The 230686-nt window shown below is 42.9% G+C and carries 185 protein-coding genes, 6 pseudogenes and 2 CRISPR repeat arrays (2 of these 193 cut by a window edge); of the genes and pseudogenes, 112 read left to right on the top strand and 79 right to left on the bottom strand.

Annotated features, from left to right (window positions below; all coding sequences use genetic code 11):
• Positions 1 to 421 carry the 5' portion of a hypothetical protein gene (locus tag AC5FX4_RS22985; protein ID WP_493608743.1) on the bottom strand. It extends 206 nt beyond the left edge of the window, so only the first 421 of its 627 coding nucleotides appear in the window; the start codon lies at positions 419 to 421; its stop codon lies off the left edge, out of view.
• 180 nt (positions 422 to 601) lie between these two features.
• Between AC5FX4_RS22985 and AC5FX4_RS22980 the strand changes: the two genes are divergently transcribed.
• Complete coding sequence (locus AC5FX4_RS22980; protein WP_493608742.1) at positions 602 to 928, top strand: hypothetical protein; 327 nt, start codon at positions 602 to 604, stop codon at positions 926 to 928.
• A gap of 336 nt (positions 929 to 1264) precedes the next feature.
• On the opposite strand, the gene AC5FX4_RS22975 is transcribed toward AC5FX4_RS22980, so the two are convergent.
• Positions 1265 to 1882 carry an acyl carrier protein phosphodiesterase gene (locus AC5FX4_RS22975; protein WP_493608741.1) on the bottom strand — a complete coding sequence of 206 codons (618 nt, stop codon included), beginning with the start codon at positions 1880 to 1882 and terminating at the stop codon, positions 1265 to 1267.
• A gap of 182 nt (positions 1883 to 2064) precedes the next feature.
• Here AC5FX4_RS22975 and AC5FX4_RS22970 point away from each other — a divergent pair, with 182 nt between their 5' ends.
• Positions 2065 to 2442 carry a hypothetical protein gene (locus tag AC5FX4_RS22970; RefSeq protein ID WP_493608740.1) on the top strand — a complete coding sequence of 126 codons (378 nt, stop codon included), beginning with the start codon at positions 2065 to 2067 and terminating at the stop codon, positions 2440 to 2442.
• Positions 2443 to 2621: 179 nt separating this feature from the next.
• Here AC5FX4_RS22970 and AC5FX4_RS22965 read toward each other — a convergent pair whose 3' ends face one another.
• From AC5FX4_RS22965 to AC5FX4_RS22955, 3 genes are read right to left on the bottom strand one after another with little or no spacing between them, the layout of a single operon-like run.
• Positions 2622 to 4382, bottom strand: a complete 1761-nt coding sequence (locus AC5FX4_RS22965) for an FAD-binding oxidoreductase (RefSeq protein WP_493608739.1) — start codon at positions 4380 to 4382, stop codon at positions 2622 to 2624.
• A 14-nt stretch (positions 4383 to 4396) separates the two neighbouring features.
• Positions 4397 to 6139: a thiamine pyrophosphate-binding protein gene (locus AC5FX4_RS22960; protein WP_493608738.1), complete on the bottom strand. Its 1743-nt coding sequence runs from the start codon at positions 6137 to 6139 to the stop codon at positions 4397 to 4399.
• Complete coding sequence (locus AC5FX4_RS22955; RefSeq protein ID WP_493608737.1) at positions 6126 to 7982, bottom strand: flavin monoamine oxidase family protein; 1857 nt, start codon at positions 7980 to 7982, stop codon at positions 6126 to 6128. The genes AC5FX4_RS22960 and AC5FX4_RS22955 overlap by 14 nt, the downstream gene beginning before the upstream one ends.
• A gap of 461 nt (positions 7983 to 8443) precedes the next feature.
• Here AC5FX4_RS22955 and AC5FX4_RS22950 point away from each other — a divergent pair, with 461 nt between their 5' ends.
• A complete protein-coding gene (locus AC5FX4_RS22950) occupies positions 8444 to 9310 on the top strand; it encodes a DNA replication terminus site-binding protein (protein WP_493608736.1) in 867 nt (288 codons plus the stop codon).
• Positions 9311 to 9355: 45 nt separating this feature from the next.
• Here AC5FX4_RS22950 and AC5FX4_RS22945 read toward each other — a convergent pair whose 3' ends face one another.
• Entirely contained in the window at positions 9356 to 10570 is a 1215-nt protein-coding gene (locus AC5FX4_RS22945; protein ID WP_493608735.1) for a replication protein A, read from the bottom strand.
• Between the two features lie 711 nt (positions 10571 to 11281).
• Between AC5FX4_RS22945 and AC5FX4_RS22940 the strand changes: the two genes are divergently transcribed.
• The 6 genes from AC5FX4_RS22940 (at position 11282) to AC5FX4_RS22915 (ending at position 19442) form a co-directional block, all read left to right on the top strand.
• Positions 11282 to 12514: an AAA family ATPase gene (locus tag AC5FX4_RS22940; RefSeq protein ID WP_493608734.1), complete on the top strand. Its 1233-nt coding sequence runs from the start codon at positions 11282 to 11284 to the stop codon at positions 12512 to 12514.
• 16 nt (positions 12515 to 12530) lie between these two features.
• A complete protein-coding gene (locus tag AC5FX4_RS22935) occupies positions 12531 to 13493 on the top strand; it encodes a transcriptional regulator (protein ID WP_493608733.1) in 963 nt (320 codons plus the stop codon).
• A gap of 156 nt (positions 13494 to 13649) precedes the next feature.
• Positions 13650 to 16751 carry a DEAD/DEAH box helicase gene (locus tag AC5FX4_RS22930; RefSeq protein WP_493608732.1) on the top strand — a complete coding sequence of 1034 codons (3102 nt, stop codon included), beginning with the start codon at positions 13650 to 13652 and terminating at the stop codon, positions 16749 to 16751.
• 253 nt (positions 16752 to 17004) lie between these two features.
• The gene (locus AC5FX4_RS22925) at positions 17005 to 17199 is read left to right on the top strand and encodes a hypothetical protein (protein ID WP_493608731.1); all 195 of its coding nucleotides are present in this window, start codon (positions 17005 to 17007) and stop codon (positions 17197 to 17199) included.
• A gap of 18 nt (positions 17200 to 17217) precedes the next feature.
• A complete protein-coding gene (locus tag AC5FX4_RS22920) occupies positions 17218 to 17892 on the top strand; it encodes a response regulator (RefSeq protein ID WP_493608730.1) in 675 nt (224 codons plus the stop codon).
• 98 nt (positions 17893 to 17990) lie between these two features.
• The gene (locus AC5FX4_RS22915) at positions 17991 to 19442 is read left to right on the top strand and encodes a DNA recombination protein RmuC (protein WP_493608729.1); all 1452 of its coding nucleotides are present in this window, start codon (positions 17991 to 17993) and stop codon (positions 19440 to 19442) included.
• A gap of 114 nt (positions 19443 to 19556) precedes the next feature.
• On the opposite strand, the gene AC5FX4_RS22910 is transcribed toward AC5FX4_RS22915, so the two are convergent.
• On the bottom strand, positions 19557 to 20054 hold the full coding sequence (locus AC5FX4_RS22910) for a hypothetical protein (RefSeq protein WP_493608728.1): 498 nt from the start codon (positions 20052 to 20054) through the stop codon (positions 19557 to 19559).
• Positions 20055 to 20858: 804 nt separating this feature from the next.
• Positions 20859 to 22463 (bottom strand): isocitrate lyase, encoded by a 1605-nt coding sequence (locus AC5FX4_RS22905; RefSeq protein WP_493608727.1) that lies wholly within the window; start codon positions 22461 to 22463, stop codon positions 20859 to 20861.
• Positions 22464 to 22685: 222 nt separating this feature from the next.
• Here AC5FX4_RS22905 and AC5FX4_RS22900 point away from each other — a divergent pair, with 222 nt between their 5' ends.
• The 8 genes from AC5FX4_RS22900 (at position 22686) to AC5FX4_RS22865 (ending at position 33916) form a co-directional block, all read left to right on the top strand.
• On the top strand, positions 22686 to 24851 hold the full coding sequence (locus AC5FX4_RS22900; RefSeq protein WP_493608726.1) for a malate synthase G: 2166 nt from the start codon (positions 22686 to 22688) through the stop codon (positions 24849 to 24851).
• Between the two features lie 116 nt (positions 24852 to 24967).
• Positions 24968 to 26515 (top strand): amidase, encoded by a 1548-nt coding sequence (locus AC5FX4_RS22895; protein ID WP_493608725.1) that lies wholly within the window; start codon positions 24968 to 24970, stop codon positions 26513 to 26515.
• A 56-nt stretch (positions 26516 to 26571) separates the two neighbouring features.
• Positions 26572 to 27102 (top strand): GNAT family N-acetyltransferase, encoded by a 531-nt coding sequence (locus tag AC5FX4_RS22890; RefSeq protein WP_493608724.1) that lies wholly within the window; start codon positions 26572 to 26574, stop codon positions 27100 to 27102.
• A 52-nt stretch (positions 27103 to 27154) separates the two neighbouring features.
• Positions 27155 to 29188, top strand: a complete 2034-nt coding sequence (locus tag AC5FX4_RS22885; protein WP_493608723.1) for a S9 family peptidase — start codon at positions 27155 to 27157, stop codon at positions 29186 to 29188.
• A 220-nt stretch (positions 29189 to 29408) separates the two neighbouring features.
• A complete protein-coding gene (locus AC5FX4_RS22880; RefSeq protein WP_493608722.1) occupies positions 29409 to 30185 on the top strand; it encodes a hypothetical protein in 777 nt (258 codons plus the stop codon).
• Positions 30186 to 30280: 95 nt separating this feature from the next.
• A complete protein-coding gene (locus tag AC5FX4_RS22875) occupies positions 30281 to 31129 on the top strand; it encodes a hypothetical protein (protein WP_493608721.1) in 849 nt (282 codons plus the stop codon).
• A 205-nt stretch (positions 31130 to 31334) separates the two neighbouring features.
• A complete protein-coding gene (locus tag AC5FX4_RS22870) occupies positions 31335 to 32306 on the top strand; it encodes a hypothetical protein (protein WP_493608720.1) in 972 nt (323 codons plus the stop codon).
• A 41-nt stretch (positions 32307 to 32347) separates the two neighbouring features.
• A complete protein-coding gene (locus AC5FX4_RS22865; protein ID WP_493608719.1) occupies positions 32348 to 33916 on the top strand; it encodes a hypothetical protein in 1569 nt (522 codons plus the stop codon).
• A 76-nt stretch (positions 33917 to 33992) separates the two neighbouring features.
• Here AC5FX4_RS22865 and AC5FX4_RS22860 read toward each other — a convergent pair whose 3' ends face one another.
• Positions 33993 to 36023, bottom strand: a complete 2031-nt coding sequence (locus tag AC5FX4_RS22860; RefSeq protein ID WP_493608718.1) for a beta-propeller domain-containing protein — start codon at positions 36021 to 36023, stop codon at positions 33993 to 33995.
• Positions 36024 to 36180: 157 nt separating this feature from the next.
• Here AC5FX4_RS22860 and AC5FX4_RS22855 point away from each other — a divergent pair, with 157 nt between their 5' ends.
• The 4 genes from AC5FX4_RS22855 to AC5FX4_RS22840 are packed head-to-tail and all read left to right on the top strand — an operon-like array spanning position 36181 to position 39391.
• A complete protein-coding gene (locus tag AC5FX4_RS22855; protein WP_493608717.1) occupies positions 36181 to 37077 on the top strand; it encodes a MipA/OmpV family protein in 897 nt (298 codons plus the stop codon).
• The gene (locus AC5FX4_RS22850; protein ID WP_493608716.1) at positions 37067 to 37465 is read left to right on the top strand and encodes a DUF3019 domain-containing protein; all 399 of its coding nucleotides are present in this window, start codon (positions 37067 to 37069) and stop codon (positions 37463 to 37465) included. The genes AC5FX4_RS22855 and AC5FX4_RS22850 overlap by 11 nt, the downstream gene beginning before the upstream one ends.
• Positions 37465 to 38154 carry a response regulator gene (locus tag AC5FX4_RS22845; RefSeq protein ID WP_493608715.1) on the top strand — a complete coding sequence of 230 codons (690 nt, stop codon included), beginning with the start codon at positions 37465 to 37467 and terminating at the stop codon, positions 38152 to 38154. Before AC5FX4_RS22850 ends, AC5FX4_RS22845 begins: the two co-directional genes overlap by 1 nt.
• Positions 38155 to 38161: 7 nt before the next feature.
• Entirely contained in the window at positions 38162 to 39391 is a 1230-nt protein-coding gene (locus AC5FX4_RS22840; RefSeq protein ID WP_493608714.1) for an ATP-binding protein, read from the top strand.
• A 208-nt stretch (positions 39392 to 39599) separates the two neighbouring features.
• Here the strand turns inward: AC5FX4_RS22840 and AC5FX4_RS22835 are convergent, their stop codons facing one another.
• The 7 genes from AC5FX4_RS22835 to AC5FX4_RS22805 form a co-directional block, all read right to left on the bottom strand.
• Positions 39600 to 39953: a nuclear transport factor 2 family protein gene (locus AC5FX4_RS22835; protein WP_493608713.1), complete on the bottom strand. Its 354-nt coding sequence runs from the start codon at positions 39951 to 39953 to the stop codon at positions 39600 to 39602.
• Between the two features lie 264 nt (positions 39954 to 40217).
• Positions 40218 to 40718 (bottom strand): hypothetical protein, encoded by a 501-nt coding sequence (locus AC5FX4_RS22830; protein WP_493608712.1) that lies wholly within the window; start codon positions 40716 to 40718, stop codon positions 40218 to 40220.
• A gap of 171 nt (positions 40719 to 40889) precedes the next feature.
• Positions 40890 to 41762: a hypothetical protein gene (locus AC5FX4_RS22825; RefSeq protein ID WP_493608711.1), complete on the bottom strand. Its 873-nt coding sequence runs from the start codon at positions 41760 to 41762 to the stop codon at positions 40890 to 40892.
• Positions 41759 to 44092, bottom strand: coding sequence for a fimbria/pilus outer membrane usher protein (locus AC5FX4_RS22820; RefSeq protein WP_493608710.1), 2334 nt, complete (start codon positions 44090 to 44092; stop codon positions 41759 to 41761). The genes AC5FX4_RS22825 and AC5FX4_RS22820 overlap by 4 nt, the downstream gene beginning before the upstream one ends.
• A gap of 124 nt (positions 44093 to 44216) precedes the next feature.
• Entirely contained in the window at positions 44217 to 44957 is a 741-nt protein-coding gene (locus AC5FX4_RS22815) for a fimbrial biogenesis chaperone (protein ID WP_493608709.1), read from the bottom strand.
• A gap of 65 nt (positions 44958 to 45022) precedes the next feature.
• Positions 45023 to 45436, bottom strand: a complete 414-nt coding sequence (arfB, locus tag AC5FX4_RS22810; RefSeq protein WP_493608708.1) for an alternative ribosome rescue aminoacyl-tRNA hydrolase ArfB — start codon at positions 45434 to 45436, stop codon at positions 45023 to 45025.
• Positions 45437 to 45680: 244 nt separating this feature from the next.
• On the bottom strand, positions 45681 to 47804 hold the full coding sequence (locus AC5FX4_RS22805) for a winged helix-turn-helix domain-containing protein (RefSeq protein WP_493608707.1): 2124 nt from the start codon (positions 47802 to 47804) through the stop codon (positions 45681 to 45683).
• 209 nt (positions 47805 to 48013) lie between these two features.
• Here AC5FX4_RS22805 and AC5FX4_RS22800 point away from each other — a divergent pair, with 209 nt between their 5' ends.
• A complete protein-coding gene (locus AC5FX4_RS22800; RefSeq protein ID WP_493608706.1) occupies positions 48014 to 48820 on the top strand; it encodes an alpha/beta hydrolase in 807 nt (268 codons plus the stop codon).
• 5 nt (positions 48821 to 48825) lie between these two features.
• Here AC5FX4_RS22800 and AC5FX4_RS22795 read toward each other — a convergent pair whose 3' ends face one another.
• The 3 genes from AC5FX4_RS22795 to AC5FX4_RS22785 form a co-directional block, all read right to left on the bottom strand.
• Complete coding sequence (locus AC5FX4_RS22795) at positions 48826 to 49515, bottom strand: ABC transporter ATP-binding protein (protein ID WP_493608705.1); 690 nt, start codon at positions 49513 to 49515, stop codon at positions 48826 to 48828.
• A gap of 13 nt (positions 49516 to 49528) precedes the next feature.
• Positions 49529 to 50809 carry an efflux RND transporter periplasmic adaptor subunit gene (locus tag AC5FX4_RS22790; protein ID WP_493608704.1) on the bottom strand — a complete coding sequence of 427 codons (1281 nt, stop codon included), beginning with the start codon at positions 50807 to 50809 and terminating at the stop codon, positions 49529 to 49531.
• Between the two features lie 217 nt (positions 50810 to 51026).
• Positions 51027 to 51824, bottom strand: a complete 798-nt coding sequence (locus tag AC5FX4_RS22785) for a chromosome partitioning protein ParA (RefSeq protein WP_493608703.1) — start codon at positions 51822 to 51824, stop codon at positions 51027 to 51029.
• 100 nt (positions 51825 to 51924) lie between these two features.
• Between AC5FX4_RS22785 and AC5FX4_RS22780 the strand changes: the two genes are divergently transcribed.
• Positions 51925 to 52818 (top strand): response regulator, encoded by an 894-nt coding sequence (locus AC5FX4_RS22780; RefSeq protein WP_493608702.1) that lies wholly within the window; start codon positions 51925 to 51927, stop codon positions 52816 to 52818.
• Between the two features lie 31 nt (positions 52819 to 52849).
• Here the strand turns inward: AC5FX4_RS22780 and AC5FX4_RS22775 are convergent, their stop codons facing one another.
• Positions 52850 to 54058 (bottom strand): MFS transporter, encoded by a 1209-nt coding sequence (locus AC5FX4_RS22775; protein WP_493608701.1) that lies wholly within the window; start codon positions 54056 to 54058, stop codon positions 52850 to 52852.
• A 5-nt stretch (positions 54059 to 54063) separates the two neighbouring features.
• Positions 54064 to 54954, bottom strand: coding sequence for a dihydrodipicolinate synthase family protein (locus AC5FX4_RS22770; RefSeq protein WP_493608700.1), 891 nt, complete (start codon positions 54952 to 54954; stop codon positions 54064 to 54066).
• 101 nt (positions 54955 to 55055) lie between these two features.
• Here AC5FX4_RS22770 and AC5FX4_RS22765 point away from each other — a divergent pair, with 101 nt between their 5' ends.
• Both AC5FX4_RS22765 and AC5FX4_RS22760 read left to right on the top strand, forming a co-directional pair.
• Positions 55056 to 56354, top strand: a complete 1299-nt coding sequence (locus AC5FX4_RS22765) for an aminotransferase class I/II-fold pyridoxal phosphate-dependent enzyme (protein WP_493608699.1) — start codon at positions 55056 to 55058, stop codon at positions 56352 to 56354.
• Between the two features lie 153 nt (positions 56355 to 56507).
• Positions 56508 to 57848: a M43 family zinc metalloprotease gene (locus AC5FX4_RS22760; RefSeq protein WP_493608698.1), complete on the top strand. Its 1341-nt coding sequence runs from the start codon at positions 56508 to 56510 to the stop codon at positions 57846 to 57848.
• A 119-nt stretch (positions 57849 to 57967) separates the two neighbouring features.
• Here the strand turns inward: AC5FX4_RS22760 and AC5FX4_RS22755 are convergent, their stop codons facing one another.
• The 3 genes from AC5FX4_RS22755 to AC5FX4_RS22745 form a co-directional block, all read right to left on the bottom strand.
• A complete protein-coding gene (locus AC5FX4_RS22755) occupies positions 57968 to 58315 on the bottom strand; it encodes a hypothetical protein (protein ID WP_493608697.1) in 348 nt (115 codons plus the stop codon).
• 269 nt (positions 58316 to 58584) lie between these two features.
• A complete protein-coding gene (locus AC5FX4_RS22750; RefSeq protein ID WP_493608696.1) occupies positions 58585 to 59022 on the bottom strand; it encodes a hypothetical protein in 438 nt (145 codons plus the stop codon).
• 186 nt (positions 59023 to 59208) lie between these two features.
• A complete protein-coding gene (locus AC5FX4_RS22745; protein WP_493608695.1) occupies positions 59209 to 59511 on the bottom strand; it encodes a hypothetical protein in 303 nt (100 codons plus the stop codon).
• Positions 59512 to 59636: 125 nt separating this feature from the next.
• Here AC5FX4_RS22745 and nhaR point away from each other — a divergent pair, with 125 nt between their 5' ends.
• On the top strand, positions 59637 to 60548 hold the full coding sequence (nhaR, locus tag AC5FX4_RS22740; RefSeq protein WP_493608694.1) for a transcriptional activator NhaR: 912 nt from the start codon (positions 59637 to 59639) through the stop codon (positions 60546 to 60548).
• On the opposite strand, the gene AC5FX4_RS22735 is transcribed toward nhaR, so the two are convergent.
• Both AC5FX4_RS22735 and AC5FX4_RS22730 read right to left on the bottom strand, forming a co-directional pair.
• Complete coding sequence (locus tag AC5FX4_RS22735) at positions 60532 to 61719, bottom strand: histidine kinase (protein WP_493608693.1); 1188 nt, start codon at positions 61717 to 61719, stop codon at positions 60532 to 60534. The two genes, nhaR and AC5FX4_RS22735, sit on opposite strands and share 17 nt — an antisense overlap.
• A gap of 9 nt (positions 61720 to 61728) precedes the next feature.
• Positions 61729 to 62397, bottom strand: a complete 669-nt coding sequence (locus tag AC5FX4_RS22730) for a response regulator transcription factor (protein WP_493608692.1) — start codon at positions 62395 to 62397, stop codon at positions 61729 to 61731.
• 70 nt (positions 62398 to 62467) lie between these two features.
• Between AC5FX4_RS22730 and AC5FX4_RS22725 the strand changes: the two genes are divergently transcribed.
• From AC5FX4_RS22725 to AC5FX4_RS22700, 6 genes are all read left to right on the top strand, one after another.
• On the top strand, positions 62468 to 64189 hold the full coding sequence (locus AC5FX4_RS22725) for an amidohydrolase (RefSeq protein WP_493608691.1): 1722 nt from the start codon (positions 62468 to 62470) through the stop codon (positions 64187 to 64189).
• A 109-nt stretch (positions 64190 to 64298) separates the two neighbouring features.
• Entirely contained in the window at positions 64299 to 65231 is a 933-nt protein-coding gene (locus tag AC5FX4_RS22720) for a class I SAM-dependent methyltransferase (RefSeq protein WP_493608690.1), read from the top strand.
• Positions 65232 to 65665: 434 nt separating this feature from the next.
• Complete coding sequence (locus AC5FX4_RS22715) at positions 65666 to 66505, top strand: pirin family protein (RefSeq protein WP_493608689.1); 840 nt, start codon at positions 65666 to 65668, stop codon at positions 66503 to 66505.
• A 14-nt stretch (positions 66506 to 66519) separates the two neighbouring features.
• A complete protein-coding gene (locus tag AC5FX4_RS22710; protein ID WP_493608688.1) occupies positions 66520 to 67491 on the top strand; it encodes a glutathione S-transferase family protein in 972 nt (323 codons plus the stop codon).
• Positions 67492 to 67619: 128 nt separating this feature from the next.
• A complete protein-coding gene (locus AC5FX4_RS22705; RefSeq protein ID WP_493608687.1) occupies positions 67620 to 68522 on the top strand; it encodes a GGDEF domain-containing response regulator in 903 nt (300 codons plus the stop codon).
• The gene (locus AC5FX4_RS22700) at positions 68523 to 71966 is read left to right on the top strand and encodes an ATP-binding protein (RefSeq protein ID WP_493608686.1); all 3444 of its coding nucleotides are present in this window, start codon (positions 68523 to 68525) and stop codon (positions 71964 to 71966) included.
• A gap of 32 nt (positions 71967 to 71998) precedes the next feature.
• Here AC5FX4_RS22700 and AC5FX4_RS22695 read toward each other — a convergent pair whose 3' ends face one another.
• Positions 71999 to 72577, bottom strand: coding sequence for a DJ-1/PfpI family protein (locus tag AC5FX4_RS22695; protein ID WP_493608685.1), 579 nt, complete (start codon positions 72575 to 72577; stop codon positions 71999 to 72001).
• Between the two features lie 201 nt (positions 72578 to 72778).
• Between AC5FX4_RS22695 and AC5FX4_RS22690 the strand changes: the two genes are divergently transcribed.
• The 3 genes from AC5FX4_RS22690 to AC5FX4_RS22680 all read left to right on the top strand — a co-directional run bounded on the left by AC5FX4_RS22690 (position 72779) and on the right by AC5FX4_RS22680 (position 76240).
• Positions 72779 to 74935, top strand: a complete 2157-nt coding sequence (locus AC5FX4_RS22690) for a M3 family metallopeptidase (RefSeq protein WP_493608684.1) — start codon at positions 72779 to 72781, stop codon at positions 74933 to 74935.
• 451 nt (positions 74936 to 75386) lie between these two features.
• Positions 75387 to 75578 carry a hypothetical protein gene (locus AC5FX4_RS22685; protein WP_493608683.1) on the top strand — a complete coding sequence of 64 codons (192 nt, stop codon included), beginning with the start codon at positions 75387 to 75389 and terminating at the stop codon, positions 75576 to 75578.
• Positions 75579 to 75781: 203 nt separating this feature from the next.
• The gene (locus tag AC5FX4_RS22680) at positions 75782 to 76240 is read left to right on the top strand and encodes a GNAT family N-acetyltransferase (protein ID WP_493608682.1); all 459 of its coding nucleotides are present in this window, start codon (positions 75782 to 75784) and stop codon (positions 76238 to 76240) included.
• Positions 76241 to 76288: 48 nt separating this feature from the next.
• Here the strand turns inward: AC5FX4_RS22680 and AC5FX4_RS22675 are convergent, their stop codons facing one another.
• From AC5FX4_RS22675 to AC5FX4_RS22665, 3 genes are all read right to left on the bottom strand, one after another.
• Complete coding sequence (locus tag AC5FX4_RS22675; protein ID WP_493608681.1) at positions 76289 to 76825, bottom strand: DUF3833 domain-containing protein; 537 nt, start codon at positions 76823 to 76825, stop codon at positions 76289 to 76291.
• Positions 76826 to 76835: 10 nt separating this feature from the next.
• Positions 76836 to 77348 carry a chalcone isomerase family protein gene (locus AC5FX4_RS22670; RefSeq protein WP_493608680.1) on the bottom strand — a complete coding sequence of 171 codons (513 nt, stop codon included), beginning with the start codon at positions 77346 to 77348 and terminating at the stop codon, positions 76836 to 76838.
• Between the two features lie 353 nt (positions 77349 to 77701).
• Positions 77702 to 78613: a LysR family transcriptional regulator gene (locus AC5FX4_RS22665; protein ID WP_493608679.1), complete on the bottom strand. Its 912-nt coding sequence runs from the start codon at positions 78611 to 78613 to the stop codon at positions 77702 to 77704.
• 96 nt (positions 78614 to 78709) lie between these two features.
• On the opposite strand from AC5FX4_RS22665, the gene AC5FX4_RS22660 reads away from it, so the two are divergent.
• Positions 78710 to 79195: a GNAT family N-acetyltransferase gene (locus AC5FX4_RS22660; RefSeq protein WP_493608678.1), complete on the top strand. Its 486-nt coding sequence runs from the start codon at positions 78710 to 78712 to the stop codon at positions 79193 to 79195.
• A 50-nt stretch (positions 79196 to 79245) separates the two neighbouring features.
• Here the strand turns inward: AC5FX4_RS22660 and AC5FX4_RS22655 are convergent, their stop codons facing one another.
• The 4 genes from AC5FX4_RS22655 to AC5FX4_RS22640 form a co-directional block, all read right to left on the bottom strand.
• Positions 79246 to 79827 (bottom strand): uracil-DNA glycosylase family protein, encoded by a 582-nt coding sequence (locus AC5FX4_RS22655; RefSeq protein WP_493608677.1) that lies wholly within the window; start codon positions 79825 to 79827, stop codon positions 79246 to 79248.
• An 810-nt stretch (positions 79828 to 80637) separates the two neighbouring features.
• Positions 80638 to 82278 carry an Aq_1262 family (lipo)protein gene (locus tag AC5FX4_RS22650; protein WP_493608676.1) on the bottom strand — a complete coding sequence of 547 codons (1641 nt, stop codon included), beginning with the start codon at positions 82276 to 82278 and terminating at the stop codon, positions 80638 to 80640.
• Positions 82279 to 82350: 72 nt separating this feature from the next.
• Positions 82351 to 84276, bottom strand: a complete 1926-nt coding sequence (locus AC5FX4_RS22645) for an alkaline phosphatase PhoX (RefSeq protein ID WP_493608675.1) — start codon at positions 84274 to 84276, stop codon at positions 82351 to 82353.
• 182 nt (positions 84277 to 84458) lie between these two features.
• The gene (locus AC5FX4_RS22640) at positions 84459 to 84983 is read right to left on the bottom strand and encodes a lipocalin family protein (protein WP_493608674.1); all 525 of its coding nucleotides are present in this window, start codon (positions 84981 to 84983) and stop codon (positions 84459 to 84461) included.
• 301 nt (positions 84984 to 85284) lie between these two features.
• Between AC5FX4_RS22640 and AC5FX4_RS22635 the strand changes: the two genes are divergently transcribed.
• Genes AC5FX4_RS22635 through AC5FX4_RS22625 form a run of 3 tightly spaced genes read left to right on the top strand, consistent with a single transcriptional unit; the run spans position 85285 to position 86689 of the window.
• Positions 85285 to 85737, top strand: coding sequence for a YaiI/YqxD family protein (locus AC5FX4_RS22635; protein ID WP_493608777.1), 453 nt, complete (start codon positions 85285 to 85287; stop codon positions 85735 to 85737).
• Complete coding sequence (locus AC5FX4_RS22630; protein WP_493608673.1) at positions 85734 to 86261, top strand: DUF6942 family protein; 528 nt, start codon at positions 85734 to 85736, stop codon at positions 86259 to 86261. Before AC5FX4_RS22635 ends, AC5FX4_RS22630 begins: the two co-directional genes overlap by 4 nt.
• A gap of 44 nt (positions 86262 to 86305) precedes the next feature.
• On the top strand, positions 86306 to 86689 hold the full coding sequence (locus tag AC5FX4_RS22625; RefSeq protein WP_493608672.1) for a response regulator: 384 nt from the start codon (positions 86306 to 86308) through the stop codon (positions 86687 to 86689).
• Here AC5FX4_RS22625 and AC5FX4_RS22620 read toward each other — a convergent pair.
• The 4 genes from AC5FX4_RS22620 to AC5FX4_RS22605 are packed head-to-tail and all read right to left on the bottom strand — an operon-like array spanning position 86661 to position 92489.
• A complete protein-coding gene (locus AC5FX4_RS22620; protein ID WP_493608671.1) occupies positions 86661 to 87326 on the bottom strand; it encodes a class I SAM-dependent methyltransferase in 666 nt (221 codons plus the stop codon). The genes AC5FX4_RS22625 and AC5FX4_RS22620 overlap by 29 nt on opposite strands.
• 4 nt (positions 87327 to 87330) lie before the next feature.
• Positions 87331 to 90987, bottom strand: coding sequence for an AAA family ATPase (locus AC5FX4_RS22615; protein WP_493608670.1), 3657 nt, complete (start codon positions 90985 to 90987; stop codon positions 87331 to 87333).
• Positions 90984 to 92195, bottom strand: coding sequence for an exonuclease SbcCD subunit D C-terminal domain-containing protein (locus AC5FX4_RS22610; RefSeq protein WP_493608669.1), 1212 nt, complete (start codon positions 92193 to 92195; stop codon positions 90984 to 90986). Before AC5FX4_RS22610 ends, AC5FX4_RS22615 begins: the two co-directional genes overlap by 4 nt.
• Before the next feature lie 54 nt (positions 92196 to 92249).
• Positions 92250 to 92489, bottom strand: a complete 240-nt coding sequence (locus AC5FX4_RS22605; RefSeq protein WP_493608668.1) for a hypothetical protein — start codon at positions 92487 to 92489, stop codon at positions 92250 to 92252.
• Positions 92490 to 92921: 432 nt separating this feature from the next.
• Between AC5FX4_RS22605 and AC5FX4_RS22600 the strand changes: the two genes are divergently transcribed.
• The 3 genes from AC5FX4_RS22600 (at position 92922) to AC5FX4_RS22590 (ending at position 94805) form a co-directional block, all read left to right on the top strand.
• Positions 92922 to 93566, top strand: coding sequence for an HAD family hydrolase (locus AC5FX4_RS22600; RefSeq protein ID WP_493608667.1), 645 nt, complete (start codon positions 92922 to 92924; stop codon positions 93564 to 93566).
• Positions 93567 to 93652: 86 nt separating this feature from the next.
• Entirely contained in the window at positions 93653 to 94378 is a 726-nt protein-coding gene (locus tag AC5FX4_RS22595; protein WP_493608666.1) for a YebC/PmpR family DNA-binding transcriptional regulator, read from the top strand.
• Positions 94379 to 94457: 79 nt separating this feature from the next.
• Positions 94458 to 94805 carry a cupin domain-containing protein gene (locus tag AC5FX4_RS22590; RefSeq protein ID WP_493608665.1) on the top strand — a complete coding sequence of 116 codons (348 nt, stop codon included), beginning with the start codon at positions 94458 to 94460 and terminating at the stop codon, positions 94803 to 94805.
• Here the strand turns inward: AC5FX4_RS22590 and AC5FX4_RS22585 are convergent.
• The 8 genes from AC5FX4_RS22585 to AC5FX4_RS22550 all read right to left on the bottom strand — a co-directional run bounded on the left by AC5FX4_RS22585 (position 94797) and on the right by AC5FX4_RS22550 (position 105372).
• Entirely contained in the window at positions 94797 to 95537 is a 741-nt protein-coding gene (locus AC5FX4_RS22585; RefSeq protein ID WP_493608664.1) for a 5-oxoprolinase subunit PxpA, read from the bottom strand. The genes AC5FX4_RS22590 and AC5FX4_RS22585 overlap by 9 nt on opposite strands.
• A 9-nt stretch (positions 95538 to 95546) precedes the next feature.
• The gene (locus AC5FX4_RS22580) at positions 95547 to 97334 is read right to left on the bottom strand and encodes a glycoside hydrolase family 3 protein (protein ID WP_493608663.1); all 1788 of its coding nucleotides are present in this window, start codon (positions 97332 to 97334) and stop codon (positions 95547 to 95549) included.
• A gap of 127 nt (positions 97335 to 97461) precedes the next feature.
• Entirely contained in the window at positions 97462 to 98784 is a 1323-nt protein-coding gene (locus AC5FX4_RS22575) for a sensor histidine kinase (protein WP_493608662.1), read from the bottom strand.
• A 17-nt stretch (positions 98785 to 98801) separates the two neighbouring features.
• The gene (locus tag AC5FX4_RS22570) at positions 98802 to 100172 is read right to left on the bottom strand and encodes a sigma-54-dependent transcriptional regulator (protein WP_493608661.1); all 1371 of its coding nucleotides are present in this window, start codon (positions 100170 to 100172) and stop codon (positions 98802 to 98804) included.
• A 96-nt stretch (positions 100173 to 100268) separates the two neighbouring features.
• Positions 100269 to 102701, bottom strand: a complete 2433-nt coding sequence (locus AC5FX4_RS22565; RefSeq protein WP_493608660.1) for an ABC transporter permease — start codon at positions 102699 to 102701, stop codon at positions 100269 to 100271.
• Positions 102698 to 103423 (bottom strand): ABC transporter ATP-binding protein, encoded by a 726-nt coding sequence (locus AC5FX4_RS22560; protein ID WP_493608659.1) that lies wholly within the window; start codon positions 103421 to 103423, stop codon positions 102698 to 102700. The genes AC5FX4_RS22565 and AC5FX4_RS22560 overlap by 4 nt, the downstream gene beginning before the upstream one ends.
• Positions 103424 to 103431: 8 nt before the next feature.
• Complete coding sequence (locus tag AC5FX4_RS22555) at positions 103432 to 104682, bottom strand: efflux RND transporter periplasmic adaptor subunit (protein WP_493608658.1); 1251 nt, start codon at positions 104680 to 104682, stop codon at positions 103432 to 103434.
• A 252-nt stretch (positions 104683 to 104934) separates the two neighbouring features.
• Positions 104935 to 105372 carry a DoxX family protein gene (locus AC5FX4_RS22550; RefSeq protein WP_493608657.1) on the bottom strand — a complete coding sequence of 146 codons (438 nt, stop codon included), beginning with the start codon at positions 105370 to 105372 and terminating at the stop codon, positions 104935 to 104937.
• Positions 105373 to 105607: 235 nt separating this feature from the next.
• On the opposite strand from AC5FX4_RS22550, the gene AC5FX4_RS22545 reads away from it, so the two are divergent.
• From AC5FX4_RS22545 to cas6f, 8 genes are all read left to right on the top strand, one after another.
• A complete protein-coding gene (locus AC5FX4_RS22545) occupies positions 105608 to 106468 on the top strand; it encodes an AraC family transcriptional regulator (RefSeq protein WP_493608656.1) in 861 nt (286 codons plus the stop codon).
• 68 nt (positions 106469 to 106536) lie between these two features.
• The gene (locus tag AC5FX4_RS22540) at positions 106537 to 107481 is read left to right on the top strand and encodes an ABC transporter substrate-binding protein (protein WP_493608655.1); all 945 of its coding nucleotides are present in this window, start codon (positions 106537 to 106539) and stop codon (positions 107479 to 107481) included.
• 262 nt (positions 107482 to 107743) lie between these two features.
• A CRISPR array of direct repeats spans positions 107744 to 109693; the repeat unit is 28 nt; unit sequence GTTCACCGCCACACAGGCGGCTCAGAAA.
• Between the two features lie 577 nt (positions 109694 to 110270).
• Entirely contained in the window at positions 110271 to 111248 is a 978-nt protein-coding gene (gene cas1f, locus AC5FX4_RS22535) for a type I-F CRISPR-associated endonuclease Cas1f (protein ID WP_493608654.1), read from the top strand.
• Positions 111245 to 114646: a type I-F CRISPR-associated helicase Cas3f gene (gene cas3f, locus AC5FX4_RS22530; protein ID WP_493608653.1), complete on the top strand. Its 3402-nt coding sequence runs from the start codon at positions 111245 to 111247 to the stop codon at positions 114644 to 114646. Before cas1f ends, cas3f begins: the two co-directional genes overlap by 4 nt.
• Before the next feature lie 101 nt (positions 114647 to 114747).
• The gene (gene csy1 / locus AC5FX4_RS22525) at positions 114748 to 116043 is read left to right on the top strand and encodes a type I-F CRISPR-associated protein Csy1 (protein ID WP_493608652.1); all 1296 of its coding nucleotides are present in this window, start codon (positions 114748 to 114750) and stop codon (positions 116041 to 116043) included.
• Positions 116040 to 116978 carry a type I-F CRISPR-associated protein Csy2 gene (gene csy2, locus AC5FX4_RS22520; protein ID WP_493608651.1) on the top strand — a complete coding sequence of 313 codons (939 nt, stop codon included), beginning with the start codon at positions 116040 to 116042 and terminating at the stop codon, positions 116976 to 116978. Before csy1 ends, csy2 begins: the two co-directional genes overlap by 4 nt.
• A gap of 37 nt (positions 116979 to 117015) precedes the next feature.
• A complete protein-coding gene (gene csy3, locus AC5FX4_RS22515; protein WP_493608650.1) occupies positions 117016 to 118044 on the top strand; it encodes a type I-F CRISPR-associated protein Csy3 in 1029 nt (342 codons plus the stop codon).
• A gap of 9 nt (positions 118045 to 118053) precedes the next feature.
• Entirely contained in the window at positions 118054 to 118710 is a 657-nt protein-coding gene (cas6f, locus tag AC5FX4_RS22510) for a type I-F CRISPR-associated endoribonuclease Cas6/Csy4 (RefSeq protein ID WP_493608649.1), read from the top strand.
• A 146-nt stretch (positions 118711 to 118856) separates the two neighbouring features.
• A CRISPR array of direct repeats spans positions 118857 to 119604; the repeat unit is 28 nt; unit sequence GTTCACCGCCACACAGGCGGCTCAGAAA.
• A gap of 167 nt (positions 119605 to 119771) precedes the next feature.
• On the opposite strand, the gene AC5FX4_RS22505 is transcribed toward cas6f, so the two are convergent.
• From AC5FX4_RS22505 to AC5FX4_RS22495, 3 genes are all read right to left on the bottom strand, one after another.
• Positions 119772 to 121352 (bottom strand): ATP-binding cassette domain-containing protein, encoded by a 1581-nt coding sequence (locus tag AC5FX4_RS22505; protein WP_493608648.1) that lies wholly within the window; start codon positions 121350 to 121352, stop codon positions 119772 to 119774.
• A 268-nt stretch (positions 121353 to 121620) separates the two neighbouring features.
• Entirely contained in the window at positions 121621 to 122649 is a 1029-nt protein-coding gene (locus tag AC5FX4_RS22500) for a DUF4097 family beta strand repeat-containing protein (protein WP_493608647.1), read from the bottom strand.
• Between the two features lie 353 nt (positions 122650 to 123002).
• Positions 123003 to 123395 (bottom strand): hypothetical protein, encoded by a 393-nt coding sequence (locus AC5FX4_RS22495; protein WP_493608646.1) that lies wholly within the window; start codon positions 123393 to 123395, stop codon positions 123003 to 123005.
• Positions 123396 to 123859: 464 nt separating this feature from the next.
• On the opposite strand from AC5FX4_RS22495, the gene AC5FX4_RS22490 reads away from it, so the two are divergent.
• Positions 123860 to 124327: a DUF3293 domain-containing protein gene (locus tag AC5FX4_RS22490; protein ID WP_493608645.1), complete on the top strand. Its 468-nt coding sequence runs from the start codon at positions 123860 to 123862 to the stop codon at positions 124325 to 124327.
• A 78-nt stretch (positions 124328 to 124405) separates the two neighbouring features.
• On the opposite strand, the gene AC5FX4_RS22485 is transcribed toward AC5FX4_RS22490, so the two are convergent.
• Positions 124406 to 127000, bottom strand: coding sequence for a M1 family metallopeptidase (locus tag AC5FX4_RS22485; protein WP_493608644.1), 2595 nt, complete (start codon positions 126998 to 127000; stop codon positions 124406 to 124408).
• A gap of 194 nt (positions 127001 to 127194) precedes the next feature.
• Here AC5FX4_RS22485 and AC5FX4_RS22480 point away from each other — a divergent pair, with 194 nt between their 5' ends.
• The 8 genes from AC5FX4_RS22480 to AC5FX4_RS22445 all read left to right on the top strand — a co-directional run bounded on the left by AC5FX4_RS22480 (position 127195) and on the right by AC5FX4_RS22445 (position 139397).
• Positions 127195 to 129582 (top strand): hybrid sensor histidine kinase/response regulator, encoded by a 2388-nt coding sequence (locus AC5FX4_RS22480; RefSeq protein WP_493608643.1) that lies wholly within the window; start codon positions 127195 to 127197, stop codon positions 129580 to 129582.
• Positions 129583 to 129669: 87 nt separating this feature from the next.
• Entirely contained in the window at positions 129670 to 130386 is a 717-nt protein-coding gene (locus tag AC5FX4_RS22475) for a glycoside hydrolase family 25 protein (RefSeq protein WP_493608642.1), read from the top strand.
• Entirely contained in the window at positions 130374 to 131300 is a 927-nt protein-coding gene (locus AC5FX4_RS22470) for a hypothetical protein (RefSeq protein WP_493608641.1), read from the top strand. Before AC5FX4_RS22475 ends, AC5FX4_RS22470 begins: the two co-directional genes overlap by 13 nt.
• A 234-nt stretch (positions 131301 to 131534) precedes the next feature.
• On the top strand, positions 131535 to 134162 hold the full coding sequence (locus tag AC5FX4_RS22465) for a TonB-dependent receptor plug domain-containing protein (RefSeq protein WP_493608640.1): 2628 nt from the start codon (positions 131535 to 131537) through the stop codon (positions 134160 to 134162).
• Between the two features lie 89 nt (positions 134163 to 134251).
• Positions 134252 to 135073: a substrate-binding periplasmic protein gene (locus AC5FX4_RS22460; protein ID WP_493608639.1), complete on the top strand. Its 822-nt coding sequence runs from the start codon at positions 134252 to 134254 to the stop codon at positions 135071 to 135073.
• Positions 135074 to 135107: 34 nt separating this feature from the next.
• Positions 135108 to 136772 carry a methyl-accepting chemotaxis protein gene (locus AC5FX4_RS22455; protein WP_493608638.1) on the top strand — a complete coding sequence of 555 codons (1665 nt, stop codon included), beginning with the start codon at positions 135108 to 135110 and terminating at the stop codon, positions 136770 to 136772.
• A 70-nt stretch (positions 136773 to 136842) separates the two neighbouring features.
• Positions 136843 to 138060: an Nramp family divalent metal transporter gene (locus AC5FX4_RS22450; protein WP_493608637.1), complete on the top strand. Its 1218-nt coding sequence runs from the start codon at positions 136843 to 136845 to the stop codon at positions 138058 to 138060.
• Between the two features lie 221 nt (positions 138061 to 138281).
• Complete coding sequence (locus AC5FX4_RS22445; protein ID WP_493608636.1) at positions 138282 to 139397, top strand: type 1 glutamine amidotransferase domain-containing protein; 1116 nt, start codon at positions 138282 to 138284, stop codon at positions 139395 to 139397.
• 20 nt (positions 139398 to 139417) lie between these two features.
• Here the strand turns inward: AC5FX4_RS22445 and AC5FX4_RS22440 are convergent, their stop codons facing one another.
• The gene (locus tag AC5FX4_RS22440; RefSeq protein WP_493608635.1) at positions 139418 to 139927 is read right to left on the bottom strand and encodes a pyridoxamine 5'-phosphate oxidase family protein; all 510 of its coding nucleotides are present in this window, start codon (positions 139925 to 139927) and stop codon (positions 139418 to 139420) included.
• Positions 139928 to 139999: 72 nt separating this feature from the next.
• Complete coding sequence (locus tag AC5FX4_RS22435; RefSeq protein ID WP_493608634.1) at positions 140000 to 140779, bottom strand: thioesterase II family protein; 780 nt, start codon at positions 140777 to 140779, stop codon at positions 140000 to 140002.
• A gap of 227 nt (positions 140780 to 141006) precedes the next feature.
• Between AC5FX4_RS22435 and AC5FX4_RS22430 the strand changes: the two genes are divergently transcribed.
• Together AC5FX4_RS22430 and AC5FX4_RS22425 are read left to right on the top strand one after the other, a co-directional pair.
• Entirely contained in the window at positions 141007 to 143046 is a 2040-nt protein-coding gene (locus AC5FX4_RS22430) for a bifunctional 2',3'-cyclic-nucleotide 2'-phosphodiesterase/3'-nucleotidase (RefSeq protein ID WP_493608633.1), read from the top strand.
• 150 nt (positions 143047 to 143196) lie between these two features.
• Positions 143197 to 145377 (top strand): DUF6359 domain-containing protein, encoded by a 2181-nt coding sequence (locus AC5FX4_RS22425; protein ID WP_493608632.1) that lies wholly within the window; start codon positions 143197 to 143199, stop codon positions 145375 to 145377.
• A gap of 48 nt (positions 145378 to 145425) precedes the next feature.
• Here AC5FX4_RS22425 and AC5FX4_RS22420 read toward each other — a convergent pair whose 3' ends face one another.
• Positions 145426 to 146172, bottom strand: coding sequence for an alpha/beta hydrolase (locus AC5FX4_RS22420; RefSeq protein WP_493608631.1), 747 nt, complete (start codon positions 146170 to 146172; stop codon positions 145426 to 145428).
• A 46-nt stretch (positions 146173 to 146218) separates the two neighbouring features.
• Here AC5FX4_RS22420 and AC5FX4_RS22415 point away from each other — a divergent pair, with 46 nt between their 5' ends.
• The 16 genes and pseudogenes from AC5FX4_RS22415 to AC5FX4_RS22340 all read left to right on the top strand — a co-directional run.
• Positions 146219 to 146983, top strand: coding sequence for a phytanoyl-CoA dioxygenase family protein (locus AC5FX4_RS22415; RefSeq protein WP_493608630.1), 765 nt, complete (start codon positions 146219 to 146221; stop codon positions 146981 to 146983).
• A gap of 77 nt (positions 146984 to 147060) precedes the next feature.
• Positions 147061 to 147771: a LysE family translocator gene (locus tag AC5FX4_RS22410; RefSeq protein WP_493608629.1), complete on the top strand. Its 711-nt coding sequence runs from the start codon at positions 147061 to 147063 to the stop codon at positions 147769 to 147771.
• A gap of 280 nt (positions 147772 to 148051) precedes the next feature.
• Positions 148052 to 150361, top strand: coding sequence for an alpha-glucosidase (gene ygjK / locus AC5FX4_RS22405; protein WP_493608628.1), 2310 nt, complete (start codon positions 148052 to 148054; stop codon positions 150359 to 150361).
• A gap of 215 nt (positions 150362 to 150576) precedes the next feature.
• Positions 150577 to 151623, top strand: coding sequence for a glutathione synthase (gshB, locus tag AC5FX4_RS22400; RefSeq protein WP_493608627.1), 1047 nt, complete (start codon positions 150577 to 150579; stop codon positions 151621 to 151623).
• Positions 151607 to 153595 carry a flavohemoglobin expression-modulating QEGLA motif protein gene (locus AC5FX4_RS22395; protein WP_493608626.1) on the top strand — a complete coding sequence of 663 codons (1989 nt, stop codon included), beginning with the start codon at positions 151607 to 151609 and terminating at the stop codon, positions 153593 to 153595. The genes gshB and AC5FX4_RS22395 overlap by 17 nt, the downstream gene beginning before the upstream one ends.
• Positions 153596 to 153719: 124 nt before the next feature.
• Positions 153720 to 154202: a cupin domain-containing protein gene (locus tag AC5FX4_RS22390; RefSeq protein WP_493608625.1), complete on the top strand. Its 483-nt coding sequence runs from the start codon at positions 153720 to 153722 to the stop codon at positions 154200 to 154202.
• Between the two features lie 17 nt (positions 154203 to 154219).
• Complete coding sequence (locus AC5FX4_RS22385; RefSeq protein ID WP_493608624.1) at positions 154220 to 154801, top strand: nucleoside deaminase; 582 nt, start codon at positions 154220 to 154222, stop codon at positions 154799 to 154801.
• Positions 154802 to 154902: 101 nt separating this feature from the next.
• Positions 154903 to 155352 carry a hypothetical protein gene (locus tag AC5FX4_RS22380; RefSeq protein WP_493608623.1) on the top strand — a complete coding sequence of 150 codons (450 nt, stop codon included), beginning with the start codon at positions 154903 to 154905 and terminating at the stop codon, positions 155350 to 155352.
• Between the two features lie 51 nt (positions 155353 to 155403).
• Positions 155404 to 155871 carry a GNAT family N-acetyltransferase gene (locus AC5FX4_RS22375; protein WP_493608622.1) on the top strand — a complete coding sequence of 156 codons (468 nt, stop codon included), beginning with the start codon at positions 155404 to 155406 and terminating at the stop codon, positions 155869 to 155871.
• 114 nt (positions 155872 to 155985) lie between these two features.
• Entirely contained in the window at positions 155986 to 156522 is a 537-nt protein-coding gene (locus AC5FX4_RS22370) for a GNAT family N-acetyltransferase (RefSeq protein ID WP_493608621.1), read from the top strand.
• 129 nt (positions 156523 to 156651) lie between these two features.
• The gene (locus tag AC5FX4_RS22365) at positions 156652 to 157455 is read left to right on the top strand and encodes a substrate-binding periplasmic protein (protein ID WP_493608620.1); all 804 of its coding nucleotides are present in this window, start codon (positions 156652 to 156654) and stop codon (positions 157453 to 157455) included.
• Between the two features lie 174 nt (positions 157456 to 157629).
• Positions 157630 to 158004, top strand: a complete 375-nt coding sequence (locus AC5FX4_RS22360; protein WP_493608619.1) for a hypothetical protein — start codon at positions 157630 to 157632, stop codon at positions 158002 to 158004.
• A gap of 142 nt (positions 158005 to 158146) precedes the next feature.
• Positions 158147 to 158620 (top strand): VOC family protein, encoded by a 474-nt coding sequence (locus AC5FX4_RS22355; protein ID WP_493608618.1) that lies wholly within the window; start codon positions 158147 to 158149, stop codon positions 158618 to 158620.
• A gap of 235 nt (positions 158621 to 158855) precedes the next feature.
• Positions 158856 to 159362 carry a hypothetical protein gene (locus AC5FX4_RS22350; protein WP_493608617.1) on the top strand — a complete coding sequence of 169 codons (507 nt, stop codon included), beginning with the start codon at positions 158856 to 158858 and terminating at the stop codon, positions 159360 to 159362.
• Positions 159363 to 159364: 2 nt separating this feature from the next.
• A complete protein-coding gene (locus tag AC5FX4_RS22345) occupies positions 159365 to 159517 on the top strand; it encodes a hypothetical protein (protein WP_493608616.1) in 153 nt (50 codons plus the stop codon).
• A 12-nt stretch (positions 159518 to 159529) separates the two neighbouring features.
• Positions 159530 to 159799 (top strand): annotated as a pseudogene (locus tag AC5FX4_RS22340) (GNAT family N-acetyltransferase); the annotation flags it as partial.
• Between the two features lie 48 nt (positions 159800 to 159847).
• Here the strand turns inward: AC5FX4_RS22340 and AC5FX4_RS22335 are convergent.
• Positions 159848 to 161719 (bottom strand): S8 family peptidase, encoded by a 1872-nt coding sequence (locus tag AC5FX4_RS22335; protein ID WP_493608615.1) that lies wholly within the window; start codon positions 161717 to 161719, stop codon positions 159848 to 159850.
• A gap of 307 nt (positions 161720 to 162026) precedes the next feature.
• On the opposite strand from AC5FX4_RS22335, the gene AC5FX4_RS22330 reads away from it, so the two are divergent.
• A complete protein-coding gene (locus AC5FX4_RS22330; RefSeq protein WP_493608614.1) occupies positions 162027 to 164312 on the top strand; it encodes an aminotransferase class V-fold PLP-dependent enzyme in 2286 nt (761 codons plus the stop codon).
• Positions 164313 to 164368: 56 nt separating this feature from the next.
• Here the strand turns inward: AC5FX4_RS22330 and AC5FX4_RS22325 are convergent, their stop codons facing one another.
• Positions 164369 to 166870, bottom strand: a complete 2502-nt coding sequence (locus AC5FX4_RS22325; protein WP_493608613.1) for an ABC transporter permease — start codon at positions 166868 to 166870, stop codon at positions 164369 to 164371.
• On the bottom strand, positions 166864 to 167535 hold the full coding sequence (locus AC5FX4_RS22320) for an ABC transporter ATP-binding protein (RefSeq protein WP_493608612.1): 672 nt from the start codon (positions 167533 to 167535) through the stop codon (positions 166864 to 166866). Before AC5FX4_RS22320 ends, AC5FX4_RS22325 begins: the two co-directional genes overlap by 7 nt.
• Positions 167536 to 167677: 142 nt before the next feature.
• On the opposite strand from AC5FX4_RS22320, the gene AC5FX4_RS22315 reads away from it, so the two are divergent.
• Positions 167678 to 168388, top strand: coding sequence for a response regulator transcription factor (locus AC5FX4_RS22315; RefSeq protein WP_493608611.1), 711 nt, complete (start codon positions 167678 to 167680; stop codon positions 168386 to 168388).
• A 2-nt stretch (positions 168389 to 168390) separates the two neighbouring features.
• Positions 168391 to 169641 carry a sensor histidine kinase gene (locus AC5FX4_RS22310; protein ID WP_493608610.1) on the top strand — a complete coding sequence of 417 codons (1251 nt, stop codon included), beginning with the start codon at positions 168391 to 168393 and terminating at the stop codon, positions 169639 to 169641.
• A 451-nt stretch (positions 169642 to 170092) separates the two neighbouring features.
• Here the strand turns inward: AC5FX4_RS22310 and AC5FX4_RS22305 are convergent, their stop codons facing one another.
• From AC5FX4_RS22305 to AC5FX4_RS22285, 5 genes are all read right to left on the bottom strand, one after another.
• Positions 170093 to 170428: a hypothetical protein gene (locus AC5FX4_RS22305; RefSeq protein WP_493608609.1), complete on the bottom strand. Its 336-nt coding sequence runs from the start codon at positions 170426 to 170428 to the stop codon at positions 170093 to 170095.
• A gap of 117 nt (positions 170429 to 170545) precedes the next feature.
• Positions 170546 to 173194, bottom strand: coding sequence for a hybrid sensor histidine kinase/response regulator (locus tag AC5FX4_RS22300; protein ID WP_493608608.1), 2649 nt, complete (start codon positions 173192 to 173194; stop codon positions 170546 to 170548).
• A 59-nt stretch (positions 173195 to 173253) separates the two neighbouring features.
• Complete coding sequence (locus AC5FX4_RS22295) at positions 173254 to 175938, bottom strand: ATP-binding protein (RefSeq protein WP_493608607.1); 2685 nt, start codon at positions 175936 to 175938, stop codon at positions 173254 to 173256.
• A 72-nt stretch (positions 175939 to 176010) separates the two neighbouring features.
• Positions 176011 to 177054, bottom strand: a complete 1044-nt coding sequence (locus AC5FX4_RS22290) for an HD domain-containing phosphohydrolase (RefSeq protein ID WP_493608776.1) — start codon at positions 177052 to 177054, stop codon at positions 176011 to 176013.
• Between the two features lie 100 nt (positions 177055 to 177154).
• A complete protein-coding gene (locus tag AC5FX4_RS22285; protein ID WP_493608606.1) occupies positions 177155 to 178267 on the bottom strand; it encodes a response regulator transcription factor in 1113 nt (370 codons plus the stop codon).
• Between the two features lie 316 nt (positions 178268 to 178583).
• Between AC5FX4_RS22285 and AC5FX4_RS22280 the strand changes: the two genes are divergently transcribed.
• Genes AC5FX4_RS22280 through AC5FX4_RS22260 form a run of 5 tightly spaced genes read left to right on the top strand, consistent with a single transcriptional unit; the run spans position 178584 to position 185470 of the window.
• Positions 178584 to 179333, top strand: coding sequence for a MipA/OmpV family protein (locus tag AC5FX4_RS22280; protein WP_493608605.1), 750 nt, complete (start codon positions 178584 to 178586; stop codon positions 179331 to 179333).
• Positions 179323 to 180369: an efflux RND transporter periplasmic adaptor subunit gene (locus tag AC5FX4_RS22275; RefSeq protein ID WP_493608604.1), complete on the top strand. Its 1047-nt coding sequence runs from the start codon at positions 179323 to 179325 to the stop codon at positions 180367 to 180369. Before AC5FX4_RS22280 ends, AC5FX4_RS22275 begins: the two co-directional genes overlap by 11 nt.
• A gap of 1 nt (position 180370) precedes the next feature.
• Positions 180371 to 183409 (top strand): efflux RND transporter permease subunit, encoded by a 3039-nt coding sequence (locus AC5FX4_RS22270; protein ID WP_493608603.1) that lies wholly within the window; start codon positions 180371 to 180373, stop codon positions 183407 to 183409.
• A complete protein-coding gene (locus AC5FX4_RS22265) occupies positions 183402 to 184106 on the top strand; it encodes a response regulator (RefSeq protein WP_493608602.1) in 705 nt (234 codons plus the stop codon). The genes AC5FX4_RS22270 and AC5FX4_RS22265 overlap by 8 nt, the downstream gene beginning before the upstream one ends.
• A complete protein-coding gene (locus tag AC5FX4_RS22260) occupies positions 184103 to 185470 on the top strand; it encodes a sensor histidine kinase (RefSeq protein WP_493608601.1) in 1368 nt (455 codons plus the stop codon). Before AC5FX4_RS22265 ends, AC5FX4_RS22260 begins: the two co-directional genes overlap by 4 nt.
• Positions 185471 to 185520: 50 nt before the next feature.
• Here the strand turns inward: AC5FX4_RS22260 and AC5FX4_RS22255 are convergent, their stop codons facing one another.
• From AC5FX4_RS22255 to AC5FX4_RS22240, 4 genes and pseudogenes are all read right to left on the bottom strand, one after another.
• Entirely contained in the window at positions 185521 to 185694 is a 174-nt protein-coding gene (locus AC5FX4_RS22255; protein WP_493608600.1) for a hypothetical protein, read from the bottom strand.
• Positions 185695 to 185927: 233 nt separating this feature from the next.
• A pseudogene (locus AC5FX4_RS22250) lies at positions 185928 to 186572 on the bottom strand (porin); the annotation flags it as partial.
• A 33-nt stretch (positions 186573 to 186605) separates the two neighbouring features.
• Entirely contained in the window at positions 186606 to 186902 is a 297-nt protein-coding gene (locus tag AC5FX4_RS22245) for a hypothetical protein (RefSeq protein ID WP_493608599.1), read from the bottom strand.
• 66 nt (positions 186903 to 186968) lie between these two features.
• On the bottom strand, positions 186969 to 188042 hold the full coding sequence (locus AC5FX4_RS22240; RefSeq protein ID WP_493608598.1) for a porin: 1074 nt from the start codon (positions 188040 to 188042) through the stop codon (positions 186969 to 186971).
• Positions 188043 to 188217: 175 nt separating this feature from the next.
• On the opposite strand from AC5FX4_RS22240, the gene AC5FX4_RS22235 reads away from it, so the two are divergent.
• Both AC5FX4_RS22235 and AC5FX4_RS22230 read left to right on the top strand, forming a co-directional pair.
• A complete protein-coding gene (locus AC5FX4_RS22235) occupies positions 188218 to 190101 on the top strand; it encodes a methyl-accepting chemotaxis protein (protein ID WP_493608597.1) in 1884 nt (627 codons plus the stop codon).
• Positions 190102 to 190164: 63 nt separating this feature from the next.
• Entirely contained in the window at positions 190165 to 190974 is an 810-nt protein-coding gene (locus tag AC5FX4_RS22230) for a substrate-binding periplasmic protein (RefSeq protein ID WP_493608596.1), read from the top strand.
• A 51-nt stretch (positions 190975 to 191025) separates the two neighbouring features.
• Here AC5FX4_RS22230 and AC5FX4_RS22225 read toward each other — a convergent pair.
• The 7 genes and pseudogenes from AC5FX4_RS22225 to AC5FX4_RS22195 form a co-directional block, all read right to left on the bottom strand.
• Positions 191026 to 191437, bottom strand: a pseudogene (locus AC5FX4_RS22225) (GNAT family N-acetyltransferase).
• A gap of 367 nt (positions 191438 to 191804) precedes the next feature.
• The gene (locus AC5FX4_RS22220) at positions 191805 to 192680 is read right to left on the bottom strand and encodes an aspartyl protease family protein (RefSeq protein ID WP_493608595.1); all 876 of its coding nucleotides are present in this window, start codon (positions 192678 to 192680) and stop codon (positions 191805 to 191807) included.
• A 72-nt stretch (positions 192681 to 192752) separates the two neighbouring features.
• Positions 192753 to 194147, bottom strand: coding sequence for a sensor histidine kinase (locus AC5FX4_RS22215; RefSeq protein WP_493608594.1), 1395 nt, complete (start codon positions 194145 to 194147; stop codon positions 192753 to 192755).
• Positions 194144 to 194839 carry a response regulator transcription factor gene (locus AC5FX4_RS22210; RefSeq protein WP_493608593.1) on the bottom strand — a complete coding sequence of 232 codons (696 nt, stop codon included), beginning with the start codon at positions 194837 to 194839 and terminating at the stop codon, positions 194144 to 194146. Before AC5FX4_RS22210 ends, AC5FX4_RS22215 begins: the two co-directional genes overlap by 4 nt.
• 9 nt (positions 194840 to 194848) lie before the next feature.
• Positions 194849 to 195388, bottom strand: a complete 540-nt coding sequence (locus AC5FX4_RS22205) for an isochorismatase family protein (RefSeq protein WP_493608592.1) — start codon at positions 195386 to 195388, stop codon at positions 194849 to 194851.
• Between the two features lie 55 nt (positions 195389 to 195443).
• Positions 195444 to 195920, bottom strand: coding sequence for a winged helix-turn-helix domain-containing protein (locus tag AC5FX4_RS22200; RefSeq protein WP_493608591.1), 477 nt, complete (start codon positions 195918 to 195920; stop codon positions 195444 to 195446).
• 160 nt (positions 195921 to 196080) lie between these two features.
• Complete coding sequence (locus AC5FX4_RS22195) at positions 196081 to 196356, bottom strand: Rdx family protein (RefSeq protein ID WP_493608590.1); 276 nt, start codon at positions 196354 to 196356, stop codon at positions 196081 to 196083.
• Between the two features lie 129 nt (positions 196357 to 196485).
• Between AC5FX4_RS22195 and AC5FX4_RS22190 the strand changes: the two genes are divergently transcribed.
• Positions 196486 to 196998: a DUF2141 domain-containing protein gene (locus AC5FX4_RS22190; protein WP_493608589.1), complete on the top strand. Its 513-nt coding sequence runs from the start codon at positions 196486 to 196488 to the stop codon at positions 196996 to 196998.
• Between the two features lie 307 nt (positions 196999 to 197305).
• On the top strand, positions 197306 to 197479 hold the full coding sequence (locus tag AC5FX4_RS22185; RefSeq protein ID WP_493608588.1) for a hypothetical protein: 174 nt from the start codon (positions 197306 to 197308) through the stop codon (positions 197477 to 197479).
• A gap of 83 nt (positions 197480 to 197562) precedes the next feature.
• Here AC5FX4_RS22185 and AC5FX4_RS22180 read toward each other — a convergent pair whose 3' ends face one another.
• Positions 197563 to 198201, bottom strand: a complete 639-nt coding sequence (locus AC5FX4_RS22180; protein WP_493608587.1) for an arylesterase — start codon at positions 198199 to 198201, stop codon at positions 197563 to 197565.
• Between AC5FX4_RS22180 and AC5FX4_RS22175 the strand changes: the two genes are divergently transcribed.
• The 4 genes and pseudogenes from AC5FX4_RS22175 (at position 198200) to AC5FX4_RS22160 (ending at position 203218) form a co-directional block, all read left to right on the top strand.
• Positions 198200 to 198913: an ABC transporter ATP-binding protein gene (locus AC5FX4_RS22175; RefSeq protein ID WP_493608586.1), complete on the top strand. Its 714-nt coding sequence runs from the start codon at positions 198200 to 198202 to the stop codon at positions 198911 to 198913. The genes AC5FX4_RS22180 and AC5FX4_RS22175 overlap by 2 nt on opposite strands.
• Positions 198903 to 201413 (top strand): ABC transporter permease, encoded by a 2511-nt coding sequence (locus AC5FX4_RS22170; RefSeq protein WP_493608585.1) that lies wholly within the window; start codon positions 198903 to 198905, stop codon positions 201411 to 201413. The genes AC5FX4_RS22175 and AC5FX4_RS22170 overlap by 11 nt, the downstream gene beginning before the upstream one ends.
• 205 nt (positions 201414 to 201618) lie before the next feature.
• A pseudogene (locus AC5FX4_RS22165) lies at positions 201619 to 202801 on the top strand (porin).
• A 9-nt stretch (positions 202802 to 202810) separates the two neighbouring features.
• Complete coding sequence (locus tag AC5FX4_RS22160) at positions 202811 to 203218, top strand: phosphate ABC transporter substrate-binding protein (protein WP_493608584.1); 408 nt, start codon at positions 202811 to 202813, stop codon at positions 203216 to 203218.
• 50 nt (positions 203219 to 203268) lie between these two features.
• Here the strand turns inward: AC5FX4_RS22160 and AC5FX4_RS22155 are convergent, their stop codons facing one another.
• Positions 203269 to 204465 carry a cellulase family glycosylhydrolase gene (locus AC5FX4_RS22155; protein ID WP_493608583.1) on the bottom strand — a complete coding sequence of 399 codons (1197 nt, stop codon included), beginning with the start codon at positions 204463 to 204465 and terminating at the stop codon, positions 203269 to 203271.
• A 161-nt stretch (positions 204466 to 204626) separates the two neighbouring features.
• Between AC5FX4_RS22155 and AC5FX4_RS22150 the strand changes: the two genes are divergently transcribed.
• The gene (locus AC5FX4_RS22150; RefSeq protein ID WP_493608582.1) at positions 204627 to 204974 is read left to right on the top strand and encodes a VOC family protein; all 348 of its coding nucleotides are present in this window, start codon (positions 204627 to 204629) and stop codon (positions 204972 to 204974) included.
• Positions 204975 to 204995: 21 nt separating this feature from the next.
• Here the strand turns inward: AC5FX4_RS22150 and AC5FX4_RS22145 are convergent, their stop codons facing one another.
• Both AC5FX4_RS22145 and AC5FX4_RS22140 read right to left on the bottom strand, forming a co-directional pair.
• Complete coding sequence (locus AC5FX4_RS22145) at positions 204996 to 205730, bottom strand: oxygen-binding di-iron domain-containing protein (protein ID WP_493608581.1); 735 nt, start codon at positions 205728 to 205730, stop codon at positions 204996 to 204998.
• Complete coding sequence (locus tag AC5FX4_RS22140; RefSeq protein ID WP_493608580.1) at positions 205727 to 206344, bottom strand: chemotaxis protein; 618 nt, start codon at positions 206342 to 206344, stop codon at positions 205727 to 205729. Before AC5FX4_RS22140 ends, AC5FX4_RS22145 begins: the two co-directional genes overlap by 4 nt.
• Positions 206345 to 206517: 173 nt before the next feature.
• Here AC5FX4_RS22140 and AC5FX4_RS22135 point away from each other — a divergent pair, with 173 nt between their 5' ends.
• From AC5FX4_RS22135 to AC5FX4_RS22070, 14 genes and pseudogenes are all read left to right on the top strand, one after another.
• Positions 206518 to 209436, top strand: a complete 2919-nt coding sequence (locus AC5FX4_RS22135) for a sensor domain-containing protein (RefSeq protein WP_493608579.1) — start codon at positions 206518 to 206520, stop codon at positions 209434 to 209436.
• A gap of 103 nt (positions 209437 to 209539) precedes the next feature.
• Positions 209540 to 210184, top strand: a complete 645-nt coding sequence (locus tag AC5FX4_RS22130; RefSeq protein WP_493608578.1) for a thermostable hemolysin — start codon at positions 209540 to 209542, stop codon at positions 210182 to 210184.
• Positions 210181 to 211620: pseudogene (locus tag AC5FX4_RS22125) on the top strand (AMP-binding protein); the annotation flags it as partial. The gene AC5FX4_RS22130 and the pseudogene AC5FX4_RS22125, both read left to right, overlap by 4 nt.
• Positions 211621 to 211647: 27 nt before the next feature.
• Positions 211648 to 212331: an iron-containing redox enzyme family protein gene (locus tag AC5FX4_RS22120; protein ID WP_493608775.1), complete on the top strand. Its 684-nt coding sequence runs from the start codon at positions 211648 to 211650 to the stop codon at positions 212329 to 212331.
• Positions 212331 to 213134, top strand: a complete 804-nt coding sequence (locus AC5FX4_RS22115) for an SDR family oxidoreductase (RefSeq protein ID WP_493608577.1) — start codon at positions 212331 to 212333, stop codon at positions 213132 to 213134. The genes AC5FX4_RS22120 and AC5FX4_RS22115 overlap by 1 nt, the downstream gene beginning before the upstream one ends.
• Positions 213131 to 213784 carry a tetratricopeptide repeat protein gene (locus tag AC5FX4_RS22110; protein ID WP_493608576.1) on the top strand — a complete coding sequence of 218 codons (654 nt, stop codon included), beginning with the start codon at positions 213131 to 213133 and terminating at the stop codon, positions 213782 to 213784. The genes AC5FX4_RS22115 and AC5FX4_RS22110 overlap by 4 nt, the downstream gene beginning before the upstream one ends.
• Positions 213781 to 214437 carry a response regulator gene (locus AC5FX4_RS22105; RefSeq protein ID WP_493608575.1) on the top strand — a complete coding sequence of 219 codons (657 nt, stop codon included), beginning with the start codon at positions 213781 to 213783 and terminating at the stop codon, positions 214435 to 214437. Before AC5FX4_RS22110 ends, AC5FX4_RS22105 begins: the two co-directional genes overlap by 4 nt.
• On the top strand, positions 214421 to 215755 hold the full coding sequence (locus tag AC5FX4_RS22100; RefSeq protein ID WP_493608574.1) for a sensor histidine kinase: 1335 nt from the start codon (positions 214421 to 214423) through the stop codon (positions 215753 to 215755). The genes AC5FX4_RS22105 and AC5FX4_RS22100 overlap by 17 nt, the downstream gene beginning before the upstream one ends.
• Positions 215746 to 216096, top strand: a complete 351-nt coding sequence (locus AC5FX4_RS22095; RefSeq protein ID WP_493608573.1) for a cupredoxin domain-containing protein — start codon at positions 215746 to 215748, stop codon at positions 216094 to 216096. Before AC5FX4_RS22100 ends, AC5FX4_RS22095 begins: the two co-directional genes overlap by 10 nt.
• Positions 216086 to 216847: an iron transporter gene (locus AC5FX4_RS22090; RefSeq protein ID WP_493608572.1), complete on the top strand. Its 762-nt coding sequence runs from the start codon at positions 216086 to 216088 to the stop codon at positions 216845 to 216847. The genes AC5FX4_RS22095 and AC5FX4_RS22090 overlap by 11 nt, the downstream gene beginning before the upstream one ends.
• Positions 216848 to 216882: 35 nt before the next feature.
• On the top strand, positions 216883 to 217557 hold the full coding sequence (locus AC5FX4_RS22085; protein WP_493608774.1) for a hypothetical protein: 675 nt from the start codon (positions 216883 to 216885) through the stop codon (positions 217555 to 217557).
• Positions 217558 to 217784: 227 nt separating this feature from the next.
• Positions 217785 to 217943: a YqaE/Pmp3 family membrane protein gene (locus AC5FX4_RS22080; RefSeq protein WP_493608571.1), complete on the top strand. Its 159-nt coding sequence runs from the start codon at positions 217785 to 217787 to the stop codon at positions 217941 to 217943.
• 98 nt (positions 217944 to 218041) lie between these two features.
• Complete coding sequence (efpL, locus tag AC5FX4_RS22075) at positions 218042 to 218611, top strand: elongation factor P-like protein EfpL (RefSeq protein WP_493608570.1); 570 nt, start codon at positions 218042 to 218044, stop codon at positions 218609 to 218611.
• 172 nt (positions 218612 to 218783) lie between these two features.
• On the top strand, positions 218784 to 219608 hold the full coding sequence (locus AC5FX4_RS22070; protein WP_493608569.1) for an ATP-grasp domain-containing protein: 825 nt from the start codon (positions 218784 to 218786) through the stop codon (positions 219606 to 219608).
• Positions 219609 to 219712: 104 nt separating this feature from the next.
• Here AC5FX4_RS22070 and AC5FX4_RS22065 read toward each other — a convergent pair whose 3' ends face one another.
• Positions 219713 to 220792, bottom strand: a complete 1080-nt coding sequence (locus AC5FX4_RS22065) for an HD-GYP domain-containing protein (RefSeq protein ID WP_493608568.1) — start codon at positions 220790 to 220792, stop codon at positions 219713 to 219715.
• 79 nt (positions 220793 to 220871) lie between these two features.
• Here AC5FX4_RS22065 and AC5FX4_RS22060 point away from each other — a divergent pair, with 79 nt between their 5' ends.
• Complete coding sequence (locus tag AC5FX4_RS22060) at positions 220872 to 224861, top strand: response regulator (RefSeq protein WP_493608567.1); 3990 nt, start codon at positions 220872 to 220874, stop codon at positions 224859 to 224861.
• Positions 224862 to 224863: 2 nt separating this feature from the next.
• Here AC5FX4_RS22060 and AC5FX4_RS22055 read toward each other — a convergent pair.
• A pseudogene (locus AC5FX4_RS22055) lies at positions 224864 to 226482 on the bottom strand (phosphoethanolamine transferase).
• Positions 226483 to 226656: 174 nt separating this feature from the next.
• Between AC5FX4_RS22055 and AC5FX4_RS22050 the strand changes: the two are divergent.
• Both AC5FX4_RS22050 and AC5FX4_RS22045 read left to right on the top strand, forming a co-directional pair.
• Positions 226657 to 227328 carry a response regulator transcription factor gene (locus tag AC5FX4_RS22050; protein WP_493608566.1) on the top strand — a complete coding sequence of 224 codons (672 nt, stop codon included), beginning with the start codon at positions 226657 to 226659 and terminating at the stop codon, positions 227326 to 227328.
• The gene (locus AC5FX4_RS22045; RefSeq protein ID WP_493608565.1) at positions 227329 to 228756 is read left to right on the top strand and encodes a sensor histidine kinase; all 1428 of its coding nucleotides are present in this window, start codon (positions 227329 to 227331) and stop codon (positions 228754 to 228756) included.
• Between the two features lie 177 nt (positions 228757 to 228933).
• Here the strand turns inward: AC5FX4_RS22045 and AC5FX4_RS22040 are convergent, their stop codons facing one another.
• Complete coding sequence (locus AC5FX4_RS22040; RefSeq protein WP_493608564.1) at positions 228934 to 230007, bottom strand: PAS domain-containing protein; 1074 nt, start codon at positions 230005 to 230007, stop codon at positions 228934 to 228936.
• Positions 230008 to 230516: 509 nt separating this feature from the next.
• Here AC5FX4_RS22040 and AC5FX4_RS22035 point away from each other — a divergent pair.
• Positions 230517 to 230686, top strand: partial view of a cold-shock protein gene (locus AC5FX4_RS22035; RefSeq protein WP_476289520.1) — the 5' portion only. It continues 40 nt past the right edge of the window; 170 of the gene's 210 nt are visible here — the first part of the coding sequence; its start codon is at positions 230517 to 230519; its stop codon lies off the right edge, out of view.

Here is a 230686-nt window from a genome sequence, read left to right as displayed (position 1 = left end):
TTGCCGCGTTATCATCACTCTTTAATTTGAAATTGAGTAGATTTATTAATTCGCGATCACGTCCTCCCTCATTAACATACAACTTAGCAACTTCATCATGCTCTTTTTTGGTTAGGTGAAACACTTTACCACCGTGGCGGATCAGCGTTTTTATTGTATCTCCAACAAAGCTTTGCGATAACAGCTCCTGATATAACGCATCATATCCCGCAAGACTCGTAAGTGCTGCGTCTGTTTTCTCAGCTGCTTTTGACATCCAACGGTAAGGATCTGAGATGTGTTTACCAAAAACCATTTCTGTCACTGCAACTTGTTTTACTGGTGGTGGAGAAGTAAACGGGGATTTGGTCGATGTGCCTGTGCTGTTTGAGCACGCGTTCAGAAAAATAAATGCAGCAGCGCCCAGCAAAAAGTGCTTCATTCATCACTCCTAGGGTATTATTTTTGCTCCTTTTTAAGGTACAGAATGGTACCCAAATAAAAACCAGAAAGCACCTTATATATTTTGAGGAAAGTAAAAGCATAACTATTTGATTCATTTGTTTTTGTGGAGAATATCGGCTGGGTGATTTTATGTGTACTAGCTTTGCTTAATTAGACAATGAAAAAAGTTCCAAAAGGATGGAAGGTGTGTGATGGAACAAACAGCACTCCAAATTTAGAGGGAAGGTTTCTAATGGGGGTTCGTCATCTTAACAAAACACAGCAAAAAGGTGGCAAAAACAATATTCAGGGGCAAGAGGCACATAGTCATGGTGGAGCAGCTACATCTGTAAATTCAAACAGAATCGCGTACTCTCATGGGGATGATAATAATGGTGTGTGGTTTAATCATAGTCATGGAATAAAAGGTGAAGGTAATCACAATCATGGCGGTGAAAATAGACCGCCGTATTTCACAGTGATCTTCATTATCAAAACAAGCTAACAATCACATGCACACAAGCGCCGCATGCTCCTCGCTCTGTTTTTTGCAGCCGCTGATGTTTGACGTTAAGAACTAGTACAACATACTTATGTTTCGGGAAGCATTAACGTGGTAAATCGGATAGCGGCGCTGCGCGCCTTATTCCGACCTACGTCAAAGGGTAGGTTGGTTAAGCCGTAGGCGCCACCCAACAATATGTCAGAGTCACGCCTTGATGGTCTATTTATAGCAATTAGCTGAAGTAATCCACTAAATTTATTTATGTTTCCGGCTGTGATGAACCAATAACGGAACTTGAATGTAACATTCATCGACAACATGGGCGCTACGTATCACTTAATCAGTGTGTCTAACAATGCTTCTTACCTTGCTGCCCTCAATCGCATTTTGATTTACATGATCAATTAGTTGTGGAAAGAACTCTAAAAACAGCATTTCCAATTCGTTGTAGTGGCACTGAATATCCTCAATTGCGCCAGAGAAATTATTAGTAAAGCGGATACGCTTTGCAATATTGTCAAGTGCTACGCCTATACCAGTTATGGTTTCATACTCTTTAAACCAATCTTTTTGGGTCATATTACTGATAACTTGTTGCATTCTACAAGGCATATCAGGAATACGCTTATTCAAAAGATGATAACTGTTTTGCTTAAAGTCAGCTAATGGTTGGTGATTAAACTGCGCCCAATGCTGAATTAGAAAGTGATCAAATACCACATCAATGGCAATACTTGCGAATCGTTTACGTTGAGGAGAAAAATACCGCTTAGCGTCTTTAATTGCTGTATGGTTATCTGTAAATTTATCGACTAGATAATGATTATCCAATGCCTTTCTCACTGTGATTGGCAAATTTTTTATCTGTCGTGTTCCGCCAAAATCGCCAAGCAGATTTCCAAAATGAGAATCGGCATTGGGCTGTGCTAAGTACAGATGTGCTAAATAATTCAAAGTGGCTACCGTTAAATTTGATGGGATTCTGACCAAACCCTAAGTTCATCTAAAATACTCTACACGGTAAGTCAGATTGTTTCTAAGTAAACTCATCATTTTTGTCGGATGACGGCGCTGCGCGACCTATTCCAGCCTACGTCAAAGGGGGGTTGGTTAAGCTGAAGGCGTCACCAGCAGTGATGAACAAAGAGCTGATTACCGATCAGGCCATTGATGGTTTAGTGGACAAAGGAGAAATTCAAAAAGACGATAACAGGGTTTTGTGGCCTAAGGGCCTGTCTAGTGTTAAATTACGGAATTGGGATGCCACAGACGCCTCAATGAAAAAGCTGGAAAATGTCTGTGATGCTGAGCTTACCAATGCACTTTTGTTGACAGTACGAGACGCTCATGCAATCAACATGAGTGACTCTGCTTCTGCTGCACTTGGTTTACTTGGATTTCAACGTTCAACCGCTCAGGCAGTTGAAAGGATGAATCGCCTGGCACTAGAGCAATGCCGAAAAGGAGTACTAACCAGTGAAAACGACAGGTTAAAAATTGCCGCAGGAAATTGAGTGAAGCGAAACAGAGGCTTACTTTTACCTAGTACATCAACCTCAACCAATTTTTGGCGGTCTTAGGATTTTGTCTTTTGCCGTACCCTACATCACCCGTATAGTTATTCATGACCAGAAGAACTGTCAGACTAGCGACTATTCAGCAGCTTATCTGACAGTTCAAGCTAAAAAGATTTTTAAATAATCGTTTTACGCGTTCTTAAACGGTTGAAGTTAATGTAAACCCCCTTTCCACCACTGCAAGGCAGCGGCACTTCAAAGCCTGAGTACTTCTCTTTTATTCTGATCAGTTCCTCATAACTATCTTGGAAATAAGTTTTAGTGGGAATGGATGCATCTTTAAAGCTGATAAAAGCACCATAGGCACCTTCAATAGAGGTATCACGGCTGACTTCAATCCAATCAAGCGCTCTATTCACAAAGCGGTATACTGGGTTCTCTTGGCCCAACATTTTGCTGTCACCTTGCCCGTCGTACTTCAACTCGGTATTCCACCAAGTCTGATATTGGATGGTGTACTGCGCTTTAGAATACGGGAATGCAACCCGACGTAAGGCACCAACACTAGAGTCATTGGCGTAAAATTGACCGGCAATAGCACCTAATGTCACATAGCTAAATAAACCTAGCGGCGCGTTTTCATCAAACAACAAAGACGAGGTTAACGAGCGCAACAACTGCCTTTTACCTTGCTCAGTTAGACCACTTTCTCGTACAACTTTTGAAGTAATTTTATGCGGTGCTGGCGCGTCGAAATCCGGCGTAAATGGCGTACCATTAGCATTTGCAACCAAGCCTTGTTTAACACCGGCAACCGGTAAATTAGCCAACGTATTTCGTGACCAGTCAGACATCAATGCCGCACTGTAGTTGTCTTTGGTATCTTTACCCGTTACCAATATTTTTGATGTTGGAAAGTACTTTTTACCAAAGCTGAGCAGTTCACATTCTGTGCCCTGCCAGTAGCCATACATAGTGCTTGGGTGTTCTAAGTCCTTTTCACAGACTACTGATTTATCCGCAATGGCGTTAATTTTAAGATTCGTGCCAACCAATTGTTCCGTACTTGGGTCATTAATGGCATTTTCCCATTGCGTCAACAACTCCCATGTTTTCAGATCTGTGGAGTCACCTGTATGGTTATTCCAGTGAATTTCAAAGCGATGGATTTCTTCGGGTAGCTCAAACGCTTTCACTCTAAATTCAGTAACAATGCCATAGCTTAATGCACCACCACCACGCAGTGCCCAAAGTATTTCACTGTGCTCAGTTTCCGACACATTCACTTTTGAACCATCCTGCAAAATCACGGTTGCGCCAACAAGCGATTCGCAACACATGCCGTGTACTCTCGTCCATGGTCCCCAGCCCCCACCTTGAATGTACCCAGCTAAACCAACCGTGGCACAGGTACCATGTGGGATGGTCAAAGGCGGAATACTCTTGTCATCGGGTTTGGCAAGTTTAGGAACAAGCTGGTAAAAACGATAACCAGAGCCGATATGCGCAATATAGCCATCCGTGCCTTTTTTAATCGAAAAGTCTTTCAACCCACTTAAGTCGAGCAAGACCACATCGGTTCCCGTACACTCGCCTTCATGATCATGACCACCCGAGCGCACCCGAATTGGTAAATTATGTTCAATTGCTTCTTTGTACGCATTCATAACATCATCGGTATGTTTACACATCACAATGACCGACGGTGAAAACTGTAAGCGCGTGTTAAAAATTAACGCGTTAATTTGATAGTTGTTAAAGCGCTCCATACTTGTATCGCCGCTTGGCAGCAAAGTCAGTAGTTGGTCGGCTTCAAAGCTGTGCTTTTTTTCAAGCGCCGTGATGTAGTTTTGCGTTGTTTGCCAGTAATGTGCAATGCGCTTTTGCGCTTCTTCCAACTGGCACTCTGGAATGGGTTTGTTACATTGTTCAGTCATAATCATATCCTTGTTCACATGTTCTTTTGGCATTTGCAGTCGCTCACCTTAGTACCCGTGATCGCTTGCGCTAAATCCTGTATAGCAGGGGCAAGATCTTTTTCAGCTATTTTTACTTCTACTAAGTAAGGTGATTTTGAGTTTTGCGTTATCACAGAAAAAACGTAGTCCAAGTCACTGACTTTTTCTACATTCAAGTAATTGACGCCATACGCATTTGCCAATGGCTTATAGTTCCAATGATGAAGTTTATCGAAGGGTGCAAAATCAGCCGCAGGGGTGAACGCACAAATATCAACAAACGATTGCTCGATGGCGTACACCGCATTGTTCATCACAAACACCACGGTATTAAGACCATAGTGACGAATGGACGAGAGAGTTTGACACATCATCATAAAACCCCCGTCACCAGCAACCACCACGCTACGCTTATCATCAGCAAGTCCAGTGCCCAATGAGCAACCTGTTTCGTGACCCAAAGACCCCCAAGCCGCATCACTCACAAAGCGGTTTTCTGCTAAGCCAATTAAACGCGCAGCCATGTACAACGACGAACTTTCGCCCAAGACCAAGTTATAATCACGAACCGTTTCGCTGTTTTGTAATTGTTTTTGATAAACACAGAAAAAGTTGTCATAGGTTATTTTTGCGTTGCTATCGACATTCTCGGTTAAATACAGATTACGAATAGTCGGAAGCTGGCAGTTTAGTTGTAGCGGATGACAATCAAGGTAATGGTTCAATTCATCAACAAACTGTGCCAGATTAATGCCGCTAAGTTGCTCACTCTCACCCACTCGAGCGACACTCATATTCACTCTAACTAAGTCATTACCTTGTGTTTTTAGCATGGTGAGATAGTCGTCGGTGAAAATAGCACCCAGCGCTAAAATACAATCGCTTTCACTCACAAAATTAAACGTATCCTGCCAAGATGCCTCGCCCGCGTAGGTACCTACAAATAGCTCTTTTCCAACACCTTGAGTTTCACTAATGACCGATTTTGCCAGCGTCGTCGTGGTGTAAGGTATATTAAGTTTGCTCAAAAGCGTAACAATCTTTTCCTGCAGACCGAGTCTAGCTAGCTCAATACCCAGTAAAACAACTGGGCTTGTTGCATTTATGAGTCGGCTGATGACTTGATCTAACAATGACGCCATCATTGCTGCATTAGCGGGCAAAAGTGGAATTACTAAATCACCTTCAGGCTCAGGACACTCAGCCCCCCATACGTTTTGCCATGCTTCTAAGTAGATGGGCCTTTTTTCGCTCATCGCCAATTGCAGTGCATTATCAATAATCGCGGGGGCTGATCGCGGATCTGCCAGTATCTCACTAGCAACTGTCACGTTTTCAAAGATCTTTTTATCGGCACTGTAATCCCCAGTAGAGTGATGAAACAAGACGCCTGTTTCTTCAATGTCCACACGGTTTGCAGCCGAAGGGCTCGCAGAGATAACAACGACGGGATTACGCTCTACATAGGCGCCCGCAATGGCGTTTAACACACTAAATGTGCCCACGCCATATTGCACAGACACAGCTCCAATGCCTTTGTATCTGGCATATCCTTCCGCCGCATACCCAGCGCCAAGCTCAGTCACATCACCAATGGCGTCTATACCATCAAAGTTGTCCAAGGTGGTCATAAACTCTTGAACATAATCTCCCGGTACTTGAAATACTTTATCAAGCCCAAACTGCTTTAAGCGACGCAGCAAATGATATGCAACCGTGTAATTATTTGTACTCATGATTGATCCCCTGATAAGCAAATTCCGTGACCTCATCGAGCGTTTTTGAGTTAGCATTGGGTTGTTCATTTTGAACTGTGCTTGGGCTACATCCGTTAGTACAATCCACGGGGAGGTAGTTGTGGTGAGTTTTTAACCACTCATCATATTGTGCCTTGTCTTTGGTTAACCATTTTGGAGTAGGCAGATCAAAAAACTGCGCCAATGTCGATTCCGCAGTATTAAGCGCCCCTTCAACCCAGCCTTGCTCATACGAATACGCCTCACCAACAATATAAATTTGCTCGCTCTCTACTGGGTGACGCATCTTGCACATGATTTCATCCAAACGATAGTTGGCTTTCCATTCGTGCCAGCCGCCGCCGTACGGGTCGTCGCCCCATTCCTGGTAAATCGCGGAGTAAGGCATAGGCAATGCTTTTTGATTATGTAAAGCCTGAATTTGACGGTGTGCCGCTTCAACCATACCTGTTGTGATCTGATATTGGTTTTTAGGCACAATTTCGTTACTGCCAAAACCTTCACAGCCGTAAGCGGGTACAAAACCCGGGTAATGCTCGCCCTTTTCCAGCCCTTTCCAGTAGGGGATGGTACCAATATCGTTGTATGACGCCATTAACAAAGAATTGGTATTTGGCTGGCCGTACATAATTGGCGACTCACATTTATCCTCGTCTTTTTTATCTTCTTTAGACTCAGCGCATTCGTATTGGTCACATTCGGTGCCCATATAGTAAGTCTGGCGAATAGGTAAATCGGTTACTGAGCGACCTGCCACCAGTCCCAGGCTGCGCCACCAGGGTTGCTCGTATGCCATAAACATTTTGATCGCTTTTTGGATCAAGACCGATGGGATATTTTCTTTCAACCAAGGGTCGTCAAAAAACGTTGACTCAATCAATTCTAGTGAGTGCCGTGGCATTGCAAGAATGATCTGTTTTGCTTTTACACGTTGAGTTGGTTCATCTGCATCGACCACTTGGCCACTGGCTGTTTCCATCATGGGTTGGAAAATTAACTCGTAACGGTGTGTACAACCTTCATGGATTTCTATTTTAACAAGGCGCTTTAGCATATTAACGCTGCCGTTGGCCGCTTCAAACTCTTCACATAATTTAAGCGGTAACGCTTGAAAACCATCCTTTAGCGTTTTAAACACCGTAGCATCGCTATATTCAGTCGCTGGTAATTGAGTGACAGCACTGGCATTGGCCACGTTAGCATCGTAACCACCTGCTTCTTTCATAAACAGGTAGGCTTCGTTACTCAGCACATGCTCTAATAGATTCCAAAAGCCAAATTTCCAAATTTCTTTGCCAAACACTTTGACCTTCATTTGCTCAGACAAAGACATATCAGCAAACCCCGGGCAAATTAAGTTCATGACCTTAACTTGCAAGTCTTCCGGGCCATAGCCACGCTCAGTTTCTTCTAGGTTGTAGGGAATTTTGTCTGGACACTCGGCAAAATCACGATATCTAAAATACTGGCCACGCAGATAAAATAAATTGTTCTCGCTTCCAGCCTCAACAGAGCTTGCTTTGTCAGAAGGGTATAAAGGTAACTTAGAGCCCATTGGAAAATCTTTAAGCTTAAGCCCAAGTTCACCAACTAGGGTGCTCACCATAATGTGTTCATCGGGGATAAATCGCATACCGCCAAGCTCTGCAACAACGTTTGGTAAGCCCGGTAATTTTCGGCTGTATAACCGGCCCCCAATACGGTTGCTATACTCAAATAGCGATATTTTTTGTGTACTTGCATATTCTTTTTGTAAACGCCAGGCACTATATACACCCGATACACCACCACCGACAATGGCAATATCTAATTCATTATTCATTTTGCATGCTCCTTTAAGCTATTGCTCTAAAAAGCATATTTCAGGGCCAGAGTTTTATCTATTACACCAAGTTACAAAGGATTACGGCACATTACATGAATATGGTGAGCACGACGAGCAAGACCATTCTAAGCAAAAAAGCACAGCCAAACTCGATACAAATAACTTCTAGAGATAACCCAATCGGCACTGCTATAAGGGTCGAAAAAAGAAAAAGTGGCTTATTTCAGCAGATGTAAAAAAATGAAGAAATGCACGCCATGATAGCGTGTTTATTTATAGATACTGCAGGCACTTTAATGTTCAAAGAAAATACTCTCCATCAACAGTTTAAAGAAAGTTAAGATTCAAATTTTTGCTGTTTTCTGCTATTATTTGCTTTGTGGAACACATCATACAAAATAGATGATTAACCCACAAAAAATAACACCGAGAAACCATTGAATTAAACAGTAACCAATATGAATAAATTTGCGATACGTTCTCAATTTGATCTAATGTTTGAACAATTATCACTCTTTTGTGAGGAACTGGCTCAAGCCGATATAAAAAAAGCCATTTACTTTGAGCTTCCAAAAATTGAAAAAGAGCAAGAACAAAAAGCACCAACCCATATTCCTGTAATAAAGCATACTGGCGATGATGCTTTGGCAAAAATTATCTCTGGATATAAAGATTTGTTTGTTGATGAAAAAGTCAGCGGTAAAGTGATGCAGCGACATCCTGGGTTACTGTGCGTAAACGATAAAGATGAGGCACTTCAAGCACGCCTTAAAACGGTGAATGACGCAAAGTTAAAATTCAAAGAGCTTATTTTAGAGATACCCAATAATGATGCACGCTTTGAAGCCGTTCACAGTGCAATTCCCTCTTTGCTTACGCTTGCAAGCTATCGAAAAATTCACAGTGAAACGGCCATTCCCTATTCGGTTCGATTTACTTGGATGACCAAGCATGCTACCCGCACTTTATCCAAAGAAGCGGCCATGGATATGTTGGAACGTTCATCAAATTATTCAAACCCTCGGATGATCGATCAGCAGTCATGGCATAACTTAGTTGAACAAGAAAAGTTACGCATCAGTAGTCTAAAGGCAAACAGTAAATTAAGGATCCGCAGACCAACTCGCGTTTCACCAGAGGTGAATGTGCGATTTACAGCACAAAAACGCTACCACGTCAGTGCGGCACTACCATTTATTTTGTTTAATCCAAACCCTGAAACCAAACTGGGTGTGCTCACAGATTATGAAAAAAATGAAAACCACCCAAGAAAACGTGAATACAACTTTTTAGTAGATCGAATTTATTTAGAGCAGGTGAATTAAAAAAGGGCTCCAACTAGGAGCCCTTCTTGTAATTAAGTTCTTAACTTATTTTTTTACGATTTCTTCCAACGTATCTTCGTCAATCACTTCTGCATTTTCAACAATACGTTTTCCACCTTGGATCTCGATACGTTTGTGATGTTTATTCAATGCGAGAATTTCTTCACAGAACTGTGCTGATGGATGCATTTCATATACATAATCAACAATTAAACCGCTTTTATCATCTTTTACATTGGTAATGCTGTATTCAGAAATAGCGCCTTTTTCAATTAAGTCTTTCATTGTTGTGGTCATATCACGACGCAACGCTTTTAATTTATTCTCTGAAATTTCATCAGTAGAATAAATCGAGCCATATTTTTCCATTATAGAAAGTAAGCGGAAATGATATGTTTTACCCGGAGCCGCATAACGCCACAAATGATAAAGGCGTAGCATCATCCAACGTGACAAACCACGTTTAAGCTCTTGTGCACTATTAAAGTAATAGCCTTTATATTCTAAGTTATCGATCATGTTATGAACAAAAGCATTTAAACAAGCGACACACTTAATATTGCCGCCTTGCCCTTTTTTGCCACTAAAATGTAGTGATGATAAAAAGTTCATATTTGACTCGTAAAACGAGTCATCAATATCCGAGTTTTTTGTGTCAGTTGCAGAGTACCTAAACGAAAGTTTCGAACCTTGTAATGCTTCTAATGATTCTTTAATTTGCGGATAAGGCATTGATTGACCAACAGCTTTAAGCTCTTGCGCCAATTCATTCATAGAAAAAATAACCGCGTACTGAATACCCGATTTAAAATTAATTTTAACGATCTTGCCTTTGGAAGCTAAGCGAATAAGCGCGCGCTCAACTTTTTCTTCTCTATCAGACGGCCAAACTAGGTACTCTAGATCCTCGCCGTCTTTTTTGGTACTGACGACCGCTGGAGTAATTTTAATTTCACCTTCGTAAAGGATCCCATCTACCTTTTCCGAAATGCGGCGGGTCACGATGGTTTTTTTAGGAGCTTCCTCAAGTGGTAATTTTTTATGTCCAGAACGAACAAAGCGACCCCAAAGATCGTAATGATTGAAGGTATTCGAATAAGCGCGTAAGCCATGGGCTGCGTTTTCTAAAGATATCCGAACATCTTTATTATCAGTGAATAACGCTAAGCTTTCATTGTCGATAGCACTTTCCACACCATGGATCTGACCGCGCAACGAATCTGGCAAGTTATCTACTGAGATGTTCACCTTTCGGCTCATTGTTCTACTTCCAAAATTATATGACAGCTTATAACAACATATTCATCAGCAAAAGTTAACGACTTAAGTTAGTAAAAATATGATCTGGGCGTAAAATTTTCATAGGGATCGCAATTTTACTAACTCATAGACTCCACAGATCGATATTTTACTAACTTTGCTAAGATCAGATGCAGAAACATGATCGTTAAAGGCGAATTTACAGCCCTAACAGGCTGATTTTAAAGCTGCCTGTGCATAACTTCATCACATCTTGGTATAGATCCGATCTGTACTAAGGAAAGATCTGATCTTTAACTACTGGAACAAGATCATCCCCTACTTTTTGTTAGTAACTCTTTGAATTTTCTTAGTATAAACTTGATCCAAGACCGCTAATAAGTGCATAACTCTGTTGATAAGTTGTGCGAAATCAATTTCCGATTTTCACGCTTGGTAAATTGTTGATCCGCCACTAGGTAAAGATCAGATCTTCACGTAGTAAATAGCTGATCTAACATTTTAAATCTTTTATATTTATTATCAAATACTTAAGAGCACTTTTTGGTGCTTTAACCTTATATACCTATATCTTAACCATATCTAAGCTTTCTTAATTATACTTAGAATTGTAAGCAAGCTAATAAAATTTATTGATGTCTATATATTTTGTTGTTTACTACTAATTTAATGGACATTATAATGATAGGCATCAAGTAAAGGATATCGCGCATGTCAATTAATAATAAAGCACTTTCAACCTATAGCTTGTTAAAAGCCACTGCAGAAGTTGCAGAACAGTCGCTAGAAGGTCGCATTCAACATTACAGAGCTCATTTAAAAACCGATGAGAAAGAGCTTAGAACCTACACTCAAAAAGCAGCCGCAGACTTATTAGGTTGTAATAATAGGACCTTGAAACGACGTCATGATCAAGGTGACTTTGATCACTTAAATATTCAAAAAGGCGCAAATGGTCATTATGCGTATACCTTAGCGAATATTTTTGCGATGGCAGAGATCATGGGTGTGGATGCGGATCAACGAAAAACAGGTGATAAGCTACAGGTCATTGTTATCAATTCGCTTAAAGGCGGTTGTGGTAAAACAACCTCTCTGGTCAATATAGCTGCCGCTTTGGCAACGACCAACATAAAACGGTATCGTATTGGCATCATTGATTTAGACCCACAAGGTTCATCATCAAGCTTTTTTCCATCCAATGATCCAGAACCGATCACAGTTGGTGACTTAATGCGTGATTGTATTGAGCTTGAACCCGATGAAACTTGGCGTAGCGTTGTGTCGAATGCATTTCAGACAACGCACATTCCTAATATTAGAGTGCTACCTTCAGGCATGGATGACTTTTATTTTGAACATGAGACAGCCACGGAGTTGAAAGAAAGTTCTGGCTATGCTCAAACAAGGCATTATCACAAACTATGCGAGAAAGTGATTGAGCCAGTTGAAGATGAATTTGATATTATTCTGATTGATACAGCCCCTTCTCTTAACTTTATGTTTTACAACGCACTAATGGCTTCTACAGCAATGTTGATCCCAGTTCATCCTGAAGCTGTAGACTTTGATGCAAATAATAAGTATCTGAAAAGATTGGGTGAAATTTATCACACGGTTGCTGCCTTAGGCCATGAAGGCTGGGACTTTATGCAATTTCTTGTGACGAATTATGTGAAAGGTAACCATTCACAGCGTGATATTGTTAAAGACGTTCGAAGTGCATTTGGTCGACAGGTAATGAGTTACCCGATTAATCATAGCTCGGCAATTACGGCCAGCTCTTCATCGTTTAATACAATATTTGACCAAAAAACGTCAGACAGTTTGGCCAGCAGAGAATCTCTCATCAAGGCACAGGAAAATATAAAAGACGTAGTTGATGAACTCGAAATGTTGATCCGATCAAATTGGCTGTCAACACAATCATCGCTCACGCAATAACAAAATAGGCTTACTCATGGCAAAAAAACGTAAAAATGATACCAGACTTGATCCATTTGCAACGGCGATAGAGGGGAGTAGTCTCGACGATCTGCTTGATCAAGCAAAAGTGGGTGATGTGATCACCATGCCCGCGCCAAGTGATCCTAATCGTACAATCACCTTGACCTGTCAGGTAATAAAACACAAAGATATTGAGCTAAAAAGCAAAGTATATGGCCAAAACCGCCGTGAGCAATCTTTGCTTAATGAGCGCTCTGTTGCTGACATTTTACCTGCAATTAAAAGCGATAAGCGTAACTTACACCCTGCATTGTGCTGGCAAAAAGATAATATGCAATGGGTGTTATCTGGCTCAAGAAGACGCAAGGCGTGCCTACTTGCGGGCGCTGATTATGTGGTGTTGACATCCAGTGATTTTAATGAGGAAGATGCAAAGCTACTCGCTATTTCATCGGATCAATATATTGCGCCAAGCCTGTGGGAGTTGGGTCAGGCTTATCATGGCACCAAGCTCAAATTACAAGAGCAAGGTAAAAAAGGGTCATTTAGAGAAATTGCGGCGTTAGAAGGCGTTTCACATACGGCTATTGCTGATGCGATAAAAGCGTACGAACATATTCCTAAGCATGTTTTAAACCTATACCCTACGGCAAATCATGTGGGTCGAGAAGCGGCTAAGAAGATCATCGAAGCAATTAGTTTGGATCTCAACTTGTTTGAACAAATGATTGCAGAGCTACCAAATCAGTCATTTATGTCAGAAGAAATGAGTGACGAAAAACGTGCTTTGATGATCACTAAATATTTAACCACATTTGAAGAAAAAGCACAGCGTAATGAATCTTTACTTGAAAGCGATTTCATCAAGGTACAGCGCAGTTTAAAAAGCGGTGATATCACCATCAAAATCGATAACCGTGTTTTAACAGACAAACGTTTAGAACAGCTACAAAAGCTCTTATCAAGTTATAATTGATTGATAATCAACCAAGTTACGCATTGCCCGTAACTTGGTTTGTTTCCTTGTGTGCTCCAACCAGTGAAATACTCGCGTTTATTGCCCCATTACCCCTTTTTCTTGTAACGCCAATCCCATATACTGGGCGGATGAGTAAATTTTAGTATCGTGCTGATGTCTACGCAGTTGTCTAAAGAACAGTTGTTTGCTTTGTTTGAAGAGATAAAACAAGAACAAGCGAATCAATTTCCCTTATCAGAGCGCTTTTTAAAGCAGTATTTCAATGCGCAAATGCTGAGCAAAGCAAAAGAATATTTAAAAGATTCGCAGATCAGTTTCCTAGAACACACGGATGACTTTTCAAAAATTGAATCACAAGTTATTGGTAACTTTGGTAATACTTTCTCCCAGCATATTGATATTCAGCAAACTGCCAATGGTGTACGCGTTGACGCTCAGTGTACCTGCTCATCAAACGCCAAGTGTCGACATATTGCCGCGGTCTTACTCAAACTTAAAATAGAGCACTCAGGCGGGTTTGGCGAAGCTTACCTTGTTAACGATTGGTTTAATGAGCTGGAATCGTTACAACTGACTAAACCACAAGATTTTGATAATGTTTTGTTGTTTTCTCTTGAGCAGCAAGGGAAAGAGCTGCAACTCATGCCGAAAATCAGCGCCTTTAAGCCCGATGGTAACTACCCGCTCGGTCGGCCTCTGACCGAACAACAGTTGGTGAGCCAATTACCTCCTCCTGGCGTTGCTGAAGACGATTTTAGATTGTTTAGCTGGGTGAGATCACAAAATGCGCCAGGTCATTATGAATTGAGTGGCAGCTGGGGACATGCGGCCTTGCAACAGTTGCTACATACAAATCGCCTATATTATAAAACTGAACGAAAACCCCTATCAGCTGCCCATCAGCAAAACCTCACTTTTGTATGGCAGCAAGATAGTAAGCAAGCGCAATTGAAAGCCTTGTTGTCTAATACGCCACAATGGCTTCTGTTGAGAACCGATCCACCCTATTATCTTGATACTGAACGTTTGGTAGTTGGTCGGATCAGCTCACAGCTCAGTGCTGATGAAATTGCGCATTTACTGACGATGCCAGCGGTGACTACCGAGCAACTTGAACAGGTTACGGAACGTTTTTCAGAGCTATACCCAACGGATGTGATAGAGCCGCCAACGGGGATCGCACAAAAAGACATCAAAACCAAATTAAAAAGCCGCTTAAGCGTTGTACAAAACGAGAGCAATAAACGTTTTGTTTTAACGCTTGATAACACAAAAGGGCTGGCAACTTCTGCGATAAATAAAGCCAAAAATAGAAGTGAGTTATTACTCACTGGTTTAGGGTTGAATAGCAATGAAGGCACTTACGCGTTACCGGTAGAAAATGAGCAAGGTTATCATTGGTTTAACCGTGAGTTGAAAGAGCAGCTAATAAACAAAGGCTGGGCGGTTGAAGAACTCAGTGAGCAAGGTGCTGTTTTAGAGCCAAAAGTAACCTTGTCGCTTAGGCGAGATAAACACCATCACATCATTGGCAGAGTGCAATTTGATGACAACACTGTCTTGCTTGATTGGGACAATAAACCTGAACTTGAGATCAATGAATTTGCTGACAAATATCGCTACGTTAAAATTGCTGAACAGTCGTATGCAATTCCCACGCAAACTTATGAGCAGTTACTGACCTTAAAGCAAAGGTTTAGTTATTATCTTTCCAATAGCCAATTTAAGTTTCCGTTCTTTTTTGCCAAAGAGTTATTCAACTTAGAGCATGTCGCGGTGAGTTGCGATGATCCTCGATTACTTGAATACCTTGATGAGCTTAATAACCCGAAAGTAAGCTCAAATACGGCTTTGGGCACTACCAATCAAACGTTTACGCTGAGAGATTATCAAGAGCAAGGTGTTGATTGGTTAAAGTTTTTAAATCGACACCAGCTAGGTGGCATTCTGGCGGACGATATGGGCTTGGGCAAAACGCTACAGGTGATTGCATATTTTATCACGCAGCATAATACCCTAGTGAGCAAACCAAGTTTGATAGTGTGCCCGACTAGCTTAGTCAGCAACTGGCAAAACGAATTTGCACGTTTTGCGCCGCATTTAACGCTTACAACAATTCATGGTAGCAATCGAGAAGAGCTGCTAGAGGGCATTCATAAGTCAAAGTTCATTCTCACCACCTACCCGCTTCTAAAACGTGATTTAGCGCATTACAAAGGCCTAGAATTTGATTCTATCGTGCTGGATGAAGCACAATACATCAAAAATGAATCGGCACAGATCTCAAAATGTGTAAAGCAGCTCAATGCGCAGTTCAAACTGTGTTTGAGTGGCACTCCTGTTGAAAACAACTTGTTGGAACTTAAATCGTTGCTAGATTTTGTCATGCCAGATATTTTGGGTACAAGGCAGCAATTTAAACAGTACTTTCAATATCCCATTGAGAAAGAGCAGGACAAGGCGCGTGCTCGAGAGTTACATGCGGTAATAGCCCCGTTTATTTTGCGCCGAACCAAAGCGCAGGTTGTCAAAGAGTTGCCAGCTAAAACAGAGCTTATCAAAGAACTTGAATTCACGTCAGAACAGAGCCAACTGTACGCCAGCGTGCAGCAACAAGTTGAAAATGATCTTGTGCACTTGTTCAAAGAGCAAGGTGTGCAGCGCAGTAAACTAATGTTCTTAGACGCCTTATTGAAGCTCAGACAGATCTGCTGTCACCCACGACTTGTGGATAAGCAGACCGAAGCGCTCAGCGCTAAGTTTGATTGGTTACGCCAGCATTTACCGATCATGTTGGATCAAGGTCGTAAGATCATTATATTTAGCCAGTTCACCAGTGTACTGGATCTTATCGCCCAACAATGTCATGAACTGGACTTGGCGTTTACGCAACTCACCGGACAAACGCGGCAGCGTGATAAAGTGATTGAGCAATTTACCAGCGGTGAATGCAATATCTTTTTGATTAGCTTAAAAGCGGGTGGAACTGGGCTTAATTTAACGCAAGCGGATACGGTGATCCATTTTGACCCTTGGTGGAACCCTGCGGTTGAAAACCAAGCCACCGATCGTGCCTATCGTATTGGTCAAGACAAACCGGTGTTTGTTTATAAGCTGATAATGGCCAACTCAATCGAGCAAAAAGTATTTACCATGCAGCGTCAAAAGCAAGCCTTAGTCGACGCATTGTTCGAAGATAAAGCGATGAATTTAAGTAAGTTTGATGAAGAACAAATGCTCGCTTTACTACGTTAACAGCCTTTTTTTAAAATAAATGTATTTATTTTTGAACTAACTTAAAAATACATGGGTCTATGATTATGCTTGTTGGTAGCGATAAGCATTTGTTGATTCCCCCTTGATTACCATTTTTAAAGCCAGCTTTTGCTGGCTTTTTTGTGTAAAATTTTTACGGTTAGCTGGGAGGTATTCCACATTTTATCCATATTGTTACGATTAAATGGAATAATAATAAAGTGCTAGGTTAACAACCAAAGGAAAATGCGTGATGTGCCAAATGATCGTGGCAAATGAATTGGATTTTATAGAACCCTTGTCACAATGTGACTATGATCTAATTCAAGAAGTGGCAAATTGTGGGGATCTTGAAGGCATCCTTACGATGGTGTTATTGGATGACACATTATCTGAGTCGTTACGTGAACAAGTACGGCTGCAGCTTGCCGGTCTCAAAGCTAAATAGAAGGCCATACACACAGCCATGCAACACATTTTAATCGTTGAAGACGACTACGACATTGCTGAGCAAGTTATCTTATTTTTTAAAGCATCGGGGTTCGATACAACTCACATCGCCGATGGGGCGTTAGTTGTGCCATGGGTTGAACAAAATCAACCTGATGCAATCGTCATGGATATTATGCTACCAAACCAAGATGGTGTTGAGTGCATGAAGCAAATTCGCCAGTTTTCTATGGTGCCGATTATTATGGTCACTGCAAAAGTCGCAGAAGCCGACAGGCTAAAAGGGCTTGAATTTGGCGCAGATGATTATATGTGTAAGCCTTTTAGTGCAGCAGAGCTGGTAATGCGCATTAAAGCCATTTTAAGACGCTGTACCCCGCAACCTGAGGATGCCAAGGCGGTTGTTGTTGAGCCTAGTAGCTTGACGGTCAAAATACACGGGGCGCCTTTAAGTCTCACTAAGGTTGAATTTGATGTGTTTGCTTTATTGTATAATGCACCTAGTCGCGTATTTTCTCGGCAACAGATCTTAGATAATGTGCAGCCCGACAACTTTGATATTTCCGATCGCGTTATCGATAGCCACATCAAGAACATTCGTAAAAAGATCAAGCAGCTTGGTGCATCTCCTAAATTGATCGGATCTGTGTACGGGGCTGGATATCGTTTCGATCGTGAGCAGCTATCTTAATTGGGCAAATCCTCTTTTGTGCAGCTGAGGTTAGTTAGTGCGTGTTTTTGCTCTGTGGGGTATTATCAAGTATATGAATACTCTCAATGAGATAGGCTATGCTTGAGACCGTTATTTCACAGCTTAGTTGGATACATCTTGTGATGTTTGGTGCCGGTACCGGCGTGTTTGTTCCTTGGTATCGATCACAGCAACAAAAACTTAAGTCGCAACTGGCTTTGATGGAGCAAAAACTGGCACTTCAAGCTGAACAAGCTGACTCTACTACTCAACAAACCTCACAACTACAGGCTGATAAGCTTGAGCTTCATGGACTGTGTCAGCAGTATCAAGCCCGTTTGGCGGAAAAACAAAACCAAGCCGAGCAGTATCAACGTCTATGGCAACAAAGCGAACAATCATTAGCGCGAACGCAAGAGCAAGCTCACGGGCTTGAAATAGAACTCACCGATCTCAAAACTACCTTTGAGCAGAAGCAATTAGCGTTTGATGAGCAAATTGCACAGCTCGAAAAATCAAAGCAGATCCTAAAGCAAGAGTTTCAAAATATTGCCAATCAAATCTTTGATGAAAAAACAGCGCGCTTCAATGTGCAAAGCCAAGAGCGGATCAGCCAACTGTTACAACCCATGCAAGGGGAACTCAAAGGTTTTAGAGACAAAATGGAAGCCATTCACACTGAAGAGCTAAAACAACGGGCTTCATTGAGAACTGAGCTACTGCATTTACAAGCCAATAATAAACTGATCACAGAGCAAGCGGACAAGTTAACGACAGCATTGCAAGGCCAAAAAAAGACGCAAGGCAATTGGGGTGAGCTGATGCTTGAAAATGTGCTCGATAGTGCGGGTTTACGACCGGGTTATGACTATAAACGTGAAGTGTCGTTTACCACAGAGCATGGCAAGTTTCGCCCTGATGTGATTGTTTACTTACCACAAGGAAGGCACCTAGTGGTGGATGCAAAAACCTCCCTCAACGCTTATACCCGCTATGTGAATGCTCAGGATCAAGCGAGTGCAAATGAAGCGCTTGTGGAGCACTGCAATGCGATACAAGCGCGAATAAAGGAGTTAGGCGACAAATCCTACGAGCGATTACCTGGGCTCAACTCACCGGAAGTGGTGATCATGTTTATTCCAGTTGAGTCTGCATTTGTAGAGGCGATTAAACATAACCCTAGCCTCTACCAGCAAGCGCTAGATGTTAACGTACTGGTTGCGACCCCGACAACTTTGTTAACCAGCTTGAATATCGTCAAGCAACTATGGAAGTTTGAAGAACAAAGCAAACATAGCCGCGAACTTGCGCAGCGAGCTGAAAAATTTTACAACAAACTTAATGCCTTTTTGCGCAGCATGGATGGCGTGGGTAAACAGCTAGATAAAGCCAAAGAAAGCTACGATAAAGCCTTTGGCCAGCTATACAGCGGTAAAGGTAACCTCATCAAGCAGGCCTCGGAGTTTAAAGAGCTGGGTGTGTCAGTAACTAAATCTCTGCCCGATGAGCTGGTGGAAAAGTCACGATTGGAACTTGATCAGGCCGATTGAGTTACATTTTTGTCAGCTAGATTCACATTACGTGATATGTGACATACTGTGGAAATGTGAGCGAGTGTGATTAGATGGCTGGGAAAAACAAAACCCCCAAAATTGGGGGTTCTATCAACTGATATTATTTATATTCGGATTGTTGCATTCTGCATAGATGCCATTTCTAGGCGTGCGCACAAATAAATTGATAAACAGATTATACTGACTGACATCACGCCACACACGGTTGTCACGTGATGGGCACAAAGAGCTTTGAATATATTGTGTTAATTGCTCTTCACTCATTGCCAATTCGGTAGGCATTTCGACCAAAACCTTGATGCTTGAGTTGGTAAACTTGGTTTCTCTTAATTGCCAGCTGCCCATGATGAATTGTTTTGAAAAGTAGCGAGAAATACGCGCTTTTTGATCCACTTTTAATTCTGGAAGCTGCCTTTCTTGCGTTGAGTCCAGCACCAGCACCCAAAGCATAGCGATAACACAAAACCCCAATAACATAACTGGAATAAAGGCAATATTGGCTTTGTTTTTAGGTTGAGGGCTTTGTTTTTTGCTGCGTGACTCAACAATTTTAGCCCAGTCTCCATGTTTCATTGTGCGTTGGTTCATTAATCTGTCCTCTCATGTATGTTGCTCATTAAAGACGAACAATGTGGAAGAAAAATGGATCATAATGGAGTTTATGACAGGTCCGAGGTTGTACCTTTATTTGCTTTATTCTGGAGGCCCTTATCAGATGTTGATAAAAATCTGATCTACATTCATATCAATACGCTAGTAATCTATATCTTTAAATTGTTAAGGTTATGATTTTAAATAGATATTTTGTTTTTGGATCATTGTTTTACTGACCGATGTATGATGATACGCAGTGCGTGTAAAAAATGAGATTTATGAGCTTCTAGGTTGCGTTGTTTTATGCTCCGTTAGTCGCTTTCTTGAAACCGTGGTTGTCGTCGTAATAATTTTTTTTGTAAAAAGTTTAGTAAAATAAGGCTTTGTAGAAAGGTGTGACCTACTTTTTGAAAATCGCTGGATGTAAAAATGTAAAGGGGGTTTACAAATTGAAATTTATTCAATAATTGTAATTATTACAATGAGATGATTTGAGTTAGTAAAAATCAGTTTTTTACCTAGTTGAGTTAGTAAAAAATCGGTTTATTACTGTACTGAGTTAGTAAAATGGTGAGTTGTAGGTGCATTAGTTAGTAAAATTTTGGTTTGTATAGCTGCGTAATGGGCTTGAGTATTTGATGAAGAGTAATAATCTCGCTGTAAACAATCATTTTATGTGCTTGAAAGTATAGCTATTCCTCTATTTCGTTGAGTTGATCCTGTATTAGTAAAAACGTGATCTCAGCAATTAAAAACAAAAAGGGCCTGATGGCCCTTAAAAGTAACATCAACTTAAAATCAGAATTGATTCATGGTGTTGGCTTCCCCACCCGCTTTAAGGGCATTTTCACCAGAGAAGTACTCTTTGTGCGTATCACCAATATTTGACCCTGCTAAGTCTTGGTGTTTAACCGATGCTTGTTCACGGCGAATTTCTTGACGTTGAACATCTCTTACATAAGCCAGCATACCAAGTTCGCCAAAATACCCTTCGGCAAGAATGTCTGTGCTGAGCGCTGCCGTGTGATAAGTGGGTAAAGTAATTAGATGATGGAATATACCCGCTTCTCGTGCGCCGTCGCGTTGGAAGTTTTGAACTAATTCATCGGCTGCTTTTGCAAGGTCTGAATTATCAAGCATTGGCGCCATGAGTGCTTTTGCATCCGCACTCGGATCGGGGTATTGGCTCAGATCTCTGCCTTCTTGTTGCCACTGCGCATATACTTGCTCACGGAACTTCAAGGTCCAGTTAAATGATGGTGAGTTGTTGTACACCAATTTGGCATTGGGTACTTGCTCTTTAACGCGGTTTACCAGCTCGGCAATTTGCTGCACATTCGGTTTTTCTGTTTCAATCCAAAGTAAGTCAGCACCAGATTGCAAGCTTGTAATACAGTCTAACACCACGCGGTCTTTCTCTGTTCCTGCTCTGAATTGATATAGTCCGTTGTCGAGACGCACAGGTTTACGTAACTGACCATCGAGCTTAATTGCCATTTCACCATCATTCAGATCGTCGGCACTGTTTACTGGCGTGGTATCTAAAAAGGCGGTGTACTGACTCGCTAAATCCCCCGGCGTTTTTGATACCGGTACTTTTTGTGTCAGACTGGCACCTAATGAATCGGTACGAGCGACGATGATGCCATCCTCGATGCCAAGCTCTAAAAATGCGTATCGTACGGCATTAATTTTTGCCAAAAAGTCTTCATGTGGCACGGTGACTTTACCTGCTTGGTGACCACATTGCTTTGCATCCGATACTTGGTTTTCAATTTGAATGGCACAAGCACCCGCTTCAATCATTTTTTTAGCCAGTAAGTAAGTGGCTTCTTCGTTACCAAAACCGGCATCGATGTCTGCAATAATCGGTACGATGTGTGTTTCAAAGTTATCTATTTTATTAATGATCTCACTGGTGTCTTTGCCTTGCGCTTTTGCTGCGTCCAAATCGCGGTACAAGTGATCTAGCTCGCGCGCATCCGCTTGTTTTAAGAAGGTGTAGATCTCTTCAATGAGCGCTGGGACTGAGGTTTTTTCATGCATGCTTTGGTCTGGCAAAGGGCCGAATTCAGAACGCAGCGCCGCAACCATCCAGCCACTTAAGTATACGTATGAACGCTTAGTGGTTTTTTGGTGACGTTTTACTGCCATCATCATTTGTTGCGCGGTAAAACCGTGCCAACACCCCAGTGACTGCGTGTATTGACTACTATCCTGATCGTAAGCGGCCATGTCTTCACGCATCACCTTGGCAGTATATTTGGCGATATCCAAACCGGTTTTAAAGCGATTTTGCAGATTCATACGACTGGCAAATTCAGGGTTAATTGATTGCCAAGTTTTACCTTGGGTTTGGCACAAAGTCGCGAATTGGTCGAGCTGTGATTGATAGCGAGTCATAGTTAATTCCTTCGAACGGGTTACATATTTTTTAAGTTGTGAGAGTGGCACCCGTGCTCTGTAGCCGGTGCTTAATTACACACTAGGCCTCAAATCTAGATTTTTTAAATTTATAGTTATTATTGTGAGTATATTTTTCGTGAATGGTTTTTGGGGTTTGTTTTAGGGCGAAATACGATATGGTTTATTTAAACCCGTTCAAACTTTACTTAGGAATTCACTATGCAAGCAAGCATGCAAGAAGCTGGGCTGACGATAGATCAGCGCCTTTACGACTTTATCAATCTTCAGGCTTTGCCAGGTACTGGACTATCGCAAAGCGCTTTTTGGCAGGGCTTTGCATGTATCATCGATACGCTCTCACCGATGAATAAAGCGTTGCTTGCAAAGCGTGATTTACTGCAACAGCAAATTGATGTGTTTCATACGCAGCATGCACATTGGAATAGTGCTCAGTATCGGACATTCTTACAAGATATCGGCTACTTAGTGCCTGAACCTGAGCAAGTGAGCATCGATACTGAACTCGTTGAACCCGAGATAGCACTGACCGCAGCGCCGCAGTTAGTGGTACCTGTTAGCAATGCGCGTTTTGCGTTAAATGCCGCTAATGCGCGCTGGGGATCACTGTATGATGCGCTGTATGGTACAGATGTACTCCCTGAACATGACGGTGCAGAGAAAACGGCCCAATATAATCCAGTGCGAGGTTTCAAAGTGATGGCGTATGTTCGCCAGTTTTTGGATAAAGCGCTGCCTCTGAGTAACGGCTCGCACATAGAAAGCACCAATTACGCGGTGCTCAATGGTCAATTGGTGGTGACACTCAACGACTCATCTCAGGTTAAACTGGCCGAAGAGGCACAATTCATTGGTTATCAAGGACAAGCACAAGATCCTAGCGCGATTTTACTCAAACATAACGATCTGCATATTGAGATCCAAATTGATCCCCATAATCCGGTCGGTCAGGCTGATAAAGCGGGCATTAAAGATGTGATACTCGAATCTGCATTGACCACCATTATGGATTGTGAAGATTCGGTTGCGGCAGTTGACGCCGAAGATAAAGTGAATGTGTACCAAAATTGGTTAGGTCTAATGCAAGGCAATTTGGAAGAGTCTTTTGATAAACAAGGGATTGTGGTTAAACGCAAGCTAAACTCAGATCGTATTTTTACTAACTCAGAGGGCGAGCAGATCTCTTTGAAAGGTCGCAGTATGATGTTTGTGCGTAATGTAGGCCATTTAATGACCTCCCCCGCTATTTTGGACAAGCAAGGTGAGCCTGTTTTTGAAGGGATCATGGATGCAGTGATCACTTCGTTGTGTGCTGTCCATGACCTCAGGGGTAATAGCTTAGTAACCAACTCAAGCACACAAAGCATCAATATTGTTAAACCAAAAATGCATGGCCCTGAAGAAGTCGCCTTTACAGTACAGCTATTTACCGAGGTAGAAGCGCTACTTAACTTGCCAGCGAACACGATAAAGTTAGGCATAATGGATGAAGAACGCCGCACTTCTGTCAATTTAAAAGCCTGTATCGAACAAGCAAAATCTCGCGTTGTATTTATCAATACGGGCTTTTTAGATAGAACGGGCGATGAAATTCACACCTCGATGCTAGCAGGTCCGGTATTACCCAAAGGTCAGATCAAAATGCAGCCTTGGATCCAAGCGTATGAAGATCGTAATGTGGATATTGGTTTAGCTTGTGGGTTCAGCCAAAAAGCGCAAATCGGTAAAGGAATGTGGCCAATGCCAGATAAAATGGCGTTGATGATGGAACAAAAACAAGCACATCCAGAGTCTGGCGCAAATACCGCTTGGGTCCCATCACCAACGGCCGCGACATTACACGCAATGCATTATCATTATGTGGATGTATTTGCTAAACAGCAAACACTCATGGGGCGTCAACAAGCGTCGTTGGAAGACTTATTAACGCCGCCTTTGATGCTCGAAAATAATTTAACAAAAGCTGAGATCCAATCAGAACTGGATAACAACGTGCAAGGGATCTTGGGGTACGTTGTGCGCTGGATTGATCAAGGGAACGGTTGTTCAAAAGTCCCAGATATTCATCATGTTGGCTTAATGGAAGATAGGGCGACCTTGAGGATCTCAAGTCAACATATAGCGAACTGGCTCAAACATGGTATTTGCACAGAGACACAAGTACGCAATACGTTTGAGCGTATGGCACATGTAGTGGATGAACAAAATAAACATGACGTGAATTACCAAGTAATGGCTGGCAACGACCACAGTTTGGCTATGCAAGCGGCACAAGCACTCGTGTTTGAAGGGGCTAGGCAGCCAAATGGCTATACAGAGCCGCTGCTGCACGCATATCGATTAAAATACAAAGCGATGACGCATTGATCACGACAGGCCTGAAATTTCAGGCCTGTTTCTTTTTAAGGTTCAAAAATACTTGCTAAGTGACGAAGTTTAAAGAAGTATGGGATAACTGTTTTGTTTATCTTATATGAGGTTTTATGTTTCTCGTCGGCAATAAAAAAAATCATACCGTCGCGGCACTGTTGTTAATGTGTACAGGGTTGAGTGCATCAGCGCAGGCTAATAGCCCAATCGATCTCGCTGAACATAGTATTGCGCAATTACAACAGTTGGTTGATGAAAAGAAGCTGATCTACGAGCAAATTACTGAATATTACCTCGCTCGAATTGAGCAACTTGATGATTCTGGTCCAACACTCAATGCCATTATTAGCGTGAACGAGCAAGCACTGCTAGAGGCCAAACAAAGAGACAAACGCCATGCGACGGTGGCTGATCATAGCCCTTTGTTTGGCATGCCCATTATCCTTAAAGACAACATTGAAACGGCTGGCAATATGCCTACAACCGCGGGTGCCATGGTGCTTAAAAATAATTTTGCTCAGCAAGACGCCGAGTTGGTTTACAAGCTCAAACAAGCCGGTGCCATTATTCTCGGCAAAGCCAACTTAAGCGAATGGGCTAACTTTAAATCAACGCAAAGCTCCAGTGGTTGGAGTGATGTGGGTGGACAAACTAAAAACCCTTACGTACTCAATCGCACGCCTTGTGGCTCAAGTTCTGGCTCTGGCGCTGCCGTTGCCGCGAATATGGCGGTGGCGGCGATTGGCACGGAAACGGATGGCTCAATCACCTGCCCTGCTGCGCACAATTCCCTTGTTGGCTTAAAACCAACGGTTGGCTTAGTATCGGTTAAAGGCGTTGTGCCATTGTCTCATTCACAGGATGCCCCTGGCCCTATGACGCGCACCGTTTCTGATACGGCGATACTTTTGAATGCCTTAGTACAAAACAAAGATATAGATTATCAACAGTTTTTAAACCCAAAAGGTCTTGCTGGCAAACGTATTGGCATAGCTCGTAACGTCAGTGATTTTAATCCAATTGCCAGTAACGCCTTCGCGCAAGCAATTAGCATAATGAAACAGCAGGGGGCCGAAATTGTTGATAATCTAACGCTTCCTCATCAAGAAGAAATTAGTCAGGCTGAATTTGATATTTTGCTGAGCGAGTTTAAGGATGATGTGAATACCTATTTGGCTAACACACCTGAACAGGTGAGTACAAAATCTTTAGAGCAAGTTATACGTTTTAACCAATCGCATCAACAGGGGAGTGACTTTAATCAAGGGTTATTGGAAATGGCGCAACAAACCTCGGGCATAAAGAGTGAACGCTATAAAGCAGCCAAGACACTTGTTAGCGAAAAAGCGCGTGAAAAAGGGATTGATGCGCTGATACAACAACATCAGTTAGATGCCTTTGTCGCGCCAACAAACGGGCCGGCTTGGGTGATTGATACGATAAATGGTGACCATTATACTGGTGCGAGTTCAAGCCCTTCTGCAATTGCGGGTTACCCGATAATAACGGTGCCGATGGCATATCATAAACATTTACCGTTGGGGATTTCATTCTTTAGTGGTGCCTACCAAGAGCACAAATTACTGGAACTGGCATACGCGTTTGAACAGGCTACACAAGTAAGAACAGCGCCAAACTTTCTTGCAACCATAGACAAGTAAATGAGTGTAAAACCCCTTTACAAAACCGCTTTCAAAAGTACGGACAAGGAATCGCTATGATAGAAACACCCGATCTCATCTTAAGAAAAATAACGCCACTCGATTGGCCACTGTTTGAACGTTTACATCACGATGAGCAAGTCATGCGATGGGTGTCCGACTTTATGGATGAGCAGACACTACGTGAAAAATTTACGGAATGTGCGCAAAATAGCAAAGAGTGGCATAAAACTAACATTGGTTGGCTCACACTGGTGATCATAGATAAGCGGTCAAATGAACCCGTCGGGCTCCATGGATTTTGTAGTATGTGGCAACCTTACCAACAAGCTGAGCTAGGTTTTATGCTTTTGCCAGAGTTTCACGGTAAAGGGCTAGCAAAAAAATCAACCCAGGCGGTGATTGATTTCGCATTTGACGAATGTGGTTATCATAAGCTTATCGCAACGGTATCTGAAGGGAATGAAGCATCGTTTGGTTTACTTCGTAAGATGGGGTTTGAGTTAGAAGGTACGCTCAAGCATAACTACAAAATTGGTGACCAGTGGATAAATGATCAGAAGCTTGCATTGTTCGCAAATAGTTGACCCTGAAGGTATTTTAATATTAGGTTTGAAACTTCCTCGCCAAATGACATAAATGGAGTCAATAGTGAAACATAGCATACTTGCGCTTGGCGCGAGCCTTCTCATGGGCGGCGCTGTGGCGGCAGAAAAAACACTTGAGTTACAGGACGTATTTAATCTTGAATATGCCAATCAAATTGAGTTTAGCGATGATGGTAAGTTAATTTACTTCGTTCGCAATAGAATGGATATTAAAACCGACAGAAAGGTTGGTAATATTTGGTCGGTGAACGTTGATAACAATCAATTATTGCCTGTGACAAGCGGTGTGCATGCAGACTATTCTCCTACTTTATCCCCTTCGGGCGATCGCTTAGCCTTTGTTTCAACCCGTGATGGCAGTAGCCAAATTTATGTTAAGTGGTTGGACTCTGGTGCTGTCGCGAAAATTAGTAACTTGTCGCAATCGCCAAGCAGTATTAGTTGGACACCCGATGGCAAACATATTGTGTTTAGCCAGTTTGTGCCAAAAAGTGCCAAGACGCCGGTCAGTTTAAAGGGCAAACCTCAAGGGGCGCAATGGGCTAAACCCCCTGTTTTTATCGATGACGTATTTTATAGATTCGATGGTGCGGGTTATCGCAAAGCGGGGTTCACGCATTTATTTAAAATTGATGCCAATGGCGGCAATGCACAACAGCTGACTTCAGGTGAGTTTGACCATCGTGGCGAAGTCAGTTTTAGTGACGATGGCAAAACACTCTATTTTTCTGCAAACCGACACCCTGAACATGCGCTCAAACCGATGAATTCTGAAGTGTATTCGTTGGATATGAATACGCTTAAAATAAAACAACTGACAGACCGACTGGGTCCAGATGTATCACCTAAAGTATCGCCAAATGGCCGTTTGCTCGCTTACCTTGGCTATGATGATAAAGGAACAAACTACGAGAATCGCGATATTTATGTATTGAACCTTGATAGCGGTGAAACCGAAATCTTGACTGAGAAGTTAGACAGGACCATTGAAACGATTCAATGGGATGATAAGAGCCGAGGTCTTTATTATAGCTATAACACCGAAGGGCAAACGGTGGTTGCACATCAAACGCTCAACGGGGAGGCTAAAGTACTGACCAAGCAAGTCGGCAGTGTGTCTTTTGGTCGTCCTTATTCTGGCGGGGATTTTGACGTAAGCAAACGTGGTGATGTCGCCTTTACACTGGCTGATACACAAAGGCCGGCAGATGTTGCTTTGCTTAAACGTGGGAAAATTGAGCGTTTAACGCAATTGAATGATGATGCTTTGGGTAACAAAACGTTGGGCAAAGTCGAAGAGCTATGGGTTAAATCAAAGCATGATAAATTAGATATTCAAGGTTGGGTTGTCTATCCTCCGGGCTTTGATAGCACCAAGAAATATCCGCTGGTGTTAGAAATTCATGGTGGGCCTGTGGCGAACTATGGACCTCACTTTAGCACCGAGGCACAACTTTATGCCGCAAAAGGGAATGTGGTTTTATACATGAATCCACGTGGTAGTGACTCTTATGGCAAAGCGTTTGCGCAAACTATTCACCACAACTACCCAAGTCATGATTTCGATGATCTAATGACCGGCGTTGATGCCTTGATTGAAAAAGGCTTTATTGATGAGAAGCGTTTATTTGTAACGGGTGGCTCAGGTGGAGGGGTACTAACCGCTTGGACTGTTGGCCATACAGATAGGTTTGCCGCTGCGGTGGTTGCTAAGCCTGTGATCAATTGGTTTAGTTTTGTTTTAACTGCTGATTATTATCCATTTTTTGCTGACTATTGGTTCCCGGGTAAACCATGGGATCATATGGAACATTATATGAAGCGCTCGCCTATTAGCTATGTGGGTAATGTCAAAACGCCTACGATGCTGTTAACGGGTGAAGCGGATTACCGCACACCCATATCGGAAACGGAACAGTACTATCAAGCGCTTAAATTGCAAGGCGTTGAAACTGCAATGGTGCGTATTCCTGATGCATCACACGGTATTACCGCACGTCCCTCGAACTTGATGAATAAAGTTGCCTATATCCAATGGTGGTTTGATAAGCACAGCAACAAGTAAATAGTTGCGCGCAGTTTAGTCAGAAAATGCCAGCCTTATGCTGGCATTTTGTTTGATTGTTGACCTATTCTTAATAAATCAAAGATAACTTACTCGTTAATTGATGTGGTCTTCAGTCAACATGAACGATGATATTTCGTTTTCGGTTCTTCGCTTTTTTAAATGCCTAATCCTTGCGTCACTCCTATTTGTGAGTTCAGTGCATGCAGTGCAATTGTACGTGAATGATGAAAACGATTTGCGGGTTTATCTAAAAGATATACCTCCAAGCAGTATCGCGAACGAAACAAATCTCATGGTGATCGAAGCGCTTGAAGTCAGTTCTTTAGAAATTTTACCAGGCAGTTTTAATCGAGCTGTCAAAGAGATGCGGGAAAGTCAAAGTGCAGTTTGCATGACGAATAAATTAAAAACACCGACCCGCATGAAAGAGTTTTTATACAGTTTACCTATCAATATTTATTTGAGCCGTCGCCTATATCAACGGGCGTCAGCTTTGCCAATAGAAGATGAACTGCTTGATGAGAGTGGAGATTTGCGTTCACTCCCCGTTTTGTTCCAAGCACATCCCGAGTCAATCATAGTGTTAGGCACCTCCATTTCCTATGGCACTTTTTTAGATGCTCAATTGGCCAAAGTCAGTAAAAAGAATAAGTTGCTACGCAACACTAATGATTACTACAACACAATCTACGATATGTTTGAAAAGCAACGGGCCGATTTTTTTCTTGGCTACCCCGCTGATATTTATAGCAATTTACAAAAAAAACAAGCGAATCTTCGTGCCTACTATATTGCTGATAGCCCCAAATTTTCAATAGGCTATTGGATGTGCAATGACACACCGTCTAGTCAACTTTTTATTGGTGAGCTGAATACGCATATAAAGCTTATGTATCAAAGTGCAGACTTTTATCAGGCTCATACCAGATGGTTGCCAGAAGTCGATAAATCGAAAACGACATTGTACTTAAAGGCGTTAATTGACAATTTGTAAGGTGAACTATTGCGTTTGTAGCATAAGTTACTGCGCATTATGCGTAGTTTAACCTATGCTGAAGATAAGTAACTCTTAAGGTTGTTGTTATTTCTATGCCGTTGTTTCTTTTATTCATGATGTTTGTAGTTACTGGTGTTAATGCCGTACAGTTATACATAGATGATGAGAAGGATTTAAACGTTTATCTACATAGAATACCTGCCACTAATATCGCCAATAACACCAACTTATTGTTGCTCGATAAGTTTAAGACTGATGGGCTAACCTTTGTACCAGCTAGTTATAAACGAGCATTACGCGCAATGCGTTCAAGTAAAGATGCGGTCTGTGTGTCTAATCGTATTAAAACACCAGAACGACTCAACGAGTTTTTGTTTAGCTTACCCGTTAATATATACCTCAGTCGCAGATTATATCTGCACGCTTCTGCACCACCGCTACACAACAAATTGTTAAATGAGCAAGGAGAAGTGAAATCCTTACCCCTGATATTCAACCACAATAGCGATGCGTTGATCGTTTTAGTGCCCAGTATGTCTTATGGGCCCTTTTTAGATGAGCAATTAAAAAATATACCGCAGCAGAATAAAGTAGTTCGTGATGGAACGAATCACTACGACCAGACTTATTTCATGTTCAAACGTAATCGAGCGGACTTTTTGCTAGGGTATCCTGCGGAAATTTTTCGGCACAGTCAAAATGAGCTAAGACCCACAAAATTCCGTGTTTATGACATTGAGGGGGCGCCAAAGTATGTGTTAGGTCACTGGATGTGTAATAACAACGAGCACAGTATTGCTTTCATAAAGCAGCTCGATACGTTTCTTAAAGTACTGTATCAGCAAGACTCATTTTATCAGGCTCATTTACGTTGGTTGCCACAAACAGCACAACAAAAAACGCGAACTTACCTTGATGCATTATTCATAAAAAGTAATTAACAAAAATAAATAATTATCGCGACTTGTTTTTCATCCCCATCGCGCTGAGTGGGCCAAAAACTCTAAACTTCAGCAAAAAGTCTGGATTTTCAAGTAAGGGCCCAAAATAAACACAATTGTAACTAAAGTGTAAGTTTTCATGTCTATATTAGCGCCCGGCTGCGCAGCCTCATGATCTTTTAAAACCATATAAACAGGAAAAATAATGAAAACTTTTACTTCTATGTGCTTATCTGCGCTACTTGGCGCTTTGGTGATGGCACCAGCGCAAGCGTCTATCTACAAAGATCCAGGCTATGTTGAGCAGGCCGCACGAGTAGTGACTAAAAACCAGGCCATTGGCCGCACGCACCAATACCGAGGACAGCAAGGCTGGATGTTTGTTGACAGCGTTGCTAATGGTGCCACCAGCGGTTTTTATCAGGGTAGTAACTGGTTAAAGTTACACGATAGAAACTTCAAGTTAGCCGTTGGCTTTGTTGAATTTTCTTTCAACCCTTCAAAGCTTGATTGTACGCAAGGTATGAGCTTTAACCTTGAAATTGGTGAAGACACGGTTGCTGAATTCAAGCCAAACTGTGATGACTTATTAGATGCATCAGTGACCTATCCAGTTGAGTACTACTTTGATTTGATCCCAGAACCTATCAAACCAAAACTAGAATTACCACTTGATCCACTTGGCCTGATGAGATTGGGTGTTAAATTTGGCGCGGGTATTGAAGCGGGTGCAGAGTTTGAAGTCGGTGGCGTGATCGGTGGCTACGACAATGACGAGCCATTTGAAGCGGGCGGCGTGCGTCGCCCAGACTACGTGTATGCATCTGTAGAGCCATTCATTGGTGGTTTAGTAACGAGTTCAGCGTACGGTACGTTTGGTTACGGCATTGCTGAAGCAGGTGTTAAAGGTAAATTGTCGCTACTGAAAGTAAAAGCGAAAGGCTATGTTGAAGCGGGTATTCGTCGTGTTGTGGTTGATGAGCAAGTACTTGAAGAAGGTTTCTTAGAGCTTAAGGTTTCTGGCAAGCTATCCGGTGGTGACGGTAAAATCGAAGCTTACTGTAAAAAGCTTTGGGGCTTGTTGAAGTTTAATGTTGATATCTTCAAGTGGGATCCGCTGTACGAGCGTGAAACGACTTTTTATGAGTACGCAAGCCCAAGTTGGCAGCAACTTTAATTTTTTAAGGGTGGCTTAGTGCCACCCTATCAGGAGTTTTTATGAAAATTAAAGTACTTTCGTTTGCATGTGTGGTTGTTGCTGTTATTGGTTATTTTGCGCTTTTTCAATCTTCTAACGGACATAGCAATAGTTCGGCGGTTCAGACACACACTGTGCCAAATGAGCAAAAAGGTGAATCATATCAACACGGCTACCAAGTATTAATTGAGTCTTCTATTCAAGGCGACAATCAGGTTGTGTTGTCTCATTCAAAATTGAGCTGGCATATGCAGCTACAGGAAGGTGCCGATAGCCATGAATGGATAGGACAGCTCAGTGATATTAGCTACAGCCAAGATAACCGTGTTACTCCCCTAGTAAGCGAATTGCCTTTTACTGTAAAACGTAACGCCACACGCTATGAACAGCTCGATTTACTTGGCTTACCCTCTGAGCACACGTTACAAGTGACGCAGCAAGTGTTCAATTTAATGAGTTACAACCTCAATGACACCATGAGTTTTAAAGAACCGCAAAGACAGGTGAACTATCAATATGGTCGTGACGGCAATATCATTACACGTCAAATTGTGACACAGAATTATGTCGATCCCAGCTATCAACCTCTAAAAGAACAAGAAACTTGGCAGATAGCACTGGATACACAGCAAGAAATGAGCAGTCTTACCTACAGTAATATGCGTCTTTGGTCACAACAACAGCAAAGCTACACCGTGGAGCAAACGGTCACAGTCAAACACGCTCCAAAAACCGTCTTGCTGGCGCAACCAAGCCGAGATGCCAATGTGAGTATTGACGTTGAGCAAGCACAACAAGTCATCACAAAAATACAAAACAAAGCCGATTTTGAACAAGCTCTAGAGTCGCTCAAGCAATCTTTGTCTCCTCAATTAGCTAAAACGGTTGGGGCATTTATGGTAGAGCATTACAGCGCTTATGACATTCTTGAGCTATTGAACGCCATGCCCGAGTCTAGCTCTGCATTGATTTATGCATTACAGAAATTGCAAACCCCAGAGGCTGAAGCGATGCTGGTGGACTTACTGCAATTTGAGCAAACCCGCGACTTAGACAAACACAAAGTAGCGATTGCGCTTGGTCGTTTCGGGGCGTCTAGTGAGTTGTCTTTACACGCCCTACAGTCGATAGCTCAGCAGCAAAATAATCAAGTAGCGAATACCGCGCTATTAAGCATTGGCACAATGGGCTATTTTACGCCCGAACAGTCACTCACGGTTAAAAGTTATCTGCAAGATAATCTGCAACAGCAACGTAACCTATCAACAACGGTTTTAGCCATTGCGAATAGTAAAAATGATCAGTTGTTGGCACAGTTACCGCCCCTACTTCACAGTCAAGACAAAGGGGCAAAGCTCAACAGTATTAAAGTGTTAAGTAAACAGTCGGGTTATCAAGATGTGGTGGTTGGTGCGCTGTTGTCAGCGCCTGAACCGCGTTTTGTTGCCGCATTTACAAGAACTATGCTGGAAACTAAACAAGCTTTGAGCGCCAGTAATGCAGCTAAGTTACAGCAGTTGAAAAACAGTACTTCGAACCCGGTGATTATTAAAAAACTAACCGAGTTGCTTGAAAGCCAGCCGAGCTAACTGACAGAATGTATTCTGAGAGCATAAAAAAGCCATGTGCATGGCACATGGCTTTGTTGTGGCTTACGGTTATTTTCTAGTATGGGCCGGTATTTTTAGCGGGCGCTTGCCAAGTACTTTGCCATACATAGTTACCATGAATGTAATACACATCGTCTTGGTGAATAACAGCGCGATCATCTCCCGACCAAACATAAGGGAGATTATCTTTGTCATCTGGGTAATTAATTGGACTACTGCCACTGTAGCTCAATTGCTTACTATTAATGTCCAAGGCAAAGAGTGCCAACTCATTGCTGCGTGTCCAAGTTGTAAAGCTTGGCTCTGTGCTGGTGCTATGCCAAGTCTCAATGGGCAAAGTAAAGCGGTATTGACCATTACTCATCGATAAAAAGCTAAATGCGTGATAATCGTTTTCGGCTGCTGTATAAGCACCCTCGAAGGTATGCGCGCTCAGTTCTTTCGGTGCACTAATATCGCTTATATCAAATAAACTGACTTTTGCCCCCTGACTGACAACGGGTGTATCAGACGCGATGTCTTCAACATGTTGACCCACCCCTAGGAGTAAACCGTCAGCGACAGGGTGCAAATATGCTGAATAACCTGGGATTTCCAGTGCACCCGCAATTTTCGGATTGAGGGCGTCTGACAAATCAATTACATACAGTGGATCAGTTTGTTTGAAGGTGACGACATAGGCTTGTTGATCGGTGAATCTCACCGCATAGACATCTTCATCTACAATGCCCTTTTCATTGACCTTACCGATGGGCGTTGGGAACTGTTCGTTAGGTAGCTGACTGACGACATTTAGCTTATCACCTTGTTGTTCAAGCACATATAAAGTGTGTTCAAAGCCTTCTAGGCTATTGCCATTTGAGGTGACTAAACGAAGGTGCTGCGACATTTCGCTAAAGCGTAAGTTTGCATTGTTCCAACCTAAATGACCAGAAACCAACCCAGTTGCACTGTAGTTTGGTTCATTTTTTTCTAAATCAAATTTATGGATCACAGATTGGTTTTTGTCTGTAACGTACTGAGTGCTGTAGGTATAAAGAGATTTTGTTGATGCATACAAACCATCAATTTGACTGTTTACACAAATAGAGCTGCGTTGTGATGGATCATCGAGTGCAATTTTTGTGACAGTCATGATAGCGTCAAAGCCATCAACGTTTGTTGCGTCAGCGCTGATGTAACAATCATCTGCTTCAAACAAAGGGGTTGTTTGCTCTGTGATTGTGTTAGTGATCTTGGGAATAAAGTTGCTTATTTGTTCTTTTTGCAGTGCTTGGTAGTCACGAAGTTTACTTTGATCGTCGCCATCAGTGGCACTGAAATTATCAAAATGCGGATAATAGTTACTTACAAGGTAAAGGTGATCACCAATCACTCGGCTATCAATCAGTTGTCCGTCAATCACAAAATGCGCTTTGTTTGCCGCTTGCTCTGGCTGGCTGACATCCAAAACACTTAACTCAAATTGTTGTGACATGGGAGCTGGTAAAATATCGCCATCCACCACCGAAGTACTGGCTGCGGCCATTGGCTCTAAAATACCAAACCAACCATAGTCATGGTTTAATACTGCGAGTGTGTTGTCATGCAAATACAGTTGTTGTTTTTGATAAGCAATATCTGATGTGGAGAGCTGCTTTACCGGAGTTAAAGCGCCGCTATCATCTCGTTTCATAATACGGACATATTGCGTACTTGTTTGCGTATCCGTGATGTTTTGCATACCGTTGGCGGCAATATACATGTATTGCCCATCGTATTTGACTCTGTCGGCTTCATCTACACCGCTTTCTTGTTGATTGGTGGTTGAAAAGTTGCCACTCGTTGTGGCCGACATTTCATTACTTTGATCTCCCGAAGCTGGGGGGAGTGTGGATGAAGAATAACGGCGTACAAATAAGCCGTTCTTTAGGTTGGTGGCGAATTGATCTGCACTGGCTTTGGTCAGTGGGCTGGTGGATACCTTAATATCATTTAATTGTGGCAAGGTAGCCGTTTGATCATCTGGTGTTGTTTTTGTATCGCTGTCTGAGCAGGCACTTAGCAATACAGTGACGCTTAACGCTAGTAAACGTGGGTAAAACATAACATCTCTCCTTTTATTGTTTGCTCTAAATATACTGTACGAAATTGGCCAAGTTTAACTGTTACCTTTAAATACCTATTTGTTATTAAGTGTTACCCGATATAGCAAATTGCAAATACGATGGTAAATTAGCTATTAGAAAAGGTGGGAGGTGAGTTTGAAACAAATTGTATGGGCGGTTGGCTTATTAGGAAGTGCAATCACAAACGCACAAACATGTGAGCCTCAGTCGGATGAGTGCGCACAAGTGGGACAATGGAATTTTTCTGTAGCGTTGGGCGCTGGGGTCATGACTAATCCGCTTAATGGCGGCGATAACTTCCCACTTATTGTACTGCCCTATGTCAGCTACTATAACGAACGGCTTTTTCTTGAAAACACCACCTTGGGTTACACACTTGTAGATAAGCCTGAATTTGATTTTAGTCTAATCGTAGAGCCCAATGCAGAACAAGCTTACTTCGAGCGTTTTCATATTCGTAATATTATTGCGCCAGATAACCCGATTGATGCTAGTGGAGAATTTACGGGTGATGACAAGGTTTCTCCTGAGAACGAGAATGGTAGTACGTTAGTAAGGGAAAGCGTAAATATCAATGATATCGGTGAACGAGACTGGACCATTGATGGTGGTTTGTTGGCACACTGGTACCTCGGTGAACGGCACAAGTTGACGGTGTCATGGCTTGTTGATGTAGGCGGTGTGTATAAAGGTCAGCATGCTATTTTAAAATATACACATCAATTCTCATTACCAGAAGCACTGCCAGCCAAGTTACAAGTTAACGTCGGAGTACATTGGCAAAGTCAGGAATTAGTTGATTATTATTATGGCTTGAGTGCGAAAGATAAACTGGGTGAAAAAGCCTATTATCAAGGTGAAAGCACTTTTTCACCCTTTATTTCTGCAGCATTTAACTATCGGATCAATGAAGATTGGCAGCTAAAAATCAGTGCCAAGCATCAATTTTTAGGTAGTGGTATTCGTAATAGTCCCATCGTAGATCAAAATGGCAGTAGCGCCTTCTTTATTGGAGGGCTATATGAGTTCTAGCGCGAAGTATGTGGGTGCGCTTATGATGGTTCTATACGGCAATAATTTGATGGCGAATGCTCAATTACTACAAGAGAATCGTTTAGAACTAAAGCCTATGACCTGTGTAGTGCGTCAATTAGGCGAGCTTTGTCAGATGACCGTTAAAGTCAGTTGGCAAACTCAGCGCCCCGTCGATGCCTGTTTATATCAAGACAAAACGAAATTACAGTGCTGGCAAGCCAAGCAGAATATATCGCAAAAGCTTGATGTAGAGCTGCAAAAAAGCATGACTTTTAGACTCATTGATGGGCAAAATAATTTGCTCGCGCAACAAACGGTCAATGTCAATGCGGCCAGTAGTCGCCAGTATCGAAGAAGATTAAAAACGGATTGGAGTATTTTCTAATGGCTCACATTATGCTTGTTGAAGATGATATACGCCTTGCTGATTTAACCGCTCAATTTCTGCAAAGCCACGGCTTACAGGTGACACAGGTACATGATGGCGATGAGGCGGTGAGTGAAATTATTGCTAAACAACCGGATGTGGTGATCCTAGACATTATGTTGCCAAACCAAGACGGTTTTAGCGTCTGTCGCCATGTGCGCCCTAACTATTCTGGGCCTATATTATTTTTAACCGCAAAAGACAGCGACTTTGATCAAGTCAGAGGGCTTGAGATAGGTGCCGATGATTATGTCATAAAGCCTGTTGAACCCCACGTTCTATTAGCCCGGATCAATGCTTTACTAAGACGCAACGGCACAAGCCTAAGAGCGAGTGATCATTTGACTCTGGGGCAATTGACGATTGATAAAGCGAATCGCAAAGTGTGTTTAGCACAACACGAAGTTGAGTTGACTAGTTATGAGTTTGACTTACTATGGGCACTTGCAAGCCATGCGGGCGAGACGCAAAGCCGAGAATATATATACAAGCACGTAGTTGGTCGCGAATATGATGGCCTAGATCGCAGTGTGGATGTGCGGATCTCTCGATTACGCAAAAAACTCCATGATAATTTAGAACAGCCTGAACGTTTGATCACTGTTTGGGGTAAAGGTTACTTATGCTCCAAATCTGCGTGGGGTTAGTAAAATAATGATCCGATTGCTGATCAGCTTATATTTAGTGGTGTTCGTTAGTATTATTTTGATCAATCAAGGCAGTGAGTTCATTTGGCAACGCTACCTTTATCAGGCACCCGATGAATTAAGACATGCAAAACAAGTCGCGAAAATATTACAAACCAGCGTCGTTAAACCAGAGCAATTAGATAGTCGTGTCACCAAACATCAACTGGATGAGATTGCGTGGTTGCCAGAGCAACGTGCGCTATTGTTGCAAGGGCAAGTGATCACCACTTATACAGAGCACAATCAGGCTGTGCTGTCGTTTTTAATGCAAGACAAGCAAAGCCTCGTTCAACTTGGTCCTTTCGCGCCGCCAAAACAGGCGGTTTTGTCAAAATACCTAATAAAGCTGTTTTCTTTCGTTGCGTTGGGTGTGTTACTGATGCTGTGGTTAAGGCCGCTGTGGCGAGATCTTATGCAGCTTAAATATGTAACGGGGCAACTAGCTCAGGGAGAGTTGGATATTTCTATTGCGCCCTCTCGCTTTTCTGCCATTGCAACATTGACCAGCCAATTTCATACCATGGCTGTCAAAGTAGCTAACCTGATGAGTAATCAAAAGCACTTAGTGAATGCGGTTTCACATGAGCTGAGAACGCCTTTAGCACGGCTTAAATTCGCGTTAGCCATGCTTGCCAACGAAGCGCCAAAGCCTGTGGAGCAAATGTCTCAAGATGTGCAAGAAATGGAGCTATTAATTGACGAAATGCTCAGTTATGCGCGTTTGGAGATGGCGCAAACACAACTGAAATTTGAACGTGTTAATTTATGCGAATTAGTGCAGCAACAGATCAATAAACTACAGCGCATTACGCAAAAGCAGATTGAGTTCTTAGTGCCCAGCCAGGCTTGTTATGTCAAAGCTGAGCGACATTACCTAGAGCGTGTGGTGCAAAACTTATTACAAAATGCTGATAAATATGGCGTAAGTTTGATTGTAGCAAAAATTTACTTGGCGCCAGAAGCGGTATGCTTGAGCGTAGCGGACGATGGCAAAGGCATTGCGAAAGCAGATAAAGATAAAGTGTTTGAACCGTTTATGAGGCTTGAGCAAAGCCGCAATAAAAACTCTGGTGGGTTTGGTTTAGGGTTGGCCATAGTCGATAAAATCGTGACATGGCATGGTGGCGAATGTACTGTTGAAGACGCTGATATTGGTGGCGCTCAATTTGTGATCCACTTGCCACATTGGCTCTAATTTGTATTAGCTTAACCTTATTCCGTGAACACTTACTCTTTTAAAGGCATCGAAGTGATAAAACTCGGCATCTAAATGCAGGCTTGCACTTCTATCCCAAGTTTGTTTGTTAATTTCTAAATAGTTTTAATTAATCATTAAGCTGTCAGGAAGTCGTTTAGTCACAATAGTCTTGGCTTCAGGTGTTTTTTATAAAGATTTTATCGCGTCAAAAAACTTGCTTGTTGAATACCTTAAATTGACCCTTGTGGATCAATCCGTCTCGAACATGATAAATGCAGAGCATTTCTACGCTCCCTTTGCCTTCAGGAAAGTTACGGGTGATCAGCTCATGATCGATGACCACATCTTCACACACCATACGGTTGAGTAATTTGGCATGTAGATCGGGCTCTTGAAAGCGTATCTTCATGTTTGATGCCATTTGCTCATGTCCAGTAGCGAGGATCTCGCCTTCGGTTGAATATTGAATTGCATCTTGTGAGTAGGTGTTTAACCAAGCTGTTAAGTTTTTTTCGTTATATGCATCAAGTTGTATTTGAACTAATTTTTCAGGGCTCACGGTGTTTTTATTTTATTAATCGCGCTCGTTTGTTGAGCATACCGCTTATTGTACTTTTGAGGTAGATAATTTTTAGATAGACGACGGTTGTTTAAGCTTGTTGGGTAAGCATGGGTGCTAAGAAGTCAAGTCGCTAGAAGTTGTGAATCGATACCTGAATGAGCGCAAGTTCATCGTGAAGAAAAGCTAGCCTAAACACGTGACTAGCTTTGTTCGGGGGAAGGCAATGAGAGATTGGCCTAAAATCTCATTGCCAAATATTTATTAGTTAGGGCTTACTGTTACTGTAATTGTATCTGAGTAAGTACCTGCGTCATCTAAACCGGTAGACTGTGGTGTAATTCTTAGTAACGTTGCTTTTGTGTCACCGGCTTTACCAGTGCCAGCCAATGTACCTGTATGCTTATATGCGGTTGCTAAATCGATATCCGTTGCGTCACCCACGCTCAATTTGTAAGCAATTTTACTTTTTTGTGAGTTATTAGCCTGTAAGAAACCACCGTTTAAAGACGTATATTCGGTCGCTGCGTTTCTACCTGTGTTACACCAAACATCAAGTGTACCGATTTGTTGTGTTTGCTTAGATGAATCAAGGATTAACCCAGTAACACTGTTGCTAAGGCCGCTGTTGGTTTTACACATAGGTGCAATCGTGCCTTCGAATGTGAACTTAGCTTCTGAAGCTGTTGTGTCTAAAACACCTGCCGCTGCTGTCATAGAAGTAAGTGCAGATGCTACGAATAATGATTTAAGTAATGTGCTCATGTTTTATCCCCTTGATAAGATACAGCTTAATATTGCTATCTAATTTTAATGTTTAGGCGTTGTTACCTACATGCCATACATTAAGCAAAGGGGGTGCCAACAATGTTGAAAACACCGTTTTTATTTTGAAAATTTTTAAATTAATTTTGTATTTTGTTTATTTTCAAATGGTTACCTCGGGTATACAGTGAGAGATAAATTATCTCGATACACGCCGGCTGGCATGAGTTCTGTGTTTCCTAATACAAATTCAAATCCGTACCACCGATTTCTGACACCTGGGTAGAAGTTATAGCTACGCATAAGCCGTTCAGACGACGATATTTTGACGTTATCAAAACTAATGCTGTAGTCGATCAATGAGCGAGTGTCGGTTTCATGACGCAAGCCATTGAATTCAGAATCCAAAACAATATCGTACGAACTATTACTGAGTATTTTGATACCCCAATAAAAGCGCATGTCGCTTTTTAGTTCACCTAAATCGATTTGGTAGAAACCCTTACTACCTGACACTTTGCCTTGGCTGGTGGTATCGACAGAGATAGCAACTTGAGGCTGTGAGTAATAGTTCATGCTCAAGTATTGCTCTTCGATGATTCTATTTTTGCGCACTACAGATACTTTTACCATGCCACTGTAGTTGCCTGAGGGAAACAGACTGTAATGTTGTAAACGTACCCACATATTAGTCGTGTAGTTGTTTAGCGGAAACCGCCATATGCCGTTGCTGGGCCACTTGCTGTTGAATTGTTCATCAAGCAAATTGGCATATTTATATTCTGTTGGGCCAGTAAACATCAAAGAGTAGTTGTAAACATCTTCGACCCATATTTCATCGGCACAATTTAATAGAGTGTCAGAAACTTGTATTTTTAAAGGTAAATAAACGGACACTTGATTGCCGTAATCTTCAATGACATCTGATGTGGGTGATGTGGCGAGTAAATTACCCGCACATTTATTGCCATTGCGTTTGGCGAATGCGGGTGAACTTGCTAACAGGTAACTCAAAAAAAGCACCAAAAATATTTTCAGTTTCATTCGCTTGAGTCTCCTTTCGACTGATTTTGTTCGAGTTTAATGGTACCAATTCGCATAAATCGTTTTTCGCTATCGTTGATACTAAAAACGCCTTTCAACCCATCTATTTCAACGAGATACTCACCAGTACTTATTCCTTCCACCACAAAGCGCCCCGCTCTGTTGGTAAAAAATGCACGAACAAGCGGTTGTGTGCCATTTTTCTGTTGCTGTACAACCTGCCCTCTTTGCATTGCAATAGGTGTGCCTTGATCATCAAGCAAAGTGCCTATAACAGTGTAGGATAACTCTGAACCTACTTGGAGATGATGACCTGTATTTGCGCCACCAACTAAGCGGTACATGCCCGGACCCCAGTCATATCCTAGCGGCGCATCGGGTACATCAATATTAAATTGTGAGTGAGTATAACCAGAACCCAGAGAAACAAGCGCGCCAATATGCTGGCTTGGTTTGGTTTGAGCGCGACCAAAACGGTCGGTATTAACCAGTACTTCAGTTTCTTTTAACGTTTTGTGCTTAGTCACAACGGCAAAAGGTGCTGTGGTCGTAGCGCCCATGCCAAAGTAGCCATCCGCTAGACCTAGGCTGGTCGACAAGTTAATACTCGCACCACTATCATCTGTCATGTTCGAGCGCGTATAGTTATTTGCGCTCATGTCGGCTCTGAAGAATGCGCCGGTGTAACTTGCCTTGAGCTGTTCTTGTCGGTAGTTACTGCCCTTTTCTGTGATGAGTTCATAGCCGTAATCATTCACAAAGTTGCTATTGGTTTTGGCGTAACTGGCACTGGCGACTTTAGAACGATTATTGTATTGCGCTCGAGTGCGGGTGTTAGTTTGACGGTCATGGCCATTCCAAGTGAAGTTGAGCACAAACTGGTTTTCTGACACCACGTTTGGCACATCGCTTGAGCTATGCGTATACCCAGCTCTAATTCGGAAACCTTCATAGCGCAAGTTAAACTCAGCCGACGCGTTTTTGGTCGCCAATGAATCTATGTTGGTGGTGTGAGATGCACTCAGATTAAAATCCACATACTCATTGATGAAATAGTTGTAGTCTAAATACGCTCTTTTATTATCGGTGACAGTATTAAACGGTTGCCACGGTGCACTGGTAAAGTTGTCTTTAACCTCATAACCCAATCGTAAGTTGGGCGAGCCATAATGCCCATGACCAAATACACTGTGCTCGGTTTCAATTGAGTAGGCGGTCCCAGACGTATCTGGTGTGCGACTTTGTGAATAGCGAAGCGATACATTACCCACTGGGCTATTTAAACTGACGACGGAACCCAGTATATCTCCAAGTGGGTGAGTTGCACCGTTGATCCCAACGGTTAGCTTATCGTTGATACCATAGTCATAGTTACCAGAAACGAGTAGTTCGTCGTCATAGTGGTAATGGCCGTTATCTAGCGTTGATACGCGGCCAATTGCAAAAGAATAATCACTGAGTCCACTTGCCAATAAACGCGCATTGTAATGTGTAGTGAATTTAAACTCTTGTGTTTCCCCATTCGCGTAAGTAGCGATAACATGGATATTGTTGACGCCGGAACTCAGTGGTAAGTCACTTAAATCATAGCGGCCCGCTTTGAGCTTTATTCTTGATATCAAATATTCATTTACGAAGACTTCCAAGGAGGCGGCCCTTGGGAGTACAAATTGCTGGCTATTACTTGGCGTCACTCTACGTTGTGGCTGTAATTTGGAGTAAGCTTTTTTGATGCCAAATCCAGCGAGCTGAGCACCGGATAAATGTCCAACGCTATTGAGCTGAGTGTCTCCAAGCGTAAAACGCAGTGGCTTATCAGGTCTGTCATAAAATACCGAGGTCTCGCCTCGGAAGAAATGGCTGTCTTGTGTCTCGCTATTTTCCCAAAAAAGCGAACTGCGTATATTGAGACCATCACCGCCCCCAATGTTTGCATTCATGAGCCACTCAAATTGGGATTGATAAGCATGGTTATTATCAGTGCGTTCGTGATTCAAGTTGAAATTGTTCAATATGGCCCACTTAGCTTCCCCTTTTGGTAATTCGACGTGTTTTTGTCGGCCGTATGACAGGCTGTCTGTGGCCATCGCTTCTTCGCTCAAAATCATAGTGATGGTTAAGTCTTGGCTTTGTAGAGAGAGCGTGATGCCTTGTGCTTGGAATTCTTCTAAAGTAACGGCTTGCTCACCTTTGTTGGTTAACCATAACAGTACTTTGTCGCTTAGCACGGAACCGAGATTTAGTTTGAAATCTGCAGCCGAAATTGATTTAAGTTCAAACCCCTCCACGGCGGCAGTAACTTGCCCCACCTCGGCAACATTTAGCCGCACTGGAAACTCCATAGAGTAAACGGCGGCGACAGACTGAGGAGCCCATGCACAAACGAGTGAGAATAAAACACACTTGAATCGTGCAGGCCTTTTTGTAAAGCCCTTTTTCAACATCGTTTGTCTATTACTTCTTATCGCTTAGGTTGATAAGTGCCGCGCTTTTGGTGGGCTTGTCGACAAGAAGTGGCTTGAGATCTAGCGCCATTGCATGTCCGGGCATGATAAAACGCCCTGTTGTAATAGACTGAAATTGAGGCCAATTAATAACAGTGTTGCCTTCATGAAAGTGATATTCAAATGCTGACAAATCAAGCACTCTCTCGCCTTCATTGCGAATGGTCATTTTACAATCTTCAATTTTGCTACATTGCACGCTACTTGCTTGTTTAGCTTTAATACCGTCGGGACTAACGAACACTAATGTTGCAAAGTTAAACACCATTTTTACCCCTGACTTTTCATCATCATTTGGCAATGGCAGTTGTTTAAATACGATGCGGTAAGAGTCTGTTTGCTTCAAGTCTGCCTCACCTAAATATTTGGCTCGAAAAACTTGATAGCCTTTTGCTGGAACTTCTATTTGAGGTGGCAATACCAGAAAATCTTCTTCTGCACTGACCAGTACTTCTTTTTGATTTTCGTCGAACGTGCGCTTAAACACTTCAATTTCAATAGGTAAAGGACTGTCACTTGGATTTTGTAGACGGTAAGTAACGAGTGATTTTTTGCCTTGCGATGCAAGATCAACAATCATAGGTTGTACCTGATAGGCCATTGCTGGGGCAGAAAAACCCAAAAGTAATAACCACAGTTTACGCATCTGAGGGCCAACCAAGAAACGTGACTTATACTTTTGTACGACCATACTTTTACCTTCTGTTGATACACGTATTTAGAAAAAATACCGTGATTATTTGTGTTGTACGATATTTAAAATTTTACTTTCGAGCGCAGGTTTTTAGTCTGTCCACGCTTTACTTTACTATCGACACGTTTGCGCTGCGAACTTCTCGTTGGCTTGGTGGCTCGACGTGCCTTGTCAACTTTGATTGCATCTAAGATAAGTGCTTTCAAACGTTGTAGCGCTTCTTCTTTATTCATCTCTTGCGTGCGGTGTGTTTGTGCTTTGATCACAATCACGCCATCTTTCGTGATCCGGTTATCACTCAGTGCGAGCAAACATTCTTTATAAAACTCAGGTAATGCTGAGTGTTTAATATCAAACTTAAGGTGGATAGCACTTGAGACCTTATTGACGTTTTGCCCGCCCGCACCTTGAGCGCGAATGGCTGTGAGTTCAATTTCCCAAGCGGCAATTTCAACAGTATTTGATAAACGTAGCACAGCGCTTCCAAGGTGGTGACAAAGCGCATAGTTTACCACAGCGAGGATTAGTTAAAAAAGCATCAAAATCCGCATTTTTTATTGATTTAGAGTATTTAACTTTAGTTTCGGACAAGTTTATTGGCCAATAATGCTATTTTGCCCATTCTTTGCCATGTTGTTACTTGTAACTGCTTGCAGTCAATACGTAAAAGCGCCTTTAGAGGGGGTATTAAGTGTTGCAAAACTTTATCCAAGTCTGAGATTATTTATCTAAAACTAACTCAACCACTTCTTTTTTGGCAGCGACGGTGATCGACAGCAATAGTTCTCCTTGGTTTACATCGGTGATGCGGTCTGCTTCTTTCGCCAATGTGCCTAATATCGCCAAGTCTTTGTTATTTAAATCATACGACCATACTTGTTTTTGGCTATTAACGGAATAAATGATGCTGTTCTTTAAAACAAACATATCAGCACCTAGTCCATAACCATCCAGTTGGTTTATACGTTTGTCTTCCAGTGGTTCTGAACGCCAAAATTGGCCTAATTGATCTTGATATATCAACTGGCCTTGGTCACTCTTAAGTGCCCAAACAACCTGTTTATCAGACACTTTAGTTAGCTTGTTTGTTGCAAAGTTATATTCAGTTAGCTGCATTACCCCCTTTATGCGGGTCAGCATCAGTGCTGTTTTAGCTTCACTATCCCACTGAAAAAGTCGCATTACTGGGGCGTTTATCGGATACTTTTGGATAGTCCCATCCAGCGAAATTTCAACGAGTTCTCGGTTCACACTGGCCAAAATACGTTGACCATCCTTTGCCCAATCGAAGCCATAGATATAGCTATCTATCGGAAAGTGGGTAAGCTGATAGGTGCGCTTTGTATCACTTAACCAAATTTGTGCGTCGCCTGAGCGGTTAGACCAAAACGCAATTAATTCGCCATTGGGCTGGAATTTTGCCTTATCGTCATCGTGGTTAGAACGCGCAAAGCTTTGGTAGCCGTTTTTTTTGTCTGTGCTTTTGCTTAGTTCATTGATGTTGAGTTTAATGACGTCACTGTCATACGGCCCTTTGATCATCAATAGCTTCCCCCCAGATGGATGAAAGACGGGTAATATCATTCTATCCATTAGTGGTACGCTCAGCTTTTCAATTTGCCCGTCAAAAGAGAGGGTAAAGAGCTGTTTACCCGTGCTAAAAATGAGCTTTTCTTGGTGCGGGTGAAAGCGTGGGTATATTCTGTGATATTTCGGGATCTCGGGTGGATAATGGAGCTCATTACTTGACACAATATGACCATCCGGTCTGAGCATTTCGAGATAATATGCATCATTTTCGTGAACAGTGATGACCGCCAGTATGTCATATTTTTTCGAATAGGCGAAATAAATCAAGTTACCATCTTTAATTGAAAATAGATCTTGGCTGATATGCTCATCAATGGAGTATTTGACGAGTTTAGAGGGCCCAGACGTACTTTGCATAAGCGCCACTTCTTGGTTGTTTAACCAAATGGGCATTTTTAAAGTTGAATTGACGCATTGTTGAATTACATCAGGTTGCTGTGCACTTTTCAGGGCTTTTTCAAAGTCGAGCGTTACTAGGTTATAACACTCATTTTGTGTGACTGCTTCACCACATGCGTGTGTTTCAACAAACACGAGTTTTTTTCCGTCGGGTGAAAAATTATGATCGCCATAAGCGGCCCATTCTTGGGTCAGCAAAGTCTCTTGCTGCGTTACGCTGTCTTTGGCCCAGAGTTGGTTTTTACATTGCTTGTCTAAGTAACGATGAAAAACAACGTATTTGCCGTCCGGAGAATAAGAAGGGGCAAACTCTTTGTCATCTGTCGCGGTTAAGGGGCGGATCTCACTAAATGTAATTTTGGTATTGGCTTGTTGTGGCAATATGGCAAAAGCCAGAGCGCCAGCGGTGACTATCACACACAGCGCCACAAGTAGTTTTGATGTCCAAGTTGCGTTTGTCTTTAAAGGCACTGGTTGCTCAACCAAAGGTTGGCTAGTTGGCGTATCATTGAGATCTGCGGGGGCTAAACTTTCATTGGTTTGCCATTTCACATCACACTCTAAGCTATAACCTTTTTTAGCATGTGTTTTTATATAAATTTGCACCTTGCCGTCATCGCCCAATGCTTTTCGAAGTTGGGCAATGCTTTTTTGCAGCGTATTGGGTGATACCACGGTTTGTTGCCACACTGCGTCAAGCAGTTCGTCGTGACTGATTACTTTACCTCGGTGTTTTGCAAGATAAGTGAGTACTGCAAGCGCCTTGGGTGCCAGAATGAGGGTTTGTCCGTTATGAGTGATCTGATTTCTAGACAAGTCGACAAAAAAGCCCCCAAGCCAATATTGTGTTGCCATATCTCTAATATCCAATTTTTAAAAAAGCACCATTACACCTATCAGCAAACTAGCATAAGTGCAAAGAGGTGCCAATTGAACCTTTAATTTATTGAAAGTTAAACTTTTTTTTATTCATTTAGAATTCAAGCGAAATTCAGCTGGACGTCATGTATTTTTGTGCGGATTCGTGAAGACTCAATAGCATTCAAAAATAACAAAGGCGAATAATGATGATTATGAAATGGATCTCTATTGTAACTGTGCTGCTCATTTTACTGAGCGGCCATAGTGAGGCAAATGAAAGCATGCCATATAATATGCCAAGAGTTGAGACTATTCCGCTTCCGAACGTGGATGGTAAGCAATATGATTTGTATGTGAAGCTCCCGTCAAAGTATGTTGAGGCGGCCGATAAAGCTTATCCTGTGGTCTACTTTACTGATGCGGCGTGGCACATAGAAACGCTTTCTGCGGCAAGTGAATACTTAATGGAAGACGTGATTTTAGTGGGTGTCTCTTGGCAAAAGAATCTCAGTGCGCAGATATTAAATGAAGTCGGTGAGCAAGCGAGTCGATATCGAGATTATTCTGTGAGTCCGTCCTCGGATCCTAAAACGCAAGCAAAATACCAATTTGGTCAGGCACAACAGCATTTGAATTTCATACGTACTCGTGTAATTAAATACATTGAAGACAAATATCGTACGCAGCCAAACAATCGCACTTATTTTGGTTATTCACTCGGTGGGGCATTTGGTGCTTACACTTTACTGACACAGCCTGATACCTTTAAAAACTATATATTGGGCAGTCCATCACTTCGTTCCGCTATGGCTTATTTAAATAAAGCAGTTGAGCAATCGCCACTGAGACGTGAAGGTGAAAAAGTGCGGGTATTCATCTCATATGGCACTTTGGAACAAAAATTAGCGCTACATGCTGATCAGCGTTATCAAATCCGCACATTTAATTTTGCTTGGCACATCTGGGTTGCTATGGCTTTGCTCGCCATAGCTCCCAACCTGTTTAAGTAATTGATTTAGGCAATTGCTCGCTCTAGCTCTAGACTATCTTGTAAGTGACCATCTTTTATTTGGATCACGCGGTTTGCTTGAGCTGCTTGTTCGTTGTCGTGGGTAACCATGATAATGCTCGTACCCTTCGCGTTAATATCTTTGAGCAATGCCATAATGCCGTCAGCCATTTTTGAGTCAAGGTTACCAGTTGGTTCGTCCGCGAGGATCACCGAAGGTGAACCTGCGATTGCGCGTGCAATGGCCACCCTCTGCTGCTGACCACCCGATAACTGTGTTGGGTAATGGTTCTTACGACTGGCTAAACCCACTTGTTCCAATGCTTGCATAATGCGCTTATCTCGCTCTGCGGCACTAAAATCGCGATAACGTAATGGCATGTCTACGTTGTCATATAAATTTAGCTCAGGGATCAAGTTAAAGCTCTGAAATACAAAACCTATTTTTTCATTTCTGTAGGCCGATTTCTGTTTGTCTTTCATGGTGGACACATCTTGACCATCTAGTAAGTAAAGTCCATCGCTATGGTCTTCCAATAACCCTGCAATGTTTAAAAAAGTCGTTTTGCCAGAGCCAGACGGACCAATAACAGCTACGAATTCACCTTGCTCTATAGTTAAGTCAAATGGGTGTAACGCTTGCGTTTTTATCGTGTCGGTATAAAACGCTTTGGCGAGGTTCTGCATTTTTAACATTATATATTCCCTTTTATTGTAATATGCGTACGCTTGGCGCGTCTTTGAATACTTTGGTGTCGGAGATAACCACTTGATCACCCTGTTCAAGTCCAGAAATAATTTCGACTTGAGCAAGGCTTCTCGATCCTAGTTTTACAGGCGTTTTAACGGCTTCGTTATCTTTTACGACGTACGCGTACTGACCATTGTAGGCATTGATAAACTGCCCTCTTGGTAGGTACGCAATGTTATTTTTCTGCTCAAGAATAATGCGTGTGGTTAATCGTTGATTCTGTCTTAATCCTGTTAAAGTACTGTCTTTAAATCGAATTTTGCCTTCAACTGCACCATTTGATATTTCAGGTGAAATAGCAACTAATTCACCATCATACATGGTTTGATTTAAGGTGATTTGCGCTTCCATGCCGAGTGCTAAGTCATCTGCGTAGCTTTCAGGGATCTGCACTTCTAATTCGTATTGTGATAAATCAACCACACTTAAAAGAGGCTGATTCTTTGCGACCGAATTTTTTTGCTCGACACTGAGGTTACCAACTAATCCTGTAACCGGTGACATGATCTTTAAACCATCCACTTGGCGCTTGAGTTCGGTTACTTTAACCTGCTGGTACTCCAACTCAAGTTCACGTGTTTGAATTTCAAATTTTTGACTTTCTTTAAGTAACGCGACTTCCTTAAGCACATGCTCATGTTCACGTTGGGCATTTTGTAAGTCGTCTTTGGCTTTTTGATAATCAATATCGCTGATCACGTTATTTTTCATAGCTTCTTCTGAGCGGCGCATTTCACGTTGTGCGGCATTTAAGGCAACTTCAGCTTTGCCGATAAGGTTATCTTGAGCAAGATTCGACTTTTTAACTTCAATTTTTTCGCGCGCTAAGTACGTTTTCAGTTTTGTCAGGTTTGCCACTTCCTGATCATATAAACTCTTGAGCTCAGGGCTGTCTATAACCGCGATGGCTTGACCTTGCTTAACGCTGTCACCAGCCTCGACTAAATAGGTCACTGTACCCTGTGCTGGGCTGTATAACACCGGCCTTCTCGCTGCGATTACTTTTCCTTGAACAGACAAATCGCGAATAAATAGCCCTTGTTCAACTGGCGCTATGCGTATTTTTTCGGCCGCAATGGCCGTGGTGCCGCTACTCCAACTGACAAATGCTGGCACTAACACGAAAAACGTAAATAAAGTGGCTGCTAGAAGCCCACCTACAGGCAATATAAAACGCTTTTTGGAGCGCTTAATTTGTACTTGTGTGTCTTGTGCACTGGTATCTGATATGTACGTCATCCCTAATCCTTTGTAGCCGTTGACGATGTATTAATGTGTTGTGGCAGACTAATCTAAATTCAATTTCAAATTACGGCAGTCACCATGATTTATACAGAAGAATAAAAATACATGTTTTTTTACAAAATGTCATCAATGTTAATGGTGTGTTTTTATTTTTGTTCCTAATATATGGAGGGTATGAATGTATAGCTGCTTTCATGCGTTATCGGGCGTGTTATTGGCCTTTTTGTTTTGTAATTTCTAAATATCTACTTTCAATAAACTTTTTCTCTTTTGTTAGATGTTTTAATGCCTCTTTTGTTTGCGTCAGTTCTTGTTGCAACTCTGTGAGCTTAGCACCATCTTCGGTATTGCCCGCTTGTAATGATAATTGCTCTAAAGCTTGATTTTGTTCGGCTATTTGCCGTTTATAACTGTTTATCGTGTCAGCCATTTCGGCTTTTTCGCGTTCAAAATTAATTGCCATTTGTTGGACATTTTGTGGTGGCTCGTTGGTTTGCGCCTGCATTTGTTCATACTTCTCTTGTAACTGTTGCTTCTCTCTCTGTAGCGTTTCTATCTCATCATACTGGTTGTACAGTTTTTTTCTGGTTTCTTTAAGCTGAACTTTACTTTGGTCTAAGTCGCCTTTTAGCTTTCTAATTAAGGTATGAGATTGCATGAGCTTTTGATTCAATGCTTTAATTGACGCGTCTTCTTTGGGTGTGATGTGATCTTGAGTTGACGCTCTGATCTCGGCCAACTGTTGCTCTAATGCTTGTTGAATTTGTGCCAATTGCGCGATGGTTTCACTATTATCATTCACATAATTCAACGCATCATCAACTGACTCTCTACACATTACAAGTAGGTTTTCGTCTGTTTGAGGCGCTTGTTTTATCATGCTGCTAGCGAAGTGACGAAATTCTCGGAGAATAAGCAGCAAAATATAAAACCATGCGGCCAAAATTATCAGGCCAAAGTTAATCGCGACGTATTGATATACTTCTATTGGCAGTTGAATGTTGGGCATGTTCTGCTCACCCATTTTGCGAAGAAACTATCTTTGAGTTTAGTGATGCATAAAAATTATGCCTATAATTAAAAACAAGTTTTTCGAAAAGTGGCTGAATGTGAAGATACTTATAGTTGATGATAGTCAGGCAACGCTAGAAATAGTACGACGGGCTTTAGAAAGCTTTGGTTATCGTAAACTATTGATAAAAAAAGCCAACAGCGTAAAAAAAGCGCTTCAAGAGATAGGTCAATGGCATCCTGATATTGTGTTAACAGACTGGCATATGCCTGATATGTCAGGACTTACTTTGTTACGAGCGATAAAAAAGCGCCAGCTCAATATCACCGTTGCGATGATCACCACGGTTGATGATAAGGATAAAATAGAGGAAGCATTACAAGCTGGTGCACGATTTGTGTTATCAAAACCGTTTACCGATGAGCAGTTACACGAGAATATTCTACCTCTCGTGCAAGGCGCAGAAGAAAGCCAAACTATGCTTGAAGAAGTTGAGGTGAATGGTGAACTAGCGCTGCCCAAATTAGGGCAGCTCGAGCGTTTGATCCATAAACATGTTGACCAAAAGCTCGCGATACAGTCTATTCAACCACAAGAATATAATGAATCTAAAGTGCCTTGCGTGATGGCCATTTATGAAGATCGTAATACCCAAAAGGTTAAAGCGGTGGGTTTATTGGATATATATGCCACTTGCATTATGGCGAGTAGCCACCAGCAGATGGATCAAAAAGAAATTCATAAAGCCATTCATCAAAGTATTCTGTCTGTTGAGATCTTGGATGCTTGTAAGAGTACGCTTAATGCGACCGCATATGCATTTTTAGATAAACGAACACGTATGAGCTTAAGAGTAAAAGCGGTGAAATTTATTGGTACGCCATTTAATAAATTGGAGTCGTTATATCAAACACCACTTGATAGCCGTATTGACTTCAGTTGCCAACGAGAAGGGATGGCTTTGGGTAAAGTGCTGCTGGTCGGGTTTTAAACTTTGTGGGTAAAAGAGCCATGAGGCTCTTTTACTGCTGCTCTTTCAGGTTTCGCCAGTTCCAAAAGCAGCCAACAAGCGTGATTGAGAGTATGCACATAGACACAATCAACGCGCTATTATTTGAGTAGCTCACCATTATCCCAGTTACAAATGCCCCCAAAGAAGCGGCTGCTATTTTTGCTGCGGCAACCCACATGTAGATTTGTGCGGCGCCATTTTCTGGTGCATATTCACTTCTTGCAGCTAAAGTCGCGGCGAAAAATAGCGAATTAACGACGCCACAAAACCAGTATGCCGCAAACCCAGTTGTAAATGATGTTGAGAGCATGAGCAGTAACAAAGAGCCAAGTAGCAAGATGCCAAGACGCCTTAACAGAGCGATGGCATTGGCTTTGAGTGGTCTTATCATCAAAAGCGCCGAACCACACAAACAGCCAACACCATAAGCGGTACTTAAATATGCGCCATCTTGCGCGCTCTTTTGCCAAAAATTTGCAAGGTAAACAGCCAAAATAGGCAAAGCCGCGACGCTAAATGAAGCGCCCGATGTCATGGCAAGAGTGCGTGCTAATTGAGGTGACTGCTTGATGGTTATGAATACGTGTGTAAAACCCATTACATCGTTTTTGGAGCGAAACATGTTTGCCTGCTTTGCTGGAAAGCTCATGATGATCAGGCCCGCCAGTAGTGGCAAACTCATTAGCATGGTGATGGCGAAATTTGTTGAGTAAGCATCTGCAAGTAACGCGACCATCATGGGACCGAGTGTTAAGCCCACGCTGTAGGTGAATGTATCGTAACTTTGCGCACGACGCCTTGCTTGGTTGTCATCGATAAGATAAGCCAGTTGTGTGCTTAATCCTCCCATCAAAAAAGAACTGCATACACCGCATAAGAGTAAAGCGCTAATACTTAACCACGCAGTGCCTAAGTTAAAACCAAATATGGCAAGTTGAAATGCGCCAACAAACAAGAAACAGCAAAAGGCAATCAAGCGTTTGGGCGATGGTGATTTGTCCAGCCAACGGCCATAAATTGGGCCAAAAATATGCGGTGCGGTCATGCATGCTGCAAATATCCCCATTTGGGTTGAGCTTGCGCCTTGGCTGTTTGCGAGCAAAATAATTGCAATGGCGCTGCCTCCTGTTGCCATGCGTGCGATAACTGCAGCGAGTACATACAGACTCAGATTTGAGCGCTTAGCCAGAGGCCAAACTCTGCTTATTGGGTTCATCATAATCGTCAAGCCAAGGCGAGATGTTTTATAAGTTGCCCAAGTGCTTTCCTATCTTCTCCCACAAGTGGCGACAGTGGGGCGGGCAAATTGTTATCTTCGCTGTATCCAAGTAGTTGTGCTGCAGTTGCCATCACGCGTAGTCCGCCTTTATGGTTGGCAAACAAGGCCCATAATGGTTCTAATTGAGCTGAATGTTGTTTTGCCACATTTGCGTCCGTCTGCGCTAATTGAATGAGTTTTTGCACGGTACGAGGAAAAAGTCCACCAAGTACTGTCAGCCAGAGGTCGCAGCCCGTACTCATACCTGCTGCGCCAAATTTGTCGCCACTAACACCAATGGCTACTGAGCTTGGTACTATTTGTCTTAGCGTTGCTAAGCGTTGCTCCCCTTGCTCCGTGGCAAATGGCATGCCTGGGATTTTAATTGCGGCGACATTGGGTAGTCTGGTTATTTCATAATATAAGGCATCGGAAAAGATAAAATTGGTGGCGCCGGGGTTTTCATACACACACAAAGGTACCGATAGTTCCGCTGCCACTGCTTGGTACAAACTCAGCACTTCGCTTTCTTTTAGGTGATGGTATGACATAGGTGCTAGTAGTACTGCGTCCACCCCCGCTTGTTGTACTGCGTGGGCATTTTTGATCACATCAACGGTTCTCAATGCGCCAATGCCTGCCATGACGGGAATACCATCGGCAAGTTCAACGGCTTTTTTTGCGACGTTTTGTAACTCTTGTCTTGATAAATAAGGATAAAGCCCGGTAGAGCCCATCGCACAAATAGAGTCTACCTTGGCTTCGGTTAAATTTAGGAGCAACTTTTCGAATGCATCGAAGTCAATTTGCTCATTTTTAAATGGCGTAATTGGAAAAGCAGATAAACCAGTAAACATTAGCGCTCCTTTTTGCTTAAATAAGCAGTTCAAAAGTTAATAACGTGGGTAAAGGTGTTATCTTTGACCCATGACAAAAAAGATATTGTCATAGGACAAAAATGAAAGTCAACATTTCTGGCAAGACTGCGCAGGATATTTTTGAGTCAATACGCACACTCATTAGTGAAAAAAAACTCGCTTGTGGCGATGTACTGCCTTCTGTAAGAGAGCTAGCAGAAGAATTGGGCGTTAACCGCAATACCGTGTCAGCAGCGTATCAAAAGTTAACTAAAGCGGGGCTTGCGATCAGCCAAGGTCGATTAGGCACGCGTATTAGTCAGCAAACCCATGCGGGTGAACAAGAAGGCGCGACCGATACCGCTTTATTTGATTTGGCTGATGGCAGCCCCAAACGCGAATGGTTACCCGATCTCAACCAAGTGGCCAGTCATACTCAGTTGCAGCAGTTTTTGTACGGCGAACAAACCATAATAGCGCCAATACTGGAGTATGGACGCAATTGGTTTGCAAGTTCGTGCACAAATGATTTTGAAATGACGTTGTGTAATGGTGCGATTGATACCCTAGAGCGATTGATGAATGCGCACTTGCTGCCGGGTGACACTGTGGTGGTGGAAGACCCTTGTTATATTAGCTCCGCAAATGCGATCCGCTTAGCGGGCATGCAAGTGGTTGGCGCACAGGTAGACCAATATGGTATGTGCCCTGATGCACTTGCCAAAGCGTTACAACAAGGCGCAAGAGCGGTACTTATTACGCCAAGAGCACATAATCCAACGGGTGTGAGCTTAACTGAAGAGCGCGCGTCGCTGTTACGCAACGTGCTCAGTGATTACCCTAATGTGTTGGTGATGGAGGATGATCATTTTGCGCTGATGGCAAAAACGGAACATTACTCTGTGATCCCAAAAAGCACGCACCACTTTGCGATTTTTCGTTCGGTCTCGAAAGGGTTAGGGCCTGACCTACGGATGGCCTTTGTGGCGGCTGATCCACAAACAGTCGCACGTATCAACACCCGTCTCGCCCCCGGTATGTCATGGGTTAGCCGCGTGTTACAGTCTTTGGTGCACACCTGCTTGAGCAATGACATTTTTCAACAACAGTTGCAGCGAGCAAAATTTGATTGTGCGTCGAAAAGAGATTTATTACTTAAGGCATTACAAAATCAAGGTATGCAAAATTGCCTAACGACGGATGGTCTCAATGTTTGGGTCCCCGTGGGAGGAGATTGTAAACAAGCGGTATTTGAACTCTCTAGCCGAGGTTGGTTGGTCAGAGCGGGCAGCGCATTTGATATTGATCATGTATCGCAAGCCATTCGAGTGAGTGTACAAAAAGTCGATGGGCAAGTTGCAGAGCAGTTTGCTACAGACCTCGCGGCGGTGATTTTGTAAAGGGGCTTAACAAGAGCGTTTTGTTTGTTAGGCAATCAATCTGTATAAAATGTGTGTTAGTCCCATTTATATTGACAATATAAAGTCGTGAACATACTTTGCCCGGTCTTTGAATTTATTAATCGTAACCGGCTTTAAAAGGAGTAATAGAGTATGTCTTTCACAAAGCAAAGTTTGCTTGCTGCAGGTGTAATGTTGCTATCAGCATGTTCCGGTTCTGGCGATGATGTAGCTGCTGATAAAGTTACATTGTCAGAAAAAAAATTAAAGGTAACTGCTGAAGTTATTGGAGCGGGAGCAGCTTTGCAAACGCATGAGCAACAAGTATCGCAAGGAAAATCGGCGAGTTTTGCCTTATCATTGCAATCAGAATATCGAGTAACACAGATCCAAGGGTGTAATGCGCAATTGAACGCTGAAGGAAAAGTTTTTGCTTCTAATATTCAGCAAAATTGTCATATAAAAATTCACATCCAGGCGAACAATCCTCAGGCAGACAAGGTGACTGTGACGAGTTTGGTGACAGGTTACGGTCGTTTAGTTGGAGTACCTGAAACTGTTACTGTCGGGCAAAGTTTTACAGTAACCGCCGAATCCGAGACAGATCAAAAGTTGACTCAGTTAACAGGTTGTTTAGGAGAACAGTCAAATAACACATTAACGATTAAAAACGTTTCCGCTAACTGTGAGATCAGTGCAAAATTTGAGTCGTTATACGCTCAACCTATTTTGTTACCAGAGCGTATTCGCTTACCTGTTGTGGTACATGTGATGGATAATGGTCTGTTTGAGTTGTCTGATGAGCAGATCCGTTCACAGATAGTTGCTACAAACGAACATTTCAGAGCTATGAACCGTCAAGAACTTAGCACTTTATCTCAAGAGCATCAACGTGTTGCTGCGGACACTGGGATTCAGTTTTATCTAGCAACTACAGCACCTGATGGTAGTCAAACCACAGGTATCAATCGTGTGGTGGTTGGAGAACTTATGGGACCTAATTCGCCGGAGCGCGCAAACTCGAATAAAGGCGGGATTGATGCTTGGGACACAACACGCTATATCAATATTTGGGTGGGAGAAGATAGAGACCGTCACGGCAAAGTCGCTTCGCTTGGCAGTTCGTTTATTCCTGGAGTTGCGCCAGATGATGAAATTGGTGTTGCCGTTGAATATGGCGTTTTTGGTACACTAGGCGAACTTGCTGAGGGTTATACTCAAGGGAAAACCTTGTCACATGAATTAGGGCATTTCTTTGGATTAATTGGCCATATTAGTGAAGGGCCTGAAGATGGTCATCGTTTTTTACCGTGTGCAGATCAGTTTATTGTATCGAACTGTATTAATAGCGAACTGCATGAAAACTTTATGCGTGCGCGAGTGCTAGATGCACAACTGAAGTTTTTCTCCATTAGCCAAGCAAATTTAATGCGTTCCTCCTTGTACGAAGGTGCTTTGCACGGGTTGTATCAGAATAATTTAACACGTCAGTGATCCTAGCGTGTTCACGTCAGCAAGTAGCTTATCTGAAATTAGGGTTTTTAGTTACAGAGCAACGCTCGTTTAGGATAAGCACTGTAATGGCCAGATTTAATTAAATCTGGCCTACAGCACTAATTCAGCTCAGTTAGATTTAAATCATCACAAAAAGACTCAATTTGGCTCTTCTCAACGCCTATGTGTGCAAAACCCGATTGTAAAGACGCTTGATAATACGTTTTGTGGATCACCCAAGGCGAGTCAACAATTTGGTGTATAAAACAACTTTGATTGGGAAGATAAACTTTTTTAAGGCTCGTCAGTGCTTCCTCCTGCTTACCCTGCTCTAAAGTAGAATAGTAGTCCAACGCCATATTGTATTGACCCGCATAGCTTGGCAATATCGCAATATTAAAACTAATATACCCCGTAATAAAAACACCGAGTAAAAATGATAATAGGGCGACAAGTACAGTTTTCATAAAGACCTCTATTTTCTCTATCTACCAGTAAGTAACTAAGCACACAACAGCAAAAGCAGGAGCATCTCTGTCGGAATAACAACGCTTACCACATACAGTTTAGTTTATTAGATAGAGATAGCGTTTGATATGCATCGATACGTGTTATTTCTGTATACTTTTCTGCGTGATTTTTGGCGTGAGTAGAGCATAAATGGGCTAGTCACTTTATTGGTGGTAACAAGCGAAAACGGAGTTAAGTATGTATTCGCTCTCTTTTTTATTCCAAGCTAAACCAAAATATCTGCTAGTAAACTCATATCGCTGATCCCTGCCTCTTTAAGCGCATCTTGCAGTGACTGAGTGATCCCCATGAGCTGGATATTCAATTGCGCGAGGTAATCTGCTTGTTGTTGTAACAGCATCATCTTCGTTTCGTCATCTAAGTCATCACGCGCTTTGATTTTTTCAAGCTGCTCTTTTTGTTCTTTAATTTGGTCTTTGATTTTCTTTCTTTGTTCTATCAATGCTTCGATGTGAGGCGGTAGCGCGGGCTTATCTTTGTCTTCCTTTTCTTCTTCAGTTTCATTGAGGGTGTTGATTTTTTTCATGGTCTCGGTGGTCATGCGAAGAGTCGGGGTTTCGCTTGATTTTAGTTCGTCGTCGGCTGATGCCTTTTTAGTAGAAGTAGGCATAAGTTGTTGATGAAGTGTCAGTGCTATTTTCACTTGAGCCTCGATAATATCCGTATTCAATTGCCCTTATTATCGGCCCCAGCGAGGTAAACTTTATTAGATTATTGAAATAGAGCGGCCTCCGTGCCGCTGCAAGTGCTTGGGATTTTTTGGAACTATGGTCTGTTATGCTTCAACCGCTCTACTTGGCCCGTATTTGCAAAAATAAGGAAGGTAAAGTTAGTTAGCAATCGCATACTTCTGAGCCAATACCGTTTGGCTGTTATGAAGTGCACGTTTAATTGCTTGCAGCATATTATTGCCCCGCGCTTTGAGCATGATGCTGGGCAACCCAGGTAACTGCACATTGATACGACATTGCTTTAAAACGCCATGCTGACGAGACTCGATATCGTCGATATGTAACTCCACAGTGCGAATGTTCATTACATATTTACTTAATTGCTCTGTTATCAGCTTAGACAGTTTGACTTTCATCGCCGAGGTCACCGTTTTGTCTTTAATCGATAACTTTAGTTTCATAGCTTGGTTCTATCCGTTAATTAATTTAATTTGTCGCACCAATATTGCAGGTACACTGTAAATCTACTAAGGTAGATGAAAAGAAAAAAGCTGATTATTTCTTACTTATTGGTAGGTATTAACGAATGATTACCAACATTAACTACAACCACTTGTACTACTTTTGGCAAGTGAGTCGTCATGGCAGCATTGCGGGTGCCAGCAAGGTATTGCACTTGACGCCACAAACCGTAAGCGCGCAGATAACGAGCTTAGAGCAAAGGTTAGGTAAGTCTTTGTTTGTAAGGGAAGGACGAGGGCTTCGGCTCACTGAATTTGGCCGCATTACGCAGCAATATGCTGACGATATGTTCGCGATTGCCCATGAATGGCTGGAAACGACTCAAGGTGATATTGGTTCACTTTCTCGCACCTTAAAAGTGGGGATTTCAGACTCACTGCCAAAATCTTTGGTGTCTAAATGGTTGGCCCCCTTGATTGAAAATGAGCGCATTGCCAACTTACATTGTATTGATGGCCAACAGGCGGAGTTGTTAGCGCAAATGGCAACCCACAAGCTGGATTTAGTGTTGGCCGATAAGCCACTCGACAGTAGTTTGCCATTCAAGGTGTTTTGTCATGAAATTGGTAAAAGCCAGCTCGGGTTTTTTGGTCGCCAGTCTTGGCAGCCGAACTTGCAGGCAAGCTTTCCTAACTCTTTGTCTGAAGTGCCCGTTGTATTGCCCGCCAAAAGCAGTCCTGTGACCAGCTCGATTCACTATTGGTTAGACGAACTTGGCATAGAGATCAGCATTGCTGGACATGTTGATGACAGCGCCTTGATGATAGCTTTAGGCCAGCAAGGGTTTGGCTTGTTCCCTGCCCCGCTGTCGGTTAAAGAGGAGATAGAGCGCAACAAAGATGTGTGTTTTATTGGCCCTATCGACAATGTATATCAGCATTACTATGCCTTTACACCAGATAGATTAATAAAGGACTCTATTTATTCTGAGTTTGTGCGTTATGCGCAGTCGGCGCAGATCAACCCTGAGGGTTAAAGCTGATTGTAAGCACAAAGTGGTTTGTTGTTTTTTCTACTTCCATATGCCAGCCTAAGCGCTGGCATACTTGTTTTATCAGCATATGGCCAAGACCTGTCCCTGAGCCTTTAGCTGGTTCATCATAGCTATTTTCAAATACTAACTGAGATTCATCGAGTTTGATTTTTAACGGGGCATTGCCATGTTGTTTAGCGTTTTCAATGGCTTGTGTGAACATCAGTTCAGCCAAGGGTTTATGTAGCATGACGAACATGGGTTGCTGCGACAGTGCCAATTGGATTAATGCATGGTCAGGGTCAAGTTTAGCGCTGATGCTTTTTATAAGTTGAGTAATATCAATAGGCAGCTTTTCGACGTCAGCTTGTTGCCAGAGCGCAAGTACTGCGTGGCTGGTTGAACTTAACCTCGCTTGTGCTTGCTCTAAAGTGGTCAATACATCCACGGCTTCCAGTGGAATATCGTCCAGCTGTTGCAAGCGAGAAATGCCGTGTTGAATTTGCGTTAAGGGCGTTCTCACTTCATGACTCAGATAGGCACTTAATAGGCGTTCTTTTTGTTGTGCATAGTGCTCGGCTTGGCGCGCTATTTTTAAAGCCCGTGCAAATTCTATAAACTCCACAAACGAGCCTGCTTCACTAAATTGCTTATTGCTACTGGTGAGTTTAGTGAGGTTTTTTATTTGTCTTTTAATGCGCAAGGTACTGCGGATCACGACGACAAGTGCTGGTATGCTTAATGCGCTCATCATCAGTAATAGCCAAGGCAATATGGGCAAGTCTTCATGCGTGTCAAAATAGTGCAGTACAAAAATAGGCGAGTTAACCGAGTCAGGTTGCTGCCACGGTAGTACGTAAACATCGCTATCGTTTTGCTGTACTAAGGTGACTTCGTTTATAGTCAGTTGTCCGCTTTGCCAAACCTGATAAATATCCGTTGGTAGGTCTTTGGACTCGCGGGTTATAAGTTTGAAGTCATCGGCGTAGGGCAAGCTGTAAAGGTGCTTTACAGCTTGCTCGGCGTCATAATACAAATAGTGTGTGGCACTATCGTCTTGGGCAAATTCATAGCCATATTTAGCCACGCCGACCCAACATAATGTGACGATGAGCATCAGTGCGGTAATACGTAAGTTGATGTAACGAGTGAGAGAGGTAATTTTGTTACTCATGCGACGACCTTAACTTTCAACTCTAAGCACTAAACCCTGTTTCTTTAGGGTTTGTAATACTTGTGGTTCCTGCTCGCGGCTAAGACTACTACGTAGGCGAGTTAATAGGGATTTATACATATTGTTGTTGCAGTCTTGATCGGGCCATATGTGTTTGAGTATGGCCTCTTTACTTACCGGATTTGGGTAATGCTGAATGAGAATTTCGAGTAGTTGCCATTGTTGTGGGGAAAGCACAACGGCCCGCTCGCCACGGGTAATAATTTTGGCGTCGAGATTAACGTTCAACGTGTCGAGTTCAAAACAGCTCTGTGGCTCACCATTTGTTTTACGTGCCAGCAATTTAATACGAACGGCCAATTCTGCTAAAGCAAAGGGTTTGGTGATGTAATCTAAGGCGCCAGCAGAAAAAGCATTGAGCTTGTCTTCTAAGCCATCGCGCGCGCTGAGAAATAAAATGGGTTCTTTGCGGGTGTTTTGCCATTGCGTAGCTAAGGTCAGCCCATCACCATCGGGTAAATTGATATCGAGGATGATGGCATCATAAACTTGGTGGGCACTGATGGCTAAAGCCTGAGTTACCGTGCTGGCATAATCGACCTCAATCCCCTCGTGCGCCAAAAAGTCGATGGTATGTGTCGCGAGTGTTGAGTCATCTTCCACCAGTAAAACTAACATGTTCACCTATACTGTTACCTTAACGTTACCACTGCTTTGATAGTGTATTGCTAACCCTAAGGAGTCAACTATGAGTCGTTCTATGTTTATTTATACTTCACTATTAGCAATAAGCTGTACTTTGTCAGGCTGTGGCGACAACACAAAGCAGACACAATCCACTAATCAACCAATCGCTGTTGAGCAAACCTCAAAAGCCACTAAGGTGTTTACCAATGGGCAAGTGTATACCGTCAACAGTGATCAGCCATGGGCGCAAGCGGTGGTGCTTAAAGATGGCAAAATCATTTACGTGGGTGACAGTGCAAATGTGAATGAGTATGTAGATAACAACACACAAGTCATCGACCTAAAAGGTAAAATGATGCTGCCTGGGTTTCATGACGTGCATATTCACCCTTTGGAATCAGCGTCTGAAGTGACGCAATTTACGCTTCCAGGCTTTGCGACTGAGGATGAATATATCGATATGATCTATCAAGCATCGCAGCAACACTCGAATGCGAGCTGGTTGATTGGTTATGGTCATGAAATTGCCACGTTATTAGAGATGGAAAACGCGCCTTTGGCGGTAATTGATGAAGCGGTTGCAGATCGCCCTGTGATCATCATGGAGCAAACATCCCATTCTATGTGGCTCAACAGTAAAGCGCTAGCGCTTGCGGGGATCACGGCACAAAGCGCTGATCCTGTGGGTGGTGTGATAGGTAAAGATGAACAAGGTAACTTAAATGGTATTTTGTATGATAATGCGGGTAATCAGGTGATGGAGCTGGCGATGCGTTCGCGCCCAGATGCGAGTTTACAAGACTATTTAGGCTTGATTGAATACACCATGCCGGAATTAAACAAAGTGGGGATCACATCAATTAGTGATGCGCGTACTTACTGGCAACGTGGTCACCTTGAAACATGGCAGCGTGTTGCCGATGAAGATAAACTCACGTTGCGTGTAAGCTTAGGGCTGTGGGCTTATCCAGAAATGAACGATGAACGTCAGCTCAAAAGTTTAGTGTCTATGTACCAGCGCGGTGCCAATAGCTTGTTAAAAGTGGATCAAGTTAAGTTTTACATGGACGGTATTTTGGTTAACAGCACCGCAGCCATGCATGAGCCGTACGATGTTAATTGGCTGAACTTATTTGAGAATAAAGGGCTTAACTACTTTACCCAAGCTCGCTTAGAAAAATACATCAAGGCATTGGAACCAATCGGCTTTAATTTCAATATTCATGGTATTGGTGACAGAGGTATTCATGAAGCGCTCAATGCCATCGAAAATGCCTCTGGTGGTAATGCAAGACACCGTATCACACATTTAGAAGTAGTTGACCCACAAGACATACCACGCTTTAACAAATTGGGTGTGATAGCTGATGCGCAAGTGGCGGGAGACTTTAGCGATCCAAGCCATTGGGCTGAAAATATTCCACTGATTGGTTATGAGCGTTCACAAGATCTGATCCCAATTAAAAGTTTAGCCAATGCAGGTGCAACGCTTACTCTGAGCAGTGATTGGAATGTCAGCACCTTCAATCCATTTGTTGGCATTAGTCATGCGCTGTCTCGTGCACCACAAAATGTCACGCTAGCACAAGCCATTGAAGCCTATACCATCAATGGTGCCTACGCGATGAAGCAAGACACCTTAGTGGGTAGTATTGAAGTCGGAAAGCGTGCCGATCTGGTGGTACTGGATAGCAACTTGTTTGAATCAACGGCGCAACAAATTAAAAACACTCAAGTGGTTATGACCTTGCTCGATGGTGAAATTGTTTATCAGCAAGAGTGATAATTGTGCTGATGCGGTACGCGATTTTGACATCGCACGCCGCATCAGTGGTGGCGCTTTGAAAATAGGCGTACAATGGCGCTCTTTTTTTGATTAATCATCCGTAATTATGATCTCAGCAGCCTTATCTCAACTCGATCACTATATTCATCAACTGGATAGCTTCCCAAATGAAGTACGCCGCCTGTTTCATGGCCGAGGCCGACGCTTTGAAGGCTTGGAACATATTGCGGTTGATTGGTTAGATGGCCAGTTGCTGATCTCATTGTTCAAACAACCTGAAGCTGAATTTATAGACGCATTGCGCTCGATGGTTGACGGTTGGCTGCAACTGCCTTTATTTCAGCAGCATGTAAAAAGCATCTTGCTACATCATCGTACCACCACTGAGCTTGAAATTTTGTTCGGAGAATTGAAGCAAGAACAGCCCGTAGTTGAAAACGACCTGACTTTTTTGCTGGATCTTAGCAACAAGCAAAATAATGGTTTGTTTTTGGATATGCGCATGGGTCGTCAATGGGTTAAAGACAATGCACAAAACAAAAATGTGCTGAATTTATTTGCATACACCTGTGGCTTTTCTGTGGCTGCGATAGCAGGTGGCGCAACTCAAGTGGTGAATTTAGATATGGCCAAAGCGGCTTTGAGTCGTGGCCGTGATAACCATAGAGCCAACGGTCATGCGCTTGAGAAAGTAAAGTTTTTAGGTCATGAACTGTTTAAATCGTGGGGCAAAGTTCGTAAGTTTGGGCCTTATGATATGATCATCATCGATCCCCCTTCTTTTCAAAAAGGCAGCTTTGCGCTGACCAAAGATTATAAGAAAATCTTACGTCGCCTGCCTGAATTATTGAGTGAAGGTGGCGAAGTATTGGCGTGTGTGAATGATCCAAGCCTAACCTCGCAATTTTTGATAGATGAAATGGCAGAACAAGCGCCTAACATTCAGTTTGTTAGACGCTTAGAAAACCCACCTGAATTTGAAGATATAGATCCCGAGGCGAGCTTAAAAAGTTTGCTATTTAAATATCGAGCTGACTAAGCTCGGTTTTTGATGGCTTTTGCTAAGTTCTGCAAAGCATCTTCTAACGTTGTTTGCCCGTTAATATAAGAGAGCCAATGTTGCTCTAGCTCTGTTTGATCATCCCATGACTTGGCGTAGAGACCCTTTTTATTGCATAAGGCACATAATCAGGGTTTTCAGTGGCGATTGCTTGGCGGGTTACTTCACCCACTGTAAAAAATTGCAGAGGATGCCAAATACGCTGATGCTCAGTGATACCGTGTTGTGCAAATACTTCATCGAGACGTTTCGTTTTATTTTATGATTTTTTTGCACGTCCTACGTTGTTTTTAAAATGCAAACAATGTTCTTATTTTAAGAATGAATAACCCATAATTTGCTAATTTTTAATCGTATATTACCGTGGTAGAGTGGGCTTTATCAGCAACAAGTGTGCGACTTAGGAGTACATAATGAACATCATTCGAGTGCAAAAATCTTATCCCACAAAAGACGGTGAAGGGGTCAGTATTAACCGTATTGCTGGGTTTCAAAATCAATATCTAGATCCTTATTTAATGATTGATGAGCTTAAGTCGGATAATGAAAACGACTATATTGGCGGCTTTCCACCGCACCCGCATCGAGGAATAGAGACCTTCACCTATATTCTCAAAGGGGGATTTGAGCATCAAGATCACATGGGCAACAAGAAAGCCATTCGTGCAGGAGATGCACAATGGATGAGTACTGGCCGAGGCGTATTGCACAGTGAAATGCCACTAAAAGATGCAGTTGAAGGGCTTCACGGTTTTCAAATTTGGTTGAATATGCCAGCAAAGCAAAAAATGAATGCACCACGTTATCAAGATTCATCATCTGGCAGCATGCCGGTATTGAAAAACCAATATGAAGCACAGTTGAGAGCGCTGGCTGGCAACTGGCAAATGGATGGGCAAAGTATCTCAGGTGCAGTACAAGGTCTTGCTGGCGAAGGCGCGATTGCAGATTTAATTTTGCCTGCCTATTCAAAAGCAACGTTGGATGTGTCAGCACAGGGCAAGGTGCTGCTTTATATCTACAGTGGCCAGTTAAAAGGCGAACAGTATTCAGAAGGTCATTTATTGGAGGTGCAACCGCAAGACAAGCTATTAATCGAGTCAAGTCAGGCTGGATTAGGCATGCTCGTTTTGGTAGGACAACCCATTAAAGAGCAAATTGCACATATGGGACCTTTTGTCATGAACACCCGTGAGGAATTAGAACAAGCCATGTTAGATTATCAACAAGGCCGGTTTGGTGAAATTGTCTAAATAGGGAGAAAGAGATGGGACTACTCATTGACGGTACTTGGCATGATAAGTGGTATGACACGGCCAAAAGTGACGGTAAATTTGAACGTGAAGCAGCGCAATTGCGTAATTGGGTAACAAAGGATGGTAGCGCAGGTCCGACTGGTGAAGCGGGTTTTAAAGCGCAATCAGGGCGTTACCACTTATATGTGTCATTGGCGTGCCCCTGGGCACACAGAACGCTGATCTTCAGGAAAATAAAAAGTCTTGAAACACATATTTCGGTTTCTGTGGTGAGCACCGATATGCTTGAACATGGCTGGAGCTTTGATAAAACGCAAGGTAGTACGGGTGATGCGCTGTTTGATTCGCAATTTATGCATCAAGTGTATACTCGCCACAACCCACAATATAGTGGTCGTGTAACCGTCCCCGTGTTGTGGGATAAACAGACTAATCGCATCGTGAGTAATGAATCGAGTGAAATTATCCGTATGTTTAACTCGGCCTTTAATGAGGTAACAGGGAATACTGATGATTACTACCCTGACGCATTGCGCCACAAAATCGATGAAGTGAATGACTTTGTGTACACCACCATCAACAATGGCGTATATCGCTGTGGTTTTGCGACGACTCAAGAAGCCTATGAACAAGCTTATGAGGCGCTATTTGCGGCGCTCGAACAAGTAGAGGGTATGCTGGCAAGCGCTCGTTATCTCACAGGTGATACGCTAACTGAAGCGGACTGGCGATTGTTCACGACACTGATCCGTTTTGATGCTGTTTATCACGGTCACTTTAAATGCAATAAGCAGCGTTTAGAAGATTACCCTAACATTGCTAATTACATCCGTGAGTTATATCAGTGGCCAGAAGTGATGGACACGGTTAATTTTGATCATATCAAGCGTCATTACTACTACAGCCACACTTTAATTAACCCAACCCAAATTGTGCCTAAGGGTCCTTGCATAGATTACGGTTCGGCACATAACCGTTTGTAACCTTTCTTAATAATTATTCAGGACCAGTACTCAGCGCTGTTGTGTTACTGAGCCCTGACTTTTTGCAATTACTTTGACATAAACTACAGTTAGCTGTAGCTCTCCTAATCATTGAGGCTTATGGAAAAGTGACCGCATCCGCACAACTATTGTTGGTAGAAGATGACGAGCTTAATGCGCTTGTTCTTAAAACCATACTATCAGAAGAATATGATGTTGCATGTTGTGCCAGCGGTGAGGACTGCATTGCGTATTGCCAATCTCATCTCCCAGATGTGATTTTGATGGATGTGGAAATGCCCGGCATGAACGGACTTGAAACCTGCAAGCGGCTTAAAAAAAATACTGCCACAGTGGATATTCCAGTCATTTTTGTTACCTCTCATAATCTAGATAATGAACAAACCTTATGCTGGGAAGCGGGTGGCGGCGACTTTGTTGTTAAACCCGTCAATGCGTTGACTTTAAAGCATCGAGTAGCGGCCCAGGTGAAGTTGAAGCGTCAACATGAATTGCTCAAATCAATGGCATTTATTGATGGCTTAACCGGGGTGTATAACCGCCACTATTTGACTTTCGAACTTGATAAAAAGCTATCTTATGCAAAGCGTAACCATGATGCATTTTCGCTGATCATGGCAGACATAGATTGGTTTAAAAAATACAACGATTTCTATGGACATTTAAAAGGTGATGATTGCCTAAAGCGAGTTGCAAATATCATTAAAGACAACCTATTAAGAGGCGAAGACTCAGTGGTTCGTTATGGCGGAGAAGAGTTTGTTTGTATTGTGCCTCAAGTCGACCAGCATGGCTTAGAAAAACTCTCAGCTGCGCTTAATCAATGTGTATACGATGCGGATTTACAGCATGAATCATCGTCTTTGGGGCGAATCACATTGAGTATTGGTGGGGTCTATAGCCCTGAAGTTACACAAACAGATGGCCAAGTGTGGTTAAGTTCGGCAGATAAGCAGTTATATCGAGCAAAGCACAGTGGTAAAAATCAAGCGTCTATTAAGGAGCTATAAGTGCGTATTGGAACTACAAAAAATTGGTTAAAGCCCTCTTCGTTTGCGCTGTATATCTTCACGCTTATATGCGTTGTTGTTGCAGTACTGTGGTTTTTTGATGGCAAAATAATAAAGCAAACTGAGCGTCAAGTGGCCACAGAATTATCAGAATTACTGACCCTAAAAAAGCGTGTTTTTGATGATGAAGTACATGAATACAAAGATTATATTCATTTTTTGGTCGATACACCGCCTATTCAAGGCATTTCAAGAGCTGCAAACAATAACAATATAGATCCAAAAGATGGCACAACGACGCAACAATGGAAAAATCGTTTAGGGACCATTTTTACGTCAATGATGCATACCTATGGCGACATTAAGCAGTTACGCTTAATTGATGCATCAACAGGGGATGAACTGGTTAGGAGTGATAGGTATGGTGGCTTAGTTGTTGTTCAGCCTGATAGTAAACTCCAAAACAAAGCCCATAGAGATTACTTCGTTGAGACCATTAAGCTGCCTGAAAGAAGAATATACGCATCACAAATTGACCTAAATAAAGAACGTGGCACGATAGCGTTCCCGTTAGAACCCACCTTACGTATTTCTACGCCGGTTTTTAATGAAAAAAACGACCTGTTTGCTGTGTTGATCGTTAATATTGATGGGCAGTCGCTTATCGATGAAATATTGAGAAGTATACCAGAAGGGTTGCAATTGCAGTTGCTCACAAATGATGGACATTTTGTCTATCATCCAGAGCAAGCCCTGCGCTTTTCTCAAGATTTACAGCCCAAAGTGACTTGGCAGTCTTACTATGCTGAGGTGCCTTGGCGGTTGGACCCCATCATGAAGGTCACCGACAGGAATAATGCTCAAATTGTACACCTTGTTCAGAAACAGGAACTTTATACGTCCACTGTCTCTCCTGCGGGAAAAGTTTGGGTAGTGAGCGCTATGCCTTATGCGCGTTATGAACAACACTTGATGCAAAACAGAGTGGATGCCTACGCTTTGTTGGCGGTGATAGCGATTATTTCCAGTGTGGGTCTATTTGTGCTTTGGCTCTATTTTAGAAATAGTCATCAATTGCTTGAGGCGCGTTCACAATTGGCGAATATCATTAATGGGGCGTCTGATGGAATTATTGGGTTCAATAAAGAGCTTAAAATTACCAGTTATAATGACGCGGCTGAACTGCTCTTTCCTGAGTTAAAAAAAATAAACGCACCCACCTATAAGATACTTGAACCAGACATTCCGCCGGAGTTTTTGCAACACACACTGACTAAAGTGACATGTGATAAGCCGCTTGACTCATTGGAAATCAGTATTCAAAGACAAAACACTCATATTGATTTGTATTTAACCGTTTCACCTATCCATTCGACCGAAGATGAATTACTTGGTTTTGCGCTGTTCATCTGTGATGTAACGGAAAGAAATGAGGCGAAGGCGGAAATTGAACGGATCAATGCATCGTTGGAATTACAGGTCGAACAAAGAACATTGGAATTAAATTACCAAAAGCGCCGCGCAGAAGAATCATCAAAAGTTAAAAGTGCATTTATTTCAAGCATAAGCCATGAAATGCGTACCCCGTTAAACGGTATATTGGGGACGTTGGATTTAGTTAGAAGGGAGCCATTAAGTCAGCAGCAAATCAACTATTTAGATATGATGAATACCAGCGCTAAAACACTCACAAACTTAATTAATGACGTACTGGATTTGTCGAAAATTGAAGCTGGGAAGCTAGAAATTGATGCTCGCCCTTTTCATCCAATTCAAGTGCTCGAGCATGTTGCAAGCTCTGTGGGTATTGATGCGCTGCAAAAAAATATTGAGTATTTGTTGGATGTCGTTGATGTGCGTTACGTGAGTCTTACGGGAGATGCGGCTCGTGTTAAACAAATCTTGTATAACTTGCTCAGCAACGCCGTTAAGTTCACAAATAAGGGCGGCGTTTATATACACGCTGCTACTCAACTGGATGACAATAAAGTGTGGCTTGAAGTGTCAGTAAGAGACACTGGGGTTGGCATAGCCAAAGACAAGCAAGCGAATATGTTTCAAGCGTTTCAACAAGAGTCTAAAGAAATCACCAACGAATTTGGTGGAACCGGACTCGGCTTGTCTATTTGTAAGCAGCTATGTGAGCTTTTGGGGGGCGACATTCAGTTTCGCTCCGATAAAGGAAAAGGGAGTATTTTTACGTTTTCTTTGCCGTTTCATAGTGCCGATGCTAAACGGTTAGAGGTAGTCCCTTTTTTAGCTGATAAATATGTGTTTTTAGCGACAAAAACTCAGGCTGAAGAAGCTTATTGGAAAAAAGTCTTTTCATTGTATGGGGCAAAGTTATGTGACTTAAATAAGGCTGACTTTTGGTTAATTGACCTTGGCACTGAACTTGGACAAAACCTCTCAACCTCACCGCACGTCGACACTAAAGCATGCTTTATCTATGATCCCGTCAATGACCCTTTACCACCAAAAAACTGTTTAGCGGCATTTACTAAGCCTGCTCGCTATATTGATGTGCTTGCTACATTTGATAAAGAAACAGCTTTAAGTTTGTTTGAATATACAAGTCCAAGAACAAACCAAGGAACTGTGGGAGGACGCTTTTTATCTCTGGTAGGTAAAACGGTGGTCGTTGTCGATGATAACCAAATAAACCTTGAAGTCGCTAGGGGAATTTTGAATACGCATAATATCACTTCTATTCTCGTTCACTCTGGGCATGAACTCCTAGATAAATTGAACCAGTTAGCGGCGCAAGATGTGGATATATTGGCTATTTTAATGGATTGCAATATGCCTGTTATGAACGGTTATGAAGCGACTGAGGCTGTTAGAGAGGGAAGGGGCACTACGAAATACAAGTCAGTGCCAATCATAGCTTTAACGGCCAGCGCTATGCTGGGTGAGCAGGAAAAGTGCTTGGCATCAGGTATGGATGAATACATTACTAAGCCTATTAACGCGACAATTCTTTTTGACAAGCTTGCTCAGTATTGCGCTGACGAAAGCATGGCGCTGTCGGAGGCTCAGGTTGTTGATGCATATTTAGAGCAAGATGGAGATGAGTTTTCAGATGAGCAACAGTTACCGACATTAGACAAAGAAGCTGCGCTTGATAGGTTGATGCGAGACGAGTCATTGTATATAAAAATTTGTGAGCTTTTTAAGGAAAGTTCAAAAGCACGTTTTGCCGAGCTGCAAGACGCGATTGAACATCAATCTGTCGAAAAAATAAAGCAATCTGCACATGCAATTAAAGGCCAAGCGGGAGATGTTGGTGCGAAGCAGTTACACCATCTTGCTGGGCAATTAGAGCAGTCAGCCGCTGATAGCAAACACGTTAGTGAGTATAAACAATTGCACAGTCAACTTGAGCGAGAATTACACTCCGTATATGCGCAGATAGATGCAGATATATTGAATGCCGCGAGTTGACACCGAGTTACTATGGATTATCAATAGTGTATTTATGAGTTGCCTGGCCATGGATAATCCATTTGACGTGCCGTTTTCTTTGCGAGCTTTTCGCCAAAGCGTTTTTTGAGGATAGATAAACTCATGTCAATGCCAGCAGAGATCCCTGCTGAGCTAGTAAAATTTTGATCCTCAACCCAGCGTGTGTTTTCTACAACTTCTAACTGAGGGTAATTGGCTCTAAGCGTTTCTAGGTCCTCCCAGTGGGTTGTGACTTTCTTACCATCAATAAGCCCTGCTTCCGCAAAAAGAAAAACGCCAGTACATACCGAAGCACACGCTCTGGTATGCTGCGCTGTTTCCGCAAGCCAATGAAGTATAACTGGGTTTTTCATAATGCCGCTGTGCTTTCCTCCGGCGACGATTAACAGGTCAAAGTGTGGGTTGGCGTAGATACTGTAATGGGGGTTGACACTCATCCCTCCTCTTGTTCTGACGGGGGCTTGAGATGGGGCAACTAGGCTGACACTTAAGTGTTCGGAAGTAAAACGGTTTGCGGTTGAAAAAACCTCATAAGGACCTGAAAAATCAAGCACTTTCACTCCATCATAGATGAATATACCAATTTCCATTTTCCCTCCCATGCATGTAACGTTTAGCGTTTTCAGCTTTGACCACCTTTGAATTATTGGTCACTGTTATCATTAGTACAATTTAGCTTTGCCGCAATAATTGTCTTTTTACCGCTTATTGGTTGCAGTTTTTTGTACCTGCCATAGACTACATGCGTTAAATTAAAATTTAAATCAAACAAAATATCAAAAGAGCACACTATGATAAAACCAACAATCACGGCTCTAAGTGCTGCAATTGTACTTGCACTGTCAGGCTGTAATTCAACAACAGTAGAAGAAAATAAGGTTGCTGTTGAGCAAGTAGAACAGCAGAACGTGCTGCTTCAGCAGTTTAAAGGGCCTTATCAAGGCGTTCCTCAATTCGACAAAATGGATATTGCTGATCTTAAGCCTGCACTTGAGTTTGCAATGGCTGAAAACTTAGCTGAAATTGAAAAAATTGCGAATAACCCGCAATCACCCACTTTTGAAAATACTATTGTTGCACTTGAAAAATCGGGTAAAACACTAGACCGCGTTTATACCTACTATGGTATTTGGAATTCTAATATGTCGAGCCCTGAATTACGTGCAATTCAAGGGGAAATGGCACCGAAACTATCGGCATTTTACTCGAAAATAACGCAAAATAGTCAATTGTTTGCTCGTATTAAAGCGGTTTATGAGAGTGATGAATTAAAACAGTTATCTGCCGAAGAACAACGTATTACATGGTTGACGTATAACGGCTATGCACGTAATGGTGCAACATTGACTGGTGAAGCAAAAGCGCGTTACGCAGAAATCAACCAACAACTCGCTTCTCTGTACACAAAGTTTTCAAACAATGTGCTTGCTGACGAAGAAAACTATGTCGTTTACTTGAATGACAAGCAATTATCAGGTTTACCCGCATCATTTATTGAAGCGGCTGCGGCAGCGGCAAAAGAGCGCGGCAAAGAAGGCATGTATGCTATTACGAATTCGCGCTCTTCAATGGATCCGTTTTTGACCTACTCAAGCGAGCGTGATTTACGTGAGAAAGTGTGGAACAACTACTACAACCGTGGTGGCAATGGCGATCAGTATGATAATAATGCAATCATCAAAGAGATTTTAACGTTGCGCCATGAGCGCGTTAATTTACTTGGTTACGAAAACTATGCGCAGTGGCGTTTAGAAGATCGCATGGCGAAGAACCCAGACAATGCGATGGCGCTAATGAACAAAGTATGGCCAGCAGCAATAGCACGTGTCGATGAAGAAGTTGCGGACATGCAAGCGATTGCAGACAAAGAAGGTGCGGGTATTAAGATTGCACCTTGGGATTATCGTTTTTACGCGGAGAAAGTGCGTAAAGATAGATACGACTTGGATTCAAACGAAGTTAAACAGTACTTACAGTTAGATAAACTAAGAGAAGCAATGTTCTATGTTGCAGGTCGCTTGTTTAACTTTGAGTTTTCTGAAGTGCCAGCTGGTAAGGTGCCAGTATTCCACCCTGATGTAAAAGTATGGGAAGTAAAAGACAAAACTTCTGGAAAGCATATTGGTTTGTGGTATTTAGACCCATTTGCTCGTAAAGGTAAGCGCTCAGGTGCGTGGGCTACGACTTATCGTGAGTTCACTACGCTTGAAGGTGAAACGAATGTGCTTAGCTCTAACAACTCAAACTTTGTTAAAGGTGTTGAAGGTAAGCCGACTCTTATCTCTTGGTCAGACGCTGAGACTTATTTCCATGAGTTTGGTCATGCGCTGCATTTCTTGTCAGCCAATGTCGTTTATCCAAGCTCACATAGCGGTGTACGTGACTATACTGAGTTCCAATCTCAGTTACTTGAACGTTGGTTAACGACTGATGAAGTAATTGATAAGTTCTTAGTTCATCAAGAAACTGGTAAACCAATGCCGAAAGAGTTGGTCGAGAAGATTAAAAAGTCAGCAACTTTTAATCAAGGTTTTGCAACAACGGAGTATATGGCGTCTGCAATCATGGATCTGCTATATCACAGTACAGATCCTGCGCAGATTGACCCTGCTAAGTTTGAAAAGGAACAGTTAGAGAAACTAGGTATGCCAAACGAGCTGGTAATGCGCCACCGTAGCACGCACTTTGGCCATGTATTCTCTGGTGAAGGTTATGCCGCTGGCTATTATGGTTACTTATGGGCTGAGGTATTGACTTCGGATGCTGCTGAAGCATTTGCAAGTGCGCCAGGTGGCTTTTATGATCCTGAAGTATCAGGTCGCCTAGTGAAATACTTGTTCTCAGTTCGAAATGCAATGGACCCGGCAGAAGCTTATCGCAAGTTCCGTGGACGTGATGCCGACGTTAGCGCATTGATGCGTGACAGAGGTTTCCCAGTTAAGCTTTAATTAATATTAGTTAAGGGAGCTGCTTGCTCCCTTTTTCTTAGGCGATGATGTTCGCTGAATTTTTTAGCCGCTATAAACGTATTTTTTCGTTTCTTTTCTCACCTTGTTGTAAAGGTCCTTTACGGATTGATTTCAGCCATTTTTACCTGTTTTTTTAATTAGCCTCCCTGTAAAACTAAGCCCTACCAGCTAATTTATAGTATTTTTGTGTAATTTTTTATCTGGTCAGATGAGTTTATTAATTCATTGATTTTAAGTAAATTAATTGAGTTTTTTAGTTTTTTTGTATTGCTTTCTCAGTTCCCACTAATCACTTAGGTTGAGTTTTTTTTGTTCGTTTGTTATAAATACTCATACTTTAGTCAATTACGTAGTTTTATTCGCTAATACTAAAAAGGTTTCACTCAAGGATGTTGTGCTTTAGTTAGCTAGGTATTTTTTGGAGCGCATCATGGCTTTGTTTCGTACATACAATGTAGATTCTGAACAGCAACTCACTTTGCCTGTTACGGTCGTTATAACACTATTGCTATTAGCTTTAACTTTATTCACTTTTCCGACTCAGGCAGAACATACTGGTGTCGAGGGTGAGCACACGCAATGCACGTATGAGGTGTGTAATGAGCAGTCTAATAACGAATAGATGTAGTCTCTAAGTTTTTGCAATTTGTGGTATAAATTCAAGTACTCCCCCGTCCTTTCCAAAATACCCGTTCATTTCTAAGCAGAAAATTTAGCTCAATTAATGTTGCTGTGAGCGAATTTTACTTGTTCATTATTTTCAACTCTGTATAGTCTGTTTACGTTTTTTATTTGCAAAAATACGATAATTACAGAGAAACGCCTATGCAGTTAGTCGAATTGAACCCTGAAGACCCGAGTGTTATTGAAGTTTTTTCCGAAATCGACCGACTCATGAATACCTTATATCCAATTGCAAGTGCGCAGTCTTTATCATTAGAAGAATTACGTCAGCCTAATGTACATGCCGTTGGATTAAAAAATGAAGATGGTATTGTCGCCTGTGGGGCAATTGTAAAGCAGTTTGATAAAACACTTTACGGTGAAATAAAGCGTCTATATGTACGCCCAAGTTACCGTGGTAAAGGTTTGTCGAGACGCATAATGCAGATATTGCTGCATTATGCTGGTGAAGCACAAATTCCCTTGATCCGTTTAGAGACAGGTAGCAAACAAACTGAAGCGATTCATTTATATGAAAACTTGGGTTTTGAACGATGTGATTGTTTTGGTTTTTATCGCGATAATCCATTGAGTGTTTTTATGGAGCTATCGTTAAATTAACGCCTCGAGCGATAACCGCGTTTGCTGTTATCGCTTCTGATGAACCGTCTAGTTGGCTTTTTGCATAAAGATGGTTACTTCTGCCATCGTTATGCCAAACTTCTTGATATAAGAACGATTGATCAGTGTTTGTGTATCGAATGCCCACATCCAATCGTCAAAATTAACGCGATAAGAAGTATCGTCTACGGGTAGGTCCATACTGTATTGCCAGCGCATCGCATGACCATAAATCTGCCCCGTTGCAGGATTGAGGATGTCGTTTGCCTTGCCCTCAAGACGGTTGTCATTCAACCTAGTCAGTTCCCAAACACGTCGCTTTATGCCTTGGCCTATTTGGTAAGTAAATTCTTCATCTAAGACTAACGTACCAGACGAATTGATATTACCTTCGATGGTGACGGTGAATTGTTGGACAATATCCCCGGAGCGGTTTTGGACTATGCCCCAAGCATTGACATTACCATGGAAAAATTCAAATGGTTCAAACTTAGGCTCGTTAGATAGGTATTTATCTGGGTCAATACTGATCCCACAACCTGATAATCCCGTCAGCATTAGCAGTGTCGCTATCGTCTTTTTCATCTTTTCTCCCTTATCTTAGATTGAGCAGCTCTTTTCGCATATCAGGCTGTGATGTTTTATCTCCGAGCCAAATCGAAAAGAAGTACTTTGCAAAGTTGGGATCGTTGATTTCGCCAATAAACTCGCTCCCTTTAAAAAACTTGCTTACGCCCTCTTTGGTGCGCAGTCCGTAAAGCTCTGTTCCATCATAAACATTTGGGAAAATATTGGTCATCTGCTTAAGCCAAACCTGCAACTGCTCGTGATCGTTAAAACCTTGCAGTTCAATTTCTTCGATTGAGCGTTTTGCTATCTCTTTACCCTTTAATTCCCGAAGGTATTGGAGTTTCAATATAAAAGGTTGATCATCGTTGAACTGCCCATTCGGCGCGTACAATGTGGCTGTATACACGTCCCAAAATAGGTAGGTGAGTGTTGGGCTATTCCCTACGGCTTGTGCGTTGGGCAATAGCTGTTGTGCTATCGAAGCGGTTGCGTTAGTGGTATACAAGCATATTAAAATTGCGAGCAACAGGCGTATCATTTTTATCACCATTATTTTATTCAATATATAGTGGTACGCACGTTGGCCGTTTGTGGATCTAATAACCTTTATTTTGCTTGTAAAGGGCCGTTACAAATTAGGGCGTGTTGAACTTTGAGGTATGATTTTTGTTCAAATCAAAGGCTTTCAATACCAGAAATGCGCTATGACACATAGTGAACTATGCGAGTAGCGCATGACGCCGTAGTGGAAGCCTTTGGTTGAACCCGTAGGGCAGCGTCATTCGGTCATTTTTTCTGCGTTATCGCCTGACTTACATAGAATAACTATGCGACGCAGGCTCTGCCTTGCCAAAATAACCGAATGACTGCTGCAAAAACACACTGCAAAGATCAACACGCCCTAAGAATCACCTTAAATTTTTCTAAAAACCATAGCAACTTAGCATCATTCTTTCGGGTCTTGTGAAAGTACATTTTTACTTCGTAGTTGGGGACGGGTACAGGCGGTTGAAATATCACTAAGTTTAAAGACGCCGCTACTTGCCTTGCGTAAGCCTCTGGCAAAGTAAGTAATCGCAGCGAGTTATTTAAGTAGTAGGGAGAAATTAAGACATGAGGTACTGTGATGGCTATTTTTCTGGTTTTCTTCACCTTGCCTAGGGCAACATCAACAATGCCCTTGGTTTCGTTCCACGGGGCAATTAATACATGCTGATAGCGTAAAAAGTCGTGTAATGATAAAGATGCCTTCGATGCAAGTGGATGTTGCTCTGACACCGCAGTTACATATTTATCAGAAAACCAAAAAAGCGCTTCTACACTTTCCAAGCGGTCAAGTTGAGACTGATGAGAGAAACCACATGCAAAGTCTAATCGACCGTCTTGCAAAGCGTCTTGCGGGATCCGCTGCTCTAAAGAAACAAAGCGTAAGTTTATCTGTGGGTGGTACTCGTTAAAATAATCAGCCAGAGGTTTAAGACACCAAGCGGTGTAATCGGTGGTAGCGATAGTAAATGTGGTGGGTTCATTGTGATTAAACATCTCTGTTGGCGCTAGGCCTTGAGAAAGGAGTTGTAAAGCCGGTATGACGTTTTGTGCTATTTGTTGGGCAAAGACGGTGGGCACCATTTGGTTTTCAATGCGCACGAATAACTCGTCACCTAATCTTTGCCTGAGCCGATTGAGTGCATGGCTACAGGCTGATTGGCTTAGGTTTAATTCTTGTGCTGTTTGGCTAACAGACGCATTTTTATATAAGGAAGCAAATAGCTTCAGTAAATTTAGATCTAGGTTAGGTAACATTTATGAACCTTATTCATAAAGTGTTTGCAAACTATGCATTTTTTTCATTTTGATTTTTATCATACACTAAACCTTTCAAATTAATCAGGTATTCATATGAGCATTCAAATTCGCGCGGCACAAAAACAAGATGCGGCTACTATTTTAGGATTTATTACTGATCTTGCCATTTATGAAAAAGAGCCCGATGCCGTGCTCAATACAGTAGAAGAAATAGAAAGCAAACTGTTTACCGAGCATGCACGAGCACATGCGGTGATCTGCGAGCAAGATGGCGAGGCGATAGGGTTTGCCGTGTACTTTTTTAACTATTCTACTTGGTTGGGCAAGCATGGATTATATCTTGAGGACTTATATGTCGCGCAGGACAAACGGGGCCATGGTGCGGGCAAAGCTATTATGCAATATTTGGCTCAGCTAGCGCTCGAAAAGGATTGTGGACGTTTTGAGTGGGTGGTTTTAGATTGGAACAAGCCAGCTATCGACTTCTATCAAAGTATCGGCGCAAAGCCACAAGATGAATGGATCATTTATCGTTTATCAGGCAATGAACTCAAAGCTTTTGCTGAGAATGGTCAATAACCACTTTTAGAGTACGTTGTTTTCACACTCAAATCTGCGCAGGCATGTGGTTACGGTGATAATATCTGTTTTACCCTGTTTTTAAGTTGTGGCAGTACACACGCCTCAAACCATGGATTGTTTTTTACCCAGAATTGATTGCGGGGACTGGGATGAGGAAGAACGATGCGCTGAGGTAAGTACTGCTGCCAGTTGGCAACCTGTTCAGTGAGCGGCTTATCCTTGTCTATATGATATTTCTGAGCGTGCTGACCTATGATCACCGTGAGTTCCACGCTACTGAGCGCCGTTAATACTGTGTCGTGCCAAATTTTGGCACACAATGATGGCGGCGGGAGATCACCCGATTTTCCCTTTCCTGGGTAGCAAAAAGCCATCGGTACAATGGCAAACAGATCCGCATCATAAAATCGGCTTTCATCTACGCCCAACCAAGCGCGCAGGCGTTTACCACTTGCATCATCAAAAGGTTTACCAGTTCTATGCACGGTTAGGCTTGGTGCTTGACCGGCAATCAATATTTTAGAATTGGAGGATGCTTGGATCACAGGAGATGCACCCAGTGGTAGAGTGGGTTCGCATGCTTTGCAAGCTCGGATCTGTTGTATTAAAGGTGTTATATCGCTTGCCATTCTTTACTTACCGTTTATTTGAATTCTTTGTTAGCTAGGATGCTTAGGCATCAATATTTACTAACTCGGCAAATTGTACACCGGGATGTTGTTATTTCAGATCAGTATTTTATGTACTGATAACTTGTATTACACCATAACCATGGGACTTGTCACAGTTTTACAAAGACAGATCAGACTTTTACCAAGGCTAAGTTGGTATAAATCTGATCTAAACAATTAAATGGGCACTCTCGTTAGTAATATCGTGATCTGAATGTGCTTTAAGTTAGTAAATTAGTGATCTAAGGCCTGGTTTTAAGTCCTGTAGTTAGTAATAAAGTGATCTGAAAGCATCTCCATCGCTGCACTTGGTATAACTCTGATCTTGGATATTTTTTTGGACTATATTGGGGTAATTTTGAGATGTTTTTGCGATATGAAGCCATTTTACTGGATTTTTTATGCGCTTTAAGTTAGTAAAATTTTGATCTGATATTTTGGAACAGACTGTTTAATAAAAGGTTATGTAATAGGAAAGCGCTTTTCTGCTTAATCAGTTAGTAAAAATGTGATCTAAATGAAAGTTTGCCTGTGTGATCTAGCCATAGTTAGTAAAATGATGATCTCGAGAAAGGGGAATTCGAGCTTATTTGGTTTTAAGCATACTCAAATCGAGCATAATGGCCGATTTGAGTGCCCATTTTCATGCTGAAACTGACTTCAGCTAACTATCAAGTAAGTTTTAAAACATCTTCTTTCTCAGGCTTTGAGCGGGAAAATTAGTTAGTAAAAAGTTGATCTGAGCAACAGATCAACTTTTTATCAAGGCTACTTTTCAGACCAGTCAAGTTGCATATCCCAAACATACCTATGTGCTTGTTCTAAAGGGGCTTGAGATTCATCGACATGCTGGAGGACGTTTGATGCTTCAGTAATGGTCGCATCACGACCAAAAATATAGCTCTGCTCTTTCACGATGGTTAAATAAGCTTTATTGAGGGCTAACGCTCGTTCTGGAGATGGCGTAATAAGTTCATACAAACTTGACGTGTTTTTGACCTTGTCTGCATTGACTGAGCCATCTCTATTGAACCAACGCATGAGCATTTCTTGGTTTTGTCTAAACTCATCACCACCGCCAACGCGTTGCATATAGGTCAGAAACTCGCCTTGCTGGTCGCCCTTATTAGGTACATCTGTCATCGACTTTAGGTTGATGTAGCCCCAGCCTTTTTGCCCCTCAACTTTACGTGCAAATGAGAATGTTTGGTCATACGTTGAGCCAATGGTTTTATGGCAGCCATTACAAAAGGCGAGTTCCTGTTTGTGCTGAGGTCTCAGTGCGCCTTGCTCATCCTCAATATAGCCATTGATAGTCCAGCCAAATGTGTTATTCACCCCGCGATCGCCTAAGTATAAGATTTGCGGTAGTTGCTCAAATGACTTCTCTTTTGCTTCTCTGTAATAGGAGCCTGCCAGTGCCGCTTTAGACTTAAACTTATGTTTTTTCATATAGCGCACTTCTTTCATGCGCGGTGCATTATAGATATTGCCGTCTTTATCTATGCCGATGTAGCGCACTGTATGTAAAAATTCGGTACCCTCTGGGTAAAGTTGATATGCGAGCGTTTCCTGCGTGTCGCCTAGATAATTCGCTCGTTTAGCCAAGTAGTCAATTTTACTAAGTTGGCTGTCCCCATTTAGGTCAACCCCTACCCTAGCCTCATCAATAAGTGGCGTTGATATGCCCTCTAAGCCCTTGAGTGCTATTTCAACTAGGCTTAGGTTAGCCAGGTACACATCTTGGCTATAAACGCCTTGCTGCGTTCTGAATGACTCAGGTAAACGGATCATGACATCCCCTGTTGAGCCGTTAGTTGGCCAAAAGGTGCTAGGAAAAGGTTTGTAGTTAAATGCCACCCAGCCGCTGCCGTCTCTGGCAATGCCTAGTTCATCGAATGCTTTGTCTGGATAGGCTAAGTTTTCGATGGGGGTTATCTCCCCTGTCCAATTAGTATTGTTTTTTTGAGCGGCAATAAATTCGCTGTAATTATCGTGGTTGATCCAAGCCAGAATTTGCTCATCACTGATACCTTGAACTAGCTTGGTTCTATCAATGAATAAGTTCTTCCAATGATTTTTAGTGCCTAAGTCTGAAAAGTCATAGCTCCCCTGTAAATGTCCATCAAACATTTGGTTCGGTTTATTTTTGTCGCTCTTATCCGTTTGGTGACAGGCATAACAGGGGTTATTAACGCCATCCGTTTTGGTGTAGCACTGAGGTGGGATCACTGACTCGGCGTTATAGACTTCGTCATGCTGTAAATATGCGAGCGCGGGAATATGTGCCGCATTGTCGTAAGGCGCTGAAGCGGCGCTGGCTTTCGCTTGAATATTATATTGGCTTGCATCATCGCATCCAGCAAGCGAGGCGATGGCGAGTAGGGAGAGCAAAGTTGGGTATTTCATTTTTATGACTTCCGATTTTTAGGCAAAAAAAACGGCGGCTCTTTGTTGAGCGCCGTTTTATTAGCTAGGTTATTACTTAGCTTTAGGGTCGTATAACCACAGGGTATTGTTTTCTTGGAAACCATCTTCACCGATGATTATACGGCCATCACGCATAACAATCACGTTATCCGGTTGAGAAAGCTGGTTTACATCACAACGTGCTGCGCCTGTTAAGCTAGAGCGATAAGTGGCGCCCATGACGACTGGCTCGATGCGAGTCAGGTTGTAGTTGTTGTCAATTGACGCACGGTATACGCCACCACAGTCTTTAACGCGGTTAGAAAGCTGTATATCACCTTCACCATCTATCATGGTGTTGTCGAGATCTGAGATACCGATGTACATGTACGCTTTTTCAACGACTTCTCCTGCTATGACATCTTGACCCGTCACGGCTTCAAGTACACGGTCATGGTTGATGCTAAGGCCTTCTAGTTTACGCCATTCAGCAGTCGCACCTTTTAAGCGCGCAGCTTGACGAGACTCAAGGAAGGCAACGCGGTCATCCATTGGCTTGCCTGCCGTTACTGGGCTACCACCTTCAGCGACAGTCGGGTAAGTTGCTTTACCGTCAGCCCAAGCTTGTACGTCAGCCATAGAGATGTAACTGGTTTTCCCTTCGACATAATCAGCGGTTGTGATGTTGTCGTATTCAGCAACCCAAGTTTCAATATTGGCATTGGTACTCGTTGCTAGCTTAACCCATGTAATGTCAAAACCAGTAACCGCTGGGTCGTTTAAGCCCGCATCTTGAGTCAATTTAGCGCCATAAAGCGTACCTGAACTTAAGTCTTCCGGTTGGTCCGCAACAAACTTAAATAACACACCACCCGTATCATCTTGAGATGAGTAAACAGTACGACGGTCAGGCATAACCACCGAGTTTTCGTGCTCGTAGCGGCCGATGGTGAAGTGTTTAACAACATCTGGTGTATCTGTGGTTGGGTTTGTTACCTCAGCAATATAGCCATAGCGGTAAGGGTTAGGGAAATCAGGTGCAACTAACGCTTCAATACCATCAGTACCTGTATCAGCCGGATCATTCCAGCTAGGATCTGTTGTAGTGTCGACCTTTGAATTAACAATCCATTCTTCAGAAGTCAGAGGCGTGCCCCAAGGGGATACCGAACCAAAGCAGTTTGCAGCAGTGCCTTTTACGCCGTCAAAGTTTACCATCATAGCTTCAGTAACAGACCACTTGCCTTTGGTATCTTTACTCATTTTCAAGCGGCTCATACCACCTGGGTATGATTCCCAGTTGGTAAATAAGAAACCTTCAGTGTCTGATGTTGGAATAAAGCCGTTGAAGTCTGGGTTATCGTTTTTGATGATTTCTTGCTTAGATACAATACCATAGTGCACACCCAAGCCACCCGTTAGGCCTTTAGCACCAAGGCTAGTGAACTGGTCACCTGTTTGGCCTAATACTTGATATTGACCGATGGCAGAGATAACCGTTTGTTTTTCTAATTCTGAGGTTGCATCTGGTACAGGTGAGCTCACGATATTGCTTGGTAACTCGTTAAAGTTAACGCCCGTTAATACGCCAACTGTCCCTTTGTTGAATACTTTACCGTTGTAGCTATCAGCTTTACTATTTTCGTCAGACGGGTGTTGTACGTTGAAGAACAAGTCGCCTTGCTTAGTTAAGAACAGGCCTGTTACTTCAGCACCTTGAGGTACTGTTGCTATACGTACAAGACCATTTAGGCTATTGCCACCACTTTTGCCGTCTTTACCGTCAGTACCATTTTGGCCATCTGCGCCGTTCTGACCGTCGGTACCGTTTTGGCCATCGGTGCCATCCTGACCGTTAATACCATCAGCACCATTTTGACCCGCTTCGCCTTGTACACCTTGAGGACCTTGTTCACCTTTGGCACCATCGTCGCCATCGCACGCGGTAAGCGCAAGTGTGACGGCACACGCTACCAAAGAATAAGCTAAACGCTTCATACTGTTACTCCACTATACATTGCTAATTATTGTTGAGGAGGCAACAGCATGTCGTTGTCGTATTACAAGGTACTGACAGTAATGTTAAAATTTTCATACAGTTATAAGTCGAAGATGCAAATGCGAGTGAAAGCTTGTCATTTAACTGTAAAGGGGGTTTACATTAATTTTTTGAAATTTTCTTATATAACACTATGTTGAACATAGATAATTTGCTCTACTGAAAATCCATATTGTTGCGCCGTTTGCTTGAAATCTTCGAGCAATTCGGGGTCGACAGTGGGGGTTCTAGAAAGTAGCCATAAGTACTCTTTGTTGTAACTGGTAACATATGCATACTGATAGTTTTTTTGATCGAGCTTAAAAATCACATAAGATCCATAAAATGGTCCAAAGAAAGAAACTTTTAGGTGCCCCACGTCTGACTTGCCAACAAATTTAGCCGTGCCAATTGCTTGCTGCCATTCTTTATCCAGCATGTGGAAACCTTTATTAGTCACGCTCACCGTACCATCTGAATTAACTTCATAGGTGGCTGTGACATTGCTCATGTCACGTTCAAAACGATGATCTAAGCGCGCTATTTCATACCACTTACCTTGATATTGGTCTAACTCAAAGTTTTTTACAGGGGTAATTCCATCGGGTATTCCAGTACACGCAATTAGAAGCACCAAACAAAACACAATAAATAGGGTATTTCTCATACTTAATCCAAACGTTTTAAAGTAAATAACCTGAACTCGGGATAAGCAACATGCTACAGCACTGCACTTTTTGCGTATTTCTGCGTTGAATTCGCTAGCAATAGCTCGCTATTACGTACGCGAACTCGCCTTGAACTTCACAAAAATAACAGCACTGTATGATTTGGTCTGGTAATGGATTAACACAACTAACTTTGTCATATCCATTATCCCGAGTTTAGGTTAAATAATTAATAGGTTACGATGTCTCGACAGGTTAAGATCACTTATTTACTAAGTAACGAAGGATATAAAAACCATGATGAAAATTTGGGTCGACGCAGATGCTTGCCCAGCGGTAATGAAAGAAATCATTTTCAGAGCTGCTGAGCGTACTCAGATCATGGCAACGTTAGTTGCAAACCATGCGATGAGAGTGCCTGCAACGAAATACGTTAGCCTACTGCAAGTCAGCAAAGGTTTCGATATTGCCGATAATGAGATAGTAAAACGCGTGCAAGCAGGTGATCTGGTCATTACTGCTGATATCCCCCTGGCAGCAGAAGTCATTGAGCTGGGCGCTTTGGCAATTAATCCAAGGGGTGAGGAGTATACACAGCACAATATTAAATCAATTTTAAATATGCGTGATTTTATGGATACCATGCGTAGTAGTGGTGTAGAAATGAGCGGTGGTCCTGCGAAGCTTTCTAGCGCAGATAAACAAGCGTTTGGTAACGCGCTAGACCGCATACTACGTCAAGCCAAACCATGAAAATACTAACTCAAGGCTTTGGAAAACCGGCGGGGTTACTCGCTATTTATATTGAGCACCGTCCTTCTATGATGGAATACAACAAATTAGAGGGTGTTCAAGCGCTTGGCCTAGGTGAAATTGAGGCGATCAATCAGGCTTGTGGCAATGGATGGCGTAAAATATTTAATGTCTACGCGAAGGTATTGGCGCAACTCAAGCATCCAGATCACAATTTTACTAACTTTGCCTCGTGGCAATCATATCGAGATGATTGCTTATTGCAGGCGCACAGCCAAGAGGCGTTGCTATTTAGTCCTCCAGATTTACATGCCTCTCAGTATCAATATCATGTTATTGCTGGTCGAACCTATGCTAAGCAGTTATTAAGAGATCATATTTTTACTAACTCATTGGTGTGGTTAGATGAAGAGTTTGCTGTTGATAAAACATATCGACTCGTGGTGTCGCCATTTTTAGATTATCGCCAATTAAGCAATATAAAAATCAATAAATTATGCGACATACTTAGAGGGTTGGACTAAAATTTACACAATCTTTTTGCATGCTTTAGGATGATCAGCAAGGAATGAAAATACTCGTTGTAGACGATATGCCTTTGATGCGACATGTGATGATTAATATGCTCAGAAGGTTGGAATATGATGACATTGTAGAGGCGACTGACGGTCAGCAGGCTTTAGAGTTGTTAAAGCGAACTCGCTTTGACTTACTGATCACCGACCTTAATATGCCAAAAATGAATGGCAAGCAATTAATTGAGCGCGTTCGGCAAGAACAAGATCAACCACAGTTGAGTATCTTAGTGGTCAGTTGTGATGATCAAAAAGCCACTGTGTTAACGCTTATCTCGGCCAAAATTGATGGCATGATGGTAAAGCCTTTCAACTTGCATACATTACAAAAGCAATTGCACTATATTGCTACTCGGCACGACAAACAAACCCAGTAAACCCCAGCGCTTTAAAATAGTAATGGGGTGTGCCAAAAGCTGTTTGCTCAAGCAATTCTCCTAGGCGCATTCTATCAAGCGCAAAAAACTCATGGTGTAGATTATATCGCATGCGTTGTTCGCCGACTTCCGTCAGTCCTAATGCCCTACATGCAGCAAGTTGCGCCTCTCTCTCGAAGCTTGTTTCTTCTGCCATTAAATCGGCGACAAATAGAGGCGCCCTGTTGGGTAATTGTTTACGAATGCTTTCTAAGAGTGCTTGTTTATCCCCGTTATCTTGCAAAAAATGCATAACAAGCAAGCACAGCGCAGCATCAATATGTTCCGTTAGGTTTTCTAGCGAACCACAATGGATGGTGACTCTTTGACGTAACCCCAAGTTAGTAAAATTTTGATCTGCGATCGCCAACATATCTGGCGAAATGTCTTGTGCGATGAAATGCCAATTCGCGTTCATCTGAGCAAGGGCTAAAATGTCTTTGCCGGTGCCTGCACCCACAACCAAAATTGTCGCTTCGTCTGGAAGGAGCACTTTTAATTGTGCAGCGGTCAGTTCATGCAGGAGTTCGTAGCCGGGAACAAGTCGGGTAATACGTTGCTCATAGTGCTGCGCTTCGTCGGCTTGAAATGTTGGCATTGCCCTATCCTTTGATTTGAATACTTGAGTAACCGCCCGGCTGCTTTTTCACATGAATTTGCGTAGCGACACGCTCCGTCATTTCACTGACGTGCGAAATAACCCCTACTTTTCGGCCTTGGGCTTGTAGTGAGTCTAGTGCATCCAACGCAACACTCAAGGTTTCCGGGTCTAATGTGCCGAATCCTTCGTCAATAAACAGTGAATTAATTCTTACTTGGTTGGCCGACAACGAAGCGAGGCCCAAAGCCAACGCAAGCGACACTAAGAATGACTCACCACCGGATAAAGTGTTCACGGAACGCTGCTCATCTGCCATATCTTTATCAATGATAGCAATATTGAGTGAATGGCCAATGACAGTGAGACGATAGCGTTTTGATAAACTCGCCAGATGTTGATTCGCGTATTGCAATAATATTTTCAGGGTTTGCGTTTGTGCGATATTACGTAGTTTTTTACCCGTGGCATCACCAAGCAGCTTATCGAGTAAATACCAATGTTCGTATTTCGTTTGCAACTCAGATAGCTTAATTTGTTGCTCAGCGCGTTGAGCGACATTCTGCTGGTGTTGCTTGAGGCTGGTATTGTATTCAAGCCATTGAGATTGCGTATCCGCCAACGTTTGCTCTGCTAAATTCAGCTGTTCTTGCACTACTTGTTGCGACTCTGTCGTGCGCGTGTTCGCTTGGTGCTGTTCTATTTCGTCGTGCAAATGATTGAGCTTGGCTAGCGCCTGTGCATAGGCATCTTGCTGCTGTTGGTTGAGTTTGAGACATTGTTCAAACTCGCTTACAGGCAAAGTGAGTAATTGCGTCACTTTACTTTCGTTAAGCTCTGGATGCGTTTGTTGTTGCGTATTTAGCCACTGTGTAAAACGATCCGAGGTGGTTGCTTGCTCTTGTTGGTTGTCGCTTAATTGCTGTTGCAAATGCGTGAGTTTGAGCGCTTGCTCCTTTTTTTCTTGCTCTAATTGAGCAACGCTGTGTTGCGTTGTTGATACGTGCGCTTGCGTCGTTTCCAGCTGCGTCTGTAATTGCATTAGCCAATCATCTGCACTTTTGTCCAGCGTCAGCAAGCTTTCACGAGTCGTATTGAGTGTTGCGAGTGTGTGCTGATGATCTCGTCGCTTTTGTTGTAACTCATTCAAGGCTGTGCTCAGTTTTGTTCGGGCTTGTTCACTAAAACTGAGTTCAGAGGTAAGTTGCTTCTCATTTTGCTGCAAATCAGACAATGACTGTTGCCAGCTTAAAAACTCGTTTATACGCGCAGAGAGACGTTCTAAAGCCGGGTTAGGTTGCTCAGCGTAGCTTTGCCACCAATCATGATCTTGATAGTACTGCTGCGCTTTGGCTTGCTGTGTTGCGTATGCGTCCGTTAACTCTTGAGCTTGCGTGGTGAGCGATTGCAATTGTGCATCGACTGTATGTCGCTCTTGTTGCATGCGTGTTTGTTGAGCTTGGATGTTTGCAATGCGCTGTTGTTCGTCATTAAGTGCTTGCCAATATTGCTGCTGCTGTCTGCTAAGCGCGCTGTATTGTGTCAGGTTATGTTCTATCTCGAGTAGCTGCGCTTGTCCTTGTTCATTATCTAATTGCTGCGCGAAGCCAAGCTCATGAAGCTGGTGTGTATGTGATGCACACTGTTCTGTGACTTGTGCTTGACGTTGTAACGATGTTTGCAGTTGTGCATGCACTTGTTCATGGGCAATGAGTTGCGCGTTGTAGCGTTGCTGTGACTGTTGTTGTGCTTGTTCAGCCTTATTTTTTTGTTCAGTAAAATCGTTAATAAGGTTTTGCCAGTGGCTGTCGATATGATCAACGCCGTATGGGTGCTCTTTTGCACCGCAAACCATACATTCTTGTCCCGCCCTTAATTGTGCTCTCAATTCGCTGATCTTATTGCTGGCGCGCAGCTGAACTTGGGTTAAATTATCTTGGGTCAGCATGACACGTTGCTTGTGTAATTCGGCTTGTTGCTCGGTGTCTTTTAATTGCTGTTTTAGTGTATTTTGCTCATGGCGCAATTTATCAATGCTGGTTTTGAGCTGTAGTTGTTCATGTTCACATTGCGCAATTTGTTGCCCCAGTTGCAGTGCTGATTTTATTGAATAGTGCTGTTTTTGCAGTGTTTCATAATCCAATGGTTCAAGCTGCTGCTGTACGCTATGCAGTTGTTGTTCAAGCGCTTTGTGATTTGCTTGTGTGGCACCCAATTGTTCGGTTAAAGGTGCTAATTGCTCAGACAATTGCGCGAGTGTCGTTTGCAGCTTTTGTTTTTCTAGCGCATATGCGTTCAGCCGCGCGTTCTGCTCACTCATATTGGCAAACAAATTTTCTAAATTAGGCCAGTGTTGCGCTGCTTGGGTGAGTGCATGCGCATTGGCTATTTTTGAATTAAGCTGTTTTTGCCGCGTTGTATTGTCTGCCAAGGTACTTTGGTGCTGTGCTAACTGTGTTTCAAGTTCGACGATTTGCAATTGCGTCTGGGCGACTTGTTCATCGGCTTGCTTGACCTGTTGTGCCGCTAATGTACGCTCGTTATCCAGAGCGCGCACTTGTTTGATGGTCGGCGCTAAGTTTTCTAATTTGTTTTTTGCTTCTTGATATGCCAGCTCAGCTTGAGTTAGTTCGAGTGTTTTTGCTTGTAGTTGCGATTCAAAGCTTTGAGCAGCAAGTCGTTCATACTGAGTTTTTAGCTCATCATATTGGCTAAGCAACCGAGTATGATGCGCTCTGTTATCCGCAATTTGTGCCGTCAGCACACCCAGTTGCGCTTCTTTTACTTGGGGTGCTCGCTCGTTTAACTGTATTTCTAGTGCGGTGAGCTGTTGCTGATACTCAGCGAGCTTTTGTTGCTGCTGCTGGCCTTGTTGTAACCATTGAATGTCTTGCTGGTAGTTTGCAACTTGCTGTTTTATCTGTTCAATTTGCTCAGTTTTAAGGGCTATTTGGGCTTGCAGCTCATCGAGTGCCTCGTCGCTAAGCACATTAAAGTGCGCCATGGATGCTTGTAGTTGTTCAAGCTCCGCTTTTTTTTGTTTGTGTTTTTCAAAAATAGCTTGGCCTAATTTACTAAACTTATCTGTGCCCGTCAGACACTCTAAAAGCTGCGCCCTTTCATCGCTACTGGCCTTTAAAAAGGCGGCGAATTCATGTTGAGCAAGCAGCACGGCGCGCGTGAATTGTTCGAAATTCAAGCCAACTAACTGTTCAATTTTGCTGATTGTGGCGCTGCTTGATTGGGTTATCAGCTGCTCATCTTTGATACTAAAAAGTTGATGATCTGCTTTTTTTAACTTGCCATCGGCTTTTTTATAGGCGCGCTCAATGGTCCAGCGAGCTAAGTATTGTTCGCCATCCTGACCAACGAAGGTGACTTCAGCTTGCCCTTGCGCACAGCCTCTGCGCAGTAAATTTCGTGGGTCGTTCAATTTTATGTCGTCGCCATTAAAGGCAACGGTATTCTTCAAATCGTTTTTTAACCTTGCCGTTTTGCCATACAGCGCTAAGCAAATACCATCCAACAACGTGCTTTTGCCTGCCCCAGTATCCCCCGTAATTGCAAATAAGCCACTTTGTTCTAATGGCGCTTGCTCAAAATCAATGCTTGCATGCGTTAGGGATGCGAGGTTTTTGATGGTTAGTTTTAGTAATTTCATGAGCTGATGTCTTCGTCCATTGAGCTAATTACATCGTTGAGACATTGTTGAATTTCTTCAGGTACTTCTGCTTGGGCGTCAAATTGTTGTTGATAGGCAAGAGAGAGCAAGGTAAGCGGGTCAAGTTGCTCAACATGACCAATGTCGGAAAAACTGATATCGGATTGGCTATGTTGCTCATTTACACGTTCAATGCCACAGAACAAAACGGGTTTTGACGCCAGCGCCTCGTCAATCATGGTGCGAAATTGACTATTTGTTTCACTGCTACTTAGGCGTAAACGCAGGTAACTAGGTGGCGCGTCAGGGTTAAGTGCTAGGCTGTTAATTTGCTCACACAACGTATCCAAATCAGCGCCGCCTTGTTCGGGTAACACGATGAGCTGTTGATAACGCGGCACGTAAAGGGGCTTTACAGAAGCAACGGTCTTGCCGCAGAACTCAACAATCAAGACTTGATGTTTATAGTTTCTTTCTGAAAATGACATTGGCAGCGGAGTGCCGCTGTAGCGAATATGCTCACTCTTGGCGATGGTTTGTGCTTTGTGTAGATGACCCAGCGCAACATAGTCTGCCAACTCAGCAAAAATATGGGCATTAACCGCTTCAAAACCCCCTATGGCGATGTTGCGTTCTGAGTCACTCGATATATCTCCGCCTTTGGCATGCAAGTGACCCATCAAAATAGTGGGAGTGTCGGTGTTGTCTTTAGGTAGCTCAGCAAGCGCCATTTCGTAAGCTTGTTTTACCGCGTCTTGATAATGACCTTCACTAGAGATGGTCATATCCGCGACGCGCAAAAATGGCATGGCAATGATATCTGCGGGGCCATTTTGCGTATTGATGCGTCTGACGACTTCAGCGGGGGCATGTTTATTAAATTTGCCTACAACATGCGTATCGAACAAATGCAACAGCGGCTTTGCAGCCTCAATTCTATTCGCTGAATCGTGATTGCCGGCAATAATGACGATGTGTAAGTTTGGGCAGTTCTGTTTTGCTTGTTTTACAAAGGTATATAGCTGCTTTTCTGCACTCGCAGGCGGGGTGGCGGTATGATAAATATCACCACTGACGAGCAAAATATCAATCTCTTCTGCTAACAAAACATCGGTTAGCCATTGTAGAAATACTTGCTGCTCTTGTGCGCGGTTGTGTTCGTAAAACTGTTGCCCTAAATGCCAGTCTGACGTGTGCAATATCTTCATTCAGCGTTTCCTTGACGGTTGAAACGCTAATATAACATTGTCACAGCGAGATGTTTAACGGCTTATTTGCATCCACGCAAAAATAATTACTGGTAAAACAAGTAATAACAGAAGAGCCGGCGTTTTGAACAACTTCACTTGTTTAGTTTGAAGTGTTTTGAGTGCTGACTTTTCATTACATGCAGCTACCTTATCGATGTAAAAGTAGCCATCATCTAAATACTCTTTACAATTCTGCTCATCAGCTGGAATCGCAACTAGCTTTTCTTGTTTTTTCAGGATGTAAAAATCCATACTGCTCACCACATTTCTATTGCTAAACGGGTTTATTTATACCAGCAAAACTAGGGCCAACTTTAAATGGCATTTTTGCACGAAATAAAAAAGTGCGGGATTTTAAAGATAATTTCGATCAAATTTCAATAACTTTTTTTGCTTTTTTTATTTATTTACATAATAGAGACAATAACCCTGAAGAATACCAACTTGGCATGACATTTTATTGTCAATTGCAGCACAGCTTTTCTTTAAGAGGAACGCGACGAAAATACTTGAGAGATCTAACAGAGGGCTTGTACGTATAACACATAAATTTTGTTGTATTTAAACGCGTAGAAGGGGCTCTTTGCGAGGTGCAACAATCTGGTTCTAAAGTAATTTAATTTTTGCAAGTCGTAATGAACTGGCCTATTGTATTACTTACATTGGCCTATTTTGGCAGGGATAATGATGTTACAGCTTAAAGCACAAGTGTGCTCACAAAGAGAGATGATGCTACAACAGCAGATCAAAGGACTCATTTTTGATTTAGATGGTACCTTAGTAAGCTCTGAATTGGATTTTCAACTGATAAAAGCACAAGTCGGTTGTCCTCATGACCGTGATTTGCTCAGATATATAGAGCAACTCCCCTCCCCTTACATGCGCCAAGAAGCGATGCACATAGTACACCAACACGAAATGCTGGATGCGCAGAGCGCTCAACCTATGCCTGGCGTGGTGCGTTGCTTACAGCAACTACAAAAAATGAATGTGCCGATGGCGATTGTGACGCGTAACTTCACCCGTGCAGCCCAAATGAAGCTCCTTCAATGTAAACTCCCCATCGAGATGATGCTTACCCGCGATGATGCACCTGCCAAACCCGATCCCAGTGCCTTACTCCATATCGCCAAACTTTGGCATTTTAAATCTGAGCATTGTATGTATGTAGGTGATTATTTGTATGACATTCAAGCTGCCCACAATGCCAGTATGCGTGCCTGCCTGTATGCACCTCACGACATCCCCCATTATGCCAGTCAGGCACACCTTATTTTGCGCAGTTTTGACGAGCTACCCGAGCTTGTCAAAGCGTTTAGTGCGTCCTGATCTAAGCAAAGCCCATCAAACGCTAGCCCAATGGCGTGAGTCTTGTTAAAATCTCGTCAATTTAATCTATAAAACGAGAATTTAAGATGGGCAGAGCATTTGAAGTCCGCAAAAACGCCATGGCAAAAACGGCAGCGGTAAAAACCAAAGTTAACTCAAAATATGGTAAAGAAATCTATGTTGTAGCTAAAAATGGCGGCCCTGATCCAGAAACCAACCTGTCTTTACGCCGCCTAATAGACAAAGCTAAAAAAGACCAAGTACCAGCGCACGTTATTGAGAAAGCTATTGAAAAAGCAGCGGGTGGTGCGGGTGAAGATTACTCAGCGGCACGTTATGAAGGTTACGGTCCTGGTAACTGTATGGTGATTGTTGACTGTTTAACGGACAACCCTAACCGTACAATTAAAGATGTACGTTTACCGTTTACTAAAACAGATTCAAAAATTGGCAGCCCTGGCTGTGTAGCACACATGTTTGATCACTTAGCTATTCTTGGCTTTGATGGTGATGACGATGAAGCGGTACTAGAAGCCTTGATGATGGCTGATGTAGACGTTACTGACGTTGAAGTTGAAGATGGCAAGGTGTCAGTGTTTGCACCGCACACTGAGTACTTCAAAGCCAAAACGGCTCTGACAGAAGCGTTTGAAGGCATTAACTTTGAAGTAGATGAAATTACTTTTGTGCCTCAAACACACATTGAGATCACCAATGAAGATGACATTGCTAACTTTGAAAAGTTCATGAGCATGTTAGAAGATTGCGATGACGTACAAAACATTTATCACAATGCTATCGTAAAAAATTAATCACTTACGATGTATGAATAAAGCCGAGCTTCATGCTCGGCTTTTTGTTCGTTGTAATACACTGAGGTAAGGAAAGCAGATGAGTAAAGTGGTGAGTATTGAGAACGCCGAACATTACCAATGGGGTGGCGTATGTGATGGGTGGCACCTCGCTGCAACGCAAGGCTTGAGTGTGATCCAAGAACGCGTGCCACCGGGGGCAGAGGAAGTTAAGCACTTTCATCATTTCTCGGAGCAGTTTTTCTATATTTTAGAAGGGCATGCGCAGCTCGAAGTGGGCGATCAGATACACAATCTAGCTACGGGGCAGGGCATGCATGTGAGCGCGAACATGCCACATCAGTTAAAAAATGTCTCTGAGCAAATGCTGACGATGTTGGTGATTTCAACGCCGCCAAGTCATGGAGATCGTACGGTTTTAGACTGAACGCTTCTCAGTTAGTAAAATACTGATCTCTTTAATTTGTGCGATGCTGGCTTCATTATCACCATGAACGCATAACGTGTCCGCCTTCAGTTCAAGCAGCTTACCGGTATTTGTCGTCACCGTTCCATGTGCAACTAGCTGCTCAACCTGTGCCATCAATGCCGCTTTATCATGAACGGCATTTGCTTGACTACGAGGCGTGAGCAGGCCCTCATCTGTATAAAGTCGGTCAGCAAATGCTTCAAACATCAGAGAAACACCATATTTATCAGCCAACAGCTGATGTTGCTTTTGTTTTGCTGTGGCTAAAATCATCAGTTTGAGCGGTTTCGGATAGAGAGAGACTGCTTTTATGACGGTTTCTAATATCACCTCGTTGGCCATCATGTCGTTATACAATGCACCATGAGGCTTAACGTAAGCGACGCTGAGGGCTTGGCACTGTGCCATACCATCCATAGCTGCAATTTGGTAGTGCAGCGTATTAATGAGTGTTTGTGGCGCTAAATTCATTGAGCGGCGACCAAAACCTTGTAAGTCAGGGTAGCTAGGATGTGCACCTATGGTTACGCCATGTTGTTTGGCAAGCAAGAGCGTTTTTGCTATAACATCGGGATCACCAGCATGAAAACCACAAGCTATATTTGCACAATCTATCACCGCCATGGCTTGCTCATCTAACCCCATAGTCCAAGCGCCAAAGCTTTCTCCTAAATCACAATTTAACAACATAATCGCTTCCTATTTAATGGTGACGGGTAATGTGCCTTGCGCATTGGCGTGGCCTAAAATGACTTTAGCTAACGCGGTAAAGGCGGGTCCTGCAACCTGCTTGTCGTTATCAACGTCAATATTATAAGCATAGCTTGCTAAAACGGCGTCGCTCAATGGCGCAAATTGCGTTATTTCATAAGGGGCGCGCAAGCTGATAAACAGCGTTTGTTTATTGTGTTCTTTAGCGTATTGCAACAACGCTTTGAGTGCTTGAGGTTGCTGTTGACGCGATAGTGTAAACTCTTTCAGTTTATTGACGTCTTCCATACCGCCAATTTCCACCGCACTTTGTTGTGGGCTAGCATGCGCGCCTAGCACCCAGTCTGCTTGCGTTATTGCTTCATTTGCTATTTTTGGGTCAAATCCTTGCAGGCTGCTACAAGTGATTTGTAAAGGGGCTTTACTATACTTCTCAAGCGCTTGGCGCATAGCTTCGCATTTGCGTTGATCGGGCATAACAATATGCACTTTGTTCAGTTTGTTGGTATCTATAGGCAGCAAATAGGTGTTCTTAACTTGGGTGATGGCTGCAAGGGCCAACTCAGCTTCCAGCTTTCTATGGCTTGGATTGCCCAATGTGGCGCGCGCAATGTTAGCAGACGCTTTAGATTGAGGATCAATAAAACGCTGTTTTAGCTTAACAATTCGTTGTGCAGACTGATTGACTTCCTGCTCACTGAGCTTGCCGTCATCCACTGATTTTATGAGTGACTGCAGCAGGCTTTCTAGGCGTACAATATCCTCTGGCGTGCGAATCGCGATGGGCATGAGCGCAATGTCTACACCGGCTTTAAATGTTTCAATGACCGCGGAGACAGGGTCGAAGAAATCACTGATCCCCGCCATATCAAGTGCATCAGTGATCACCACGCCCTGATAATTCAGTTTGTTTCTCAGTAGATCGTGCATAATGGTGCGCGACATGGTGGCTGGTTTTAGCATTTTTTCGCCATGCATATTTTCAATCGTGCTGTTATCCAATGCGGGATACTGAATATGCGCGGTCATGATCATACCCGGTGCGTTGGATTTGATAATAGATTGAAATGGCAGCAAATCATTTTGCCATATGGTTTGCTCATTGTGGTCAACACGAGGCAACCCTGTGTGGCTATCAACATGGGTATCGCCATGGCCTGGGAAGTGTTTCAGGGCAGAGATCACATGTTGAGCCTCAAATGCTTTGACCTGAGCCCCGCCGAGTTTGGCAACCACCTGAGAGTTCTCGGAGAAGGAACGCACATTAATGACCGGGTTATCGGCATTCATGTTCACATCAACCGTGGGCGCAAAGTTCACGTTGACCCCTAAGCTATTCAGCTCCTTACCGATTGCATCGGCGACCGCGGTTGCATAACGATCACCATGGATAGGGTAGCTTGCCCCGATACTCATATTGCCCGTGAAAGCGGTGGCTTGTTCGCGGTTGATACGTGCTACACGTCCACCTTCTTGGTCAATGGCAATAAACAAAGGGTGAGGGTACTGCGCGTTGCGTGCCGCTTGTTGCAATTGGTTGTTTAAACTTACGATTTGCTCTACATCTTGGGTATTTTCAGAGAATAAAATCACGCCACCAATGTGATATTTGCTGATCACCTCGCTCAGTGCTTTTGGCAGTTTGGTCATCGGCGTTCGACATGAGTGACTGTCTCCTTGCTGGCAAAAGTAGCGAAAGTCGAGCATGAGTTTTTGCCCAAACTGCACGTTTAGCGGAAGGTGTGTGCTAGCGAGTGATGCGTTACTTAGTGTCATTGTGAAAATAATACCCAGTGGTTTTAAGAGCTTACGAAGCGTCATAAAGCAAATACAAAGTGATTGTTATTATGATCGCTAATTTAGCATTAACCCAAGGTGATTGATAATTTCTACGGTGTTTTTGTTACTTAAGGGGTAAAGTTAACTGTGCGCAGCACCCGTTGATGTCAGTTCGGTTCTGTAAGGTGAGGCGACCAGAGTGTGCCTCGGCAATTTGTTGGCACAGCACCAAGCCAATACCCGAGCCGTGCTTTTTGGTGCTATAGAAGGGCACAAATAAATTGTCACTATTGCCGACACCCGCGCCGTTATCACAAATATTCAGGCGTAACTGCGTCTGTTCAATTTGCCAATTGATACGGATCTCACATTCGCGCTCTACGGATTGCGCAGACTCGTTGGCATTTTTAAACAGATTAATAATAAGTTGCTCAATTTGTACCGGGTCAATGTCGAGTGTGACATCGGTTTTTGGGATTATGGTAAATTGGCAATGTTCAAATGGTCGCTGACACTCAATCAGTAGTTTTTTAAGCTCGTAAGGTTGCTTTTTAGGTTCAGGCAAGCGGGCTAATTGATTGTAGCCTTCAATAAATTGGCCGAGGTTGTTAGCGCGCTCGTGAATAAAAGTGAGGTTGTCAACCAAGTTGGCTTGAATCGCCAGATCAGTTTGCTTGGCAACAAGCTTTGCTAAGGTTTGCGAAATAGACGCAATGGGTGACAACGAGTTATTGATCTCATGACCCATGACTCTTACTAAGCGTTGCCATGCCAAACGCTCTTCACTGCGCAGTAATGCATGAACATCGTTTAAAAAGATTAACCGATAAGACTTCCCATCGCTCATATATTGCTGGGTATGCAAGTTGAAACGTCGAGTTTGCCCTTGCAGTGGCAGTTCAATCAGTTTGCTTTGGCCTTCTGGTAGGTTTTCAACATCTTCCAGCGCATTCGGTATTGGCTTTGCAATATGCGACTCATTTAGCGAAAACAGCCTGCTCGCGGCAAGGTTGAACAGCTTAATATGTTGCTCGCTATCCACCGCTAGAATGGCAATGTCGATGTTTTCAAGGATAGTCTGAACAAGTTGCTGACTTTCGACCGATTGCCAGCGCTGTTGACTAAGGCGCACACCAAGTCGATTAATGGCATTAAACAATGGGGTTAATTCATTTTCATGTTCCGTAACACGAGCACGGAGTGTGTAGTCGCCACTGGCCAGCGCTTCTACTAAGTTTGTTTGGGTGCGCAGTTGATACACAACCTTTTGCTTAATTTGCACCGTTCCCCAGCAAATAACCAAGCTGCCTACCAACACAACCAGCGCAATGAGCCAAAACGAGATCTCAGCAACCAGCATGCTTGCTAGCAGTAAAAGCAGCAAGGGGAGGGTCGTGGCAAGATATATCCAGGCTAATTGTGATTCATAAGACCGCTGTTTTTGCATTGGCTTTCCAAATGGCGTTATTGTTGCGCTTTACCCAAGCGGCGATAAAACGTACTGCGACTGAGGCCCAGAGACTGAGCCGCAGCAATGGCATCGCCCTCAAAGTGGGCTAAACGCTGGCTCAATGTTTCGTGCTCAATTTCTTCAAGTGTGCGTAAATCTGTTGGGTGTGCACTCATTGACACACTCTGTTGAGCATGGGGTAAGCCCAGTTGTTCAGCGTTGATAGTGGGCGTTGTAGACAAAATATGCGCACGCTCCATGAGATGCGCCAGCTCTCTGACGTTGCCCGGCCAAGCGTAACCAACAAGTGCTTGCTGTGCCGATGCGCTCAGCTCAGTGCCAATACCGTGATATTTGTCGATTGCACGGCGCAAAAAATACAACGCCAATGGCACGATGTCTTGAACGCGCTCGCGAAGCGCGGGAATGTGCACTTGCACGGTATTGAGCCGATAGAGTAAATCTTTACGAAATTGGCCGTCCTGCACGGCTTGCGCTAGATCAGCATTGGTGGCACTGACAATACGCACATTCACCGATTGCGTTTTACTTGATCCCACTTTTTCAAATTGTTGCTCTTCTAACACGCGCAGCAATTTAGCTTGTTGAGAGTAGGGGGTATTGGCGATTTCATCTAAAAACAGCGTGCCTTCATCAGCCAGTTCAAAGCGGCCAATACGCTGAGACTTTGCATCGGTAAATGCGCCTTTGACATGACCAAACATTTCACTTTCAAATAACGACTCACTAACCGCACCCATATTCACACTGACCAATGACTCATCGCGTCGCCCAGACATATCGTGTAAGTATTTGGCAAACATGCTTTTGCCTGTGCCGTTCTCACCGGTTAAAAGCACATTGATATCGCTATTTGCCACTTGTGCTAAGGTAGCGAGTACTTGTTTTATTGGTGCTGACTCGGCCACAAAATTTGTGTGCAAAGAAAGTTGGCTCTGTAAAAGCTGATTTTGTGTGGCGAGCTTTTGCGTGCGTTGGTTGGCTTTCGCTAATTGTAATTGCGTTTGAATACTGTGTAATAGGCGCTCGTTATCCCATGGTTTTTGCACAAAGTCATTGGCACCCAGTTGCATGGCTTTTACGGCTACTTCAATACTACCCCATCCCGTCATTGCAATAATGGGCAAGTATTCATCGTCTTCGCGTAGTTGCTTGATAAGTGCTAGGCCTTCTTCACCCGATGTAGTATCTAGCGTAAAGTTGAGATCGCTTAGCACCAAACGGATAGACTGATGTTTGATGCTTTCAAGCGCCTGTTTGGGGCTAGAAACACACACGCTTGGCATGCCTTCTTCGAGCAATAATAAACTGAGTGCTCTGGTAATGCCTTCATCATCATCGATGATCAAAATTGGGTCGGTCATAGGGTGTTTAAATTTGCAATCATAGTTTGGGCTAGGTTAAGTGTATGACAAAGCATAGTAAATAAAAACAATGCCTTGTCATACCGGTTGGGAGAACTATTGACTATGCAGCGCTTGCGCGGGTTCTTGTGCTATGGCTTGTTTGGTTGGTATGTAGACCGCCAGTAACACCACTGCACTGAGCAAAATCGTCAGCACCACAGCCGCCAGTGCAATATCAGAGAAATCAACGCCAAGTGGTACCGACATCATGTAGCCTAACGCGAGGGCGATAACCAAGCCAGGCATGGCCCCCATTAACAGTTGTTTTGTACCAGAAAGTAAAAACTCTTTGCAGATACGCTGCTCGGTGGCACCGAGTGCGCGTTTTACTCCAATTTCTTGGGTGCGCTGGGTGATAGTATTGGCCATCACGCCATAAATGCCACTGGCGGCAAGCACAAACGAAGCAACACCAAACAATAGCAATACGGAGCCCACAAAGCGTAGTGGTGCAACGCGTTGCACCAAGCGAGCGTCGTAGTTGTTGATGTTAAACATGGGTAAGTCTGGGTCTACTTTATACAAGGCTGCTTGTAATGCCGCTGCACAGGCTGATCCATTGCCGTTCATTCTTGCCGCAACATAAAATGCGCTGCGGGGTGACTGTGCAAAGGTACTAAAAATAGATGGAATACGCTCCTTATCTCGGTTAGGCATAGTTTGTACCGTGTGCTTAATAATACCGACAATCGTCAACCAAGGCCCTTTGCTGCCGTCGTCATTGATCAATTGAATGCGGCTACCTAATGGTTTATCGCGATTGACGTATTGCTCAACAAAGCTATCGGTTACAACCACATTGAGGCTGTCGCTTTTGTTATCAGCGCTATTAAATAAGCGACCTTTTACTAACTCTACCTTTAAGTTTTGCAAAGTATCGGGTGTGAGGGCGATATGATTGGCCCTTGGGTAACTCGACAAATTTTGTCTTGCATATTCATGGCCTTCAATGGCCACCGCTCGACGCTTATCCGCAAACCCAGGTAGCGCGGAAGAAATCATGGCGTCACGAATAACGCTTTGTTCGCTCAATTGCGCATTAAGCAAGGTAACAAACTGGCGTTGTTGTTCGTCAGTTTGGTATCTATTTTCTGGCAAAACGATTTGCCCCGTAATGGTGTTGCTGGTGGTTACGCCATAGTTGGCATAGGTGGCTTTAAAGCTGGAGGTGATCATCACCGACGCTATCACCAAAATAGTAATAGACAGGAAAACCTCGCCAACAACCAATGCTTTATTTAAACGTCCTGCATTTTTGCCCAGTGCGCCGCGTGTACCATCGCGTAACACGGCATTAAAGTCGCCATTGATGTTCTTCCATGCTGGCAGCAGGCCTGTGACCAGTACCGTCATCACTAAAAAGCCAAAAAAGATTTTTAACGTGTAAGCATCAATGCCAAACTGCCACCAAAACGGCGGTCTATCGGTAAAAAACTGATTTGTCACCGTTTGTGTGACTTCTAGACCCCAACCTACCATCAATAAGCCAATCAACGCCCCCAAGCCACAAATTAGCAGGCTTTCCCACAAAAGTTGGCTAAGCAAACGGCCTGTTGGCGCACCTAATGCAACGCGGATCGCGGTTTCTTGGCTGCGTTCAACGGCTCTTGAAAGGAGCAGGTTACCCACGTTGACCGACGCCAAAATCAAGATCAAAATGGCTGCCGTGTGCATCACATACACGACTGGCATCCCGCCGTCGGCAGTCGACATGTGTAAGGTGAGTGCGTAGGCACCCATGCCAGAGTTGGTTTTGGGATAACGTTCGGCCAAGCGTTGCATGATCAGCGTCAATTGCTGGTCTATGTCTTCGATACTTGCGCCTTGTTTGCGCAGAGCGAGGCCTTCAACCTGAGAGTTTTGCGCTCGACTCACCTGCTGCACATTGTCTTGCAACGGTCGCCATAACTGGGCGCGACGCGGAAAGTAGTAATCTTGTGGCATCACCCCAATAATTTGGTGCATTTGCCCATCAATCTTAATGTTTTGCGAGATAACATCTTGGCTGCCTGCAAATTGGTTTTGCCACAAGTCGTAGCCAATCACCACGACAGGCTCAGCGCCTACTTTGTCTTCTTCAGGTGTAAAAGTTCGGCCCAGAAGCGGTGCTGTACGTGACAATGCAAATAAATTGGCACGGGCATCGGCTGAGGTGTACCTGCGTGCACCATCACGACCAGAAATACTCACCACGCTGTTACGGTATGCGCTAAATTCGTCGGCGAGGTGCAAATCTTTTTCTATCTGTGCCCAATCGTGAATGTTTAACTGACCAAAATTACGGTTGCCGTTTTCTGAACGGGTAATTTCGATTAATCGCTCACCATCTTCAAAAGGCAGTGGCTTGAACAGCATGGTGTTCATAAACGAGAACAAATACACACTTAAGCCAATACCTGCCGCCATCACTAAGGTGGTTAGCGCGGTGAAACTGGGCTTTTTAGCCAGCAACCGAATAGCGTATTTAATATCGTTTTGAATGCTCATACCGCCTCCGATTGCGCTAGGTTGTTCGTTGGTCTGACTTTATGATCGGCCACAATGCGCCCGTCGAGTACTCTAATGTTACGCTGAGCGCGCTGGGCTGAACGCGGATCGTGCGTCACCATGCAAATGGTGGCCCCTTCATGATGTAGCTGATCAAGTAAAGCCAGCACATCATTGGCATTTTTAGAGTCGAGGTTACCGGTTGGCTCATCCGCTAAAATCAAACTTGGTCCACCGGCAATGGCGCGAGCAATGGCAACGCGTTGTTGTTGGCCACCGGATAATTGCGATGGGTAATGATTAGCACGATGCGCCATATTCACTTTTTGCAGTGCCTCGGCGGCCATTTGTTTTATCTGTGATTTGCTCAAATCGCTGCGATAAGTAAGTGGCAATTCAACGTTTTCAATCACATTCAGATCGCTTATTAAGTTAAATGATTGAAACACAAAGCCAATTTCTTTATTTCGGATCTGCGCACGCTGCGCCTTGCTAATGTTACTGACCGAGTGCCCTGCTAATTGATAACTGCCCGATGTGGCGGTATCAAGCAAACCAAGTAATGATAACAAGGTTGATTTACCAGAGCCTGAAGGGCCTGAAATAGCAATATACTCTTGTTTGAATACTTCTAATGACACCTCATTAAGGGCATGGGTTTCCAAATCGTCTGAATAAAAAACTTTACTTACTTTATCGAGTTTAAGTACACAGTTAGTCATAGCGGTTCCTAATTAATTCTAAATTTAGTGTAGCTTTCAAAGCGGCTTGGATCTGAGGTAATAACTCGATCGCCTTCTTTGAGCCCTTGGATGATTTGAATATGACTGACAGAGCCCATGCCTGTTTGCACCGCAGTGCGTTCAGCCATTAAACCATCTGCAGTCAGTTTGTAAATGCTTGATTGAGTTTGACTTTGAGAGAACAAAGGACGAGATACATACAGCGTATCTTGCAGCTCCGTCACCGTTATTTCGCCATCAATACTGAGCGCTGGGCGCGCATCGCTGGGGAGTGGCTCAACAAATGTCACATCCACTTGCACATTGCCTTGCACCACTTCAGGGTCGATGCGGATCACTTCCCCTTGAATTTGATTGTTTTGCGTATCAACTAATACCTTTTGGCCCACGGCGATTTGTTGAATTTGAATTTCAGGTACTTGCAGCTCACCGATTAGCTCATGTTGGTTTGCAAGCTTGGCGATATTACTGCCCATGCTCACGTGCTGTCCCACTTCAATTGGGAGCGCCAAAATGATGCTGTCCATAGATGCACGCACAGCCAGTTCATTTACTTGGGTTTGAATACGCGATACACGGTTTTGCAGTTGATTTAGTCGTGCAAAGCGGGCTTGTTGCGCAGCAATACTGCTTTTTTTCGATTCCTTCAACTGAAGCTGTGCGGAAGTTAACGTTTGCTGTGCTTGTTCGAGGGTAATTTTTGCGCGTTGAAAATCAAGTTTAGATACCGCGCCCGTTTCGATGAGTTCAAGATGTGCTTGAAATTCATGCTCTGCGCCAGTGACATTCATTTGCGCATTGAGTACATCCGATTGTTGCTTAGCAATGGCGGCCTGTTCGCTCAATTGTGTGGCTTTGTGTTCAGCCTCAAGCGCCGACAGCTCCCAAGTGGCTTCTGCCAATTCTTGTTCTAGCAATGGATTGGTTAAGCGTGCAATGAGGTCGCCCTGTTTAACTTGTTGCCCGGGTTTATAAAGCAGTGACTCCACTTTGGCGTCACCGCTTGCTGAGAGCCATTGAACTTTCTTAGGCACCAGCATGCCATTCCCGCGCACCGCGATGGTGAAGTCACCGCGTTTTACTTCGCTGATAATTAAAGAGTGTGCGTCTAAGGCGAGTTCTGCACGGCTAAATTGCCAAGCTTTGTAACCCGCTACGAGTACAACCAATAAGCACACAAGTGCAATTAAATATTTGTAGCTATGCTTGGTTTGCTTGTTGGTCACTGCAATGTCCATTCATGCTCCTAAACAATAAAAAATATCAAAGTTGAACAGTGGATAGCAGACAGTGTGCCAAATTTTAACTTGCTGATTTTACGTTGTTTTTACTGGTGGTGAGATTGTTCAGTCCCATATTTGGGATTGGCTTTGAGACAAGTCCCATATTTGGGATGAGTGATGAGACTGTGCTTTATAGAAAAGGGAGTAATAGGACAGAAAGGACGAAAAATACGACGGCTCAACCAGAGTGGTTAAGCCGTCATTCGGCTAAGCTGCGCTGAGCGTTTTTGCTTTGCGAGCGAGTACGTGGTCAATACTTAGGGTGCCTGCACCGTATGCTACCAGCGCTAAAAAGCCACCTGCCATCGCAATATTTTTGAAAAACATAATAAATTGCATTTGGTCATTCAGGTCGGCATGAAACAGCAAGGCACTCACCAAACTAAAACCCGCAAAGGCCAGCGCAGTGATACGTGTTAGTGCGCCCGTCAAAATCATGAGTCCGCCCAGAACTTCAAAAACAATCACCAATGGCAGTAACTCCGAAGGTAAGCCCGCCGAGGTCATGTATTGTGCGTTACCCTCATAAAATTGAATTTTGTTAAGGCCAGCCAGTATAAATATGGCCGACAAGCCGATGCGAGCGAGTAGGGCTGCTAGGTTATTGAATAGTGCGTTGTGTTCAAAAGGGTTAAGCCAGTTCATAATAAGTTCCTCATACAGTGATTTAGTGCTCAGCATTGCTGAGTGATGAGTTAATCTTATATTCTTTTGTGTGAATTAAAATTAGTAATATGTGAGCTAATTATTCTTAAAAAAAGAATGAATGTGTTTTCGCAATTTCAATCAAGACGTTGCCTTAAGTGATCATGCACAATGAAACCAATGAATAATTAACACGAAATATCGTATGCAATGTAAAACCAGATTAGCAACCCGAATGGCACGAGTATGCGAGTTTATTGATCATAACTTGAATAAACCGCTCGACCTAGCGCTGCTTAGCGATGTGGCCGCCTTATCGCGCTTCCATTTTCATCGTGTATTTTTAGCTTACACCGGTGTGAGCGTCACCAAGTATGTGCAATTAGCACGCTTAAAGTACGCCTCATTTCGTTTAGCGTTTGAGCATGATATGAAAGTCATTGATATAGCCTTAGAAGCGCAATTTGACAGCGCCGAAGCCTTTTCTCGCGCCTTTAAACGCACCTTTTCACAAACCCCCACGCAATTTAGGCAATCACCCGATTGGCAAAACTGGCATGCGGTACTGGATTTTGTTAAACCCACGCAAACAGAGATGTTGCAAACGGTAGAAATCGTCACTTTTGAACAAACACCGATCGCCTATTTGGAGCATCAAGGCGACCAGAAAAACGTTTATCAAAGTGCTGGCAAATTTGTGCAATGGCGAAAAACAAGCGGTTTGTCGAGCGTTAAACACAGTCGCACATTTGGTATGCCCAATGGTGATCCAAACAGCATGCCGGTTGATGACTTTAGATTTAAAATATGCGGCTCATTGGCTGATTTAAACGTGCAAGTTGCCGCAAACGAGTTTGGTGTTGAAAGGGGAGTGATCCCCACCATGCGCTGCGCCAAAGTCACGCATATAGGCAGCCACGGCGCACTCGATAACACCATTTATGCGCTTTATGAACAGTGGTTGCCACAAAGCGATGAGCAACTCGCCGATCATCCCGTATTTTTTGAATACTTAAACTTGATCCACGAAGTGGATGAATGTGATTTACGCACCGATGTGTATCTGCCGTTGGCTGAGGAAGTTAATAGAGATTGAGCTTGCCTTTCACTATTAGTACTAGAACAGCTATAACTTAGTAACGACAAGCTTTTAGTGTGGTCTTTATGAAACGCTGGGTTACCCTAAGTTTAATGTTTGCATTACTTGCAACCTGTTGGCAGGGACACGCAAAATTGGTGCGCATTATTTTAAATGATTGGGCCAGCCAGCATGTTGTATCAAAAATTTATGGCAGTTTAGTTGAGCGAGTTGGATTAGAAGCGCAATTTACGACCTTACCCACCCAAGGACAATGGTTTTACCTAAAATATAACCATGTGGATGTGCAAGTTGAAGTTTGGCAAGGTACGATGGAAGACAAGCTCGAACAGTTGATGGCCTCCGGTGATATTCAACAAGCGGGTACCTACCCAATTAGTACGCGAGAGGAGTGGTGGTTTCCTGATTATGTTTTGACATTATGCCCTAAACTACCCGATTGGCGCGCGCTTAATGATTGCGCGCATTTATTTAGTGAAGGCGACGATCCGCGCGGTGTTTATTACAACGGCCCGTGGGAGAAAAACGATTTAGCACGCATTCGCGCATTAAAGCTAAATTTTCGTGTGATCAGCCTGTTGGACGATACCGCACTGGTGCAGGTTTTAAAACAGGCCTACCAACAAAAAAAACCGATCTTAATTTTTAATTGGACGCCAAATTGGGTAGAAGCGAGTTTTCAAGGACGGTTTGTTGAGTTTCCACAATACCAAAGTGCCTGTGAAACCGATCCTCAGTGGGGGAGCAACAAACAATTTTTACACGACTGCGGCAACCCCAAAGGTGGCTGGATCAAAAAAGTAGCGGCAAAAGAATTTGCTAATGCTCGCCCATGTGCGTTCGCTATTTTGGAAAACATGACCTTTAATGCACAAGACCTATCGCAGTTTGCACTACAAGTGAATATTCAAGCCAAAAGTATTGATGAAGTAAGCACTTGGTGGTTGGAAAAAAACACCTCCGTTTGGCAGGGCTGGCTAAAAAACGCGCCTTGCAAGCTTGCTAATTGAAGGTGGGGTAGCTGTAAAGGGGGATTACACATCTATTTCTATAACGAAAATATATTCATCGCCGGTGTTTGATCCTCTATAAAAATACAGGCTAGCTTTTTCCCGGCACCTTCTTGCCTTCACCCTATTTTTACCTTATTTTTGACGTGGGATTAAAAGCTCTTTAAAAACAATCAACTATAAAAACCGTTTGAAATAAGGTTATTTTGCAAAAAATACGCTAAGTTATTTATTGCAAAGCAAAAGAGTTACTTTTGTTATTGTTCACCGCCACACAGGCGGCTCAGAAAAGTACGTAATATTTAAATGAATTATTACGTACGTTCACCGCCACACAGGCGGCTCAGAAATTTTAGTCGTGTATCGAGTAATTGAGCATTCCGTTCACCGCCACACAGGCGGCTCAGAAATCGTTTCGATACCACACCAACGATTCCTCGTTGTTCACCGCCACACAGGCGGCTCAGAAAAGCCAAAATTGCGACAAACGATAAACCCTGTGGTTCACCGCCACACAGGCGGCTCAGAAATTATTGCCCGCGTCTGTGCCATGGGTAAACTCGTTCACCGCCACACAGGCGGCTCAGAAAGAGGAACCATTAAAAAAGACTATTGGATTGGCGTTCACCGCCACACAGGCGGCTCAGAAATCATTACTGGCTCCAACAACAACCAAGTCAGAGTTCACCGCCACACAGGCGGCTCAGAAAAAAAGGACAGAGACGCAAACACAGTGTACAACGTTCACCGCCATACAGGCGGCTCAGAAACGTTAAATTATTTAGTTTTGAAATATCTAACATGTTCACCGCCACACAGGCGGCTCAGAAATGATATAGAAGGAAGAAATTTTGGTATTGAACGTTCACCGCCACACAGGCGGCTCAGAAATGAACGCCCCAGTATTCTTTCATCATATTGATCGTTCACCGCCACACAGGCGGCTCAGAAAATATGGAGTTGTCCCCTCTATGTCTGAGGTAAGTTCACCGCCACACAGGCGGCTCAGAAACGCTGAAATTAAAGCCGCTGTTATTGGTACGCGTTCACCGCCACACAGGCGGCTCAGAAATTATCGCTTAAATTCTGGCATTATTAAATCAGGTTCACCGCCACACAGGCGGCTCAGAAATACCAGAAAACCGAAAAGATCTGGTTATATCTGTTCACCGCCACACAGGCGGCTCAGAAATCTAACTATAGATATTGTGTCTGAAGTTACAGGTTCACCGCCACACAGGCGGCTCAGAAAGCGCACACCAATGGCCCAGTTAATGAAGTCTAGTTCACCGCCACACAGGCGGCTCAGAAAGCGCACACCAATGGCCCAGTTAATGAAGTCTAGTTCACCGCCACACAGGCGGCTCAGAAATTTCCGTAGATTTCCAGATTGCTTATTACCCTGTTCACCGCCACACAGGCGGCTCAGAAATAAACTAGCAACCCAAAGTAGAGAAATGATTAGTTCACCGCCACACAGGCGGCTCAGAAATTTCTCTCCCCAATGTACCTATCCCTACCAGCGTTCACCGCCACACAGGCGGCTCAGAAAAAAGATGTAACAGACGTGAGTTCTCAGCAAGCGTTCACCGCCACACAGGCGGCTCAGAAATAGATGCTATAAAAAGCGCCGAAACACTTACAGTTCACCGCCACACAGGCGGCTCAGAAACAAAGCCCCGCATAAATAAAAACCGCAGAATCGTTCACCGCCACACAGGCGGCTCAGAAATTTCAGGTCGGCATAACCCAATAGGATGAAAAGTTCACCGCCACACAGGCGGCTCAGAAATCTTGTTTATAGTCGCTATGCTCTTGGGCGACGTTCACCGCCACACAGGCGGCTCAGAAAGCTAGATGCTGTGGTGAACAGGAAGTCAGCACGTTCACCGCCACACAGGCGGCTCAGAAAGGCAAGATTGATTGTTATAGGCCTTTCTCACAGTTCACCGCCACACAGGCGGCTCAGAAAAATTAGTGCGGCAATAATTCGTTCATCATATTGTTCACCGCCACACAGGCGGCTCAGAAAGCCATAAACAATTTTTCGCTGGTAGTAGTTACGTTCACCGCCACACAGGCCGCTCAGAAATGTAGCACCACCAGATGTATTGAAAAGCCCTTGTTCACCGCCACACAGGCGGCTCAGAAATTATTAGGGTCTCCCGATTATGAGTCGGGTGCGTTCACCGCCACACCGGCGGCTCAGAAATCACGCTCGTCATCCTGACGAAGGTCAGGATCTCGTGGCTCATTTATAGCAGTGTTCATAGACCCTGAAACAAGTTCAGGGTGACGGTGTGAGCGATTGGCGTTGGTTCACCGCCACACAGGCGGCTTAGGTGATGAGTGATCGAAGCGCAGCTTCGCAGCACGAAGAAGTGAGGTCATGGATGACCGATGTGACCCAGCTCCATGGATGGATTTTATTCACAAAAGATGAGTATTAGACCCTGAAACAAGTTCAGGGTGACGGTGCTTGGATTTAGGTAATGGTGTTGGATTAATCTAGTTAAAAACGCTGCAGGTCATCCTGACGAAGGTCAGGATCTTATGGTTCATTTATAGCTGTGTTTATGGACCCTGAAACAAGTTCAGGGTGACGGAGTGGAATTTAGAGTGACGAAATGAGCTCTACAGGTGGCTTGACGAAAGCCGCGCAAAAACTCACAACTTATTGCGTTACCTCAATAAAAGCAGAATAACTTATCTAGTTTGGGTTGTATTTCGCCGCTTCGCGTTTTAGTCTGTTGGTTAACCACATGTAAATAAAAGGTGCAAAGGCGAGCATGGAAGACTTTAGCCCAACAGATCTTAAAACCATTTTGCACTCTAAACGCGCCAATATGTATTACCTAGAGCATTGCAGAGTAATGCAAAAAGACGGCCGGGTGCTTTACCTCACTGAAGCTAAAAGTGAAAATCACTATTTTAATATTCCCATCGCAAACACCACGGTTTTACTGCTCGGTAACGGCACGTCAATTACGCAGGCTGCTATGCGCATGTTGGCACATGCGGGCGTATTGGTTGGTTTTTGTGGCGGTGGTGGCACACCGCTTCATATGGCGTGTGAAGTAGAGTGGTTTACCCCGCAAAGCGAATATCGACCGACGGAATATTTACATGGTTGGTTAACATTTTGGTTTGACGATGCAAAGCGACTAGAAGCAGCAAAAATATTTCAGCAAGCTCGCATTATTTATTTAGAAAAAATTTGGAAAAAAGATCGAGAACTAAAAACCGAAGGGTTCGATCATAACCACCACACCATTCAAAACGCACTGGCGACTTTTCATAAACGCACAGAAGAGGCGAGTAAGCCTGCTGATTTACTACTTACTGAAGCGCAACTTACTAAAGTGCTATACAAATACGCTGCCAATAACACAGGCATAGAAGATTTTACCCGCCAACATCAAAGCACCGACAAAGCCAACGACTTTTTAAATCATGGTAATTACTTGGCTTATGGCCTAGCGGCCAGTTGTTTGTGGGTACTGGGTATTCCTCATGGCTTTGCAGTAATGCATGGCAAAACTCGACGCGGTGCTTTGGTATTCGATGTAGCCGACTTAATAAAAGATGCCTTGGTGTTGCCGTGGGCCTTTATTTGCGCAAAAGAAAACGCCACAGAGCAGGAGTTTCGCCAGCAAGTGCTACAAGCATTTACAGACCATAAAGCTCTCGATTATATGTTTGATACGGTAAAGCAAGTTGCATTGCAGTCACACTCACTTGAGCAAATCGAGGCTAATAACCTATGATGGTCACGTTTGTGTCTCAGTGTGAAAAAAACGCCCTCAAAAAGACTCGCAGAGTATTAGATGCCTTCGCTAACCGCATTGGTGATAACACGTGGCAAACGCTCATCACTGAAGATGGCCTACTCACAGTTAAAAAAATGCTGCGCAAAACCGCCAGTCGCAGCACGGCGGTGAGTTGCCATTGGATACGCTCACGCTCTAGAAGCCAGTTATTGTGGGTGGTGGGTAATCGTAATAAGTTTAATAGCGAAGGCGTAGTGCCAGTTAACAGGACGAAAAGAAACCTGCTCAACAGTGAAATAGAAAACAATTGGCATTTTTTACCTTTAATTAAAGCCTTGGTGGGGGTTGCGGCGTTACTTCATGATTGGGGTAAAGCAACGGTGCTATTTCAAGAAAAGCTACAACCTAATAGCCGTAATTCAGCAAAAGGCGACCCAATTCGTCATGAATGGGTTTCGTTATTGTTGTTTCGGGCTTTAATTGGATCTGTCAATGCCACCTCAGATCAACAATGGTTACAGGCATTAAGCCAAGGAAAAATAGACGAAAACAAACTTAAGCAAGTGATAAAGCAAAGTGTGGCTAAGCCGATGACCGACTTGCCGCCTATTGCAAAGTTTATTGCATGGCTGGTGGTATCTCACCATCGTTTGCCCCTGCCCAACAAAAAAGAGGAATGTAAAAATTACTCGGCAGCGGGTGCTTTGTGTATCGATGAAGTGCTACAAAAAATTACTCAGCACTGGGGGTACGAAAATAGCCGTGATGAAAAAGCATATAAACAACGACTTGAACAATGTTTTCAGTTTAATCATGGCTTGCTAAGTAATTCTAAACAGTGGTTAAGTCAAATAAAAAGGTGGTCAGCACGCTTACTTGAAGCACACTCCTTGGCAGAAAAAGCCATGGAGAACAGCGTTTATCGGCAAGTGTTGAATCATGCCCGTTTGTGTTTAATGTTAGGTGACCATTACTACTCCTCACAACAAGCGGATAGAAAATGGCAAAACATTACTGGGTTATTTGCCAACACTGAACGCAGCTCAAAACAATTAAAACAAAAGCTAGATGAACACCTTGTTGGGGTTGCTCGGTATGCAACCCAAGCGGCTCATTTGTTACCTGCATTTGAAACTGAGTTACCCTTAGCGCATGATTTAGAAGCGCTACGTAAACCCAGCCCCAAGGCTTATAAGTGGCAAGACAAAGCGGTAAGCAAAATAGCTCAGTGGCGCGCAAGCGCTACTGAAACCACGTCACAATTTGGTTTTTTTGCCGTGAATATGGCAAGTACAGGCAGTGGTAAAACCTTTGCCAACGCAAAAGTGATGCGCTCACTGTCGCACGATGCTAAAAGCCTACGTTATGTACTTGCATTGGGGTTGCGAACATTAACATTGCAAACGGGTGACGAATACACCAAGCGAGTAGGGCTTGATAGCACACAATTGGCTGTAGTTATCGGTTCTCGTGCTGTGATGGAATTGCACAAAATGAGCCTTGCTGCTCACGATGATGACCCATATGAAAATTCAGGCTCCGAATCTACTGCGCCATTACTCAACGAAGATATTGAGTATGAGTGCGCGATACCACAAGAAAACCTCACTACCGTATTAACCAATGAGCGCGATAAAAAGTTTTTATATGCGCCGGTCTTGGCGTGTACCATCGACCATATGATGGCGGCAACCGAAACTAAAAGAGGGGGTCGTTATATTTTGCCCACATTACGTTTAATGTCGTCAGACTTGGTCATTGATGAAGTGGACGATTTTACGGGCACTGACCTTATCGCAATCGGGCGTTTAATTCATCTGGCAGGTATGTTGGGCCGCAAAGTGATGATTTCTTCGGCTACCATACCTCCTTCATTGGCAGAAGGGTATTTTAAAGCGTATCGAGATGGTTGGCGGATCTTCTGCGCAAGTCGCGATATAAAAGTATCAATAGGCTGTGCATGGATAGATGAATTTACCACGCAAATCACCACTAACACCGCGAATGACCTTGAGCCTGCGATCACACAATATCGCGATGCTCACAATACATTTATTCTAAATCGGCTAACTAAATTAAGCACGCAACCTGTGCTTAGAAAAGCTCAGCTTATTGATTGCCAAAACGTTTATGAGCAATTTAGAGACAACCGCCAGCAAAACCACGATATTATTCAAAGTAAGCAATCCGCCTATTTTGAAGTGATAGCCAATAGCATTACAGCACAGCATAATCAGCATCATTTTGTAGATGAACAAACGGGCTTTAAAGTCTCTTTTGGTGTAGTGCGTGTTGCAAACATCACCCCATGTGTAAAACTCAGCCAATATTTATTGGAATACCCTTGGCCTGAAGATACGCAGGTCCGTGTGATGACATACCATAGCCAGCAAACGTTGCTATTGCGCTCCATTCAAGAGCAACATTTAGACTTGGTGTTAAAACGCAAAGAAGGCCCTAGCCAGCCACCCTTGGCATTGCAAAACCCAATCATACAACAACATTTAACCAATTTAGCGGCAAGTGATAAGCACACTCAACATGTGGTGTTTGTGCTGGTGGCAACGCCAGTTGAAGAGGTGGGGCGTGATCATGACTTTGATTGGGCCGTTATTGAGCCGTCTTCGTATCGTTCGATTATTCAGCTTGCGGGGCGAGTGCGCCGCCACCGCAAAGAAGCGGTTGAAACAGCAAATATAGGGTTATTACAGTACAACTTTAAAGCCATTAAATATGCGCATTTAGATGAGCACAAAGTATTTATCAATCCAGGATTTGAAAGTTACTGTCAGTTAAAAAGCCATGATCTTGAACAGCTCATTGATGTAGCTCAAGTGGGAAAACGTTTAGATGCAACCCCTAGAATATCTAAGCCTGAACACATTAATGCCAAGTATGTACAGCACTTGAACAAAGCACAAAGTTTGGTTGAGCTAGAGCATACCGCTATTTTGCATAGCCTAGCTTACTACACCACACGCAAAGAAAAGGGCGCACAAATAGGCCCAGCAACCATGCCAGGTTGGCTTAGCCACAATTGGTTTTTAACCGCGTTACCACAAGAGCTTGCGCCGTTTCGCCAAGGCCCGAGCACGCTGGAAGCATTTTTGGTTTTTGACCAATACACACAACAAAGCCGTTTTTGTGAAAAAGACGCGCAAGGTTACGCCATTGATAGAGAGGATATTTTAAATATTAAACGACTGGAGCTAAGCACACAGGCCAAACAGCGTCTTTGGCTCACTCGTGATTTTGACCAAGCATGTGCGCAATTGGCCGAGCAAACAGAGTTTAGCCAGCGCATTGTATCGCTCAAATACGGCGGTATTCATTTTAGATTCAATGAGAACAAAACGTATGAATATAACGATCAACTAGGGTTGGTAGAAGTTTAAAGAGAAGGTCAAAGCAAGAAGTTTAAAGAGAAGGTCAAAGCAAACAGTAAATTAACCTGTATGAAGGCGCTTAAAGCACCTTAAAGGAACAGGAGGGAACGATGATAGATAAAGCAGTTGATGCATTTTTTGAAGAAAGAAAGGCCGCTTGGCTGAAAAAGAATTTAAAAGCGTCATTATCGGACGATGAAATAAAGCAAATAAATATGGAATGCGAGTCGCAATTTAGCCTCGCAAACTGGTTGCCTAATGCGGCAAAGCGGGCGGGGCAGATCTCTATTTCTACACACCCATGCACATTTAGTCACCCCAGCGCCCGAAAAAACAAAAATGGCTACGTCAGTTCGATTATTGCCAAAAGCCCACAAAGCAACGATGGCTTTTTGCGCTCGGGTAATGTGGAAGTTGTGGCCGACGCTCTGGGCAATGCCGCTGCGCTCGATGTGTATAAATTTTTAACCCTTGTAATGGAGGACGGGCAAACCCTACTACAACATTTAGAGCAAGACAGCACGCTTGCCAAACAGTTATTTAGAACCACACCTAGCAATGCTGAGTCTGATTACGAGCAGCTAAAAGCAGGTTTTTTAGACATGACGGCACCGAGCAAAGAGGCGATCACCAGCTCTAAAATAAAACAGGTGTATTTTCCGTTATCAGCAAAAAATAGCGGTGATGAAGGTTATCACCAATTATCGTTATTAACTGGTTCTGGATTGGTGTTTGAACTACGAAAGCGCCTCGATAATATGCGCTTTGGCGAAGAGATTAAACATGCTCGTGAACAGCGCAAAGCTAACTTTGCGTACCCTAGTCATCAGGAAGTCGTTAATCTAACCACCATAGGTTATGGCGGAACTAAGCCACAAAATATTAGTGTGCTTAATAATCAAAATGGCGGCAAAGCCCACCTATTGTTAAGTATGCCACCCAAATTGCAACGCCGTGATGTACACTTTCCCACTACTAACTTTTTTAGCCAAGTATTGCGGTATAAGCACTGCTTTGCGCAATTTGAAGCGCTTGATACCTTGTACCGCCTGCCCAATGAGCATTACAACAATATGCATACGCGTGCACAGCGTGATGAGCACTATCACAGTGTGATTGATTATGTGATAGCGCAAATGCACCTAGTACGCAAAGTGGCCGAGCAGCAATATGTGGCAACCAGTAGCAGTTTACCTAAGGCACAGTTGGTATGGCTTCACCCGCAATATGAATCGGAACGCTTTAGTACCGATAGCTGGTTAGATGAGATCTGTGATGCGATTGTCAGCTTTTTGTTTCATGGTTATGAGCAGGTCATTGGTAAGAAAAAGGCTATTTTATTAAGCCATGCTGAGCATGAGCATATGAAAAAAGTGGTGCTAGAGAGCAAGGAGTTTTTAAGATGATAGGCATGGAAAAGCAGTTACTGATAATTCCACACTTACAAGTTCATAACGCCAATGCGCTGTCAAGCCCCTTTACAATAGGCTTTCCTGCTATGACCGCTTGGCTTGGGGCTGTACACGCACTGCAAAGAAAGCTCAATGACAAAAATAACCCCGTGCTATTTAACGCTGTTGGCGTGGTCAGTCACGATATTGAATTACAAACTTATAAAGGGAGTAACGACTATGTTCACTCCATTATTGGCACAGCAAACCCGTTAGACAAAACGGGGGCACGTTCAGCCTTTATTGAAGAAGCACGCTGCCATTTAGAAGTCAGCCTGATCATTGAGTTTGACAATATTGCAGTGGAGGCGCGCGCAGTACTTATTGAGCAAGTAAGCCATTTACTTCACGGTAAAATGAAAATGGCCAGCGGCGATATCAAAGCATTTAGGCAACCCATATGCATGAATGTAACGCAAGGTAATGATATTGACTTAAAAAAAGTACAACGATTATTAATGCCCGGGTATGTGCTCATTGAGCGCAGAGACTTGATGACAAGCGCAATGACGCAAGGGCAAGACGCGCTGCAAGCGTTGATTGAGCATGTCACCATTCATTACAGCTATGACGTTGATGATAACAACAATGGAACATGGCGCAAACACGGTAAAGAAGTTGATGGGCGTGCTGTCGGGTGGGTTGTACCGATTGCGACAGGTTATTACGGGATCAGCGAGTTAGGCACAGCCAAAAACCAAAGAGACCCAGATACACCACACCGCTTTGCAGAAAGTTTGGTCACACTTGGTGAATTTAAAATGCCGCACAGGGTTAATGACATCGACGGCATGCTCTGGCGCTACCAAACCCAAGATGACTATTACCTTTGTCAGCAAAACAAATTTGCCACGCCTGAGTTTGATGACTCGGGTAGTGAATTCGACTAATTCAATATTTTAATCATTCAAGAAAAGGACACTCACCATGGCTAAAAAAGAAAACACCGCATCGGTACTGGCGTTTGAGAAAAAGTTAGTAACCAGCGACGGACACATGTATGGCACCACATGGGATGCGCGAAGCACGCATCTACAACCACTTAAACTCAATGAAAAGTCGGTGCGAGGTACTATTTCAAACCGCCTTAAAGCGGCATTAAAAAGCGACCCCGCAAAACTCAATGCCGAAGTTGAAAAAGCCAACCTACAACGTGTTGATGCTTGTGCACTAACCCCAGAGCAAGATACGCTGAACTTGCAATTTACCATCAAAGTACTGGGTGGAATAACTGAGCCATCAGCATGTAACAATGCACTCTTTGAGCAAAGTTATCGCACCGCGGCTAAAAGTTATATTGAAACTCACAAATTTACTGAGCTGGCGCGTCGTTATGCCACGAATATTGCTAATGCGCGTTTTTTGTGGCGTAACCGTGTAGGAGCCGAGCAAATTGAAGTAAACGTTGTAGCAAAAAATAACCACGTAGAGCAAACATGGACATTTGATGCAACCCAATACAGCACCAAGCATTTTGATCACAATGATGAGCAGCTCAACGCATTAGCGGGGCATATTGCCGAGGCCCTTGCCAGCGACGATGACTTTTTATTGCTTGATATAAATTGCTTTGCGCAAGTTGGCAGAGCGCAGGAAGTATACCCAAGCGAAGAGTTAGTACTCGATAAGGGCAAAGGCGAAAAAAGCAAAATACTTTACGATGTACAAGGTATTGCAGCCATGCACTCACAAAAGCTTGGTAACGCGATTCGCACTATTGATACTTGGTATCCAGAGTTTTTAGACCCGCAAGCCAGTGCGGGCCCAATTGCGATAGAACCTTATGGGGCAGTCACTAACCGTGGCAAGGCATATCGACTGCCCGCAGAGAAGCAAGATTTTTATACCTTTTTTGATGTTTGGGCACGTGGAGAAAAACTTTCAACCGATGAACATGAACACTACGTAATGGCCACGCTAGTACGAGGTGGTGTATTCGGAGAAAGTGACAAATAAGGGGCGGGTATGAACTACTACCTAGACATTACCTTGTTGCCAGATGCTGAAGCAAACTTAGGCTTTTTATGGCACAAGGTATATCAGCAAATTCACTTATTGCTGGTTGAGCATAAAGTCAGTGAGCTAGATAGCGCCATAGCGGTGTCATTTCCAAAATATGGAAATAAACAATTCCCATTGGGTGACAAAATTAGGTTACTTGCGGAGTCTGAGCAACAGTTGGCTAATTTAAACGTAGCGCAGTGGTTATCACGTTTGGCTGATTACGTTCACATCAAAGCTATTAAAGCAGTACCTAGCGAGGTGACTGAATATGCCTACTTCAAACGTTGGCGTTTTAAATCGTCTGAGCAATTACGTAATCAAGTTGACAGCCGGGCACAAGCGATTGCAGTAAAAAATGGCTACGAAGTTGATGAAGTTAAACAGCGTTTATTAGCATCTATCGACAAGCTTGATGCGCACTCTAACTTACCATTTATAAATCTAAGAAGCTTATCGACCAGTAGCCCGCTAAGCCCCTCAGAGCGCAATAAGTTTTTGCTTTTTATAGAGCGGCAAAAAGTAGATAAACCCAGTGATAACAAGTGGGTGTTTAGTTGTTATGGGTTAAGTCGGCGTGGTGAAAATCAGCAGTCGGCTGTACCTTGGTTTGAGGGGTAAATACTAAAGTCAAAAACCTTTTATTTTTGCTCTTTAAAAATTAACTATTAAATCAGAAGGTTACAACAAGGTGTTTTTAACAAGGTAAAATAAGGTTTTTTTGCCTAACAACTTGTTGTGACTTATTTTTGTATTACAATTTTATTGTTCACCGCCACACAGGCGGCTCAGAAAATTTGGCAAAGAGCCGATTTCGATTAATGCTAGTTCACCGCCACACAGGCGGCTCAGAAATGAACCCCCGCCTGTTGATTGTTTTCAAAATAGTTCACCGCCACACAGGCGGCTCAGAAATCACCTGAAATTTGTATGTAACATGTTTCACGGTTCACCGCCACACAGGCGGCTCAGAAATGCAAAAATTTAAATCAGACATCAAGAGCGGTGTTCACCGCCACACAGGCGGCTCAGAAACCATTGCGAGGTTATGGGAATAAGAGGACTTGGTTCACCGCCACACAGGCGGCTCAGAAAGTATCGGGTTGAAAATTTATATGGTTGTTCTGGTTCACCGCCACACAGGCGGCTCAGAAAATGCCAGCACGTTTGCAGTGACGTAAATCAGCGTTCACCGCCACACAGGCGGCTCAGAAAGCCTCCACTTGGTGGAAATGTTCACAGATATTGTTCACCGCCACACAGGCGGCTCAGAAATTTTTGTTTATCTCTCTGTCTACGTACTCAACGTTCACCGCCACACAGGCGGCTCAGAAAGTAAGAGGAGTAATAAGCACTATATCGATAACGTTCACCGCCACACAGGCGGCTCAGAAAACTCCCTATGTATTGGATGTGAGCCATTGGCCGTTCACCGCCACACAGGCGGCTCAGAAAATAGTTATGGCGATATGCGATTGTTACAAGCAGTTCACCGCCACACAGGCGGCTTAGATGATGAGTGACCGAAGCGCAGCTTCGCAGCACGAAGAAGTGAGGTCATGGATGACCGATGTGACCAAGCTCCAAGGATGGATTGTAATCGCGGAGGTGAGTTCAGGCAAAGTTCACCGCGTATAAGGCGGTGATAATCTCTTCGCCTAACCGTCAACCCCCTTTACACATTAATCCTTCTCTAAGTTTAGGCGATGACTCACATCGCATTGCTCTACAAAATGCTCGTCATGACTGACTAATAAAAAGCTTCCTTGATATTGTTTTAGCGTTGCTGCTAGTAGCGCTTTTGACTCAAAGTCTAAATGATTGTCGGGTTCGTCGAGCAGTAGCAATGGCGGCGGTTGCTGGTGGGCTGCACACAGTAAAGTGAGTTTTATTTCTTCGCCACCACTAAGGTACTTAGCGGGTTGTGTCGCATGAGTATGTTTGATGCCGATACCGGCTAACAAGGTAAATACCTCGCTTTGTGTTAAATGTGGGCAGTATCGTTGTAAATGTTGTTCGCTGCTTTGATTGGCGAGCAATTGATTAAAGTGTTGGTCTAGGTAGCTCAATGGCGTGTTGGTAGCAAATGAACCAGAGCGCGGTTTTTGGCGGCCTAAAAGGGTCTTTAACAAGGTTGATTTGCCACTGCCGTTTAACCCATGAATATGCCATTTTTGTCCACGCGTTACTTTAAAGTTTAGTGTAGAATGTGTGCCATAAGCAAGTATCAGTTGCTGTACATTGAGCAGCGTTTTGTTTAATACATCGGTTGGACATTGATTGATGTATAGCGCTTGAGCTGAGGGCGCTTGTTGTTTTTTCTTCAGTGCATTGTGCTTTTGACTGAGTTGCGTTTCTCGCAGTTGTTGGCTTTTATTTCTGCTCGTTGCATTTGCGCTGGCGTTGTCTTTTAGCTTGTTGAGCAAAATTTTGGGTTGACTGCGGGTTGTTCTGAGTTTTTCGCCTTGCTTGGCTCTTTGTTGGGCTTTTTCTTTGTTCTTTTGAGCTTGAATTTTTAGCTGTGCTTGTTGGCGTTTTACTTCGTTGAGGTGCTTGCTAATGGCTTGCTGTTCAAGCTGGTTTTGCGTTAAGTAATGATCAATATTACCGCCATATTGTTTTAGCCCTAGTTCACTGAGTTGCCAAATTTGCTCTATGTTTTTAAGTAGCGCGTAGTCGTGACTAACGAGCAGTATGTAGCCGGGAAAATGTTCGATTTGTTGACTCAACCAAGCGCGGCCTGCGGCGTCTAAATGGTTACTTGGTTCATCTAAAATTAATAGCTCAGCTTGGCTGCTGAAGGTATGCCAAAGCCTAAGGCGAGCGAGTTGCCCACCACTGAGTTGCTGGCATGTTTGGTTATAGTCACCTGTTAAACCAAGTGTTGCCAGTTGCATTTTAAGTTGTGCAGGTATGTGCCATTGCTCCGCCACCGTTTCAAATAGCTCAAGCGCACAGTGCCCTTGCTCAATGGCGTCAATCGCCTTTAACACTTTGCTGTAACCAAGGTAGTCGGCAATGGTTGTTTCGTCGTTTGCTATGTCATGATGTTGTGTAAACATACAAACCGATGCCGTTAAGGTAACACTGCCTTCGCTGGGGGCGCGTTGTTTGCCTAGCAGTTGTGCCAAGATAGATTTACCAGCGCCGTTTTTACCAACAAGGGCGGTGCGTTTGTGTGTTAATGCGCAATGTAACTGGCTAAAGAGTATGTCGCCATCGTTGAAAGTAAAGCCTAAATTGTGGGCTTGTAATATGGGCATAAAAGCCTCCCATTAAAAAAACAGGGGCAGTGCCGTGAGCAAGGTTGCAGCACAAACAACAACGAGTTGTCGTACAAAATTGATTTGAGGTTGAAACGCAAAGCCACGCCCACTAACCCTGTAGATCCAAAAAGTAAGTTAAAAATGGATAACAGGTATTAGTTGTTCATGATGGCTTTGACTCCGAAAAGGGGGAATGCAGCTAGGCTAAGAGATCTGTGCCGCAAAGTAAAGCCCTTGAGCGCTTAGCGCACTCAAGGGCACATACTTATGGGTTCATTTTTACACTATTTTTAACGTTGTTGGTGCGCACATTACCAGAGCTATCGCTCACAATTTCAAGGCTTAGGGCACCATCTACGTTGATGTCACCGGAGTTGTCTTTGATCTCAACGTGCGCGGCACTGTTGTTAACCCACAGATCGCCACTGCCGTCATCGATGCTGACATTACCCTTGGCGTTGCTGACTCGTAATGTACCAGAATCGTCGCGAATTGTGATGTTGTTGCCACCTTCAACCGATAAATTACCCGAACCATCGGTGATGTTCACATCACCTGTACTGCCACTGACGAACAAATCCCCAGAGTCATCGCGAATAGTGATATTTTGTCCGCCTTTAATTTCGATACCGCCAGAGCCATCAATGATGTTGATGTCGCCCTCAATGCCCTCAATGTCAATATCACCAGAATCATCACGCAAAGTGAGTGCTTTACCGCCGTTGATGTCAATGCCGCCAGAGCCATCTTTAATATCAAGCGTGCCGCGAATATGTTTCAGAACGATATCGCCTGAGTTGTCTTCAAGCTCGAGGTTGTTTCCGCCATCAATGTATAGGTCACCAGAACCGTCTTGAATGCGAATATCATTAGTTAAACCTGAAATTTTTAATCCACCAGATGAGTCTTTGAGTGAAAGTGCAAGCTCTGCTGGCATAGTGAGTGTCATATCGATACGCGGGCTTTCTCCGCCGATGCGAAATACAAAGCCAGAAGCATGCTCAACCGATGCGACCAGTTTGGCGTTGTTGCCACTACGCTCTAAAGTAAATTCGAATTCACCCGGTTCAATGGTGTAAATATCGGCTTGAGCGGTTATTTGCTTAATACCTGCTTTGCCGATGATCTCTAACTCTCCTGAGTCTGTGTGTGCAATTAAAGACTGTAAGTCGCTGCTATCTAGTTGTAACTGTTTTTGAACGTGTTCTTTTGCATTGGCTGATGCGCCATTGACGTGAACAATACAGCCGCTAAGTATCAGTGTAGTGAGTAAAGGGGTAAGCGCTTTAAGCATGAGTATCCTTATTTTTTTATGTTTTACCAATTCGCATTAACACTTAAGTTATTTTGAGGGATTAAACCTGACGATAGCAGAACGCAGTAGCAGTGCAACCGATAAGGTTTTCTTGTCTCAAAATAGACCAATTAGTTAAGTGGCTTGGTATTAATTGACTCTGTTGTGCTAACTACTTAGCAATCGCGATGCCAATAATTTAATGTTTGTTTTTTAAGGATTTTCTATTTTTCGCGTCGAATATTATTTAGCGTTTTTGTGAGTTTAGCAATGAATTGGTCAATTTGACTAGAATGGTCGTGTATGTGAGCAGTGCAGTTTAAAAGGTGGCGAGCGCCACCTTAAATGGATGCTTAGTAAGCGGTAAAGTAGCTTACGTTTACATCGCCTTCGTGATAAAGGTAACTTGTTTGGTTGTAGTGCATGTCGATGACTACGGTTGCATAATCAGTACGGAACCAGCGAGACTCAGGGTCTTTTGGAATTGAGTAGAAACACTCTGTTTTACCATACAAGAATACTTCTTCACTCGGTTGCACGAAGTAATAAACAGGTTGTTCTTCACATCCTTGTAGTTCGTAACCAGAGTACGCTAATTGTGCTTTTACCACTTGGTACTTCCGACCAAATTCTAATACTTCTTGCGTATTATAGTAACCAGATGATAGGTCGATATTGGTCGCGAAAGATGAAAAGCTGGTAGATGAAATTAGACCAAAAAGTGTGGATAAAAGTAATTTTTTCACAGAGAGATTCCTTCTAAAAAATTTAAGTTTGCCGTAATGGCGGGTGTATCCTAGCCGTAAAAAAGAATAGTACAAGTTAAACTTCGATGACATTTTAGCTACGAATTCATTTAAATAAAATTGATTTAAATCAATGGCTAATTGAGTTTTCTGGCGTGTTTTATAATTCATACAGCTGTAAATTTTTAGCAATTCTATCGAGGTAATAATTATGCAGATAAACATTGATGTTTTTTAAAGTGAGCACTATTCTTACCGGTTTTTTATTTCGCATATAATATTCTTTATGTATTATTTTTGCGCAAATTGTTGTTTAAACTGAGTTGGTTAAAAAGTGCTATTTTTCGTTGGCGAGCGCATAGAACAAATTGGTTTGCTGAACTTTTTTCAATGATTGTGCCTTCTAAGTGATATATTGGGCTTTAGTTCTGATACAAAACGCATAATGTGAGGAGGGTGTTAATTTGATAGCCGATCAGCTTTGGCAAATTTACTGTCACACCTACTTTCAACCTTGTGCTTTTCACAATGACTCAAAACCCATCTATATCAGTGATAAAAAACTACGCAACAGTGCGATTATCAGTCTTTGGAATCCTTGTGGCGCAAAATTTACAGCCAAAAAAAATCGTCAATTGACGGATATGGCACTTGGCCGCTTAAAAAGAAAAGGGATTTTGTATTCTTTAGTTTGGGGTGGAGATAGAAAAATGCGTTATCGAGAGTTGAGTGTGCTGTTACCTGTTACAAAAACACAAGCAATTGCTCACGCCAATTATTATCAGCAACTCGCTTTTTATTACATCGACAGTGCACTCAGGCTTTGGCTGGTTGACAGTCGTGGCACTCGTAAAAGCCAGCTTGTGCATGGCTGCGCTCGAACCCGTTTTTTATTGTCAGGTTTACATGCGTCCAATGAAGCGCTTGCATAAGCATGTTAATTGGTATTGGTGGGGTTAGCGAGTGTGATTGCTTCTAAAAACAATCACACTCGATAGTACGTCTTCTATTTATTTAATTGAGCGTAAATACGCATCAATGGCGCTTTGCTCTCGTTGCTGTAACGACAAGCAGTTTTTAACGCTTTCCTGCGCTTTGGTTAAAGCACGTTTTAAGCTTGGTTGCTTAGCCAGCTTATCGGCAAAAAAGTTGTTGGCTTTTGCCAGTTTACTGTTGTCACAATTATCTGCCGTGCTTGAGGCGAGCATAGGCACTGCAAACGGCGGTAATTTTGCAGCTAGCGCGTCGTAGTTTTTAAAGATCCATTCAATAAAACGCTCATTTCTCTGATCAGTATAAGCGTGTCCTGAAAGTGCGATACGCATATCTGACGCGGTTACTTTGTCTGTTAATGTGTAATCTAGCGTCAGTTGCTGTAGTGCTGGCTGACCAAAATAACCTAACGCCAATAATAGGTTGCTACGCACAAGTGGGTCTTGTGTTGCTTCAAACTCTTTGGTGTATTGTGCAAGCAGATGCTTGTCACCATGATAAGCGGCAAGTTTGAGATAAACAGACGCTAAGTTCGCATCAACACTTGCTGGGTCTTTTAAGTACTTTTGCGCTTGATTGAAAGCGGTGGTTTTTAGTGATTCATCTTTTACATCAAAGCCTTGTGCAGAGACGATGCTTGCGCGCAAGTTCGCCACCGATGGGCTTTCCCCTTCTTTGGCTGATAACCCATATTGTTCAAAGGCGGGTTTAATCGCTTTGGCGATAAATGTTTGCCAAGCTTGCTCATTGTCGTCATTGGCGAACAGTTTCTTTTGCGTGCGCAGTAGGTTTAACGCCTTGGTTGCTACGCGTGGATGCTCGTCACTGACAAACTGACCTAGCGTGTTCAACAGCGCCGGCGCGCCTATCACCCCGGCATCGAGTAAGGCATTTTGCGCTTCCAGTAATGCCAGTCGTTCACGGGTTGTCAGTGCTTCATTGGCGTGCGTAATGAGGTTATCGAGTAGTTTAGAATCTTGTGTCCAGCGGTAGTAGCCCAGTGCGTTGTGATCTGGGTATACCCAAGTAGGCTCAAACTCAAGTTCAAGCGTTTGAGTTGCTTGAGTGAGTAGCACTTGCGCTGTTTTAGTTTGCTTGCCGTTGCCGTACTTAATGGCCACAGGTACATTCCAAAGCTGTTCAGGGGCATCAACACCGGCATGCGCAAAGCGTTGCTGATTAAGCGTTAGCGTTTTGCCGTTATTTTGCACGGAAATTAATGGATAAGAGGATTGCGTGACAAATGAGCTTAATACGCTCGCCACATCTTTGCCTGACGCTTTACCCAGCGCTTGCCATAAATCTGCGGCTTCGGCATTTTTAAACGCGAATTCCTTCATATAAGCACGCATCCCTTTTTGGAATGCATCGGTGCCTATCCAATTTTCAATCATCGACAGTACCGCATTGCCTTTGCTATAGGCCAGGCCTAAACCATCCATGATATCGGCTTCATTTCGAGTTGGTTTACGAATTGGCTTGGTCGTCAGTCGTGCGTCAATATCCATCACCACGTTTTGTGGCAGGTCAAGGTTACTCTCTAATTCTGGATTGAGTTGGTGCGTTATTTTTGATGCCATCCAACTGGCGAATGCTTCGTTTAGCCATAAGTCGTCCCACCACTTCATGGTGACTAGGTTGCCATACCATTGGTGCGCCAGCTCATGCGCAATGACTGAAACATGATGCTTTTTTTGGTTTTGCGTTGCTGTATTTGGATCAAGCAACAAGATGTCATCACGGTACGTGACCAGACCCGCATTTTCCATTGCGCCAAATGGGAACTCAGGTAAGCCCACCGAATCTAGTTTTTTGAATACGTAAGGAATCCCGAAGTAGTCTTCTAAAGCGGCAAGTACGCGCGGCATATTGTGCGCTGCAGAATCAGCTAAGTGCAGTTTGCCCTTGGTGGTGATCACTTTGCCCGGTACAGACATGTTTGGAATGTCTTTTTCTTCAAATGGGCCGACTGCCAGTGCAACTAAATAACTGGCAATAGGCGGTGTTTGTGCAAAGTGGTGCGTGGTGAGCGTGTCTTTACTTTCGGTTTTGATCAGAGGTGTGTTGGCGTATACCTTTTGCCCATTTGGTGCTGTGATAGTGAGCTGAAATGGGATTTTATAACTGGGTTCATCGAATGAGGGAAATGCTCTACGTGCATCGCTCATTTCAAATTGTGTGAATAGATACGGGATGTCTTTTTCTATGGTTTTGTACAGACCTACACTTGAACGGTTGTAAGGCGCGTCAAATTGCATGGTTAAGGTGTACTTGCCAACAGGGAGTTGGTGATCACACAGTAAGGTCACTTTACCAAATTGGCGTTTTTCTTCGTTCAGCGCGCAGTTGTCTTTGCCACTTAGCTGGGCCTTGTTTAATGTGTAATCTTCACCGTTAATCTCAATATAGTTTGTTGGTTTTAATACATTTAATTCGATGTGTGTGGTGCCATTGAAGTTATCTTTGCTCGGGTCTAAGTTAAGTAAAACGTGTTGGGAAAGTGGTTTTGCGAGTTTTGCGAGCTGGTAATCACTGACTGAGCTGCTGTCTGCAGCAAGTGCCGCTTGTGTGTTGGCCATAACACAGAGGGCCAAAAGCGTTTTTTTAAACATATTTGAAACTCATTTATTTTTGTAGTTAATGATTTTGCGTCATTCTACTGCATTTGGCTCGCTGCACATAGTTACCTGTATTAGGCGCATTATTGTCGCGATTAAATAGCTGAATTATTGAGTATATTCTGAGGAAAAAGTCGTTTCTTTGACTAAACTTATCCTCATTCATTCCAATACCTAACCGCTGTTGTATGAGTTTAAAAAACCGTTTTATCAGTGTGATGTTGTTGTGTTCCATTTTGCCTTTATTACTTGTATTTGTAATCACCATGGAGCATGGATCAAGACAGGCAACTGAGTTGACCATAGATGCCGCGCAGGCAAAAGTGCATAACGCGGCGATGATATTCAATCAGTATTTTAGTGAGCGAAAAACAGAAATTGCCACCATGGTGCACGACCCTCGGGTGCAAGCGATGGACTTTATAAAAATGCGTGATTACCTCGTAGCGGCAAAAGCGCGGAGTAAAGGTCTGTATGAAAAGTTTATCGTGGGGGAATTAAACGGCAGTTTTTATAACACTGAAGGGGGCAATGAACAGCAAGGGCTGCGCAGAACGTTTGATGATGATGATGCCCATGCAGAGCTAAAAAGTCTTTTACAAAGAGATTACTGGCAGATCACAGTCGGGCAAAATAAAGAACAAAAGCCCTTGATATATGTGTCTGAGCCAATGATCTCATACACCACAGGTGTGCGTCAGATAGTCGTGAGTGGCAGTGTACTCGACCAACACAATAACTTGGTGGGATTGCTTGCAGGTGGCATAGCTTGGCAGGAAATAGAAAGGCTGATAGCGCAAGTACATGAACAAGTCGATAAAGCATTTAAAGGTAAAGCTCAGTTTATGATTTTATCTGGCAGTGGCGCTTACATATATCATTGGAACAACAATAAAGTGGTTCGCTTAGTCTCTCGCAATGGTGAATGGGTGAAAAATACAATGGGGGAGCGCAAGTCGGTTACACAATACATTAGCAATGATGGAAACCCAGAAATGAAAGCGCTTGGTTTGCGTATGGGGGCGGGCCATGAAGGTTATGAAACGATTGCTGATCTGGCAAGCGGGCAATTGCAGTACGTGTTTTTTGCGCCAATCCGTGCGGCTGGATATAGCCTTGCTATTGTGTTACCAGAAGAAGAAATATTAAAACAAGTGAATGAACACAATACCAAATTGTGGCTGGTGTTGGTTGGTGTGTTTGTTCTTATCTGTGTCGTCGCTTTGCGCGTTGCAACTAAATTCTACATGCCGATCAAATCACTTACTCATGCAGCAAAACAAATGGTCGAAGGTAAATATGACTTTCCGTTGCCAAGTAAAGGGAGTAATGAATTAAAAGAGCTGACACGCGCATTTAAACAAATGCGTAATGAACTAAAACAGCGTGAGGGTAAGCTTGAGCAAAGAGTGAACCAACGAACACAAGAACTGGAAGAGGCCAAAGTACAAGCGCAGCGGGCGCTACAAGAAAAAAGTCGCTTTTTGGCGAATATGAGCCATGAAATTCGTACGCCAATGAATGGCATCTTGGGGGCGATAGAGCTGTTAAAAAGCAATCAAGGAATGAATGAAGAACAAGAAAAATTACTGAAGATTTGTTCTTATTCTGGCAAACACCTGCTGACTGTGATCAATGATATTTTAGATCTATCAAAACTAGAAGAAGGCCATGTTACGCTCGTAGACAGTGACTTTTCACTACATGATTCACTCAATGGCGTGATTAACATGCTTAAACCATTGGCCGATGATAAAGGGCTCGCTTTGTTGATGGAGGTGGATAATGACGTACCTCCTTATATCAACACGGATAAATCACGATTTGAGCAAGTGCTGATTAACCTGCTTGGCAACGCCATCAAGTTTACGCAAAAAGGGGAAGTGAAATTACATGTGCAATGCAATCAGACTGAATCGAGCGCTGAATTAAAAGTCACCGTATTAGATACCGGCATAGGCATAGCGAAGCAGGATCATGCACAGGTTTTTGAAGCGTTTAAACAGGCTGATGGAAGCACGACTCGTCGATATGACGGTACTGGCTTAGGGCTTAGCTTGTGTAAGCAGTTACTTACATTAATGGGTGGGAAAATTGAATTAACTTCAGAGCTGGGCGTAGGAACGAGTATCACTTTCTATTTGCCTGTTTCGATTGTGCAACCGCCGAGTGAAGTGACGCAAGGGGAGCGGCCAATCAATAAAACACTGGCGGGACACATATTGCTGGTTGAAGACAATGAGGTGAATTTGACCGTAGTGAGAGCCATGTTGGAAAAAATGGCGCTCAGTGTCACGATAGCAAAAGATGGCCAACAGGCGATAGATGCTTTGACCATGCAGTCGTTTGATGCGGTTTTGATGGATGTGCATATGCCAAACATGGATGGGCTTGAGGCAACCAAGCAGATCAGAACAAATCCTGCTTATCAAAACTTACCTATCATCGCCTTTACTGCCAATATTTTTAAAGAAGACATAGGCGCCTGTTACGGTGCAGGTATGGACGATTTTGTGAGTAAGCCGGTTGATCAAGCGCAATTAAGGGAGGTTTTGTCTCGCTGGCTTGTATGTTAATAGTTTGTATCTTACTGATTTTGTGCTGTACACTCGCAATACCTTATTTAAATCAATAACAAACAAATAAAGAATCAAGGAAAAGAGATGAACTATAAATACTTGGTTAGAGCGCTGGCCTTGTTCGTCATTGTCATGGTTTGTATAAAACGACCCATGTTATTTCAACAACACTCGACGCTAAACAAAACTGATTTTAGTCAGGGCGTGTATGGCGTTGATGTTTCGCACGATCAAGGTCAGATTGATTGGCAAAAAGTGGCAACTAGCGGCGTTCAGTTTGCCTATTTAAAAGCCACAGATGGTATTACTTATACCGATCCACTTTATACACAAAACTTAGCCGCCATTAAAAATACCCATTTACAGGTAGGGGCTTATCACTTTTTTGAAGCCGAAGACGACCCTCATAAGCAGCTAGACAACTTTTTATCTCGCATAAAAAATCAAGGGCTGAGTTTAGTACCTATGGTCGATGTTGAATTGACTCGCTCACAAAGTGTTGAAGAGATACATAAGCGCTTACATACGTTTTTAACTGAACTTGAAAAGCAAATCGGTTGCAAACCTTTGCTGTATAGCTACGGCAGTTTTTGGCAACAAAATATTGGTAAACAGTTCAACGACTATCCATTTTGGTTCGCTGAATATGCCGATACCATACATGCGCCATCAGAGTTGAGTAATATTCAAATTTGGCAGTATTCCCAAAGTGGCTCAGTGAGTGGCATTGATACCATGGTTGACTTAGATAAAGTACTCGACACTGAGCAAGGATTGGAGGCATTAAAATGCAATTATTAACCTCATCTGAGCACTTTTTAGCTCAGCAGAAATATCGAATTGCCGCTTTAGTTTTATTTATTGGCTGCTTCTGGGTGTTATGGGCGATTATGCAAGGTCATTTCACGGATAGTGCGTTGGTAAAAGAAAACAAGCAGCTATATGAATCTAACTTACAATATCTGCAAGAAGTAGAGCGTCAGGTGCTGACCGATCTCGCGGATGTTAATGCGCTAAACGCTGCGCTGAACGTAGCAAAAAGTAGTCAATTTGGGATCTCATTCATTGTAGATTTTGACGTTAAAATAGGTAGCTTGTTGACGGACTTGTCAGTGTTGCTTGAGAAGTGCAGTCACTATTTGTTCTGGGCACTGGCTTTAATTGGTGGTATTCAGGCATTTACTTTTTTAGCTGAGCAGTTGTCTCCTTGGTTATTGCAGTTACTGTTATTGTATGCGGGTGTGTGGGCGCTAATTTGTGTGATCAACCCACACTTACGTCATCGTGCTAGCTTACAGTGGCTAGCTAAGCTATTTGCATCCTTGTTTGTGTTGTGCCATTTAGTGATCCCTTACAGTATTCATGTGAGTGCACAAACGTCTCAGCTAGTGGCTGCCGAGCTGGGCCATAAAGCGGATTTAAGTTATTTTTCTGATGTTAGCGATGAAATGCAAACCACGCTCTCTAGCACCGATTTAAAAACCCACGCAAAGCATGGTATCAAAGTGTTACATAAAGCAATTGCGTCAAACTTATCTGACAAGGTGCTCAAGGGGAGCAGTGTGGTAACACATAATTTGGCACATAAATTTATCGCGTTTGTTTTATTGCCAATGCTGTTTGCGGGCTTGCTTTTTGCCTTATTTAGGCGGTTTTTACACAGCGTTTTGAGCAGCAATAATCCACTAACCCCACAGCTAGAACAAAGTAAATAATCACCTTAAGTTAACGAGGCTAGGCTGGGCTATCGCCCAGCCTTAATTGCTAATTTCTCATCAAAATTCATCCCCAGGTACGCTTCATTCACATTCTGATTGGCAAAAGAGGTGTTTCATAAATTTCCAGCTATGCTTGAGTTAGTTAGGTTTACATCCGCTTGCTCTTTGCACCGATAAGGCCTGTTTTCTATCAGCCTTACTGCTCACTGTGAAACTAAACGAGGGGAAATTATGAGCAAGTCATTTGTTTATAAACCGCGATTGCTATCCTGCGTGTGCCTGCTAACAATGACAGGTACAGCATACGCTGAAGCCGAGAATGAAACTAAAGCACAAAGTGCCATTGAAACGATCACCGTTACGGGGTCACGGATCAAGCGATCGATACAAGCGGAAAGCTCTTCTCCGATTTCGAGCACGGAGTTGAGTGACTTAACGGATATAGGCGCGAACAATATTCGTGACTTGATTGAAGTTTTACCCTTTAACGCGGGCTCTCAAAATAACTCAGATAACTTATCGCAAAACTTTACCGTGGGTACTTCCAACGTGAACCTGCGTGGTCTGGGGGTGTCGTCAACTTTGGTTTTACTCAATGGTATTCGTCAAGTCACTTCTGCGGTGGTCACCGATCAGGGGGCAAGCTTTGTGGATACAGCGTCATTGGTGCCGACTCTGGCTATTAAACGCGTTGAGATTTTAAAAGATGGAGCATCGGCGATTTATGGTTCCGATGCGGTGGCGGGCGTAGTGAACTTTATCACCCGTGATGATTTAGAAGGCGCTGAAATTCAATATGAATACCGTACTCGCTGGAGCGACGGTGATCAAGACGATACAAAAATTGATTTCGCCTATGGCGGTTACGTTGGCGACAGCGGCCACATGCTTTTTGCCGTGAGTTTTCTTGAACGTTCAAGCTTACTGTTGGATGAGGTGGACTGGCTAAAACCTGCTAACAGTAGTTTTGGTAATCCGGGTAGTTTTGTGATCCCATCGTTAGCAGACGAAAATAATCCCAGCGGCTTAACTGTGGCCGACCCTAACTGTGCTGCAAATGGCGGGACGGTGTCGAATGGCTCTAATGGTAATAGCTTCTGTTTGTTTGATTTTGGTCCGCAAATTACTGCTGTGCCAAACGAAGATCGCATACAAGCGTATGCCCGCGCCAATTGGGATTGGAGTGACACAACAAAAATGTGGGCTGAGTTTGGATATGCAAGAAATAAAATTACCCGAGAGGTTTCACCAAGTTTCCCAGTGTTAAATGCACCAAGCGTATTGGCTTCTCACCCTGATAACCCTTATGGGGAAGATATTTTCTTTAGAGGTCGTCCGTACGGTGTAGGTAAACCAACCGAAATCAATTACTACGATCATACCACTTCACGTTTTGCAATCGGTGCGGATGGTGAGTTAACCGAGGGCATTTACTGGCAGGTATCCTTCGTAGCCGCTGCCAACGATGCGATTTTAAATCCAAGAGATATTATCACCGACAACTTTCAAGCTGCGCTACATGGCTTAGGTGGTAACAAGTGTAGTGGCATAACGCAAGCTGAAGCGGGTGTAGGCGAGTGCTACTATTTCAATCCATTTGATCCCAATGACCCAGATAACGAGCGCTTACGAGATTATATTGTCGGCGACTATATGGGCGATGCAGAATCGGAAATGCGCGTGTTTGAAGCGGTTATTACTGGTGAGTCGCTATTTGAGGTGGGCGGGGGCGATGTTGGTTATGCGATTGGCATTCAATATCGTGATGAGTCAATTAATAATGTATATGACTCCTTTACGCAACAAGATAGCTTTGCCTTTTTAATTGGTAACCAAAACTTTACGGGTGAACGGGATGTAAAAGCAGTCTTTGCGGAAGTACTCGTGCCGCTGACAGAAGATCTAGAGCTTGGTGCCGCACTCAGATATGAAGACTATGGTGAATTCGGTGGCGATACCACGAATCCAAAATTTTCTTTCTTGTGGATCGCAACCGAAGAGTTGTCGTTTAGAGGCACATTTAGCACATCATTCAGAGCGCCTTCAGTGCATCAATTGCAAGGGGTGCAAACCAACTTTGCGAATATTACGGACCCTGAGGATGGTTCTACAACCTTTGGTGGTAACCGTACAATTGGTGATCCCAACTTGGTACCAGAAACGTCAGAAGCACTGAATTTGGGCTTATCTTATGCGGTTGATGAGTACACTTTTGATTTAGACTACTGGGACTTTTCGTTTGAAGATGTATTAACTCGAGAAAGTCACCAAGCGGTGGTTAATGCTAATCCAAATGACCCAGCTCGCGTTATTAGAACATCAGCGGGCACAATTTCTATTGTGAATACGAAGTTTGTAAACGCCGAGGCAATCGACACTTCAGGCTTAGACATAAGCGCTTCAACTATTTATCGAACTGATTATGGTGACTTTTCGCCGCAACTAAAAGCCACTTATTTGCTTAGCTATGACTTGATGGATGCCAGCGGCAAAACAACGGATGGATTAGGCCAACTAAACCTTAATACAGTGGGTAATCCATCACCGCGATTAAGAGGCAGTATTGGCATGAATTGGTCCAATGGATTACACAGTGCCAATGTGTACTTTAGGCATGTAGCCAGCTATACCAATGATGTAAACGATGATTCAATTAGCTCATTTAATACCATAGACCTGCAATACAGCGTCAATATTGGACAAGTGATAAAAGAAGATTCTGAAACACGGTTAATCATGGGAGTTGTGAACGCAACCGACGAAGATCCTCCTTATGTGGCGGTAGCGGGGAGCTATGATCCTAGAACGGGTGATCCTCGTGGTCGTCGTGCCTATGTGAAGTTACAAGTGAGTTTTTAATAGAGTTGAGTGGTGTTTTGATATCGTTCGACGACGTTAACCGTAGTTTGAACGATATCAAATAAACCTCCTGATATGGCGTTTCTTTTATGAGTCGTAAGGTGTTTTTACAGGCATTGATATTGCTGTGTTTGGTGCTATCTGGGCAGTCATATTGCCGCACCATTCGGCTGGCTACATTGGAGTACCCACCTTACGAATTTCAAGGCACGGAAGATGCTAGTGGCATTGCTGTTGAACTGATTAAAGAAGCATTTACGCGTATAGAACAGCCCTACACCATTCAGTTTTTACCATGGGGGCGTGCCATTCGAGAGGTTCGTAATGGTCGTATCGATGGCATATTTACTATTTATAAAACGCCAGAAAGAGAACAGTTTATGAACTACTCTGATGAAGTTCTGATAAATCAGTCGATTTCTCTTTTTGCACTCAAGAGTAACAAAATTCATTACAGCGGTCGGCTCAACTCGCTGGCTGCTTATCGCATTGGCGTGATGCGAAAAGTCAGTTATGGCGCACAGATAGATGAAGCGCTGAATAATGGCGTGTTTGAAAACATCGTCACGACCGACACTGGAGTAAAGAATTTTAAGCTGTTACTGGCCGATAGAGTTGATTTAGTGATAAGCAACAGATTGGGTGGAATGGAGATCATTAAGCAATTGGGCATTGAAGATCTGGTTTACCAAGTACCTTCTTACTCTTATGAGATCCCAAGTTATATCGCATTTTCAAAGCTATCACCTTTAAACAGCATAAAAGGCCAGTTAGACGGTGTACTTCGCCAAATGAAAGAAGATGGTACCTACAAGAAAATCATATCTGAATATCTAAAACACTATAGAAATGAAGAATCTATATACGATACCTCGCCTCAATCGGGAAAAGAAGTGGAAGAGCGGTCGTAGTTTGGTGATGGATAGTAATTAGAGGAATAGATGAATGAAGCTCAAGATTAAGTCACGATTGATACTGCTCTCTTTAATTCCCGTTATCATTATCTCTTCTGTCGTGATCACGCTGACTTATGTGGAGGCGAAAAAGCTAAGTGAGGTTCAAGAAGAGTTGAGCCGCAAAGAAATGATGCGCATGAAACGCGATGAACTAAAAGCGTATCTAGAAATTGCCGAAAGTGTCATTTCTCCATTGAAAGAAGGTGACCATTCTGAAGCGGAAGTAATAGCGCTATTGCGCAACATCAAGTTTAGTGAATCTGGCTATTTGTTCGCTTTTAAACCTGATGGCACTCGGGTTATGCAAGGGGATAGCAATCAAGGGATTGGCAAGAACTATATCGACCTAAAGGACAAAAGAGGGAACTATCTTGTCAGAGATATTATCGACTCGGCAAAGAGCGGTGAGGGTTATTCGGTTTATTATTTTCCAAAACCTGAGCAAACAGAACCAATTCCAAAACTGGCATATAGTATTTACTTACCTAATTGGGATTTAATTGTTGGTACGGGTTTTTATACTGAGGATGTGGACGCTTTACTTAAATCAATGCGTGAAAAGAACAGTGTGCAAGTGATCAAAAGTATCCAAGGTATCTTATTGTTCACGCTCGTTGTATCTGTGATCGTTGCCATATTTGGTCTGATCATTAGCAAAAGCATCACCGTGCCTTTGTCCAAATTTGAAGACACCATTCATATATTTGCGGGGAGAGATGCAGATTTAACGGCACGTATTCCCGATTTTACTTTGCCAGAATTTGACAGCTTGAGCCGCAATTTCAATATCTTTTTAGGCCAGTTACACGAGCTGATCATCAAGGTTGCTAAGCTGACCAATGAAGTGGTGGCTGAAACCAAGCAAATTGCATCGGCCTCAGGGGAAATCAACGCTATTTTGTTACGTCAGCAATCTGAGACGGAGTTAATAGCCACGGCAATGACCCAGTTGACGGCTTCGGCAGAAGAAATATCACGCAATGCCAATGAAGCCGCAAATTCGGCGCAAAACGCTAATAACAGTGCGCAAGAAACACAAGGCTCCGTAGATGAAGCAACCAACTCTGTGAATACACTGGCGCAAAAGCTCGATGAGGCAAGCGATGTGATCTCTAAATTAGAGGGAGATGTACGCAATATCTCAGGCTCGTTATCCATTATTCAAGAAATAGCCGAGCAAACCAACTTATTGGCGTTAAACGCTGCCATTGAAGCGGCAAGAGCGGGTGAGCAGGGCAGAGGGTTTGCGGTTGTGGCCGATGAAGTAAGGGAGCTGGCTACACGCACGCAAAAAAGCGCGGCGCAAATTCTGTGTGTCATTAATACCTTAACCGATGGCTCAAAAGATGCGGTTCACGCCATGGAATCAAGTAAGAGTTTTAGCTCTTTAACGGTTGAGAAAGCCGCTTCTGCGTCGAAATCTCTACAACACATTGTGCAGTTTATTCACGAGATCTTGAACGTTAATGAGCACATTGCCGGTGCAACCAAAGAGCAAGATATTGTAGATAAAGAAATTTCGCAGCGGACGGAGTCGATTTCTGAACAAAGTAAAGAGTCGGCGGCGATTGGTGAGCGCAATTTAGAGATCAGCTCTAATTTAAGTGAAAAAGCGGGCGAACTGGCTGAAATTGTGAATCGTTTTAAAATTTAAGAATGAGCGCGGGTCATCGAACATACTTGGTTTGGCGGCCTAATACTCTCTCAACAACAGGATGGTAAACATGCTCAACAAATTAAAAAACTTCGGGCCCGGCGTCATTGTCACTGCGGCCTTTATTGGTCCGGGTACGATAACAGCTTGCACATTAGCGGGCGCTCAATTTGGTTATGCATTGTTGTGGGCGTTGGTGTTTGCAACGATAGCGACCATCATCCTACAAGAAATGTCGGCACGCGTGGGGATTGTTACCCAAAAAGGATTGGGCGAAGTCATTAATCATTCGTTACATCACTCGTTTTGGAAATGGCCATTATTTGCCTTGATCATCGTTGCTATTTGCGTCGGTAACGCGGCGTATGAAGCCGGAAACTTAGTGGGTGCCGCTTTGGGGATAGAAGCAATATCGCCACCGGGGAAATGGGTATTTAGAGGCTCAATAATCGCACTGACTGCAATCGGCGCGGTGATATTGATGCAGGGGACTTATAAGCAAATTGAGCGCATTTTGATCACCTTGGTATCCGTGATGGCGCTGGCGTTTGTGATCACCTTTTTTCTAGTTAAACCTGATTTTTCGCAATTGTTTAAAGGCGCCATTTCCCCCTCTATTCCAGAAGGTAGTTTGCTAACTGTCATCGCGTTAATTGGCACGACAGTGGTGCCTTATAATTTGTTTTTACACGCATCAACCGCTAAATCTCATTGGTCAAAACCAGAAGATATTCCCCAAGCTCGTTCTGATACCATCGTATCAATTGGTCTTGGCGGGCTGATCGCTATTTTAGTCACGGCGACGGCGGCAGCGAGTATTTTTACTTTGGGACTAAGCGTAAACAACGCCGTGGATATGGCCATAGTGTTTGAACCTTTATTTGGCAGTTTATCCAAGTACTTGTTAGGAATAGGCCTGTTTGCTGCGGGTTTAAGTAGCGTGATAACTGCACCGCTAGCGACCAGTTATGTGATCTCAGAAATCTTGCAACTGGATACCAACGTAAACTCTAAATCGTTTCGCATGATAAGCGTAACGGTCATTGTGATTGGGGCGTTGCTGTCGATGGCAAACATTAAGCCAATTGAGATCATATTACTTGCGCAATTTGCCAATGGTTTGCTGCTGCCCATTATTGCTGGGTTCTTGTTATTCGCGATGAATAACAAAAGCATGCTCGGGGTTCATGCAAACACTAAGTGGTCGAATTTTTTAGGCGTGGCTGTTTTGTTGTTTACCGCAATGTTAGGCATGAGACTCATCGCAAAATCGTTGGGCTTGTTTTAGGGCGTGTTGACCTTTGAGGTATGACTTTTGTTCAATTCAAAGGCTTTCAATACCAGAAATGCGCTATGACGCATAGCGATCTATGTTTAATACAAAAGAGACAGTTAAGAGTGGCCTTTTCGGGCAACACTTAACTGCTTCAAATTTCGTTTTGCTTCACACCTATTTCACATTCAACTGATTACCGTTAGGTCAACTTAAGCCAAGAATGAGATCTAACCATGTACAAATTAACCTTATCTTCCCTATTTGCGTTAGCGAGTTTTACTTTGTTCGCTCAAGAGTCACCAAGTGTTGTGATGGTGATGAGCAGCTATGGGGAGCTTGATGGTAATAATGAGCTTGTTAAACCCGGTTTTGAATTTGATGAACTGAGTAAAGCGTATCGTGTATTTAAGGCCAATGGTCTTAATATCACTTTGGCATCACCACATGGTGGAAAGCCCATTGCTGACCAATATGATGCCAATAAACCTTACAACCAACAGTTTTTAAACGACACACAGGCAGTTAAATCGCTTGAAACGACCTATAAAGTGAGTGCGCTCGAGAACAAGCAATTTGATGCTGTTTTTGTCGTGGGCGGAAAGGGACCTATGTTTGATCTGTATAAACATGAGCCATTACAACGACTCATCGCAAATACATACGAACAGCAAGGGGTCGTCTCAGCCGTATGTCACGGGCCTGCTGCTTTTGTGGATGTCAAACTTAGCAATGGCCGTTATTTAGTTGAAGGCAAACAAGTCAACGGCTTTACTAATCTTGAAGAAATGGCGTTTGGTAAAAAGTGGCGACCAAAATTCGACTTTCTGTTGGAGGACAAGCTAAAAGAGCGTGGCGGAAAATTTGAAAGCGCAGGACTGATGCTCGGGCATGTCGCGGTGGATGGGAATTTAATTACAGGGCAAAACCCATTCTCGACGGCGGATACGGCGACCGCTGTGGTGCGTGCGTTAGGCATTGAACCGGTCAAGCTTGAGCCAAATAAGGATGATAAAACAATGGCTTTTGTGGCCCAGGTTATGGAGGGGAGTGTAAGCGCCGTGAAGGCCTATAAACAAAACCCCGCACAATATGACGCTATGCTGGTGGCAATGTCAGGTGTATATCAACTCCAAACCGATCCTGATGAAAAAACAGTGAATGGTGCTGTTGTGCTACTTGAACTAATAAAAGAACAGTTGAATCATCCAATGGTTGATCTCAGCCTTGCAAATGGCTACGTTCAGCAAGGTAAAAATAAAGAAGCCAAGCAGATTGCTGAAGCCGTTCGCAAAGCTCATCCAAATAATAGTCAGGCCAAAGCTTTATTAGACACGCTAGCTGAAATCTAATCATTAAGATGAAGGTGGCTCTAATACTCAGAGCCACCGATTTGTGTCATTTTACCTATGTTTACAGGCTTTATCTCTTTGATAATGATATCTCTGACGTGTGTCATTTCTTGCCAAAGTAACTTATGACCCGGCGTGTAACGGACTTTACTTACCCGTTTTTGCCAACGTGCAATTTCTACCTCTGAAGCGGGACGAAGTGCTCCTAACTCTCCTACCAAACGGACCGCGGGTTTTTGGTAGAATCGACCTTTTATCAGTGACTTGAACCAAAACCATTTGCTACTGTTGACAGCAAGTATGCAAACTTTGTCATTGCTGTTGGCATTGGTAGCAAGTTGTTTCGTAAATTTTTCAAAGTAAAAAGCATGCCCTTGAGCACCATCAAACTGACCGAGTATCAAGGACCCAATCGGTGTTATGTGGGGTGTGCCATCTGCACAAATTGACGCAATTGAAAAATGTAGAGATGAGCGAAAAGCGGCTTTACATAGCCGCTTGACTTCATGCCATTGTATTTGCGTTATCATGTTATATTCCTTAGTTATAACAAAGCGAGCGTGCACGCTTTGCTGTGGTCCATCACCGAAATTGAACAGTCATCAGCTGAGTTTATTTACAACGGATTTGGCGAGGACTTTATCACAGATCTCTCGCACAGCATGACCGACTTGCTGGTTATGACTATCAATGAAAAAGTGATCGCCATTGAAAACTTTTGAGTCATATGCGCCGGTGAAGTAATTTTTCCAAGCGTGTTGTTCTTCCTTGGTAATTTCATCTGTTTCACCAATAAACACGCTTAAATCTGCACTAAACTGTTCGTCGCCTTTGTATTGATATGTGTCGGCTAGTTTAAAATCTGCGCGCAACACAGGCATAAACAACATCATTAACTCTTCGTGCTCTAAAACCGCAGGAGGTGTGCCGTTTAAGCTTGCTAACTTAGCTTTGAATGCAGCGTCATCAAGTAAATAGGTAATATCGTCACTTCTGTCTTTTCCTGGGAATGCACTGCCTGAGGCAATGAAATGCTCAGGTTGTTGGATGTTTCGAAGAGTCATTTTTCTTTGTACTTCAAAAGCGACCCGTGCGCCCAAACTATGTCCATAAAAAATAAATGGGCAATCTAAGTGAGGCGTTAACTCGTTGATTATGGTGTCGGTCAGCGTATCCATACAATCTATGGTTGGATCTGAAAAACGGCTGCCGCGACCGGGCATTTGAATGATAACTTGCTCTACATCGTTGGGGAGCAAAGCTTGCCAATCGCTGAACGAACGTGCGCTACCGCCTGCATAGGGAAAGCAAATCAGCTTTAATTTTGCGTAAGGCGTTTGTTTTGGGAAAAATAACCAAGGGCTTATTGGTATGTGCTTCATTTCCTTATCCTACTTTTACATCAGCATTATTTAATCGAGTCTACAGTGATGATATTAAAAATGAAATAATGCATTTTCCATATCTTATGTTTGTACAGTAAATCACAATGCGGTGTACCTAAAAGTCATAAATCTGGCACGAATTTGCCATGAATAATTCGCTTAATTGTCTTTTTTCACCTCTATAGTACTTGCTCTAATTTCAGATAAAACAAAGAGCAAGGACCATGAAAACAAAGTTATTACCGTTAGCAATATTGTGCGGCTCAAGCGCGTTATTCGCTGGTTGTTCAGACTCAGACAATAATACAGTCAAAAAAGTTGAAGTGAAGAAAGAGCAAGGCGTGACAGAGGGAACTAAAATCGAAGTTCGCTTACTGGAAACAACCGACTTACATGCAAACTTGCTGAACTTTAACTATTTCTCAGATAAACAAGATGACAAGGTTGGCCTGGTAAAAACTGCGTCACTGATCCGCAAAGCGAGAGAGGAAGTCACTAACTCTGTGCTGGTTGATAATGGAGATTTGATCCAAGGTAGTCCACTTGGCGACTATATGGCGAAGATCAAGAAGTTAGCTGATGGTGAAACGCACCCTGTTTATGCTGCGATGAACACCTTAGATTATGACGTGGCCAATATTGGCAACCATGAGTTTAACTTTGGCTTAGAGTTTTTAAACGAAGCAATTGATGACGCCAGTTTCCCTTATATTTCAGCGAACGTATTCAAAGACGATGGTGATGATGATGCGAGTAATGACGAGCCATTATTCCGACCTTACTTTATCAAAGATAAATCATTCAAAGATACGCAAGGCAATACACACACTATAAAAGTGGGCTTTATTGGTTTTGTGCCACCACAAATCATGCAGTGGGATAAAGCAAACCTTGAAGGTCAGGTGATTGCTAAAGACATCGTTGAGATGGCGAATAAATACGTACCAAAAATGAAAGAAGAAGGTGCAGACTTAATCGTAGCTGTTCCGCACTCTGGCTTAGATGTAAGTGCACACAAACCTTTAGCTGAAAACGCAAGTTATCATTTATCAAAGGTTGAAGGCATTGACGCGATTATGTTTGGTCACGCGCACGCTAATTTTCCAGGGGCTAATTATGATGGTTTAGCGGAGCAAGGTGTTGATATTGAAAAAGGCACTATCAACGATGTTGCTGCGGTTATGCCAGGGTTTTGGGGTAATAACCTAGGCGTAATTGATCTGACTTTGGAGTACAAGGCGAATGAATGGCAAGTTGCGACTTCTCAATCATCATTACAGCCTATTTTTGAGACCAATGATAAGCGTGAAACCAAATCATTGGTAGAGAATGATGCACAAGTAGAAGCTGCTGTTACAGGTGCACACCAAGAAACGCGTGAATGGGTGAATGCGCCATTTGCTAAAATTACGGCACCTGTGAACAGTTTCTTTGCACTGGTTAATGATGACCCATCAATTCAAATCGTCACAGATGCACAAACTTGGTATACGCAAAAAATTGTACAGGGTACGGAGTTAGACGGGCTACCTATTTTATCGGCTGGTGCGCCGTTTAGAGCGGGCCGTGGTGGTGCTGATGATTATACCTCTATCGTGGCGGGTGATATCGCATACCGAAATGTCGCTGATCTATACATTTATCCAAATATCCTAAAAGTACTTAAACTCAATGGCGCTCAAGTCAAAGAATGGCTTGAAATGTCTGCCGGGCAATTTAAGCAAATTGACCCTAACAGCACTGAAGTTCAAATGCTGATTAATCCTGATTTCCCATCGTACAACTATGATGTGATTGACGGTGTTACTTACCAAATTGACGTGACTCAACCTGCGCGATACAGCGCTAAAGGTGAGAAAGTGTCTGATGGTCAGCGTATCGTAGCGTTAACGTATCAAGGCCAACCAGTTACAGCTGAACAGCAATTTTTAGTTGCCACAAACAATTACCGCGCGTCTGGTGGTGGTAATTTCCCTGGTATTGGTGCTGACAAAATCGTTGTTGACTCACCTAATGAAAACCGCCAAGTGGTTGCTGATTATATCGCTGAGCAAAGTGAAAAGAATGCGGGTAAAGGTTTAGATCCTTCAGCGGATATGAACTGGTCATTTGCGCCAGTTGCTAACGTGGAAATTCAATTTACCAGCGCCAACAGTGATGAGGCTAAAGCATACAGCCAACAGTTCAGCCATATCTTACCTACCGGTAAATTGGACGAAAAAGGCTTTGCAATTTATCAACTTGATTTGACCCAACCGCAGTAACGAGCGGTTTTAATCTAGCCCCTTGAGTGGGCTTTTTTTCACCCCCTCGATGATGTCTTGCAATGCAAAGTGACAGGGAAATTAACACCTAAGCTGTAGCTATGACTCTTTAAAAACTGCACTTGGGATATTTACAACGGGAACAGAGAAATGAGAACAATGTATAGATATAGCGCTTTAGCCATGCTATTGAGCGCAGGCATCGCGAGTACTTCGGTAATTGCAGCCGACGCGTACAGCTGGAATAACGTCGCGCCTGTCAAAACACCAACAGCCAGTAAAGATAATGGCAAAGTGGTATATTTTGATGTGTCACACGGTGGTGTTGAAGGTAACGCTGACTGGGTAATTGACGGCGGTTTTTCTGACTTTGCGGATGCGCTTGTTAAAGAAGGCTATACAGTTAAAGAGTATCGCGGTGTTGATTTAAATAACGATGGTAAAATTCGTTTTTTTGACGATCGCACAGCAAATGCAAATCAAAACGAAGCCATCATTACTTATGATGCAATTAAAGAAGCCGATGTACTGGTTTTAGCTGAAACCAACCGCCCATTTACGTTAAATGAGCAAGCAGCACTTGAGCAATTTGTTGCTGCGGGTAAAGGTATTTTCTTTGTTGCCGACCACTATGATGCAGACCGAAACCTAAATACTTGGGATGCAACAGAAGTATTTAACGGTTACAACCGTTCAGATCTAAGCAAATATAACATGGGTGGTGCTTATGGTGACTGGCGTAACCCGAAAAATGCTAACGCGGGTTGGTTAGTAGAAAACTTTGGTATTCGCTTTCGCTTCAATGCGGTTGACTACAAACAAGGTGTTAGTGGTGTAGTTGAAAGTGCGAAAACGGAAGGGATCACGCAAGGTGTCCAGCCAATTTTAATGGCAGCGGGTGCAACACTGGCAATTGTTGACCCACAAAAAGCAAAAGGTTTGGTTTATTTTTCTGAGTCAGACACGCCAGTAAAATGGAATCATGCAAAAGATCAAGGTTTATACTTTGGTGGTGCTGCAGAGGGCCCTTATGCGGCAATCGCCAAGTCAGGTGCAGGTAAAGCGGCATTTATTGGTGACTCTTCGCCAATTGAAGATGCAACGCCTAAATACAAACGTCAAGACAACGGTAACACGAAAAAAACTTATCCAGGTTGGACTGACTCTGGTAATGCCGCAGTATTGGCAGTAAACATCGTTAACTGGTTAGCGACGCCAGAAAGCTATCAGTATTTTGATGGTACGAATGGCCGTTCTACGGGTGTTGCAACACCAACACCAATGGCAAGCCAAGAGTTTACAGATCCGAATAACGGCCAGCCTTGGGGCGCGCCGGCAAGTGGCTTTGATGCTTGGAATACAGATACCTATAAAAACAATTCGTTCAATGCCCCTTACGGCGATGGCTCAGTTATCATACCGCCGCCGCCGCCACCATCGTCAGATACGCTGTCTGTAGATCAAGCTTTGGCGGCATCTCAAGGCACAAAGCTAGTTGTTGTTGGTAAAGTAACAGATGCGGTTAACGGTATTTATGGTTTAAATTTAACTGACTTAAACAACCCTGCTAGTAATATTTATGTGAAGTTAGAAAGCAGTCAACGAGCTGATTTTAACCCGCAGTTAAATCCTAGCATTTTGAACCAAAATATCATTGTTTCTGGTACGCGTAATAGCTACATGGGTGAGCCAGGCATTCGTTATGTCACAGACATTCAAATCGCGCCGACCGCTTTGTCAGTTGAGCAAGCACTTGCGACAGCGCAGGGCGAAACTATTGAACTGACTGGTCGTGTTAAGTCTGCACTAAACAGTATTTATGCATTAGTACTAGAAGACAGTAATGACCCAAGCTTTACTATCAATATCAAGCTTGAATCAAGTCAGCGTAATGACTTTAGCCCAGAGTTAAACCCTTCAATTTTGGATGCTCAGCTGTTAATTAAAGGTGTGCGTGATAGCTATATGAGCGCGCCTGGTGTTCGTCAAGTGAGTTCAATTGAAGTAGTTGGTGATGGTGGTGTTAGTCAACCAGATCCAAGCGGTGACTTGTCAGTGAGCGATGTATTGGCAATGAATAATGGTCAAGCTGTGGTAGTGGCAGGCGTGATCACTTCAGCTATCAATGGTCAGTATGCTCTTGAACTAACTGATGATAATAACTCGGCAAATACTTTGTACATTAAGCTTGAATCATCACAACGTAATGCATTTAGCCCGCAGCTTAATCCAAATGTATTAGGCAAGCGTTTACGTGTAGAAGGCATCAAGAATGACTACATGAGTCATGCTGGTGTTCGCAGTGTAAGCAAGCTGACGATTTTGGATTAGTAACCTCCCCCTCCCAAATAACAAGGGCCGACAGGCCCTTTTTAGTATTTAAAGCGCTTTTAATTCTTCACAACTCGCATTTGCCAAGTGTTTATCAATAATTTTATTGATATGCGTTTTGAGCCAGTCAGGTCCGTAGTCACTCATATCATTGTGCTGAGCGTTATCAATTTGAACAACGCAACTGCCAAATTGCTTTTGCTCTTCCTGAGTAGGTAGTACGCCTGGATCAGCAGGGTAATCACTGGCTCGTATAGACAAAATATTGATTTTGTTGGTTCTAGGCAATGGTACTCGGCGGTGATCTAAGGTGATCACAGACTGAATATAATGCGCCTCAGAATTGGCTAAAAGCGCGGAAATATCGCCACCGTTCGAGTGGCCAATCAAGGTGAGATTATCAAAATCATAGTTTGCATATTGAGGTGCAAGGTACGAGCGTACCACGTCCACTGATTTTGCGCCGCGCTGCCAATTTTCCATGCGTGTTTCGCTGAATGGCTGAACTAATGAGAGCGGTGGATCGTTGGGTAGCTCATGACGAATGGCAACGGTGAAGTATCCATGCTCATTGAGTTGCTTAGAAATAAATTGATATTTGCTATGCTCAACGCGATAACCTGCGCCAATAAATGCCACTTTACATTGCTGTGTTTGTGTACATGATTTAGCATTTTTGGGGGTATTTATTTCAACGGGAATATGACGATCTCGTTGCTTATCGTGTATGGTTGATGACTGAGCTTGTACGTTGAGTGCGCTTAGTAGTGCGAGTGCGCTTAAGGCGTAACGCATTTTTCTTCCTTAATGAATTGTTGTTGTGAGTTTTACGATGATGTGTATGGATACTTTGTACCAAAAATATGGCTATTATACTATCAGAAAGGCATTGGGTGATTCACAACTAATTGAATTAAAAAATATTTTATCTAAGTTTCACCAAAAGTGGTGTCACGAAAACCAGCACTTCTACCAAACTCGGGCGGTTAATAGCGCCGGCCTTACCGCAAGTAACTTGCTCAATGCGCAAGAGACTACGCATATATGTCGCTTGATTGCATCGCAAGGTATGCGTGACTGGTTAAGTCATACAGGGTTATCTAATTGGGCATTTATGAACAGCCAATTGTTTTTTAATCCGGTCAATACAGCGCAAAAAAATTATTGGCACCGTGATCCACAATATCACTTAAATGTTGAGCAACAACAGCAAGCCTTGCGTGGACCGGATGTGGTTCATGTACGCATTGCCTTAGCAGATGAAAACGGCATTGAACTGATCCCTGGCACCCACAAACGCTGGGATACAAACCAAGAGTTAGCGGTTAGGTTGGCGCATTCAGGTTACACTAACAGTGATAATTTAAGCGCCAGCAAAACCATACCTTTGTCTGCGGGTGATGTGCTCATCTTTTCTGCAAATATGATCCATAGGGGGTTATATGGAAAAGAGCGTTTAGCATTAGACCTGTTGTTTTGTGAAGTCTCCCCGATATTTTCTGAATTTATGAACCAAAACTACTTGCCTTGTAAAGCACAGTTGCATAGCTTTGAAGCACCAGATGTGTTCATGAATAGTTGGACTTTGAGTGAACAAGCTGAGTAAAGTAAGTTTATAAATTATAAGGTGATTTTTAATACCGGCTTTGAGAACTGCCTATTATATTTGTAAAAGGGAGAGACATGAGTTTTGCTACGTTGTTGTTGTTTATACCTGCCTGTTTTGCGCTTAATATGGCGCCCGGTCCCAATAATTTAATGGCATTACACAATGCTCAGCGTCAAGGTTTTAGGGCCTCGGTATTGGCAGGTTTTGGACGTCTGTTTGCATTTGTTTTGATGATAACTTTGGCTGCAAGTGGTTTAGCCGTCGTGTTATTGGCGTCAGAAACCTTGTTTTTCTCCATAAAGCTGCTGGGCGCAGTTTACTTGTTTTGGTTGGCTTACAAGCTTTGGCAAGCGCCAGTATCTTGCGTAAAGCAAAGTTCAAAGCAGCAACACATTGCGATAAAGACATTGGCAAAGCAAGAGTGTTTGCTGGCGCTGGGCAACCCAAAAGCGATACTCATATTTACGGCTTTTTTGCCGCAATTTTTAGATCCTAGCCAAGCGGTTGGCAGTCAGTTCTTTCAACTTGGTGGATTGTTTTTATTACTTGAGCTTACCGCAATCAGTGTTTACGCAGGGATTGGGGCCTTTCTTCAAGGGTGGTTTGCTCAAGCTCGTATTCAAAAAGCCTTTAATCGCAGCTGTGCCGCGCTGTTAGCCAGTCTAGGTTTTACCATGTTATTGGAATCAAAATTAGGGCGTGTTGATCTTTGCTGTGTGTTTTTGCAGCAGTCATTCGGGTATTTTGGCAAGGCAGAGCCTGCGCAGCATAGTTATTCTATGTAAGTCAGGCGATAACGTAGAAAAAATGACCGAATGACGCTGCCCAAAGGGTTCAACCAAAGGCTTCCACTACGGCGTCATGCGCTACTCGCATAGTTCACTATGTGTCATAGCGCATTTCTGGTATTGAAAGCCTTTGATTTGAACAAAAATCATACCTCAAAGATCAACACGCCCTAAAATAATCTGACTTTATGTTTCTTGTGGTGCAATTTAATAGATGAATAATATTGGTTTCACTTCAATGGCGGTATAAAGTATACAAAAACGCAAGGCTATGAATATGAAAACTATCTACTTGGCTCTTTTTGTATCTTTATCGCTGCTGAGTGCTTCCAGTTATGCTTTTAGAGATCTTATTGATCGTCACGGTGAGCCGGCTCTCATGCGCCCAACTGATAAGTTTGGCCATAGTCCATATAATCCTCTGTTTGATATGGGGGCTTGGCACGGCCACTTATTACCGAACTCGTCACAAGAATTAGGTGGTTTTACGGGTCATGCGCTTATTGCAGAAGAGTATTTAATTTACATCGCGACGCGTTTTGATCGCTTACGGTTATTCCGCGATGGCAAACCAGTGTTACTTACAGGAGAGGTGTATAGCAAGCCTGGTGCTTTGGTCCAAGAATTATCTGGTCCTGAAGTGAAGGTAACACTGACACTGCGCTTTGTGAATGAACGCGTCTCAGTGCTTAAAACACAAATTGAATCTCCCCATGCGCATACGCTCCATTTTGATGGGCAGTTACTCTCACAATTTGATGCTAAAAGTGAACATCAACAAGCATTCCCCAGTTATCAGCCTACACTAACCCCAACAAACAATGGCATAAACGTGTCATTTGGTCGGGTTCGCTCAAAGTGGGCGTTAATGACTTCCGGTAGCTCTGCATATGTTATGAAAAAAACCTTACCAACGCATTTTTCTGTGGAAGGAGATAGCTTCCTAGGGGTCGCAAAAGTTAACGGGAACAGCACTTTTTATACATTATATAGCCATGTATTGGATGCGGTTGAGCATCGAAAAATGCAAAGCGTTTATGACACTATTCTTGCAAAACCAGAGTATTTCTTGCAACAAAGTAAACATCGTTGGGACTCCTATTTAGAGATGACGCAGCAAGGGCAATCATCGCTGCATCAGCGCTTGCTCGCCAAAAGTGTTGAAACCTTGCTTGGTAATTGGCGATCGCCTGCGGGCGCTATTGCTAGTCATACCGTCAGTCCGTCAGTAACCGCTAGATGGTTTTCAGGCAATCTCACCTGGCCGTGGGATTCATGGAAACAAGCCTATGCGATTAGTCAGTTTCATCCAAACCTTGCAAAAGACAACATAAATACGGTGTTTTCCTATCAAATTCAGCCCGATGATCCGATCCGTCCACAAGATCTCGGCTTTTTACCCGATCTTATTGGTTACAACAAAAGTGATGAACGAGGCGGCGATGGGGGGAATTGGAATGAACGCAATACTAAGCCGAGTCTAGCTGCTTGGGCCGTTATGAAGGTATATCAACAAAACCAAGATAAACAATGGTTAAAGTCCATCTATCCCAAATTAAAAGCCTATAGACAGTGGTGGTTAACGAATCGAGATCACAACAAAAATGGTGTGCCTGAGTATGGTGCCACACTGGATAAAGCACATAATAATCTGCAAGGTGAATTGAAGTTTTTGCTGCATGAAAACGACGACCAACGCGTGTTGTATGGTTTAAATCAATATCAAGAATTAAAACAGCAGGGAAAAGAAGTCACCCTTCCTGTGCAAACGGCTGCTTCATGGGAGTCTGGGCGTGATGACGCAGCTACATTTGGTTTTATTGACCGTGAGCAACTGACAGATTATTTGAAATCGGGTGGACAGGCTCAAGATTGGCAAGTTAGTTTCGCTAAAAACACGGATAGTTCTGGTCAACTATTAGGCTATTCATTACTGCAAGAGTCGGTTGATCAAGCAAGCTATATGGTATCGGACAACCGCTATCTAGCCAACATGGCCCGAATACTTGGTTTCAAAAAGGAAGCACAAGTATTTGAATTAGCAGCTCGCCAGCTCAGTGACTATATCAATCGATGCATGTTTGACTCAAAAACGGGCTTTTATTATGACATTCGTATTGCCAAGCAGCCTCTGAGTAATGGCTGTGCAGGTCTACCGTTGGTTAAAAGGGGGAAGGGCCCTGAAGGGTGGTCACCTTTATTCAACCAAGTAGCAAACGTAGAACAAGCGCGAGCGGTGCGCCAAAGCATGCTCAATACACAAGAATTCAATAGTTATGTACCACTTGGCACGGCTGCTTTAAGTAACCCCGCGTTTGGACCAAACATTTATTGGCGTGGCAGAGTATGGCTAGATCAATTCTATTTTGGTGTTAAGGGGTTAAGTTATTATGGTTATCACGCCGATGCTAAGGCCCTCATTCATCAACTGTTACAACATGCTGACGGATTGATAGGTAGCGCGCCAATACGAGAGAACTATCACCCTTTTACCGGGGAGCAGCAAGGTGCCCCTAACTTTTCTTGGAGTGCGGCGCACTTGTTGATGTTATTAACTGAGTTTGATTTGTCAGAAAAAAAAGCGTGAATTTAACGCAGTAATAATAAACATGATTCCTAATGTGTTTATATCACGATAAAATAAATTAAAGGCTGATTTACTTACCTCGCTGAGCTAACTATTTTTATCGTCACGATAAAAATATTTCTCAGCACTGGTCGGGACTATTTTGTACTCTACGCTTCTTTAATCCACTACCAAAATACTGAGTAGTGACTGTAGCTATTTAGAGACTAAAGCCTGTGAAAATTTGTTTTATTATGTACCCTTGGCATAAAGTTGAGCCTGAAAATGATTCGACTTTACGTTTGATCCATGAGTGCGTAAAACGTGGCCATACTGTGGCACTTGCAACCGTAAACAACTTAACTATTCGTGACAGTGTGGCGAGTGCATTTTGTGATGTGTTCACTAAAGCAAATAAATGCCCAGACAACATTCCTAGTTTTTATAAAAATGCGCAGTTTAAGCGTGTTCAACTGCCTATGGCTGGGTTTGATGCCATCATTATGCGTGCTAACCCACCACTTGATACGCTGGCACTAAACTTCTTAGACTCGGTACGTGGTGATACCTTCATCATGAACGATTTAGATGGTTTGCGTATCGCAAACAACAAGATCTACACCGCGTCGTTCCAAGATACTGCCAGTGAGTTTATCCCAGCAACGCACGTATCGAAAAACCGTGAATATCTTGAGCGCATTTTTGAAGAGTCGCGTAGCAATCGCATGATCTTAAAACCGTTAGATGGTTATGGTGGCCGTGGCGTGATCGTACTTGAGAAAAACGCACGTCAAAGCTTCCGTTCATTGCTTGATTTTTATATCGGTGGTGATGAGCACGGTAAGGGCAGTAACTATGTGATCCTGCAAGACTACGTTGAAGGCGCAGAACAAGGTGACGTACGTATTCTTATGCTCAATGGTGAGCCGATTGGCGCGATGAAGCGTATCCCTGATGCAAATGATGTACGTGCGAACGTCCATGCTGGTGGTCGCGTGGTGAAACACAAACTAACAGCACAAGAGAAAAAGCTATGTAAGTACATCGGGCCGAAGTTAGTGCGTGATGGTTTGTACTTCACCGGTATTGATGTGATCGGCGGTAAACTGATTGAAGTTAACGTATTAAGCCCAGGTGGTATTGTACGTATCAACAAGTTAAACCGAGTGCGCTTACAATCTCAGGTAATTGATTTTGTTGAAAGTGTTGTACACGCTAAAGAAGCTGTACGCAGTCGCAAATCTGAATTCAGACAGGTGATTGAAGATGCTAACGCTGTCTGAGAGTCAGTGTATTGAACTCATCAAAAAAGGTGAGTGTTTTCACGCGGAAGTAGAGTCGGGCGCGTTTATCATCAAAATAGATGAGTACTCGCCTATCATCTGTGCGGCTATTCATAATGGTCATAATTTGCGTAGCGATCTTGAGAAGTCGTTCTTGTTGTCAAAAGAAGAACGCTTTTTTGAAGAAGATCCCTATACAGACGAGTTGATCTCGTCATTTCCAATCCAAATGATAGGGAACGATTCGCGCTTTGAGTATGACTTAAATCGTGCCAAAACCTTATCAACTTACTTCAAAACAGCTTGGAGTAAACAGGTTTGGAAAAAGCCTCTGAGTACCACTCAGCGTGCTAAAAGTCACAAAAAGCATCAGGCGTTTTACAATGTCCTAGAGGCAATTGTGACTGAAGTGGAAAACCGCTTTAAGAGTGCCATCATATTTGATATTCACTCATACAATTACAAGCGCATTGAACGCGATACACCGACATTCAACATTGGATCTGGACAAATTGATGTTGAGCGCTGGGGCAAAGTATCTGAGCATTTTGAAAAGCAGCTGAATAAAATTACGTTGCCTAACATAGATGTGCGTGCGGCAACCGATGAAATTTTCCAAGGCCGGGGTTATCTGATCTCGCACGTGAATGCGCACTTTGATAACACCTTGGTACTGCCAACCGAAGTAAAAAAAGTATTTATGGATGAAACCTCAGGTGAGGTGTACCCATTGGTGCTAGAAGAACTTAAAGCGGGCTTTAAAAATGCGGTGAGTGAGACTGCTGCTTACTTTGTGCGTCGTTACACCAAGCGCAAAACAACACAAGCGGCCGATGTATTGTCTTCGTCGATCAGCCCTGATGTGTTGAAAATCGACAAGGCACTCTTTGCGTTATGTAAAAATGTAGAGACGCTGAACTATATCAACCCTGTGAATATTGCGACTGAGCGCAGTCGGTTTTTGAAAAACCCGAATGTGAATCCTAACTTCACGTACAAGCAGCTCAATATTAATCCATACAAGTTTAGAGAGCACCTGTACCAGTTGCCTGTAGACGAGATCATGGATGCGGATATTCAGCAGCTATATCGTCATGTTATAGATAACTTGGCCAATAAGATTGATTTACTGAGCACCATAGGTAGCGAGAACTTTTTGTATAACTCGCTGAAATACTACGGAGCACCACAAACGTCGGATGTTGAAAATGCCAAGTTTATCTTGCATTTGAACAATAGCGAGCTTGAACAGCATAAAGCAGAGCATGATGCCGATGATGCGGTTGAGTACTTTAAGAAAATGGCGGAGCAATGGGGCTTAGTGTGCCGCATTGAAAAGTCCAATAAAGTGGTTGCCAAAGCCATGGTCAACAGTGAGAAATCGCTATTGATGGTCAACAAAGATGCGAAGTTCACGCAACCTGAATTGCATGCTTATGCGTATCATGAGTTGGGTATTCATATGTTGACCACGCTTATTGCGAAAAAACTGCCACTGAAAGTGTTTGCACTTGGATTGGCGGGCAACACGCATTCGCAAGAAGGCTTGGCTATTTACAGTGAATACTGTTCTGGCAGCTTAACGATTGGTCGTTTGAAAACGTTGGCGTTACGTGTAATTGCTGTGCAGCACATGCTTGACCACAGTAACTTTAAGAAAACATTCCACATGTTGATTGAAGAGCACGATATGAGCAGAGAATCGGCATTTACCCTAACCGCTCGAGTTTATCGGGGTGGTGGTTTTACAAAAGACCACCTGTACTTAAAAGGGTTTAGGGATGTATTGCATTTTGCTAAGCATAACCCGCTAGATAACTTGCTCATGGGCAAAGCTGGCTTGTTGGATTTAGGCGTTATTTCGGAAATTGTGGAACGGGGCATGTTGCCAAAACCGCAGTCTTTGTTTGATTTAACGTATCGCTCTTCAGGTAATCCAGTCCTTGATTTCGTGATAGGTTCCATCAAATAACCAATACATTGAAGTGGGCATCATGCCCACTTTTGCTTTTCTAGTCTTAAGTCTACTCATAGATATTTCCCTCGGTTGAACTGTGTTACTCTCTGTTTATTGACTAAATTTTCAGGGAAGTCTCATGGATAAGTATCTAGTTACACGCGAAGAAATTGATGCGCTGTCAGGCATATCAAAAACGCACTTCTTAAATGACAACGCTAAAAGGGTTAATAAATCACTGGGCGATCTCACAGGCCTGACGGGTTTTGGCTTTCACATCATTGAAGTTGAACCCGGTCGAGAGTCGACAGAGTTTCACAAACATTATCATGAAGATGAATGCGTCTACGTACTCGAAGGTGAAGCGACAGCGCGGATCGGTGAACAAGACTATGCGATAAAAGCCGGGGATTTTATTGGTTATCGTGCAGGAGGCCTTGCGCATACTATCCTTAATACTGGCGCTACAACGTTAAAGTGCATTGTTGTAGGTCAGCGCCTAGACCAAGACGTCGGAGATTATCCAAATTTACAAAAGCGCATTTATCGCCAAAAAGGGCTACCGTGGAACCTAGTTGACTTTGACGCCATAGCACAACCAGACGCCGGTCGAAAAACTTAAACTCAAGGAGACAACCTATGACCATACTCACCAAACAAAGCACAGTGAGTGATGAGACATTAAACGTTATTGCTCATATGCCCACCCGCAGCTTACCTGTTTTGATGAATGGTGAATTTAGCGCCAAACTAACGGACGCAGATTTTATGCGTGTCGCAGTATTACTCGCACAAAAGAGCTATCAAGAGGGCGGATGTCCGATAGGTGCCGTGATCATTGATAATCAAACGCGGCAGATTGTCGGTAAAGGGCACAACACGCTCGTACAGGAAGATCACCCCTATAATCACGGTGAAACTTCAGCGATACGTGATGCCGGCAGAATTGATTTTAGTAAAACGACCTTGTTTACAAGCTTGAGCCCGTGTGATGTGTGCGCCACGTTATTGTATATGCGTGGTTTTAGTAAAGTGGTGGTGGGAGATGTGACTAATGCTTCGGGTAATGAATCATTGCTTGTTGAAAAAGGCATTAATGTCGAAATTTTAGAGGATAAACAAGGTGTTGTGTTATATGCCAAATTTAGAACGGAAAAGCCAGAGCAAGACTTAGAGGATTGGCAGGGGCTTAGCGCGGTCAATAAACCCTCGGTGTTATAAATGACTTTTGGCTCTGGTACTTTATTGTGCACACAGAGCCTTTACCCTCATACTAAAAAGCGATATATTTTCGTTGTTTAGTATTTAGGGATAAGTAAACAATGAAGATTTCGGCATCGGTCGTAAAAAGGTTAAAAAAAACACTGGCAGTTTTTGGATTTACAAGTAGTGCTTTACTGATCATTTTGGCCTTAATTATATTGCAAAATGAAATAGATACATTTTCACTCCTCGTTGCTATTTTTGTGTTGATCCTGCCAAGTCTTGCCGTTATTTTCCTAAGTTTTAAGTTGTTTCGTGGCGCACAGTCATCGAAAGACTGGCATCTGTTTGAGCCAAAAACAATTACCTTAAGCGATGCTCAGCGGGAAGAAGAAATCTTAGAACAGATCCGAATTGCGGCATTACAAGCCGGTGTTAAAAAACAAAAAGAACATTCTAAACAACAAGCTTTAGATGCTAACTTGGATGCGCTTGAAGTAACCACGGGTCTGTCAAGGGAAGAGTTAGAGGCTATCGCAAAATCAGTCCGTCAATCCAACGAACGTTAACGACAACGTTGCACTTAAATATCAATGAAATTTGCCAAATAAGGAATAGCGATGAGTATTATCATCAGACAAGCATGTATCAAAGATGGCAAAAGTATCAGTGATTTAATTATACCGCTGGCTGAAAAATATGTTTGCCCGACCATTGCAGCGCATTGCGCAGAACTTCTACTCGCAGCAATGTCAGAACAAAAAATAGTTGAATATATACAAAGCGGCTTTGACTATGTGGTGGCTGTCACTGACCATGATGACATAGTCGGTGTTGCCAGCATTAAAGATAATAGCCATTTATATCACTTGTTTGTGAGTGATGATTATCAAGGTCTTGGTTTATCAAGGACTTTATGGAATACCGTAAAACAAAGAGCGCTAGAGAAAGGGAACTCAGGGCACTTTACAGTTAATTCAGCGCTCAATGCTGAGCCTGTGTATCTGCGCTTTGGCTTTAATCGCATCGATGGCATACGAAATCGCAACGGTATGATTGATATTCCTATGCGTTTAGAGTGTGAGTAGTCGGCACACTCGTTGTGGTTGAAATAGCACCCAAAAGTTGATGTGTGACGCAAAACGTAATATAAAAATTAAAACAATAAAACACAGTTAATGCGTCAATGAGGAGTAACAGTCATGGAATATTTGATTCGAGCTGCGCAATCAAGTGATATCACACATATTCAGCAGTTGATCCAAGACTCTGTATGGGGGTTGTCCCAAGATGACTATTCAGCCGAACAAATAGAATTGGCGTTACAAAATGCATTGGGTGTTGATTCGCAGCTTGTTACCGATAGCACCTACTTTGTGGTGGAAAATGGTGACGAGCTGATTGGCTGTGGTGGTTGGAGCTTTCGTAAAACATTATTCGGTAGTGACCAGGAAGCCTCCCGAGATCCTCAAATGCTCAATCCTAAAACTGATGCAGCCAAAATAAGGGCGTTCTTTGTTAAGCCAAGCTATGCACGTAAAGGCATAGGTTCTTTGTTGATGAATACCTGTGAACGCGCAGCCCGCCTCAAAGGGTTTAAACGTTTAGAACTCATGTCGACTTTGCCCGGCCAAAAATTGTATGAACGACACGGTTTTATTGCTGGGCAAAGTATGGAGTATCGGTTGTCAGACAGCTTGTCTATTCGCTTTGTGCCAATGAGTAAAAAGATTTCTTAATAGCCTTGATGTCTAAGATATGCCTTATCAGTAAAACTGAACTAGATTAAAAGGAAGTTGACCTACATAAATAATCTACGCTGAAGTATCTATGATATAGAGTAACTTCCAGAAAAACATGGAGTGGAAATGCTAAAGCCAGTTTTGCTAGTTTTGTTGATGTGCACAGGCGCTGTTTATGGCAAGAATACGAAAGTTACCATCTATGTTGAAGAGGCATTCAAGCCATTTAGTTATCTGGAAAATGGAAAGCCGAGAGGCTTGTATATTGATATTCTAAAAGCAGTTTTTAGGAAAATGCCTAACTTTGAAGTAACACTGATAGCCGTTCCTTGGGATCGAGGTAAAAAAATTATGGAAGATGGTAAAGGATTTGCCTTAGCTTCCCCGTTTTTTCATGCTCATGATTGGACTTATCTTTACCCTTATTCACTATCTTACTTTACTGAGAAGATTATTGTTGTTTGCTCAGAAAGTGTGCTACAGGTAGCTCGTCCAAATTGGCCGCAAGACTTCTATTCATTAAGAATTGGTGGAGTAGCAGGGTATGATGGCTGGGGTGGAAACACGTTTAGAAATGCGATTAGAAACGAATTGCTCATTTATAGTGAAGCAAGAGATGCAGCATCATTAATTAAGATGTTACTGAAGGGGCGGCAGGACTGTATTTTGACGGAAGACTTGCTCTTCGACGTAGAAATAGCAAAACTGCAGCATCTAAAGTCTTTTGATCAACTATACAAAGTACAATGGAAAAAAGGTCAGGTGATAGGCGAAGATTCTGTTTATCTTGGTTATTCTGAAACAGCACTGAAAAAGGGGCGTTATCCATTTGCCTATGAGTTTCAAAAACAATTCGATACCGAGCTTTATCGACTAAAAAAATCTGGAGAATTACAACGGATTATTTCCTCATACAGAATGGCAAAATAGTAGGGTTGTCTACTATGTGTACATAAACCTGCAGACTACTTTTGCTATCTGTGAATGTAATATACTTAGATATTCTATTACTTATGGGTTTGAGTTATTTTTAAAATGATGTTTATATAGACTGTGTTTACAATTTATACACAAGCTAATAGGGATGTTAAAATGAGACCTTTTGTGATAGTCAGTTTATTGCTGTTATTTACGGTGAGTAGGTACTCCCATGCCCATGAAACATCTGTTGATTTCCTAAATAGAGAAATTGAAATTGCTAACATTCAATACCTTACCGGCACGCCAGAAAGTGGCCTATATGCACTCAAATCGCTAGCGCGCTTACTTGAATCTGATCTCAATATGGGGCAACTTGAAGTGGGGGCAAATCATTTGGCATTTACCTATTTAAGAATTGGCTTATTGTTGGAAAAGCTCGGCAATCAAGCTGATGCACAGACATACTTTCAAAAAGCCATGAGTGCCTATAAAGGAGGGCGATTGGCTATTACTCAACTAAAACAAGTGGTGAAGCACCTAGATAGTAAACGAAGTTAGCATATAAGCTGTCACTATTATTTTAAGTCTATGTATGCAATTGAATTAAAGAAAATGAAAAAGACCAAGTCGGGTGGTTGAGGTATGCAGTTGTTATATTTTCAACTACGATCTGTATTCAACATATGCTGAGGATACACAGATGGCAGTGTCACCCATACCAAAAGGCTACCACAGTCTTACTCCCTACCTGATCATTGAAGGCGCAATTAAAGCAATTGAGTATTATCGAACGGTTTTTGATGCTCAGTTAGTGATCCAATTACCCATGCCTGACGGCGGTATTGCACATGCAGAACTAATCATTGGCGATTCCCATATTATGCTGTCTGATATGTGTTCAGAAGTGCATTTTAAAGATCCTAAGGGGTTAGGTGGAACACCTGTTAGTCTAATGCTCTATGTTGAAAATGTAGATACTGTGTTTGCCAAGGCGATAGAACATGGTGCGCATGAATTACGGCCAGTGCACGATCAATTTTATGGTGATAGAGCGGGTACGTTAGAGGATCCGTTTGGTCATATTTGGACAATTGCGACTCATGTCGAAGATTTAACTCAAGCGCAGTTACTTGAACGTATGGCTGATTTTATGACAAAACAGGCTGATGGTTAACGCAAGCCTCTTTTCATTTGGTGCCAGCAGACGTTAGGTGAAGATCTTGAGCCTGTCATTAACACAGGTCAATGCGCTTGTGTAAGTCTATTTCGAACGCACTTTCATATCGCTTGATTCCAGCTAGAAAAATCAGCGGAATGACACGACATTACTGGCTCTTGTAAGGGAGTAATAGTGTCGTGTATAACAAATAGTCAAACTTGATGTTATTTTTAAAACGGGAGATCCAAGTGTGAAAAAAACGATGTGCCTGTATGTGTGCTTGCTTAGTCCAATTGTGAATGCAACCTGTGATGAAAATAAGTATCGGGAGTTTGATTTTTGGTTAGGCCATTGGCAAGTGTTTACTCCCGATAACAAGCTCGTTGGTGAGAACATGATTACACGAGCGCATGGCGGATGTGTGTTGCTGGAAAACTACAAGAGCCAATCGGGCTTTAGTGGGCAGAGCATAAATATGTTTGATGCCGGTTCTCAACAATGGCACCAAACATGGGGTGATAACTCTGGCACGCTATTGCGTCTCAATGGCGGTATGGAGCAAGGAAGAATGGTTCTTTCTGGTACTCGGTATGATAAAAATAGCCAAATCATTCAAGAGCGGATCACTTGGACACCCAATAAGGATGGTACTGTGCGCCAGCTGTGGGAAACACGTATCAAATCAGATCAAGCTCAGTGGCAAACCACATTTGATGGCTTGTATAAACGTATAAATAAAGAGGAAGAAGGAAAGTAGGCATGACCGATGTAGTGTTTCGGCAAGCAAAAACAACCGACATAGAAGCAATGTCGCAGATCCGCTTAGCGGTAAAAGAGAATGTATTGTCAAACCCAGATCGTGTAACAAGGCAAATGTATGTTGATTACCTTGAGGCCTTGGGTAGAGGCTAGGTATGTGAATATAAATCACAAATTGTCGCGTTTAGTTACGCCAATAAAACGGATAGTAGCATTTGGGCATTGTTTGTGAAGCCCGGATTTGAGGGGCGCGGATATGCAAAACAGTTATTGCACTTAGCGACTGAGCATCTTTTTTCATTGGGTAATCAACAAGTGACATTAAGCACCGAGATTAACACGCGTGCAGAGCGATTTTACGCCTCTCAAGGTTGGTTGCGAGGTGCCATGTTAGATGAGTTTGAAATTGAATTTAAGTTGCATAACACGCAATGAAAAAGCCCCAACTACAAGGTTGAGGCTTAATCACCGGGGAGTTATAGATTAGTATTCGCCAACCAAGCTCACGCCTGAGAAGCTGCTGTAGCCGTTTAGCATGATGTAGTAAGTACCACCCGTGCCAGAGTTCAAGCTACATGTTTCGTTATTACCATTTTGATATGGACGACAGTCCCAGTTTGATGTTGTTGGCGCTGCGCCTTTTTTGACGTATAAGTCAGCATCACCAGAACCACCTGACATAGTAACGTTTAAAGTCACGTTTGCAGGCACTTCAATTGAATAGTTAAGCTGCGCATTACGGCTACCTGATAAGCCTGTAACTGGCACACCATTTTGTAAACAGTTGCTACCACATCCAGTATCCCCACCTACAGTTGCCGTAATAGTCGCGCCGCTATATGAAGCGTAACCGTGTAGCATTGCGAACCATTCACCGCCCGCAGGGTTGCTGAAATCACACTGTTCTTCGTTACCATTTTTGTATGGACGACAAGCATAGTCACCGGTTGTTGGCTTTTGACCTTGCTTAACGTACAAGTCAGCATCACCAGAGCCACCCGTTAATACAAATGAAAGCGCGCTGCTGCCATTTGGCACGGCAATTTTATAGTAGGTCGCTGAACCTGTTGCACCGCTTGCTTGTTTGCCTTCACCGCTGGTAAGCTCAATCACCTCTGGCTCTATAATTGGACCGCTCGCGGCTTGTAGTAACGCGTTTGGTGAACCAGATTTTGCATCAGAGATTTTGTCTTTTGCACTTTTGCTGCTAAGCATTTGATCAATTTGTGCTGGGCTTAAGCTTGGGTTTTCGTCTAGGTAAAGCGCAACCGTACCAGCAACGTGCGGTGCAGCCATAGAAGTACCACTGATAGTGTTGGTTGCTGTGTTAGAGTTATACCAAGCTGATTTGATGCTTGAACCAGGCGCATAGATATCTAAACATGAGCCATAGTTTGAGAAGCTAGAGCGACCATCACTGCTTGTTGTTGAGCCAACGGTTACTGCACTTGCTGCACGAGCTGGTGAGTAGTTACATGCACTGCTGTTGTCGTTACCCGCAGCGACGACGAAAGAAACGCCTGAAGCAACTGCGCTGTTTACCGCGTCATCCAGCGATTGTGATGCGCCACCACCTAAGCTCATGTTTGCAACTGAAGGGCCGCTTGCATTATTTTTAACCCAGTTGATCCCTGAGATAACACCAGAGTTAGAACCAGAACCACTACAGCTCAACACTCTCACACCCACGACATTCACATTTTTTGCTACACCGTAAGTTGAACCGCCGATGGTGCCTGCCACGTGAGTACCGTGACCATTACAGTCAGTTGCATCTGAATCGTTATCAACAAAGTCATAACCGTGGCTTGCGCGGTTACCAAATTCGTTATGGCTAACGAGTACGCCTGTATCGATAACGTAAGCAGTGACACCTGAACCATCGTAGTCATAGTGATAAACACCATTAAGTGGTAGGTCAGCTTGGTCGATACGATCTAGACCCCATACCGCATTGCTTTGATCGCCATTTGTTTCAACTAATTGTTGCGCTTTGACGTCAATAACAGGCTCAAGCTGTACGATTTGGTCTTGCTCGATGTATTTGATGTTGCCATCTTTTAACATCTCTGCTGCTTGTCTTTTAGAAGCTTTTACAAGCACACCATTTAGAGCAGTACCAAAATTGCGTTCAACTTTGACGTTGTACTTAGTTTCTAGATTGTTTCCTTGAGCGCTCAAGAAATCAGCCACGATTTTTGCATCTTTACTGTTAATAACACTGGGAGTGTCAAAAACGACGATGTATTTATCTTCAATTGCTTTGTCAGGGTTTACCGGCATCATTTTCGCTGCAAATGCCTGAGAAGTAAGCCCTAAGCTGACTGCTAACGTGAGAGTGTTTAGCTTGTTCATATTATTTCCTTTACATGTTGTTTTAAGTGGATTCGTCTTTACCATGACGCAAAAAGAACAAAAAATAAACTACTTGGATATAATTTTTTAACTTAAAATTAACCAAAACAGTACAATAAAAGTTATAAGTGTTAACAGAGAAGTGATGACTCTAACTAGGTTGAAGGTGTGTTCTGGCTAGGTGTTGTGCAAAATCCACACAAAATTAATGGTTGAATAAGCAGTACAACTTGCTAATATAGCAATAAGTAATTACATATTCTTTTTGGTTATATGTAATGGGTTCCATATAAAGAAAGGTCCTGTCATGTCTGAGCAACCAGTGTTAAGTCAAATATATCTAGATGCTAACGCTACTACACCTGTTTTACCTAAGGCTGCAAAAGCGGCTTTATCTACCATGGAAATCATGTTTGGTAATCCAAGTAGTAGCCACATATGTGGTCTACAAGCTAAGCAGATTATGGATGAAACGCGCAATAAAGCAGTTAAAGTGCTGGGGGCTGGCAAAGGGCAGGTTATTTTTACCAGTGGTGCGACTGAGGGGATCCAAACCGGCATCATCTCCGCTTTGTATAATGCAAAGCAAGGCATGGAGCAGGGCAAGCAATACAGCATTTTGTACGGTGCGACAGAGCACAAAGCGGTGCCAGAATCTCTAAAACACTGGAACAAAGTGTTAGAGGTGAATGCGCAGGTTAAGTCAATTCCTGTTGACGGCAAAGGTGAACTGGACCTGGACTTTATAGCTCGTGAAGTGCCCAATGCCTTGATGATTTGTACTATGGCCGTAAATAACGAGACGGGCGTATATCAAGATTTTAAACAATTAGAGCAAGTTATTCGTGCCAATAACGCAAACGTGTTTTGGATGGTTGACTGCGTGCAAGCCTTGGGAAAACGTGGTTTGCATTTAGCAGATACCAGTATCGACTATGCGCCTTTTAGTGGTCATAAGTTATATGCACCAAAGGGGATTGGCTTTGTCTATATTCGAGAGGGGGCGCCATTTACGCCATTTATTGCAGGTGGCGGCCAAGAGGGGGGACTTCGCTCTGGGACTGAAAATTTGCCCGGCATGGCCGCTTTAAATGTTGTTTTAGATGAACTACTCGATCAGGGAGAAGGGTTATTCGCGCCTGTTGAGCAGTTACATATGTTCCGCTCTCAGTTGGCTTTGGCGCTGAAAAATGCCTTTCCAACGGTGGTGTTTAACCATGACTTTTCAAATAGTGTACCGACCACATTAAATTTCGCGATACCGGGTTTCAGTTCCAAAGAGATCATGGATTTATTTGATGCGGCCAATATCCGTGTTAGCTCAGGTTCTGCCTGTAGCTCGAAAGTGACTCGCAGCTTTGTACTGGACGCGATGGGTTTACCAGCGTGGCAAAGTGAGTCGGCTATTCGTATGTCATTTGGACCGGCAGTCACACAACAACAAATCGATGAAGCTTGCGATCGCATTCACCATTGCGCACAAGCGCTAGGTCATAGCTGTTTACTGAACGCAACGGGCAATATTGATGCAAAGTCGCAATTAAAAGGTTTAGTGCAACTTAAAGTGGGCGGAAGCTGCTCTTGGTTATATGCTGATCCCGTAACTAAACAGGCGCTTATCATTGATCCATTGCCTGAGTTGTCTAATCGCTTGCTCACTATTTTGGAGTGTCAGCAACTACAACTTGTGGGTGCAATTGATACTCATGGCCACGCGGATCATGTTTCGGGTCGAGTTGCACTTGCCGATCAGCACCTGACGGAACAAAGTGCTGACCACCTTGGTTGGCCAAGTCATACAGCCAATATCACGCTAAACAATATGGCTTATGAAGCCATTACAATTGGTGATAAGTACTTATTGTGCATGGCTACGCCAGGCCACACACAAGACAGTATTTCACTGATCTTATGTGATAAACATGCGGCTGATAATGGTGAATTAAAAGTAAGCTATGTTTTTTGTGGAGACTTAGTGTTAATGGGGAGCCTTGGCAGAACCAACTTTGAAAGCAGTGATGCAAATAAAATGTATAACAGCCTACGTCAACTGCATGAACTGGTGTCAGAGCAAAGCTTGTTGTGTCCGAGTCATGATTATCATAATGAATTTGTAACCACGTTTAACGCCGAAGCAAATCGTAATAGTTTGCTGGCGGGGGTTTTATCAGGCTCAGTGGAAGCGGAGCACTTTGTGGCACAAAAAGCGCAGCTCGATACCAACATTAACGATGAAGTGGGTGAAGAGATCATGTGTGGTGCTTTTGTTGGCGGTTGTCATAAAAACCAGCATAAGGAGTACAGTGCGAGTGAGCTAAAATATAAGCTCCAGTCAGAAACGGGCGTAAAACTGATAGATATTCGTGAACCGCATGAGTATGCCTTAAACCATAGCCAAGAGTTTGATATGAACGTGCCTTTAACACGTTTGACGGACTTTATTTGCCAACAGCAACACGACAAATCTCAAGAGCTGATCTTGGTGTGTCGAAGTGGTAGCCGCTCACAAGTTGCAGCACAAGCGCTGACGCGATTGGGGTTTGAGCATGTTGGTCACTTGAAAGGCGGTTATGCACTCGCACAAGGTGCTTAACAGCGAGTAAATAACAGACGAACAGTTGTAAAGGGCCTTTACAGGCCCTTTTAAAGTTAAGATTCGCTCAATAGTCCGCGAATATTTCTCGTAAACTGCTTCTTTGTCGCGAGTAACCCAAATAGTGCGATTAAGCAGCCAATACCAATGCCTTGTGCCAAAAGAGCAACGTATTGAGGTTGGTATTTCATACCCAGCTCGTATTTATAAAAAGCATCCATAGTAAAATAGACACAGCCGATGGCCGTTAGGCTGGGTAATAGTGTCGTGATACACCATTCATAACAGGCTAATTTATATTGCTCTTTGACACTTAATCCGAAGCACAATAACAATCCATTTCTTTTTTTATCCTGTGTCAAATGGCGTTGAATCGCCGCCCAGAATAACAAGGCTGTTAGTATGCCAAGTAGCAGGCTATAGCTGAGTATTGCGCTACTGAGCAATTTTAAATAATGGCGAGTTTGCTTGAGTAATGTGTCAATTGAATGCAGGCGCATGGTGGGGTGTTGTTGCCATAATTGGCCAAGGGTTTGAAACGTGTTCGAGTCGATTTGAGCGCTGCCCATGGCATAAATTGGCGCGGTTGAAACCGGTTGAGGGTGCTGCGCAACAAACCAAAAAGTGATGTTACTTTTGCCTGGTATAAAGCGATGTACGGAATTTATCCTAAATTTGATATTATCGCTCGCCAGTTGCATATGGATATAGTCGCCCAACTTTAAGTTGAGTTCATTGAACACTTCGTCTTCAACTGAAATATTGATCACGCCGTCAGTTGACGCTTCGCTCTGCCATTGCCCTTCGACGAGTGTGTTGTTATCCGGTAGTTGGGCATGCCAATGCAAGCGAACCGCACTTTGCACGATTCGTAACGAGTCACTCACGGGCACATCAGCTTCGCTCAGCGTTTTACTATTAATATGAGTAAGCTGCGCATATTGATAGTTAAAGAGCTCTTTGAGTTCACCGTTGTGTTCAGATAAAAACTGCGTTAAGGCTGTTGCTTGATTTGGATCTGCTTGTGTGATGAGTAAGTTACCCTGCTGACGATACTGAAACTGTTCGAGCATGTTGGTAATGTCTTGATGGATCCTCAGGCTCATTAATAACACGGTTAAGCTAATGCCTAACGCCATCATTTGTGCGGCTTTTAAGTAAATGCGCTTACGCATCAGGTAAAGTGTAAAGCCAAATAATCTCGTTCTATGTTGGCAAAGCCGATGCCCCCCACCAAGCACACATGTACTCAGAGCAAGTAGCAGTACCGAACAAACAGCAAAGCTACCCAATAGCATAGTGGTGAGTGTCCAGTTGTCTGAATAGCAGTAAACGAGCCCAATTAATAAGGTGCTATAGCAAGCACTTTTAAACAGTAAGTTTTTCGGCGTTTGTTGATGTGGTTGCAGTAGGCGAATCGGCTGAACTGAGCATACATCGGTGATACTGGGCAGCGATACGCCCAGATAAATAAGGACACATAACAAGCCCGATTGCAAAAGCGCCGTGGTATTCCAGATCAGGGTAAATTCATTGAAAAATTGTTGGGCAAACTGCTCAAAAAAAAGTGCACAAGCCGCCGCTAAAAGAAATGCGGGCAGCAAACTACACAGTAAGATAGATACACTGGCAATGACGATAACAATTGCTTTATGCCTATCAGGCATGCCATTGGCCATACAAATTGCGATAAAGCGTGTCAGTGGTTGATAGGTTTTTTGATTCGCAAGGTAAAGCGTAATACTGGCCAAAATAATGAGTAAAACGCTCAATAAACCCAGAAACTTTTCAACCCGATTGTACATGGCCGATAGGGGATGATTACCCAGCGCTTTGCTAAATAGTTCGCTGTCAGGAACTGCACTGAGCGCTGACTGTATCGCGTCGATATGCGCTTCGTTATGAGCGAGTAAGTAACGGTACTTTTTTGCTTCCAAATGAATGTTGTTAAAGCTGTCATTGTGCGTCAATGCGCGCATATCGGTGCTATGCCCTTCCATGAGTCTATCAGGCTCGCCGAGCAAATGAGCGGTAAAAGTCAGCGTTGTGGCGCCAATTTGCAGTTGCTCGCCAAGCTTCACATTCAGTGCTGCTGAGAGTCGAGGTTCTAGCCATATTTCATTGGCTTTTGGTGGCGTTAGGGCGGTTTTGCCGACTAAATCATAACTGTTACTGTATGTTAGCTCGCCCTGTACAGGATAATGGTCATCCACGCTTTTTAACTGAATAGACTGAAATTTGCCCTGATGTGTGAGTGTTAATTTATAAAGCCGACTATGGCTAAATTGGGTGGTTAATTTTTTTAACTCGTTCAATTGCGTATCAGGGAGCGTTCTATTTACTTGCACAATAGAATCAGCGCCAAGCAAGGTGCTCAAATTGTGTTGCAAATAACTCGTTGCCCCTTTGCTGACTAAGCTGATAAAGATGAGGTAAAAAAACAGGACGCTTAGGCAAAAACAAGTGAGTAAAGTATTACCCCGCTTAGTTTGTTGCCATACATGTTGTAGTGTAAGCACACTGAGGGCAACGATGTGTTTGAAATTTGAGTTTAGCATAGCGACAGCGTCCCTTTTTCAAGCTGATATTGCTTATCGAGCTGTGCTGCAAGCGTGAGGTTGTGCGTGACGAGTAACAAAGTAGCATTAGCTTGCTTAGCACATTCGCGCATCAAATTGGCGATATCATGGGCGGTTTGTTCATCTAAGTTGCCCGTCGGCTCATCGGCAAAAATGATACTGGGTTCTATCACCAGTGCTCTTGCGATTGCCACTCTTTGTTGTTCACCGCCACTGAGCTTGTTGATGGGTTGATCAAGGCGATGGCCTAATCCCACTCTTTCTAGCCATGCTTTGGCTTTTCGTTGTGCATCTTTGCATGCACGTAGCGTGAGTGGTAAGGCAACATTATTTATGGCATCCAGTTCGGGTAAAAGATGAAACTGTTGAAAAACAAACCCCGTTTTTTGTCGCAAAGTGTGCGCATTGATGCTGCGACCATCTTGTAAGTAACGGATATGACCTTGCTGTGTTTGTTCAAGGCCTGCTAGTAAGGTCAGCAAAGAAGATTTGCCACTGCCTGATGCGCCAGTAATGGCAACTTGCTCGCCACTTTTTACAGATAAAGAGATGTCATCCAGTAAGGTGAGTGCCTCTCCACTTTGTAGCATGATCTGGTGAGAAAGGTTTGAAGCTGTTATGTTGATCCCTTGATTCGGTTGCATGCAATTTGTCTCAGTTGGCTAAAAGTGATGAATAAAGTGCCAACACGGATGTGAAGACAGTGTGAAAAGGCAATTTCACAGGGCCTTCACATTCTTTGCACTAAGATTTGCACAGCACAAACAGAACCATTAGGAAGTACCTATGCCTACAGCTCAGCTAAAAATACTGCTGGTAGAAGACCAGCCAGATATTAGCCGTAATATTGCCGATTATTTTGAAGCAAAAGGGGCTGTGCTCGATTTTGCAAGCCACGGTGAGCAAGGCTTGTCACTGGCTCTCTCGCATTATTATGATTGTATTGTACTTGATTTGATGCTGCCAAAAATGGACGGTTTAGCGGTGTGCAAACAACTCAGAGCGCAAGCCGATAGGCATATTCCAGTACTCATGTTAACAGCCAGAGATACCTTGTCAGATAAGCTGGTGGGTTTTGAGCATGGCGCGGATGATTATTTAACTAAACCCTTTGCGCTCGAAGAGTTGTGGGTGCGTTGTAATGTGTTAACGCAACGACATACCCTCAATACCACACACGTGCTGGAAATAGGTGATATTTGTTTTAATAAACAAACACATCAAGTGACTCGCTCGGGTATTGAAATCGCGTTGCAGCCACTGCCATTAAAAATTTTGCGAACGCTTATGGAAGCGCATCCTAGAGCGATTAGTCGCAGTGAGCTGTGTGACAAAATTTGGGGAGATGAGCCCACCGATTCGGATGCGTTGCGATCACACCTCTATCAGCTTCGCAAAGCCATTGATAAGCCTTTTGCGCATCAGGTGATTAAAACACTTCATGGCGTGGGCTTTGCATTAGATATCCCTTGTGCTCACTCAAAGAGTAAGGGGTAACGATGAAAACAGCTCAATTGCGCAACCGCATCATTTTGTATTTTGTGGGCAGTACGTTACTCACCAGCTTGTTATTTGGCGTCACCAGCTTTTTATTTGCTTACAATATTGAAGATCAGCTTTTTTATGATTTATTGAAAGATGAGGCGGTCTTAGCCGAAATCCAATTAAAAAATAGGCAAACGCCTCAACCCAAATTAACCTTTATCAGCTATGCGGCCGAGCAGTCAGCATTGCCAGCCTCAATAAAACAAAGCTTGCAAGAAGAGCCTGAACGGGGCGAGTTTACTGGTGAAGGTGAGCAGCATTTTCATTTAATGAAATTATCACATGGCTTTTTAATTGCAGAAGTGAGCGATCATTTAGTGGTGCGCAAAATCAAAGAAGGTATGTTTTACTTTCTGCTGATTGTGTTTGCGGTAGCAGCAACCCTTGCCATGGTGATGGGATTTGCGTCTTATAAAATTGCCAAACGCTTACTGAAGCCGCTTGATAATTTAATGGCGATACTCAATAATGCACCGGTTGATAAGCTACCTCAAGGCTTTGCTAAGCATTTCAAAAATGATGAAATCGGCACGTTCGCCAACACTCTTGAAGCGGCACTTGAGCGTATTCGCGCTTTTATTACGCGTGAGCAGAACTTTACTCGCGATGTGTCTCATGAACTCAGAACGCCCGTCACCGTTAGTCAAGGTGCATTGACGCTACTCAAACAAACAACATTGGATGAACAGCAGCAGTCCCTTGTAACGAGAATAGACTCAGCACAACAACAAATTGAGCAAAGTCTGAGTTTGCTCTTAGCACTGGCGAGAGAAGATAGCTTAGGAGATGGTAAGGCCAAACTACTCAGTGCAATTGAGCAAAGTGTGTTACAGCAATATGAGCACCTTGCTGGCAAGCCAATCGATTTAAAAATTGAGGTCGCTAAGGATGCTGAAGTGTCTATCAGTCAAACATCACTACTGATTTTACTCAATAATTTACTGGGTAATGCCTTTAAATACACCGTTGAGGGGGCCATTCATATCAGCTACAAAGCACATACCTTGTGTATTCAAGATACCGGTGTTGGCATAGCACAACACATTCAGCAGCAAGTGTTTGATGCCGGAATTAAGGGCGAGCAAAGCCAAGGCTTAGGGATGGGCTTAAATATTGTTAAGCGTTTATGTGAGCAGCTCGAACTGGGATATACCCTTGCAAGTGATGACAAAGGCACGCGCGTGGAAGTGGTGTTTGCGCAGTGAAGTATCAGACTAGAGGTTATTTGAAGTGTCGAATGGCGGCGAAGGCTTATCCAACCTACCCTTTGACGTAGATAGGCGTAAGCGAAGCGTCATTCGACAGTGATGCGTACCAAAGTGAAAATTTCAATCAGAAGCGCGGGCATCAAAAAATTTAACAAACTTTTTCATACCAGAAACGGACTTTTCGTTCCAATATTCTCCGTTATGCCCATTTAAGGTTAGTTGAGGCATGCCAATTGTTGGATGGCACCTTCGGTTTATCCAACCTACATTTAATCGGAGTAGGTCGGATAAGTGGCGCAGCCACGCCATCCGACAAAAATGATTGATTTACTTAGGAATAGCACAACTTATTGGTCGTTATTTATCCGCTTTGGCAATTTATTTATGTATCGATGATTTTTAGCACTAGATAAGCACTGGTCGAAATGATCGCTATTCCCAGAGTTAACTAAGACATATGGATTAACCAATAGCGCTTAGATTTATAGCTCTCATTTTGTTCCCAATTTTGTTCAGATTTTGTTTTCTCAAGTTCTTTGGCTAATGAAAAAAATCTCTTCGCGTCAACTCTAAGCTCATACAAACATAAAAATACGGTAATAACATAAGACAGCAATGCGATTGATAAAAGCCATTTTTCTGAACATGCCAATGGTGTTTTTTCAGTCCTTGTTAGAGCAAGAAAAAACACACCTGTCGCACCAGAAGATACTGACAATATATACGCTCTAAGTCTATTTCCTGCATCTTTTGCTAATTCATGATATTTTCGAATTTCTTCCATAATCACCTATGTAAAAGCTGTTTAAAGCTAGACTTTGCTAGCAGGCATACTTTGTAAGGTTGGTATCTGACACCCACCGTCCCTCGCTCACGTCAAGTCAAATCTAACCAAACCACATTACCTCATTATCAGCTTTTCAATGTTTGCGGCTAGTTCATCGAGTTCAATGGGTTTTGTTATATAGTCTGTAAAGCCCAGCTCTCTGGCCTTTTCTTTGTCAGATTCCATGGCGTTGGCAGATACGCCGACCACGGGAATATTTTTGGTGCAGTCATCATCTTGAAGGGCTTTGAATACATCGTAGCCAGACATGTCGGGTAAGTTGATATCCAGTAACACCAAATTGGGGAGATATTGTTTGGTTGCGGCGATCCCTGAAGTGCCATCAATGGCTTCATGGTAATCGATATTGTCGATTTTATTTATGAGACGTTTCATCAGTTTGCGATTGGTTGCATTATCTTCGATATACAAAACGTGCAAACGCGTATTTACTTGGGGTTCTACTTCGCGCAGTAGCGGTAACGTAAAAAAGAAAGTAGCGCCTTGCTGCAAGGTGCTAAATGCGCCTACTTCTCCATCCATGGCTTCTACTAACTCTTTAACTATGGTCAAACCGATGCCTATACCCTCTTCGCCAGAATGCTCATCCGATACTCGTTCAAAAGGCGCAAAAATGGTTTTTAACTGCTCTGCACTGATGCCCTTACCAGTATCCGTAATGCTGACTTTAGCGCTGTCTTCTTCTACCGCTATGTCAATTTTGATAGAGCCATTTGGGTGATTATACTGAATGGCATTTTCAATTAAGTTTGTTAGTACTTGCTTTAGTTTTGAGTAGTCAGCGGTTACAAAATATTGAGACTGATAATTAAATTGCACAGTGATGTTTTTGGCTTTCGCTTCTAGTGCAAGTAGCTTAATGGCTTCAGCAATAACGTCATTGAGCGCGACTTCTTCTTTACTGAGGTTTAAGTCGCCACTTTGAATGGCTGTGATCTGCAAAATATCGTTCACCATCGACATGAGATCTTTACCGGCATCCGATATTTCTCTCAGGCTGTCTTGTTGAGACTCGGTGAGCGTTTCATCTTCGAGTATCTGCGTAAAGCCAATGATCGCGTTTAACGGGGTTCTTAATTCATGGCTCATGCGAGATAGAAACTTAGATTTCGCTTCATTGGCTGATTGCGCTTGTTGAGACGCCGCCTCCAACTGGGCTGTACGCTGTTTAACTTGCTCTTCTAGGGTATCTCTGTATTGATTAAGCGCGGTTTCATATTTTTTGCGTTCTGTAATATCACGCACAATACCTGTGAACATTCTTTTATTATCTATGTTCATTTCGCTGATGGCGAGCGACATGGGAAACACAGAACCATCTTTTCTTTGCCCTAACACTTCTCGGCCGGAGCCGATCACTTTTTTAATACCACTGGTGCGATAATTATCTAAATATTGATCATGTTCTTGCTGATAAGGCGAGGGCATCAACATTTTAATATTGTTGCCAACCACTTCTTGCTCTTTATAGCCAAAGATTTTTTCCGCTGCGGGGTTAAAACTATCGACAATGCCTTGCTCATTGATGGTGATGATGCCGTCAATAACGGTTTCAATGATTGCCTTGATCCGAGATACTTGGTCGTTTAATAGTGATTTTTGTTCTTCAAGATCAGAAATATCGCGAACGATCCCGGTAAACATGCGTTCACCATCTACATTCATTTCACTGACGGAGAGTTCCATCGGAAATAAAGCTCCATCAGCCTTTTGGCCAAGCACTTCCCTTCCTGAGCCAATCACTCTTTTTTTACCGGTTGTTAGGTAGTTTTGTAAATAGTCATCATGCTCTTCTTGGTATGGCGCGGGCATCAGCATTTTGACGTTCCTACCGATGACTTGCTTGGCTTGATAGCCAAAAATGCGCTCTGCCGCAGGGTTAAAGGTTTCAACTGTACCGTCTTTATCTATGGTAATGATGCCATCGATGACCGTGTTGATGACCGCAGATAGCCGAGAATACTGAGATTGTAGCTGAGAAGAAAGTTCGTCAAATTTTGCCAGTTCTTTGGCGAGTTGCGATTGATTTGCTCGATATTGCAGCTGTGCATTGTTAATGATAGAAGTCAGCGCACATAAGTCATCAGTGAAATTTTTTTGTGGATGAGCACTGTCTTGCAGAGCAGCAAACCGGCCAATGGCTTGCTTGAGCTTGCCAAAGCGCAGTTTTAAGTACAGTACGACTGCAATGATGTAAATGACAGCTAAGGCTGAGAAAATGAGACTATAGGTGAGTTTTGATACGGGCAACGTTCGGTGTTGTACGTAAAAATAGCACTGTTTTAACTGGTCACATGCTTTCACCGCGCCACTAAGCCAAGCATCCGTTTTTGTGATGAGTGTGGATGCATCTTTTAGGTTTAAAAGTAGCTCAGTGTCTATTAAATCACTGGTATCGATGTCACTTAAATGTGCACTCGCGTTAACAACAGTTGTGCCATTTGAGGCCATCAAATATTCATGAAGATCAACTTGGTGTTCGCGCGCTGATAACCAAGTTGCAAACACCGTTTTTGCATTTTTGGCATCACGCATGAGCGTATTCAATTTGTCGAGTTCACCTTGCATCTGTCGTTTTTGCTCAGTGATATTGGCAGTTGGTGTGACGTTATGTTGATCAGCAAACGAATAAAGCACAGCAAAAAATAGCAATGAGATGAATACAATGACATAAGGGTAAGGTAAAGAGTCAAGCCACTTCATAAATGGACACACGCATTAAATTGATCATATTTTTTCATTTAGTCTCTTTATTTGAGCGCTTATGGCTCGTCTACTGACAGCCTGATAGTAAAAGTACTACCAACGTTTGGTTCACTCTCAACGAGCAACTCTCCATGCATTAAGTGCACGAGCTTTTTGGTTAACGTTAAGCCGATACCCGTTCCTTCGGTTTCTGAGTGCTCAGCACCTAGTCGATTAAACGGCTCGTAAAGTTTGTCGAGATCGTCCACGGCAATGCCTAGACCGGTATCGGTTACTGAAATATCGCAATGTCGCGAACCATTACAAGCCTTTACAATTATTTGGCCATTTTCATTGTTATATTTGATGGCATTGGAAAGTATGTTGAGTAGCACTTGCTTTAAGCGCAGCGGATCACAATGCGCTGAAATGGAGTCTAGTTGCTCAACTTTTAATGTTAACCCGCGTTTTGCGCAGTCTACCTCAACCAGTCTCGTGCATTCTGCGATAATCTTGGTCACATTATTGAGTTTGTTTTCTACTTTGAATTTCCCAGCTTCTACTTTAGATAAATCTAAAATTTCATTAATTAAATTCAGTAAATGGCGGCTGGCTTTAAGTATTTCTCCAACATCCTCGGTGTCTTCTTCGGACAGGCTCTCAGATGATTCGAGTAGTTGCCCAAACCCCAGAATGGCATTTAAAGGCGTACGCAGTTCGTGGCTCATATTGGATAAAAACTCAGATTTTGCGCGGTTTGCTCTGTCGGCTTCTACTTTTGCGTGTACTAAACGCTCTTCATTTTGCATGCGCATGAGTTCGAGTGCGACTCTATCGGCGAAAACAGCCAGCAATGACTTGATATACTCTGAATTGTATAGCTTTGTATCGCTCATTAGGCCGATACAACCGAGTAAATCACCGCCAACAGTCGCTAAAGGAACGGCAATATAGGCTTCAATCTGATTGTCTGCGAGCCAAGGATCATCAGGAAAGCGCGCGGCTACGTTTTCCTCAAAAAAGCATACTCCGCCATTTTGTATTTGCTCGCATGGAGAGCCTTTTAGCTGATATTCTCGCGGTTCTAAAAACTCACCCTCGTGAAAGAATGACAGTGTTTTCGCGTAGCCTTTTTTATTACTCGGCACAGCGATAAAACTACTTGAAGCGCCCGTCGCAAAAGTTAGGCTTTGTGTCGTTTCTGCAAAAAATTCAGTTCCTATGGTTGTTGATGTGCTGATCACCATGGCTTTTAAGGCTTCTTGTAGCATTTTGTTCGCGGTAATATCGGTACGAATTGACACATATTGCGCGGGGTGACCATTTTCTCCAGCCAGCGGCACTATGGTGGAATTAACCCAGTAAATACCACCATTTTTTCGTTTGTTACAAATATCACCTTGCCAAATATTACCATGGGCGATTGTTCGCCAAATATCTTTATAGAAGGCTTCATCATGCATGTCTGATTTGACAACTCTATGATTCTTGCCAATTAGCTCTTCTCGAGCGAAGCCACTTATTTGGCAAAAGTAGTCATTGGCATAAATAATGTCGCCTCGTTTGTCCGTAATACTTACGATTGCATGTGAGTTGATGGCAAGGTGCTCTTTGTCTCGCTCGCGCATTTCTTTTTGCAAGTCGTCTTCCAGTGCTCGTTTTAGCCTATAGCGCCTCGCTCGTACGCTGATAGCACCGCAAAAATGGGCGTGATCAGCAGGTTTCATTAAAAAGTCATCGGCCCCGGTTTTTAATGCATAAAGCTGTGATGCTAAGGTTGAGTCACTGGATAAGAATACGATAGGAATGTCTACAAACCTGGGGTGTTCACGGATTAAAATTGCCAGCTCAGGTCCCATAATTTGAGGCATGTGGAAATCGAGAATAATCACATCCGGATATAAGATGTCTATTTGTTCTAATGCGTGTAAAGGATTTGAAAATTCATACGTTTCAAAACCTTGCTCTTGTAACATCATGCTGTGAAATTGCAGTGAGGCGACACTGTCATCGACCAGTAGCGCCCGATAGGGTTCTGTATCGTTCTTTTCGATTAGCGTACTGAGCAAAGAGGTGATGTAGTTTTCCTGGCAGGGAAGTTGTATATGTCTATCAACCCCCGTTTTTAATAGCTCAAGCCTTTGTTCAACCACCATTATTTCAGCCATTAAGACTAAGGAGTCATTGTCTTGCTGAAGCTTTTTTATGTCATTCACTGTGGTTACGAGTTCAGCGCTGTCGAGTTGTTCATTCCATTTTAAAATGACTAAGGGGATTGAGTGACTCAGTTCATTCGCTTTTATCATGCGCTTCAAGCTTTGAACGCTATCCAAAGCGATTACTTTGTATCCAGAATTGCTCAATAGGTTTGTCAAACGCTTCCTTTCATTGTCGTTGTCATCAATGATTATGGCCTGCCCAAGTGCGCCTCTATTTTCCGTCGGGAAAATGTCAACGCGCATGCTTTTAGGGATCATGGTTTGTTGGGATAGCGTTTTGGTGATGGCACGAACGTTACGTATTAACGTCTCGGCTTTTTCTATACTGGGTGTTTGTTGATAACTCTGCAATCGAGTAATAAAGTTATTTTGAAGCAGGGAACTAGGGTAAATCGCGTCATGTTCTGAATCACAATAGGCGTGTATGCTTTCATAAAGGGCTTGGAGGGTGTCATCTTCAATTTTAGGCAAATTGTCCACATCGACATACAGCTGTGGCTCTAACTTTTCTAACTGACGTATTAGCTTATTTACAGAAAACACGCATTCACCTCCTTTGTTATAGACGATTGGCTATCTTGCAAACAGAGTTCGGACAACAATCCTTCATCATGATCAGTCCTGATAATGGCTTTTTATTGCGATAATTTGTTCAAGGTTTTCAACAAATGTGTCGACCAGTTGAGGATCAAAATGTGTCCCACAATTAGCTTTAATATACTCAACGGCTTCTGTGTCGCTCCAAGCGTGTTTATAGGGGCGCTCAGACGTAAGTGCATCAAACACATCTGCGAGTGCCGCAATTCGGCCTTCTATAGGAATATCCGTGCCTTTTAAGCCTAAAGGGTACCCAGTACCATCCCATTTTTCATGATGGGTAAGTGCAATATTCCGCGCCATACGCACGAGGTTGGATTCATCACCTTCTAAAAGCAGCCCACCTATCGTGGCGTGTTCTTTCATTACAGTCCATTCATCCGGCGTCAGTTTGCCAGGCTTTAACAATACGGCATCAGGGATCCCTATTTTGCCAATATCATGCATGGGGCTGGCATTGAGAATAAGATCGACCTCGTGTTCATCCCACCCCAATTGCTGTGCCAGTAGCTTGCAAATGTGGCTCATTCTTAAAATGTGGTTACCCGTATCTTCATCTTTGTATTCAGCGGCCATGCCGAGCCTTTGTACAACGCTTAAACGTGTATCATGAAGTTCTTTAGTTCTAGCTAGTACCATTTGCTCAAGTACTTGAGCTTGGTCGTTGATTAACTTGTGTGCCAAATGTGCTTCAAGCAGGTTTCTCACTCGCATCAACAACTCGTTTTTCTCAAATGGTTTAGTTATGTAGTCTCGAGCGCCTTTTTCTAAAGCTTTGACTGTGCTTTCACTGCCATGTTGGGCAGAGATAATAATAATAGGGGCGATCAGCGTATCTTTTAGTGCAAACAGGGCGTCCATCACATCAAAGCCATCCATATGTGGCATATTAATATCAAGTAAAACGAGATCGGGGTTAATTGCTTGATAGGTTTCTACAGACAAACGAGCGTCAGACAATAGATGGACGTTTTGGTAACCTTTAGATGTGAGCAGCCTTTTAAGTAATTTAAGGTTGGTAGGGTTATCATCTATTGCCAATATGACAGAGGCTTCTCTCATCTTTTTCACAATATCAATGCCTATTTATGCTCATATTCCCAGTGCTAATATGACGCTTAATTTCATATTAGAACACCCGGGCAAAATTGCTCGTTGAAAGTTACTCAATCGTTTTTAATTGCTGGGTGACGTTGTACAGCCTATCTTCAATAACAAATGAAAGGCCTAGCGTTTCTTCAACGACATCTTTGGTTTCATCAACAAGGCTCATCAGTTCAGATTCTTGATCTTCATCCAAGCCTAGTGTGATGATTTTTAATTGAATAGCTTGGGCTAAATCACTAACAAGCTTAGTAATTTGCGTATCTTGGTTTTCACATAAGCTCTTGATAGTGGCGAAGTCGTCAACAAGTTGATTTTTTAATTCATTGAGTGCTTTTTTACGTATGTTATCTCGCTCTAACTGTTGCTCAATGAACTCGATACGGCTGTCTACGATAGTGAGTAAGATGGCAAAGTTGTCCCTCGCACGGCCAAGCAGCTCCTCGTCATGAACGGGCATGCCTTTGACCAACATTGAGCAAAACGGCGAGTTAAAAAGCATATTGGCTCCAAATGGCACAATACGTTTGGCTTTGCGCCCTAACTCTAAAATCTCGCGCTCAAGATCCGTGATGCTTTGTTCTGGAAACTGGTACTCTTCATTGGCGACACGAAACTCAAGGCAGCAATTGACCCCAGCGTTGGCGTAGTAGCCTTTGATATTTTTAAACAATGCAGCCATCTCAGAGACTTCGAGGTTCTCTGTAAAGAAGGTGACGAGTGCGCCTAATTCGTTGGCTTGTTGCATTGACGTAAAAGCCGTATTTGACGCCATTTCATATTGTTCTTTTAGGGAATCGCGTTCTGCAATTCTTAGCTCCACTCGTTTTAGCTTTTGATGTAGCTCGGTAAAGTCGACTGGCTTTGAGATATAATCGTCGCCACCACACCCATAGGCGGTAAGTTTATCGTCGCTTGATGTCAGGGCTGAAATAAAGATAACTTCGCACTCGGTATAGAGGTGATTACCTCTAATTTCTTTGACCAGATCATAGCCTGTATAGCTTTGCCCCAACATAATATCCATGAGCACAACGTCTGGCTGGTGAGTATGCATTAGCTCGATAATGGGTTCTGAACCATCCGACGATATGACTTGAAATTGTTTTTGTAATGCACGTTCGATAAGTGCTCTGTTTTGTGGGTTATCGTCAACCGATAGTATTTTCACGGTTTGTCCTTTTTCATCAAAACTTTCAGGTGTTTGTGATTAAAAGGTAGTCAACAAAAACTTATCTAGCAAATTCTTCAAACGACCCTTTGGTTGATCTTTTGATAAGTATTAGCAAACAAATTTTAAGTGTTAACTATTCTTTAGTATTTTGATTTTTAATATTTTTTTATTTTCATTAGTAAGTTTCTTTTGTGATTTTACGAAAATTTCAAAGTTGTAAGTTTCGAGAAAGTTTACGGGCTTATTGTCATCCCATAAACCAAATCGAGTGGCATCTGCACTCATTACTTTGTTATTAAAAAAGGAAGCTAAAATGTTTAAATCTCTTGTCGTCGCAACCGTTGTTCTTTCATCACCTTTGGCCTTAGCAGAATCAAATCCAGAAGCATTAGAAATGCAGTGGGGGGTGGGTGTTGCCTTGATCTCGCAAGATCAAGGCTATGTAGATATTGGCAATGAAACACAATTTGTACCCGCACTTGCCATTAACTATGGCAACTTCTCACTATTGGGCCCCAGAGCAAGTTATAAATTTTTCCAGTCAGAGACCTTTGAGCTTTCTTTTGCGGGCCACCTGCGCTTGGATGGCTACGAAGCCGATGACTCTCCCTTTTTCAAAGGTATGGAAGATAGAGACATGAGCTTTGATGTGGGCATTGAGGCTGAAATAGACACCGATTTTGGTGAGTTTGGCTTTGAGTTTATGCAAGACCTCACGAGTACCCATGAAGGTTATTCGGCTACGCTGAGTTATGGCATTCCAATGCAGGTGGAAGATGGCCGCATCATGCCTTATGTATCCGCTAATTTTGAAAGCAAAGATACTATTGATTATTACTACGGTGTAAAAGCCCACGAAATGACGTTAAATCGCCCAATGTACCTAGGTGAATCGTCAATCAGTTACGAAGTTGGGATCAGCACTGATTGGTTCTTTGGCAAAAATCATATGGTTAAAGCGGATATTAGCTACACCAATTATGGTAGTGAGATCAAAGACTCCCCTTTGATTGATAAGTCTGGTTCGGCGCAAGTTATTTTGGGGTACGTCTATGTCTTTTAAAATAACATTTGCGTGCAGCCTACTTTTGTTAGCGGGCTGCAACTCGGACGGTGCATTGCCCCACATACAACCCGAAGTGACCATGGTAACAGTGCCCATTGAAGTAACGCACCGTGTACCAAGTAAAACTTTTTACAGTCGTATTGAAGGGGGTGATAGTTTAGAAATGGCGATGTTCAGTCGCGTGCGGGTCGAAAACTTACAGGTGAGAGCAGGTGAGTTTGTGGTAAAAGGACAGGTGCTGGCAACGCTTTACTCTCCTGATCTGCTCGCAAAGTTGGATGAAAAGCACGCTGCTTTAAACAGCGCACAAGCAAATCTTACGCTTGCCAGAGCACAAAGTGAGCGCAGCAATACACTACTCGCTCAAGGACTTGTGTCACAGGCGAACGTTGATGAAAGTTATGCTGCATTGAAAGTGGCTGAGCAAGACGTTAGTCAAGCGTTTGCGAAGCTACAAGCTGCAAAGAACATGCAAATTGATTTACAACTGACAGCCAAAAGTGCGGGAGTTGTCAGCGACATTTATTTTCGCCAAGGTGATTATGTCAATCCGGGAGAGCCGATTGTTCAACTGCAAACCAACAATACACTCAAAGTTAGGTTTCAATTACCAGAGCGCGATGCGCTTAATTTGAAGCTAAAGCAGCGGGTGCATATGTTTATCCCTAGCACACAGCAGCATGTTGAAGGTGAAGTCATTGAGCGTACATTGCCGCTTAATGAAAACAGCCCGTTTTTTGATGTTTTTGTTGAGTTAAACAATACTGAACCATCCCTTATTGGGCTTAGAGCCATGCTCATGTTACCGCTGACGGATAAACCTTTGTATGAAGTGCCGGCTTCGGCAGTACGCTACGACATTACCAATCACCCTTATCTTTTACTTGGTAAAGACGCCGTTGAAAAAGTCTCAATAGAGTTAATTGCAACCTCATCTACGCATGTTTTAGTCAGTGCTGAAAAGCCTTTAGAGCAGCAATCAATCGTTACGTCTGAAGCCAAACTCGCCCTCAATTTGGTGAACGGAGTGTGATATGAAACAAGGCACAGTGTGGTATTTAAATACGCGTTTAATTTTAGGCATTGTCGCTATTTTAATGGTTACCGGCTTAGCTGGCTGGCTTTGTGCCTATGAGCAAGAAGATCCCCACTTCCCATATCGCAATGGCTTTATTACGGTCAGTAGTGCAGGGATGAGTCCTCAGCAGTTGGTAGATACTTATATCAAACCGATTGAAAGAATACTGAGCCAAGTGGACGAGATCCATGATCATAGTGCCCGTATTAAAGTTGGTTCAGCGGTTATTGACGTCGAATTGAATGAATCGGAATATGACACGGATAGGGTTTGGCAGCGCATTAAAGAACGCTTGGCCCCGATTCAAAAACGTTCAAGTGATGCACATATTACCATTCAAGATAGAGCACAAGACACGCAAGGCATTGTACTGTCAGTGAATTCGGGCAGAGGATTGTTGTTTGATAGGCAATTGGCCATTGAAGTGAGAAATGAACTGTTACTGATAGGCTCGTTAAGAAGTGTTGAGTTGCTCGGTGATCCGGGGCAGCAATTGGTGGTCAATTATTCGCAGGAGATGATGTTAGAAACGGGCGTATCCCCGCTGCAAATAGCACAACGTCTCACTCAGGCACAAGGTCAGTCGACTCAAGCCAAGCTCACTGAAAATATCACAGGGCTCGGGTTGGCAAGCTTGAATCGATTAGCCAATGAACAGCTGATTGGTGAGAAACAGATCAACACCCCTCAGGGAACCAGCATTCCTCTGTCGAGTATTGCGCAACTGGCGCATACAACCGACTCACGTGTTATCGAGCAATTTTGGATAAATGGACGACAAGTTGTTGGTTTGGCCATTACTTTACCGCCGAACAAAGTGGATGTTGAACAAGTGGGTGAACAAGTGAAAGTAGCAGTGGCGAACATCAATGCTCGATTTTTAGATAACCCGGTGCAAATTGAGTTCTTTCAGCCGGATTGGTCAACCAAACGTCGTAACGGTTTGTTGTATTCCTTGTTGCTCAGCAGTTTGGGGGTGGCGGTGGTGTTATTATGCCTGATGTCGATACGTAGTGCGGTGATAGTCAGTTTGTCTATTCCTACCATCGCGCTTTCGGTGATTGCTTTGTTTACTTCGTTTGATGGGGTAATACATCAAATGACCATTGCAGGAATGGTACTTTCCTTAGGGTTAATGGTTGATAACTGTATTGTCGTGTCGGAGCGAATGACTTACTTTGTCGAGCAAGGTCTTACCAAGCTTGATGCTGCAATGAATGCGGTTAAAGAGCTATCGAAGCCTTTAGCCTGTGCCACAATGACGACCGTTGCGGCGTTTGTTCCTATGTTACTGGCAAAAGGCAGTGTTGCCGATTTCATTGCTACCATACCGCTCATTGTTATCTTAGGGATCGGCCTTAGTTACATAGTCGCCTTGACCTTTGTGCCCGTCACCTTTCAAAAGTTGGATATCGAAGTTAAGTGGTTAACTCAATTACAAATGATGTTTCGACGCACCATGGAAGGCTGTGGCGGATATATTGCGAACGTTTCCGTCAATCACCCCAAACGAGTGGCTGTGGGTAGTATTCTCTTTGTTGTGGGTTTGATGAGCATAGAGTCTACACCGGGGGAGTTTTTTCCAAAAACCAATCGAGATCAAGCCTACGTAGATATTCAGCTACCTTTTGGTAGTCATATCGCAAAAACGTCACAGGTTGCTTTTGATATAGCGGCATTGATTGAGCGTAGAGATGATGTGCACAAAGCTTGGGTATTTGCTGGTTTTTCTGGTCCTCGCTTTTATTACAACTTGGTGCAGCAACCTAGCGAGAGTCATATTGCGCGAGTTGTGTTTCAAAGTACCGACAAGGTAAATATGCGGCGTTTGGTTAGTGAGCTTAATCAGATTTTAAAAGCACGCCACGGCGATATCATTGTGAATGCCAGAGAGTTAGGGCAGGGACCACCCATTGAAAGCCCGTTAGAACTGCGCGTATTTGGTGATGATTTGAATAGGCAGCAAGCCGCAGCGGAAGAGATGTTATCGCAGCTGAGAGCAGTAGAAGGTCTAGAGAATTTGCGCCGAGGTTACACCTTTGGTAATCCCCAACTTAGCTTTCAATTTGACGAGACCATGCTGGGCGAACTGAGTGTTAATGAACAAATGCTGAGTGATTATCTGGCTTGGCGCAGTTCAGGGATGGTGGTAACAAACGTGGACTTTTTGCAAGAGCCGACAGAGCTGGTGATTAGAGATTATTCATCGGATCAAAGCAGCGAATCATTGCTCAATACACATGTTGTCACAGCAAGCCAGCAAATTGTGCCGATATCCGCATTTGCCAGTGCCTCAATCATTGGTCATAGAGCGTATACGGAACGACGCAATGGACAGACAGTATTAACCATTAAAAGTGATGTTGCTCAATCCTATGATGAAGAAGCGATTTTGGAAGCGATCCTTCCAAGTTTATATGCAACCGCTGGGCAGTATGGCGTTAGCTTAAAACTGGGAGGGGAAATCGCCGAAACACAAGAAGCCAACAATGCCTTATTTAAAACTCTGCCAGCGGGTGTTGCCTTACTGTTTATTGCTTTGATCATTCAATTTAACTCGGTGCGATTAAGTTTGCTCGTGATGTTGAGTATTCCTTTGGGCGTGATCGGTGCGCCAGCCATGTTAGCAATGGTGGGGGTGCCATTTGGCTTTATGTCGATTTTGGGTGTGCTGGCTTTAACTGGAATTGTGGTCAACAGCGCTATTTTACTCATTGAAAGCGCATTGCAACAAATTGAAAATGGTGTGGAAAAACATATTGCGGTTAAGGTAGCGGTACAAAATAGGATCAGACCTGTTATAGTGACTACTGTTACAACCATAGTTGGTATGTTGCCGCTTACTTCGAGCGCCAGCCCACTTTGGCCTCCCCTAGCATGGGCTGTAATAGGCGGGTTAATTTCTTCTACCTTGCTGATGCTAATCGTGATGCCAGCGTTAATGGTTCGGCTGCTGAAAGTTGAAACCTCGCAAGAGGAGCTGCAACATGTCTAGTGCTTTGTTCAGTTGGGATGGGATTCCTCATATGCGCATATTGATCACAGAAGACAACACGCAGTTAGCCCAATTTATTCAACAGGCGATCACCCAAGATGGCCATGCAGCCGATATTGCCAGCAATGCTAAAGAGATGTTTGCATTGATGGGTAATTGGCAGTACGACGCTGTGGTGTTGGATTTAGGGTTGCCAGACAAAGATGGCTTGGACGTTATAAAAACAATCCGGCAAACACACAATCCTATCCCTATATTGATTTTAACGGCGCGAGGCAGCGTGGATGATAGGATCAAAGGTCTAGATTTGGGGGCTGACGATTATTTGAATAAACCCTTCGCAATTGATGAACTGAAAGCCAGATTGAGAGCTTTGTTTCGCCGGCCAAATAGTTATACGGGTAATTTGCTGGTGCAAGGCAATCTTGCGCTCGATACCAAAGCACGCAGAGTGATGGTTCAAGGTGATAACTTAACCATGGGCAAAACCGAAGTCGCCATTTTAGAATATCTGCTAAGAAATGCGGGATTGACGGTGGGAAAGGATGCTTTATACGACGCAATTTATGCCTTAGGGTTTGAAGTGACCGACAATGCCATTCAGGTCGCAGTGCATCGTATTCGTAAAAAACTAGAGTCAGCCAGCGCCAGCTCCACTATAAAAACACTGCGTGGCATAGGGTATATTTTGACATGAAACTTGTTCAGCATTCACTCGCACGAAAAATATACCTGCACTTTTTATTGATTGGCTCAGTGGTGTTTACGCTTATCGGTGTCACCTTATATTTATTTTCAATAAATTACGGAAACCTAGCGGTCAAAAGTAGCATGTTTGGTATGAGCGAAGACATTCAGGAGCAGCTGTATTTTGATGTAAACAGCGTCCTTCGATATGAACCCGAAAACGTGACCGAAAAATGGGGCTATGACGCTTTATACAATAACTTGGCATTTCGTGTTACCAGTAAAGCGACGGGTCATGTGCTTTTAACGTCTACGCAATCACAGTCAGGCTCACGCGCTATTCAATCTTTAACCGAAGGGCTGCCATTGGGTTATTCGCACTTGGCGGGGGTGGATAGGTATCGGCTTGAACATGTGCTTGATGGGCAAAACTTATACATTGATCTTGCCCGCAGTGATTTGATTGGAGAGCTGGCCAATGAAGCGGTCATGCCTGTACTTAGCCGAGTTTCAATTATTACTATGGTGGCTGCGTTTTTGGTCTTTATGCTGGTGGGCTTTTTATCGATACGCTCAATAGTACGTCCGGTTAAAAATGTCACCCAACAACTCGAAGCCATTACGCCGGAACAGTTGAGCTTTCGACTCCGTGCAGATGGTTTACCCGTTGAGATACAACCGATTGTCAATTCTTTGAATCAGGCGATGGAAAGGGTTGAAGCCGGTTTTAACGAGCAAAAGCGCTTTGTTGCGAACGCCGCGCACGAGCTTAAAACGCCGTTAGCAGTACTTAATACGCGCGTACAGTTAGCAAATTTGGACGCGAATACCAATGAGGGCGTGCTTGCTGATGTTAGTTACATGACACGGGTTGTACAGCAACTTTTGGACTTATCCAGAGCACAGCGTCGATTTGGCACCGAAAAGACTCAAGTCAGCATTGTAGAACTCACTAAAGAAGTGTGCATGATGCTCGCTCCTCTGGCGTTGTCGCTTGGCAAGGAGCTGGAACTAGAGCCTGAGCAAACTGGTGCATTGGTTTTAGCCGATAAAGCCGCTGTACATATTATGATTAAAAACTTGGTCGAAAACGCGCTGCGCCATAGCCAAGAAGGTGCCCATGTGATTGTCAAAGCAACACACAACCACCTTGAAGTTATCGATAATGGCCCGGGCATTGACGAGTTGTATCTGGACAAGTTATTTGAGCGATTTTGGCGCAAAGAACAGTCAGCGTTGACGGGCAGTGGATTAGGCCTTGCAATTGTTAAAGAAATTGCAGAATTTCATAATGCAAAGTTACACGTTGAGTGCAAAAACAGTATTGGTGGGGCAACGTTCAGTGTGGCGTTTTGTAGACCTAAAATGCACTAAACATGGCAACCATACTGCATAACAGAAGTTGCCATAAGTGAGCGAGTTACTTAGCAGGTAGCTCGGCTAACAAAGCACACGTGCTCAAGAGTTTGGCAGTATTCGATGGTGTAACATGCATAACGCGATGCACCGCCGGCGATTTGAGGAGTCGCGTTTTTCTCAATTGAGTTGTGCTTACTGCTGAGTGACTTAAGTTTCTTTTTAGTTAAGTTAAGCTTCATATTATTTTCCTCTTGTTGTGTTTTTATAATGAAAATAGGCGAATACGTGAACAGTCTAACAAACCTTTGAAATGTTGAGTACCCTTTTTGGTTACTTTGTGAGCGTGATGTGACTACGCTTGTTTCGCAATACGTAAATGACGGGCTTTGTCTAATTTGATGTCGTTTAATCAATTGATACTTTATGCCTAAAGCGAACAATTTCACGTTTGGCTGGCTATCAAAAGACTTATCTATGAACTCAAAGTGTATTCGCAGTGGATTTGTTGGTTGCCATTCAATGGTTGTATGGAGCCCTTAAAGCTTCGATTCATTGGGTGTTTTACTACATGGCCATTGTCAAAATCGGTCGAACGTACTTTGACTCTGACATTAGATACTAATTCGTAGGAAAGCGATAGGTCGAAAGTATGGCCTGTTCGTACTGATAAGCCCGCGGGGCGTTGATAATCTCGGTCAACATAACTCACGGAGCCATAGAGCTTGTCGCTAATGGGGTAAACCACTAATGCGCTGCGTACGATATTGTCGCCTAGATGTATGCCTTGATTGTAAATCGTATTTTCTTGGTAAGTCACGGATGCATGAGCGCCATTGCGCTCATAACTCAAACCAGTTTCAAAAATATCAGCCAAGTTATTTTCAACAGATTCATTCACTTGCTTTGCAAGGACAAAAGTGAAGTTGTTGTAATTATATTTGTACGACAGCATGTTACGAATGAAAAACTGAATTCCTGGAGGTAGGTTATCAGGGCTGTTCGCGTGATTAAAGGTATCCAAATATTTGTCGAAAAAGTCAAAGCTCACGGTGCGTTGTTTACCGAATGCTAGGCGTCCGAAAGGACCATTAATGGCTGCATAGGCCTGTCTAGATTTTCCAAAATGGCTGTCAGATGAGAGACCTGTTCGTCATTCACCGTGCAATTCACTCTTCCAGTTTGTGGCATGTTGATGAATAAACTTAGTGCCACTGAATGATAATTCATCGCGTAAATACCACGTATTGGACGATGGCGTATTTATTAGGTTTCCCATGGGTTTGAAGGCTGTATAAACAACCGCTGTGGTTGCTGGAATATCAGTGAGCTTTGTATTGGAAGTGCTTTCAGGGGAAGCGGGTTGCGCATTGCTTTTAGCACAGCTGACAAAGCTCATAAACATCAGTAAACATACCGATATGCACCGAGATATTGCGTTAAATTTCATTCTGCTACTCGACTAAATACGCGTCATTAGAATGCCGTTTTTTGTTGATCACAATGCGCCAAATGTTTACTCAAATTGCCACTGTTGTTTGAAGTCATATCTAAAGCCAATAGAAATTGAGTCAAATTCGTCTTGGTTATCAAACGACTTGCTTAAGTACTCAAGATGTACGCGCAGTGGGGGCGTTGGTAGCCACTCTAACGTGATGTTAAAGCCATCAAAGCTCTGATTGTTGCCGTCGTGATCAGCAAAGCCATCTTCAAAATCGAAAATACCCGTTTTGAGTTTGTAATGACGGGCAAGTTGGTAGGCCAACGACAAGTCAAAAGTATGACCCTGTCGCGATAAAGCCGTGCCCACTCTTTGATAATCTTTGTCTTGATACGATACTGCACCATAAAGACGTTTGGTAAACTGATATGCTAGCGAGCTTGCCCAAATGCGGTTTTCTCCCAAGCGAAGTGCATTGTCATAAACGTCATTTTGCTGATAGGTAATGGCAGCATGAAGACCATCTTGGTCATAGCTCAACCCCGTATTGAATAAATCGCTTTGATTACTGCCATCTTCGCCATCAAACTGGCCCACAGCGACAAACGTGAAAGGTCCACTTTCAAAGCGGTAGCTCAATAAATTATCGATAAAGAAAATACTTTCAGGGTCGTAGGCAAAAGGGCTGCTGGAGTGATTGAAAATATCTACGTACTCGGCGATAAATAAATATTGAGCAGGCCTTTGTTTACCAATGCCAAAACGACCATACGGCGTTGAGAGTGCAGTATAAGCTCGGCGAGATTTACCAAAGTTTCCTTCATTTGCTAAATCGATCCCCCACTCGCCATGAAGCTCGGCTTTCCACCCAGGCATAAACTCGTGAGTGACTTTGAAACCGGTATGAGAGAGCGCGTCCCTGACATCCCAATTACTGTGATCATTTTGTTCTAACAAGCCAAAAGTGGGCCTGACCGTACTGTATACATCCACCAATATTTTATTGTTTTGTGTTTGAACGGTTTCATTTTTACTGGACGGCGGTGTTGTATTCTCTTTATCGGGTAATGGGCGCGCTGGTTTGCTTTGCTGTAAAAAGAGCGCTTTCAATTGCGCGAGTTGTGCTTCTAGGGCTTCAATATCAGCCATTGTTACCTTTCGTTCTGATGCGATACTTGAACTGCATAAACTTATAGATAAAAAGGTAAAGAGGAGATTAGAAAGTCGCTGATTAATTCGCATTACAGGCACTTTGGATAGTTGCTAATAGTCGAATTATAGACAACACTTTGTCGAATAGTATGATTTTTATTCAGGTAGCCACATGCAAATCCGCACTAAGTTCTCTCTTACGTCTGCAATCGTTATCTTGATCATCATTAGCATCACCACTTTATCGACCTATTGGTTTGTCAGTGATTCAATGAAAGCGAAAACACATGCGTATGTGAGTGATAGCTCGGCGTTGCTGGCGATTAGCATTGACAATTGGCTCGCCAACAAGGCAAATCAAATAAACTTGCTGGGTAGTTTGATAGCGCAAGACTTCAGTGCTGATGCGTTTCAGTCCAAAATTAATTCGCCCTTTTTCAAAGATGAATTCTTACTGGTGTTTGGAACACTAGAAAACGAAACGCAATTACGTTCGAATGATCCCAATAGAAAAAATCCTGCAGGTGTCGATTTTAGACAGCGGCCTTGGTATCAGCTTGGTAAAGATGAACAAAAAACGACTTTTACGAGTCCATACACTGATGCGTCTACGGGCGAGTTATTGCTGTCAGTGGTGTCACCGGTCAATGCTAATGGCCGTTTACAAGGAGTTCTAGGGGGCGATCTAAGTTTAGATGTGATTGCCAAAAGCGTGAACGCCGTGAATTTTGACAAAACAGGTTACGCATTTTTAGTTGACGACGATGGTACCGTGGTTACGCACCAAAATAATGAATTTAACGGTAAACCTATTCAGCAAATTTACGCTTCACTTTCGATGAATAACATTGAACAACTGAGTGAAGTGAAAACTAAAGATGGCACTAAGTTATTTTATCTGCATGCGTTGGACAATCAGTTTGGAACTAACTGGTATTTGGCGGTGTTAATCGACAAATCTTTGGCTTATAAAACATTGTCGAACATTACTTTAAACTCATTGATTATCTCTGTGCTAGCCGTCTTTTTTGGCGTTGTATGTATTCGGGCTTTAGCACTGCATTTGCTTAAACCACTGAAGGAATTGGAGCACGCAATTACTGGAATGGCCAGTGGAGGAGGGGATTTGACGCGGCGGCTTAAGATCATTAATGAAGATGAATGTGGGGTGGTCGCACATCAATTCAACTTATTTTTAGCGTCACTACAAAAATTGGTCAGTGATGTTAAAGCGCGGGCCGATACGGTTGTAGCGAGCAGTGACTCAGCAAAAGTACTGGCATCTGATTCAATGAAAAAGCTAGACGAACAGGTCAGTTTGATCGAAAACTTAGCGACTGCGATGCATGAAATGAGTACGACGTCGAATGAAATTGCTGGCAATGCGCAGCAAGCAGCCAGCGCAATCACGTCAGTGAATGATAAAGCCGCCGAGGGCCAAAGCGTATTTGCACAAGCAAAAAGTCAAATTACGGCACTATCGGAAGACATTCAACAGTCTCATAAGCTCAGTAATCAACTGGCTGAGTATAGCCAAAGCATTGAGAATATTCTGTCGGTGATCAATGGCATTGCAGAGCAAACTAACTTGCTTGCTTTAAATGCGGCTATTGAGGCTGCGAGGGCGGGTGAGCAGGGTCGTGGTTTTGCGGTTGTGGCAGATGAAGTGCGCTCATTGGCGTCAAAAACACAAGAATCAACCACCGAGATCAAGGCAATGATCGACCAAATACAGGTGTCTTCTAGCCAAGTGCAGCAATCTATGGGGAGCAGCCGAGATAAAACCGAAATATGTGTATCACAAACTGATCATGCGACCGAAATGCTCAATGAAATCACAGAAGCAGTCAAAGAGTTGATGGACAGAAATATCCAAATCGCGACAGCAATCGAAGAGCAAAGTGTGGTGATTGAAGAAATCAATAAAAACACCAACTATATTAATGATATTAGCGTAGAAGTGGGGAGTTTCGCTGACAAGCAATATTGTGCCAGCGATAAACTCGCTGAACACGCACACGAGCAAGAAAACTTGCTTTCTAAGTTTACTCTGTAGGGGGTTTTTAGGTTATGTGCGATTGGGTCAAATTTCTAAAGTGCTTTGCAAAAATGGTCCCTTATGCGTGTCGGCAATAGTCCGTTCAATGCACTGATTATGGTGTTGATGAGCTACTCGTTAATGCTGTTTACGCCTTCTTCTCATGCTAATCCTATATACCGCGTGACGATTTTGATTGACGATAGTTACCCGCCATACAGCTATGTAAGTAATGGTGAGCCTGCGGGAATATATGTTGATTTAGTACGCCAAGCGATTGCACTGATGGATAAAAAATACTTGGTGGAATTTCATCCTGTTCCTTGGAAAAGAGGCGTGGCAGCCTTAGAGCAAGGGGAAGCCTTTGCGCTTATGCCCCCTTATAAGCACATCAAACAGCGCCCATTTATTTGGCCTTATTCTGTGCCCCTTCTGGAAGAGCAGGTTGTGGCATTTTGCAATAAAGGCGTCACGTTACAGAATATTGAAAATCGAGATACCACAGCAATGCCTATCAATGTAGGCCTTAACGCAGGTTATTTAATTCTGGATGACGTGATGAAACAAGCGCAGCGTCAGCAAAAAATTCAGCTGTGGGAAAATAAAGATACTTTTTCTAATGTCATGAAATTGGCTAAAAAGCGTATTGATTGTTACATCAATGACAGGCTATCGACTTTGCTTGGCGTGAGTAATATTAAGCGTGTTCATCCAGAAATTGATTTGAGCTCCATTGTGGAAGATAGAGTCATACTGCGACGCACAGCGCATATTGGTTATCTAAAGAATGCAACAGATAAATTTCCATTTAAACATGAATTTGTTGCCCAAATGGATGAAGCCTTGCAAACAGTGTTAGCAAACCAAGCCATTGAAATGGGGATTGAATAAATAGCGGATTAGACTCCGTTAATTTTGACTGATGCCACTCACCATAGATTGTTAAGTAACAGGAGAAAACTTTTTTGTCATACCATGACTTGCTGGAGATACGAGTCGATAGCCAAGTTTTTCATAAAACTTAGGTTCGTCTGCAATCATGGAAACATAAGAGCCTTCAAGAGTAGCACCAGATAAATAATGGTCTATGTGCTCCATCACTTTTCTACCTAACCCTTGCCCTTGAAAGTCAGGGTCTACAGCGACATCTACGATTTCGAAGTTACATGCACCATCCCCGACCACTCTGCCCATGGCAATGAGCGTATCTTTGTTTCGGATAGAAATGGCATATAGGCTGTTTGGAAGTCCAATCGTTGCGGCTTTTGAGTGACTTTGGTGACAAGCCAGCTTTAACTCGTAGAGCACAAAATTCGTTTGGGCTTGGGACCTTTTCTTCAATATGAAAAGTCATCATTTACATTCCTGTTTATTCAGGTAAGGAGCACACATTAAATGTATGTGTAAATAAACAGTGCTTTGTAAGGGCATTTTAGCTTAAGTGTTGGGGTATATGACAGGTTGTCAGTTCAATGCTTAATGGCCTCAATAAACCTTGACATAAACTGGTGGAGCGATACACAGCGACACTCACTAGGCAGTCAATAACAAAGCTATAAAATCAGTAAGATACCTGAAAATAGACCTTAGTTTGAAATATAAATGACGGCGAGTTCCCGAGAATATTGGCAATCACTATTGCGCACTTATTTCATTTTATTCTTTTAGTTTATCCGGCTTTTAATATAAAGGCGTAGATGGGGATAAGCCCCATCAAAGTGTTAAAAATAAAGCTTATTTTGTGTGTAATCTAAGACCAGTTTGTTGTTTTTAAAATTGCTAAGACCAAGGAGAATGAACGGTTTATCTTCATATCCAAGGGCTTTAAATACGGGCATGTCTGACACAAAACTCGATGTACTGGTTTGTGTATGTTCACCAATCGCAAAGTTAAGCGAAGCAATTTTTTGTTTTTCCGTTTTTGACGCATGTAATCCTTTAGATGTGTCTTTCTCGAGTAGAGTAAGGTCTAAGTTATTCGCGAGCGTTGAATTAATAAAATTTGTTGGCGAGCCAGTATCAAGCACGCTATCTACACGTTGACCGTTAAAGTAGGTATTAATTTTAATGAATTGGTCTTCTATCCTAAAATCAGCACTCTTTAAACCTTGAGTCTGGGTATTGGTGCAACTGATTTTTTGCAAGGTTAACTTGGCTTGTTTGAAGTCAATAATGGCACAAAATTGAGACAAAAAACCGTGACCAAGAATGCCTGGCACTATCCCATCATCTACCTCTAATCCTTTTAAATCTTGCACTACATAGGTTAAATCGTTACTCGCAAATTGCCCGACTTGCGTATTGGGCACCGTGACCGAAGTGAGGATATGTGAACCGCCAGCCCCTTGCACATCCATATCCGTCACTGCGTCTTTTGGTACATCCAGTTGAGCCAATAAGCTATTCGGTATAACACCGATGTTGGCTGCGGTATCTAAAATCATTGGATAATCGTTGATGTTGCCAACGGTTGTGTTGACGTATGCATGCCCTTTTTCTGTGAATGCTAAAGGAAAAGTAGCAGAAGTTGCTTCTTTCGGTGTAGAGCTGCAAGCGCAAACAAGTAAAGCTAAAGAACTCACAATTAGTGTTTTCATTGTGACACCTCATTCAATTATTCATTATCGTTTTGATTGAGGTGAGTATGCGGCGCAATTGTCAGGGAATTATCAAGATTGTAAAGATAATCTCAATTCGAACTGAGAGCCTTGATTCAATTGGCTTTTTACGCTTATTGAGCCATGCATTAGCTCCGTGAGTTGCTTACAAATTGACAATCCAAGCCCTAGACTTTGCTTATCGCTGCGCGCTAGATCAACCCGATAAAAACGTTCGAATATTTGTGTGGTTTGCTCGGGGCGCATACCTTGGCCATTGTCTTTGACGATAATAATTGCATGGCCGTCATGTTGCTTTAGGCATATGTCAATATGACCATTATCAGCGCCATATTTGAACGCATTGTCGAGCAAGTTGATCATAACTTGTTTGAGGCGGCCGGCGTCTGCGCTTGCGAATACGTTTGGCTCAATATGACGAAAGAGCTTAACGTGCTGCTTAATCGCACGCTCATCAAAGCGCGCGACTATCTCAGTGAGTAGCTCACTTAAGTTTACCGATGTGATGTTGAGTGATAGTTGATTTGACTCTGTCAGCGAAATTAAACATAAGTCATCAATAATACGGTTGATATTTGTTAGGTCTTGGTTGATCAACGACAGCTGTTTTTGATCCAGTGGTAAAATGCCATCTTCCATTGCTTCAATTCGTGATCGAACAGCATTGAGGGGTGTTCTGAGTTCGTGAGATAAATCAGAATTCATTTGTTTATACTGTTGATGCAACCCTTGTAACCATGCCGCTAAATTATTAAAACTCTGTATTATTTCTCCCACTTCATCGGTTCTATTGAACTTCAAGCGCGTATCTAAGTGGCCTTGTTCTATTTGCTTAAAACTATGCTTTAAACGCTTCAGTGGAGATAGAAAATACCAAGCACCTGCCCATGAAAGTATTGCTGCGATACAAGACAATAAGAGCAGGTTGAGCATAAAGTCATCGAGTAGCTCATTTTTAAGCTCATGTTGCTGCATACGGCGTTTGAAAATGGATTTAGGCAGCCAAAATACGTGGAAACGGTCACTCTGGGAGTCAATTGTTAATTGTGCCCTGTCTAAATGCACCACCATAGTGGGTAATTGTGCGGAGCGAATTGTAAACTGGTAACCCTTATTTATTGTTGTGTGTTCCACTTCAAGCGCGATGTTATTAATGGTTGAGGTATGTAGCGTATTATCGTTGTCCAACACTAAAAACAAATTGTCGGGAAACTGGCTATGGAGTAGCCCTACCACTTGAGCTGGGGGCAAACTTTTTGGCTGACTGATTATAGTCCGCTCTACCTCATCATCATCGAGCAAGGTATCACTCAATATGGCAGCGCTTTGCTGATTAAAGGCAATAAATGTTTTTTCGGCGGAATATTTGGTTAGTTGATAATAACTACCTAATAACGCAAGAGTGCAACAGGTCACTAACAGCGTAAACTTGGTTCTGAGTTTCATGTCGCACTCTTTTTGGCGATAAATTGATAACCTTGGCCATAGCGTGTCGCTATAAATTGTGGATCTCTTTTATTATCAGACAGCTTTTTCCTTAAGTTAGCCATATGTGTATCAACCGCTCTGTCAGTTACTTCAGAATTATTGCCCCAAATGGATTCAATTAGCTGCTCACGAGAAAATACTTTGTTTGATGCAGCTGCCAGCGTTTCAAGTAGCGCGAACTCGACGGATGTTAACGGCACTGGTTTTTTGCTCAGGTAAACGGCTTTGCTTGCGATATCTATAGATAAGTGCGCAAAGCGTAGTACATTGTTCTGATGACCTTTATAGCTTCTTTTGAGCAGTGCTTGCACACGAGAAATCACCTCTCGAGGGCTATATGGTTTACAAATATAGTCATCAGCGCCCAAATCAAAACCAGTTAATCTATCTGACTCTTCAACCTTCGCTGTAACCATGATGGTAGGGATGTTTTTAGAGACGGTTTTTTTTAGTATGTCTCGACCATCACCGCCAGGTAGCATGATATCGAGAACAGCCAAGTGAAAAGTCAAGTTGTCTAATGCTCTAAAAGCATCATCAGCATTGTCACAGTGAACCACGTTTAAACTTTGATGCTGCATGTAAAGGCTCAAAATTTCCGCGCTACTTGGATCATCTTCGACATAGAGTACTGAATACGTATTAGGCATTGAATTTACTTACTTTATTCGGTGCAAAACGGTTTTAAACTGAGGGTGATTTGCATCGACTAGCAGTTCGTATAGGCACATTTCTACGCTACTGAGTTGTGCGCCCAAGCTTTTTAACTTGTCTAAAGCGAGTTGTTTATTAGCCGAGCTTCGTGCGCTAATTGCGTCTTCAATCAAGGTAATATGTATTCCTTGCTCCAGTAACATGGCAGCGGTTTGATAAACACATATGTGCGCTTCAATACCACAAACTAACCAATGTGTTTTGTTTGCTTTGGTGAGCGCGTGTATAAACTCAGCGTTCAACACACCACTGAAGGTGGTTTTACGGATTGCTTCATCTGGGGGCATGACCTGAGCAAGCTCGCTCACCGTTCCGCCGAGCTTTTCTGGGCACTGCTCTAGCCATAATATTGGTAAGCTAAGTGCTTGGCAGCCTAAAACAAGCGCGCGAGCTTTAGCAATCAGTGCTTTGTTGCCACTCACTATACGAGCAAGTTTCCCTTGTATATCAATGACTATCAGTCCACAGTCCGAAGCGACAAGCATACGAGCTTCCTCTAACAGAGTTAATCTGAAAGGTTAGTCAGATACTTTAGGCTGATCAAACTAAAAAGTAAGCGCCCGCTACAAGTCCCAATATTGCCGCTGCGGCTACAACCCAGATTGGTTTCGATGCTTTGTCGTCCACCTCTACGCTTACCTGAGCTGTGTCTTTTATCTGGCTGTCTTGTTCAGGTGCTTGATTCGGTGCTTTTGACTCACTAACCGCCGGTTGCTGATCTGTAACCTCTGTCAAAGGCAACTGCCATTGATACCCTTTGCGGGAAAACGTTTTGATTGCATCGTCGCCAAACAATGCGCGCAAATGGCCAATGCTTTGAAACACGACTTGGTTTGTTACTGTGCGGCCAGGCCATACGGCCTCTAAAATTTCATCTTTACTATGAATGCGATCGGCGCCAAGTAGCAGTAAAGCTAAAAGCTTTGCGGGCTTCTCGTTGAGCGAAAAAACCTTGCCTTGGTTTGTTAATACCAAGTTGTCGCAGTCAAATTCAAAATGGCTAAAACTGAATTTCATTTTTATTATTATCCAATGGTGAAATGGATGTACCCTTTTTATATTTTATATCAGCATATTGTCGTTATTGCAAAATAACGAGTAAGACTGACGTGCATTTACTCAAGTTAACTAAATGTTGTTCAATAATCAATCTTATGTAATTGGTTGTAAGTATTATCTAATGGTCTATATGGCCGAGGGATCGAGTCGGGTCGAGCTTATCTCTGACTCGCCGTTTGAGTATTTTGGCTTCAGGAAAGCCGCCATCTTGCTCCCGGCACCATATAAGCTCATTGTTATAGTAGATCTTGAATACCCCTTTTGACGCTGGTGCAAGAGATACTTGTTGTAAGTCATCGCTGAATGTCGAAAGCAATTCCTGTGCAAGCCACCCGCTACGCAGTAACCATTGGCACAAAACACAGTAATGTATTGTTATGGTGGGTTTAGTCATAATTTACTCTTTGAACAATATGGTATGTATATAATGATTTTACACTTTTTTACAAACTTAAGGTGTAATGATCATATTTATTACCTTTTACACCTGCTAGGTTAGTTGGCAAACAATAAGGAGGTAGTAATGAAAAAAAGTGTATTAATCATCATTACGGCGCTTTTAGTGAGTGCCTGTCAGTCGACCAGCAAGCAAAGCGTTAACGCCTCACCGGGCGAACCAATGAGATTGGTCATGAATATAAGTAACGTACAAAGTGAAAAAGGGCAGTTATTGGTCATGGTTCATGACAATAGCGCGGATTACCATGCTGACTTAAATATAAATGACCCAAAAGCGCATTTCTTTTTGAAAAAAATTGTTAAACCGACGATGCCAAGTACATTAGTCGTATTCGACAATGTGCCTGCGGGTAAATACGCTATTAATATTATTCATGATAAAGACAGCGACGGTGAGTTAGATCGCATGATATTCCCATTTATGGGTATGCCAAGTGAGCCTTACGCACTTTCGAATAATATCCACGATAGTTTTAGCAAGGGTGATTTTAATGAAGCACTTATTGAGCTAAAGGCACCAACAAGCCAAATTGACTTAACCTTGAGTACACACCTTTCTAAAATGACTGGACTGTGAGCACACCCATACGTTGCTTTTTGACTAAATTCCGACTTAATAAGTAATAATTGGTTGTGTTGGGTAAGAAACTCGGGTATATTTGTCTGCTTGGATTTATAATCCAAAGTTCTAATGTCCTTTCTTACCCTGATCCAGTAAGCCAGCATTAACAATACCGAAAGCTGAATTATTGTACGGCGACATAAAGCAAGCCAAGCCTTGCGAAGTTAAAAAATCCCTGCTGATTGGGATAAACGTCAACACTATAGTGAAGCTTATATATTTAATTTGTCGGTCCAAATCGACAACTATTTGTGAGTTTTCTATGATTTATCAATATAATGGATCTGCGATCCAAGTTACGCAGCCCGTGCTGTCAATTTCTGTGAATAAAGGCAATGTTATTTTTGCCGACAAAGCAGGATTAAAAAACACTCGATTCAATACGCCAAGTGAAGCGCGAAGCTTTATTAAGTGGCTAACATCTCCGAGCGTTTAAGACCGTGCTGTTATTCCAGCTCAACTGCCTTGTCTTTTAACGACAATATAGTCAGGATGAGCTGGAACTATATTTCTTCCTCTTTATTTTTCTGCTTTTTCTACGCGCTTTAGCCAGCTATCTATTTCTTTATACATGAAATCTTTAATGATAGGTTGTGCTTGTGCGTTCGGATGCAGATTATCTTGTTGCATCAATTCGGGCTTTACAGCAATAGGCACCATGAAATAGGGCATTAAGTAGGCACCCGTTTTATTTGCAACTTTGTTATAACTTTCGCTGAACATTTGCGTATAGCGTGGACCCAAGTTTGGTGGGATCTGGATTTCCATCAAAGCAACTTTAGCGCCCGCTTGCTGACTTTTTGAGACTAGCTCTGTTAAGTGTTTACGTAGCAATTTTACGGGAAAACCTCTAATACCATCGTTACCGCCCAGTTCAATTAAGACATGTGTGGGTTGATGTGCTTTTAACCAAGCATCAATCTTCAGTAAAGCGTTATCGGTTGTTTGCCCGCTAATAGCCGTATTAATTAATTCGATCGGTTTTTGCTGTACGACGTATGTATTTTGTAACAAATTAACCCAGGCTTGTTCTTGTTCCAAACCATAGCCTGCGCTTAAGCTATCACCAATAATCATTATTTTATCTTTTGCGAAACCAGTGATTGGTTGTAGCGTAAGCATAAATATTACAAAGACTTTTAGGAAAAAACGTGTCATGTCGGTACTTTCTCAGTTGAACATCATTAATGTTACGGCACTTACAAAACGTGTAAGTACCTTAGAAGGTGAGCTCACTATCCTTAGTGATATCAATTTTTCTGTCAAGTCGGGTGAGTCGGCTGCTATTGTCGGTGCATCTGGTTCTGGTAAATCAACCCTGTTGAGTTTGTTGGCCGGCTTGGATGTGGCCAGTGGTGGCGATATTCAATTAGATGGCGATAAATTAAGTACTTTGGACGAAGAAGCGCGTGCACAGCTACGTGCCAAAAAAGTAGGCTTCGTTTTTCAATCGTTTATGCTCGTGCAAAGCTTAACCGCGCTGGAAAATGTCATGTTACCCGCAGAACTTGCAGGTGAAGGAAACGCTAAACAACAGGCGGTCGAGTTACTCGAAAAAGTGGGATTGTCACACCGTCTAGGTCATTACCCGTCACAGCTTTCTGGCGGTGAGCAGCAACGTGTTGCGATCGCTCGCGCATTTATTGGCTCGCCAAAAATATTATTTGCAGATGAACCATCCGCAAACCTAGACACCAAAAATGGTCACTTAATCGAAAAACTCTTGTTTGATCTCAATAAACAAAACGGTACGACTTTGGTACTTGTAACCCACGATGAGCAACTGGCTCAGCAGTGTGATCGTATTATTCATATTGAGGGTGGTAAGTTGGAAACCATCCGCGATGGAGTGGCTGCCAATGTGGGTTAAATTAGCGCTACGATTGTTTTTTAGAGAATTTCGCCGCGGCGAGCTATCAATTATTTTCGCAGCCATTGCGTTGGCGGTATTAACTGTATTTAGCCTCTCTTCCGTAACGGAACGAATTGGCTTGAATATAGAGCAAAAAACCAGTGACTTTATTGCGGCCGATAGGCGGTTATCAAGCAATCACGCCTTTGACCCTATCGTGTTGCAAGCAGGGGAAGAGTATGGTTTGGAAACAGCAAAGATGTTGTATTTTGATTCCATGCTCTTTGCCAATGACGAATTGGTTTTAGGGTCAATCAAAGCCGTTACAAAGAGTTACCCGTTAAGAGGCAAGCTGACCATAAAAGACAGCTTAAATGAACAGCCTTATGAAGTTCGTGGTGGACCTCAGCCTGGCCAAGTGTGGTTAAGTGAAGGACTCTTTTATAGCTTGGGTTTGGCGGTTGGCGATAATGTTGAGCTTGGTGCGGGTAACTTTATTGTTGATAAAGTGCTGGTGAATGAACCTGATGCCCCCTTTTTCTCTTTGGCTGGTAATCGCCGAGTGTTGATCAGTTACGATGATATCGAAGCCACCCAGGCCGTGCAGCCCGGCAGTCGAGTGTTCCACCGACTGCTTTTCGCTGGCAGTGATCAACAACTAAGCGATTATTATGAGTGGCTAAAGCCGCAACTGAAAGCCAATCAATCTTGGCAAGGTATTAAAGATAGGCAGTCACCTTTGGGTGAAAACTTAGCACGCTCAGAGCGTTTTTTATTACTGGCTGGTCTGTTTGGTATTATGCTCGCCGCAGTGGCGATGGCGGTTTCCGCAAAGCGTTATTGCGAACGTCAATATGATCCGGTCGCGATGATGAAAACACTCGGTGGTAGCCGAGCCGTTATTCGCAATATCTTTTTACTACACCTGAGCCTAGTCACTGGGTTTTCAATCCTCGTAGGTCTAGGCATCGGTTTTGTATTACAACACATTGGCGCAGATTATCTAGCCAAATTTATGGGGGCGGAATTGCCAGCGGCAGGAGCAAAGCCTTGGCTGCTAGCTGTTTTAGTGGGCACTGTCTGTGCGTTAATGTTCTCTCTTAAGCCGCTTTTAGACTTATTTGATATTCCGCCTTTGCGCGTGCTCAGACGAAACTTAGGCGATAAATTAGCACTAAGTAGAATTCATATTGGAGTATCGCTCGCCACAATATTTTTATTGATGTGGTTGTTTAGTGGTCAAATTTTAACTACGGCTATTTTGTTTGGCTCGACACTGCTTGTAATTGTGGTGTTGTTTACCTTGTCACGCATTATTTTTAGTGCGGGTCGTAAGTTAGGGTTAAGCCCCGGCTCTAGTTGGTCACTGGCTATTGCCACATTGCAAAAAAGAGCCAATGCCAATGCGGTGCAACTGATCAGTTTTGCGTTAGCGATAAAGCTGATGCTGTTCTTAGTCGTGCTTAAAAATGACATGATCTCAGACTGGCAAATGCAAGTACCAGAAGATGCGCCCAACATGTTTTTAATTAACATTGGGCAGGATGAAGTTAATCCCATCACAGACTTTTTTGAACAAAACCAAATTACACATGAAGCGTTTTATCCAATTTTCAACGCGCGTGTCGATGCCATTAATGGAGAGGAGTTGGCGCGTAGAGTATCTAAGCAAGAAGGCGAAGAACAGGAAGAGAATTCACGCTCAGGTGTAAATCGAGAGCCGAACCTGACATGGTTAGATACGTTACCAGAGGGGAATGAAATTACCGAAGGTCAGTGGTTTAGTCGTGACGCGCAGAATGAGCAAATCGAAGTGTCGGTATTTGATGGTTGGAAAGAGCAACTTGATTTGGAACTGGGTGATACAGTCAGCTTTTTGGTGAACGAGCAACGATTTGATGCCACGGTGACCAGCTTTAGAAGCGTGAATTGGGGCACGTTAAAGCCTAACTTTGTGATGATCCTAAGCCCCAATATGGCTGGAAAAGTACCGGTAACCTATTTTAGTGCTGCCAAGTTGGAAGCCCAACACACGCGGGCGATTAGTGAACTGTTACAGCGGTACCCAACGGTTAGCATGATTGATATCAAAAGCCGTTTAGAGCAGGCCCAATCTATCATTGCGCAGGTGTCATTAGCGATTGGTTTTGTACTGGCTATTGTGCTGGTCAGCGGTGCCTTAGTATTAGTGTCACAAGTTCAGGCAAGTCTTGCAGAGCGTATGCAGGAAGTTGTCATCTTGCGAACTTTGGGGGCTAAAGGGCGACTTATCAAATTAGCGACACTTTATGAATTTTTGCTACTTGGCGCGGTAGCGGGTCTGGTTGCTGCAGTGATCAGTGATATCACTCTATTGGTAATTCAACAGCAACTGTTCTCGGTTGATGGCAAAATGCACCCGTATGTTTGGCTGTTGGGCCCAGCCAGTGGCGCGGCATTTGTCTCGTTAATTGGCTACTTTATGGTGGCAAACACCATGCGACAAAATACCCAAGGGTTGCTGCGTAAATTAGGTTAACAAACAAGTAATAAGCCTTCTTTCAATTGAAGGCTTATTACGCTCCCCATTCAGCTAAATCACCTCAATTCCCTATTTAAGAAACTTGTTGATTATATTGCCTTTTTTCATATGAATCTTTTCTTATAAATACGGTAAAAGCAAAATTCACTTTTATACTCAAGAGGATATTGATGTTTTATTGATAATCACTTGGGATGACACTATGAAAAGAAGATTACTCGCTATTGCTGTGTGTGGTGCTTTATGTAGTACCGCAAATGCTGCCGATCTGCGGATCAATGGTTTCGCTTCAATTGTGGCTGGTACAGCATCCGACAATAATATGGCTGTATTTGGCTATGATGATGAAATATCTTTTAGCAATGAAAGTATGTTTGCCGTTCAAGTTTCGTCAGACTTGGGCGATGGCTTGAGTGCAACCGCTCAGATAGTTTCTCGCGGCGTTGAGGACTATGATGCTAAGTTTGAATGGGCCTATATTTCCTACGATATTAATGACTCCTTGCGGCTGAGCGCTGGTAAAATGCGTTTACCGCTGTTTCGCTATTCCGATTTTATTGAAGTGGGCTATGCATATAGGTGGATCCGCCCACCGCAATCAGTGTATAACTTTGCGTTCTCCACACCCACGGGGCTGAGCCTGTTGCACACAACCCAACTTGGTGATTGGGACTCGACAGCACAGGTCGTATATGGGTGATTTTAAGGCAATCACTGGTAAAGATCCCGGTAAGCTTAATGATATTCTGGGATTTAACTGGACGATGACACGCGATTGGCTCACGCTAAGAGCATCTTACGTTTTGGCAGAAACTTCAATTGCGCTCACGAATTCAGCTCAATTGACCAGCTTAGCTAACGCGCTGAAGCAGTTTGGTATTCAAAATGAATATAACAAGTTTTTAATCAATGAAGATGACGGCAGTTTTGTTGGCTTTGGCTTTGCTATTGATTACAACAACTTCTTGTTAGATGGTGAATATACAGAAATTAAAGTGGATGATAGCTTATTATCGGAACAGTCACAGTACTATGTTTCAGTGGGTTATCGACTCAATGATTGGACAGTGCACCTAACCTATGAAGGAAATGACGATGAGCACCCAGCAAGTCGTTTCAATCAAGTGCCAGAGACGATTACGACAGGAAGCGGTGCGCAAATTAGAGTATCTACTGATCCAAGTAACCCCAACGCGCCGCTCATTAAAAATCTAGTAAACAGTGCGCTGCGTGCTACACATACCGACACAAACACCATTACCGTTGGCGCTCGCTACGACTTTCACCCTTCTGCCGCGTTCAAAATTGATTGGAGTCGTTTAGATAACGACCTAAGCAATCAAGACAATGACGTGATTGCCGTGGCAATTGATTTGGTATTTTAGGAGGCTGACATGAAAAACTATATTTTGGGTTGTGTACTTCTGGCTGCCAGTACTTTTTCGCAGGCGGAAGTTGCGGTGATCGTTAACCCTGCTAATGGGGCGGCGCTAGATAAAGATGAAATAGCTAAAATTTACTTAGGAAAAAGTAAGTCATTTAGTGATGGCACCAAGGTGAAAGCCGTTGGACTGAATGCTGGTGGTACCGTTGATGCTTTTACTAGTAGTGTAGTTGGTAAATCGAGCAGCCAATACAAGGCTTATTGGTCTAAATTGATTTTTACGGGTAAAGGCACACCGCCAGAAGCATTGGACAGTGAGCAAGCCGTTATAGACTTTGTGTCAGCGAATGCAGATGCAATAGGCTACGTTGATAGCAGTAAAGTAACGGGCGCAGTAAAAGTTGTTGGTAAATTTTAATACACTTATGTGGAGTTACTCAGTTTTACTGTGAGTAACTCCACTTTGCTCTATCGGTTGTTCTTGAGTTGTTGCTTTATCCAAATACCTTTAGGTTTTAATTGGTTGTCTCCAAATTCTTGCGCTTGACATGCCCCTACTTTTAAAGCTGCGCCTGAGCGCCAGTCATCGGAAAAATTCCAATTGGTCCAACTAATTTTTTTCCTAGCCATCAAGTTGATGTACTTTTGCGCCATTTCATAATCATCAGGACCTTCTCCTTTGTAATCCTGTGCGCCCCACTCGGTCACGAAAACAGGCAAGAGATCAGATACTTTATCGAGTAACGCTAAATATGGCTCACGATGAGAAGCCGCGTAAAAGTGAAAAGTGTACATGATGTTCGTAAAGGGAATTGGGGAGCCAAGAATATCCTCAGCGCTTTGTCCGTCTGAAAGACCAAATGTAGACCAACCATGGGTACCGACCAACACGACGGCGTCTTCATCTATATCACGGATAATGGGAATGACTTTGACTGCGTATTCTTTGATTTTGCTCCAACTTACACCATTAGGCTCATTGGCTATATCATAAATGATGTTTTCTCGGTGCTTGTTCATTTCAACAATGTCTGAAAAAAATCGTTGAGCATGTTCTAAGTTATAGTTTGGATCGCCAGGTGAAAGTTGATGCCAGTCAACGAGCACGTACATATCTAATTGACTCGCAATGTTTATAAGGTCATTTACTTGTCGTGTGAAGCCTTGTGGATCATCTTCGTATCCATTTTCTTGAACGTACAGACTTAAGCGAATGATGTCAGACTGCCACTCTTTCGCTAATACCGTGATTGATTTATCGGTTAGGCATTTACCTAGCCCGAACCATTGTAAGCCATGGCTACTCATGCCTCGTAATTGTATCGGGTTATTGTTTTTGTCACATAATTTGGTGCCGCATACGTGAAGCTTACCATATCGACTGAATGGACCTTCTGAAGGCGGTATTTGCTCGCAGTTCCCTAATTTTTCCCATGCTGAAGCGGTTCCTGGTACTGCATTGGTCCACCATTTGGCTTGATATAAAACGCCTTGATAATGCATTTTATCACCTGTAGTAGCATGGTCGTATTGCCCAGCCCAGTTACTTTGAGTCCAGTTTGGGTATTCATTGATACCAGCACAATTATTGGCATAGCTCACAAAACTTGTGATGGAAAAACTAAAAAACAGCAATATTTTGTATATAGATATTCGATTGATCATAGAGATCTCCTTTGTTTACATGTTGTACCTCCTTTAACTTATTAGCTCAGCTAAATTTAACCAATATACTTTGGTCTATAATGAGACGATATTGAGTCTATTGATGTTTATCTCCAATATGCTAATTTGAGCCTACAACGATAAAAGAGGAAGGGAATAACATGCATCATCACATTAATTATATTGAGCTTGCGGCAAAAGATTTAGAAGCGACCCAATCATTTTTTGAACAGGTTTTTACATGGCAATTTGAGGGGTATGGACCTGATTATATTGCTTTTAATGCTTCTGGACTTGATGGTGGTTTTTATCGCGCACAGGCCACTTCAACGGTTGAAACTGGCGGTGCGCTCGTGGTGATTTACAGTAATAATTTGGAGGAATCTTTACAGCAAGTTCAGCAAGCTGGCGGCATTATTTGTAAAGATATTTTTAGCTTCCCAGGCGGACGTCGTTTTCATTTTATCGAGCCAAGCGGTAATGAATTAGCGGTTTGGACCAAGTCTTAATTGTAAGCAAAGCAGTGCTGACTAGCTTGTTGCACTGCCTACGTTTAACTTAGCAAACCATTCTAAGAACTCTTGTACGGCTTCGCCTTTGAAAATGCGCCCATGTTGCGGTGCCATCATTTGAATATCTAATTCTCTAACCCGTGCGATCCAATTTTCTTTTGCTCTGTTGGATGGCATCCATCGGCGATGGAAGTATTCCATATGTTTTACGTGACTTGCAAAATCTTCGACAAACATAGGTGGGTCGCCTTTTTCCAAGGCTGCACCAATGTCGCCGCTCATGAGGATTTTGGCCTTTGCGTCATAGACGTTAAAGTTACCAGAAGAATGCAAATAGTGAGCGGGTATGAATTTAAGTACCGCTTTGCCAATCTTCACTTCTCCGCCTTCATCTTTGATAGGCTGGTAACTAATGTTTTCCATGCCAAAATGACGGATAAACCCTTCCCAGAGCCAAGGGGCGTGTAACGTGGCGTTTGGCAATGTTTTATCCCACAAACCTAGCGATGAGATGATGTCAGGATCCTGATGGGAAGCAAATAAGGTGGTGACATGTTCGAGTTTTACATGCTTTAAAATACTCGCAAGCATTGGAGAAAACAATTCGATGCCTCCCGGATCAAGTAAGATGGCTTCTTCAAAGCTTTTGATCATATATTGGTTAGTATCAATGATGCGATCTTGTTTGTTTGGATCCCTGCCCATGACTAACCAAGAATGAGATGCGCAACTGAATATTTCGGTTGTTTTCAACGTAAAGCTCCTCTTAGTTCGTTGATTTGTCTCAAATTGTCATTTATTGCCGTTTTGATTTTCATTGCTGCTCCCGCGATAAAGTCGGAAACTGATTGTAAACTGCCACTGAATTCTCCTGCATTTGACGCTTCCACACGGCTGGTGACCGCAATATATTCCGCGCTGCGCATTTGTTTTTGTATATCCTCAAAGTACCCTTCGAGGTTGAAAATTGCAGTCTCTAGCTCCGAAATGGTGGCTACAAGAGAGCGATTGCCTTGAATACGAAGCTCATTAATCGTTTTTGAGTCACATAGTTGTGCGCTGCGGTCAATATGTGCTTGATATTCACTGTGACGCACAACAGCCAACGCCATGGCAAACAGTTCACTTGATAGTAACGAGATCTCTTTGGTTGTTTTGATAGTCAGCTCAGAGAATTCATCAATAAAGTTAGTAATGGGTTTAAAGCCAAATGCTGAGTCGCCAGCTCGCAAAGCGACGACCCTTGCATTCTTTGCTGTTAAAGATAGGTTTTTGGCTTCAAGCAAAATCGTGTCTAGGTTAGCAATAATATTTGCTACCCGAACAAAGTTTCTAACAGCCTGAGCTGCATCATTTTTACCCTTCATCAAAAACACTCAGTTATTGCATTTTTATGAGCATAGATAACTTTTTAAAATTAGCCCAATAAATACAACCAATTCTGTTTTATGTTTTGTTTACCTTGATAAATTTGGGTGCATCACTCATATTTTGAGAAGACACAGTACCTGTACTGTTAAATACCAAGGCAAGGTTATACATGACACACCTGTTTTTTTGGGGTTTGGGTTATATTGCAGTCGTCACCATGCATTTGTTGCATCTAACCACTGAGTTGACACTTGTTTCGCTCAGTGGCATGAGTGTGTGGCTGTTGGCTGGTATGGTGCAGCAAAACTTGAAAGCAAGAGTGGCGATTTGTGCTGGCGTGTCGGTCTTTATTGTTGCTGTGTTAGCCAATCTGTCTTTGTTCAACTCAGTCTCTTTAACGATTCTTTTAATGAGCATGGTGCAAATACTTGTGCTGAGTGAAAGCATTGTGCGCGTTTTCAATTTTGATTTAACGACTAAAGACCTTTCTTACACGCTTCACCGAGTGTTTGGTTACATTTTTGTGCCATCGTTACTGTTGTGTGGGCTCGGCTGCTTTGTTGTGGTGCAGAGCACATCTTATTCTTTGTCTAGCGTTTTTACTCAGTACATGGTTGGTAATATCCTAGGGGTGATCCTGGGCACACCATTCATTTTGGCCTGTTTAGCGCGCGCAGAAGTATATCTAGAGTCTCTGTATAAACCTGTTGAGATGGCCTATTGTGGTTTAGCTGTGTTGTTTCTCGCATTGGCCATACAAGATTCATGGTTGGTATTTGTCAGTACTTTGATAACTGTATTTTTTCTTGCCGCGTTATTTAAAGGCTTTCAATTATTGAGTGTTTTGGGGCTTATCATTGGTGGCCTAGCTGCAATTATGGTCAGTGCGGCAAGTTCGATTCATGTATCTAATTTGCCTGTGTACCCAGAGGTGTCATTATTTATTGTCACTGTAGTGAGTTTTCTTACAGCAATGTTTATTTGGCGATATAAAAAAATCGCGCAGGGATCACATAGCAAGTTGTCCTCGTTACATGAAAGTTATCGGCATACGTTTGAGTTGAGCCCATCTATGTTGGTTACACTGGATAGCCAAGCAAAAATAATTGAGCTCAGTGATGGGTTTGCTGAAGCGCTGAACGCAAGTAGACAAGAATTAATAGGCGGCCTTTTCACTAATTTTGTGGTGGAGGAAGCGAAAAAGCGTGAACTGCTTGAACAACTCGCAGCAGCAAATAAATTTATGTTGAGTGATGTCAGTTTACACGCGAAAACAGACTTAATAGTGAATATTAAAGCGCAAGTACTTGATGCCAGTGAAGGTGCTCGAGCGTTATGCTACATGCAAGATATTTCGGAGTTAACAAAGCTGGCTCGGGACCTAGAGCAAGAAAAAGAACTGTTAGAAGTGACGCTTAGCTCAATTGGTGATGGGGTGATATGCACGGATGTGAACAGCAGAGTGACCTACATGAATCCCGTGGCGGAAGCAATTTTAGCTAAGTTAACATCTGAAGTGAAAGGCCAATCCTTTGATGACGTTATGCCGTTATATAATGAAGATACTAAAGAGCCAATTAAAGGGTTAACCGACTACTGCATCAAAAATAATATGCTGATGGGTTTGCCTGAACTGACCTGTGTTAAAAACCATTTAAAGCTGGAGTTTGCAATTCAAGACTCAATTTCACCGATTTATCTCAAAAACGGCGAAATAGCTGGGGCTGTGATGGTTTTTCAGGATGTGACTGAGTCGCGCATGATGTCTCGAAGAATGAGTCACTTAGCCCACCATGATGTGTTGACAGGACTGCCCAATCGTTTGCTATTACAAGACCGTTTGGCGCAATCTTGTAAGCGAGCGCTCAGAGAAGGGTACAAATTTGCTCTGGTCTTTATCGATTTGGACAAGTTCAAAAAAATAAATGATTCGCTCGGCCATGACGTGGGTGATCAACTGCTTAAGCAAGTGGCGGTTAGGTTATCGAACAGTATTAGAGCGTGTGACACCGTATCACGCATGGGCGGTGACGAGTTCGTCGTGATACTGGATATGATCCGCAATAAGAAGCATGTTGGCAAGGTCGTCAATAAGTTGATAGACGCTGTATCAGGATGTTATGAGTTAACAACCGTCGAGATTGATCTTTCTGTTAGTGCAGGGATTGCTATCTATCCTGAGGATGGTTCAACGGCAGAAGAGCTAATGAAACACGCAGATACTGCCATGTATCGGGCAAAAAAAGTCGTAAAAAGCGACTATCAATTTTATAGCATGAAGCTAGATCAAGAAGCAGAGCAGAAAATCGAGCGAGAAAATGAGGTCGCTAATGCGATAAAAAACAGTGAGTTCATCCCTTACTATCAGCCGGTAGTTAATGCTCACAGCTTTTTACTTGAAAAGTTAGAAATGCTCGCGCGTTGGCAAAAAGAAAGCGAGCTAAAAGGGCCTGAGAGTTTTATTTCGATTGCAGAAGATGCAAACCTGATCGACAAAGTATGTGATCAGTTGTTTGCTAAAGCATTTCACGATTTCTCTCAATGGATACAGAAAAAACCAGATTTAACATTGAGTATTAACGTTTCCGTGATGCAATTGAGCGAGCCTCTGTTTATTGAACATCTATTGGCAGCGTTGCAAGCGCATAAGATCCCACCCCACAACATCGAAATAGAGATCACCGAGTCATCGCTGGTCTCAAATTTAGAATTGATGAAAGAAACGCTGCAAGCCATTCAAAAAACAGGGATCCGTATTGCCATTGATGATTTTGGTACCGGTTACTCGAGTTTAAGTTATCTCAAACACTTAAGCTTTGACACGATTAAAGTCGATCAAAAATTTGTCTCAGATCTTCACGCTGAAGACAGCTCAGGTGCATTGGCGGTGGTCATTGTGCAAATGGCCAAAAGTTTAAGGGTGAACTGTGTGGCTGAAGGGGTTGAGACCGCACAGCAAGCTCATATCCTCTCTTCTTCTGGTTGCGCACAACTTCAAGGCTACTACTTCTCAAGGCCCAAAAGTGCAGAGGATATTGACTCTATCATTGAAGCAGGGATCAGTATTGATAAGTCTCATACCATGTAGCGGGTATATCTTTTATTAAAAAAGATGCAAAAATTATAAAGTCTTAAGGTTTACTTAATTTTGACTTTCTAAATTGAACATATCAACTTTAGAGGGTCGAAATATGAACGCAGTCACTATTCATAATTACAATGCACCACTGTCGTCTTTATGCTGGGCTGGCCCGGAACAAGCGGATAGAGCCTTGTTAGAACAGACCGTTAAGGTTGGATTTGCGAATGCATTTTCTGCTGACCTTCACGAGTTTTATCCTTTACTAAGCCGTTTAAACACACCACAAGGTTCTTGCGTTCTTGGTCTAAGAAAGGCGCAGGCATCTTCGCTTTTTGTTGAGCAATATTTGCAAAAATCGATTGAATCATTTTTGCCAGATTGCCATTCACGAGGTGAGATTGCGGAATTAGGAAACCTTTACTCAACCCACAGAAGTGCCACTTTGGGTCACTTCATCATCGTGACCTACGCGCTTTTGGCTCATGATATTCGTTTCTTAACTTTTACTGGTACGGCGCAAGTCAGGCGTCTAATGGCTTTATGCCAAGTGCCTATTTGTGAATTGAGTGCAGCAGAGCCTGATTGTGTAGCGAGCGCAAAAGATTACGGAAGTTACTATGAGGCTGACCCAAAAGTATGCGTTGTGGACTTACGTATCGCCAAGCAAGTTATTACAGACACCAAGCTGTTCGATAAGTTAGCCAGCTTCTACCAACAAGAAATAAAAGAATTAATAGAAGGTCTGAATTTATGAATTGTCTATTAAAACAACTTCGCCAACTAGATTCAGCCATTGTACTGAAAGATGCAGAGCAAAACATCAGTGCCTCTGAGTTAGTTATGCAAGCAAAACAACTTGCTCATTATTTATCTGAGCAAGCAGTGGATTGCGTTGCATTTCAATTGCCTAACGGCTTAGCGTGGGTAGCCCTAGACTTAGCTCTAATGCAAACCCAAAGCGCTGCGCTGCCATTGCCGACGTTTTTCAGTGAACAGCAAATTGACCATGCGCTAACTAGCGCCGGAGCAGAACTTTTCATTTGTGATAGTCAACTCAAAGACCGTGTTGCTTTGGATACAATCACGGTATTTGGTACACAGCTTTGGGTTTATTTTAAACAAATGACTGACAAAGTCAGTTTGTTTCCAGGCACTCAAAAAATCACTTTCACTTCTGGTTCAACGGGGCAGCCAAAAGGTGTGTGCTTGTCGCTTGACAGTCAGTTGGCTGTAAGTAACAGCTTATGTGAGCGGATCGCGATTTCGGCACCTAAACATCTGTGTGTTTTGCCTTTGGGCGTTTTATTAGAAAACATTGCAGGTATTTACGCCCCCATCCTCAGTGGCGGTCAAGTGACGGTGTTACCAACGAGTACACTTGGGTTTCAAGGCAGCCAATTGCATGATGGGCGAGCTTTGCTTGCGGCCATTAGCGAACATCAGCCAAACACACTGATTTTAGTGCCTGAGTTGCTGAAGTTTTTAGTAGTAGCTTGTCAGCAAGGCTGGCAAGCCCCGAAAAGCCTGCAATTTATTGCTGTTGGTGGTGGTCATGTTGCACCACAGGTATTAGAGCAAGCAAGGCTGAACGGTTTACCTGTTTTTCAAGGGTATGGATTATCTGAAGCTAGCTCGGTGGTTTGCTTGAATACTCATCTTTTTCAAGATGGTAGCGTCGGCGCACCTTTGTCTCACTTGCAGGTTAAAGAAGCGGACGGTGAACTGTTTATCAAAGGCCCGCTGTTTTTAGGGTACTTAGGGGGGCCTGCACATGACCAAGATAGCTGGCTTGCAACCGGCGACCTAGTTGACATAAACACAAGCATTGAGCCGCAAGATATTACGATTGTGGGCAGAAAAAAGAACCAGATCATCAGCAGTTTTGGCCGCAATATTAGCCCCGAATGGCCAGAGTCACTATTACAAAGCGCACCATGGCCAATGCAAGTTGTGGTGTTTGGGGAAGCAAAACCTTATTTGAGTGCTTTGATATGGGCCGATGAAGAAATATCAGAAGCACAATTAGCAGAACATTTTCATAAAGTGAATTCATCTTTACCTGATTATGCACAAGTGCAGCGTTGGTATCGTTTATCACAACCTCTCAGCGTTGAAGCAGGTTTGTTAAGTGCAAACCTAAGACCAAAAAGAGAGGCCATCGCGAGCCACTACACAGTGCAAATATCCAGTCTTTATTGCCAAGAGCAGGAGCAGAATATGACCGTTTTTTTTGACCGATTACAATCAGAAACTCAGCAAGAACGTGAGTACTTACTTTCATCACCGATAATTAATGAAGTATTCGAGGGGCAGATCACACTAGGTCAATATGCGTCGTTTTTACAGCAAGCCTTTCACCATGTGAAGCACACGGTGCCTTTGTTAATGGCATGCGGTAGCAAATTAGATGACTCAAAAGAATGGTTGCGAGAAGCGATAGGTCATTACATCGAAGAAGAAATGGGCCACCAAGAGTGGATCTTAAACGATATTGCGGCGTGTGGTTTTGATAAAGAGGCCGCGCGCCATTCTAAACCAAGCTTTGCCACAGAAATGATGGTCAGCTATGCCTACGATAGTATTAATCGAGTTAACCCGTTGTGCTTTTTCGGCATGGTCAATGTGCTAGAAGGAACATCAATTGCTCTTGCTGACAAAGCGGCTCAATGCATAGGTGAAAAACTAAACTTACCCAAAAAGGCGTTTAGCTATCTCACTTCACACGGGGCGCTAGATATTGAGCACATTGATTTTTTCAAAGGCTTGATGAACAAGATCACTGATCAACAAGAGCAAGATTTAATTATACACAGTGCTAAACGTTTTTATCGTTTATACGGCGATGTGTTTAGAAGCGTTGAAGCAAATCCTAGTTACATCAACACTCAGGAGGCAAGCTAATGGAAAAACAACCACTTGCGGTTATAACCGGTGCTTCTGGTGGGATAGGTGCAGCCATTGCTAAACAATTGCACGATGCCGGGTGGCGATGTTTACTCCTTGGACGCAATGAAGAGAAGCTTCGTCAACTTTGCGATGATTTAGGGCTGCAGCATGCGTATCACTTGGCTGACTTAAGCGATACGCTAAGTTTTGCAGAAGTGGCCTCCCGAGCCCAATCTTTGGGCGGCGCATCGTTATTGGTTAATTGTGCTGGGCAAAATGAAATGTGCTCTTTTGAGCAAACCAGCACCGAACAAATGGCACGGCAAATCGAGGTTAACCTCATTGCACCAATGCAATTGACCCATCATTTACTAACACAATTAACAAAGTCTAATGGCACGGTCGTCAATGTCGGCTCTGCTTTTGGTTACATTGGCTATCCATATCAAAGCGTTTACTGCGCAAGTAAATTTGGATTAAGAGGATTTAGCGAAGCGCTGTCACGAGAGCTGGATGGGCAAGTATCTGTGAAGTATCTGGCACCAAGGGCAACAGATACCAGCATAAATAACGAACAGGTTCGCGCGCTCAACGAAGCGCTCGGGCACAAAATGGATAGTCCTGAACAGGTTGCGGTTGCATTCATGTCTTTATTGACGAGCAAAAAGCGCCGAGCTGTTGTTGGCTTCCCTGAAAAACTTTTTGCACGGTTGAATGGTTTGATACCCGAGTTGGTTGATAACGCCATTATTAAAGAGTTAAAAGCAATCCAAACGTATATCCGTTGTCAGTTTAAAACTAAGGAGTCATCCTCATGAAGACGATTAAAAATTTGCTGTTAGCAGCAATCATGACGAGTGTGAGCGCAGTAGCACACGCTGATTTTTCACAAGACTTAGCCAGTATTCAAAAGAGTTGGGCAAACGTTAATTATGAGCTGCAAGATAAGGCGCAGGAAAAGGCATTTGAAGCACTTGTGAAAGACAGTGCCGCATTAGTGAGCAATTATCCGGATAAGGCAGAAAGCCATATTTGGCACGGTATTGTACAGTCAAGCTATGCCGGTGCAAAGGGGGGACTTGGCGCGTTGGGGTTAGCTAAAGCGGCGAAAGCAGAGCTGGAAACAGCGATTGAGATCAATGAACAGGCGCTCAGCGGCTCAGCATTGACCAGTCTTGGCACGCTCTACAGTAAAGTACCTGGCTGGCCGATCGGCTTTGGCAGTGACAAAAAAGCGCAGCAACTATTTAGTAAAGCGCTTAAAATTAATCCATCTGGATTAGATATTAATTACTTTTATGCTGAATTTCTCTATGATGAAAGAGAATATGAAAAAGCGTTAAATCATTTACAGTTAGCGAAAAATGCGCCAGCTCGTGACGGTAGAGAAAAAGCCGATCAGTATCGTCAGCAGGAAGTGGACACGTTATTAGCTAAAGTAGAGAAAAAACTGAAAAAAAGACGATGAGATTATTATTAGTAGAAGATGATGCCCTGCTAGCGCAGGGCCTAGTACACTCTCTGCAAAAAGAAGGCTATAGCGTTGAACATGCGCCGAGCGTAAAAACTGCCAAAGCGATGCTCAGTAATGATGAGATTGAGCTATTGGTGCTTGATTTAGGTCTGCCGGATGGTGATGGACTCGAAGTGCTTAAGGCTGCAAAAAAGTGCGCCCAGAATATGGCGGTTTTAATTCTGACGGCCCGTGATAGCATTGAAGACAAAATTACAGGCCTTGACCTGGGGGCAGATGATTACTTGGCTAAGCCCTTTGAAGCAAAAGAGTTGTTTGCGCGTTTACGTGTGATTAGTCGGCGTTTAGGAAGCCAAACATCCAGTACTTTATCCTGTAAAAATGTGCAACTTGATTTAGCTGCGCATTTGGCAAGTGTTGATGGCAGCGTACTGAGCTTACCGAGGAAAGAGTTTATGTTGCTGAAAGCGCTGATGGAAAATGCCGATCGGGTGCTGTCGAAAACACAACTGGAAAATAAGCTTTATCAATGGGGTGAAGAGCTTGGTTCAAACGCCATTGAAGTACACATTCATAACCTTCGTAAAAAGCTACCGAAAGATTTTATCAAAACGTTGCGTGGCATAGGATATGTGGTTGCAAAGTAGTATGCGCAATGAGCGGCCAAGTGCACGTTTGTCGATCAACCGTAGATTGACGATGATTTTGCTGTCGGGCGTTATCCTGACGGCATTTATGGCTTTGCTAAATGGTTACCAGCGCAGCATGCAAGAGGCTGAATTGCAGCTTGATCAACAACTAAGCAGCATTGCGCAAGTTCTGATGGCTGCCCCTGCGCACAACTGGGTTGAGCAATCGGAGTTGTATGGTCTACTTTGGCAAAATCAGCAACGTGTTTATTCTGCGAAGTTACTTGAATCGCTTCCCTACAGTGCAATGCAAAAAGAGGGGTATGCAACGCAAAATATCGCAGGGATACGTTTGAGAACATTCATCGTGCATCAAGACAATAAGCGTTTACTGTTGGCTGAGCCTATCCAAAAACGCTTTTTGCTCTCTGAGAGTTTAATTTTATCCGCAATGACACCTCTGGTGATTGCTATGCCTTTGTTGGCTTTGTTTATTGCTTGGTATATTCGTCGCGCATTGATGCCTTTGACGGCTTTATCTAACGAGCTTAAAGAGCGCAAAGCGAACGACTTCAGTGTACTGAAAGTAGAAAGTGAAGACGCCGAGGTTGCGCCAGTGATTGAGCGACTTAACAGTCTATTTGGCAAGGTTGAGAAAGCTTATCTGCGGGAGCGTTACTTTGCCTCAGACGCCGCCCATGAATTAAAGACCCCGATCAGCAGCTTAAAAATCAATCTCCATAACTTAAGCGAGGAATGTCAACACCCAAGTGTACACGCTATGCAACAGGGCATTGAACAACTTGGGCATATTGTAGAGCAGATGCTCACGCTTGCTAGAACAGAGCCTGATCGCTGGCGAGCAAATTTCACGGCAATAGATGTGTTGCTGTTAACGCAAGATGTAGTTGCTCAACTTTATGAACAGATCGACAAAAAGCATTTGCAAATCAGCCTTGATGGAGAATCATGTTTGCTACAAGGCTGTGATTTTACGCTAAAAACCCTGTTCATTAATCTGCTCAGTAACGCAGTAAAGTACACACCAAAAGAAGGACAGATCCAGATCAACATTGAGCACGATGTGCATGGTATTACTTGGCGTATTGAAGACTCAGGCCCAGGCATGGACGATCAGCAACTCGCTCGTATTTTTGACAGATTTTATCGTGTGGGTGGAGACAGACACCCTTCTGGCGAAAAAGGCGCAGGGCTTGGCATGGCCATTGTGCAGCAAATCGTTGAAATCTATGATGCAAACATACGGCTGGAAAGGGCCAGTTTAGGTGGATTGCGCGTGCAAGTGAAGTTTCCGATGGAGAAAGTATGCGACTAAAAAGAAGTAGAATGTACTGCTGCGCATTAGCTTCTCTAGTCAGTTCATGGGCAACAGCCGATGACACTGTCAATTTGGTATTAAAAAACCATTTGTTTATTCCAGCAGAAGTTGAAATTCCAGCAGGGAAAAAAGTTAGGCTTATTGTTGAAAACCAAGATGATACCGCCGAAGAGTTCGATAGTTTTGACTTAAATCGCGAAAAGGTACTTTTTCCTCATCGCAAAAGTGTGATTTATATCGGCCCACTTCCTGTAGGAGAATATCGTTTTTTTGGTGAATTTTCCCCCAATACCGCGCAGGGCGTTGTGATTGTAAAGGAGGCTGCCAATGCTCCTTAATACGGTGATCATTAGTTTAAACCAGTTTCTGCCTCTGGCTTTGCTATGGGTGCTTTTATTGCACAGTGATATTGACCGCCCCGTTTCGTTGCTGTCTACATGGCAAACGTTAGCGCTTTGCTGCATATCTTGTGCAATTTATCTAGCTGGTGCGGGTACCCTAAGTCAATGGTTTGATTACCGAGGCTTGGAGCTTAGTAAAATTTTAATGTTAATTGGCATATATGGCAGCGTGATGGGGTCAATTTTGTCTTCCAGTGAACGCTATAAACAAGCTGCGATAGTGCTGGCAAGTATGTTGTATTTAAGCCATTTCATTATGTATCTCAACAGTTATTGGCATTTAGATACCTTACAGGGGTTGCTAATTGGTAGCATACTTGGGTTGGGGATCTGCCTGAGTTTTAGCACATTATTTTATTTCAGCTTGGCATGGTTACGAGCACAGCATGCGCTAGCGATGGTACTCACGTTATTGACCTGCCATACCGCAAGTAAAATTGCGAATGCCGTTGATCTTGCAGCGCAAATTGATTTGTTACCAAGTAGCGAAACGGTGTTTGACTTACGTTTTCTGTTAGATGAGTACGGCATTATTGGACGAATTTTTAAAGCGTTACTGGGCTATGAAGCAACCCCGAGTTACGCAAACTTATGGGCATTTTGCTGCGCTGTTTTTTTACTGGGAGTGACCATTGTGTGGCGCTTAAAACAAACATCGACGAAACACAAAGGAGTGATAGCATCATGATAGCTGTTAAACGCCCCTTGTTATTGGCCATTGCAATGGTGTTAGGCGCCGCTGTATTACCGAGTTATGCAGATGGTATGGTCGTTGATAAGGTTTATCATCCTTATGTTTTGCCCTTTGAACGTGAAGTTGAGTGGCGATTACTGTCTCGGCAAACCGACGAGGGTAATGTGTTAGCGCAGCGAGCCGGCTTAGGTTGGGCGGTTGCTGAAACAGTCACCGTGGAGGGTTATATGATTGGTGAGCGTGACCCGCTCGATAACTTTGATTTAGCTGCATATGAATTTGAAGCGCGTTGGCAGATGGTAGAACAAGGTCGCTATTGGGCTGACTGGGGCATGTTATTTGAACTTGAAAAGCAACACAAAGAGTCTGCTTATGAAGCTGCAATTGGCTTGTTGTTTGAAAAAGAGTTTGGCAAAACTAGCCTGACTTTAAATGCATTCGTCATTAGAGAGTGGGGAAGTGCAATTGAAAATGAATGGGAAAGCGAGTTTCGAGCGCAATTGCGTTACCGATATGCCTCAGCATTTCAACCCGCTATTGAATTATATAGTGGTGAGGATTTTATAGGCATTGGGCCAGCTGTAATTGGTTTGTATCGTTTTGAGGGGCAACGACAGTTGAAGTGGGAAGCGGGTTTTGTCAGTGAGGTTTCTCAATCAGGCAAAGATCATAGTTTTAGGCTCGCTTTGGAATTTGAATTTTAGGTTATTAGCACTCATCACTTTGCGAAGACGACTTGTAGCATAACAACCTCATTGTAATAAAATGAATAAAAAGCCACCGCACGATACCCGGTGGTTTTTTATTGCCTAGCAAATTTTGCGTCCTCAATTGCAAACTGTGGGTTTTGCATTAGCCTTTAAGTGGGCAGTGCATATCTCAAGGAGAAGGCATTAAGCTCACAATGATAATAAATGAACAGGAGCAGGTTATGAGTAAGATTATTTTGGTGATTTTGGCTATTTTGTTTCCGCCAATTGCAGTCGCGTTAAACAATGGGATGGGTAAAGACTTGGTGATAAATATACTTTTGAGTATTTTGTTCCTCGTGCCTGGAATTATTCACGCAGTTTGGCTTGTTCTTCGTTAAATTAGCCATTCCAAGACCTAATTTGACTGGCTTTGGAGCTTGGTTATGTGGCAATATCGAGATAATTTTTTGCTACTGTAATTTTAAGAGAAATAACCATGCCTAAGGCCAGTGAAATAAAAAAGCATGCTGCGATTGAATACAACAACCGCGTAATGATCGTAAGAGATATTGAGCGTTCAGTACCACAAGGTCGCGCTGGTGGTAGTTTGTACCGTATGCGTATGTATGATGTCGTGAATGGCGGCAAAGTAGATGAAACATTTAAAGCAGATGAGATGCTTAACCTAGCGGATTTAGTACGCCGCCCAGTCATGTTTTCATACATTGATGGCGACGAGTATGTATTCATGGATGAAGAAGACTACACACCTTATAACCTAAATAAGAGCAGCATTGAAGAACAAGTTTTGTTTGTCAGTGAAGACACAAAAGGCTTGTTAGCGGTGATTGTTGAAGGCAGACCTGTGTCTATCGACTTACCTTCAAGTGTTGAACTTGTTATTGAAGACACATCTCCATCAATCAAAGGTGCTTCGGCGAGTGCACGCACAAAACCGGCTACGTTAACGACGGGTTTAGTTGTTCAAGTACCAGAGCATATCTCAACGGGTGATAAAATTCGTATCAACACCGATGAAAAGAAATTTATGGGCCGTGCTGACTAAACAGCGAGTGCTTTATAGCGAGCGTAGCCTTTAGGCAGCGCTCGTTAAATCATTAAATCTCATTCTGAATAAGCAGGCCAGTTTTGGTACGTTGCTTTGTTATAAACGACGATTGCTATACAGGGAATGATGCCTAGTATGGCTCGATGCATGTTAGAGTAAGCCGCGTAATATGGAAAACAACATAAGATATTTAGTAGAAGCATGTGACGCTTTGGGTTTTGAGTATGAGTTTATTGATATAGACCAAAACTTTGTTCGCATTAAACTTGATTCGGGTTGGCAATATTTTGAGTTAAATAAAACGCCATTCAACTCTGAAGTCGCTTATTGTATCTGTAAAGATAAAAGCCATACCTATCAGCTTTTAAAAGACACTATTAGAATGCCAAAAACGCTCGACTTTTTGGACTTTAAAGTGGACCCCAAATACCTGCAATACAAGCATTACAACAGCGTTGCTTCTGCTTTGCACCGTATTGAAGACAACTTATCTTATCCGATCGTCGTCAAATGCAATAAGGGAGCACTGGGTGTAAATGTGTTCATGTGTGAAGATGATCTTCAGACCGAAAAAGCGTTTGCAGAGATATTTGATCACCAATCTCGAGTATACGATTACATTGCACTCGCTCAACAATACATCGTGAGCAAAGCCGAGTTTCGTTTATTGTGCGTTTATGGAGAGCCAGCTTTTGCTTACCGTCGTGGCCAAACATCCGCCAGCTTTAATGCTAAGTACTGGGAAAAGGGTGAATACGCGGAACATGTAACAGATGACGCTTTATTAAACAGGTTGGCGGAGTTTGTCGCGCCAGTACACGCTGAGCTACCAATGGGCTTAGTTGGCTACGATATTATTCTTGATGAACATGATGAGTTATATCTGATTGAATTGAATGCGTCTCCGCAATTTAACAATTTCATTAAACATAACAGTGTAGACCCGGTCATTGATTTATATAAAAAAGGGTTATCTGAGCTTAATAAGCGCTAACGTTTTTGTCTCGGCGCGCTGCTAACATGTGCGCTGAATACCCAATGCGGGTTGTGACTACAATATTGATGACTCGCATTGAAATTTGCACGAGCCATAGTCAATTAATCTGCATATTTTCTAGCAATAGAATAAAACACGTCTTCGATAGATAAAAAGACATCGAGAATGTGCGGATCAAAATGACTGCCTCTGCCATTTTTCATTATTTCCAATGCTTGTTCATGTGTCATGGCATCTTTGTATACCCGCTTACTTATCAATGCATCATACACATCGGCAATCGCCATCAAGCGTGCACTGAGCGGGATATTTTCACCTGATAACCCTTGGGGATACCCGCTGCCATCCCATTTTTCATGGTGACCATAGGCGATTTGTTTGGCTATTTTTAAAAAGCGGACACTCCCTCCCACTTCTTTTTCCGCATTTTCCAGCGCCAAATAGCCAAGTTCAGCATGTGTTTTCATCACCTCAAACTCCGCATCCGTGAGCTTGCCTGCTTTGAGTAAAATGGCATCTGGAATGCCCACTTTGCCAATATCGTGTAATGGTGCTGACTTAAAAAAAAGTTCTATTACGTCATTAGGTAACTGATTGTTATACCTAGGTAATTTACTTAAGCTTGAAGCGAGAGTTTTAACATAGAGCTGTGTGCGCTTAATGTGGTTGCCCGTTTCTTGGTCGCGCGTTTCAGCCAAACTGGCTAAGGCTGCAATGGTGGCATCTTGCGCTGCAGAGAGCTCCTTGGTACGTTTTTGTACTTCGGCTTCTAAATACGCATTTTGGTCTTTTAAAAAGTCACTATGGCGCTTAATTTGGATATGAGTACGCACTCTAGAGAGAATAATAGGTGGGCTGATAGGTTTGTTAATATAATCACAAGCGCCGAGTGCAAAGCCAATCTCTTCGTCTTGCACGCTGTTTTTGGCGGTGAGAAAAATAACAGGAATATCACTCAATTCGGGTGATGTTTTTATGCGGCGAATAACCTCATAACCATCCATATGCGGCATAATGATATCCAGCAATACGATGTCGACGTCTTTGCTTTTGAGTATTTCTAGTGCACTCTCGCCACTTTTTGCTGCAATCACTCTGTATTCGGCCTTTAATACCTCTGACATGAGCGCCAGGTTTTCAGTGGTATCGTCGACAATCAACACAGTGAATTTTTCGAACATATTCAGTTCCATCCAAAATTAGCTTTAAGTCTGATTTTAGGTCTATCTTTGTATTACTGCCAACAACTAAAATCACTTTATGTTCAAACTTAGATCTCTGTTCGTCGCATTGTTTGGGTTTATGTTTCTCACCAGTATTGCGTTACTTTTCGTGTCCAAATACATCGACGCAAGTGAGTTTGCTAAACAGTCAACTCAGCATCAGTTGACACAATTGAAGCAGCTAGTACAGGAAGTGAAGCAAGTTGCTAATCAGCGGAGCAAATTTGCGAGATCGTTTGTGATGACGGGGGAGCAGCGTTGGTTAGATTTGTTTCAATTAGCGATAGCAATTGATAATGGTACGTTTGCCAAAGAGTCAGAATATCAGCTTGGCTATTGGGATACGCTTTCATTGCCTAATAGTGTCGTGCCCAAAGTTGAAGATAAAAAAGTCTCCGCTTCATTCTTTGAAAGGTTTGAGCGGTTTGCGCCAAATGACTATGAATTTAACCAGCTACAAAGAGCATTTGCGATGGACGAAGAGCTGGTCGATATGGAGCAGCAGGCGATTTCATCGCGGCAAGAATATCGTGACGCCCAAATAGTACAAAGTGCTGTTGGTCCGATCACAAACCAGGAGAATTTATTACTAGGCTCTGCCTATTTAGTGCGTAAGGAGCAGGCATATCAAGCTTTGGCGGATGTGGAGCTTAAGCTTTTATCGAAATTAAAAGAGCGCATTGCAGAATGTGAGCAAAGCTCACAGGTGGCTCAAAAGATCCACAGCATCATCATTTTAACGCTCTTGCTGTCCATTGCCTTGTCATTTTATTTGTTGTGGCGTTACTACATCACGCCTATTTCAAATATCCAAAAAGCACTTGTCGCGCAGGTAGAAAAAAATGATTTTAACTTCAAGCTAAACGAAGCGTACCAAGGAGAGCTTGGCACTTTTGCTGGCGCAATGAACCGTCTTTTGGAAAACATCACACAGCAACTTAACTTTAGTACCATTATTAAAGATTTTAACTTAGCGTTGCGAGGCAAAAGCAGTGCTCACGAGCTGGGCGATGAAATCATAAAGTTTGTCTGCCAAAGATTATCCATTCCGGTGGTTGGGTTATACGTGTATGAAGAGGATGAACTGGAACGTGTCTCTGGCATTGGCTATGAAAACGATGCAAAAAGTACCTATCAAGACTCGGAATCGGTGTATTTTCATGCACTGAAAACTAAAAATAGATATTCCATTGATTTATCAGAGCAATTCAAGTTTGACCATCATGGCAAAGCGATCTTTTTACGAGAACTTCATTATTTTCCTTTAACCGTGGGAGAGAGCTGTATTGGCCTTTTAGAGCTTGGTAGCTTTTATCCACTTAGTGAAAAAGAGTTCCATTGGTTGAGTTACATCATTCGCGATTTGGCCGTCGGGTTGCAATTAACCCGAAATCAAGAGATCCAGAGAAAAACTGAGCGTATGGCTTATGAACAGCTAGAGCTGAACAAAAAAATCATCGATGCGATCCCCAATCCTATGTATTACAGAAATCAAGAAGGCATGTATCTAGGCGTAAATAGCCGCTTTCACGAGTTTATAGGTACTTTTGAAGCTGATGTGATTGGTGCGAAACCGGATAATATTTTTCCTTTTGATATTGCCACCCGTTTTAATGAATCAGAGAAAAAGTTACTCGCCAATCCGGGTCATCATAACTATGAGATGCGCATTAAAAATGTGAATGGTGAAGAACGAGAAGTGGTTGTGTATGAAGCGACATTTAGCGATGCGGATAATCATGTGGCCGGAATAGTCGGACTCATATTGGATGTAACGCAAAGTAAAGAGATGGAAAGGCAGCTTCGGGACGCCAAGATGCAGGCAGATAGTTCAAGCAAAGCAAAAGGTGAATTTTTGGCTAACATGAGCCACGAAATTCGTACGCCTATGAACGCCATCATCGGCATGAGCCATCTTATTTTGAATACCCATTTGTCTAAGCAACAAATGAACTATATGAAAAAGATTGATTTGGCGGCCAACAATCTCCTTGGCATTATCAATGATGTACTCGATTTTTCTAAAATAGAGTCTGGAAAGATGACTATCGAGCATGAGCCGTTTGACTTAGATGAAGTGACCACCAATGTATCGATTGTGAACTCCATTAAGGCTGAAGACAAAGGGTTGGAACTTTTACTGGATATACCGCCGGATGTACCTTCCAATTTAGTTGGTGATCCGTTGCGTTTAGGGCAAGTGTTGATCAATCTGTGTGGTAACGCCATCAAATTTACCGAACAAGGAGAGGTGATCATCGCCGTTAGAGTAGTGGAACAAAATGATGAAAGCGCGGTATTGAAGTTTTCGGTTAAAGACTCCGGTATTGGGCTCACACAAGCACAACAAGAACAACTGTTTAAGGCTTTTTCACAGGCTGACACCTCAATTACCAGAAAGTATGGTGGAACCGGATTAGGTTTGAGTATATCGAAACGACTTGTTGAGCTAATGGGCGGGCAAATTGGTGTTACAAGTGAGGAAGGAGTCGGCTCAGAATTCTTTTTTACCGTTAAAGTCGGGTTACAAGAAATGGCGGTAAAACCGCTCCTTTGCCCTGAATCGATTATCAAAAATACCTCCGTGTTAGTGGTAGATGATAATGAAGCCGCCAGAGAGATCATGTCAGACTTGGTTGCCCATTTAGGCTTTAAAGTATCTGTGGCCAGTTGTGGAGAAGAAGCGCTGAAAATAATGGAGAGTGAAACGTTTCAATTGGTCTTTTCTGATTGGAGCATGCCCAATATGGATGGCTGTGAATTGGCTCAGCGTATCGTAGAACTTAAGCTTACCCCTTCTCCCAAAGTGATACTTGTCACAGCCCATAGTCGAGAACTCAACCTAGAAGACAACTTAATTAATGTTCTGGGCGGCATTATTACTAAACCTATCAATGCTTCAATCGTGTTTGACTGTGTCATGGATTGTTTTGACTTACAAAGTGAGGCGACACCTAAGTCCAAAGCGAAGAAGCCTAAGCAGCATTCGTTTGCTGGTGCTACGGCTTTACTTGTTGAAGACAATGAAACAAACCAAGAAGTGGCCACGGAAATGTTGCGGTCAATTAACATTGACGTCACTATTGCCAATCACGGCGCAGAAGCTTTGGCAATCCTAGAAAAACAGGGCGCGTTTTCGGTTATTTTTATGGATATGCAAATGCCGGTTATGGATGGGCTAACAGCAGCTCGTAAAATAAGAGAAAGCAAAGCGTTTGATACAATTCCCATCATTGCTATGACAGCCAATGCGATGAAAGAAGACATTGACCAATGCCTTGCCGCGGGAATGAATGCACACATCGCCAAACCGATTAATTTTGACAAAATGGTTGCCACAATCGATGAACAAATTAAGCAAAAAGGTCGCACTACGTTTGAAGACGTCAATAAAACACCGCTCGCTAAAGACAAAAATGTGGATCCAGACAAGCCAGCCAAAGAGAGCTTTAAAATAGAGGGGTTCGATTTTAAAGATGGGATTGACAGGATCGGTGGAAACGAAAAAGCCTACTGGAATATTTTAGGTAAGTTTGTACATAAGCAGGTTGAAGAGCTTATTAATTTAGAGCAAGCGGTCATCATTGGTGATACTGAGCATGCCGCGAGGATCGCACATTCGTTAAAGGGATCGGCGGCAAACCTATCTGCTCATTATTTGATGGAAAAAGGCCAAGTGTTTGAAGAGCAGATTGCGCAGCAAGGCAGTATTGATATAGAGCAACTGCATGAAGTGATTAGTTATCTAAAAAATGCGGACGAAAAGCTGGCAAACAGAGAACTCGAGCCTATTCAAGCCGAGGGGGAGCAGCAGAGCACTCTGTCTCAAACAAAACGTAAGCAGTTATTCAACGAGCTGTTAGAGTTGGTGCAAAATTTTGATGTGCAATCACTTGAAGTGATTGACGAATTGTTCGAGCAAAACGCATTTCCCAAAGAAACGCTTGAGCAAGTACGCGATACAATTAGTGATTTTGAATTCGCCAAGGCTGAAAAGATACTCACTCAAATGTCGGGCCAAGTGTGATTTTATAATTGACGGCAGTTTTTTAAAATGTCTTTTTCAGCCTTGTAAACCGTTGTTTTCACGAGACTCAAACCAAGTAATGTATCAAAAACGTTATCGTGTGAAAGAGGTGTATTTGTTTGCGCGGTTACGCAGTTTTTATACGCTTGTTGTTTAAAGCGACTATCCCAGTACAGCATAGCAACACGGGTTTGTTCCTCTGGAGCTAAACTGTATGGAAACCCATGAAGGTACAAGCCTTTTTCACCTAAAGACTCGCCATGATCTGAGACGTACAACATGGCGGTATTGCCCTGTTCAGGTTGTTGTAGCACTTCAAGTATTTGCGCCAATACATAGTCTGTATAAGCAATTGTGTTGTCGTAGGTGTTAACCAATTGCTCATGAGAGCAGTGTTGAATATCGCTATGAGGGCAATCGGGCGTAAAGCGGTTAAATGATGCAGGATAGCGTCGATAGTAAGTGGGTCCGTGAGAGCCAATCATGTGTAAAACAATAACTCTTTCTTTGCCCTGCGATACAGCGAGTTCTTTCTTAAGATCGCCAATAAGAACTTCATCAAAGCAAAAATCGCCATCGCATAATTTAGAGTCACGCTTGGGGTTAAATTCTATAGTTTTTACTCTTTTACACACCCCTTTACAGCTACTGTTGTTATCAATCCAGGTAACTTCTGCGCCCGCTCTTTGAATAAGATCGAGAGCATTATCTTGGCTACTGGCTTCACGGCTGTTGTAGTGTTCACGATCGAGTCTTGAAAACATACAAGGCACCGACACTGCGGTTGCCGTACCGCATGATGAGACTTGATTAAAACTGATCACATCTTGGTTTTTTAAATGTGCATTGGTATTTCTCGCATAGCCATTTAGACTGAAGTTTGCGGCTCTGGCTGTCTCCCCAATAACCACAACAAGCGTACGATTTTTATGCTTCATGTTATTTTGCAAACTAGGCGCACTATCGAGAACGCGGTAGGGCAAAGGTGGGTATAAATATTTATCGCGAATAAACTTAAAGCCCGAGTCGTAAAAGGCAAATGGCACGATGTATTTTGTCAATTCTCTGTGATTTCGACCCACTGCGGCGTAATCTTTATAAAACGTTGCAGCAATGACTGCGATTAGAATCAAACAAGTGATATTTAATTTAACCAAACTTTTGATATTGGTTATCACATTGCCTTTTATTTCTTGGCTGAGCACAGAGAAGATAGGCAACATCCCCATAAAAACAAAAAAGAGATAAAGCTAATATTTAGGTACGAAAAGGCCTCCCCCGAATTCGTTTCGATCACATTTTGCACCATACTTTTGTCGAATATCACGCCATAGGCTGCTGTGGCGTAAAACAGCAAGGAGGACAGCAGTATATTTATACTGAGTGTCAACTTAGGGAAAAATAACGCCCCCGATATAGTCAATAAAATGATGGTTAAGCAAATGAGCAAGACTGGAACGAAGAGCAGAAATAGCCATCCTGATGCACTCGTTAAATGGGTTGCTTTATACACGCCCGCAAGAAATGGGAAGTTAAATACTAAGACAATAAACAGTGATGCGAGGGAGAGTAACCAGGCAGATGATATGTTTACTTGAATACGCGTTTTTAGAGTGTTCATATATGACCAATATTTGCGAGTACAAATGGATCGTATTGGTCGTGACTTAAGAACGGCTGAAATTAAACTGAGGATCAGTGGGGTTTAGCAGTCGCTGATGAGACGAAATTTAATCTTAAGTTATTCTTAAGTATTGATTGGTAAATTGACAGTATTCCAGCTAGGAAATCTATTATGCGATTACTGTTAATTGAAGACTCAGAATCATTAAGACGAAGCTTAGGTCACGGCCTTTGTAAGCTTGGATACACGGTAGAGTCAACGGGAGATGGTTCTGAAGGGCTAAGTATGGCGCTTTTAGGGGATTATGATCTACTCATTTTGGACTTAATGTTACCGTCAATGGATGGTTTAAGCATTTTAAAAACACTTAGAGCAAAAAATCAAAATGTCCGAATTCTCATACTATCAGCACGCTCGGAAGCAGATGATAAAGCCATTGGTATCTTAGCTGGCGCAGATGACTATTTGGCCAAGCCATTTTCTTTTGAAGAGTTACATGCGCGTTTGGTCAACTTGATGAGACGGGGTTTTATAAGGCACGATCAAGACAAAATAATCATTGGTAACTTTTCACTGAGTTTACAACTAAAAGTCTTGTCTTACTTAGACAAGGAAATAGATCTAACGCCCAACGAATATAAAATTGTAGAGTGCTTTTTTCTTAATCAGAACAAAGTCGTTACGCCAGAATTGCTGAGCGAGTATATTGCAGGTAGCTACGATCATGTTTCTAAAAATGCACTCGAAGCACATATCTCATCGGCGAGAAAAAAAGTCAGAGCATTTGGTGAAGACTTACCGGTAAAAAATAAACGCGGGTTTGGTTATGTGGTCACACAGTAAATGAAATCCATTCGTAAAACGTTAACTCGCCGTCTGTCGATTTTTATTTCCCTGTTTGTCGTGGCGGTATTGCTTGCCGTTGATTTAGCAATTGATTCGTGGATTGAAGAAGAGTTCAACCGCTCGGTCACAAACAAGCTCGGTTTGCTCATGACTTTAGTCAGCGAAGATCCAGAAGGGGTCGAGTTTTACTTTTCCGGTGAATACCTGCCTGAATTTGAGGGGCGAGGCGAACCTGAGTATTTTCAGTTATGGTATAAAGGTACTGTTTTTGAACGCTCTAAAACACTCAAGTATTACAGTAACAACGACTTACCTTACCACCAGCCTGAGTTTAATCAAATGGTGCTCAAAGATACCAAACTGCCTGATGGGCGAAGTGGCAGGGTTGCGTACGCATTATTTTTGCCCCAAATTGACAGCGATGATAGAGAAGAATTTAAAAAGCATTATCAAGGCTTGAATTATCAGCAAGCCCCTATTTTAATTGCTTATGCTACATCCACAGAGCAACTAATGTTTTACCTTTGGTTTATTGATATTGCATTTGCTTGCGCGCTCATCATTGTACCGCTTATTATCAGATTCACCGTTAGAAACACCGTTGCGTATGCCTTAACGCCCTTAGAGGCATTAAACAACGAGTTAAAAACGGTGAAGTTTTCGATTAAAAGACAAAAAATAACCGCTAAAGAACCCGTCGAAGAGTTGTCGCCCATTATCGAGAGTTTGAACCACTTCATTGAGGAAAATTATTCTCTGTATATTCGTGAAAAAAGGCTCACTTCTGATATTGCTCACGAGCTTAAAACGCCAGTAGCTGAGTTGATCAACTTATCGGAAGTTGCCATCAAATTTCCGGGAGATCATGAGGTTGAAGCGAGCTTTAAGCCCGATGTACTTAAAATTGGCCTAAGAATGAAGAGTATCATCTCCAGTTTATTGATAATGCATAAGTACAGTCATCAAGCATTAGACTGCTCCGAAAAGGTGAATATCAATTCCACCATTGAGAAACTTGTTGCAAGCCATGACAGCAGTAGGCTCATTGTGAGTTCGAGTTCAGATGATTGCGAATATGTACTAAGTAACTCATTCGCAATTGAATCAATATTAAATAATTTAATTAATAATGCGTTGCAGTACAGTCCAAGTGATTCAGATACAAAAATCACTATAAGTCATTTACAAGACGGCCGATTAAATATCATTGTTCGCAATCGTGTTTTACATACCTTGTCCTCATCAGACCTAGATGAAATGTTTGAACCGCTATGGCAAAAGGAGGCGTCACGAACAGCAAATAATAACTTCGGTTTGGGGTTATCAATTTCAAAGGTACTTGCGTTGGCTATTAATGGCTCATTATCGGTAAGTGCCAAAGATGAAGAAATTCAGTTTGAATTGGTGCTCAATAAGCCAAATTGATAACGATATGCCACGTACCAAGTTTCAAGCTTTTATCAATCGGCCATACTCAATAGACAATGCAAAAAAATCAGCGATGAAAAAATGATAGTTCCTATTTTATGTATGGCTTTTTGTTAAAAATGGTCCGTTATAGGGGACTCCTCCTCACGATTAAGTTAGAAGAGGAGTAGCGGGTTATTTCAAAAACGCCAGCAATTGATTACCCGCGGCAATGGTGTTGTTCTCACCGTTAAAAATATTTTCGGCGCTTTTGTCAACAAAAACTTCTTCAACCCACTGTGCGATGTCTTTGCAAAATGTTGCAAGTATTGCCATAGGAACTGTATTTGCGTCTTCGATTTTGCATAGCTCGTTGGCGACTTCGTCTATCATGAGCGCGCCGTCATTAAACTCGACGCAGAAGTAGAGGTTATTTGCCACTTCTTTCATGTATTTGGCAATGAGCTGTAGGTTAGGTGCTCTGTTTAATGCCTCGCCTAAGCCGATTTCAGCTTCTAACTCTTTGATAGACTCGGTCACTGATTCAATATCTTCATCACTGATGGGGCTTTCTAGCCAAAACAGCTCGGCGCTTACGGGGGATTTTTTGATTTTATTGCCTAACGCGCCCATTTCACCGGGAGAAAAATCAAAAAAGGCTTCTTCAAATAGCTCTACTTTGTCGTCAGAACGTAAATTACCGTTATACAATTTTTCATTGCTTTTGAGTGTTTCTACCACTTCACTTTCTATTGGTATATCGGCAGAGCTGTTTGAGCAAGTCTGATAAAAGCGTTTGAATACTTCGTTGGACTCTCTAACTTGCTCTGCAACTCGCTTCATATTGGAGAGGTCTTTTTGCATGGAAATATAGTGTGTGACGTCCCCATTGGCGTTTTTGATCTCCGATATGTTCCATTCGACAGGATAGATGCTGCCGTCTTTGCGATAATTGATGGATGCGCCATAAAAATAGCCATGTTTTTTCAGCGATGGCGTTATCTTCGCTATTACCCTTTTGTTGCTCTCAGGACCTTGTAAAATAGAGGGAGATTGTCCCACCAATTCAGCAAGTTCATATCCCGTGTGGCGACAAAAAACGCCGTTTGCATACACAATTGGATAACCATTTTGTTGATCGGCATTCGTGATCACGATGGCATGGTGAGAATGCATCAATAGCTGTTTGAGTAAATCCAGAACTGAGCACTGATCAATTAACTTGCTAAAGAACAGTGACTCTTCCATATTCGTGATCATATTTGTCATGGTGTAGGCTCTATGTGAATGGGCGGTTAGTACTGTTAAAAGTAGACTAAATTGCAGTGAGTTACATACTCATATATACCTGTCTGTGGTCGGTTCAGATCATATAAAATTTTACTGTAAAGAGCAGTTCAGCGCATAGAGCCATATGTCTGACTGTAAAAAGATGCGAATTAGATAGGGATTAATACCAAATAAATTAAGAATTAATTCGTTTTTCTTATAAAAAATTAGGTGGTTAATTCCATGTTATTAATTATTTTTGTTGGTCAAAGTGTATACAAGAGGTTGTAACAGAAAATTAATTTGTTTGGTCGCAAAATTGATTGACTTGGGGTCTCATATGGATAGACTGGACCTAGACAAAAAATATGTCAGTGTTTATAAATCTCCATTACGTTGTTGTATAAGTCATACTTGTAGTACCGTCCTGAAGTTTTTAAGTACCGTCTAATTTTTGCTCTATGCGCCCAGATGGGCATAGTTTAATTTTTAAATCAGGATATATCGATATGTCTAATACAGTAACTGGCACAGTTAAGTGGTTCAACGAGTCAAAAGGTTTTGGTTTCATCGCACAAGAGAATGGCCCAGACGTATTTGCTCACTTCAGCGCAATTAAAGGTGACGGTTTCCGTACACTAGCTGAAGGCCAACGTGTTGAGTTTACTTTAGCTAACGG

This window comes from Pseudoalteromonas sp. ATL1 (genome assembly GCF_058933015.1).
Note: the sequence above shows the minus strand (reverse complement) of the source record. Positions and strands in the feature narration are given on the sequence as shown.

What these genes read in the sequence shown, in the direction of transcription:
- AC5FX4_RS22775 (WP_493608701.1), bottom strand. Translation starts at nt 54,058, where the DNA reads ATGATGAACCCAATAAGCAGAGTTTGGCCTCTGGCTAAGCGCTCAAAT.
- AC5FX4_RS22935 (WP_493608733.1), top strand. Translation starts at nt 12,531, where the DNA reads ATGGCAAAAAAACGTAAAAATGATACCAGACTTGATCCATTTGCAACG.
- ygjK (WP_493608628.1), top strand. Translation starts at nt 148,052, where the DNA reads ATGAAAACTATCTACTTGGCTCTTTTTGTATCTTTATCGCTGCTGAGT.
- AC5FX4_RS22280 (WP_493608605.1), top strand. Translation starts at nt 178,584, where the DNA reads ATGTTTAAATCTCTTGTCGTCGCAACCGTTGTTCTTTCATCACCTTTG.
- AC5FX4_RS22980 (WP_493608742.1), top strand. Translation starts at nt 602, where the DNA reads ATGAAAAAAGTTCCAAAAGGATGGAAGGTGTGTGATGGAACAAACAGC.
- AC5FX4_RS22770 (WP_493608700.1), bottom strand. Translation starts at nt 54,954, where the DNA reads ATGTTTACTGGTTTATCTGCTTTTCCAATTACGCCATTTAAAAATGAG.
- AC5FX4_RS22965 (WP_493608739.1), bottom strand. Translation starts at nt 4,382, where the DNA reads ATGACTGAACAATGTAACAAACCCATTCCAGAGTGCCAGTTGGAAGAA.
- AC5FX4_RS22190 (WP_493608589.1), top strand. Translation starts at nt 196,486, where the DNA reads ATGAAAAAAAGTGTATTAATCATCATTACGGCGCTTTTAGTGAGTGCC.
- AC5FX4_RS22240 (WP_493608598.1), bottom strand. Translation starts at nt 188,042, where the DNA reads ATGGCTGATATTGAAGCCCTAGAAGCACAACTCGCGCAATTGAAAGCG.
- AC5FX4_RS22445 (WP_493608636.1), top strand. Translation starts at nt 138,282, where the DNA reads ATGTACAAATTAACCTTATCTTCCCTATTTGCGTTAGCGAGTTTTACT.
- cas6f (WP_493608649.1), top strand. Translation starts at nt 118,054, where the DNA reads ATGAACTACTACCTAGACATTACCTTGTTGCCAGATGCTGAAGCAAAC.
- AC5FX4_RS22695 (WP_493608685.1), bottom strand. Translation starts at nt 72,577, where the DNA reads ATGGAAATTGGTATATTCATCTATGATGGAGTGAAAGTGCTTGATTTT.
- AC5FX4_RS22155 (WP_493608583.1), bottom strand. Translation starts at nt 204,465, where the DNA reads ATGATCAATCGAATATCTATATACAAAATATTGCTGTTTTTTAGTTTT.
- AC5FX4_RS22635 (WP_493608777.1), top strand. Translation starts at nt 85,285, where the DNA reads ATGAAAATTTGGGTCGACGCAGATGCTTGCCCAGCGGTAATGAAAGAA.
- AC5FX4_RS22045 (WP_493608565.1), top strand. Translation starts at nt 227,329, where the DNA reads ATGAAATCCATTCGTAAAACGTTAACTCGCCGTCTGTCGATTTTTATT.
- AC5FX4_RS22945 (WP_493608735.1), bottom strand. Translation starts at nt 10,570, where the DNA reads ATGAGCCGAAAGGTGAACATCTCAGTAGATAACTTGCCAGATTCGTTG.
- AC5FX4_RS22110 (WP_493608576.1), top strand. Translation starts at nt 213,131, where the DNA reads ATGAAGACGATTAAAAATTTGCTGTTAGCAGCAATCATGACGAGTGTG.
- AC5FX4_RS22040 (WP_493608564.1), bottom strand. Translation starts at nt 230,007, where the DNA reads ATGACAAATATGATCACGAATATGGAAGAGTCACTGTTCTTTAGCAAG.
- AC5FX4_RS22540 (WP_493608655.1), top strand. Translation starts at nt 106,537, where the DNA reads ATGAAACGCTGGGTTACCCTAAGTTTAATGTTTGCATTACTTGCAACC.
- AC5FX4_RS22920 (WP_493608730.1), top strand. Translation starts at nt 17,218, where the DNA reads ATGCAACACATTTTAATCGTTGAAGACGACTACGACATTGCTGAGCAA.
- AC5FX4_RS22200 (WP_493608591.1), bottom strand. Translation starts at nt 195,920, where the DNA reads ATGAAATTCAGTTTTAGCCATTTTGAATTTGACTGCGACAACTTGGTA.
- AC5FX4_RS22895 (WP_493608725.1), top strand. Translation starts at nt 24,968, where the DNA reads ATGTTTCTCGTCGGCAATAAAAAAAATCATACCGTCGCGGCACTGTTG.
- AC5FX4_RS22220 (WP_493608595.1), bottom strand. Translation starts at nt 192,680, where the DNA reads ATGAAAACACTAATTGTGAGTTCTTTAGCTTTACTTGTTTGCGCTTGC.
- AC5FX4_RS22370 (WP_493608621.1), top strand. Translation starts at nt 155,986, where the DNA reads ATGGAATATTTGATTCGAGCTGCGCAATCAAGTGATATCACACATATT.
- AC5FX4_RS22330 (WP_493608614.1), top strand. Translation starts at nt 162,027, where the DNA reads ATGTCTGAGCAACCAGTGTTAAGTCAAATATATCTAGATGCTAACGCT.
- AC5FX4_RS22160 (WP_493608584.1), top strand. Translation starts at nt 202,811, where the DNA reads ATGAAAAACTATATTTTGGGTTGTGTACTTCTGGCTGCCAGTACTTTT.
- AC5FX4_RS22150 (WP_493608582.1), top strand. Translation starts at nt 204,627, where the DNA reads ATGCATCATCACATTAATTATATTGAGCTTGCGGCAAAAGATTTAGAA.
- AC5FX4_RS22425 (WP_493608632.1), top strand. Translation starts at nt 143,197, where the DNA reads ATGAGAACAATGTATAGATATAGCGCTTTAGCCATGCTATTGAGCGCA.
- AC5FX4_RS22470 (WP_493608641.1), top strand. Translation starts at nt 130,374, where the DNA reads ATGCAATTATTAACCTCATCTGAGCACTTTTTAGCTCAGCAGAAATAT.
- AC5FX4_RS22785 (WP_493608703.1), bottom strand. Translation starts at nt 51,824, where the DNA reads ATGCCCAACATTCAACTGCCAATAGAAGTATATCAATACGTCGCGATT.
- AC5FX4_RS22290 (WP_493608776.1), bottom strand. Translation starts at nt 177,054, where the DNA reads ATGAGAGAAGCCTCTGTCATATTGGCAATAGATGATAACCCTACCAAC.
- AC5FX4_RS22390 (WP_493608625.1), top strand. Translation starts at nt 153,720, where the DNA reads ATGGATAAGTATCTAGTTACACGCGAAGAAATTGATGCGCTGTCAGGC.
- AC5FX4_RS22180 (WP_493608587.1), bottom strand. Translation starts at nt 198,201, where the DNA reads ATGACACGTTTTTTCCTAAAAGTCTTTGTAATATTTATGCTTACGCTA.
- AC5FX4_RS22130 (WP_493608578.1), top strand. Translation starts at nt 209,540, where the DNA reads ATGAACGCAGTCACTATTCATAATTACAATGCACCACTGTCGTCTTTA.
- AC5FX4_RS22800 (WP_493608706.1), top strand. Translation starts at nt 48,014, where the DNA reads ATGATGATTATGAAATGGATCTCTATTGTAACTGTGCTGCTCATTTTA.
- AC5FX4_RS22460 (WP_493608639.1), top strand. Translation starts at nt 134,252, where the DNA reads ATGAGTCGTAAGGTGTTTTTACAGGCATTGATATTGCTGTGTTTGGTG.
- cas3f (WP_493608653.1), top strand. Translation starts at nt 111,245, where the DNA reads ATGATGGTCACGTTTGTGTCTCAGTGTGAAAAAAACGCCCTCAAAAAG.
- AC5FX4_RS22970 (WP_493608740.1), top strand. Translation starts at nt 2,065, where the DNA reads ATGAACAAAGAGCTGATTACCGATCAGGCCATTGATGGTTTAGTGGAC.
- AC5FX4_RS22465 (WP_493608640.1), top strand. Translation starts at nt 131,535, where the DNA reads ATGAGCAAGTCATTTGTTTATAAACCGCGATTGCTATCCTGCGTGTGC.
- AC5FX4_RS22940 (WP_493608734.1), top strand. Translation starts at nt 11,282, where the DNA reads ATGTCAATTAATAATAAAGCACTTTCAACCTATAGCTTGTTAAAAGCC.
- AC5FX4_RS22850 (WP_493608716.1), top strand. Translation starts at nt 37,067, where the DNA reads ATGAGTTCTAGCGCGAAGTATGTGGGTGCGCTTATGATGGTTCTATAC.
- AC5FX4_RS22675 (WP_493608681.1), bottom strand. Translation starts at nt 76,825, where the DNA reads ATGAAAAAGACGATAGCGACACTGCTAATGCTGACGGGATTATCAGGT.
- AC5FX4_RS22195 (WP_493608590.1), bottom strand. Translation starts at nt 196,356, where the DNA reads ATGACTAAACCCACCATAACAATACATTACTGTGTTTTGTGCCAATGG.
- AC5FX4_RS22565 (WP_493608660.1), bottom strand. Translation starts at nt 102,701, where the DNA reads ATGAGCATTCAAAACGATATTAAATACGCTATTCGGTTGCTGGCTAAA.
- AC5FX4_RS22395 (WP_493608626.1), top strand. Translation starts at nt 151,607, where the DNA reads ATGCTAACGCTGTCTGAGAGTCAGTGTATTGAACTCATCAAAAAAGGT.
- AC5FX4_RS22435 (WP_493608634.1), bottom strand. Translation starts at nt 140,779, where the DNA reads ATGAAGCACATACCAATAAGCCCTTGGTTATTTTTCCCAAAACAAACG.
- AC5FX4_RS22930 (WP_493608732.1), top strand. Translation starts at nt 13,650, where the DNA reads ATGTCTACGCAGTTGTCTAAAGAACAGTTGTTTGCTTTGTTTGAAGAG.
- AC5FX4_RS22755 (WP_493608697.1), bottom strand. Translation starts at nt 58,315, where the DNA reads ATGAAAACTGTACTTGTCGCCCTATTATCATTTTTACTCGGTGTTTTT.
- AC5FX4_RS22570 (WP_493608661.1), bottom strand. Translation starts at nt 100,172, where the DNA reads ATGACCGACCCAATTTTGATCATCGATGATGATGAAGGCATTACCAGA.
- AC5FX4_RS22900 (WP_493608726.1), top strand. Translation starts at nt 22,686, where the DNA reads ATGCAAGCAAGCATGCAAGAAGCTGGGCTGACGATAGATCAGCGCCTT.
- AC5FX4_RS22720 (WP_493608690.1), top strand. Translation starts at nt 64,299, where the DNA reads ATGATCTCAGCAGCCTTATCTCAACTCGATCACTATATTCATCAACTG.
- AC5FX4_RS22730 (WP_493608692.1), bottom strand. Translation starts at nt 62,397, where the DNA reads ATGTTAGTTTTACTGGTGGAAGATGACTCAACACTCGCGACACATACC.
- csy3 (WP_493608650.1), top strand. Translation starts at nt 117,016, where the DNA reads ATGGCTAAAAAAGAAAACACCGCATCGGTACTGGCGTTTGAGAAAAAG.
- AC5FX4_RS22840 (WP_493608714.1), top strand. Translation starts at nt 38,162, where the DNA reads ATGATCCGATTGCTGATCAGCTTATATTTAGTGGTGTTCGTTAGTATT.
- AC5FX4_RS22440 (WP_493608635.1), bottom strand. Translation starts at nt 139,927, where the DNA reads ATGATAACGCAAATACAATGGCATGAAGTCAAGCGGCTATGTAAAGCC.
- AC5FX4_RS22630 (WP_493608673.1), top strand. Translation starts at nt 85,734, where the DNA reads ATGAAAATACTAACTCAAGGCTTTGGAAAACCGGCGGGGTTACTCGCT.
- AC5FX4_RS22545 (WP_493608656.1), top strand. Translation starts at nt 105,608, where the DNA reads ATGGCACGAGTATGCGAGTTTATTGATCATAACTTGAATAAACCGCTC.
- AC5FX4_RS22650 (WP_493608676.1), bottom strand. Translation starts at nt 82,278, where the DNA reads ATGAAATACCCAACTTTGCTCTCCCTACTCGCCATCGCCTCGCTTGCT.
- AC5FX4_RS22450 (WP_493608637.1), top strand. Translation starts at nt 136,843, where the DNA reads ATGCTCAACAAATTAAAAAACTTCGGGCCCGGCGTCATTGTCACTGCG.
- AC5FX4_RS22640 (WP_493608674.1), bottom strand. Translation starts at nt 84,983, where the DNA reads ATGAGAAATACCCTATTTATTGTGTTTTGTTTGGTGCTTCTAATTGCG.
- AC5FX4_RS22175 (WP_493608586.1), top strand. Translation starts at nt 198,200, where the DNA reads ATGTCGGTACTTTCTCAGTTGAACATCATTAATGTTACGGCACTTACA.
- AC5FX4_RS22205 (WP_493608592.1), bottom strand. Translation starts at nt 195,388, where the DNA reads ATGCTTGTCGCTTCGGACTGTGGACTGATAGTCATTGATATACAAGGG.
- AC5FX4_RS22505 (WP_493608648.1), bottom strand. Translation starts at nt 121,352, where the DNA reads ATGCCCATATTACAAGCCCACAATTTAGGCTTTACTTTCAACGATGGC.
- AC5FX4_RS22415 (WP_493608630.1), top strand. Translation starts at nt 146,219, where the DNA reads ATGGATACTTTGTACCAAAAATATGGCTATTATACTATCAGAAAGGCA.
- AC5FX4_RS22875 (WP_493608721.1), top strand. Translation starts at nt 30,281, where the DNA reads ATGCCGTTGTTTCTTTTATTCATGATGTTTGTAGTTACTGGTGTTAAT.
- AC5FX4_RS22735 (WP_493608693.1), bottom strand. Translation starts at nt 61,719, where the DNA reads ATGAGTAACAAAATTACCTCTCTCACTCGTTACATCAACTTACGTATT.
- AC5FX4_RS22805 (WP_493608707.1), bottom strand. Translation starts at nt 47,804, where the DNA reads ATGGCAACACAATATTGGCTTGGGGGCTTTTTTGTCGACTTGTCTAGA.
- AC5FX4_RS22645 (WP_493608675.1), bottom strand. Translation starts at nt 84,276, where the DNA reads ATGAAGCGTTTAGCTTATTCTTTGGTAGCGTGTGCCGTCACACTTGCG.
- AC5FX4_RS22475 (WP_493608642.1), top strand. Translation starts at nt 129,670, where the DNA reads ATGAACTATAAATACTTGGTTAGAGCGCTGGCCTTGTTCGTCATTGTC.
- AC5FX4_RS22890 (WP_493608724.1), top strand. Translation starts at nt 26,572, where the DNA reads ATGATAGAAACACCCGATCTCATCTTAAGAAAAATAACGCCACTCGAT.
- AC5FX4_RS22170 (WP_493608585.1), top strand. Translation starts at nt 198,903, where the DNA reads ATGTGGGTTAAATTAGCGCTACGATTGTTTTTTAGAGAATTTCGCCGC.
- AC5FX4_RS22660 (WP_493608678.1), top strand. Translation starts at nt 78,710, where the DNA reads ATGAGCATTCAAATTCGCGCGGCACAAAAACAAGATGCGGCTACTATT.
- AC5FX4_RS22615 (WP_493608670.1), bottom strand. Translation starts at nt 90,987, where the DNA reads ATGAAATTACTAAAACTAACCATCAAAAACCTCGCATCCCTAACGCAT.
- AC5FX4_RS22620 (WP_493608671.1), bottom strand. Translation starts at nt 87,326, where the DNA reads ATGCCAACATTTCAAGCCGACGAAGCGCAGCACTATGAGCAACGTATT.
- AC5FX4_RS22550 (WP_493608657.1), bottom strand. Translation starts at nt 105,372, where the DNA reads ATGAACTGGCTTAACCCTTTTGAACACAACGCACTATTCAATAACCTA.
- AC5FX4_RS22815 (WP_493608709.1), bottom strand. Translation starts at nt 44,957, where the DNA reads ATGGTCGTACAAAAGTATAAGTCACGTTTCTTGGTTGGCCCTCAGATG.
- AC5FX4_RS22090 (WP_493608572.1), top strand. Translation starts at nt 216,086, where the DNA reads ATGCTCCTTAATACGGTGATCATTAGTTTAAACCAGTTTCTGCCTCTG.
- AC5FX4_RS22715 (WP_493608689.1), top strand. Translation starts at nt 65,666, where the DNA reads ATGAACATCATTCGAGTGCAAAAATCTTATCCCACAAAAGACGGTGAA.
- AC5FX4_RS22915 (WP_493608729.1), top strand. Translation starts at nt 17,991, where the DNA reads ATGCTTGAGACCGTTATTTCACAGCTTAGTTGGATACATCTTGTGATG.
- AC5FX4_RS22245 (WP_493608599.1), bottom strand. Translation starts at nt 186,902, where the DNA reads ATGAAATTTAACGCAATATCTCGGTGCATATCGGTATGTTTACTGATG.
- AC5FX4_RS22830 (WP_493608712.1), bottom strand. Translation starts at nt 40,718, where the DNA reads ATGAGCACATTACTTAAATCATTATTCGTAGCATCTGCACTTACTTCT.
- AC5FX4_RS22430 (WP_493608633.1), top strand. Translation starts at nt 141,007, where the DNA reads ATGAAAACAAAGTTATTACCGTTAGCAATATTGTGCGGCTCAAGCGCG.
- AC5FX4_RS22065 (WP_493608568.1), bottom strand. Translation starts at nt 220,792, where the DNA reads ATGTTCGAAAAATTCACTGTGTTGATTGTCGACGATACCACTGAAAAC.
- AC5FX4_RS22690 (WP_493608684.1), top strand. Translation starts at nt 72,779, where the DNA reads ATGATAAAACCAACAATCACGGCTCTAAGTGCTGCAATTGTACTTGCA.
- AC5FX4_RS22790 (WP_493608704.1), bottom strand. Translation starts at nt 50,809, where the DNA reads ATGACGTACATATCAGATACCAGTGCACAAGACACACAAGTACAAATT.
- AC5FX4_RS22060 (WP_493608567.1), top strand. Translation starts at nt 220,872, where the DNA reads ATGTTCAAACTTAGATCTCTGTTCGTCGCATTGTTTGGGTTTATGTTT.
- AC5FX4_RS22215 (WP_493608594.1), bottom strand. Translation starts at nt 194,147, where the DNA reads ATGAAACTCAGAACCAAGTTTACGCTGTTAGTGACCTGTTGCACTCTT.
- AC5FX4_RS22870 (WP_493608720.1), top strand. Translation starts at nt 31,335, where the DNA reads ATGAAAACTTTTACTTCTATGTGCTTATCTGCGCTACTTGGCGCTTTG.
- AC5FX4_RS22310 (WP_493608610.1), top strand. Translation starts at nt 168,391, where the DNA reads ATGAAAACAGCTCAATTGCGCAACCGCATCATTTTGTATTTTGTGGGC.
- AC5FX4_RS22410 (WP_493608629.1), top strand. Translation starts at nt 147,061, where the DNA reads ATGAGTTTTGCTACGTTGTTGTTGTTTATACCTGCCTGTTTTGCGCTT.
- AC5FX4_RS22605 (WP_493608668.1), bottom strand. Translation starts at nt 92,489, where the DNA reads ATGGATTTTTACATCCTGAAAAAACAAGAAAAGCTAGTTGCGATTCCA.
- cas1f (WP_493608654.1), top strand. Translation starts at nt 110,271, where the DNA reads ATGGAAGACTTTAGCCCAACAGATCTTAAAACCATTTTGCACTCTAAA.
- AC5FX4_RS22865 (WP_493608719.1), top strand. Translation starts at nt 32,348, where the DNA reads ATGAAAATTAAAGTACTTTCGTTTGCATGTGTGGTTGTTGCTGTTATT.
- AC5FX4_RS22320 (WP_493608612.1), bottom strand. Translation starts at nt 167,535, where the DNA reads ATGCAACCGAATCAAGGGATCAACATAACAGCTTCAAACCTTTCTCAC.
- AC5FX4_RS22455 (WP_493608638.1), top strand. Translation starts at nt 135,108, where the DNA reads ATGAAGCTCAAGATTAAGTCACGATTGATACTGCTCTCTTTAATTCCC.
- AC5FX4_RS22905 (WP_493608727.1), bottom strand. Translation starts at nt 22,463, where the DNA reads ATGACTCGCTATCAATCACAGCTCGACCAATTCGCGACTTTGTGCCAA.
- AC5FX4_RS22670 (WP_493608680.1), bottom strand. Translation starts at nt 77,348, where the DNA reads ATGATACGCCTGTTGCTCGCAATTTTAATATGCTTGTATACCACTAAC.
- AC5FX4_RS22255 (WP_493608600.1), bottom strand. Translation starts at nt 185,694, where the DNA reads ATGAAGCTTAACTTAACTAAAAAGAAACTTAAGTCACTCAGCAGTAAG.
- AC5FX4_RS22345 (WP_493608616.1), top strand. Translation starts at nt 159,365, where the DNA reads ATGACCGATGTAGTGTTTCGGCAAGCAAAAACAACCGACATAGAAGCA.
- AC5FX4_RS22680 (WP_493608682.1), top strand. Translation starts at nt 75,782, where the DNA reads ATGCAGTTAGTCGAATTGAACCCTGAAGACCCGAGTGTTATTGAAGTT.
- AC5FX4_RS22260 (WP_493608601.1), top strand. Translation starts at nt 184,103, where the DNA reads ATGAAACTTGTTCAGCATTCACTCGCACGAAAAATATACCTGCACTTT.
- AC5FX4_RS22300 (WP_493608608.1), bottom strand. Translation starts at nt 173,194, where the DNA reads ATGAAGTGGCTTGACTCTTTACCTTACCCTTATGTCATTGTATTCATC.
- AC5FX4_RS22925 (WP_493608731.1), top strand. Translation starts at nt 17,005, where the DNA reads ATGTGCCAAATGATCGTGGCAAATGAATTGGATTTTATAGAACCCTTG.
- AC5FX4_RS22950 (WP_493608736.1), top strand. Translation starts at nt 8,444, where the DNA reads ATGAATAAATTTGCGATACGTTCTCAATTTGATCTAATGTTTGAACAA.
- efpL (WP_493608570.1), top strand. Translation starts at nt 218,042, where the DNA reads ATGCCTAAGGCCAGTGAAATAAAAAAGCATGCTGCGATTGAATACAAC.
- AC5FX4_RS22585 (WP_493608664.1), bottom strand. Translation starts at nt 95,537, where the DNA reads ATGTTGTTAAATTGTGATTTAGGAGAAAGCTTTGGCGCTTGGACTATG.
- AC5FX4_RS22760 (WP_493608698.1), top strand. Translation starts at nt 56,508, where the DNA reads ATGTCTTTCACAAAGCAAAGTTTGCTTGCTGCAGGTGTAATGTTGCTA.
- AC5FX4_RS22105 (WP_493608575.1), top strand. Translation starts at nt 213,781, where the DNA reads ATGAGATTATTATTAGTAGAAGATGATGCCCTGCTAGCGCAGGGCCTA.
- AC5FX4_RS22655 (WP_493608677.1), bottom strand. Translation starts at nt 79,827, where the DNA reads ATGGCAAGCGATATAACACCTTTAATACAACAGATCCGAGCTTGCAAA.
- AC5FX4_RS22135 (WP_493608579.1), top strand. Translation starts at nt 206,518, where the DNA reads ATGACACACCTGTTTTTTTGGGGTTTGGGTTATATTGCAGTCGTCACC.
- AC5FX4_RS22140 (WP_493608580.1), bottom strand. Translation starts at nt 206,344, where the DNA reads ATGAAGGGTAAAAATGATGCAGCTCAGGCTGTTAGAAACTTTGTTCGG.
- AC5FX4_RS22355 (WP_493608618.1), top strand. Translation starts at nt 158,147, where the DNA reads ATGGCAGTGTCACCCATACCAAAAGGCTACCACAGTCTTACTCCCTAC.
- AC5FX4_RS22610 (WP_493608669.1), bottom strand. Translation starts at nt 92,195, where the DNA reads ATGAAGATATTGCACACGTCAGACTGGCATTTAGGGCAACAGTTTTAC.
- AC5FX4_RS22600 (WP_493608667.1), top strand. Translation starts at nt 92,922, where the DNA reads ATGATGTTACAGCTTAAAGCACAAGTGTGCTCACAAAGAGAGATGATG.
- AC5FX4_RS22380 (WP_493608623.1), top strand. Translation starts at nt 154,903, where the DNA reads ATGAAGATTTCGGCATCGGTCGTAAAAAGGTTAAAAAAAACACTGGCA.
- AC5FX4_RS22095 (WP_493608573.1), top strand. Translation starts at nt 215,746, where the DNA reads ATGCGACTAAAAAGAAGTAGAATGTACTGCTGCGCATTAGCTTCTCTA.
- AC5FX4_RS22960 (WP_493608738.1), bottom strand. Translation starts at nt 6,139, where the DNA reads ATGAGTACAAATAATTACACGGTTGCATATCATTTGCTGCGTCGCTTA.
- AC5FX4_RS22745 (WP_493608695.1), bottom strand. Translation starts at nt 59,511, where the DNA reads ATGAAACTAAAGTTATCGATTAAAGACAAAACGGTGACCTCGGCGATG.
- AC5FX4_RS22710 (WP_493608688.1), top strand. Translation starts at nt 66,520, where the DNA reads ATGGGACTACTCATTGACGGTACTTGGCATGATAAGTGGTATGACACG.
- AC5FX4_RS22365 (WP_493608620.1), top strand. Translation starts at nt 156,652, where the DNA reads ATGCTAAAGCCAGTTTTGCTAGTTTTGTTGATGTGCACAGGCGCTGTT.
- AC5FX4_RS22275 (WP_493608604.1), top strand. Translation starts at nt 179,323, where the DNA reads ATGTCTTTTAAAATAACATTTGCGTGCAGCCTACTTTTGTTAGCGGGC.
- AC5FX4_RS22910 (WP_493608728.1), bottom strand. Translation starts at nt 20,054, where the DNA reads ATGAACCAACGCACAATGAAACATGGAGACTGGGCTAAAATTGTTGAG.
- nhaR (WP_493608694.1), top strand. Translation starts at nt 59,637, where the DNA reads ATGATTACCAACATTAACTACAACCACTTGTACTACTTTTGGCAAGTG.
- AC5FX4_RS22575 (WP_493608662.1), bottom strand. Translation starts at nt 98,784, where the DNA reads ATGCAAAAACAGCGGTCTTATGAATCACAATTAGCCTGGATATATCTT.
- AC5FX4_RS22500 (WP_493608647.1), bottom strand. Translation starts at nt 122,649, where the DNA reads ATGCTTAAAGCGCTTACCCCTTTACTCACTACACTGATACTTAGCGGC.
- AC5FX4_RS22115 (WP_493608577.1), top strand. Translation starts at nt 212,331, where the DNA reads ATGGAAAAACAACCACTTGCGGTTATAACCGGTGCTTCTGGTGGGATA.
- AC5FX4_RS22590 (WP_493608665.1), top strand. Translation starts at nt 94,458, where the DNA reads ATGAGTAAAGTGGTGAGTATTGAGAACGCCGAACATTACCAATGGGGT.
- AC5FX4_RS22485 (WP_493608644.1), bottom strand. Translation starts at nt 127,000, where the DNA reads ATGTTTAAAAAAACGCTTTTGGCCCTCTGTGTTATGGCCAACACACAA.
- AC5FX4_RS22845 (WP_493608715.1), top strand. Translation starts at nt 37,465, where the DNA reads ATGGCTCACATTATGCTTGTTGAAGATGATATACGCCTTGCTGATTTA.
- AC5FX4_RS22765 (WP_493608699.1), top strand. Translation starts at nt 55,056, where the DNA reads ATGAAAGTCAACATTTCTGGCAAGACTGCGCAGGATATTTTTGAGTCA.
- AC5FX4_RS22420 (WP_493608631.1), bottom strand. Translation starts at nt 146,172, where the DNA reads ATGCGTTACGCCTTAAGCGCACTCGCACTACTAAGCGCACTCAACGTA.
- AC5FX4_RS22825 (WP_493608711.1), bottom strand. Translation starts at nt 41,762, where the DNA reads ATGAAACTGAAAATATTTTTGGTGCTTTTTTTGAGTTACCTGTTAGCA.
- AC5FX4_RS22100 (WP_493608574.1), top strand. Translation starts at nt 214,421, where the DNA reads ATGTGGTTGCAAAGTAGTATGCGCAATGAGCGGCCAAGTGCACGTTTG.
- AC5FX4_RS22305 (WP_493608609.1), bottom strand. Translation starts at nt 170,428, where the DNA reads ATGGAAGAAATTCGAAAATATCATGAATTAGCAAAAGATGCAGGAAAT.
- AC5FX4_RS22580 (WP_493608663.1), bottom strand. Translation starts at nt 97,334, where the DNA reads ATGACACTAAGTAACGCATCACTCGCTAGCACACACCTTCCGCTAAAC.
- AC5FX4_RS22685 (WP_493608683.1), top strand. Translation starts at nt 75,387, where the DNA reads ATGGCTTTGTTTCGTACATACAATGTAGATTCTGAACAGCAACTCACT.
- AC5FX4_RS22085 (WP_493608774.1), top strand. Translation starts at nt 216,883, where the DNA reads ATGGTGTTAGGCGCCGCTGTATTACCGAGTTATGCAGATGGTATGGTC.
- AC5FX4_RS22595 (WP_493608666.1), top strand. Translation starts at nt 93,653, where the DNA reads ATGGGCAGAGCATTTGAAGTCCGCAAAAACGCCATGGCAAAAACGGCA.
- AC5FX4_RS22480 (WP_493608643.1), top strand. Translation starts at nt 127,195, where the DNA reads ATGAGTTTAAAAAACCGTTTTATCAGTGTGATGTTGTTGTGTTCCATT.
- csy2 (WP_493608651.1), top strand. Translation starts at nt 116,040, where the DNA reads ATGATAGGCATGGAAAAGCAGTTACTGATAATTCCACACTTACAAGTT.
- AC5FX4_RS22325 (WP_493608613.1), bottom strand. Translation starts at nt 166,870, where the DNA reads ATGCTAAACTCAAATTTCAAACACATCGTTGCCCTCAGTGTGCTTACA.
- AC5FX4_RS22185 (WP_493608588.1), top strand. Translation starts at nt 197,306, where the DNA reads ATGATTTATCAATATAATGGATCTGCGATCCAAGTTACGCAGCCCGTG.
- AC5FX4_RS22210 (WP_493608593.1), bottom strand. Translation starts at nt 194,839, where the DNA reads ATGCCTAATACGTATTCAGTACTCTATGTCGAAGATGATCCAAGTAGC.
- AC5FX4_RS22265 (WP_493608602.1), top strand. Translation starts at nt 183,402, where the DNA reads ATGTCTAGTGCTTTGTTCAGTTGGGATGGGATTCCTCATATGCGCATA.
- AC5FX4_RS22795 (WP_493608705.1), bottom strand. Translation starts at nt 49,515, where the DNA reads ATGTTAAAAATGCAGAACCTCGCCAAAGCGTTTTATACCGACACGATA.
- AC5FX4_RS22120 (WP_493608775.1), top strand. Translation starts at nt 211,648, where the DNA reads ATGACCGTTTTTTTTGACCGATTACAATCAGAAACTCAGCAAGAACGT.
- AC5FX4_RS22555 (WP_493608658.1), bottom strand. Translation starts at nt 104,682, where the DNA reads ATGGACATTGCAGTGACCAACAAGCAAACCAAGCATAGCTACAAATAT.
- AC5FX4_RS22375 (WP_493608622.1), top strand. Translation starts at nt 155,404, where the DNA reads ATGAGTATTATCATCAGACAAGCATGTATCAAAGATGGCAAAAGTATC.
- AC5FX4_RS22050 (WP_493608566.1), top strand. Translation starts at nt 226,657, where the DNA reads ATGCGATTACTGTTAATTGAAGACTCAGAATCATTAAGACGAAGCTTA.
- AC5FX4_RS22625 (WP_493608672.1), top strand. Translation starts at nt 86,306, where the DNA reads ATGAAAATACTCGTTGTAGACGATATGCCTTTGATGCGACATGTGATG.
- AC5FX4_RS22070 (WP_493608569.1), top strand. Translation starts at nt 218,784, where the DNA reads ATGGAAAACAACATAAGATATTTAGTAGAAGCATGTGACGCTTTGGGT.
- AC5FX4_RS22560 (WP_493608659.1), bottom strand. Translation starts at nt 103,423, where the DNA reads ATGACTAACTGTGTACTTAAACTCGATAAAGTAAGTAAAGTTTTTTAT.
- AC5FX4_RS22860 (WP_493608718.1), bottom strand. Translation starts at nt 36,023, where the DNA reads ATGTTTTACCCACGTTTACTAGCGTTAAGCGTCACTGTATTGCTAAGT.
- AC5FX4_RS22315 (WP_493608611.1), top strand. Translation starts at nt 167,678, where the DNA reads ATGCCTACAGCTCAGCTAAAAATACTGCTGGTAGAAGACCAGCCAGAT.
- csy1 (WP_493608652.1), top strand. Translation starts at nt 114,748, where the DNA reads ATGATAGATAAAGCAGTTGATGCATTTTTTGAAGAAAGAAAGGCCGCT.
- AC5FX4_RS22885 (WP_493608723.1), top strand. Translation starts at nt 27,155, where the DNA reads ATGGAGTCAATAGTGAAACATAGCATACTTGCGCTTGGCGCGAGCCTT.
- AC5FX4_RS22725 (WP_493608691.1), top strand. Translation starts at nt 62,468, where the DNA reads ATGAGTCGTTCTATGTTTATTTATACTTCACTATTAGCAATAAGCTGT.
- AC5FX4_RS22335 (WP_493608615.1), bottom strand. Translation starts at nt 161,719, where the DNA reads ATGAACAAGCTAAACACTCTCACGTTAGCAGTCAGCTTAGGGCTTACT.
- AC5FX4_RS22235 (WP_493608597.1), top strand. Translation starts at nt 188,218, where the DNA reads ATGCAAATCCGCACTAAGTTCTCTCTTACGTCTGCAATCGTTATCTTG.
- AC5FX4_RS22080 (WP_493608571.1), top strand. Translation starts at nt 217,785, where the DNA reads ATGAGTAAGATTATTTTGGTGATTTTGGCTATTTTGTTTCCGCCAATT.
- AC5FX4_RS22955 (WP_493608737.1), bottom strand. Translation starts at nt 7,982, where the DNA reads ATGAATAATGAATTAGATATTGCCATTGTCGGTGGTGGTGTATCGGGT.
- AC5FX4_RS22230 (WP_493608596.1), top strand. Translation starts at nt 190,165, where the DNA reads ATGCGTGTCGGCAATAGTCCGTTCAATGCACTGATTATGGTGTTGATG.
- AC5FX4_RS22385 (WP_493608624.1), top strand. Translation starts at nt 154,220, where the DNA reads ATGACCATACTCACCAAACAAAGCACAGTGAGTGATGAGACATTAAAC.
- AC5FX4_RS22665 (WP_493608679.1), bottom strand. Translation starts at nt 78,613, where the DNA reads ATGTTACCTAACCTAGATCTAAATTTACTGAAGCTATTTGCTTCCTTA.
- AC5FX4_RS22270 (WP_493608603.1), top strand. Translation starts at nt 180,371, where the DNA reads ATGAAACAAGGCACAGTGTGGTATTTAAATACGCGTTTAATTTTAGGC.